Origin of the sequence: Hyphomicrobium sp. 802 (assembly GCF_000526135.1) — a bacterium.
Lineage (GTDB): Bacteria > Pseudomonadota > Alphaproteobacteria > Rhizobiales > Hyphomicrobiaceae > Hyphomicrobium_B.
On record NZ_JAFM01000001.1, the window covers coordinates 3,531,336 to 3,755,669 of the forward strand.

Annotated in this window: 230 protein-coding genes, 1 tRNA gene and 3 pseudogenes (2 of these 234 running past the window's edge); 82 read left to right on the plus strand and 152 right to left on the minus strand. The window is 57.3% G+C overall.

Annotated features, from left to right (window positions below):
- On the plus strand, window positions 1–560 hold the 3' portion of the coding sequence (locus HYP802_RS23020; RefSeq protein WP_013948797.1) for a hypothetical protein. The gene continues 109 nt to the left of window position 1, outside the view; only the last 560 of its 669 coding nucleotides appear in the window; its start codon lies off the left edge, out of view; it ends in the stop codon at window positions 558–560.
- Here HYP802_RS23020 and HYP802_RS0117925 read toward each other — a convergent pair.
- The 5 genes from HYP802_RS0117925 to HYP802_RS0117945 all read right to left on the minus strand — a co-directional run bounded on the left by HYP802_RS0117925 (window position 518) and on the right by HYP802_RS0117945 (window position 4,652).
- The gene (locus tag HYP802_RS0117925; protein WP_013948798.1) at window positions 518–1,111 is read right to left on the minus strand and encodes an NnrU family protein; all 594 of its coding nucleotides are present in this window, start codon (window positions 1,109–1,111) and stop codon (window positions 518–520) included. The genes HYP802_RS23020 and HYP802_RS0117925 overlap by 43 nt on opposite strands.
- 84 nt (window positions 1,112–1,195) lie before the next feature.
- Window positions 1,196–2,134: a 50S ribosomal protein L11 methyltransferase gene (locus tag HYP802_RS0117930; RefSeq protein ID WP_013948799.1), complete on the minus strand. Its 939-nt coding sequence runs from the start codon at window positions 2,132–2,134 to the stop codon at window positions 1,196–1,198.
- A gap of 2 nt (window positions 2,135–2,136) precedes the next feature.
- The gene (locus HYP802_RS0117935; RefSeq protein ID WP_013948800.1) at window positions 2,137–2,961 is read right to left on the minus strand and encodes an RNA methyltransferase; all 825 of its coding nucleotides are present in this window, start codon (window positions 2,959–2,961) and stop codon (window positions 2,137–2,139) included.
- Window positions 2,958–3,920 carry a class I SAM-dependent methyltransferase gene (locus HYP802_RS0117940; protein WP_013948801.1) on the minus strand — a complete coding sequence of 321 codons (963 nt, stop codon included), beginning with the start codon at window positions 3,918–3,920 and terminating at the stop codon, window positions 2,958–2,960. Before HYP802_RS0117940 ends, HYP802_RS0117935 begins: the two co-directional genes overlap by 4 nt.
- A 123-nt stretch (window positions 3,921–4,043) precedes the next feature.
- Window positions 4,044–4,652, minus strand: a complete 609-nt coding sequence (locus HYP802_RS0117945; protein WP_013948802.1) for an FMN-dependent NADH-azoreductase — start codon at window positions 4,650–4,652, stop codon at window positions 4,044–4,046.
- A gap of 131 nt (window positions 4,653–4,783) precedes the next feature.
- Between HYP802_RS0117945 and HYP802_RS0117950 the strand changes: the two genes are divergently transcribed.
- The gene (locus HYP802_RS0117950; RefSeq protein WP_013948803.1) at window positions 4,784–5,221 is read left to right on the plus strand and encodes a helix-turn-helix domain-containing protein; all 438 of its coding nucleotides are present in this window, start codon (window positions 4,784–4,786) and stop codon (window positions 5,219–5,221) included.
- A gap of 129 nt (window positions 5,222–5,350) precedes the next feature.
- Complete coding sequence (locus tag HYP802_RS22550) at window positions 5,351–5,704, plus strand: hypothetical protein (protein ID WP_013948805.1); 354 nt, start codon at window positions 5,351–5,353, stop codon at window positions 5,702–5,704.
- A gap of 22 nt (window positions 5,705–5,726) precedes the next feature.
- Here the strand turns inward: HYP802_RS22550 and prfB are convergent.
- The 3 genes from prfB to HYP802_RS0117970 all read right to left on the minus strand — a co-directional run bounded on the left by prfB (window position 5,727) and on the right by HYP802_RS0117970 (window position 10,871).
- A protein-coding gene (gene prfB, locus HYP802_RS0117960) for a peptide chain release factor 2 (RefSeq protein WP_155831269.1) occupies window positions 5,727–6,861 on the minus strand; the annotation gives its coding sequence in 2 pieces (ribosomal slippage) (window positions 5,727–6,791 and window positions 6,793–6,861; 1,134 coding nt in all).
- Window positions 6,862–6,990: 129 nt separating this feature from the next.
- Window positions 6,991–9,570 carry a penicillin-binding protein 1A gene (locus HYP802_RS0117965; RefSeq protein ID WP_013948807.1) on the minus strand — a complete coding sequence of 860 codons (2,580 nt, stop codon included), beginning with the start codon at window positions 9,568–9,570 and terminating at the stop codon, window positions 6,991–6,993.
- A gap of 155 nt (window positions 9,571–9,725) precedes the next feature.
- The gene (locus HYP802_RS0117970) at window positions 9,726–10,871 is read right to left on the minus strand and encodes an N-acetylmuramoyl-L-alanine amidase (RefSeq protein ID WP_245261510.1); all 1,146 of its coding nucleotides are present in this window, start codon (window positions 10,869–10,871) and stop codon (window positions 9,726–9,728) included.
- Between the two features lie 872 nt (window positions 10,872–11,743).
- Between HYP802_RS0117970 and HYP802_RS0117980 the strand changes: the two genes are divergently transcribed.
- The 7 genes from HYP802_RS0117980 to aat all read left to right on the plus strand — a co-directional run bounded on the left by HYP802_RS0117980 (window position 11,744) and on the right by aat (window position 20,663).
- Entirely contained in the window at window positions 11,744–14,839 is a 3,096-nt protein-coding gene (locus HYP802_RS0117980; RefSeq protein WP_024276277.1) for a ribonuclease E/G, read from the plus strand.
- 234 nt (window positions 14,840–15,073) lie between these two features.
- Window positions 15,074–16,483 carry a M48 family metalloprotease gene (locus HYP802_RS0117985; protein WP_013948810.1) on the plus strand — a complete coding sequence of 470 codons (1,410 nt, stop codon included), beginning with the start codon at window positions 15,074–15,076 and terminating at the stop codon, window positions 16,481–16,483.
- A gap of 37 nt (window positions 16,484–16,520) precedes the next feature.
- Window positions 16,521–17,378: a DsbA family protein gene (locus tag HYP802_RS0117990; protein WP_013948811.1), complete on the plus strand. Its 858-nt coding sequence runs from the start codon at window positions 16,521–16,523 to the stop codon at window positions 17,376–17,378.
- Window positions 17,379–17,541: 163 nt separating this feature from the next.
- Complete coding sequence (gene aroQ / locus HYP802_RS0117995) at window positions 17,542–17,997, plus strand: type II 3-dehydroquinate dehydratase (RefSeq protein WP_013948812.1); 456 nt, start codon at window positions 17,542–17,544, stop codon at window positions 17,995–17,997.
- 62 nt (window positions 17,998–18,059) lie between these two features.
- Window positions 18,060–18,548 carry an acetyl-CoA carboxylase biotin carboxyl carrier protein gene (gene accB, locus HYP802_RS0118000; RefSeq protein ID WP_013948813.1) on the plus strand — a complete coding sequence of 163 codons (489 nt, stop codon included), beginning with the start codon at window positions 18,060–18,062 and terminating at the stop codon, window positions 18,546–18,548.
- A 42-nt stretch (window positions 18,549–18,590) separates the two neighbouring features.
- Window positions 18,591–19,931 (plus strand): acetyl-CoA carboxylase biotin carboxylase subunit, encoded by a 1,341-nt coding sequence (gene accC, locus HYP802_RS0118005; RefSeq protein WP_013948814.1) that lies wholly within the window; start codon window positions 18,591–18,593, stop codon window positions 19,929–19,931.
- A gap of 60 nt (window positions 19,932–19,991) precedes the next feature.
- Window positions 19,992–20,663 (plus strand): leucyl/phenylalanyl-tRNA--protein transferase, encoded by a 672-nt coding sequence (gene aat, locus HYP802_RS0118010; RefSeq protein WP_024276278.1) that lies wholly within the window; start codon window positions 19,992–19,994, stop codon window positions 20,661–20,663.
- Window positions 20,664–20,687: 24 nt separating this feature from the next.
- Here the strand turns inward: aat and HYP802_RS0118015 are convergent, their stop codons facing one another.
- Together HYP802_RS0118015 and HYP802_RS0118020 are read right to left on the minus strand one after the other, a co-directional pair.
- Window positions 20,688–21,269: a 2'-5' RNA ligase family protein gene (locus HYP802_RS0118015; RefSeq protein WP_013948816.1), complete on the minus strand. Its 582-nt coding sequence runs from the start codon at window positions 21,267–21,269 to the stop codon at window positions 20,688–20,690.
- A gap of 6 nt (window positions 21,270–21,275) precedes the next feature.
- Window positions 21,276–22,586, minus strand: a complete 1,311-nt coding sequence (locus tag HYP802_RS0118020; RefSeq protein ID WP_013948817.1) for an MFS transporter — start codon at window positions 22,584–22,586, stop codon at window positions 21,276–21,278.
- Window positions 22,587–22,698: 112 nt separating this feature from the next.
- Here HYP802_RS0118020 and HYP802_RS0118025 point away from each other — a divergent pair, with 112 nt between their 5' ends.
- A complete protein-coding gene (locus HYP802_RS0118025) occupies window positions 22,699–23,520 on the plus strand; it encodes an alpha/beta hydrolase (protein ID WP_013948818.1) in 822 nt (273 codons plus the stop codon).
- A 3-nt stretch (window positions 23,521–23,523) separates the two neighbouring features.
- Here HYP802_RS0118025 and HYP802_RS0118030 read toward each other — a convergent pair whose 3' ends face one another.
- The 3 genes from HYP802_RS0118030 to HYP802_RS0118040 all read right to left on the minus strand — a co-directional run bounded on the left by HYP802_RS0118030 (window position 23,524) and on the right by HYP802_RS0118040 (window position 25,487).
- Window positions 23,524–24,099, minus strand: a complete 576-nt coding sequence (locus HYP802_RS0118030) for a hypothetical protein (RefSeq protein WP_013948819.1) — start codon at window positions 24,097–24,099, stop codon at window positions 23,524–23,526.
- Window positions 24,100–24,217: 118 nt separating this feature from the next.
- Window positions 24,218–24,802 (minus strand): TetR/AcrR family transcriptional regulator, encoded by a 585-nt coding sequence (locus HYP802_RS0118035; RefSeq protein ID WP_013948820.1) that lies wholly within the window; start codon window positions 24,800–24,802, stop codon window positions 24,218–24,220.
- A gap of 40 nt (window positions 24,803–24,842) precedes the next feature.
- Window positions 24,843–25,487: a TetR/AcrR family transcriptional regulator gene (locus HYP802_RS0118040; protein WP_013948821.1), complete on the minus strand. Its 645-nt coding sequence runs from the start codon at window positions 25,485–25,487 to the stop codon at window positions 24,843–24,845.
- Between the two features lie 49 nt (window positions 25,488–25,536).
- Here HYP802_RS0118040 and HYP802_RS0118045 point away from each other — a divergent pair, with 49 nt between their 5' ends.
- Window positions 25,537–26,382, plus strand: coding sequence for an oxidoreductase (locus HYP802_RS0118045; RefSeq protein ID WP_013948822.1), 846 nt, complete (start codon window positions 25,537–25,539; stop codon window positions 26,380–26,382).
- Between the two features lie 28 nt (window positions 26,383–26,410).
- Here the strand turns inward: HYP802_RS0118045 and guaA are convergent, their stop codons facing one another.
- Both guaA and HYP802_RS0118055 read right to left on the minus strand, forming a co-directional pair.
- Window positions 26,411–27,958 (minus strand): glutamine-hydrolyzing GMP synthase, encoded by a 1,548-nt coding sequence (gene guaA, locus HYP802_RS0118050; protein WP_013948823.1) that lies wholly within the window; start codon window positions 27,956–27,958, stop codon window positions 26,411–26,413.
- 127 nt (window positions 27,959–28,085) lie between these two features.
- The gene (locus HYP802_RS0118055) at window positions 28,086–28,535 is read right to left on the minus strand and encodes a TspO/MBR family protein (protein WP_013948825.1); all 450 of its coding nucleotides are present in this window, start codon (window positions 28,533–28,535) and stop codon (window positions 28,086–28,088) included.
- A gap of 112 nt (window positions 28,536–28,647) precedes the next feature.
- Here HYP802_RS0118055 and HYP802_RS0118060 point away from each other — a divergent pair, with 112 nt between their 5' ends.
- On the plus strand, window positions 28,648–29,046 hold the full coding sequence (locus tag HYP802_RS0118060; RefSeq protein WP_013948826.1) for an SET domain-containing protein: 399 nt from the start codon (window positions 28,648–28,650) through the stop codon (window positions 29,044–29,046).
- Window positions 29,047–29,059: 13 nt separating this feature from the next.
- Here the strand turns inward: HYP802_RS0118060 and HYP802_RS0118065 are convergent, their stop codons facing one another.
- The 6 genes from HYP802_RS0118065 to HYP802_RS0118090 form a co-directional block, all read right to left on the minus strand.
- Window positions 29,060–29,647, minus strand: a complete 588-nt coding sequence (locus HYP802_RS0118065; protein ID WP_013948827.1) for an SET domain-containing protein-lysine N-methyltransferase — start codon at window positions 29,645–29,647, stop codon at window positions 29,060–29,062.
- Window positions 29,648–29,939: 292 nt separating this feature from the next.
- Window positions 29,940–31,232 carry an RsmB/NOP family class I SAM-dependent RNA methyltransferase gene (locus HYP802_RS0118070; protein WP_024276280.1) on the minus strand — a complete coding sequence of 431 codons (1,293 nt, stop codon included), beginning with the start codon at window positions 31,230–31,232 and terminating at the stop codon, window positions 29,940–29,942.
- 13 nt (window positions 31,233–31,245) lie between these two features.
- Window positions 31,246–31,668 (minus strand): MAPEG family protein, encoded by a 423-nt coding sequence (locus HYP802_RS0118075; protein WP_013948829.1) that lies wholly within the window; start codon window positions 31,666–31,668, stop codon window positions 31,246–31,248.
- Between the two features lie 45 nt (window positions 31,669–31,713).
- Entirely contained in the window at window positions 31,714–33,228 is a 1,515-nt protein-coding gene (gene guaB, locus HYP802_RS0118080) for an IMP dehydrogenase (RefSeq protein WP_013948830.1), read from the minus strand.
- Between the two features lie 345 nt (window positions 33,229–33,573).
- Complete coding sequence (locus HYP802_RS0118085) at window positions 33,574–34,263, minus strand: RlmE family RNA methyltransferase (protein ID WP_155831363.1); 690 nt, start codon at window positions 34,261–34,263, stop codon at window positions 33,574–33,576.
- 71 nt (window positions 34,264–34,334) lie between these two features.
- Window positions 34,335–35,654, minus strand: a complete 1,320-nt coding sequence (locus HYP802_RS0118090; RefSeq protein ID WP_013948832.1) for a Ppx/GppA phosphatase family protein — start codon at window positions 35,652–35,654, stop codon at window positions 34,335–34,337.
- Between the two features lie 182 nt (window positions 35,655–35,836).
- Between HYP802_RS0118090 and HYP802_RS0118100 the strand changes: the two genes are divergently transcribed.
- The 7 genes from HYP802_RS0118100 (at window position 35,837) to HYP802_RS0118145 (ending at window position 40,513) form a co-directional block, all read left to right on the plus strand.
- Window positions 35,837–36,640: a M15 family metallopeptidase gene (locus tag HYP802_RS0118100; RefSeq protein WP_024276281.1), complete on the plus strand. Its 804-nt coding sequence runs from the start codon at window positions 35,837–35,839 to the stop codon at window positions 36,638–36,640.
- Window positions 36,641–36,829: 189 nt separating this feature from the next.
- A tRNA-Gln gene (locus HYP802_RS0118105) sits at window positions 36,830–36,903 on the plus strand.
- A gap of 386 nt (window positions 36,904–37,289) precedes the next feature.
- Window positions 37,290–38,195, plus strand: coding sequence for a PAS domain S-box protein (locus tag HYP802_RS23025; protein WP_155831270.1), 906 nt, complete (start codon window positions 37,290–37,292; stop codon window positions 38,193–38,195).
- On the plus strand, window positions 38,167–38,811 hold the full coding sequence (locus tag HYP802_RS0118120; RefSeq protein ID WP_013949124.1) for a sensor histidine kinase: 645 nt from the start codon (window positions 38,167–38,169) through the stop codon (window positions 38,809–38,811). Before HYP802_RS23025 ends, HYP802_RS0118120 begins: the two co-directional genes overlap by 29 nt.
- Window positions 38,812–38,881: 70 nt before the next feature.
- Complete coding sequence (locus HYP802_RS0118125; protein ID WP_013949125.1) at window positions 38,882–39,250, plus strand: response regulator; 369 nt, start codon at window positions 38,882–38,884, stop codon at window positions 39,248–39,250.
- Between the two features lie 449 nt (window positions 39,251–39,699).
- Window positions 39,700–40,074, plus strand: coding sequence for a PRC-barrel domain-containing protein (locus HYP802_RS0118140; RefSeq protein ID WP_013949126.1), 375 nt, complete (start codon window positions 39,700–39,702; stop codon window positions 40,072–40,074).
- 79 nt (window positions 40,075–40,153) lie between these two features.
- A complete protein-coding gene (locus HYP802_RS0118145) occupies window positions 40,154–40,513 on the plus strand; it encodes a PRC-barrel domain-containing protein (protein WP_013949127.1) in 360 nt (119 codons plus the stop codon).
- Between the two features lie 518 nt (window positions 40,514–41,031).
- On the opposite strand, the gene HYP802_RS0118155 is transcribed toward HYP802_RS0118145, so the two are convergent.
- From HYP802_RS0118155 to HYP802_RS0118175, 4 genes are all read right to left on the minus strand, one after another.
- On the minus strand, window positions 41,032–42,243 hold the full coding sequence (locus HYP802_RS0118155; protein ID WP_013949129.1) for a histidine kinase dimerization/phosphoacceptor domain -containing protein: 1,212 nt from the start codon (window positions 42,241–42,243) through the stop codon (window positions 41,032–41,034).
- A gap of 390 nt (window positions 42,244–42,633) precedes the next feature.
- Window positions 42,634–42,912, minus strand: coding sequence for a hypothetical protein (locus HYP802_RS0118165; RefSeq protein ID WP_013949131.1), 279 nt, complete (start codon window positions 42,910–42,912; stop codon window positions 42,634–42,636).
- Between the two features lie 190 nt (window positions 42,913–43,102).
- Window positions 43,103–44,683 (minus strand): DHA2 family efflux MFS transporter permease subunit, encoded by a 1,581-nt coding sequence (locus HYP802_RS0118170; protein WP_013949132.1) that lies wholly within the window; start codon window positions 44,681–44,683, stop codon window positions 43,103–43,105.
- Complete coding sequence (locus HYP802_RS0118175; protein WP_013949133.1) at window positions 44,680–45,786, minus strand: HlyD family secretion protein; 1,107 nt, start codon at window positions 45,784–45,786, stop codon at window positions 44,680–44,682. The genes HYP802_RS0118170 and HYP802_RS0118175 overlap by 4 nt, the downstream gene beginning before the upstream one ends.
- Window positions 45,787–46,005: 219 nt before the next feature.
- Between HYP802_RS0118175 and paoA the strand changes: the two genes are divergently transcribed.
- The 6 genes from paoA to dinB all read left to right on the plus strand — a co-directional run bounded on the left by paoA (window position 46,006) and on the right by dinB (window position 52,500).
- Complete coding sequence (gene paoA / locus HYP802_RS0118180; protein ID WP_013949134.1) at window positions 46,006–46,641, plus strand: aldehyde dehydrogenase iron-sulfur subunit PaoA; 636 nt, start codon at window positions 46,006–46,008, stop codon at window positions 46,639–46,641.
- A complete protein-coding gene (locus HYP802_RS0118185) occupies window positions 46,638–47,588 on the plus strand; it encodes a xanthine dehydrogenase family protein subunit M (RefSeq protein WP_013949135.1) in 951 nt (316 codons plus the stop codon). The genes paoA and HYP802_RS0118185 overlap by 4 nt, the downstream gene beginning before the upstream one ends.
- A gap of 4 nt (window positions 47,589–47,592) precedes the next feature.
- Window positions 47,593–49,803, plus strand: coding sequence for an aldehyde oxidoreductase molybdenum-binding subunit PaoC (gene paoC / locus HYP802_RS0118190; protein WP_013949136.1), 2,211 nt, complete (start codon window positions 47,593–47,595; stop codon window positions 49,801–49,803).
- A 116-nt stretch (window positions 49,804–49,919) separates the two neighbouring features.
- The gene (locus HYP802_RS0118195) at window positions 49,920–50,405 is read left to right on the plus strand and encodes a pyridoxamine 5'-phosphate oxidase family protein (protein WP_013949137.1); all 486 of its coding nucleotides are present in this window, start codon (window positions 49,920–49,922) and stop codon (window positions 50,403–50,405) included.
- 249 nt (window positions 50,406–50,654) lie between these two features.
- Window positions 50,655–51,365, plus strand: coding sequence for an SDR family NAD(P)-dependent oxidoreductase (locus HYP802_RS0118200; protein ID WP_013949139.1), 711 nt, complete (start codon window positions 50,655–50,657; stop codon window positions 51,363–51,365).
- Window positions 51,366–51,414: 49 nt separating this feature from the next.
- A complete protein-coding gene (gene dinB / locus HYP802_RS0118205) occupies window positions 51,415–52,500 on the plus strand; it encodes a DNA polymerase IV (RefSeq protein ID WP_013949140.1) in 1,086 nt (361 codons plus the stop codon).
- A gap of 335 nt (window positions 52,501–52,835) precedes the next feature.
- Here dinB and HYP802_RS0118210 read toward each other — a convergent pair whose 3' ends face one another.
- Genes HYP802_RS0118210 through HYP802_RS0118220 form a run of 3 tightly spaced genes read right to left on the minus strand, consistent with a single transcriptional unit; the run spans window position 52,836 to window position 55,630 of the window.
- Window positions 52,836–53,816 carry a PDR/VanB family oxidoreductase gene (locus HYP802_RS0118210; RefSeq protein WP_013949141.1) on the minus strand — a complete coding sequence of 327 codons (981 nt, stop codon included), beginning with the start codon at window positions 53,814–53,816 and terminating at the stop codon, window positions 52,836–52,838.
- Window positions 53,794–54,852 carry an aromatic ring-hydroxylating dioxygenase subunit alpha gene (locus tag HYP802_RS0118215; RefSeq protein ID WP_024276286.1) on the minus strand — a complete coding sequence of 353 codons (1,059 nt, stop codon included), beginning with the start codon at window positions 54,850–54,852 and terminating at the stop codon, window positions 53,794–53,796. The genes HYP802_RS0118210 and HYP802_RS0118215 overlap by 23 nt, the downstream gene beginning before the upstream one ends.
- A 22-nt stretch (window positions 54,853–54,874) precedes the next feature.
- Window positions 54,875–55,630, minus strand: a complete 756-nt coding sequence (locus HYP802_RS0118220; RefSeq protein WP_013949143.1) for a GntR family transcriptional regulator — start codon at window positions 55,628–55,630, stop codon at window positions 54,875–54,877.
- Between the two features lie 137 nt (window positions 55,631–55,767).
- Between HYP802_RS0118220 and HYP802_RS0118225 the strand changes: the two genes are divergently transcribed.
- The gene (locus HYP802_RS0118225) at window positions 55,768–56,451 is read left to right on the plus strand and encodes an isochorismatase family cysteine hydrolase (RefSeq protein WP_013949144.1); all 684 of its coding nucleotides are present in this window, start codon (window positions 55,768–55,770) and stop codon (window positions 56,449–56,451) included.
- A 57-nt stretch (window positions 56,452–56,508) separates the two neighbouring features.
- Here the strand turns inward: HYP802_RS0118225 and HYP802_RS0118230 are convergent, their stop codons facing one another.
- On the minus strand, window positions 56,509–57,984 hold the full coding sequence (locus HYP802_RS0118230) for an aldehyde dehydrogenase family protein (RefSeq protein ID WP_013949145.1): 1,476 nt from the start codon (window positions 57,982–57,984) through the stop codon (window positions 56,509–56,511).
- Window positions 57,985–58,352: 368 nt separating this feature from the next.
- On the opposite strand from HYP802_RS0118230, the gene HYP802_RS0118240 reads away from it, so the two are divergent.
- Window positions 58,353–59,549: a diaminopropionate ammonia-lyase gene (locus tag HYP802_RS0118240; protein ID WP_024276289.1), complete on the plus strand. Its 1,197-nt coding sequence runs from the start codon at window positions 58,353–58,355 to the stop codon at window positions 59,547–59,549.
- A 22-nt stretch (window positions 59,550–59,571) separates the two neighbouring features.
- Here the strand turns inward: HYP802_RS0118240 and HYP802_RS0118245 are convergent, their stop codons facing one another.
- The 18 genes and pseudogenes from HYP802_RS0118245 to HYP802_RS23880 all read right to left on the minus strand — a co-directional run bounded on the left by HYP802_RS0118245 (window position 59,572) and on the right by HYP802_RS23880 (window position 78,158).
- The gene (locus HYP802_RS0118245) at window positions 59,572–60,345 is read right to left on the minus strand and encodes a GntR family transcriptional regulator (protein ID WP_013949147.1); all 774 of its coding nucleotides are present in this window, start codon (window positions 60,343–60,345) and stop codon (window positions 59,572–59,574) included.
- 187 nt (window positions 60,346–60,532) lie between these two features.
- Complete coding sequence (locus tag HYP802_RS0118250) at window positions 60,533–61,810, minus strand: ArgE/DapE family deacylase (RefSeq protein WP_013949148.1); 1,278 nt, start codon at window positions 61,808–61,810, stop codon at window positions 60,533–60,535.
- Window positions 61,811–61,846: 36 nt separating this feature from the next.
- Window positions 61,847–62,803 carry a TIGR03619 family F420-dependent LLM class oxidoreductase gene (locus HYP802_RS0118255; RefSeq protein WP_013949149.1) on the minus strand — a complete coding sequence of 319 codons (957 nt, stop codon included), beginning with the start codon at window positions 62,801–62,803 and terminating at the stop codon, window positions 61,847–61,849.
- A gap of 22 nt (window positions 62,804–62,825) precedes the next feature.
- Window positions 62,826–63,596 (minus strand): 3-oxoadipate--succinyl-CoA transferase subunit B, encoded by a 771-nt coding sequence (locus HYP802_RS0118260; protein WP_013949150.1) that lies wholly within the window; start codon window positions 63,594–63,596, stop codon window positions 62,826–62,828.
- Window positions 63,589–64,473 (minus strand): CoA-transferase, encoded by an 885-nt coding sequence (locus HYP802_RS0118265; protein ID WP_081740994.1) that lies wholly within the window; start codon window positions 64,471–64,473, stop codon window positions 63,589–63,591. The genes HYP802_RS0118260 and HYP802_RS0118265 overlap by 8 nt, the downstream gene beginning before the upstream one ends.
- Before the next feature lie 287 nt (window positions 64,474–64,760).
- Entirely contained in the window at window positions 64,761–67,154 is a 2,394-nt protein-coding gene (gene cofH / locus HYP802_RS0118270; protein WP_024276290.1) for a 5-amino-6-(D-ribitylamino)uracil--L-tyrosine 4-hydroxyphenyl transferase CofH, read from the minus strand.
- Window positions 67,154–67,846 (minus strand): 2-phospho-L-lactate guanylyltransferase, encoded by a 693-nt coding sequence (cofC, locus tag HYP802_RS0118275; protein WP_013949153.1) that lies wholly within the window; start codon window positions 67,844–67,846, stop codon window positions 67,154–67,156. Before cofC ends, cofH begins: the two co-directional genes overlap by 1 nt.
- Window positions 67,843–68,823 (minus strand): 2-phospho-L-lactate transferase, encoded by a 981-nt coding sequence (gene cofD / locus HYP802_RS0118280; protein WP_013949154.1) that lies wholly within the window; start codon window positions 68,821–68,823, stop codon window positions 67,843–67,845. The genes cofC and cofD overlap by 4 nt, the downstream gene beginning before the upstream one ends.
- On the minus strand, window positions 68,820–69,590 hold the full coding sequence (gene cofE / locus HYP802_RS0118285; protein ID WP_013949155.1) for a coenzyme F420-0:L-glutamate ligase: 771 nt from the start codon (window positions 69,588–69,590) through the stop codon (window positions 68,820–68,822). Before cofE ends, cofD begins: the two co-directional genes overlap by 4 nt.
- A 5-nt stretch (window positions 69,591–69,595) precedes the next feature.
- On the minus strand, window positions 69,596–70,261 hold the full coding sequence (gene npdG, locus HYP802_RS0118290; protein WP_013949156.1) for an NADPH-dependent F420 reductase: 666 nt from the start codon (window positions 70,259–70,261) through the stop codon (window positions 69,596–69,598).
- Window positions 70,262–70,361: 100 nt separating this feature from the next.
- Window positions 70,362–71,933 carry a GMC family oxidoreductase N-terminal domain-containing protein gene (locus HYP802_RS0118295; protein ID WP_013949157.1) on the minus strand — a complete coding sequence of 524 codons (1,572 nt, stop codon included), beginning with the start codon at window positions 71,931–71,933 and terminating at the stop codon, window positions 70,362–70,364.
- Window positions 71,930–72,730, minus strand: coding sequence for an ABC transporter ATP-binding protein (locus HYP802_RS0118300; protein WP_013949158.1), 801 nt, complete (start codon window positions 72,728–72,730; stop codon window positions 71,930–71,932). The genes HYP802_RS0118295 and HYP802_RS0118300 overlap by 4 nt, the downstream gene beginning before the upstream one ends.
- A complete protein-coding gene (locus tag HYP802_RS0118305) occupies window positions 72,727–73,533 on the minus strand; it encodes an ABC transporter permease (RefSeq protein WP_050976889.1) in 807 nt (268 codons plus the stop codon). Before HYP802_RS0118305 ends, HYP802_RS0118300 begins: the two co-directional genes overlap by 4 nt.
- A gap of 47 nt (window positions 73,534–73,580) precedes the next feature.
- A complete protein-coding gene (locus HYP802_RS0118310) occupies window positions 73,581–74,570 on the minus strand; it encodes an ABC transporter substrate-binding protein (RefSeq protein ID WP_013949160.1) in 990 nt (329 codons plus the stop codon).
- Window positions 74,571–74,797: 227 nt separating this feature from the next.
- Window positions 74,798–76,291, minus strand: coding sequence for a hypothetical protein (locus HYP802_RS0118315; RefSeq protein WP_013949161.1), 1,494 nt, complete (start codon window positions 76,289–76,291; stop codon window positions 74,798–74,800).
- Window position 76,292: 1 nt separating this feature from the next.
- Entirely contained in the window at window positions 76,293–76,700 is a 408-nt protein-coding gene (locus tag HYP802_RS0118320; protein ID WP_013949162.1) for a DUF5681 domain-containing protein, read from the minus strand.
- Window positions 76,701–76,876: 176 nt separating this feature from the next.
- Window positions 76,877–77,602: pseudogene (locus tag HYP802_RS24040) on the minus strand (site-specific DNA-methyltransferase); the annotation flags it as partial.
- Complete coding sequence (locus HYP802_RS23880) at window positions 77,487–78,158, minus strand: ParB N-terminal domain-containing protein (RefSeq protein WP_013949164.1); 672 nt, start codon at window positions 78,156–78,158, stop codon at window positions 77,487–77,489. The pseudogene HYP802_RS24040 and the gene HYP802_RS23880, both read right to left, overlap by 116 nt.
- Before the next feature lie 696 nt (window positions 78,159–78,854).
- Between HYP802_RS23880 and HYP802_RS0118330 the strand changes: the two genes are divergently transcribed.
- Both HYP802_RS0118330 and HYP802_RS0118335 read left to right on the plus strand, forming a co-directional pair.
- Window positions 78,855–79,004, plus strand: coding sequence for a hypothetical protein (locus HYP802_RS0118330; protein ID WP_155831271.1), 150 nt, complete (start codon window positions 78,855–78,857; stop codon window positions 79,002–79,004).
- A 51-nt stretch (window positions 79,005–79,055) separates the two neighbouring features.
- Window positions 79,056–79,448 carry a DUF1622 domain-containing protein gene (locus HYP802_RS0118335; RefSeq protein WP_013949165.1) on the plus strand — a complete coding sequence of 131 codons (393 nt, stop codon included), beginning with the start codon at window positions 79,056–79,058 and terminating at the stop codon, window positions 79,446–79,448.
- A gap of 462 nt (window positions 79,449–79,910) precedes the next feature.
- Here the strand turns inward: HYP802_RS0118335 and HYP802_RS0118340 are convergent, their stop codons facing one another.
- The 9 genes from HYP802_RS0118340 to HYP802_RS0118380 form a co-directional block, all read right to left on the minus strand.
- Window positions 79,911–81,224, minus strand: coding sequence for a porin (locus tag HYP802_RS0118340; protein ID WP_013949167.1), 1,314 nt, complete (start codon window positions 81,222–81,224; stop codon window positions 79,911–79,913).
- A gap of 225 nt (window positions 81,225–81,449) precedes the next feature.
- Window positions 81,450–82,124: a TetR/AcrR family transcriptional regulator gene (locus HYP802_RS0118345; RefSeq protein WP_050976818.1), complete on the minus strand. Its 675-nt coding sequence runs from the start codon at window positions 82,122–82,124 to the stop codon at window positions 81,450–81,452.
- A 105-nt stretch (window positions 82,125–82,229) separates the two neighbouring features.
- Entirely contained in the window at window positions 82,230–82,619 is a 390-nt protein-coding gene (locus tag HYP802_RS22570; protein WP_244420909.1) for a (2Fe-2S) ferredoxin domain-containing protein, read from the minus strand.
- Window positions 82,620–82,630: 11 nt separating this feature from the next.
- Window positions 82,631–83,620 (minus strand): GTP-binding protein, encoded by a 990-nt coding sequence (locus HYP802_RS0118355; RefSeq protein ID WP_013949170.1) that lies wholly within the window; start codon window positions 83,618–83,620, stop codon window positions 82,631–82,633.
- Window positions 83,621–83,817: 197 nt separating this feature from the next.
- Complete coding sequence (locus HYP802_RS0118360) at window positions 83,818–85,491, minus strand: tubulin-like doman-containing protein (RefSeq protein WP_013949171.1); 1,674 nt, start codon at window positions 85,489–85,491, stop codon at window positions 83,818–83,820.
- 117 nt (window positions 85,492–85,608) lie between these two features.
- Complete coding sequence (locus tag HYP802_RS0118365) at window positions 85,609–86,025, minus strand: hypothetical protein (protein WP_244420910.1); 417 nt, start codon at window positions 86,023–86,025, stop codon at window positions 85,609–85,611.
- A gap of 45 nt (window positions 86,026–86,070) precedes the next feature.
- Window positions 86,071–87,540 carry a tubulin-like doman-containing protein gene (locus HYP802_RS0118370; RefSeq protein ID WP_013949173.1) on the minus strand — a complete coding sequence of 490 codons (1,470 nt, stop codon included), beginning with the start codon at window positions 87,538–87,540 and terminating at the stop codon, window positions 86,071–86,073.
- A 34-nt stretch (window positions 87,541–87,574) separates the two neighbouring features.
- Window positions 87,575–88,312: a CbtA family protein gene (locus tag HYP802_RS0118375; protein ID WP_013949174.1), complete on the minus strand. Its 738-nt coding sequence runs from the start codon at window positions 88,310–88,312 to the stop codon at window positions 87,575–87,577.
- A 21-nt stretch (window positions 88,313–88,333) separates the two neighbouring features.
- Entirely contained in the window at window positions 88,334–88,561 is a 228-nt protein-coding gene (locus HYP802_RS0118380) for a CbtB-domain containing protein (protein ID WP_013949175.1), read from the minus strand.
- A gap of 542 nt (window positions 88,562–89,103) precedes the next feature.
- On the opposite strand from HYP802_RS0118380, the gene HYP802_RS0118390 reads away from it, so the two are divergent.
- A complete protein-coding gene (locus tag HYP802_RS0118390) occupies window positions 89,104–90,141 on the plus strand; it encodes an aliphatic amidase (RefSeq protein ID WP_013949176.1) in 1,038 nt (345 codons plus the stop codon).
- Between the two features lie 67 nt (window positions 90,142–90,208).
- Here the strand turns inward: HYP802_RS0118390 and HYP802_RS0118395 are convergent, their stop codons facing one another.
- The 7 genes and pseudogenes from HYP802_RS0118395 to HYP802_RS22575 all read right to left on the minus strand — a co-directional run bounded on the left by HYP802_RS0118395 (window position 90,209) and on the right by HYP802_RS22575 (window position 98,342).
- Window positions 90,209–92,119, minus strand: coding sequence for a VWA domain-containing protein (locus HYP802_RS0118395; protein WP_244420911.1), 1,911 nt, complete (start codon window positions 92,117–92,119; stop codon window positions 90,209–90,211).
- Window positions 92,120–92,542: 423 nt separating this feature from the next.
- A complete protein-coding gene (locus HYP802_RS0118400; RefSeq protein WP_013949178.1) occupies window positions 92,543–93,343 on the minus strand; it encodes a CbbQ/NirQ/NorQ/GpvN family protein in 801 nt (266 codons plus the stop codon).
- Window positions 93,344–93,625: 282 nt separating this feature from the next.
- On the minus strand, window positions 93,626–94,204 hold the full coding sequence (locus HYP802_RS0118405) for an ANTAR domain-containing protein (RefSeq protein WP_245261511.1): 579 nt from the start codon (window positions 94,202–94,204) through the stop codon (window positions 93,626–93,628).
- Window positions 94,205–94,302: 98 nt separating this feature from the next.
- Window positions 94,303–95,469, minus strand: coding sequence for a transporter substrate-binding domain-containing protein (locus tag HYP802_RS0118410; protein WP_348623683.1), 1,167 nt, complete (start codon window positions 95,467–95,469; stop codon window positions 94,303–94,305).
- 312 nt (window positions 95,470–95,781) lie between these two features.
- Window positions 95,782–95,907: pseudogene (locus HYP802_RS24045) on the minus strand (short-chain dehydrogenase/reductase); the annotation flags it as partial.
- 587 nt (window positions 95,908–96,494) lie between these two features.
- Window positions 96,495–97,265 carry an intradiol ring-cleavage dioxygenase gene (locus HYP802_RS0118415; protein ID WP_013949183.1) on the minus strand — a complete coding sequence of 257 codons (771 nt, stop codon included), beginning with the start codon at window positions 97,263–97,265 and terminating at the stop codon, window positions 96,495–96,497.
- 438 nt (window positions 97,266–97,703) lie between these two features.
- Entirely contained in the window at window positions 97,704–98,342 is a 639-nt protein-coding gene (locus HYP802_RS22575; RefSeq protein ID WP_013947426.1) for a Spy/CpxP family protein refolding chaperone, read from the minus strand.
- A 208-nt stretch (window positions 98,343–98,550) separates the two neighbouring features.
- Here HYP802_RS22575 and HYP802_RS0118435 point away from each other — a divergent pair, with 208 nt between their 5' ends.
- Window positions 98,551–99,282 (plus strand): response regulator, encoded by a 732-nt coding sequence (locus HYP802_RS0118435; protein ID WP_013947425.1) that lies wholly within the window; start codon window positions 98,551–98,553, stop codon window positions 99,280–99,282.
- A 464-nt stretch (window positions 99,283–99,746) separates the two neighbouring features.
- Entirely contained in the window at window positions 99,747–100,712 is a 966-nt protein-coding gene (locus HYP802_RS23035; RefSeq protein ID WP_245261512.1) for an ATP-binding protein, read from the plus strand.
- A gap of 31 nt (window positions 100,713–100,743) precedes the next feature.
- On the opposite strand, the gene HYP802_RS0118445 is transcribed toward HYP802_RS23035, so the two are convergent.
- The 7 genes from HYP802_RS0118445 to HYP802_RS23040 form a co-directional block, all read right to left on the minus strand.
- Complete coding sequence (locus HYP802_RS0118445; protein WP_024276297.1) at window positions 100,744–102,285, minus strand: PepSY-associated TM helix domain-containing protein; 1,542 nt, start codon at window positions 102,283–102,285, stop codon at window positions 100,744–100,746.
- Window positions 102,285–102,845, minus strand: a complete 561-nt coding sequence (locus HYP802_RS0118450; RefSeq protein ID WP_024276298.1) for a hypothetical protein — start codon at window positions 102,843–102,845, stop codon at window positions 102,285–102,287. The genes HYP802_RS0118445 and HYP802_RS0118450 overlap by 1 nt, the downstream gene beginning before the upstream one ends.
- Window positions 102,846–102,947: 102 nt before the next feature.
- Window positions 102,948–105,230: a TonB-dependent siderophore receptor gene (locus tag HYP802_RS0118455; protein ID WP_024276299.1), complete on the minus strand. Its 2,283-nt coding sequence runs from the start codon at window positions 105,228–105,230 to the stop codon at window positions 102,948–102,950.
- Window positions 105,231–105,671: 441 nt separating this feature from the next.
- Window positions 105,672–106,196 carry a 2,4'-dihydroxyacetophenone dioxygenase family protein gene (locus HYP802_RS0118465; RefSeq protein ID WP_013949190.1) on the minus strand — a complete coding sequence of 175 codons (525 nt, stop codon included), beginning with the start codon at window positions 106,194–106,196 and terminating at the stop codon, window positions 105,672–105,674.
- A 16-nt stretch (window positions 106,197–106,212) separates the two neighbouring features.
- Window positions 106,213–106,728 carry a flavin reductase family protein gene (locus tag HYP802_RS0118470; RefSeq protein WP_013949191.1) on the minus strand — a complete coding sequence of 172 codons (516 nt, stop codon included), beginning with the start codon at window positions 106,726–106,728 and terminating at the stop codon, window positions 106,213–106,215.
- Window positions 106,725–108,128, minus strand: a complete 1,404-nt coding sequence (locus HYP802_RS0118475) for an acyl-CoA dehydrogenase family protein (RefSeq protein WP_155831272.1) — start codon at window positions 108,126–108,128, stop codon at window positions 106,725–106,727. Before HYP802_RS0118475 ends, HYP802_RS0118470 begins: the two co-directional genes overlap by 4 nt.
- Window positions 108,129–108,220: 92 nt before the next feature.
- A complete protein-coding gene (locus tag HYP802_RS23040; protein ID WP_155831273.1) occupies window positions 108,221–109,237 on the minus strand; it encodes an AraC family transcriptional regulator in 1,017 nt (338 codons plus the stop codon).
- Between HYP802_RS23040 and HYP802_RS0118485 the strand changes: the two genes are divergently transcribed.
- Window positions 109,227–109,838, plus strand: coding sequence for a cupin domain-containing protein (locus tag HYP802_RS0118485; RefSeq protein WP_013949194.1), 612 nt, complete (start codon window positions 109,227–109,229; stop codon window positions 109,836–109,838). The genes HYP802_RS23040 and HYP802_RS0118485 overlap by 11 nt on opposite strands.
- Window positions 109,839–109,878: 40 nt before the next feature.
- Here the strand turns inward: HYP802_RS0118485 and HYP802_RS0118490 are convergent, their stop codons facing one another.
- Window positions 109,879–110,490, minus strand: coding sequence for a helix-turn-helix domain-containing protein (locus HYP802_RS0118490; protein ID WP_013949195.1), 612 nt, complete (start codon window positions 110,488–110,490; stop codon window positions 109,879–109,881).
- A 200-nt stretch (window positions 110,491–110,690) separates the two neighbouring features.
- Here HYP802_RS0118490 and HYP802_RS0118495 point away from each other — a divergent pair, with 200 nt between their 5' ends.
- Together HYP802_RS0118495 and HYP802_RS0118500 are read left to right on the plus strand one after the other, a co-directional pair.
- Window positions 110,691–112,199, plus strand: coding sequence for an aldehyde dehydrogenase family protein (locus HYP802_RS0118495; RefSeq protein WP_013949196.1), 1,509 nt, complete (start codon window positions 110,691–110,693; stop codon window positions 112,197–112,199).
- Between the two features lie 131 nt (window positions 112,200–112,330).
- Window positions 112,331–112,894, plus strand: coding sequence for an NAD(P)H oxidoreductase (locus HYP802_RS0118500; RefSeq protein WP_024276302.1), 564 nt, complete (start codon window positions 112,331–112,333; stop codon window positions 112,892–112,894).
- 9 nt (window positions 112,895–112,903) lie between these two features.
- Here HYP802_RS0118500 and HYP802_RS0118505 read toward each other — a convergent pair whose 3' ends face one another.
- The 8 genes from HYP802_RS0118505 to HYP802_RS23045 all read right to left on the minus strand — a co-directional run bounded on the left by HYP802_RS0118505 (window position 112,904) and on the right by HYP802_RS23045 (window position 123,971).
- Window positions 112,904–115,354 (minus strand): FAD-dependent oxidoreductase, encoded by a 2,451-nt coding sequence (locus tag HYP802_RS0118505; protein ID WP_013949198.1) that lies wholly within the window; start codon window positions 115,352–115,354, stop codon window positions 112,904–112,906.
- Between the two features lie 122 nt (window positions 115,355–115,476).
- Window positions 115,477–116,280, minus strand: a complete 804-nt coding sequence (locus tag HYP802_RS0118510) for an ABC transporter permease (protein ID WP_013949199.1) — start codon at window positions 116,278–116,280, stop codon at window positions 115,477–115,479.
- Window positions 116,273–117,148 carry an ABC transporter permease gene (locus HYP802_RS0118515; RefSeq protein ID WP_157135467.1) on the minus strand — a complete coding sequence of 292 codons (876 nt, stop codon included), beginning with the start codon at window positions 117,146–117,148 and terminating at the stop codon, window positions 116,273–116,275. The genes HYP802_RS0118510 and HYP802_RS0118515 overlap by 8 nt, the downstream gene beginning before the upstream one ends.
- A gap of 14 nt (window positions 117,149–117,162) precedes the next feature.
- Window positions 117,163–118,170 carry an ABC transporter ATP-binding protein gene (locus HYP802_RS0118520; protein WP_013949201.1) on the minus strand — a complete coding sequence of 336 codons (1,008 nt, stop codon included), beginning with the start codon at window positions 118,168–118,170 and terminating at the stop codon, window positions 117,163–117,165.
- 7 nt (window positions 118,171–118,177) lie between these two features.
- Window positions 118,178–119,341, minus strand: coding sequence for an extracellular solute-binding protein (locus HYP802_RS0118525; protein WP_013949202.1), 1,164 nt, complete (start codon window positions 119,339–119,341; stop codon window positions 118,178–118,180).
- Between the two features lie 691 nt (window positions 119,342–120,032).
- Window positions 120,033–121,439, minus strand: coding sequence for a cytosine permease (locus HYP802_RS0118535; RefSeq protein WP_013949205.1), 1,407 nt, complete (start codon window positions 121,437–121,439; stop codon window positions 120,033–120,035).
- A 107-nt stretch (window positions 121,440–121,546) separates the two neighbouring features.
- Window positions 121,547–122,860: an MFS transporter gene (locus HYP802_RS0118540; protein ID WP_013949206.1), complete on the minus strand. Its 1,314-nt coding sequence runs from the start codon at window positions 122,858–122,860 to the stop codon at window positions 121,547–121,549.
- 100 nt (window positions 122,861–122,960) lie between these two features.
- The gene (locus tag HYP802_RS23045) at window positions 122,961–123,971 is read right to left on the minus strand and encodes an AsnC family transcriptional regulator (RefSeq protein ID WP_013949207.1); all 1,011 of its coding nucleotides are present in this window, start codon (window positions 123,969–123,971) and stop codon (window positions 122,961–122,963) included.
- Window positions 123,972–124,142: 171 nt separating this feature from the next.
- Between HYP802_RS23045 and HYP802_RS0118555 the strand changes: the two genes are divergently transcribed.
- From HYP802_RS0118555 to HYP802_RS0118625, 15 genes are all read left to right on the plus strand, one after another.
- Window positions 124,143–125,219: an LLM class flavin-dependent oxidoreductase gene (locus HYP802_RS0118555; RefSeq protein WP_024276304.1), complete on the plus strand. Its 1,077-nt coding sequence runs from the start codon at window positions 124,143–124,145 to the stop codon at window positions 125,217–125,219.
- The gene (locus HYP802_RS0118560; protein ID WP_024276305.1) at window positions 125,216–126,925 is read left to right on the plus strand and encodes an amidohydrolase; all 1,710 of its coding nucleotides are present in this window, start codon (window positions 125,216–125,218) and stop codon (window positions 126,923–126,925) included. Before HYP802_RS0118555 ends, HYP802_RS0118560 begins: the two co-directional genes overlap by 4 nt.
- A complete protein-coding gene (locus HYP802_RS0118565) occupies window positions 126,909–127,442 on the plus strand; it encodes a flavin reductase family protein (RefSeq protein ID WP_013949210.1) in 534 nt (177 codons plus the stop codon). The genes HYP802_RS0118560 and HYP802_RS0118565 overlap by 17 nt, the downstream gene beginning before the upstream one ends.
- On the plus strand, window positions 127,439–127,738 hold the full coding sequence (locus HYP802_RS0118570) for an EthD family reductase (protein WP_013949211.1): 300 nt from the start codon (window positions 127,439–127,441) through the stop codon (window positions 127,736–127,738). Before HYP802_RS0118565 ends, HYP802_RS0118570 begins: the two co-directional genes overlap by 4 nt.
- 278 nt (window positions 127,739–128,016) lie before the next feature.
- Window positions 128,017–129,525 carry an aldehyde dehydrogenase family protein gene (locus HYP802_RS0118575; protein WP_024276306.1) on the plus strand — a complete coding sequence of 503 codons (1,509 nt, stop codon included), beginning with the start codon at window positions 128,017–128,019 and terminating at the stop codon, window positions 129,523–129,525.
- A gap of 405 nt (window positions 129,526–129,930) precedes the next feature.
- Window positions 129,931–130,185: a hypothetical protein gene (locus HYP802_RS23715; RefSeq protein ID WP_013949215.1), complete on the plus strand. Its 255-nt coding sequence runs from the start codon at window positions 129,931–129,933 to the stop codon at window positions 130,183–130,185.
- Between the two features lie 238 nt (window positions 130,186–130,423).
- Window positions 130,424–132,292: a methanol/ethanol family PQQ-dependent dehydrogenase gene (locus tag HYP802_RS0118585; RefSeq protein WP_081740997.1), complete on the plus strand. Its 1,869-nt coding sequence runs from the start codon at window positions 130,424–130,426 to the stop codon at window positions 132,290–132,292.
- The gene (locus HYP802_RS0118590) at window positions 132,273–133,082 is read left to right on the plus strand and encodes a quinoprotein dehydrogenase-associated putative ABC transporter substrate-binding protein (RefSeq protein ID WP_024276309.1); all 810 of its coding nucleotides are present in this window, start codon (window positions 132,273–132,275) and stop codon (window positions 133,080–133,082) included. Before HYP802_RS0118585 ends, HYP802_RS0118590 begins: the two co-directional genes overlap by 20 nt.
- Before the next feature lie 8 nt (window positions 133,083–133,090).
- Window positions 133,091–133,582, plus strand: a complete 492-nt coding sequence (locus HYP802_RS0118595; protein ID WP_013949218.1) for a c-type cytochrome — start codon at window positions 133,091–133,093, stop codon at window positions 133,580–133,582.
- The gene (gene coxB / locus HYP802_RS0118600) at window positions 133,579–134,628 is read left to right on the plus strand and encodes a cytochrome c oxidase subunit II (protein ID WP_013949219.1); all 1,050 of its coding nucleotides are present in this window, start codon (window positions 133,579–133,581) and stop codon (window positions 134,626–134,628) included. The genes HYP802_RS0118595 and coxB overlap by 4 nt, the downstream gene beginning before the upstream one ends.
- Before the next feature lie 11 nt (window positions 134,629–134,639).
- Window positions 134,640–136,577 carry a cytochrome c oxidase subunit I gene (ctaD, locus tag HYP802_RS0118605; protein WP_013949220.1) on the plus strand — a complete coding sequence of 646 codons (1,938 nt, stop codon included), beginning with the start codon at window positions 134,640–134,642 and terminating at the stop codon, window positions 136,575–136,577.
- The gene (locus HYP802_RS0118610; protein WP_013949221.1) at window positions 136,570–137,169 is read left to right on the plus strand and encodes a cytochrome c oxidase subunit 3; all 600 of its coding nucleotides are present in this window, start codon (window positions 136,570–136,572) and stop codon (window positions 137,167–137,169) included. Before ctaD ends, HYP802_RS0118610 begins: the two co-directional genes overlap by 8 nt.
- 210 nt (window positions 137,170–137,379) lie before the next feature.
- Window positions 137,380–137,613: a hypothetical protein gene (locus HYP802_RS23720; protein WP_155831275.1), complete on the plus strand. Its 234-nt coding sequence runs from the start codon at window positions 137,380–137,382 to the stop codon at window positions 137,611–137,613.
- On the plus strand, window positions 137,607–138,866 hold the full coding sequence (locus tag HYP802_RS0118620) for a cytochrome c oxidase assembly protein (RefSeq protein WP_013949223.1): 1,260 nt from the start codon (window positions 137,607–137,609) through the stop codon (window positions 138,864–138,866). The genes HYP802_RS23720 and HYP802_RS0118620 overlap by 7 nt, the downstream gene beginning before the upstream one ends.
- A gap of 423 nt (window positions 138,867–139,289) precedes the next feature.
- The gene (locus HYP802_RS0118625; protein ID WP_024276312.1) at window positions 139,290–139,508 is read left to right on the plus strand and encodes a hypothetical protein; all 219 of its coding nucleotides are present in this window, start codon (window positions 139,290–139,292) and stop codon (window positions 139,506–139,508) included.
- A gap of 59 nt (window positions 139,509–139,567) precedes the next feature.
- On the opposite strand, the gene HYP802_RS0118630 is transcribed toward HYP802_RS0118625, so the two are convergent.
- From HYP802_RS0118630 to nifH (HYP802_RS0118705), 14 genes are all read right to left on the minus strand, one after another.
- Window positions 139,568–141,145 carry an arylsulfatase gene (locus tag HYP802_RS0118630; RefSeq protein ID WP_013949226.1) on the minus strand — a complete coding sequence of 526 codons (1,578 nt, stop codon included), beginning with the start codon at window positions 141,143–141,145 and terminating at the stop codon, window positions 139,568–139,570.
- Between the two features lie 110 nt (window positions 141,146–141,255).
- Complete coding sequence (locus HYP802_RS0118635) at window positions 141,256–141,729, minus strand: DUF202 domain-containing protein (protein ID WP_013949227.1); 474 nt, start codon at window positions 141,727–141,729, stop codon at window positions 141,256–141,258.
- A gap of 6 nt (window positions 141,730–141,735) precedes the next feature.
- On the minus strand, window positions 141,736–142,236 hold the full coding sequence (locus tag HYP802_RS24050; protein WP_013949228.1) for a hypothetical protein: 501 nt from the start codon (window positions 142,234–142,236) through the stop codon (window positions 141,736–141,738).
- A gap of 517 nt (window positions 142,237–142,753) precedes the next feature.
- Window positions 142,754–143,665, minus strand: a complete 912-nt coding sequence (locus HYP802_RS0118655; protein WP_013949230.1) for a folate-binding protein YgfZ — start codon at window positions 143,663–143,665, stop codon at window positions 142,754–142,756.
- A gap of 89 nt (window positions 143,666–143,754) precedes the next feature.
- Window positions 143,755–144,507, minus strand: a complete 753-nt coding sequence (locus HYP802_RS0118660) for a hypothetical protein (RefSeq protein WP_024276314.1) — start codon at window positions 144,505–144,507, stop codon at window positions 143,755–143,757.
- 98 nt (window positions 144,508–144,605) lie between these two features.
- Window positions 144,606–144,902, minus strand: a complete 297-nt coding sequence (locus HYP802_RS0118665; protein WP_013949232.1) for a ferredoxin family protein — start codon at window positions 144,900–144,902, stop codon at window positions 144,606–144,608.
- A gap of 57 nt (window positions 144,903–144,959) precedes the next feature.
- On the minus strand, window positions 144,960–146,267 hold the full coding sequence (locus HYP802_RS0118670; protein WP_013949233.1) for an FAD-dependent oxidoreductase: 1,308 nt from the start codon (window positions 146,265–146,267) through the stop codon (window positions 144,960–144,962).
- Window positions 146,268–146,279: 12 nt separating this feature from the next.
- The gene (locus HYP802_RS0118675; RefSeq protein ID WP_013949234.1) at window positions 146,280–147,383 is read right to left on the minus strand and encodes an electron transfer flavoprotein subunit alpha/FixB family protein; all 1,104 of its coding nucleotides are present in this window, start codon (window positions 147,381–147,383) and stop codon (window positions 146,280–146,282) included.
- Window positions 147,384–147,407: 24 nt separating this feature from the next.
- Complete coding sequence (locus HYP802_RS0118680) at window positions 147,408–148,253, minus strand: electron transfer flavoprotein subunit beta/FixA family protein (protein ID WP_013949235.1); 846 nt, start codon at window positions 148,251–148,253, stop codon at window positions 147,408–147,410.
- Between the two features lie 223 nt (window positions 148,254–148,476).
- Entirely contained in the window at window positions 148,477–148,800 is a 324-nt protein-coding gene (gene nifW, locus HYP802_RS0118685; protein ID WP_013949236.1) for a nitrogenase stabilizing/protective protein NifW, read from the minus strand.
- The gene (cysE, locus tag HYP802_RS0118690; protein ID WP_013949237.1) at window positions 148,801–149,598 is read right to left on the minus strand and encodes a serine O-acetyltransferase; all 798 of its coding nucleotides are present in this window, start codon (window positions 149,596–149,598) and stop codon (window positions 148,801–148,803) included.
- Window positions 149,595–150,803: a homocitrate synthase gene (gene nifV / locus HYP802_RS0118695; RefSeq protein WP_024276315.1), complete on the minus strand. Its 1,209-nt coding sequence runs from the start codon at window positions 150,801–150,803 to the stop codon at window positions 149,595–149,597. Before nifV ends, cysE begins: the two co-directional genes overlap by 4 nt.
- Window positions 150,804–150,872: 69 nt before the next feature.
- Window positions 150,873–151,403 (minus strand): Fur family transcriptional regulator Irr, encoded by a 531-nt coding sequence (irr, locus tag HYP802_RS22580; RefSeq protein ID WP_024276316.1) that lies wholly within the window; start codon window positions 151,401–151,403, stop codon window positions 150,873–150,875.
- Between the two features lie 57 nt (window positions 151,404–151,460).
- Complete coding sequence (gene nifH / locus HYP802_RS0118705) at window positions 151,461–152,345, minus strand: nitrogenase iron protein (RefSeq protein ID WP_013949240.1); 885 nt, start codon at window positions 152,343–152,345, stop codon at window positions 151,461–151,463.
- A 431-nt stretch (window positions 152,346–152,776) separates the two neighbouring features.
- Between nifH (HYP802_RS0118705) and HYP802_RS0118710 the strand changes: the two genes are divergently transcribed.
- The 4 genes from HYP802_RS0118710 (at window position 152,777) to HYP802_RS0118725 (ending at window position 156,086) form a co-directional block, all read left to right on the plus strand.
- Window positions 152,777–153,211: a response regulator gene (locus tag HYP802_RS0118710; protein ID WP_013949242.1), complete on the plus strand. Its 435-nt coding sequence runs from the start codon at window positions 152,777–152,779 to the stop codon at window positions 153,209–153,211.
- A 12-nt stretch (window positions 153,212–153,223) separates the two neighbouring features.
- Window positions 153,224–153,667, plus strand: a complete 444-nt coding sequence (locus tag HYP802_RS0118715) for an ArsC/Spx/MgsR family protein (protein ID WP_013949243.1) — start codon at window positions 153,224–153,226, stop codon at window positions 153,665–153,667.
- A complete protein-coding gene (locus HYP802_RS0118720) occupies window positions 153,664–155,304 on the plus strand; it encodes a SagB/ThcOx family dehydrogenase (RefSeq protein WP_013949244.1) in 1,641 nt (546 codons plus the stop codon). Before HYP802_RS0118715 ends, HYP802_RS0118720 begins: the two co-directional genes overlap by 4 nt.
- Window positions 155,305–155,375: 71 nt before the next feature.
- Window positions 155,376–156,086, plus strand: coding sequence for an ankyrin repeat domain-containing protein (locus HYP802_RS0118725; protein ID WP_245261514.1), 711 nt, complete (start codon window positions 155,376–155,378; stop codon window positions 156,084–156,086).
- A gap of 11 nt (window positions 156,087–156,097) precedes the next feature.
- On the opposite strand, the gene HYP802_RS0118730 is transcribed toward HYP802_RS0118725, so the two are convergent.
- Together HYP802_RS0118730 and HYP802_RS0118735 are read right to left on the minus strand one after the other, a co-directional pair.
- A complete protein-coding gene (locus HYP802_RS0118730; RefSeq protein ID WP_244420913.1) occupies window positions 156,098–156,448 on the minus strand; it encodes an SUF system Fe-S cluster assembly protein in 351 nt (116 codons plus the stop codon).
- Window positions 156,449–156,539: 91 nt separating this feature from the next.
- On the minus strand, window positions 156,540–157,019 hold the full coding sequence (locus HYP802_RS0118735) for a hypothetical protein (RefSeq protein ID WP_013949247.1): 480 nt from the start codon (window positions 157,017–157,019) through the stop codon (window positions 156,540–156,542).
- 282 nt (window positions 157,020–157,301) lie between these two features.
- Here HYP802_RS0118735 and HYP802_RS0118740 point away from each other — a divergent pair, with 282 nt between their 5' ends.
- From HYP802_RS0118740 to HYP802_RS0118770, 7 genes are all read left to right on the plus strand, one after another.
- The gene (locus tag HYP802_RS0118740; protein ID WP_024276317.1) at window positions 157,302–157,535 is read left to right on the plus strand and encodes a BolA family transcriptional regulator; all 234 of its coding nucleotides are present in this window, start codon (window positions 157,302–157,304) and stop codon (window positions 157,533–157,535) included.
- Window positions 157,536–157,587: 52 nt separating this feature from the next.
- Window positions 157,588–157,923 carry a Grx4 family monothiol glutaredoxin gene (grxD, locus tag HYP802_RS0118745; protein WP_013949249.1) on the plus strand — a complete coding sequence of 112 codons (336 nt, stop codon included), beginning with the start codon at window positions 157,588–157,590 and terminating at the stop codon, window positions 157,921–157,923.
- Entirely contained in the window at window positions 157,920–158,276 is a 357-nt protein-coding gene (locus HYP802_RS0118750) for a (2Fe-2S) ferredoxin domain-containing protein (RefSeq protein WP_024276318.1), read from the plus strand. The genes grxD and HYP802_RS0118750 overlap by 4 nt, the downstream gene beginning before the upstream one ends.
- An 84-nt stretch (window positions 158,277–158,360) precedes the next feature.
- Window positions 158,361–159,134, plus strand: coding sequence for a dienelactone hydrolase family protein (locus tag HYP802_RS0118755; RefSeq protein ID WP_013949251.1), 774 nt, complete (start codon window positions 158,361–158,363; stop codon window positions 159,132–159,134).
- Between the two features lie 56 nt (window positions 159,135–159,190).
- A complete protein-coding gene (locus HYP802_RS0118760; protein ID WP_013949252.1) occupies window positions 159,191–159,514 on the plus strand; it encodes a hypothetical protein in 324 nt (107 codons plus the stop codon).
- 163 nt (window positions 159,515–159,677) lie between these two features.
- Complete coding sequence (locus HYP802_RS0118765) at window positions 159,678–159,923, plus strand: hypothetical protein (protein ID WP_024276319.1); 246 nt, start codon at window positions 159,678–159,680, stop codon at window positions 159,921–159,923.
- Window positions 159,924–159,950: 27 nt separating this feature from the next.
- Complete coding sequence (locus HYP802_RS0118770) at window positions 159,951–160,193, plus strand: hypothetical protein (protein WP_024276320.1); 243 nt, start codon at window positions 159,951–159,953, stop codon at window positions 160,191–160,193.
- Between the two features lie 23 nt (window positions 160,194–160,216).
- On the opposite strand, the gene HYP802_RS0118775 is transcribed toward HYP802_RS0118770, so the two are convergent.
- From HYP802_RS0118775 to HYP802_RS0118870, 21 genes are all read right to left on the minus strand, one after another.
- Window positions 160,217–160,645, minus strand: a complete 429-nt coding sequence (locus HYP802_RS0118775; protein ID WP_024276321.1) for a group II truncated hemoglobin — start codon at window positions 160,643–160,645, stop codon at window positions 160,217–160,219.
- Between the two features lie 85 nt (window positions 160,646–160,730).
- Window positions 160,731–160,898, minus strand: coding sequence for a hypothetical protein (locus HYP802_RS23885; RefSeq protein ID WP_197022734.1), 168 nt, complete (start codon window positions 160,896–160,898; stop codon window positions 160,731–160,733).
- A 16-nt stretch (window positions 160,899–160,914) separates the two neighbouring features.
- Complete coding sequence (locus HYP802_RS0118785) at window positions 160,915–161,238, minus strand: DUF6156 family protein (RefSeq protein WP_029671105.1); 324 nt, start codon at window positions 161,236–161,238, stop codon at window positions 160,915–160,917.
- 26 nt (window positions 161,239–161,264) lie between these two features.
- Window positions 161,265–161,819, minus strand: a complete 555-nt coding sequence (locus tag HYP802_RS0118790) for a Rieske 2Fe-2S domain-containing protein (protein WP_348623704.1) — start codon at window positions 161,817–161,819, stop codon at window positions 161,265–161,267.
- 50 nt (window positions 161,820–161,869) lie between these two features.
- Complete coding sequence (locus HYP802_RS0118795; protein WP_024276323.1) at window positions 161,870–162,100, minus strand: hypothetical protein; 231 nt, start codon at window positions 162,098–162,100, stop codon at window positions 161,870–161,872.
- A gap of 19 nt (window positions 162,101–162,119) precedes the next feature.
- Window positions 162,120–162,428: a 2Fe-2S iron-sulfur cluster-binding protein gene (locus tag HYP802_RS0118800; protein WP_024276324.1), complete on the minus strand. Its 309-nt coding sequence runs from the start codon at window positions 162,426–162,428 to the stop codon at window positions 162,120–162,122.
- Between the two features lie 23 nt (window positions 162,429–162,451).
- Complete coding sequence (locus HYP802_RS0118805) at window positions 162,452–163,663, minus strand: DegT/DnrJ/EryC1/StrS family aminotransferase (RefSeq protein ID WP_013949261.1); 1,212 nt, start codon at window positions 163,661–163,663, stop codon at window positions 162,452–162,454.
- Window positions 163,660–163,929 carry a hypothetical protein gene (locus tag HYP802_RS0118810; protein ID WP_024276325.1) on the minus strand — a complete coding sequence of 90 codons (270 nt, stop codon included), beginning with the start codon at window positions 163,927–163,929 and terminating at the stop codon, window positions 163,660–163,662. Before HYP802_RS0118810 ends, HYP802_RS0118805 begins: the two co-directional genes overlap by 4 nt.
- A 48-nt stretch (window positions 163,930–163,977) precedes the next feature.
- Window positions 163,978–164,340, minus strand: coding sequence for a DUF3024 domain-containing protein (locus HYP802_RS0118815; RefSeq protein ID WP_013949263.1), 363 nt, complete (start codon window positions 164,338–164,340; stop codon window positions 163,978–163,980).
- Between the two features lie 15 nt (window positions 164,341–164,355).
- Window positions 164,356–164,595 carry a nitrogen fixation protein NifZ gene (locus tag HYP802_RS0118820; protein ID WP_013949264.1) on the minus strand — a complete coding sequence of 80 codons (240 nt, stop codon included), beginning with the start codon at window positions 164,593–164,595 and terminating at the stop codon, window positions 164,356–164,358.
- Window positions 164,592–164,927 carry a nitrogen fixation protein NifZ gene (locus HYP802_RS0118825; protein ID WP_024276326.1) on the minus strand — a complete coding sequence of 112 codons (336 nt, stop codon included), beginning with the start codon at window positions 164,925–164,927 and terminating at the stop codon, window positions 164,592–164,594. Before HYP802_RS0118825 ends, HYP802_RS0118820 begins: the two co-directional genes overlap by 4 nt.
- Window positions 164,924–165,700 (minus strand): 4Fe4S-binding leucine-rich repeat protein, encoded by a 777-nt coding sequence (locus tag HYP802_RS0118830; protein ID WP_024276327.1) that lies wholly within the window; start codon window positions 165,698–165,700, stop codon window positions 164,924–164,926. Before HYP802_RS0118830 ends, HYP802_RS0118825 begins: the two co-directional genes overlap by 4 nt.
- The gene (locus HYP802_RS0118835; RefSeq protein ID WP_024276328.1) at window positions 165,693–166,229 is read right to left on the minus strand and encodes a hypothetical protein; all 537 of its coding nucleotides are present in this window, start codon (window positions 166,227–166,229) and stop codon (window positions 165,693–165,695) included. Before HYP802_RS0118835 ends, HYP802_RS0118830 begins: the two co-directional genes overlap by 8 nt.
- A gap of 13 nt (window positions 166,230–166,242) precedes the next feature.
- Complete coding sequence (locus HYP802_RS0118840) at window positions 166,243–166,575, minus strand: iron-sulfur cluster assembly accessory protein (protein WP_013949268.1); 333 nt, start codon at window positions 166,573–166,575, stop codon at window positions 166,243–166,245.
- A gap of 16 nt (window positions 166,576–166,591) precedes the next feature.
- Complete coding sequence (locus HYP802_RS23345; protein ID WP_081740999.1) at window positions 166,592–166,816, minus strand: 4Fe-4S binding protein; 225 nt, start codon at window positions 166,814–166,816, stop codon at window positions 166,592–166,594.
- A 22-nt stretch (window positions 166,817–166,838) separates the two neighbouring features.
- Window positions 166,839–168,398, minus strand: coding sequence for a nitrogenase cofactor biosynthesis protein NifB (nifB, locus tag HYP802_RS0118845; protein ID WP_024276329.1), 1,560 nt, complete (start codon window positions 168,396–168,398; stop codon window positions 166,839–166,841).
- 373 nt (window positions 168,399–168,771) lie between these two features.
- Window positions 168,772–169,641, minus strand: coding sequence for an SIR2 family protein (locus HYP802_RS0118850; protein WP_024276330.1), 870 nt, complete (start codon window positions 169,639–169,641; stop codon window positions 168,772–168,774).
- Between the two features lie 5 nt (window positions 169,642–169,646).
- Window positions 169,647–169,862 (minus strand): putative nitrogen fixation protein NifT, encoded by a 216-nt coding sequence (gene nifT / locus HYP802_RS0118855; RefSeq protein ID WP_013949271.1) that lies wholly within the window; start codon window positions 169,860–169,862, stop codon window positions 169,647–169,649.
- Window positions 169,863–169,964: 102 nt separating this feature from the next.
- Entirely contained in the window at window positions 169,965–171,161 is a 1,197-nt protein-coding gene (gene nifS, locus HYP802_RS0118860) for a cysteine desulfurase NifS (protein WP_024276331.1), read from the minus strand.
- Between the two features lie 12 nt (window positions 171,162–171,173).
- Complete coding sequence (locus HYP802_RS0118865; RefSeq protein ID WP_013949273.1) at window positions 171,174–171,464, minus strand: NifU family protein; 291 nt, start codon at window positions 171,462–171,464, stop codon at window positions 171,174–171,176.
- Window positions 171,465–171,560: 96 nt separating this feature from the next.
- Window positions 171,561–171,881: an iron-sulfur cluster assembly accessory protein gene (locus HYP802_RS0118870; protein ID WP_013949274.1), complete on the minus strand. Its 321-nt coding sequence runs from the start codon at window positions 171,879–171,881 to the stop codon at window positions 171,561–171,563.
- Between the two features lie 343 nt (window positions 171,882–172,224).
- Between HYP802_RS0118870 and HYP802_RS0118875 the strand changes: the two genes are divergently transcribed.
- Window positions 172,225–172,836 carry a hypothetical protein gene (locus HYP802_RS0118875; protein WP_024276332.1) on the plus strand — a complete coding sequence of 204 codons (612 nt, stop codon included), beginning with the start codon at window positions 172,225–172,227 and terminating at the stop codon, window positions 172,834–172,836.
- A gap of 7 nt (window positions 172,837–172,843) precedes the next feature.
- Here the strand turns inward: HYP802_RS0118875 and HYP802_RS0118880 are convergent, their stop codons facing one another.
- The gene (locus HYP802_RS0118880; protein ID WP_013949276.1) at window positions 172,844–173,263 is read right to left on the minus strand and encodes a Rieske 2Fe-2S domain-containing protein; all 420 of its coding nucleotides are present in this window, start codon (window positions 173,261–173,263) and stop codon (window positions 172,844–172,846) included.
- Window positions 173,264–173,456: 193 nt separating this feature from the next.
- On the opposite strand from HYP802_RS0118880, the gene HYP802_RS0118885 reads away from it, so the two are divergent.
- The 4 genes from HYP802_RS0118885 (at window position 173,457) to HYP802_RS0118900 (ending at window position 175,454) form a co-directional block, all read left to right on the plus strand.
- Window positions 173,457–173,915 (plus strand): hypothetical protein, encoded by a 459-nt coding sequence (locus HYP802_RS0118885; RefSeq protein ID WP_013949277.1) that lies wholly within the window; start codon window positions 173,457–173,459, stop codon window positions 173,913–173,915.
- 82 nt (window positions 173,916–173,997) lie between these two features.
- A complete protein-coding gene (locus tag HYP802_RS0118890) occupies window positions 173,998–174,855 on the plus strand; it encodes a sulfurtransferase (protein WP_013949278.1) in 858 nt (285 codons plus the stop codon).
- Between the two features lie 21 nt (window positions 174,856–174,876).
- The gene (locus tag HYP802_RS0118895; protein ID WP_013949279.1) at window positions 174,877–175,137 is read left to right on the plus strand and encodes a hypothetical protein; all 261 of its coding nucleotides are present in this window, start codon (window positions 174,877–174,879) and stop codon (window positions 175,135–175,137) included.
- 2 nt (window positions 175,138–175,139) lie between these two features.
- Window positions 175,140–175,454 (plus strand): hypothetical protein, encoded by a 315-nt coding sequence (locus tag HYP802_RS0118900; protein WP_013949280.1) that lies wholly within the window; start codon window positions 175,140–175,142, stop codon window positions 175,452–175,454.
- A 23-nt stretch (window positions 175,455–175,477) separates the two neighbouring features.
- Here HYP802_RS0118900 and HYP802_RS0118905 read toward each other — a convergent pair whose 3' ends face one another.
- The 10 genes from HYP802_RS0118905 to nifH (HYP802_RS0118950) all read right to left on the minus strand — a co-directional run bounded on the left by HYP802_RS0118905 (window position 175,478) and on the right by nifH (HYP802_RS0118950) (window position 184,865).
- Window positions 175,478–176,095 (minus strand): nitrogen fixation protein NifQ, encoded by a 618-nt coding sequence (locus HYP802_RS0118905; protein ID WP_024276333.1) that lies wholly within the window; start codon window positions 176,093–176,095, stop codon window positions 175,478–175,480.
- A 13-nt stretch (window positions 176,096–176,108) separates the two neighbouring features.
- Window positions 176,109–176,408, minus strand: coding sequence for a ferredoxin III, nif-specific (gene fdxB / locus HYP802_RS23350; RefSeq protein ID WP_081741000.1), 300 nt, complete (start codon window positions 176,406–176,408; stop codon window positions 176,109–176,111).
- Window positions 176,409–176,428: 20 nt separating this feature from the next.
- The gene (locus tag HYP802_RS0118915) at window positions 176,429–176,629 is read right to left on the minus strand and encodes a CCE_0567 family metalloprotein (RefSeq protein WP_013949283.1); all 201 of its coding nucleotides are present in this window, start codon (window positions 176,627–176,629) and stop codon (window positions 176,429–176,431) included.
- An 8-nt stretch (window positions 176,630–176,637) separates the two neighbouring features.
- Window positions 176,638–177,108: a NifX-associated nitrogen fixation protein gene (locus HYP802_RS0118920; protein WP_024276335.1), complete on the minus strand. Its 471-nt coding sequence runs from the start codon at window positions 177,106–177,108 to the stop codon at window positions 176,638–176,640.
- A gap of 8 nt (window positions 177,109–177,116) precedes the next feature.
- Window positions 177,117–177,512 (minus strand): nitrogen fixation protein NifX, encoded by a 396-nt coding sequence (nifX, locus tag HYP802_RS0118925; RefSeq protein WP_013949285.1) that lies wholly within the window; start codon window positions 177,510–177,512, stop codon window positions 177,117–177,119.
- Window positions 177,513–177,530: 18 nt separating this feature from the next.
- Complete coding sequence (gene nifN / locus HYP802_RS0118930; RefSeq protein WP_013949286.1) at window positions 177,531–178,937, minus strand: nitrogenase iron-molybdenum cofactor biosynthesis protein NifN; 1,407 nt, start codon at window positions 178,935–178,937, stop codon at window positions 177,531–177,533.
- Between the two features lie 11 nt (window positions 178,938–178,948).
- On the minus strand, window positions 178,949–180,628 hold the full coding sequence (nifE, locus tag HYP802_RS0118935; protein WP_013949287.1) for a nitrogenase iron-molybdenum cofactor biosynthesis protein NifE: 1,680 nt from the start codon (window positions 180,626–180,628) through the stop codon (window positions 178,949–178,951).
- A gap of 124 nt (window positions 180,629–180,752) precedes the next feature.
- Window positions 180,753–182,312, minus strand: coding sequence for a nitrogenase molybdenum-iron protein subunit beta (gene nifK, locus HYP802_RS0118940; protein ID WP_013949288.1), 1,560 nt, complete (start codon window positions 182,310–182,312; stop codon window positions 180,753–180,755).
- 78 nt (window positions 182,313–182,390) lie between these two features.
- Window positions 182,391–183,893, minus strand: a complete 1,503-nt coding sequence (nifD, locus tag HYP802_RS0118945; protein ID WP_013949289.1) for a nitrogenase molybdenum-iron protein alpha chain — start codon at window positions 183,891–183,893, stop codon at window positions 182,391–182,393.
- Window positions 183,894–183,980: 87 nt separating this feature from the next.
- The gene (gene nifH / locus HYP802_RS0118950) at window positions 183,981–184,865 is read right to left on the minus strand and encodes a nitrogenase iron protein (RefSeq protein WP_013949240.1); all 885 of its coding nucleotides are present in this window, start codon (window positions 184,863–184,865) and stop codon (window positions 183,981–183,983) included.
- A gap of 409 nt (window positions 184,866–185,274) precedes the next feature.
- Here nifH (HYP802_RS0118950) and HYP802_RS0118955 point away from each other — a divergent pair, with 409 nt between their 5' ends.
- Entirely contained in the window at window positions 185,275–185,697 is a 423-nt protein-coding gene (locus tag HYP802_RS0118955; protein WP_013949291.1) for a SufE family protein, read from the plus strand.
- Window positions 185,698–185,706: 9 nt separating this feature from the next.
- On the opposite strand, the gene HYP802_RS0118960 is transcribed toward HYP802_RS0118955, so the two are convergent.
- The 6 genes from HYP802_RS0118960 to HYP802_RS0118985 form a co-directional block, all read right to left on the minus strand.
- Window positions 185,707–186,756, minus strand: a complete 1,050-nt coding sequence (locus tag HYP802_RS0118960) for a cysteine synthase A (protein ID WP_024276336.1) — start codon at window positions 186,754–186,756, stop codon at window positions 185,707–185,709.
- Between the two features lie 127 nt (window positions 186,757–186,883).
- A complete protein-coding gene (locus HYP802_RS0118965; RefSeq protein WP_013949293.1) occupies window positions 186,884–188,125 on the minus strand; it encodes a cysteine desulfurase in 1,242 nt (413 codons plus the stop codon).
- Between the two features lie 4 nt (window positions 188,126–188,129).
- Window positions 188,130–189,473 carry a Fe-S cluster assembly protein SufD gene (gene sufD, locus HYP802_RS0118970; protein ID WP_013949294.1) on the minus strand — a complete coding sequence of 448 codons (1,344 nt, stop codon included), beginning with the start codon at window positions 189,471–189,473 and terminating at the stop codon, window positions 188,130–188,132.
- Window positions 189,470–190,225 carry a Fe-S cluster assembly ATPase SufC gene (gene sufC / locus HYP802_RS0118975; RefSeq protein WP_013949295.1) on the minus strand — a complete coding sequence of 252 codons (756 nt, stop codon included), beginning with the start codon at window positions 190,223–190,225 and terminating at the stop codon, window positions 189,470–189,472. The genes sufD and sufC overlap by 4 nt, the downstream gene beginning before the upstream one ends.
- Before the next feature lie 40 nt (window positions 190,226–190,265).
- A complete protein-coding gene (sufB, locus tag HYP802_RS0118980) occupies window positions 190,266–191,801 on the minus strand; it encodes a Fe-S cluster assembly protein SufB (RefSeq protein WP_013949296.1) in 1,536 nt (511 codons plus the stop codon).
- Between the two features lie 68 nt (window positions 191,802–191,869).
- Window positions 191,870–192,076 (minus strand): 4Fe-4S binding protein, encoded by a 207-nt coding sequence (locus HYP802_RS0118985; RefSeq protein WP_024276338.1) that lies wholly within the window; start codon window positions 192,074–192,076, stop codon window positions 191,870–191,872.
- Between the two features lie 307 nt (window positions 192,077–192,383).
- On the opposite strand from HYP802_RS0118985, the gene HYP802_RS0118990 reads away from it, so the two are divergent.
- On the plus strand, window positions 192,384–192,590 hold the full coding sequence (locus HYP802_RS0118990) for a TOBE domain-containing protein (protein ID WP_024276339.1): 207 nt from the start codon (window positions 192,384–192,386) through the stop codon (window positions 192,588–192,590).
- Between the two features lie 4 nt (window positions 192,591–192,594).
- Here the strand turns inward: HYP802_RS0118990 and HYP802_RS0118995 are convergent, their stop codons facing one another.
- Entirely contained in the window at window positions 192,595–193,221 is a 627-nt protein-coding gene (locus tag HYP802_RS0118995; protein ID WP_013949298.1) for a DUF2478 domain-containing protein, read from the minus strand.
- Window positions 193,222–193,467: 246 nt separating this feature from the next.
- On the opposite strand from HYP802_RS0118995, the gene modD reads away from it, so the two are divergent.
- On the plus strand, window positions 193,468–194,343 hold the full coding sequence (modD, locus tag HYP802_RS0119000) for a ModD protein (protein WP_013949299.1): 876 nt from the start codon (window positions 193,468–193,470) through the stop codon (window positions 194,341–194,343).
- On the opposite strand, the gene nifA is transcribed toward modD, so the two are convergent.
- The 8 genes and pseudogenes from nifA to HYP802_RS0119045 all read right to left on the minus strand — a co-directional run bounded on the left by nifA (window position 194,330) and on the right by HYP802_RS0119045 (window position 202,329).
- A complete protein-coding gene (gene nifA, locus HYP802_RS0119005) occupies window positions 194,330–196,078 on the minus strand; it encodes a nif-specific transcriptional activator NifA (RefSeq protein WP_029671106.1) in 1,749 nt (582 codons plus the stop codon). The genes modD and nifA overlap by 14 nt on opposite strands.
- A 351-nt stretch (window positions 196,079–196,429) precedes the next feature.
- Window positions 196,430–196,660 carry a zinc ribbon domain-containing protein gene (locus HYP802_RS23355; protein WP_013949301.1) on the minus strand — a complete coding sequence of 77 codons (231 nt, stop codon included), beginning with the start codon at window positions 196,658–196,660 and terminating at the stop codon, window positions 196,430–196,432.
- Between the two features lie 67 nt (window positions 196,661–196,727).
- Entirely contained in the window at window positions 196,728–197,066 is a 339-nt protein-coding gene (locus tag HYP802_RS0119015) for a Rieske 2Fe-2S domain-containing protein (protein WP_013949302.1), read from the minus strand.
- Window positions 197,067–197,205: 139 nt separating this feature from the next.
- A complete protein-coding gene (locus tag HYP802_RS0119020) occupies window positions 197,206–197,844 on the minus strand; it encodes a glutathione S-transferase family protein (RefSeq protein ID WP_197022749.1) in 639 nt (212 codons plus the stop codon).
- A gap of 98 nt (window positions 197,845–197,942) precedes the next feature.
- A pseudogene (locus HYP802_RS22585) lies at window positions 197,943–198,400 on the minus strand (haloacid dehalogenase-like hydrolase); the annotation flags it as partial.
- A 227-nt stretch (window positions 198,401–198,627) separates the two neighbouring features.
- Complete coding sequence (locus tag HYP802_RS22590; RefSeq protein ID WP_244420914.1) at window positions 198,628–199,704, minus strand: DUF3300 domain-containing protein; 1,077 nt, start codon at window positions 199,702–199,704, stop codon at window positions 198,628–198,630.
- Between the two features lie 8 nt (window positions 199,705–199,712).
- Complete coding sequence (locus HYP802_RS0119035) at window positions 199,713–200,720, minus strand: formylglycine-generating enzyme family protein (RefSeq protein WP_013949307.1); 1,008 nt, start codon at window positions 200,718–200,720, stop codon at window positions 199,713–199,715.
- Window positions 200,721–201,234: 514 nt separating this feature from the next.
- A complete protein-coding gene (locus HYP802_RS0119045; protein WP_024276342.1) occupies window positions 201,235–202,329 on the minus strand; it encodes a transglutaminase domain-containing protein in 1,095 nt (364 codons plus the stop codon).
- A gap of 815 nt (window positions 202,330–203,144) precedes the next feature.
- On the opposite strand from HYP802_RS0119045, the gene HYP802_RS23730 reads away from it, so the two are divergent.
- Window positions 203,145–203,444 (plus strand): hypothetical protein, encoded by a 300-nt coding sequence (locus HYP802_RS23730; protein ID WP_013949311.1) that lies wholly within the window; start codon window positions 203,145–203,147, stop codon window positions 203,442–203,444.
- A gap of 68 nt (window positions 203,445–203,512) precedes the next feature.
- Here the strand turns inward: HYP802_RS23730 and HYP802_RS0119060 are convergent, their stop codons facing one another.
- Window positions 203,513–204,550 carry a zinc-dependent alcohol dehydrogenase family protein gene (locus HYP802_RS0119060; protein WP_024276343.1) on the minus strand — a complete coding sequence of 346 codons (1,038 nt, stop codon included), beginning with the start codon at window positions 204,548–204,550 and terminating at the stop codon, window positions 203,513–203,515.
- Window positions 204,551–204,742: 192 nt separating this feature from the next.
- On the minus strand, window positions 204,743–205,279 hold the full coding sequence (locus HYP802_RS0119065; protein ID WP_244420915.1) for a c-type cytochrome: 537 nt from the start codon (window positions 205,277–205,279) through the stop codon (window positions 204,743–204,745).
- A 747-nt stretch (window positions 205,280–206,026) separates the two neighbouring features.
- Between HYP802_RS0119065 and HYP802_RS24145 the strand changes: the two genes are divergently transcribed.
- Window positions 206,027–206,158, plus strand: coding sequence for a hypothetical protein (locus tag HYP802_RS24145; RefSeq protein ID WP_256380088.1), 132 nt, complete (start codon window positions 206,027–206,029; stop codon window positions 206,156–206,158).
- A gap of 533 nt (window positions 206,159–206,691) precedes the next feature.
- Window positions 206,692–206,979 (plus strand): hypothetical protein, encoded by a 288-nt coding sequence (locus HYP802_RS0119080; RefSeq protein ID WP_013949316.1) that lies wholly within the window; start codon window positions 206,692–206,694, stop codon window positions 206,977–206,979.
- Between the two features lie 20 nt (window positions 206,980–206,999).
- On the opposite strand, the gene HYP802_RS0119085 is transcribed toward HYP802_RS0119080, so the two are convergent.
- Window positions 207,000–207,452 carry a cupin domain-containing protein gene (locus HYP802_RS0119085; protein WP_013949317.1) on the minus strand — a complete coding sequence of 151 codons (453 nt, stop codon included), beginning with the start codon at window positions 207,450–207,452 and terminating at the stop codon, window positions 207,000–207,002.
- 170 nt (window positions 207,453–207,622) lie between these two features.
- Here HYP802_RS0119085 and HYP802_RS0119090 point away from each other — a divergent pair, with 170 nt between their 5' ends.
- Window positions 207,623–208,738, plus strand: coding sequence for an RNA methyltransferase (locus HYP802_RS0119090; RefSeq protein WP_013949318.1), 1,116 nt, complete (start codon window positions 207,623–207,625; stop codon window positions 208,736–208,738).
- A gap of 21 nt (window positions 208,739–208,759) precedes the next feature.
- On the opposite strand, the gene HYP802_RS23360 is transcribed toward HYP802_RS0119090, so the two are convergent.
- Both HYP802_RS23360 and HYP802_RS0119100 read right to left on the minus strand, forming a co-directional pair.
- On the minus strand, window positions 208,760–210,019 hold the full coding sequence (locus HYP802_RS23360; protein WP_013949319.1) for an ABC transporter ATP-binding protein: 1,260 nt from the start codon (window positions 210,017–210,019) through the stop codon (window positions 208,760–208,762).
- A gap of 22 nt (window positions 210,020–210,041) precedes the next feature.
- Window positions 210,042–210,866, minus strand: coding sequence for an ABC transporter permease (locus HYP802_RS0119100; protein ID WP_013949320.1), 825 nt, complete (start codon window positions 210,864–210,866; stop codon window positions 210,042–210,044).
- Between the two features lie 670 nt (window positions 210,867–211,536).
- Here HYP802_RS0119100 and HYP802_RS22600 point away from each other — a divergent pair.
- The gene (locus HYP802_RS22600) at window positions 211,537–212,703 is read left to right on the plus strand and encodes a hypothetical protein (protein WP_024276345.1); all 1,167 of its coding nucleotides are present in this window, start codon (window positions 211,537–211,539) and stop codon (window positions 212,701–212,703) included.
- A gap of 25 nt (window positions 212,704–212,728) precedes the next feature.
- On the opposite strand, the gene HYP802_RS0119110 is transcribed toward HYP802_RS22600, so the two are convergent.
- Both HYP802_RS0119110 and HYP802_RS0119115 read right to left on the minus strand, forming a co-directional pair.
- Window positions 212,729–213,043, minus strand: coding sequence for an EthD family reductase (locus HYP802_RS0119110; RefSeq protein ID WP_013949323.1), 315 nt, complete (start codon window positions 213,041–213,043; stop codon window positions 212,729–212,731).
- A 66-nt stretch (window positions 213,044–213,109) separates the two neighbouring features.
- Window positions 213,110–214,153 (minus strand): LLM class flavin-dependent oxidoreductase, encoded by a 1,044-nt coding sequence (locus tag HYP802_RS0119115; RefSeq protein WP_013949324.1) that lies wholly within the window; start codon window positions 214,151–214,153, stop codon window positions 213,110–213,112.
- Window positions 214,154–214,335: 182 nt separating this feature from the next.
- On the opposite strand from HYP802_RS0119115, the gene HYP802_RS0119120 reads away from it, so the two are divergent.
- Window positions 214,336–214,515, plus strand: a complete 180-nt coding sequence (locus HYP802_RS0119120) for a hypothetical protein (RefSeq protein ID WP_013949325.1) — start codon at window positions 214,336–214,338, stop codon at window positions 214,513–214,515.
- 45 nt (window positions 214,516–214,560) lie between these two features.
- On the plus strand, window positions 214,561–216,222 hold the full coding sequence (gene xrtE / locus HYP802_RS23050) for an exosortase E/protease, VPEID-CTERM system (RefSeq protein ID WP_157135468.1): 1,662 nt from the start codon (window positions 214,561–214,563) through the stop codon (window positions 216,220–216,222).
- 29 nt (window positions 216,223–216,251) lie between these two features.
- On the opposite strand, the gene HYP802_RS0119130 is transcribed toward xrtE, so the two are convergent.
- Window positions 216,252–216,923 (minus strand): TetR/AcrR family transcriptional regulator, encoded by a 672-nt coding sequence (locus HYP802_RS0119130; protein ID WP_013949327.1) that lies wholly within the window; start codon window positions 216,921–216,923, stop codon window positions 216,252–216,254.
- Between the two features lie 197 nt (window positions 216,924–217,120).
- On the opposite strand from HYP802_RS0119130, the gene HYP802_RS0119135 reads away from it, so the two are divergent.
- The 4 genes from HYP802_RS0119135 (at window position 217,121) to HYP802_RS0119150 (ending at window position 221,246) form a co-directional block, all read left to right on the plus strand.
- Window positions 217,121–219,148, plus strand: coding sequence for an FUSC family protein (locus HYP802_RS0119135; RefSeq protein WP_013949328.1), 2,028 nt, complete (start codon window positions 217,121–217,123; stop codon window positions 219,146–219,148).
- Entirely contained in the window at window positions 219,145–219,354 is a 210-nt protein-coding gene (locus HYP802_RS0119140; RefSeq protein ID WP_013949329.1) for a DUF1656 domain-containing protein, read from the plus strand. The genes HYP802_RS0119135 and HYP802_RS0119140 overlap by 4 nt, the downstream gene beginning before the upstream one ends.
- The gene (locus HYP802_RS0119145) at window positions 219,351–220,253 is read left to right on the plus strand and encodes an HlyD family secretion protein (RefSeq protein WP_013949330.1); all 903 of its coding nucleotides are present in this window, start codon (window positions 219,351–219,353) and stop codon (window positions 220,251–220,253) included. Before HYP802_RS0119140 ends, HYP802_RS0119145 begins: the two co-directional genes overlap by 4 nt.
- 102 nt (window positions 220,254–220,355) lie before the next feature.
- Complete coding sequence (locus HYP802_RS0119150; RefSeq protein ID WP_013949331.1) at window positions 220,356–221,246, plus strand: dienelactone hydrolase family protein; 891 nt, start codon at window positions 220,356–220,358, stop codon at window positions 221,244–221,246.
- A gap of 12 nt (window positions 221,247–221,258) precedes the next feature.
- Here HYP802_RS0119150 and HYP802_RS0119155 read toward each other — a convergent pair whose 3' ends face one another.
- Together HYP802_RS0119155 and HYP802_RS0119160 are read right to left on the minus strand one after the other, a co-directional pair.
- Window positions 221,259–221,567 carry a hypothetical protein gene (locus HYP802_RS0119155; RefSeq protein ID WP_024276346.1) on the minus strand — a complete coding sequence of 103 codons (309 nt, stop codon included), beginning with the start codon at window positions 221,565–221,567 and terminating at the stop codon, window positions 221,259–221,261.
- Window positions 221,568–221,781: 214 nt separating this feature from the next.
- Window positions 221,782–222,831 carry a hypothetical protein gene (locus HYP802_RS0119160; protein ID WP_013949334.1) on the minus strand — a complete coding sequence of 350 codons (1,050 nt, stop codon included), beginning with the start codon at window positions 222,829–222,831 and terminating at the stop codon, window positions 221,782–221,784.
- 265 nt (window positions 222,832–223,096) lie between these two features.
- On the opposite strand from HYP802_RS0119160, the gene cydD reads away from it, so the two are divergent.
- A protein-coding gene (cydD, locus tag HYP802_RS0119165) for a thiol reductant ABC exporter subunit CydD (RefSeq protein ID WP_024276347.1) crosses the window boundary here: on the plus strand, window positions 223,097–224,334 show its 5' portion. The gene runs 472 nt beyond the window's last position; the window shows 1,238 of its 1,710 coding nt (coding positions 1–1,238); the start codon lies at window positions 223,097–223,099; its stop codon lies beyond the right edge, outside the window.

Here is a 224,334-nt window from a genome sequence, read left to right on the forward strand (position 1 = left end):
TGGGTGCCGGACTTGCTGTCGTCGCGGCAAGTTTATGCGTTTCGGCCGGGCCGCGTCCGCTTTTCGCGTGGATGGTTTCCGCGATCGAGCGGCCATCGTTTCCTGGCTTCGTGCTGCTTGCCGTGCTCGCGATTTCGGCAGTGACCGGCAGGCGGGTTGCAACGTCAGCGGAATATCGCTTTGCGACACTGATGCTGGCGCTGGCAGGCATCGCGCTCTATCCCGGCGCAACGGGCTTTTTGAATGCGGACCCGTATGTCCTCGGCTACAGCGGCTATCTGTTGCCGACGGCGGTCGCGATTGTGATCGCGTATGCGCTATGGCGCGGATATTTCATCACCGCCTTGGCGCTGAACGTCGGAATTGCGGGGTTCCTGCTCGAGGCTGGCGCAAGCAGGAATCTCTGGGACTACATCGTCGATCCGGTCGCCTGGATCATCGGCTGCGGAACCTGGATTGCGCTTGTGGTCGGCTTTCTCGCCAAGCGCATTATACCAGCGAAAGTCTTTGCGCCGGTTCAGCCAAGCTCGGGCATCGGCGAGACGCCGATCAGCCATTGATGGCCGCCCAAGAGTAGCGCTGCATAAAGTCCGACACCGATGACGACGACGAGCACGTCGTTCAATGCGCTTGTGGGCTGTGCCGTACCGAGCGGGCCCGTCGCGCAGCGCTTCTTCACCGAGATCCGGTCGTAAACCGCGAACGCGAGAAACGATCCGAAGATCAGAAGCGCTGCGAGATCGCCGTTCGCCAAAAGATGCGCCAGCGCCCAGATCTTAATGGCGATCAGCATCGGGTGCCGCGTCATCGTGCGGATGCGTGAGGGAATGAGTGAGGCGACGAGCAGGATCATCGCGGGCAGCATCAATCCAACGGCGATGTGGCGCGTCCAAACCGGCGGATACCACAAGATCGGGTTCTTGCCGGGGTGAAGCTGCAGCTTGTGAAAGCCGAGGACGATGACGATCAGTCCGGCCAGCGACAGCAACGAGAACAGGATTTTGTAAGTCGTCTCGCCGAGGCGTTCCTTCAGTCCGTCGCGAAGTTCGGGTGATGTGGGCAGCAGATGAATGCCGAGAAATAAAATCAAACCAACGATCAGCACCATCATGGCATAGGCCCTCCCCTGGAAATTGCTCGCCCCGATAGCATCATAAATGGGCCGCGGCCAGCCGGGCTCAAGGCCTAGGGGCGGCTAGGGCAGATATCCCTTGTCGAGATCGTGCGCCTGGCGCGCCAGGACCTTGCCGCCAGCGTTCTTGTGAACGGCCGTCCACGCGAGATGCGTGCCCGCCTCCTCCGACGAGCTTGAGCGAAGATCGACAGAGATGAGATCGCTGGCGTCGGCGTCCATCGGCACAGAAAGAGGGAAATAGAGCTGCTCCCAATGCGTGCGCGGCGACAGCGGGCCGGTCGAAAAACCGATGCCCGGCACCAGCTCGACTTTCCACCACGTTGCGAAGCCATAGATTTTCGCCGGGCGCGGCAGCCGCCACTCGGCCTCGCCACGGCGCTTCGATTTCGTCTCCGTCGTTAGATCGACTTCGTCCCAGACCATGGCGCTGCGGCAGCCATCGAGGATTTCGGCGGGCTGCAAAGCGCGGACGTAAGCGTTGTTCAGCGACATCGTCTGCGCGACCGAGAGATCGAGCCCGTGGCCGACGCGGTCCCAGGCGCGCAGCTCGGTATCGATGCGTGGCGTAACAACAGGCGCCACATATTGAATGATGTGGTCGGGAATGACAGTGCCACCCGGTTTCAGAAAGCGCTGACGCGCGTCGGCCAGCGTCGCGATAATATTTTCTTCGAGCGCGTAGTTGCCGAGCGTTTCCGAGACGATGATATCAACTGCAAGCTTGTCCTGAAATTCCGTCGAGTGGCAAGGGATCAGATGATAGCGCTTCGCCTTGTTGGCTTTGAGTACGGCGGCGGCGACGCCCGCGACTTCAGCTGTTTCGAACAGAAACACTTCCTTGGCGCCGAGCTTGGATGCCATGAGCCCGAGCAGACCCGTTCCCGCGCCGATGTCCGCGACAACGGATTTGCCGGGAACGATGGCGGCCTTCAGCGCGGCAAAGAACGCTTCGTTGCGGACCTGATCGGCGATCAGTATGCGGTGATATTCGATGCGCATGATCAGAGCTTCAGACTAGGGCCGCGGACTTGATAGAGCATCAGGGCGGTCGCGATCGCGAGGTTGAGTGAGTCCAGCGCGCCCGCCATTGGAATTTTCACGAGCGTTGAGCAAACAGCGGCAGCGCCGCCCGAGAGGCCCGGCCCCTCGCTGCCCATGACGATCAGTTCGCGGCCATTATATTGCGTCTGACGGAAATCTTCGCGCGCATCGAGGTGCGTGCCGATGACCTCGCCGGGCCATGCCTTCGCGAGCGTGAAGAAGCTTTCGCGGTCGAGCTTCACAAGCGGCACGGCGAAGATCGAGCCCATCGTGGCGCGGATCGATTCCAGTGCATATGGATCGCAGGTCGTGCCGACGAGGATGATGCCGGACAGGCCGACAGCATCGGCGGTGCGAATGATCGTGCCGAGGTTGCCGGGATCGCGGATCTCTTCGAGCGCGAGCCACGTGTCGGTGCTTGTGAGCTTTGCGGGATCGGGGGGCGGCACGAAGCGTTGCTTGAAGACGCCAAGCAACGACTGCGGATTGTCTTTCGAGGCAAGTTTCGCGAGCACGGCCTCTGAGACTTCGAGAACTTCCGAGCCCGCTTCAAGCGCGTGCTTCACCAGCCCGCGCGCGACGCCGCCCGCTGCTGCGCCCGCTTGATAGACGAGCGTTTCGGGAGCGAAGCCATGATCGCGTGCGGTGACGAGCAGCGACGTGCCTTCGGCGACGAACAGGCCCGTTTCCTTGCGCACCTTGCGCATCTCCAGCGCACGGATCGCCTTGACCCGATCGTTCGTCAGACTGGTGATGATCTTTGGCGTATTGGCGTTTGGCTTCATGATGCCTGAACCCAGCGCACGAACAGCGATGTCGGCACGAGCGGTCCGGCGCGCGATTGAATGGCAAGCTCGCCGCTGTCGAATGTGCCGCCGCGCTTCGCCAGCGCTTCGCGCAGCAACTGGTCGAAGGCGAGCGATGAGGCGCGAATGGCGTAGATCGTCAGCACCATCGCGGCCTGTTCGGGCGCGAGCAGTTTCGAGAGATCGCCGAGCAGCGATGGCAGGTTTTGGAACAGGTCCCAGATTTCGCCTTCGGGGCCGCGCCCGAACTTCGGCGGATCGACGAGGATCATGTGATAGGTTTTACCGCGGCGAACGTCGCGGGCTACGAACTTCGCGGCGTCATCGAGCAGCCAGCGGATTTTCGCGGCGCCGAGCTTGGAGGCTTCCTGATTCTCCTTGCCCCACTGGATCGCCTTCTTGGAGGCATCGACATGGGTCACCTCAGCACCGGCTTTCGCGGCAAGCAACGACGCCGCGCCGGTATAGCCAAAGAGATTCAGGACGCGCGGGGTCTCGCCTTTCACTTTGGCGAGATGATCGAGCATCCATGTCCAGTGCGGTTCCTGCTCAGGGAAGAGGCCTAAGTGCCAGAGGCCCGCGAGTTTGCAGAGCATGGTGACGGGCTGGGAGCCCCCCGCCCCTAGCCCCTCCCCGCGAGCGGGAGGGGAACTCTTGTTGGTATCGCCGAGTGCAAGTTTGACCGGCCACGCATCGGGCACGGGCTTATCGATGCGCCATTTGCCTTTTTCGTCGTCTTCGCCGGATGCCGAAAAGACAGCGTTGGCTTTTGCCCATTCGGACTTCGCGAGCTTCGGCTGCCAAAGCGCCTGCGGCTCGGGGCGATCGACCACGACCTTACCGAAGCGCTCAAGCTTACGGCCCGCCCCGCAATCAAGCAGGGCGTAGTCTGAGAAGCCTTCGGATGTGACGAGGTGCAAATGATCGGGCGGTGGCATCGGCAGCGGACGGTTCGAACGGAAAGACGGGTCCGCGCTTTAACACGACTGTCGCTTATGTCGAGAAATCAAACGTCCGGCGGATATCGGCGGAGACTGTCGCAGCCTCCGCCAAGCGGGAATTCAGGCCGCCAGCCCAGCGATGGCGCTTTGCGCCTCGGCAATCGATTGCGCCCGCTGGTCGGGACCGAGATTCAGGCCCTCGGCGCGAACGAACGTCACGTCCGTGATGCCGAAAAAGCCGAAAATATTGCGCAGATAGGTTTCCTGATGGTCCAGGAAGGCGATCGGTGTCTGCGGGCCGTAAAATCCGCCGCGCGACGACGCGATGATGACTTTCTTGCCGCCTGCGAGGCCTTCAGGGCCTTTCTCGGTGTAGCGGAAGGTCTTGCCCGCGACGGCGAGACGGTCGATCCAGGCCTTGAGCTGGCTCGGAATAGCGAAGTTGTACATCGGAGCGCCGACAACCACGATATCGGCCGCCAGGAACTCATTGAGAGCGGCCTGCCCTGCCGCGACATCCTGACGAACATCAGCCGTTTCCGGGGCGGCGCCCTGCGCGGCTGCGAGATGCGCGCCGGACAAATGGCCGACCGGGGCGACTGCGAGGTCTCGGTAGACGACCTCGATGCCGGGGTGCAGGCGCTGCTCGGCAGCGACGATCTCAGCCGAAAGCTGGCGGCTGACTGAGCCCGGACCCAAAATGCTCGAGTCGACATGCAAAAGTTTCATAGGAGGATCTCCATCCATGACAGTTGGGCGGAGACTGGAGCGGGCCATTTGACAGCCGAGCCTCAGCCAGTCACATTTTGTGACCAGCGCTAAATTGTTCACTGGCAAAACCCCCGCAAGGAGGCACATTTTTGGAAGCCGGTATCAAACATGAAACCGAGCACTGCCGTGCGGTCTCCGACGTGCTGTCTCGGATCGGCGACAAGTGGACGGTCTACGTGGTCGGGCTGCTTTCGAATGGTCCTATGCGTTTCAATGAGATACGCCGGGCGGTGGGCAGCATCTCGCAACGGATGCTGACGCTGACGCTACGCGGTCTCGAGCGCGATGGCCTCGTCACGCGGACCGTCTATCCGACCATTCCGCCGCGGGTGGATTACGAGCTGACCGAGCTTGGCCAGACGCTAATCTGCATTCTGAAACCGCTCGGCGACTGGGCCGTCGAGAATCGGCGAACCGTTGAAACTGCCCGCGCGAAATTCGACGCGCAGGCGACGGGCGGTTCTCACGCGGCTGCGGCCAAGATCGGCTTGAAGCGACGGCTGCCAGCGATCTGGCGGAGCGCCTAGACGCCGCCCACCGCGCGGCATGGTTGCAACACTTTCGAGAAAAGTGTGTCGCCGCCTAGATCCGTCCGCAAATCAGCGTTAGCCGACAATAGGATGGTGCGCGTTGGCGGGACGTTACCGGAGGTCTTGATGCTATTTCATCGTTCCATTGCGGCGGCCGTCTTTGCTACGGCGCTCTTGGTGACGAGCGGCGCCAATGCCTTTGAAACGACGTCTATCGGCGGTGCTCCGGGATCAGGGACCGCCAATTACAAGGACCCGGACGAATTGGGCGCGGCACTGTCCCCATCGACGTCCTCATCGTCCTCACCCTTCAGCAATTTCAATTTTTCGGTTGGTCAGGCTCCGGATAATGCCGACGGCGCGCGAACGAATTGGCTGAACGGACCGGGATCGCCGAATTTCGGCTTCACCGGCTCGCAGAGCACCTCTGTCGAGCCCGCCTCGCCCTTCAACACGCCCATTCTACGCGATCGCAACTGAGCCGGATTTCCGGCTCATCCGGTTATTCCAGATCTTCGACTGTCACGGCTTCGCCGCCGCCTTTGATGCGCTGCGACAGCGCCGCCTCGATGAACTGGTCGATATCTCCGTCCAGGACTTCATCGGGATTGGTCGACTGAGCGCCAGTGCGCAGATCCTTCACAAGCTGATACGGCTGCAGCACGTAAGAGCGGATCTGGTGCCCCCAGCCGATGTCGGTCTTTGCCGCCTGCTCAGCGCTCGCCTTTTCCTCTCGGCGCTTCAATTCCATCTCGTACAGGCGCGCCTTAAGGCGCTTGAACGCGATGTCCTTGTTCTGGTGCTGCGACCGCTGCTCCTGAGCGAAGATCACGATGCCCGACGGTTTGTGCACGAGACGGACGGCCGATTCCGTCCGGTTGACGTGCTGACCGCCAGCGCCCGACGAGCGCGCGTAAGAAATGTCGACGTCGGCAGGATTGATATCGACGTCAATCGTATCGTCGATGACCGGATAAACGGTGACCGACGCGAAGCTCGTGTGGCGGCGGGCGTTCGAGTCGTATGGCGAGATGCGCACAAGACGATGCACGCCGGCTTCGGTCTTCAGCCAACCATAGGCGTTCTCGCCTTCGATCTCGTAGGTCGCCGACTTGATGCCGGCTTCTTCACCCGGGCTTTCGTCGATCAGCTTGACCTTGTAGCCGCGCCGCTCCGCCCAGCGCACGTACATGCGCGCAAGCATCGACGCCCAATCCTGGCTCTCGGTGCCGCCGGCGCCGGCGTGCACCTCGATGTAGGTGTTCATCGCGTCGGCTTCGCCCGACAGCATGGCGTCGATCGAGCGACGCTGCGCTTCGTGATCGATGCGTTCCAGCGCAGTCTCGCCTTCGCTGACGCTGGCCTCGTCGTTCTCGGCCTCGCCAAGCTCGATCAGCGTCAATGCATCTTCGTAGTCGCGCTGCAGACGTTTGAATTCGGAGACGGAGCGCTCAAGCGAGTTGCGCTGGCGCATGACTTTCTGCGCAGCCTTGGCATCGCTCCAGAGATTGGGGTCTTCGGCTTTCGCGTTCAGCGAGGCGAGACGGTCTTCGGCCGTCTCCCAGTCAAAGAGACCTCCTCAGGAGGGCGAACGCCTCCTCGATGCCGTCCGAAAGTTTTTGCGCTTCTGCGCGCATGGGAGCCTCCGACGCCGGCTCTCGCCGGCAAAGTGGATCAATCTCAGAAATCAGGTGCGGACGTATAGTGACGCGCGGTCGTCGTGTAAACGCGCGCGTTCGGCGGCGCGGCAATCGGCGCGCATTTGGTTACCACAATCCGTTCGGCGTGAGAGAGCCGCTGTCCGGCCGACTCATCGGCGGTGCGGGACGCGCCACACGTTCACTGACCGGCGGCGGTGACATCGACGAAGACGCGTCTGCCGTCATGCCGTTAACACCGATCATCGAGTAGGCGTCGTCGGGTTCTTCGTCGGGCTTAAACGCTTCCATGATCGTGTTCGGATCGTCAGCCGAGGCACGCAGCCCGGTCTTCAGATCGACGCGCACGAACTTGATGCCGGGCGGAACGCGGAACGGTGCGGGCGGCGTGTCACCCAGCGCATCCTTGACGAACTCACCGAAGATCGGCGCTGCAATCGCGCCACCGGTGTTGCCTTTTCCAAGCGGCTTGGGGATGTCGTAGCCGATGTAAACGCCGACGACCATCGTCGGCGTATAGCCCATGAACCAGACGTCCTTCTCTTCGTTCGTCGTGCCGGTCTTGCCGGCAATCGGACGATTGAGAGCGCTCAGTATCTTACCGGTACCGCGCTGCACGACGCCTTCCATAATGTGTGTCATTTGATAGGCCGTCAGCGGATCAATGACCTGGCGGCGGCTATCGACAAGCTGCGGCTCGGGTTGATTGGCCCAGCGGTCGGCCATGCAGCCCATGCACTGGCGTTCGTCATGACGCCAGATGGTATGACCATAGCGATCCTGGATGCGGTCGATCAGCGTGGCGGTGACTTCCTTGCCGCCGTTCGCCAGCATGCAATAGCCGGTTGCCATGCGCAGCAGCGTCGTTTCGCCAGCGCCAAGCGACATCGACAGAACCGGCAAGAGATCGTCGTAGATGCCGAAGCGCTTCGCATATTCGGTGATGATCGGCATGCCGAGATCCTGCGCGAGGCGCGCCGTCATCTGGTTGCGAGAATGCTCGATGCCGAAGCGCAGCGTTTCCGGCCCCGCGGTATCGTCGGTCTCATAGTTCTTCGGCTTCCAGACGTCCTGACCGGGGCCTTGGTCGATCTCGATCGGCGCGTCGAGGACGATCGACGTCGGCTTGTAGCCATTATCGATTGCGGATGCATAGACGAACGGCTTGAACGACGAGCCAGGCTGGCGCTTGGCCTGCGTGACGCGATCGAACTGGCTCAAATCGTAAGAGAAGCCGCCGGCGATCGCGAGCACGCGGCCGGTGTAGGGGTCCATGGCGACCAGACCGCCGCCAATCTGCGGAATCTGCATCAAAGACCACGCACCCTGAATGTTATTCGGGTCGTTCGGCGAGACGTAGACGACGTCGCCAGGGCTCAGAATGTCTGCCGTCGATTTGGGCGTGATGCGCTTGCCGTTGGCTTTCTTCGCGGCCCACTTCATGTCGTCGAGCGAGACTTCGACAGCTTCGCGATCCTTCGCGAGCGTGGAATCTTGTTGGCGATGCGGTTTGAAACCGACGATCGCTTTTTTCTTCTGCGTTTCAAGGACGACACCGAGACGCCAGGGGTCGATATCCCCAGGGCTCGAAATCTTGCCGAGCGCCACACCCCAGTCGCCCGAAATATCGATGTGCGAGACCGGCCCGCGCCACCCTTTGATGCGATCGAACTTCACGAGGCCATCGACGAGAGCTGTTCTCGCCAGCTTCTGCAGTTGCGGGTCGAGCGTCGTGCGCACCGACAGGCCGCCGCCGTAGAGCTTGTCCTCGCCGTATTTCGCAAGCAGCGTGCGGCGAACTTCTTCAGCGAAAAATTCGGCGCTCTCGATGCGAACGGTATTGGGGCGCAGATTGACGACGAGCGGCTTCTTCCTGGCCTCTTCGGCCTGCTCTTTCGTGATGTAACCGTTTTCGGCCATCTGACCGATGATCCAGTTCCGACGCTCGGTCGCTTTCGCCTTCTGGCGGAACGGATGATAGTTGTTCGGCCCCTTCGGAAGCGCGGCAAGATAAGCCGCCTCCTCGACGGTGAGGTCCTTCAGCTCCTTGTTGAAATAGGTCAGCGCGGCTGCGCCGACGCCGTAGGAGTTCATGCCGAGGAAAATTTCGTTGAGATAGAGTTCGAGAATGCGGTCCTTCGAGTAGGCGCCCTCGATGCGGATCGCCAGGATCGCTTCCTTGATCTTGCGCTCGATCGAGCGCTCGTTCGTCAGCAGGAAGTTCTTGGCGACCTGCTGGGTGATGGTCGAAGCACCTTGTGTACGCCGGTTCGAGCCGTGAATTTTTGACTCAGCGGCCGCAAAGACGGCGCGAAGGACACCCTGAATGTCGATACCGCCATGCTCGTAGAAGCGGCGGTCTTCCGCCGACAGAAAGGCGCCGATCACGAGTTTCGGAACGTTGTTGATCGGTACGAAGATTCGCCGCTCGCGCGCGAACTCGGAAATCAGCGAGCCGTCGTGCGCGTGGATGCGCGTCATGACGGGCGGCTCATATTTCGACAGGCTCTCGTAATCGGGAAGATCCCGCGAGGCCTGCCAGATCAAAAAGCCAGCACCTGCGGAACCGGCGATGAAAACCAGCACAAAGGTACCGAACGCAAACCCAAGAAAATTGAGCAGCAGGCTTCTGCGCCGCTTTTTCCTTCTCCTGGGCGCCGGTGGTGGCGGCAGCGTGGGCGCGCGCATCAAATTCGAGATTCCGTCAGTCTGTCGCTGGCTTAAATTTTTCCGAATGAGGCGGTTACGTCTATTGCCGCGCCGCAGCAATGGCAATCCCCTCAGAACATTCGCACATTAGCACTGAATGTGGCAGCACGTCGTCCGAGGATGGACGAGTATCCTCAGGGGCGTAAGGCCGTTCTTTTGTTGAAGTAAATTTGCACCGCACCGGTGATCGCGTCGGCGACTTTCGACTGCCATTCCGGTGTCAGCATCTGCTCCTCATCGCTGCGATTGCTGATATATCCCAATTCTACAAGCACGGACGGCGAATCCGTCTGCTTCAGCACCTTGAACGCCGCCGAGCGGCGGGGTACGCGCGACATCGTAATCTTTTTGCGCAGGTGTTTGGCCAGAAGCTGCGAGAAATCTGAGGAAAAGTTCGAGGTTTCACGTTTCATCAGGTCGATGAGGATACTTTTGACCTGATCGTCTTTGCCTTCGTCGAGATTTTCGATGCCGGCCAAAAGATCCGAGGCATTTTCCTTTTCAGCCGCAATCCGCGCCACTTTGTCGGACGCTTTGCTGGACAGCGTGTAGATGGTGGCGCCGCGAATGCTGCTGGCGGCCGTCTCGATGGAATCAGCGTGCAGCGAGATAAAGAGATCGGCTCCGACCGCGCGGGAAAATTTGAGGCGGTCGTCGAGAGAGATGAATACATCGTCGTGGCGGGTCATCTTGACGTCGTAGAGGCCAGTCTTCTCCAGTTCGTCCTTGAGTTGCATAGCAACAGCAAGAACAATCGTTTTCTCATTTACATTATTGGGGCCGATAGCGCCGGGGTCGATGCCACCGTGGCCCGGATCAATCACGATGACGGGCTTGGCGTTGGGCTGCTTCTTATCGGGTGGAGCCTCGAACGCGCTCTCGAAATTCGGCTCCTCAGACGCGGCGGCCATTCCCGCGCCGGTGCCGCCGCCAAACGATTTTGCGTCGGTCGGCATAAGGGCGATGGCGAGTTTTACGGCCGATGATCCCTTGATCCGCGTCATGTTGGCGGAATGGATGACGACGGGGCCTTTGGTATCGATCACGATGCGCGATTTATGCGACGCGAAAAGGCCATAGCGGAACGCCGAGATGAGGCCCGCCCCTTTCTGTCCTGCCGCAGGGTCCAGGCGAAAATTGACGTCGGGCAGATCTATGACGACACGGTAGGGGCTCGCGAGCGTAAAAGCCTGTGCGGTCACGCCTTCGCTCATCGTCAGTTCGAAAATCGTCGAGCGGCCGGTCACCGTCAGGTGGGTTTCGAGCGCATCGGCTGCCATAGCGGGCCGCCCAAGCAACAGGCATAGCACGGTTGCTACTGCTGCTAGAATGTTCACTAAAGGTTTCCCGGGCGGGCGCATTGCCGAATTTTCCCCCTTGCTCGCCTTGTGTGCCCGATCCCCATGCCCCGTTAAATCTTTGTTTTCATTCGTTATATAAAAGGACCATTATCGCCTCACGTTGTCGATCCCGCGCCAGTTTTATAGCACTTGCCAGCGAAGGATCGACCTCGTAAAGTTTGAAATGTATTCGGTGGCGCCCGAGACACACGCCTAAGTGGCGTAGGTTGAATAGGCGCCTGCAGAACCCAGTCGGCCTGCTGCGGGGCAAAGCTCTGCTTTCACAGGTAATTGGGCCAGCACGGATGGCACCTGCTTGAGGCAAGCGCACGGGGAGTATCAACGTCGCTCAGCAGGTTTCGGAGCTTTGACTTCCGAGCCCCCGGCGGCTCATTGTCGGAGTGAACTTACTTTGTGCCGGTCGCCCCGGTTTGTCAGTCGGGTAAAAGCGCGAATTGCTGGGCGGCCCAAAATTGATCGACCACGACGCCGCAGGGTGTCGGATTTTTCTCCCCAGCCTGAAGTCCCCCAATTCTGGACACGCAGCTGGGTCATAGACGACAGGCCATGACGACAGCTTGCATCATCCAAGACAGCGCCAACGGGATCTCGATCCACCCGGCGTTCGCATGCGTCCCTGCGCGCCACTCGCGCACATCGGGGAACGGGATGGTGCAGACAGCGGCTCGGCCGCCAGTTCCATCAGCACAATCAACCAAAAGAACGCGCCACAGCGCGATCCTCGCGATCCGTTCCGGCAATTCCGGTTCGAGATGCGAGCCGCCGCCCCGGCGCGCCAAGGAAAATAACCTATGTCCAATACGAAAATGCTCATCGATGCCACGCATCCCGAGGAGACTCGGGTCGTGGTCCAACGCAACGGCCGGGTAGAGGAATTCGATTTCGAAAGTGCCGCTCGGAAACTGCTGCGCGGCAATATCTATCTCGCCAAGGTGACGCGCGTAGAGCCGTCGCTACAAGCGGCTTTCGTCGATTACGGCGGCAACCGGCACGGTTTTCTCGCCTTCAACGAAATCCATCCTGACTACTATCAGATTCCGGTCGCCGACCGTCAGGCGCTTCTCGATGAAGAAGCCGCCGCTGAAGCCGAGCTCGAAGCCGCCGCCGACCGGCGCGCGGAGGCGCTCGCCCGCAGAAATTCGACACGCGGCGGTGGGTCGGCCGCCCCTCACGCTGAAGGGGAAGCGACGAACGACGATTTCGCGGATCAGTCCTCTGAGGATTCTGAGGACGGCGAATCCACGCACATCGTCGATGTCGAAGAAGACGATGAGCACATCGAAGAGATCGGTGGCGACGAAGACGAAGAGCCGATCAAAGTCTTGGCCGTCGCCGTTCCGATGCCGGACGATGACGTCATCTCCGAGCCGGTCCGGGCCGAAGCGGCAGACAACGGCGAGTCAAATACCGATCTCGCAGCAAGCGCGTCGTCGGACGAGCCTGCAGCGCAGGCCGATGCCGATCATGCGCGCGACGAGAGCGACGATCACGATCATCACCATGACGCCGAAGCCGGTTCGGACGTTCACGCTGACGACGATCATGGCTCCGAGCATGATGAGCACGAGCATGAACACCATGCCGAGCAGCCGCATGTCCATGACCATCACGACCATCATGGCGGCGAGATCGACGACTCGCAGGGCGCGGAGTTCCACGAGGAAGCGCCGCAACGTCCGCGTCGGCGTCCGCGCAGCTACAAGATCCAGGAAGTTATCAAGCGCCGCCAGATCATTCTGGTGCAGGTTGTTAAAGAGGAGCGCGGCAACAAGGGCGCAGCGCTGACGACGTATTTGTCGCTTGCCGGCCGCTACACTGTTTTGATGCCGAACACCGCCCGCGGCGGCGGCATCTCGCGCAAGATCACCAATCCGCAGGACCGCCGCCGTCTGAAGGCCATTGCCCAGGAACTCGAGGTTCCGGAGGGCATGGGCCTCATCATCCGCACGGCGGGTGCGGCGCGCACGAAGCAGGAAATCAAGCGCGACTTCGAATATCTGCTGCGCCTCTGGGAGAGCGTGCGCGATCTCACGCTGCAGTCGACGGCGCCGAGCCTCGTCTACGAAGAAGGCGACCTGATCAAGCGTTCCATCCGCGACCTCTATAACAAGGATGTCGAGGAAATCGTCGTTGCCGGCGATGCGGGGCACCAGGAAGCCGCCGACTTCATGAAGATGCTCATGCCGAGCCACGCCAAAAACGTCGTGGCTTATCGCGAGCCGACGCCGCTGTTCACGCGTTATGGCGTCGAACGGCAGCTCAACGCCATGTTCCAGCCGCAGGTGACGCTGCGCTCGGGCGGCTACATCGTCATCAACCAGACGGAAGCCCTCGTTGCGATCGACGTCAACTCGGGGAAATCGACGCGCGAATTCTCGATCGAAGAAACGGCGCTTGCGACTAACCTCGAGGCGGCCGACGAAATCGCGCGCCAGCTGAAGCTGCGCGACCTTGCCGGCCTCATCGTGATCGACTTCATCGACATGGAGGAGAAGCGCAACAATCGCGCCGTCGAGCGCCGCCTGAAGGATGCGCTTCGCTTCGACCGGGCGCGAATCCAGCTCGGCCGCATCTCGCATTTCGGTCTGATGGAAATGTCGCGCCAGCGTCTCAGAACGGGCGTGCTGGAAGGCTCGACGTCGCAGTGTCCGCACTGCCAGGGCACCGGCATCATCCGCTCGACGGAGAGCATCGCGCTCGCCGTATTGCGTGGCCTTGAAGATGCGATCACGGCGGGCGCTACAGGTCCGCTGACCGCGACGACGACGCCGCCGGTTGCACTCTACATTCTGAACAGCAAGCGCGCCTACGTCACCGACATGGAGCATCGCCACGGTTACTCGGTGACGGTGCTCGGTAGCGATCGCGTGCAGGGTGCGAACTTCACGATCGAGCGCGGCGGCCCTGCCGTTCCGGTGCGCCGTGTCGAACGTGCTGCCGTCAACATGGACTGGGGCTTCGACGGCGAGGAAGAAGCACCGACATTCGAAGGCGGCGAGATTGAAACCGTATCGCACGTCGATGACGGCGACGAAGATACCGTGGCCCGTGAGAATGGTCGTGGCGAGGGCGATGAGTCCGGCGGCCGTCGCGGGCGGCGCAGGCGGCGTCGCGGTCGCGGTGGACGCGAGCGTGGCGAAAGCCGCGAGCGTTTCAGTTCCGAACCGCGCGGCGAAGACGATCACGGATTTGCGGCAGGTCCGCAGCCGCACGGCGATGATGACGGCGAACAGGGACCGGTCGACGAGGATGACCTCGATGCCCAACCGGCATCCGAGGAAGCGGAACTCGGCGAGCACGGCGAAAACGGCGCCAACGGCGAAAAGCCCGCACGGCGGCGCCGGCGCGGACGTCGCGGTGGCCGTCGCGGTCGGGACCGCAATCGTGAAGGCGGCCCGATGCACGCCGATGATGCCAACGGCGTTGCCGAAGGCGAAGATCACGAACAACTCGACAGCGGGGACACCGACGGCGATACCGAGGCTGCCCAGCCGGAAACTTGGTCAAACGGTGGACACATCACCGAGGCGCTGTCGTCGGAAGACGTTGCGACGGCTGTCGAACAGCCGGAACTCAAGGTTCCGCGGCAACAACGGCTTTGGGACGTTCCCTCGAAGGCGCAAGACGCGGATGAAGTCGTGATGCTCGAAGGCACGGCATCCGAGGTTGCGACGGAAGAACCGCAGCAGGCTGTTGAGGTGCCCGCCGAAGTTCAGGACAGCGCACCTGCGCCGGCACCGCGTCGTCGGCACGAGATCGGCTCCAGCGAGCCGCGAATCGAGCGCGTTGTTGTCCGACCAGGCGATGAAGGCTCGGCTACCGATGCCGAAGCTCAGGCTGCCCCGCAGCGCAAGGGCTGGTGGCAGCGCAAGTTCGGCGGCGAATAAACAGACGAAGGGCCGAGGCATCGCTTGCTTCGGCCCATTCCCAAAATCAAAGCTGCTACTGGCCTATCTTGCTTCGGACGAGCGCCGTTAGCAGCGCTTACCGCCATGCTGACGCCCTAAACTCGTGAATGTTTATAAGCACCTCGTAGCAACGCATTTGACCCAAATAGGGTTGGCGCATACTTTGATTGTGCGTGGCGTCTCGAAACGCTTGTCGAGATCAGGGCACTGCGAATGCCGATATTTTGGAAGTCACTTCCGGCGCATTCCAACGCCCGAAGTTTGACGATTTGGATCGTTGCGCTCATCGCATCGCTGTTGACATTAGCCAACGGCACCCGAGCGCAGGGGCTGCCGCTGATCCGCGACGCCGAGATCGAAGCGCTGCTGCAGGATTATTCCAAACCGATTTTTGAAGCGGCGGGTTTCGGTGGCGGCCGCGTGACCGTCCGCATCATCAATAATGAAGCCTTCAACGCCTTCGTTCTCGACGGCGCGAACGTGTTCGTGAATACCGGCACACTGATGCAGGCGCAGACGCCGAATGAAGTGATCGGCGTCATCGCACATGAAAGCGGTCATATCGCGGGCGGCCACATGGCGGCGCTGCGCTCGCGCATCGCGAAGGATCAAACACGCGCTCTGTTGACGCAGGTTCTCGGCATCGGCGCCATGGTTGCGGGCGGCGTCACAGGCGGAGATGGCGGACGCGAGACGGCACAAGGCGGCGCTGCTCTTTTGCAGGGCGGCAGCAGCGTCATTCTCAAGGGGCTTCTGGCCGAGCGGCGATCGCAGGAATCGGCGGCTGATCAGGCGGGCATCAAGTATCTCACGGCCACGAAACAGTCGGGCAAAGGCATGCTCGACACGTTCGAGCGGTTCAAGGAACAGGAATATCTATCGGATCAGTTCCAGGACCCGTTCATTCGATCGCATCCTCTGTCGGCCGAACGCCTCGACCGGCTCAGCCGGCTCGCAACCACAAGTCCGTATTTCAACAAGAAAGACCCGCCGTCGCTGCAGCTTCGCCACGACCTGATGCGGGCGAAGCTTTCGGGCTATCTGGAATCGCCGGCGACTGTGTTCAATCGCTATCCTGACTCAAATAAGACGCTGCCGGCGCGCTACGCGCGGGCCATCGCGACATTCTTTCGCGGCGGCGGCGGTGCGCTGGAATCGGCGGTCCAGCAGACCGACAGCATGATCAAGGAAAACCCGAATTACCCGTACTTTTACGAACTTCGGGCCGACTTCCTGATGCGATCCGGCAAACTCGCGCCTGCGGTCCCGAGCTTGCGGCAAGCCCTGAAACTGGCGCCTAACAGTCCTTTAATCATGGTCGAACTGGCCACGGCGGTCCAAAGCCTCAAGGGCAGCGATGCGCAAAAAGAGGCTATCGATCTACTGCGGAAATCTCTTATCGAAGACCCGGAAAATGGCCATGCTTACAGGCTGCTCGCAAACATCTATTATAAGCAGGGCCGGGGTCCGGAAGCCGACGCCATGACGGCCCAGGCCTACTTCAACGAAGGGAACATAAAAGACGCACAGGTCTTCGCTAAACGAGCCCAACTGAAATTACGAGCGGGCTCGCCCGAGTGGTTGAAAAACGACGACATCATTAACTACAAGCCGCAAACCTGAGCAGCCGGCTGCTTTATCGAAAAATGAGATCAAATCCATGACCCAGAAGTCTCCTGACCGTAACAGAGCGCGCGCGGCTTCCGCCGGCAAAAAGCTCTCTGTCATCGCGCTCGGATTTGCGTGCCTGGCATTCGCGGCACTCGCAGCATCGAATTTCGGAAATAGTTCGGCGCACGCCGACACCATCGCGCCCACCGCGGGCGGCAAGGTCTTTACCGACGAGCAGAAAAAGGCGCTCGGCGACATCATCAGAGACTATCTGATCAAGAACCCCGAAGTCATGTTCGAGGTGCAGAACGCTCTGGATGAGAAGTCTCAGAAAGAGCAGGAAACCAAGCTCAAAGCCTTCATGGCGAAGAACGCCAAGCAGATCTATCGCGCCCCTGACAGCTCGGTTGCCGGCGATCCCAACGGCGACGTCACTGTCGTCGAGTTCTTCGATTACAACTGCGGTTACTGCAAACACGGCCTGCCGGAAGTGCAGAAGCTGATCCACGACGACAAAAAGGTTCGCTTCGTCTTCAAGGAGCTGCCGATCCTGTCGACGGGCTCAATCGAGGCCGCGAAGGTCGCGCTGGCCGCCAAACGCCAGGGCAAGTACTGGGAGTTCCATCAAGCGATGCTGGGCTCCAAGGGCGTTGCCAACGAAGCTTCCGCGTTGAAGATCGCGGAATCGCTCGGTCTCGACATGGATAAGGTCAAGGCCGACATGGCAGGCGACGACGTCAAGAACGAGTTGCAGAGCGATCTGCTGCTTGCCAAGCAGCTCGGCGTCAACGGCACCCCGCACTTCCTGGTCGGCGACAAGTCGGTGCCCGGTGCGCCGGATGACCTGCACGACCAGCTTGAGGCGCTCGTCAGCGGCTACCGCAAGACCGGCTGCAACATGTGCTGAGAGTGGCCGAAAATTCTCGTGCCATACCAGACATTTAACATCAAAGACACATTGCAGTGCGCGGCCATCGCCGCGCACTTTGCGCATTCGACGAAAGCTGATAGACCCTGGGCCTTCACAATCGGCGTCGGGCATCAGCTCGGTGCCTTAACGGCCTCCTGACATGACCTCCCTCGTTTACGTTCTTAACGGCCCCAATCTCAATATGCTCGGCGTCCGCGAGCCCGAAGTCTATGGCCGCGAGACGCTCGACGACCTGCGCGTGCGCACCGAAAAATCGGCAACGGCGAACGGGCTGGCCATCGACTTCCGGCAATCGAATATCGAGGGCGAAATCGTCAATTGGGTGCAGGAGGCGCGCGGAAAGGCCAAGGGCATCATCATCAATGCTGGTGGCTATACGCACACGTCGGTTGCCATTCTCGATGCGCTGCAGGCCGTCAGCCTGCCGGTCGTCGAGGTGCACCTTTCCAACATCTTCCGGCGCGACGAGTTTCGTCAGCATTCCTACATCTCGCTCGCAGCGACGGGGGTGATCTGCGGGCTCGGCGCCAAGGGCTATGAACTCGCGATCGAGGCAATGGCCGACATTCTGAACAAATCCACAGGCAAAGCGTGACGTTGCGGCCAGAGCTTAGGCTATAAGACGCACGCCAACTAAATATCGAGGACACGGGACTGATGAGCGCAAAAGACCAAGGGCCGAAAATGGGAAGCGCCGAAGGTCAGATGATCCGCGAGCTCGCCGAGCTTTTGAACGATACGGGTCTGACGGAAATCGAAATCGAGAAGAGCGGCCTCAAGATCCGCGTCGCCAAGAAAATCTCGATCACGGCCGCGGCGCCGCAGGCTTACATGTCTGCGCCGGTTGCAGCCGCAGCGTCGACGCCGAGCGAAGCGAAACCGGCGGCGGGTGCGGGTGATTTTTCGAAGCATCCGGGCGCGGTCAAATCGCCGATGGTCGGCACGGCCTATCGCTCGCCGGAGCCGGGTGCACCGGCATTCTGCGAAGTCGGGTCCAAGGTCAATCAGGGCGACACGCTGCTGATCATCGAGGCGATGAAGACTATGAACCAGATCCCCGCGCCGCGCGCCGGCACGATCAAAGCCATCCTCGTCGAGAACGCGCAACCGGTCGAGTATGGCGAGCCGCTGATCATCATAGAATAGAGCGCGCACCGCATACGGCGGTGAAAAGCGCCCGGAGTTCAAATGTTCGATAAAATCCTGATTGCCAACCGAGGAGAAATCGCGCTTCGCGTCCAGCGCGCTTGCCGCGAGCTTGGAATTGCAACGGTCGCCGTCCACTCGACGGCAGATGCCGACGCCATGCACGTCCGTCTGGCCGACGAGAGCGTGTGCATCGGTCCGCCGCCTGCGCGCGACAGCTATCTCAACATTCCGGCGCTGGTGACGGCGTGTGAAATCACCGGCGCGGACGCTGTGCATCCGGGCTATGGCTTTCTATCTGAGAATGCGCGCTTCGCGGAAATTCTCGAAGAGCACAAGATCACGTTCATCGGTCCGACGTCCGAACACATCCGAATCATGGGCGACAAGATCGAGGCGAAAGAGACCGCCAAGAAGCTCGGCATCCCGGTCGTTCCCGGCTCCGCGGGCGCCGTGACGAGCGAGACCGAGGCGATGAAGGTCGCGAAGGAGATGGGCTTTCCCGTGCTCATCAAGGCCGCTGCTGGCGGCGGTGGGCGGGGCATGAAGGTCGCGCTGACCGCGGCCGACCTCGGCGTCGCGCTTTCGACGGCGCGGTCCGAAGCGAAAGCGGCCTTCAACGACGATTCCGTCTACATCGAGAAATATCTGCAGAAGCCGCGCCACATCGAGATCCAGGTGTTCGGCGATGGCAAGGGCAATGCCGTGCATCTAGGCGAGCGCGATTGCTCGCTGCAGCGGCGGCATCAAAAGGTGTTCGAGGAGAGCCCCTCGCCTGCTCTCAATGCGGCTCAGCGCCAGAAGATCGGCTCGACCGTCGCGGATGCGATGCGCAAGCTGAAATATCGCGGCGCCGGCACAGTGGAGTTCCTGTTCGAGGACGGCGAATTCTACTTCATCGAGATGAACACCCGGTTGCAGGTCGAACACCCTGTAACGGAGATGGTCACCGGCACGGACCTCGTGCTGGAGCAAATCCGCGTCGCGGCCGGCCTGCCGTTAAGCTTCACGCAGGATGACATCGAGCTTCGCGGGCACGCCATCGAGTGCCGCATCAACGCTGAAAACCCCAAGGATTTTCGGCCTTCGCCGGGCCAGATCACCTATTGGCATCCGCCGGGCGGCCTCGGCGTGCGCGTCGACAGCGGCGTGTACCAGGGCTATCGCATCCCGCCCTACTACGACAGCCTCATCGGCAAGCTGATCGTGACGGGCAAGACGCGCAACGACGCGTTGATGCGTTTACGCCGCGCTCTGGCCGAGTTCGTGATCGATGGGATTGAAACGACGATCCCATTGTTCCAGGATCTGGTCAGAGAGCCGGATATCGTCGATGGGGCCTATGATATTCATTGGCTCGAAAAATATCTGGGGATGAAGTAAGGTTTGCCTCTGCGCGACATGTTCCGCGCGCGTCCGAGAGTTCGCTTGGCAAGTGGCAGCATGGCGTCGCGCGACGACCCGATGTTCGAGATAACGCCGCAGGTTCTCCTGAAGGCGTATAGCTGTGGCATTTTCCCGATGGCGGAAAGTGCCGACGATCCCGCGCTCTATTGGATCGAGCCGCAGCAGCGCGGTGTGCTGCCGCTCAACGGCCTGCATATCCCAAAGCGCCTCATGCGCACGGTCCGCACCACGCCATTCACCGTCAAGGTCGATAACGATTATGACGGTGTGATCGACGGCTGCGCCGCGCCGCGCGCCGGGCGGATGTCGACCTGGATCAACGGCCGAATCCGTTCGCTCTATCGCGAGCTGTTCGACCTTGGCGCCTGCCACACGGTCGAGGTCTGGAATGGCAACAAGATGGTCGGCGGCCTTTACGGCGTAGCGTTGAAAAGCGCGTTCTTCGGCGAAAGCATGTTTTCGACGGAGCGTGATGCCTCGAAGATCGCGCTGGTGCATCTCGCAGCGCGTCTCATCAAGGGTGGATTTACGCTGCTCGACACGCAATTCGTGACGGATCACCTCCGGCAGTTCGGCACGATCGAACTCGACCGGATGACGTTCCAGCGCGAGTTGGAGAAGGCGTTGGGCAAAGAGGCCAACTTCTTCTCGCTGCCGCGTGACGCCTCGGGGCCGGAGGTTGCTGCGATTTTCGCAGACGCTGGCTGATCTCTTTACTCGGCTTCGTCCATTTCACGGCTCCTGTAATAGCCAGCGCCCCAGATGGACGTGCGTGGTTTTGCCGAGGAGGCTGTGCACGAGAACGAGTTCTCGCACCGTCCAAGAAATGGGCTCGATGGGCGCCGCTGCGGCGCGCTTTTCATCGCGAAGCAACGTTATGTGGGGCGTGAAGCGGCCGCGCGTGGCGCCACCTAGCCCGACGCGCTCCATTGCTACGCCAAGCGGGCGACGCAACGCGTTCCAAGCGGCGATGTCTTGCTCGCACGTCAGCACAAAGGGAAAAGGCCCGATGCCGCCGCGAAAGCTTTCGCTGCCGGTCAACGTCACGTCGAAAGCTCGAATGGAGACTTGCGCTGCGGCGTCCAATGCGGCGCTGACGATGGGCGCGGGTAAGCTTGGCCAATCCCCCAAATGATAAAGTGTCACGTGCAGGTGATTTGGAAGCACCAGCGTGCCGTCGAAACCGTTCGCACGCTTGAGCCTCTCCGCGAGCGCATGGACGCGTTCAGCGGTCGCCTCATCAGGTAGGCAGGCGAAAAATATTCGGTCTTTTTGAGAGGCGGCGAATCTTCGGCGATGAGGTCTCGACGCCATGACGCTTTACGTCCCTTCAGGCGCTGAAATCTTTCTCAACGTCATGGTGCCATAGATCGCGGCGCAGGCAAATGCGATGACGCCGGCCAGCACGAATGCAGGGACGAACGACCCTGAGTGCTGAAGCAGGATGCCGCTCACGAGTGGCGCCAGCGATCCGCCGACGGAACCGCCGACGTTCTGGATCGCTTCGAGCGTCGCGACGGCGTTGACCGGAGCGATCACGGCGGCAAGTGCCCAACCGCAACTTGAAGCGACGTTGGCCGCAAAAAGTCCGAGCGACATGAGCGCGATCGCCGTCCACAAGTCGGCGACGTAGACCGCAGCGATCGTAGCAATTCCGGCCACGATCAATCCTGCGATGACGGGCAATCGGCAGGTTCCGGCAGCGTCGATGCCTCCCAGGCGGCCAAGCCGGTCAGAGATCACACCACCCGCGACGGCGCCGACAAAGCCTGCCGCGAGCGGGATCGCCGACCAGATCCCGGCGTTCGCGATCGACTGATGGCGCGCAATCTCTAGGTATCCCGGCAACCAGGTCGCGTAGAGCCACGAGATGTAAACGACGCCGAAGAAACCGAGGAACATGCCCCACGTCGTCGGAAAGCGCAGCAGCCAGAGAACCTGCGTCCAGCCGACGTGCGGGATCGCAGCGCCGTCATCGCGATGTATTTCCTCGATGTCGGCCGCGGGAATGCCAGCATCTTTAGGGGCGCGATAATAGATCGTCCACAATGCGGCGACGATGAAGCCTGCAAGGCCCGCGATAATGAACATCACGCGCCAGCCGTGCGCGAGCATCAGCATCGTCAGGATCGGCGGCGCCAAGGCCGGTGCCAGCGCGGATGATGAATTGAAGATCGCAATCGGGAGCGCACGGCGCTTCAGCGGAAACCAGTCGGCGCAGACCCGCGTGCCGCCGATGTACATCGGCGACTCGCCGAGGCCCAGCGCGACACGCGCGGTCAGAAACTGGTGCAACGAATGAACGAGGCCGCCGGCGATTTGCGCGAACGACCAAAGCACCATTCCAACGCCGAGGGCTTTACGAGGACCGAAGCGATCAACGAGCACGCCAGCGGGAATTTGCGCGAGGCCGTAGCTCCACGCGAAGGCCGACAGCAGCAAGCCCATTTCGCTGTAGGACAGTCCAAGCTCGGCGCGAATTTCCGGATTGCCGACAGCAACGGCAGCGCGGTCAAAATAATTGACGCAACCCGCCAGCACCAAGAGCGTAACGGCGAGCTTGCGCATGCGCCGTGTGCGATCCGACGCGTTGGCGGGCTCTGCGTCGGTCAGAATGTTCGGCGAACTCATCGGATATCAATCGGATCGGCGGCGTTTGCGTGTCGTCCAGTTCCTGTTCACGCTCAGAGTGGCATAGAGTTGGCGACAACGGCAATCACGCTGTTCCATTAGCTTTCCGACGATGACGATAAAGACATTCCTCCCGTCTTGGGGCTTGGCCGCAATCTGTGCGCTTGTTCTCTCAACGCTGGCTTTGGCGAACGCCGATAATAGCGGCGAACGTATCATCGATTTGAAGCTTAGTTCCGGTAAGCGTCAGCATACTCTTTACGTCGCGCCGCCCTCACCGCGCGCCACGATTGTCATGCTGCCGGGAGGCGCGGGGGATGTCGGATTAGCGCGCAACGGCGATATCCGTCATGGCCACAACTTCGTGGTTCGAACGCGCGATATGTGGTTGGCTAAAGGCTACGCCGTGTTGATACCCGACTGGATCAATCGTGAAAGTTTACGCGGTGCGCGAAGTTCTCCGGACTACGCGGCCGTCGTGGAAGACTTGATCCAATATGCCCGGACGCAAGTCGCGCTTCCGGTGTTTCTCCTCGGTACGAGCCAAGGGTCCATTGCGGCGGCCAACGGAGCAGCACACGCACCAGCCGGTACGATTGCAGGGGTTATTCTGACAGAGTCCGTTTCGGTGCGTGGCGGCAGCCATGAGACCGTATTCGATGCGGGCCTGACTGACGTTCGCGTGCCCGCACTCATCGTCGCTAACAAGGATGATCGCTGCGACGTGGCGCCTCCGAGCGACGCCACTAAGACCGCCGCAGCGATGATCCATTCTCCCGATGTCCGCGTCGTCGAAGTCAGCGGCGGCATCGATCGATCAAACCGCGCATGCGGCTCTCTTAGTCCGCATGGCTACTATGGCATCGAAGACAAAGTCATCGACATCGTCAGCTATTGGATCGACGCTCATATTGGCGACTCGCCGAAGCGATAGCCGTCATGCGGCCTTGTTGCGCCAGTCCCGAACGGCCAACCACCCTGCCGAAATCAGGAAGTAAACCGCACCCACGCCAGCGTAACCCGCAATGTCGCTGATCGAGTGCGGCGTGGCCATCGTCGAGCGCGAAATGAAGAGGCCTCCGGCCACTGCCGACTGAGCGCCGCTCAAAACCATCGCCCACTGTGCGCCGTAGGTCTTCCAGCGGCCAAGCGCCGTCCCGAGTTGAAGCAAGCCAGCAAGGATCGCCCAAACGCCGAAAGCGCCGAGCACCTCACTCATGCCAGATTGCAACGACACGACCACGGCCGCCGCCGTTGCGACGCTGACGAAAACGTTAATGGCCTGTGTGCGATTTTGCCCAAGGCCCCCGCTCCGCGCCGCGTCGACATAGTTCGCCAAAGCATCCCACGCCGGATAAATGATGAGCAAAGCGGCAGCGATCGCGCCTCCCTGCTGTCCGGCTGTCAGAGCCAACCCGACCCACAGCACCGAAAACGCACCTCGAATAAAATAGTATTGCTTGAGCCAACGCTCTTCGGTGACGGCGGAAATCTCCGCGTATTGAGTAGACATATTTGATGTCCTTTCTACTAGTTGGTAGGTTAAGCAAGCAAAATAACGGCGGTAAAAGAGTTCGACTATCTGCCTCGTGTGAATTCAGTGAGGCCCCCCTGATCCTTCGCAGGACGCCTCAGTGCCGAACGGAAACTCGGTCGAGAAGCGGGTTGGTGATCTGCCCGAAGACTTGGGGATCTCCATAGGCTCGCGCGGAAAGCATGGCTCCGTGAATGGTGGCTATGAAGACCTCAGCCTCTACGCGCGGAGAACTTGAGAGCCGAAGGCTGCCGAGCTGCATCCCACGCTCAAAGACGGATGTGAGCCACGTCGATAGCACGCGGAAATGCCCCCGCACTTCAAGTGCAATTTCTTCTGGAAGCACGGGAAGTTCGCCTGCGAGTAGAGCGCACACACAGAACGGGGCGCTGGCATCTGTGATGCATGCCTTCCAGTACCCAGTGTACGCCTGCAGCAATTCGACAGGATCCGAGACATTCCGTTCCAGTTCAGCAATTCCGACTTCGGCTTCCTGGCGATAACGGGACACGAGCGTACGGACGAGATCGACCTTGCTCGGAAAGTGATGGTGGATGCTTGGCTTGCGAATGCCAACAACGTCGGCGATATCAGCATAACTGAAGCCGTTATAGCCCCCTACGATAATGAGAGTGCGTGCGCAGGCCAGAATGTCATCAGCGGTGGTTGATACGTTGCTCATGGCTGTTGTCTACCTTCTAGTAGATCAGCATGTCAATTCTTTATTTTGCATGAGGGATCGCGGCTTGGATCAGCGCTGCACGCCGACGTGGATCGGCGTAGCCGAGCATGAGCGTCGCGGCCACCCGTTTCGCCGCGGGCGCGAGATCGGCGTCATTCAATTCGCCCGCAGTCCAAAAGGACAAAACTCCGCGAAATCCAAACGCGAGTTGCTTTGGCAAAATGTCGAGCGCTTCAGCGCGATGAGCCCCCGACAGGCCATCGCCACCATCAAGCGCCGTCGCCCATAGCTTCGCGGAGCGCTCCAAGACCGTTCCCGGCGTAGAACTGGAGGCGCCAAGCGACCCCATGACAGCCCGGTTAACAACCGGCTCCAGCACCATCACGGACGCTGCGGCGTCGGTGGTGAAGAACACGCGATCAATTGCGTCGCCTGCCGGACAGCCGCTGCTCAGCAGCGCTTCCATCGAGTCAATGCGTCGCCCCGAAAGCGCATGCATGATCGCAAGCTTGCTGCCGAATTGGTTGAACGGCGTGGCGAAGCTGACAGAAGCCCCAGCCGCGAGATCGCGCATTGAAAACTCGGCATTGCCCTGGCGCAGCAAGTGCTCGGCGGCATCGAGTATGCGCTGGCGAACCTGCTCGCCCCGCGGGCTGGCTAACTTTGGGCTCTTGCGAGATGTCATCGGCAAACTATATCATGATATAAATTGTTTGCTAGTGGGAGCTATTCGTATGTCAGCAACCGAACCTAAGACCTTCCTCATCACCGGCGTCAGCTCCGGTCTTGGCCGGGCCTTTGCGAAAGGCGCGATGGACGCCGGACATCGCGTGATCGGCACCGTGCGACGAACGGAAGACGCCGAGGCATTTGCTGCTCTTGCGCCGAACCTTGCGCTTCCCATCGTGCTCGATGTCACCGTGTACGATGCTGTGCCCGGCGCCGTGTCCGAGGCGGAGCGGCGTGCCGGTCCGATCGACGTGCTCGTGAACAACGCCGGCTACGGCCATGAGGGCGTGCTGGAGGAATCCTCCATCGCGGATCTGCAACGGCAGTTTGCCGCCAACGTGTTCGGTCCGGTGGCTATGATCAAAGCGGTCTTGCCCGGCATGAGAAAACGCCGGCGGGGTCACATCATCAACGTGACCTCGATGGGCGGCTTCATCACGATGCCGGGGATCAGCTTCTATTGCGGCAGCAAATTTGCGCTTGAAGGCATCTCGGAAGCGCTCGGCAAGGAAGTCGCGTCATTCGGCATCCGTGTGACGGCGCTTGCACCCGGACAATTTCGAACCGATTGGGCCGGCCGGTCGATGGACCGTACGCCACGAAGCATTGCCGACTACGACCGCGTCATGGATCCGATCCGCGCGGCACGGCAGGCGAAGAGTGGCAACCAGCCCGGCGATCCGGCAAAGGCCGCCCAAGCGTTGCTTGCCATCGTCAATACCGAAAACCCGCCAACGCGGCTATTTCTCGGCGACGATGCCCTGGGCCTGGTCGAACAGAAGCTTAAGGACATGCAGACCGAAATCAGTGGCTGGGACGCCCTCTCGCGCTCCACCAATTTCGCGGCATGAGCGGCAACCGGCAGCTATCGGCTGTCGGTCATTCCCACTCGATGGTGCCGGGCGGTTTCGACGTGACGTCGTAGACAACGCGGTTGACGCCGCGGACCTCGTTGATGATGCGGGTGGCGACGCGGCCCAAGAACGCCATGTCGAAGTGGAAGAAGTCGGCGGTCATGCCATCGACGGATGTGACGGCGCGCAGGCCGAGAACGTGATCGTAGGTGCGGCCGTCGCCCATGACGCCGACAGTTCGCACGGGAAGCAGGACGGCGAACGCCTGCCAGATCGCATCGTAAAGCCCGGCGCGGCGGATTTCGTCGAGATAAACAGCGTCGGCCTTACGCAGGATGTCGAGTTTTTCGCGCGTGATCTCGCCGGGAATGCGGATCGCAAGACCCGGCCCCGGAAATGGGTGCCGACCGACGAAGGTTTCCGGCAGGCCAAGTTCACGGCCCAGTGCCCTCACCTCGTCTTTGAACAGCTCGCGCAGCGGTTCGACGAGCTTCATGTTCATGCGCTCGGGCAAACCGCCGACGTTGTGATGCGACTTGATCGTGACTGACGGGCCGCCGGTGAACGACACGCTTTCGATCACATCTGGATAGAGCGTGCCCTGGGCCAGGAACTCCGCGCCGCCGATCTTCTTGGCTTCGGCCTCGAAAACGTCAATGAAGTGCTTGCCGATGGTCTTGCGCTTGGTCTCGGGGTCCGAGACACCTGCAAGTGCTGTCAGGAACTGCTCGGACGCGTCCACGTGCACGAGCGGAATGTTGTAGTGATCGCGGAAGAGGCCGACGACTTCGTCCGCCTCGCCGAGCCGCATCAGGCCGTGATCGACGAACACGCAGGTCAGCTGGTCACCAATCGCTTCATGGATCAGCACGGCGGCGACGGCGCTATCGACGCCACCCGAAAGCCCACAAATCACGCGGCTCTTGCCGACCTGTTTCTGGATCTTGGCGATCATCTCGCGGCGATAGGCCGACATCGTCCAATCAGACTTCAGACCTGCAATGTTGTGCACGAAATTGGCGATCAGCCTGGCGCCGTCGGGCGTGTGAACGACCTCAGGGTGAAACTGCACGGCATAAAAGCGGCGATTCTCGTCCGCGACCGCAGCGAATGGTGCGTTATCGCTGGTGCCGATGACTTCGAAACCTTCCGGCAGACTGGTGACGCGGTCGCCGTGGCTCATCCAGACCTGATAGCGCTCGCCCTTGGACCAGACGCCTTCGAATAACGGGCTGTGCGTCGCAATTGAGAGGAAGGCGCGGCCGAATTCGCGGTCGTGGCCGCTTTCAACCTTGCCGCCGAGTTGTTCGGCCATGGTCTGCTGGCCGTAGCAAATTCCGAGCACCGGCACGCCTGCTTCGAACACTGCCGACGGCGCCCGTGGCGAGTCTGCCTCAGTGACGGACGCCGGACCGCCCGACAAAATCACAGCCTTTGGTTTCAGCTTCTGGAACGCTTCGGCGGCGCTCTGGAACGGGTGAATTTCCGAGTAGACGCCCGCCTCCCGCACACGTCGTGCGATGAGCTGCGTCACCTGGCTGCCAAAGTCGATGATGAGGACGGAATCGGTCAAAGCGGGTGGGCCCTTTCTTCAGGGCCTTCCCCTACGCGAAGTTCGAGCACCTCGCAACGCCCGCCAATTTGAGCCGCCTGCGACAGCCCATCCCGCTCCTCCACCGCGCGGCAGAAAATGAAAAGTCCTAGTTCATTTGCCAGACGGCAAAATTCAGGGCACCAGCAAAGGTTACCCATGCCAGGTAGGGCAGAAAGAGATAGCTCGCACCGCGGCTGACGGGCCAAGCAGTAATGATAAAGACCACAATCGCGCCCCAGAGCGCGACGAGATCAGCAAGGGCAAGTGCGATATCGTGCCGCCCGAACATCAGGTATGACCAAAGAGCGTTAAGGACGAGACCGGCACCCCATGCCAGAAGCGCAGGCGTCCATCCGCCCGCCCGCCAAGCCAGCCAACCAGCGATCGCGATCAGGATGTAAAGAATTGTCCAAGCGACCGGAAAAACCCAGTTCGGCGGCGTCCAGGATGGCTTATTCAGCGCGGCGTACCACTCCCCCGGCATAAATGCCGACCCGGATGATGCCGCTGCTGCCACCAATGCAGCAAAAATGACGAGCGATCCCAGACTTCGCAATTTTCCAAGCTCCCAATTTTTTCAGAACCGAGTAGTGACGCACATGCCGGCCCACTCATATCGTTGAGCACGCCGATTGGTTTCGCCGCGATGATCGAAAGGATTGTATTTCATGCTCATGGTGAAGACCCGGCTCGGTCAGAGCGACATTGCGGGGATTGGGCTTTTCGCGGCGGAAGATATTCCTAAGGGCACCGTGACTTGGCGCTTCATGGCGCACTTCGACAGGCTGCTGACGGAAGACGAGATCGAAAGCCTGCCGGAGGTCGCACGCGCCAACCTTCTCGACCACGTCTATCTCCACGAGGCCAGCGGCATGTTTGTGCTTTGCGCCGACAACGCCCGCTTCATGAACCACGCCGACGAGCCGAACACCGAGGGCGTGCACGAGCCCGGCTCGATCGAGGGTTACGACATCGCCTCGCGGGATATCCGAGCCGGGGAAGAAATCACGTGCGACTACCGGACGTTCGACGCGCACGTCGACCGGAAGCTCGGCGGTCAGGAGTAGCGCACGCGACGCGCTACTCGCCCGGGATGATGATCGGCTCGGCCGCCGATTTGCGAGGCGATCGCCGCCGCCTCGCCGCCAGCGACGTGAGCGCCTGACCGGCCAGAATGCGGCGCTGGAGATACGGCGAAAAGTATCCTGCGTATCGCCGCCAGAGATCCGGGCGCATCCAGTCCTGTCCCGACACGTGGCCACGGCAGTGTGGCGAACCGCACGAGCACGCGAATTCGTCGTACGGCGAGCCGTCGCTCATGGCGTAGTCGTAGGTGATCTCTTCGCCGGGCGAGATATCGCGCATCGCCACGAGCGTGATCTGGCCTGAGAGGCCGGAGTTTGGATCGCAGCAATGGTTGACGTAATCCGGCGGCTCGCAGTCCGATAGCGAGACCAGATACTGGTTTTCCTCGACCTGAAGCGAATAGCGCTTCACAGTCTGAGGCATTTCGTTCAGTTCCTCGCCGGTTACGAGCGTTCCGCTCCAGACCACGATCAATTCGCCTTTGGCGATTGCGTGCCGGGCGACGACGGTATGGCCGCCGCGGTCGGGTGCGGGACGAACTTCGCATTTCGGGGAGAGGAAGGAGTGGGGCCTACCGCTCATTCATTGACCTCAATTGGCCTCACGAGCGTGGGCACGGCGTGAAATACGCATACAAAGCCGCGGTCCCTCGATTTGCCGCGAGCCAGCGGCAAACGCTTGATGAGATAGTTTGAAGGCTTGTGATGTCAACGGAGTTTCTTGGCGCCGTCACCAAGTAATCCGCTCACATTTTATGTCAGCGCGTAACGGGCGCGGGCAATCATTCCCGGCAGCAGTTTGCGTGCTGAGGAAATCTGTCCGCGCGCTTCAAGGCGACGAACCGCGGGCGCAAATCAATCCGCCGAAAGTTCGGTTATGCCTTTCGGCCTAGTGCCGCAATGAAGAACCCGTCGGTGCCATGCCGGTGGGGTGTCAACAGCAATGTGTCGGTGCGCGCGTCGGCCGACGGCGGAGGCTCGCTCGCTAACGCCGCCTTCCAGACTTCAGCCGTTGGGATGACGGAGAAGTCGGCGTTGCCTTCAAGAAACCACGCGATCTGCCCAGTGTTCTCTTCGGGAAGAATTGAGCACGTCACGTAGAGCAGTTGGCCGCCCGGCTTGACGAGGCTCGCGGCCCGCTTCAGCACGGACTGCTGCTCGGCCATCCGCGCCTTCAGCGCTTCAGGCTTCAGACGCCATTTGGCATCCGGTCGGCGGCGCCAGGTTCCGGTTCCTGTGCACGGCGCGTCCGCGAGGACAACGTCGAAGCGCGGGCCGAGGGCGTCGACCGCCACCTCGTCGCCCGCACGCAGCACCTGCACATTGCGGACGCCTGCCCGCTTGATGCGCTCGAAGATCGGCTTAAGCTGATTGCGGTCAGCATCGTAGGCATAGATCTGACCGGTGTTCTGCATCAGGGCCGCGAGCGCGAGTGTCTTGCCGCCCGCACCGGCACAGAGATCGAGCACCTGCTTGCGCGGTCCGGCGCCGGACAGCAGCGCGGCGATCTGCGAGCCTTCGTCCTGGATTTCGAACCAGCCCGCCTGAAAGGCAGCCTCAACCTGGAGGTTCGGGGTGCGCTGAGCACCGACGGGTGGGGGCACGCGAATGCCGATCGGCGACAGGCCGCATGGCTCGGCGCCGAAGCTTGCGAGCGCCTTCAGAACCTTCTCCGGCGTCGACTTCAGCGTGTTGACTCGAAGATCGGCCGGGGCACGGCGGGCCATGGCCTGTCCTTCGGCAACGGCGTCGGCACCGAACTGATCAGCGAACGACGACCAAAGCCATTCGGGAATGTCGGCCTGCGCGTGGGCCGGTGCGCCGTCGAGCGGGCGTGTCAGCCCGGCTTGCTCGGTCTCAGTTAGTGGTGGCGGCGAGTGATCGGAGCCGTCGCACGCGGCGATGACGGCTTCCGGCGTCAGGCCCAGCGCAGAAGAGGCGGCGCCGAGCGCGAGCGCGCGGGGCGTGTCCTCTCCGAAAGCCCAGGAGATCGACGCGCGGCGGCGCATGGCGTCATAGACGAGGCCGCCGATGGCGTTGCGGTCGCCGGACCCGGCAAAACGATGGGCCTTGCCCCAATCGGTCAAGGCAATGGCAACGGGCTGGTAGCGATTGATGATCGCTTCCAAGACCTCGATCGCCGCAGCGATCCGAGCACCGGCTTTCATTGGAAAAACATCTCTAGATGCCAATCAGAATTTTGATGGCGAAGACGAGCCACATGATGAAAAGGACGACGGCACCCAGCGAATAGACGCGCGTGCGCCACATGACATCGTTGCTCGTCGTGTGGATGTAGGCGTGGACGATGCGGGAGAGCACGAAGACCCAGGCCAGAACGAGTAGCAGCAGGTCGCCGACGCGCGTGATCAGAAGGAAGGCTATCAACGCGAAGAACAGCAGCGGCAGCTCGAACTGGTTGGAGAAGCTGTTTCCGAACTGCCGTGCGCGCGGGCCGTAGTTCCGGCTGTCGAGCGCGACGTCCTCCGGTTTCACTTCGCCGCGAGCGATGCTGCCGAGCCGCGCCCGCCCCATCAGACCCATCAGCACGAAGATCAGCAGCACCTCAACGAAGACCGGCAGCAAAAAGTCCGTGACTGTCATGATGTGGTCCCCGCAGGTTGGCGCAGCCGATCTCGTCTCAATAGACTACCTGCCAACGCCCGGATAGTTCGGGCTTTCGCGCGTAATCATGACGCCATGGGCGTGGCTTTCCTGGATGCCGGCGGGCGAAACGCGAACGAACTTGGCGCGCTTCTGCAGTTCCGGAATGGTCTTGGCTCCAAGATAGCCCATGCCCGCGCGCAAGCCGCCGACAAGCTGGTGTACGACGGCTTCCATCGGCCCCTTGTAGGGAACCTGGCCTTCGATGCCTTCCGGAACGAGCTTTAGCGTATCGCGGACCTCGGCCTGGAAGTAGCGATCGGCCGAGCCGCGAGCCATGGCGCCCACGGAGCCCATGCCCCGGTAGGACTTGTAGGTGCGCCCCTGATAGAGATAGGTCTCGCCCGGCGCTTCGTCCGTGCCCGCAAGCAGCGAGCCGATCATCACGCAGGAGGCGCCAGCGGCGACGGCCTTGGCAATGTCGCCGGAGAAGCGGATGCCGCCGTCGGCGATTACCGGCACGCCATAGCGGGCGGCTTCCTTGGCGCATTCCATCACGGCGGTGAGCTGAGGCACGCCAACACCCGCGACGATGCGCGTGGTGCAGATCGAGCCCGGACCGATGCCGACTTTCACAGCGTCGGCTCCGGCGTCGATCAGCGCCTTCGTCGCGTCGGCCGTGGCGACGTTGCCGGCGATCACCTGCACGCTGTTCGACTGCCGCTTGATGCGTGCGACGGCGTCGATGACCTTAATGGAATGGCCGTGCGCCGTGTCGACGACGATGACGTCACAACCGGCGGCGATAAGGCGTTCAGTGCGCTCGAAGCCATCTTCGCCGACGGTCGTCGCGGCGGCGACGCGAAGGCGTCCCTGGGCATCCTTCGAGGCATTCGGATGCTTGGCGGCCTTCTCGATGTCCTTGACGGTGATGAGGCCGATGCAGTTGCCCTGATCGTCAACAACGATCAGCTTTTCGATGCGGTTCTTGTGCAGAAGCTTTTTAGCGTCTTCCGGCGACACGTTGCGCTTCACGGTCACCAGATTGTCTTTCGTCATGAACTTCGAAACGGGCTGGTCGAGGTCGGTGGCGAAGCGGACGTCGCGGTTGGTCAGGATGCCGACGAGCTTGCCCTTGCCGGCGCTGCCGTCCGGCGCTTCGCGGCCGCTATCAACAACCGGCACCCCGGTCACGCCCTTCTCTGCCATCAGCGTCAGGGCGTCACGCAGAGATTTCTGCGGCGCGATCGTTACCGGATCGAGGACGATGCCGCTTTCATAGCGTTTGACCTGCGCGACGTGGCGGGCCTGCTCCTCGATGGTGAGGTTGCGATGGAGAACGCCGATGCCGCCTTCCTGGGCCATCGCGATAGCGAGGCGCGCTTCGGTCACCGTATCCATGGCGGACGACAGCAGCGGGATATTCAGCCGAATACTCTTGGTCAGCTGAGCCGAGACGTCCGTCTGTCCTGGCATGACGTCGGACGGACCCGGCACCAGTAAAACGTCGTCAAAGGTAAGCGCGATCGCCGAATCGAGCGCGGATAGGCTCGAAGTCATGCCGACTTCTCCAGATTTTGGGGGGCGACACGTTCAGGCCCCCTGGGGCGGAACACTGTCGCGGGGTCTATATCACCAAGATTTCCGACTTGGAAGCGTTCTTGGCCGCGTCAAATGGGGATGATGGTAACCAATTCAAGCGGCGTGCAAAAAGTGGCGCGAAAAGGCCTTTTTCGTCATACGCGTGTCGCGGAACAGGAGCAAAGAGGCGCCCACGGGGTTCAAAGCCCCCATAGGATTTGCTTCTGAGTTAGAGCCGTCGGCGGGTGCGTTCAGCGTTTCCCCAGCCCACGGCCGGCAGGGAAAGCAGATCGCGACAAGGCCTCGGCAAGAGCCGAAACAGCCTCAGTCGGCCGACCCCTCTCCCCGAAATCCCGTCGCCAGAACGTAAAGCTCTGAGCTTTCGGCGCGGCTGGCAGGTGGCTTCACGTGGCGCACGACCTTGAAATCGCGCTTCAGCATGTCGAGCAGGTCGCGCTCGGTGCCGCCCTGAAAGACCTTGCAAAGGAAAGCGCCGCCCGGCTCCAGCACGTCTGCGGCGAAGGCGGCGGCCGCCTCGGCGAGACCCATGATGCGCAAGTGATCGGTCTTGGCGTGACCGACTGTCGGTGCCGCCATATCGGAGAGCACGACATCGGCGTGGCCGTCCCGCAGGCGGGATTTCAAAAGCTCCTCGGCGCCCGGATCGGTGAAATCCATTTCAATTATATCGACACCAGGGATCGGCTCGAACGCCAGATAGTCGATGGCAACGACCTGACCTTTGCCGTCGGCCGCCTTCACCCGCTCCGCCGCTTCCTGCGACCAGCCGCCCGGCGCTGCGCCGAGGTCGATGATCCGCTGGCCGGGCTTCAGGAAATGATAGCGGGCGTCGATCTCGCGCAGCTTGAAGGCCGCGCGGGAGCGCAGACCCTCGCGCTTCGACGCTGCGACGTAGGGATCGTTCAGTTGCCGCTCAAGCCAGCGGGCAGACGAGACGGAGCGTTTACGCGCGGTCTTGACCGTCGTGCGAAGCTGCCGCTGGCCGCCGCTCAAGCTTGAATGGGCTCCGCCGACGCCGCCCTTCTTGCCGCCGGCACCGCCGTTATTACTTTTGCCGCTCACGACTACCGTGCACCCTTCCCGCGCTTGCCGCGCCCGCGACGGCGGCGGCTGGAGCGCCAGACGCCATCTTCCATCATCATTTGCATCAGGATGCCTTCACGCAGCCCGCGGTCGGCGACGCGCAGGCGATCGGCGGGCCAAAGCTGCATGATGGCATCGAGGATGGCGCAGCCCGCAAGGACGAGATCGGCGCGCTCGCGGCCGATACACGGCTGCAGCACGCGTTCGTCGTAGGAGCGCGCCAGAAGCTCGGACGTGACATTCTCGATGTCGTGCGTGCCGAGCCAAATACCATCAACACGCTTGCGATCGTAGCGGTCGAGGCCGAGCATGACACCGGCAATCGTCGTAACCGTGCCGGACGTGCCGAGGAAGTGCACGGGCTTGCCTGCGGTCCGCTCGCGGAAGTTATGTTTCGCCTCGAACGGCAGAAGCAGCTTCGTTACCGCCTCGGACATGGCCGCGAAGCTCTCCGCCGTCACGTCGCGACCGCCGAAGCGCTCTGCCAGCGTAACGACTCCGACGGGAAGCGATTCCCAGGCGACGATGGCGTCGTCGACATCGCCGCGGCCGTTCAGAGCATCCTGACGGGTTCCAAGCCGTGTCAGGTCGAGCCAGATGATCTCCGATGAGCCGCCGCCAATGTCGAAGACGAGCACGTAATCAGTGCTCGGATCGATGAGCGTGGCGCATCCGGCGACCGCCAGATGCGCTTCCATTTCCGGCGTCAGGATTTCGATATCGAGGTCGAAGCTGTCCTTTACCTTGGCGACGAAGTCAGGACCGTTGGCCGCGACGCGGCAGGCTTGGGTCGCCACGAGACGGGTGCGGGTCACATTGTGGCGATGCAGCTTGCCGGCGCAGACTTTCAACGCCTCCATCGTGCGATTCATCGCAAGCTCTGAAAGGTGGCCCGTGCGGCTGACGCCTTCGCCTAAACGAATGATGCGCGAGAATGCATCGACGACGCGAAAGCCGCGACGCGACGGCCGCGCCAGAAGCAGCCGGCAGTTGTTGGTGCCAAGGTCGAGCGCGCCGTAAATTTGTTCGCCGCCCGGCGGCTTGATCGCAAGCGACGACACCGGAATGGCGTACGGATCGCGCCGCTCGTCACGGCCGTCTGCCCGCGGCGAAGCCCGGTTCACGTACGGCTTTGAACCATTGTCGTTGCGCTTGTAGAGCTGCCGATCGCTGTCATCACGTTCGCTCTCGCTAGGTAGCGAAAGCGCGGAAAATCCAGTCGTATCTGGAATCTCGTCGTCGGATTTTTCCGGGAGCCCAGCTGCGTCGGACGCATCGGAGCCTGATTTCTCGGGCGTCAAATTTCTATCTCCAGGACCTGGTGCATCAGCAGCTTGCCGCCAAGCGCCGTGCTCATCAGGCCAATGATCTGGACCTCAGTTAGGGGGAAGTGTATCAGGTCGCGCACGCCCGTAAAGCTCTCGCGGGATGCTTAACGCCGCGCCACACATTCTCAGGCGTGCCTCGGGAATGGCGGCTTCCCATGCTGCAGCGAATTCGGTTGTTGTTCCGGGTGGTTGGACACGCTGCCTCGATCATCGCAATCTCACCCACTATTTGTGTTGCAGATGGCCTCAGCGATGAGGCTGTGGCCGGGCGACTTGCTGCGGCCTATCCCGACTCGGTGGCGGGCCTCGACGGCCGCAATCTGAAGTTCCGTGACGGAACGACATTGCCGCTCGGCAGCGACGAAGAAAAACCGTTCGAAACGTGGCTCGCGCATCCGAGCATCAAGGACATGTTCCGATATTCTTATCCGCAAGGCGCCGAGGCTCGTCCGCCAAAGTTCAATTTCGATCCGGGCCGCGCGCGCAACGCGGCATTCTTTACAAAGCTCTATGGCGACTGCCAGCAGCCGGGCTTCGCCGCGTCATTGACGACCGTCCGGTGGCTGCCGGGGAAAGCCAATCAGCGAATCACGGTGACGCGCAGGAATGGAGTCGCGGCGCATCTCCAGGCCGTCAGCGACGAACTCGATGCTCTGCCCGCGAGGTTCGACGCGTACCTCATTCCTGCCGCGGGAGGGTTCGTGTGCCGCACGATCGCGGGGACGGCGCAGCGCTCGGGGCACGGCTACGGCATTGCGATCGACGTTGCGACGACGCATTCGCATTACTGGCGATGGGCCAAGGGCGGCGCGAGCGAACGTCCACTCTATCGCAACGCAATCCCGCTCGAGATCGTGCGCATTTTCGAGAAGCACGGCTTTATCTGGGGCGGGCGCTGGTATCACTACGATACGATGCACTTCGAATACCGCCCGAAGCTTCTCGGACTGCGCCAATAGGCGCGAGCTGGCGCCGGACGACATCCAAATCGCACCCGGCGCGTGGTGACGGCACCATGCCGTAAGCTGATGTGCGCACGAGCCTTTTGGCGCAGGGGAGCGCTGAAGCGACGCCGGCCTTGCAGTCGCCCAGCGCTGCTGCTATGACGCGCCCTCTCGGCGGCCGACAGGCGCGCCTGATCCCGGCTTTGGGGGATCGTCTAATGGTAGGACTGCAGACTCTGACTCTGCCTGTCTAGGTTCGAATCCTAGTCCCCCAGCCAGCGACTAAGTTATTGATATAGCTGCATATTATGCAATTTCCGTAGGCGGAATTTCGTCGCCAAATCCGCGACTTGTCAACAGGCATTTGGGCTTTCGCGCAACTGGCCGCGTCTCTGGGAGACGTTTTCGGGCTGGAGGCCCTTTTTATCTCTGTCGGCATTTTTCGGCCGGTCAGAGTCGCATCTTTTTCTAGGCGTCCCCGGCATGGGACTGCGTCTCAAACCCGAGGACTGCGCGCTGGAGCTGCCAGTCATGTGGCAGGTCTTTGCAAAGAGAGAGAAGACACGCCGGAGTCAACTCGGGCGGATATCGTCCTGACATGAACGCGCGGACAATGTCTGGCGCGAGATACGTCAGACGCATGTGAGCCGACAGATAGTCTCGCTTGACGCCCAGCCGCTGCGCCATCGCGTCGATGGTTATGTCCCGCCCCGTCATCAGCGCCTCACGTGTTGCGTGCGCGTCGCGCATCAAAGCAGCCATCTGCCCATCCGGTGTCTCGGCGACCCCGCCGCCAACAACCAACCGGATCCCCTTTCCTGCACGGCGCAGCCTCGCACCTATCGTGAATTCTTCTCACGACGCCATCATTAGCAAAGGTCTTAATGGGATCATTCTCAGCTGGAACGGCGGCGCCGAACGGTTGTTCGGTTATCCTGCATCGGAAGCGATCGGAAAATTCATTGGCATCATCATCCCGCCTGATCGCCTTTCTGAAGAGCCGCAGATATTAGCTCGTATCAGGTCGGGGGAGCTCGTCGATCACTTCGATACCGTCCGGCGCCGTAAAGATGGCAGTATGGTGCAGATATCTCTGACCGTCTCACCGGTACGAGACGAAAACGATGCTATCATTGGCGCGTCCAAAATCGCTCGCGACATCAGCGAACGAAAAGCTATGGAAATCCGGCTTCGCGAGAGCGAGCTGCGCATTCGATCGTTGCTCGATGCGATCCCCGCGGCGCTTTTTACGACGGACGAACGGGGCAACATCTCCTATTTCAACCAGGGAGCTATGGACTACGCCTATGTGCCACCGAAAATTGGAGCAACTTGGCAAAACTACAAGCTTTACCGTCCAGATGGGTCGGCGATCTCGCTTGAGCATTCACCCACGGAACTGGCCCTCAAAGAGGGCAGATCAATACGCAACCAGGAAGTCCTGATCGAAAAGGCCGACGGGACGCGCGTCCCGATTATTCCCTATGCGACGCCGGTCATTGATGCAGAGGGCGAGGTTTTCGGCTCAATTAACATTGCTGGTGGATGTCAGCGAGCGCAAACAAGCTGAATCCCAACAGCTTATTTTGTTCAACGAATTAAATCACCGCGTCAAAAACAATATGCAGACGTTGCAAGCCCTCCTTCTGCTTTCGGCTAACAAAACCCCCAATCAGGAAGCCCAGGCCGTTCTTCGCGAAGCTTCGGCAAGAGTGGCCGCGATGGCCGCTGCTCAGAAGGTTCTTTATACGACCTCCGAAGTAATGAGCTTTAACGCAGCAGAGTTTTTAGCGTCGGTTGTCGCCGCGGCGCGAACATCTTTTGCAAGCGAAATAACCATCAATCAAGAGGCATCCGATATCTCGCTTTCGACCGACGTCGCAATGCCGCTTGCCCTAATTCTCAATGAACTTCTTACGAATGCTGCGAAATACGGAACCCGAGAAGGGCGACACACCACACTGTTTGCGCGGCTTGTCCGCGAGCACGATAATATTATATTGAGCGTGCAAGACGGAGGCCCCGGTTTTGACATCGAGAACATCGCCGCGTCTGGCTTACAGCTGGTCCAAGGTCTCGCGCGACAGATAAGAGGTCAGCTTGCAGTCAGCAAATCACCCACGCGATGCGCGGTTTTATTACCGAGCGATATCGAAAAGCACCCGCGTCGCGCCTCCTCTGCTTGAGGATTTCTTAGCGAGAGCTTTTTATCGCGCCTTCGCTGCGCCGGATGACGCCGGGGCGGCGCGCAGCAAGATGCGCATCCTGATTGTGGAAGACGAATATCTTCTGGCTTGGCAGCTTGAAAATGCACTGCGCAGCGCCGGCTATGGAATAGCCGGGCTTGCTGTCTCGGCAGAAGAGGCTGTTCGTTTGGCTGAATCGGAGCGCCCCACACTAATCATCATGGACGTTCGCCTGGTAGGCGAGCGTGCTGGTGTCGATGCCGCGATCGAGTTATACACGCGGTTCGGGACTCGTTCTATTTTCGCGTCCGCCAATGCAAGTGAGGCCCTAAGAGAACGCGCTCGGCCTGCCAATCCGCTGACGTGGATATCAAAACCTTATATGCCGCAAGATATCATGCGTGAGCTCGAAAAGCTCATTCCGGAATCCGACGCATAAGTTGGCGGCCGGACGGCCCTAAGGGCAACCGCCATCGGGGCGGTGGGTATCACGGCCAAAGTCCAGGCAGGATGAAAAAAGAAGTCTCCGACAAACAAGGGAAGCGCTGCAAAGAGAGCGATCATTGCTATGCTGAGACTGGCACCGATAGCGAGGGCAGCATCGCAACCGCCGCCGCATGTTGCGGCTTCGTCTAGCCAAGATCGGATCAGCGCCCGTCCTCGCTGACAGGACGACTATCGACAGGGCAGATGCCGTAGAGATGCACAAGTTCCGATGTCGGAGATTTCGAAGCGATCTGCATCTGATCTTCCCACTGCGGCCATCGGGAACTGTTAGGCATTCTGCAAATTAAAACGTTCTCGATCTGCGATCGCGGGAACGGAAGCTCGAACGGGAACAATCCGGCAGCGGAAATCTTTTGCAAGCACAAAGCAAGGAGATGCCCGATGAAAAAACTATCTCTCAACGTCCTCGCCGCCGCTGGCTTACTGATGGTCAGTGCGGCAACGCTCCCAGCATTCGCAGCCGACAACATGCAGACGGCCGATGAATTCCGTACCAGCAAGCTCGTTGGCGCGAAGGTCTACAACAATGCCAACGAGAACATCGGCAGCGTCGAAGACATTATTCTGAAACCTGACGGTACGATGGACGAAGTCGTGCTGAGCGTCGGGGGCTTTCTTGGTATCGGCGACAAATATGTGGGTGTGCCGTTCAGTTCGCTGAAGGTCGGCCGCGACGGAGACAGCATGAAGATCTCCACCGACGCAACGAAGGATTCGCTGAAAGCCTTGCCGGATTACAAGTTCTACAAATCGTGAACCTAAGGCCGCGCTAAAACCTGCAGCAACGTTGAAGAGCCGGGATCACTCCCGGCCTTCACCTTCAGGAAGGAGGGACATGGAAACGCCCGATGAAACGCTGACGTTAATTTCCGCCGGCAAGGTGCAGGGCACTCCCGTGCTCGACGCCGACGGGAGGACGATGGGCGAGATCTACGATGTGATGCTGGAGAAGCGTACCGGCAAAATCGCCTACGCGGTGATGTCCTTCGGTGGTGTGCTTGGTCTCGGAAAGAAATACCATCCCGTACCTTGGTTTGCATTGAAATACGTTCCTGACGCCGGCGGCTATGTTGTCGGTGTTCCGAGGGAGGGCTTGGAGAATGGACCCTCTTTCCTCGATGAAGCCGGACCTTGGGATAAGGAAACAACGGACAAAATCGAAGGCTATTATGGTGGTTGGCTCAAACCGGCGTGAGCGCCATGACCAAGGCTACTAAAGAGATTGAAGGGCCTACTGCAAGATGCTCGGAAGGCTATCTGGGCGAGCGGAATTAAGACGCAGGAAAGAATTGTTTGGGATTGACGTTGGAACGTGCCGGATCGTGGCTAGTTCTCCTTTCAAAGCGTGCATTGAAAGGTCGCAAAAGGTTCTCACAACATGGCCCAAGCCAGACCGTACACAAAGCTTTCGGACGTCTTCCCAAACAGGCATGCCCTCGAAGATTCGAGCACAACGCCCGACGGCGCGCTTGCATGCTTCGAACAAGCACTGACAGCCATCGACGCAATGAACAATGAGCAGCGCGAGGAGATTTTGAAGACCCTCACGGCTTGGCTCATGACTGACAAATTCGGCTCGCATGCCCGTGGCGCCGTCTATGGGCTTCAACGGTATGCGATTGCCGACTGCCTTTTTGACAATCCGACTTGGGAGCCACCTGCCGGCGGTCGATTTCTCGGGATATAGCGAGGGTTCTGAGACGTGCTGCGCCGCTAGGATTGAAAGTTTAACGGAAGCAATACAGTAATTTCTGTCCCTGGCGACAGTCGATTGATGGTCACTTGGGCTCCCAGCTGCTGCGCAAAAGCACTGATCATTCGCATCCCGAGGCTCTTGCCATTCTGGAACTCGAAGTCTGGTGGGAGCCCCGCTCCATCATCGCGCACGGCCAACACGACCTTCTCAGCGCCCGAGCGCGTCACCCGCACCCAAACTTTTCCGTTTGCTCTTTCTTCGTAAGCGTATTTGGCCGCGTTCGTGATGAGCTCTGTCACGATAAGCGCCGTCGATATCGCGCGATCGGTGGCGATAATAATGCCGCGTTCTGACTCAACTCGGACGTCGAGCTGTGACATGCCCGCATCGACATCCTTGCAAACTTGCTCGACATAGGCGCCGAGATCCAACGTCTCTATATCATCGGTCTGATAGAGCCGCTCATGGGCGCGGGCAACGGCGTTGACGCGCGCGCAGGCCTCGGCAAGGCGATCCGCAATCTTCGGATCGTCGTCTTCTCGCGCTTGCAGCCGAAGCATGCTGCTGACAAGTGCAAGGCTGTTTTTAACGCGATGATTGATCTCTTTGATCAGGACTTCCTGGCGATCAATTGCAGCCTTCAGAGATCGTTCGTAGCGTTCGCGCTCGATCGCCATGCCGAGGACGTTGGCAGCACCCTGAAGAAACGCGAGGTCGTGTTCGACAAAATCATCATCCGACCGGCTGTCGACCTCAAGAACGCCGAACGGTTTGCCATCGCCTTGCAAAATGACATTCATGGCACGCTTTACGCCGTGCGCCGCCAAAATTTCTGGGGTCCGAAAGCGTTCTTCGTTCTCTAGGTGATTTGAGATGACCGCCTTGCCTGTGCGTAATGCAAATCCGGCTGGCGATTCCGTGTCAGCGCCTACCGTCGCCACGCCAACGATGCCAGGCTCCCAACCTACTCCCGCGCGAATTAGGAAACGATTTTCTGAGGGGAGGTATTCCAACACTTTACAGAAGTCGGCGCGCAAGCCTTGCGCCGTCAGACGCGCTGCTTCCGTCAGTAGCTCGGCCAGAGATGCACCTTGCATGGCCGTTACGCCAAGTTCCGCAAGAAGTTCCTGCTGCCGAATGCGCTGCAGAAGCGCTCGCAAAGTAATATCGGGCGGCCGCTCCTCGGGGCGAGGTTCAACGACAGGCGGTGCCTCATCACTCTCCGACATCGTTAAACTCCAACTGTGAAGGTCCGCGTCAGTTGGAACTTAGCCTAGGATTACTTTTATCGATAGCGAGACATAACGACAGCCGAGTTGGGCCAAAAGACCGAATTTCCTCGGTCCGCCGCGCCTCCACGGGCTTAGTCTTCGATCCGGGGACCGTCTGTTCGCACCTGCCGATCCGCTAACGTCGACATCCAAATCGATGAGTTGGTCCCATCGCTTTTCGAATTCCACCCGACATAATTCCTTTAGCCGCAAAAGCATTTCGTTCGCCGGATCGCCTTTGAGCTCATCGGTGTACTTAGCAAACCAAGCTTTGGCGTTGTCGGCTTCCTCCAACAAGGTTTTGATTTGTGCGGCTCTATCCATGCTCTCGGTGGGCTTGTTCAGCGCTTAGACACGGCGCCAGAGGATAATCGTCAGCAGGGCGCCCGCGATGGCGCAGAGATACAGCAGCAGGCTCGGCAACAGTTCGAGAATGACACCGATATGAAAGCCCATGAACGACCCTGCGATGCCCACGAGCGCATAGGTGACGTCGCCAATTCCTCTCGCTTCTGCGACCCGGCGCCCGAGCCAACTCCGGCTCCCGCGATTCATGAAAATTCCGACGACGATACCGATGAGGACGAGTAAAATAAATGTCGTGATGGCCGTCGTAAGGATGGGCATGCGGGATCTCCAATGCTGGCGATCCCCAAACGCGCGAGCCGTAAAAAAGTTCAAGAGACAAGCTGCAACCTAGACTGAGTACGAGAGCGCAGACAGCGCCCTGCATACTGTTGTACACAACGGCGTCAGAAACGGCAAAATAGGGCAAAGTGTTTTTAGCATGGCGGCCCCCACGATAGCAGCGCAAAGACTAGTGTTGTGGGCCCTTTCCGAGAGGAATCGAGCGCAATAAAAAGGCAAATGGAAAGGCAATGACGCAAACCACGGCCATTACCCAGAATGTGTCGATATACGACAGTAACGTTGCTTGCTTCAGGATGACCTGGCCGACAAGAGCTTCAGCGCGGTGCATAGCATCCGTCGCCGAAGATCCGCTGCTTTGCAGGAATATTGTCGCTTGGCGTAGCGACTCCTGAAAATGGATGTTCGACGGAACAGCATTTTCGACAAGCCTGCTTTGGTGGAACTGCTCGCGTTGCTGCAACGACGTCTGCACCATGGCCAAGCCGATGCTACCACCCAGATTGCGTGCGATGTTGATCAGGCCAGCGGCTTGGCTGGTGTCGCCGCCTTTGAGGCCGGCATAAGAGGCCGTCGTAATTGGAATAAAGAGGAACGGTAGGCCGGCCGCCGTAAACATGCGGGTCCAGACCGCGTAGAAGAACGAAAGATCTGGGCTAAGGCCTGTCAGAGTCCACATCGAAAAACCAATGATGGCGAGCCCGAGCGCGATCAGATATTTCGGCTGCACTTTTCCTGTCAAATAGCCTGCAATGGGCATCATCATCATTGTAACGAAGCCGCCAGGAGATAAGGATAGGCCAGCTAACGTCGCATCATATCCGAATTCGTTTTGAACGAGTTGAGGCAGGAGCTGGATGGAGCTGAAAAGCACGCCTCCCGTCACGAGCATCATGATGAAGCACATTCCAAATTGGCGTGTGCCAAGCAAGCGCACCTTAACGAGTGGATATTTTCGGGACAGCTCCCACGGAACGAACACCGCGAATGCTGCTGCCGATAAGCATGCAAACGCGATGATAAATGTCGACTCGAACCAGTCGCTGCGTTGCCCTTCATCAAGAACGACCTCCAGCGCGCCGAGACACAGCGCTACCAGCAAAAAGCCCACTAAATCGAAATTCCAAAGGCTACGTTTGGGGTCGTTTTTCGTTTTCTCTTTTTTATCCGCATCGACAAAAGTGCCGACGAGGAACAGGGACAGAAGACCCATCGGGATATTGATAAAGAAGATCCAGTGCCACGTGGAATAATCCGTGATTGCTCCACCAATTGTCGGCCCTACCGTCGGTGCTACGACGACAGCGAGACCATAGACTGCAAATGCGCTGCCGCGCTTTTCCGCCGGGAACGCGTCCGCAAGAATTGACTGTTCGCTCGGCGCTAAGCCGCCACCACCGAGCCCCTGGAGAACGCGAAAGAAAATTAGAGATTGAAGACTCCAAGCTATGCCACAAAGAAAAGATGCGAACGTGAATAGCGCGACGCAGAACATGTAGAATTTCTTGCGCCCAACCATCGATGACAGCCAAGCACTTGCTGGCAGGATCACCGCGTTCGCGATCAGGTAACTCGTCAGCACCCAGGTCGCTTCGTCGTAAGAGGCACCCACGCTTCCGGCAATATGGCGCAACGCAACGTTTGCAATGCTGACATCTAAAACTTCCATGAACGTCGCGATCGACACAATGAATGCGATCAGCCATGGATTGATCTTTCGCGGCCCTCCAGCTTTGGCGTCGTTGCTCATCGGACCTTCACTTCGGGGACAACGGACATTCCAGGTCCAAGAGTCACGTCGGAGGGTGGGTTGTCGATTTCTATTTTCACGGGAACGCGTTGCACAACTTTAACGTAGTTGCCCGTCGCATTCTCCGCCGGAAGCAAACTGAATGCAGTGCCTGATCCTACTTGGATGCTATCGACGTGTCCTTTGAATTCGCGGTTCGGATAAGCGTCTATTTCGATAGAGACCGGTTGTCCTGGCCGCATATCCGTTATCTGTGTTTCCTTGAAATTCGCGGTTACCCAAATGTGCGACGGAACAAACATCATCAGGTTTTGTCCGACCTGGACGTACTGCCCCCTTGCGGCTGTCAGCTGGACGATCTTTCCGGACTGTGCAGAAGTCACATGTGTGTACGAGAGATTGAGTTCGGCGAGCGCTTCGTCGGCCTTGGCGGCTTCCACGTTAGCCTCAGCACTCACTTTCTGGGCGAGTAGCGCCGTCAACTGCTTCTTGGTGGCTTCGACGCTCGCCATGGCTCGCGCCGACGTTGCCTGTGCCTGTTGCAGTTGAGATCGGGTCTGCTGCGCTCGTTCGACTGTGCCAACCGCGGATTTGACGAGCGCCTGAGCGCGATCGTTTTCCTGCTTTGCGAAGACGAGCGCGGCATCTGCTTCCTTCTTCTGTTGTTCAGCGGCCGTGACTTGGGCTTTCTGCGCTTCGATTTGTGCGTCTTCGTTGCCGACGGTTGCCACGGCCTGCGAAACGCGCGCTTTGGCTTGAGCGAGCGATGCCTCATAATCGCGAGGATCGATTTGCACCAACAGATCGCCGGCGGACACACGTTGATTGTCGGTTACCTTTACGGCATCGATATAGCCGGCAACCTTCGAGCTTACGGCAAATTGCCGAGCGTCGATAAAGGCATCGTCCGTCCATTCGTAGTGGCGCGCGTTAAGCCACCAAACAAGAACGCCGACGGCAGCAGCAGCAAGTATTGCAATGATCGCTGCCGTAATCCAAGGGTGCGCAGGAATGAGTTCGCCGAAATGAACCGGCGCCTCGTCTTGTTCTTCGTGCTGTCTATCATCGGTCGCTGTGGGCTCTGTGGTTGAACGCTGGTCCATATGAGCGGTCTGGCGGCTTTGACTTCTGCTGAATACCATACGACGTTCAATACATTATGGTTCCTCCTGACATTGCATCCCGAGTCCTTGTTCTAGCCGCTGAGCTAAATCGCGCTGACATAGAAGAAACTTCGCCCCGTCATTGAACGAATCCCGTTTCCACCGAGTTACAGGCGAATACGGAGCCATGAGTGGGCCTGCCGGGAAAGGGTGAGATCCATGTCGAAGTCGACTGGTTTCGAAATGTCTCGTCGGCACGTGCTCGCAGGGAGCGCGGCGTCAGCTGCGGCAGTGAAGGTGGCAGGCGTCGCAACTCCGTCTGAAGCCAATGCGGAGCAAATTTTGAATATTTCGGTTCGATTTGCAGTCAATGGAAGGAAACAGGAACTTTCTATTGACCCGCGCACGACGCTCCTCGATGCGCTGCGCGAACACCTCTACCTGACAGGCACAAAGAAGGGCTGCGACCATGGCCAATGCGGTGCCTGCACCGTTCTGGTAGACGGCGTGCGAATAAATTCATGCCTCAGTCTCGCCGTCATGCACGATGGCGACGAGATAACGACAATCGAGGGCTTGGGAACGCCGGATAAGCTCCATCCGATGCAAGCTGCCTTCATCAAGCATGACGGATATCAGTGCGGCTATTGTACGCCTGGCCAAATATGCTCGGCAGTTGCGGTTTTAGACGAGATCAAGCGGGGCATTCCGAGCCACGCTCAAGAGAACCCGGCTGATCAGCCCCGCGCCACAAATATCGAAATGCGCGAGCGGATGAGCGGAAATATTTGCCGCTGCGGGGCCTATTCCAACATTGCAGAAGCTATGGCCGAGATCGCCGGAGTTAGCGAATGAAGGCTTTCTCATACGAACGCGCAAAAGATCCAGTGTCTGCGGCGCGAGCGGTCGCTGGCCGGACTGGCGCGAAGTTTATCGCTGGCGGCACGAACCTCCTTGACTTGATGAAGCTGGAAATTGAGGCACCAACCCACCTCGTAGATGTTCAAGATCTAGGCTTCGACAAGATCGAGACTACCGGCGACGGAGGACTGCGGATCGGTGCGCTCGTGACAAACACTGATCTTGCTGCGGATGCGCGCGTTAGACGGGACTATCAAGTTCTTACCCGCGCAATCGTAGCGGGCGCATCGGGGCAGCTTCGAAACAAAGCTTCGACCGCCGGTAATTTGCTCCAGCGTACGCGATGTCCATATTTCTATGATACGAATATGGCGTGCAACAAGCGCAGTCCCGGATCGGGCTGCGCCGCAATTGCCGGCTACTCTCGTCAACTCGGAATTATTGGAATAAGCGGATCATGCATAGCTACTTTTCCAGGTGATATGCCGGTTGCGATGCGGCTGCTCGACGCCGTCGTGGAAACCATAGACTCCCGCGGTCAGCAGCGTTCCATTCCAATCGCAGACTTTCATCGCTTGTGGGGGGATACTCCCCATGTTGAAACGACACTGCGCCCTGACGAGTTGATAATTGCCGTCACGCTGCCGGCGCCGCTTGGCGGCAAGCACTTCTATGAAAAAGTCCGCGACCGCGCTTCCTACGCCTTTGCACTCGTCTCGGTCGCAGCCGTCATTCAATCGGATGGGAGCGGCCGCGTCGCGTTCGGCGGCGTTGCGCCTAAGCCGTGGCGCGTCGAAGCGGCCGAGTCCCTTCTTCCACAAGGCGCAGAAGCCGTTACCTCGCGTGCATTTCAAGGTGCGACGCCAACGAAAGATAACTCATTCAAGCTGACGTTAGCGACGAGAGCGCTCGCATCCGTCATCGAGCAGTCGAAGGGCTAAACCAATGAAATTCGACACGCCCGCCGGCGCGAATCCGATCGATAAAATGCTGGTCGTAGGGCGCGCTCGCGAACGCATCGAAGGGCCGCTGAAGACAACCGGTAGTGCCCCGTACGCCTATGAGCACCATGAGCTTTCAGATCTGGCTTACGGCTTTATCCTTGGATCCGCGATCGCCAAGGGGCGTATTCACTCAATGGACCTCGCGCAGGCGAAGGCATCTCCTGGAGTGGTTGCTATCGTTACCGCGCAAGACGCGGGCAAGCTCGGAAAAGGAAAACGCAATACCGCGAAACTGCTTGGAGGGCCCGAGATCGATCACTACCATCAAGCGATTGCGATCGTGGTGGCTGAAACATTCGAACAGGCCAGAGCAGCTGCATCGCTTATTCGGGTCGATTACGATCGTTCCCCAGGCCAGTTCAATCTCGCCGATCGATGGAAGAGTGCGCCCTTCGCCGGCGATCCGAATAGCGGTTCGCCCGCGAGGGAAGAGCGCGTCGGTCATTTCGAGCAGGCATTTGCGGATGCACCCGTGAAGCTCGACGAGACTTATGTCACGCCAGATCAAAGCCACATGATGATGGAGCCCTTCGCATCCATTGCTGCGTGGAGCGGCGACGAACTTACAGTTTGGACATCTAATCAGATGATCGACTGGGGCCACACGGATCTCGCGACGACCCTCAATATACCAAAAAATAAGGTCCGTTTGATCTCGCCGTACGTCGGCGGGGGATTTGGCGGGAAATTGTTTCTCCGTTCAGACGCACTGACGGCTGCGCTTGGCGCTTTAGCTGCGAAGCGACCCGTCAAAGTGGCCATGCCGCGCCCGTTGATTCCGAATAATTCCACCCATCGACCAGCGACGATTCAGCGTATCCGCATCGGCGTCGATCACAGCGGCGCTATCTTGGCGATCGCGCATGAGAGCGGATCGGGCAATCAACCAGATGGGCATCCAGAGACGGCTGTCAACCAGACTAAACTTCTTTATGCCGGTGCAAACCGATTGACGTCGATGCGGCTTGCCGTGCTCGACCTGCCCGAGGGCAACGCGATGCGTGCGCCGGGCGAAGCTCCAGGTCTTATGGCCTTGGAAATCGCCATCGACGAAATGGCAGAAAAGCTTGGGATGGATCCCATAACTTTTCGAGAAAAGAATGATACCCAAGTCGATCCGGAAAAACCTGAGCGCCGATTTTCTGATCGGCAATTGGTACGATGTATGCGCGAAGGCGCCGATCGGTTTGGTTGGTCGAAGCGAAATTCTTCGCCCGCTCAGGTACGCGAAGGGAGATGGCTAATCGGGATCGGCATGGCCGCCGCATTTCGGAACCATCTAAATGTGCCTTCCGCAGCCCGCGTGCGGCTGAGTTCCGGCGGTGAGATCATTGTCGAAACCGATATGACTGATATCGGAACTGGCAGCTATACGATCATCGCGCAAACCGCCGCAGAGATGATGGGCGTCAACTTGGATGATGTTGTCGTGAAGCTTGGCGACTCGGCTTTTCCAGTCTCAGCTGGATCGGGCGGCCAGTTCGGCGCGGCTAACGCCACATCCGGCGTGTACGCCGCATGCATCCAGTTAAGAGAAGCCATCGCGCAGCGTCTGGGCTTCAACTCGGCCGACGCCGAATTCGCGAACGGGAGCGTGAGAAGCGGCAATCGCTCATCAAGCCTCAAGGATGCCGCAGCGTCGGGAGAACTCGTCGGGGAGGACAAAATCGAATTCGGTGATCTGGCAAAAACTTATCAGTTGTCCACGTTCGGCGCGCACTTCGTCGAGGTTGGAGTCGATGCTTTTACCGGTGTCGTGCGCGTTCGCCGTATGCTCGCGGTCTGCTCTTCGGGCCGTATTTTAAATCCTAAGTCAGCGCGTAGCCAAGTCATCGGCGCGATGACCATGGGCGTCGGCGGCGCGTTGATGGAAGAACTCGCAATCGACAAGAGGTATGGCTTCTTCGTCAATCACGACCTCGCCAGCTATGAAGTGCCTGTTCATTTGGACATACCTCACCAGGACGTCGTGTTTCTCGATGAGATCGATGACAAGGCCAATCCAATGAAGGCCAAGGGCATCGGCGAACTCGGCCTTTGTGGCGTCGGCGCCGCGGTCGCCAATGCCGTCTACAATGCCACTGGTGTGCGCGTTCGAGATTATCCGATCACTCTTGAAAAGCATTTGGAATGGTTGCCAGCGGTGACGTAGTTCGGCGAGTTATGGCCGATCTATGTGCGAGCTATCCCTTCAGACCGACTTTGCGTTTGGAACTGCACAGCATGGGGATGTGTTGCCATTGGGAAAGTTCTGTTCCGGAACACCTCATGACTGACACAAAAGAACACCTTCACGACCTGCTCAAGGATTTCAGCGGCGCGATGCTGACGACACGGACGGCCCAAGGCGGACTGCACGCGAGGCCGATGACGATCGCCAAGCTTGCAGACAATGAAGAACTCTATTGTGCCACCGGCTTGTCTTCCCCGAAGATAGCCGAGATTTCTAATGATCCCCACGTGAGCGTGACATTCCAAGTCACCAGCGAGTATGCCGCTCTTTACGGAGTAGCGCGTGTGGTACGCGACCGGGAAACTATCGAAAAGTTATGGTCGGAAACATGGCGCATCTGGTTTGCTGGTGGGAAGGACGATGCAGACCTATGCCTTCTAGCCATCTCTCCGAAAAGTGGGGAATATTGGGACAATAGTGGCTCCCGCTGCGTCAAATATCTTTTCAGCGGCAAGAAAGCGGTCTTGCAGAAAAGCACACCGGAAACAGACGACACTCAGCACGCCAAAGTGTCACTTTGATTGGCACGGTCCCCAAGTAAATGGAGCATCCACTGCGCCCGGCGAACAACCTAAGACCGTGCGCAACAGCCGCCCCCAATCCTGGAATGGCCGAGAGATCTTATAGATCGCTGGCGCCCGCGGCTCCGATGATAAGTCCCTGTGCTGTCCATCTGACCACGACATAAGAGTGGCGAATGGACTGTTCGCGCAAAAACTCGTCGCCGAGTGCGCAGATTTTTCGTCCAGGCGAGCCCGGAAGGTTTGGCTATGAGAGTGGATGGTAAGGTCATTGTTATTTCAGGCGCCGCCAGCGGAATTGGCAAGGCATTATGCCATCTGCTCGCTGAGCGCGGGGCAAGTCTGGGACTTCTGGACTACGACAGTCCTGCGCTCCAACTTCTCACCGACGATCTGCGACGCAACGGCGTCCGCTGTTGCTCCAAGGCCGTGGATGTGCGGGAGCGCTCTAAGGTAGCGGAGGCGATCCAAACGATCAGCGACCAACTCGGCCTCATCGATATTCACATATCGTCAACTGGAATTTGTCGCGCATCGACCGTCGATAATTTCCTGGGTCAGGAGTTTGAAAAAGTCGTTCTGACCAATCTCATGGGTACAGTCTCGCTTATCGAAGCCACTATCCCTTCCATGCTGGCACGTGGACGAGGACACATCATCGGCATTTCAAGCCTAGCCGGAATTCGCGGCATTCCATACGAGGCGGGATACGCGGCGAGCAAAGCAGCGGTAGCCGCTTACTCGGCAAACCGGCTATCGGGCGGCAAGCTGTGCTGCAATTGCAAAGGTCGCCATTTGGAACATTTCGGCCATGTGCAGCGCACTACCCCTCACTCGTCCTCGACAGCTTTTTCTGCGAAGCCTTCCTTAGATGTGCGGCTATCGGTACCGTGGCTTAGAATGAACATCGTACTGCTTGGATTCCGGTTCGTAGTGACTCTGCCCACCGAGAACCAGTAGTGGATAGCGCGGTTTCTCAGTCCGAGCGTGGATGTGTTAGGTGCTCGATATGGGCGACACAGTTATCCGCAAGATTATCCATGTCGACATGGACGCGTTCTACGCCTCAGTCGAGCAACGAGATAATCCTGATCTGCGCGGCAAGCCCGTTGCAGTCGGCCATGGTGCTAAACGCGGCGTCGTCGCAGCCGCGAGCTATGAAGCTCGGGCGTTCGGCGTGCGCTCGGCGATGGCTTCAACGACGGCGCTGCGGCAATGCCCAGATCTCATCTTTGTACCGCCACGCTTTGAGGTCTATCGCGCCATCTCGCGCCAGATCCGAGAAATCTTCGCCGAGTATACGCCGCTCTTTGAACCGCTCTCTCTCGACGAGGCCTATCTCGACGTGACGGAAAACCTGCGTGGCCTGCCCACGGCAGCCGATACTGCCACCGAAATTCGCTCTCGGATCTTCTCCGAGACCGGCCTCACGGCTTCAGCGGGCGTTTCCTACAACAAGTTTTTGGCCAAGCTCGCCTCCGATATGCACAAGCCCAACGGCCAGTTTGTCATTCCCCCCCAGCGCGGAGCAGAATTCATTGAAGCCTTAGCCGTCAAGAAATTTCACGGCGTAGGGCCTGTGACAGCCGAGAAGCTCAACACGCTCGGGATTTACACCGGTGCCGATCTTCGCGCGCAGTCCCTCGAATTCCTCCAGCAGCATTTCGGTAAATCCGGCGGGTGGTATTATGCAATTGCGCGCGGCGAGGATGATCGACCCGTCGAGCCGAACCGGCCGAGAAAATCGTCGGGCTCCGAGACGACGTTTCCCGAGGACCGCTTTCTTCCAGCCGAAATCGAAGAGGGCGTCCTTGAGATGGCCGATGATGTCTGGGTCTGGTGCGAGAAGAACCGGAGCTTCGGTGCGACAGTCACGGTAAAAATCAAATATACAGATTTCCAGATTATCACCCGGAGCCGCACAGTAACGGCGCCCATCGCGACACACGATCGCCTTCGCGATATTAGTCTGTCACTTGTGCGATCCGTTTATCCCGTCTCAAAGGGCATTCGGTTAGTCGGCGTCGCTGTCTCGAAATTTGTATCCGATGCGGACGGACAGCTCGATCTCGCCTTAGATGCAAAGCCCGATTAGGGTGGTTTTCGCTTGATTGGGGCACGCGACGCTTGACTTTGCTTGATGTAGACTCCTTCGGAAGTCGAACTGGTTCATTATCCGGACCGAGAGATACCCAAGCTTCTATCCTGGCTCGACGAGCAGAAGGCAAATGTGGACGCGGCATAATCATGGGACATCAAGTACTCCGAACAAAAACGTAAGTTCGGGTTCGCAACGACTCATCCCACCATTTTTTTGACATCAAGCGTACGAGCCGCCTCCTGGAGGCGCAGCACGATAAGCCACCGCCCCCATTGGGATGTATGTCGGCTATAATCGTGAGCACGCTGGCGAACGACCTCGCGTGGCCTCTAAATATCCAACACAAGCCGACCGTCGAAACACCGCGAACAGCATATCATCATGGTCTGCCGGCGATTACTTTCGTCTGCGCTACGCACGCGATCGCAGTGAGAGGGCGAGCCGGAGATGACTTTTGTTTCGCACGCTCCGCATATGCCTTCCTCGCATGAGTAAGGAACATCGACGCCTAAAGCCAGGAGCACCTCCAGGATCGTCTGTTCCGGCGCGATAGGGACATCGATGCCTTTACGCGCAAGATGGACAGTGAAGGCACCGGCCGCGTCGCCGCTGGGTTTGATCGCCTCGCCGCCAAAACGCTCGATGTGCAGCCGAGCGGGATCTGCAACGCCTTGCGCAGATGCGTCGAGCATGCGTGTTGGACCACAGCAGTAGATCTCAGTCTGCGGACCGGCCGACTTTATGATCTCGGCGACCGAAGGGCGGCTCGGCTCTGCGCTGTGGATTGTTGCCGTGTTAGCGTGATGTTTTAGCTCGTCACGAAACAGCGCATGCGCCTCGGACCGGCACCAATAGTGTAATCGAACGGGACGACCGAGTTGCAGCAGGCGAACGAACATCGAGTAAATCGGCGTAATGCCGATCCCGCCTGCCAGGAGCAACGTCTCGGATGCGTTCTCGTCGAGTTCGAAATTGTTGCGCGGCGGGCTTATGGAGATTTCAGATCCGACGCGCGCCGTATCATGAAGAAAGACCGAGCCACCACGCCCCGAAGGCTCGCGCTTCACCGCGATCACGACGCTCTTTGACGAAGACAGCGGCGTGATCAGAGAGTATTGGCGCAGCCGTTTTTCGGGCAGGTGAACGTCGATGTGTGCGCCTGCATCACCGAGCGGTAACGGACCGTTCAGCGACGCAAACTCGAAAAGACGCACGTCATCTGTCGCATACGTGACGCTCTGTAGGCGCGTCGGAATCGTCATGGAGTTCGACACGGCAGCTGACGACTCAGAGACTTCCGAAAGTGCCATACGTGACGCCCATGTTCTTCAACCAGCTCCGGTACTTCTGGCCCATCAGATCGCTGCGATGATGCAGCTCGTAACGGAGATCGACGGGAATGCGCTCCGGACGCTGCGTATCGACGATGTCGCCGTCCTGCTGGTAAACGAGATCCTGACGGCGGCGGACTTCCTCGTCCGTCGGCGCTGGCGTGAAATTCATAGCGCAGCAGATGCGCACGATGCTGTGGGTTTCATCGACAGGCTGAGCCGTGAGAAAAGTGCAGAAACGATCGTTGTCATTGCCGAGATGCGCACGCGCAGGGTCGGAAATGACGACGCGTTTCTTGAAATAGGCAACGAGCGGGCGAAGACACTTGTAAGCGTAGTACGCGGTCACCGGAATGTTACGGGGATCGCCGTAGGGCTGCGTCACGCGGACCTCTGTCGAAGCAAGACCGTTCTCGTCTTCGGTTACGTCATATCCTGCAATCGGATCGGGCTCGTCGATGATGCCGTTGACGCCCGCGTGCACGAACGGGAAATGCGTTGCGTCGATGAAGTTTTCGACGGCGCGATATGCCGAACGGAACGGATAAGGTCCGCAGTTGACCTTCTTGTAGCTCGGATCGTCCCACTCCGGAAACGCCGGAATGTCGTTCGCTGGCGTACCGATGCAAGCCCAGACGAAGCCGTACTTATCCTGCGCGTGATGGGCAATCGCCTTGGCCTTCTTCATCGGCTGGTCTTGCGGCGCAGCCGGCATGAATACGCACTTCGCGGTGCCATCATAATTCCAGCCATGATACGGGCAGACGACCTTGTCGTCCTTGATGAAGCCCTTCGAGAGGCGAGCCCCACGATGCAGGCAGAGGTCCTCCCAGACGTGGATCTGATCGTTCTTATCGCGCCATATCACCAGATCGCGCCCCATCAGCGTCGTCGGAACGAGCTTGTTCTGCGGCACTTCTTCGGTGAAGGCGACGACGTGCCAATCGTTGATCAGAACTTTGTCTTCCGCGCCGGCGTCGAATCCAGACGCTGATTGTGGGGGAACGTAATTCATGGCGAACTCCTGGTTTTCGTCATTATTTCGATCTTGCAGCCGCGCCGACAGGCGCCGTCGTGCCCGTAGCAATGGCCATATGATGGAGCGTCAATTTGCGGATCTCGATCCGGGACGTCTCGATGTGATGGCGGATCAAACGCTCGGATAAAGCGGCGTCGCGTGCTTCGACGGCTGCTAAGATCTGGCTGTGCTCATCGTAAGCGACGGCGATCCGTTCAGGGCTGACGAAATCCAGGCGGCGAATGATACGGATGCGGTCCGTCAGTTCGTCGAACGCGCGCGCCATCGCCTGATTGCCGGATAGCCTGATAAGCGTCCGGTGAAACTCTTCATCCTTCGGACCGACGATTGCTCCGTCAAGCTCGCGGGCTTCTTTCGGAACACACCAAAAGGCACGCAACTCGGACAGGTCTGGCGCGACGTCCCGTGCGCAGATCCTGCGAAGCGCCAAAGCTTCGATCTCGACGCGAAAATCATAAAGGTCTTCGTAGAAGCTCAGATCGAGCGGGCGAACCTGCCAAGCGGAATGACCGCCAACATTTTGCAGGTAGCCCTCGTGAGCGAGCACATGCAGCGCAAGTCGCAACGGCGTGCGCGAGACTTGTAACGCCACAGCCAGTTCCTGCTCCGAGTAGCGCTGCCCCGGCGGCATCCGAAAATCGAAAATGCTCTGCTTCAGACGCGCGTAGACCTCCTGCGACAGCGAGCTTTTTTCACCGCTAGAACGGACCGCGCCGTTGATCGGAGTCACCGATGCAATGTCTTCAAAAGACATGGAAATTTTGCCTTTTTCCTTTTAGGATCCCAAATAAAATACATATTAGAACTCGATTTTGAATTTGAAGTATTCTAGAGTCAAGCTGTTTGAAAGCAGGGAACGCGATTGCCGCTCCTAGACCGCAAGAGAAAGTGATGCCGATGGCGGTAGAAGCCGTGCCCTACACGTGGCCGCACGACCAAAAACTCGATCCACACCGATGCGCGCTGTTGATCATCGATATGCAGAAAGATTTCTGTTCCGAAGGTGGCTACGTGCATCGTATGGGCTATGGCATCGATGCAGCGCGCGGAACCATTCCCGCCATTCGGACGGCCCGCGATGCCATTCGCGCCGCTGGCGGCCTCGTCGTCTACACGCGTGAAGGGCATCGGGCAGACGGCAGCGATCTGTCACCGCTCAAGCTTTGGCGCTCGGAGAATGGCGGCGGCAAGATCGGCTCGAAGGGCCCGCTCGGCGGTTTGCTGATCCGCGGCGAGGAAGGCTGGGACATTATCGAAGAGCTGCGCCCTGCCGAGGGCGAGCCGGTTGTCGATAAACCGGGCTATAGCGCCTTTTACAATACGGATCTGGCCCAGATTCTAGCGGCGCGCGGGATCACGCATTTGATTTTGACGGGCGTGACGACAGACGTATGTGTGCACTCGACGCTTCGCGAGGCTGTCGATCGCGGCTACGAGTGCCTGACGCTTTCTGATTGCTGCGCGGCGACCGAGACAGCCAACCATGACGCCGCGTTGCGCACGATCACGACGGAAGGCGGAATTTTTGGTGCGGTTTCGACTTCGAAGGATCTACAGCGCGCGCTGTGCGGTTGAAGCATCCAATTGAGAGTTCGCAGGGACGAGCAGAAGCTCACCCCTGCAGTTTCATTGTCAGAATGGGAACTGACGCTGTCCCATCTGCAGCGTAATCCACTTCACTTCAGTCATTTCTTCCATGGAATAGCGACCGCCCTCACGGCCGAAACCGCTGTTCTTGACACCGCCGAACGGAACGTGTGGCTCGTCAGTGATCGTCGTGTCATTGACATGCACCATTCCGGACTCAAGACGCATGGAAAGATCTAGCGCCTTCTGCAAATCGTTGGTGATGACGGCGGCGGAAAGGCCGTAAGCCGTATCGTTGGCGACGCGCAGCGCCTCTTCCGAATCCCCAACCGAGATAAGCGAGACGACCGGGCCGAAGCTTTCCTCATGATAGATGCGCATCTCGGGCGTCACGCCGGCGAGCACCGTCGGCTGATAGAACGCGCCTTCGTGGGTGCCGCCAGTTAGTAAGCGCGCGCCTTTATCGACGGCGTCTTTGATGTGGCCATCGATGAACTCACACTGCGAGCGCCGGATCAGCGGACCGACAACAGTTTCGGGATCGCGCGGATCGCCGACTTTGATCTTCGCCGTCTTGGCGAGGAAGCGCTTTGAGAATTCCTCGTACAGCGGCGCCTCGACGATGACCTTCGAGTTGGCCATGCAGACTTGGCCCTGATGTAGAAAAATACCGAATGCAGCCGCATCGACAGCGTAATCGAGATCGGCATCCTTCAGAACAATGAGCGGGCTTTTTCCACCCATTTCAAGCGTGAAACGCTTCAGATTGCGCGCAGCTTCGACCGCCAGATAGCGACCCGTTCGCGTCGAGCCCGTGAACGTAATCATGCGGACGCGCGCATCTGCCAGAAGTGTTGCGCCGATTTCCTTGGGAGCACCCGGAATGACGTTGAGCACACCTTTCGGCAAACCCGCCTCCTGAAACACGTCGGCGATGATAGCGCCAGAGATCGGCGTTTCCTCGGATGGCTTTAGAACGAACGTGTTTCCGGCCGAAAGCGCGAAAGCGATCTTCTTCATTGAAAGCAGAAACGGCGAATTGAAGGGGGCGATACCGGCGATGACTCCCAGCGGCCGCCTGACCGACATCGAAATCTGACCCGGCATCGTCATCGGCATCGTCTCACCGAAGAGATGGCGAACATCGCCAGCCGTGCTGCGCATCAGATCGATAACGTAATCAATTTCCCAGAGCGCCTTGCTGAAGGCCGAGCCGCATTCCTCGATCAGAAGATCGCGGATCTCTTCCTTGCGCCGCGCCACGACCTCTCCAACGCGCAAAAGAAGCGTCTCGCGCTCGGCCGCAAGGCTTTCACCCCACGTCGCGTTGGCGCGATAAGCGGCTGCAATCGCATTCTCAACTTCCTCTCCACCCGCCTGCTGAGTGCGTGCGAAAACTTCTCCGGTTGCCGGATTGAGATCGTCGGCGATTTCGTTGCGCTTTGAGGTTACCCACTCGCCGTCGATGAAAAGCTTGTAGGTTTTCAATCCGTCGATCGTTTCGGTAGCGTTGGGGTTCATATCAACCTTCGTGGCGTTGTTTGCGGATATCCGGTCGTCGCGCGCACCTCGTGTGCGAGCACCAGATGCGGGCTGAGTGTGGCGTTTCGCACGGCATGTCAGACGCAATGAGCGTTTTTTCGTATTCGCGAAGGAATTTCCGAAACCAGAGCCGCACCGACGAGAGGCCAAAGCGACGCAACGAACGCGCATGGCCGTTTATCGTCGCGACGTTCCTGTTCATGCGGCTCAATGCCCATTGTTATACTAACATTAGTATAATAGGATGTACTCAATCGAGGCGAAGTTCAAGCGCGCTAATTGCTCAATTAATTGGCTCATCGCTCACTCTCGCATCGTACCTTCGAACCCACAGCCGAAGTCTCAGCATGCTCATCCTCAACGCGCATCCAGATCACAACGCTCCTCTCGACTCGACCGACGCCGCCGTGCTCAGCGCCGAAGCGACGGCGGAAGTCGAACGCTTCCTCACGTACCGCAGAAATCACGAGCCGACGCACTTACGGCGGCTGCCGGGTCTGGCGCGCGAACTCGGCGTCGCTTCGATAGAGATCAAAGACGAGAGCACACGTCTTGGACTCGGCAGCTTCAAAGCGCTCGGTGGTTCTTACGCGGTTATTCGTCTGGTTCTTGAAGAAGCAAGTCGACAGCTGGGCAAGCCCGTCGACATTCGCGATCTGCACTCGCCCGAAGTCCGTCATATCGCCGAACGGATGACCGTCGGCTGTGCGACTGACGGCAATCACGGCCGTTCGGTCGCCGCAGGCGCCGAACTCGTCGGCGCCAAAGCTGCGATCTTCGTCCACTCCGGCGTCAGTGACGAGCGCGTCGAGGCCATCGCGAAGTTCGGCGCCACGATGATCCGCGTCAACGGCAGTTACGATGACTCCGTCGCGGAAGCCGAGCGCGTTTGCGACGAGCGTGGATGGATCGTCGTCTCCGACACCTCGTGGCCCGGCTACGAGCGTATTCCGAGTCTCGTTATGCAAGGCTATACGGCGATGCTCGGAGAAGCCGTCCGAGACATGCCGCGGCCGCCGACCCACGTGTTTGTGCAGGCTGGCGTCGGCGGCTTGGCTGCAGGCGTTGCCGGATATTTCGCGGGAGTTTATGGCCCTCAACGCCCAAAATTTATCGTTGTCGAGCCAGAGTTGGCTGCCTGCGTTTTTGAAAGCGCGAAGGCCGGGCATACCGTCAAAGTCGCTCAAGGAGAAGCGACGATCATGGCCATGCTCGAATGCTACGAGCCGTCGTTGGTGGGGTGGCGCATCCTCAGCCGCTGCGCGGATGCTTTCATGACGCTTCGCGAAGAAGACGCTATAGATGCGATGCGACGCCTCGCATCGCCGGTCAACAATGACCCGGCGATTGTCTCGGGCGAAAGCGGATGTGCCGGGCTTGCCGGGTTAATCGCGGCCCTAGCCGATCCGAATGCGAAAAGGGCCATTGGGCTCGACGAAAATTCGCGCGTCTTCGTGATCAATACCGAAGGCGCTACCGATCAAGCGCGCTATGAAGCGATTGTCGGCCGCAAGCCGAGCGAGGTCTTGAGCGTGCCGGCCTGACGTCGGCACGGCATGACACGACTCACCTGCGTTTTGCGGATGCACGGCCTCTTGCTCCACCTTTTCCGAGAAGGTCGGAACGGACCGCAAAGCAATCTTTGATATAGTGGATGTTGGCGCTGTAGATCGCGATGTCGCGGTCGTCGACAAGAACGAGGTGGCAGTCAGCCACCGGTTCGCCAAGGCCGATTTTCAAGAGGTCCGCGGTTTCCGGATCTGCGACGCCGATCGTCAATGTCTGATAAGCATGTGCTATGACGACATCGCCCATTTCGACAATGACCGGCAGCGCCGCTCCACGCAGGAAACGCTTGCTGTCGCGCGCAAAAATCTTCTGATCGAGGTGAAGATTGACGACGGAAAATGGTGCGCCGTCGTTGTATTGGACGCTTCGCAGAAACGCATAAGAGTCGGCGAGATGCCCTTCGCCTGAACCGAGGTTCGGCTTTCCGGCGTTCTCTTGGACGCTTACGCTTTTGACGACATTCTGCTTGAGCGATTCGAGAACAGAATCGAAATCGGTTGCAAGATTGAACCAGCGATTATTCTTCGGCTTTCCGGAAACGAATGTGCCGCGGCCCTGCTGGGAATCGAGCAGGCCCTCATCGCGCAGAATCTCAACGGCTTGGCGGATCGTAACGCGGGCGACAAGAAATTCTTTCTCAAGCTCTTCGAGCGTTGAGATCTTCTCGCCTTCCTTCCAGTGCCCGGTTTCAATGCGTTGGCGCATTACCGAGGCGACCTGGAGATAAAGCGGGACCCGGCTGCGATCGTAAATCAGGGAAAGTTTGTTCATGAGCTCGATTTATGGATGACCGTCAAAGTGCTCTGACGAGAGGTATCCCGCAAATACAGAAAAGGATACCCCCAACTTCGTCATTTACTCCGTCAATTCGAGCTCAATGGGCCTTTCCTGATCGGCAATCGGTAGCGTGGCATCGCAGAGGTGCCGATTGTTTGGGCAGTCGGCACCCCTAATGAGTTCACTGGGCCGTTTCGCTGTTGCACCAATCGTAAATGCTCAGCGCCATGACCTTAATCGACGTGATGTAGTCGTCGATCGAAACGTACTCGTCATTAGCATGCATGATGGCTGTTGAGCCCGGACCAAAAATGACGGTCGGAGTATTGCCATAGCTGTTGAGAAAGCGCGTGTCGGCAGCACCTTGTCGGCCGCTGATGACCGGCTCGTTGCCGGTGATTTCAGTGTAGGCGCGCGACACCGTTTCGACGATCGGATGGTTGCGCGGAATTTCCGATGCCTCGGCATCGTAGCCGACGAACCGCACGACCGGTGGATGATCTTTCATCCATGGATCTTGCGCGGCCGCCTCAGCGACGGCGTCAACCAAGCTCTGCTTGACGCCCTCATGATCTTCGCTTGGCACCGTTCCGATACTACCTTTCAGCAAGCAACTCGCGGGAAAGGCACTCGGATAGTTGCCGGCTTGGAAGCTACCGACGATGCAGGGCAGCGAGTCGATTGCGCTTGGATAGAGCGGATGCGTCACTGTCGCGATGCGCTTGGCTTCCAGATCGGCGACGGCCTTAGTGATCTTGTTACCAAGCTCGATGCCGCTGATGCCCTTGTAACGTTGCTGGATACCTGCAGGCTTGCCTTGGATCTCGATCTCGAACCAGATGCGCCCGATGCATGCTGGCTGGACAGCAAGGTCGCTAGTCTCGCCGGAAATGCCTGCGTCCGCCGTATAGCCGCGAATGACCGTATCGAGGGTGCCGTGACCGCTGACCTCTTCGTCAATGACGACGTTGATCATAACGTCGCCCTTGGGCGTCAGGCCGAGTTCCTTCAGGTATTGCACAGCCAGGATATGGCTCGCGACGCCGCTCTTCATATCGCATGAGCCACGGCCGTAGATGCGGCCATCCTTGATACTCGCAGACCAAGGATTGTCGCTCCAGCCTTCACCATTGCCAACCGGAATAACGTCCGTATGGCCGTTGAGAAGCAGCGAACGACCGCCACCCGTGCCTTTGAGCGTTGCCACGATATTCGGACGACCTTCATAGCCGCGATCGACCGGACGATAGCCAGGATGCTTCTTCAGCTCTTCCCAGTTGGTCTCCCACATGTCGACGTCGAGGCCTACGGTCTTCATGTATTCCGAAACGAACTTCTGAATGGCGGCTTCGTCGCCGGTGACGCTCGGGATAGTCACCATATCCCTTAGAAAGCCGACAGCATGATCTTTGCTGGTATCGATCTTATCGAGAATCTTCTTACGGTTCGGATCAGTCATTCCAATGTCTCCGGGACGTCGTCATTTTCAAGAAAATCAAAGAGCCTTGAGGCGCGGGATGATTTCACGCGCGATGATCTCGACTTGCTCCGGTTGATACTTGTAAGGAACGAAGATGATCTTCTGCACGCCGACGGCTATGTGCTCGCGCAATTGCTCGACGCACTCATCAACTGTCCCCATAATTGCGCTGTCGCGCGAGCAATCGCTGTGGGCTGGGAAATCCCATTCCTTGTTGAGCCAATCCATCATCTCGTCTTGGATGGCGGCCTTCGACGGTCCAATCATGATCGGAAGCTGAGAGGCGTTGAGAAGCGTGTCGGGATCTTTTCCCGCATCCTTGGCGAAGCTGCGAATCTTGTCCCAGGACCTCTTGAAATCTGCCGGACGGTAGAAATACGTTAGCCAGCCATCACCAGCGGTCGCAGCGCGTTGTAGAACCTTATCAACATAACCACCGACCAGGAGCGGCATACGCGGCTTTTGCACGGGCTTTGGATACATCACGGCTGACGACATGTTGTGATGCATGTACTGACCGGTCACTTTGTCTTCGGTCCACAACCGGTTCAGGATTTCGAGATTTTCGTCCATGATCTTGCCGCGCTTTTCGAACGGCACACCAACGGCATCGAACTCGCGCTTGTACCAGCCGGACGCCATGCCCATGATCAGGCGACCGTCCGACAACTGATCCATGCTCGCGAGCTGCTTCGCGAGCACAACAGGGTTGCGCAGCGGCAGAACGAGAATGCCCGTGCCCATCTTGATGCGCGTGGTGCGTGCTGCAATTCCGGTCAGGACGGTGAGAGAATCGATAATAGGAAAATTCGGATCGACACCGAGCAGCATATGATCCCACACCCAAACGGAATCGTATCCCAACTCTTCGGCACGAACGCCATAATCGACGAGCTGCCGCGCATTCGGCATTTCGGGATAGGCCGTAAAATTCCGTGCCGCGACGCCGAACGTTTTGGAAAGCATTGTCATCTTAGTCCTCAGTGAATTTTTCTTAGGCGGTAAAAAGACGTTCGGGATCGAGCATCCTGAGCGTTTCAAGCTCTCGACTGGTCGGCGGCTCGGTTACCAAGACGTTGCTATCGAAAGTCAGATCGAATCCGGTGTTGTCTTGCACCTCTTCGGACGTCACGCCGGGATTGAGTGCAAGCACCTTGATGCGCCGCGTCTCGTCATCAAATCCGAATACAGCCAGCTCGGTGATGACACGAAACATGCCGCCGGCTGGAAGGCCGAGCTCGGCTCGCGTGTTGTGCCCGCGGATGAATCCCGGACTCGTGATGAAATCGACATACTCCACGAAGCGACGCTTCTCGTGCTTCATCGCCACGATCATATTCGTGAGGCTCGAAATATCGTTGCCGCCACCCGTTCCCGGCAGACGCGTCTTCGGCGCGGCTGGATCGCCGATATAGGATGAATTGAGATTGCCGAATTGATCGATCTGCGCGCCGCCCATGAACCCGATATCGACGTATCCGCGCTGAAGAAGCAAAAGCACGTCGGCGCTGCCGAGCACCATGTTCGCCCGCTTCGTACAGCGCTGATCGTTGGTCGATGGCGGCAGCTTGCCTGGCTCGACAAATGCACCAACCACCCCGCCTTCAAACAGAATGGTCAAACCCGGGCAACCGGTGCGCTGCGCAAGCGTTGCGGCGAGAAGCGGGATGCCGATGCCCGCGAAGACGACTTGCCCATCTTTGAGCTGGCGAGCGCTGAGGACCGTCAGGATCTCGGCTGCGCTGTAGCTGTTGCGCTCAGTCATTGTACATGCTCCGGCCTTTCCTCGTTGCTTCGAGGAGTTCCTCCATCCCGATTAGCGAAAGGAAAGCGGCCCAGTTCTTCGGTTCGTAGACATAGCGTTCAAGATATTTCAGCACACCTCCAACAGGATCCGCGTTGGCCTGCGCCACATAAGATTCCATGTGCTGCATCATCGGCTCATAAAGGCCGTAGCATTCATGCGGCGCCGAGCCGTAAGGAACCTCGACGACGGCATCGACGCAGAAGAACGGTATCTTCGTGTGATCGGGCGCACGCCGGATTTGATCGTTCGAGACGATGCGTTCCGTCGTCAGGATTACGCAATTGGCGGCCATTGCGAGGTCGATGTCCATGAATTGAAGGCCATCAATCTGCGCGTTGCCATAGGCGTCACAGCGCTGGACGTGGATCAATGCGACATCAGGATTGAGCGCCGGCACCAAAAGCAACTTCTCACCCGTGAAGGGACAATCCGTTTCACGCACTTCCGGACGCTGGGCCATGACGTCGGAGCCGAGCATCGAGCGGATCGGCAGAAAAGGTACGCCCATGCCGCCGGCGCGAAAGCGCATACCGATCGCCATATGGCTCCATTCTTGATAGCGCTTGTCGCCCTTCTCGACGTGGTGGCGCATTACCTTCGACAATCCCCAAAGGATGCCTTGCGCGAACCAGCTCGTGACAATCTCGTCAGCGACGCCGGATCCGAAAAGAAGATCACCATCCGTCGAAACGATGCAGCGCGAGCACGACAGGGCTTTGCGGCGCTGGCGGATCAATTCCCAGATCATCGCCATCGGAGTTCGCGACATCGTCGATCCGCCGATTCCAACCGACGCGCCATCAGGGATAAGAGCGGCGGCCTCTGCGAGAGACATCACCTTTTCTCGAAGACTTCGATCACGCACGGCGAGGTTTTCCCTCAGGGTCGCGTAAGGCTGCACTGTGGGCGTCGACACCCATTCCTCCTTGGCCGGCGCAGGCCGGCATCATTCAGCAGCTTCCGACGTTCGGAATTGGCCGCTCAAACTCGTTTCGAGCGAAGCGCTCTCGAATTTCGAATGTGAGATAATCATACCAACAATAGGATGACTAGTTCATATTATGGTCTTTCTGCGCGCTTTTTAGTCGAAGGTCAGATCATCGATTTTTGGGGCGGTGAGTGTTAGAGCGAGAGCTGCTGCTCTTCTGCGTTTACGCCACGGATCTCGCGTGTCGCGGTGGACGCCATTTCGTAGAGCGTGGTGCGTCGCCGCGGCTGTCGGCCAGACGTGCGAATGATCTCTTCCATTCGTTCCGGCGTCATTTCCTGGCCGTGACTTGCGCCCGCCGAACGCGAGATACTCTCATCCATCAGCGTGCCACCGAGATCGTTCACACCTGCGTCAAGGCATAGGCGAACACCGTCGGCGCCTAGCTTTACCCAGGACGCTTGAATGTTCGTGATGTGCGGATGCAGCACAAGTCGCGATACTGCATGCATCAGTATCGCTTCACGGAACGTCGGTCCTGGCCGTGCGCGACCTTTGAGATACATCGGCGCTTCCATATGCACGAACGGTAGCGGAACGAACTCCGTGAACCCGCCGGTCTCGATTTGCAGATTGCGAATGCGCAGCAGGTGTCGCGCCCAATGTTCATAGCGGTCGATGTGACCGAACATGATCGTTGCCGTCGACTTGAAGCCGGACAGGTGGGCCGTCCTCATAACGTCGAGCCATTCGGCGGTGTCGAGCTTATCGGGGCATAGCTGCTGGCGAACTTCGTCGTCCAGGATTTCAGCTGCCGTTCCGGGCAGCGTTCCGAGGCCGGCCGCCTTGAGTTGCCCAAGAAACGAACGAACGGTGATACCGAGCGTCTTCGCGCCCTGTGCCACTTCAAGTGGCGAAAACGCGTGGAGATGCATCTGTGGCACACGCGTTTTTACGGCGTTGCAGATATCGAGATACCGTTGGCCTGTGTAGGACGGATGAATGCCGCCCTGCATACAGACTTCTGTCGCGCCGCGGTCCCAAGCCTCAAAGGCGCGATGTGCGATTTCATCAAGGCCGAGGTCGTACGGCTTGCCGCGCAAATTTTCGCTCAGTTTGCCTTTCGAGAACGCGCAGAACTGGCATTTGAAATAGCAGATGTTGGTGTAGTTGATGTTCCGCGTAATGACGTAGCTTACGACGTCGCCGTTTGTGCGCCGTCGCAGTTCATCGGCAGCGCGGCAAACCGCAGAAAAGTCGTCGCTCTGAGCGCGAAATAGCGAGACGATATCATCTTCGCCAAGGCATCTGCCGTCCGATACCTTGTCGAGAACTGCACGAATCCGGTCGGACGCTTGATGCGATTTTCTCGCACGCACGAGCTTGACGTCGTGCGCAGGTGGCTCTTCCAGTCGGCCGACGCACCAAGTATCTGTTCGCGGCCATCCGTCCGCGTCAGTCATGACGAATAACGGCTTTAACACGGTTCTGTCGACCCACTTCGACGGCTGCCGTGCGAACGCGGGATAAATTGCGACACGTTCGCGGAGCGCTTTTCCAACGGCGCTTGTTTCTTGTTCGAGAACCCTCACATGCGGCCAAGGCGCTTCCGGATTGACGAAGTCCGGCGTTACCGGCGATACGCCACCCCAATCATTGATGCCAGCCGAGACGAGTGCCGGTAGATCCCCGGCGCTCAGGTTCGGCGGCGCTTGGATATTCATTTCTGGCTCGAAGAGTAGCCGCGCGATTGCAATCGTCCAGAGATGATCATCGAGCGTCGGCGCTGCGACGTCAGCCATGCGTGTGCCGGGCTTGGGTCTAAAATTCTGGACGATGATTTCTTGTATATGCCCATACTGGTCGTTGAGGTCGCGCAGCGCAACGAGCGCATCGATACGCTCCTCACGTGTCTCGCCGATGCCGATCAGAATGCCGGACGTGAAGGCAATGCCATGGACGCCAGCGCGCCGGATCGTGTCGAGACGCGCGGCTGGCGCCTTATCGGGCGAGCCGTAATGTACTTGGCCTTTTTCGCACAGGCGCTCGGACGCGCTCTCAAGCATGATGCCTTGCGAAGCTGCAACGCTGCGAAGCGAGAGCAGATCATCGTCGGACATGAGACCGGGATTGATGTGAGGGAGTAACCCGGTTTCCTTAAGGACGACGGAGGCCATCTCAGCGACGTATGAGAGCGTCGTATCGTGGCCGAGCGCGCGCAGCTCGTCGCGCGCGAATTCGTAGCGCAGCTCCGGCTTATCTCCGAGTGTAAAAAGCGCTTCCTTGCATCCAGCCTTCTTACCGCTCATCGCAATGGACAGGACTTCATCGCGCGTCAGATAAGCACGCTCTCCCTTGCGCGGGGGATGGGCAAAAGTACAGTAGTGACAGACATCGCGACACAGCTGCGTCAGCGGAATGAAGACTTTGCGGGAATATGAAACCACGTCTCCGTGTGCTGCGTCCCTGCGCCGAGCGGCGGCGTCGAGAAGCGGCGCGATATCGTCGAGGTCGACGAGCGCCATCGCCTCGTCGCGACTGAGGCGCGAACCAGATTTACGCGAGAGAATATCGGAAACGCCTGTCATCAAATTACGAGCTCAAACTGCCGTTTCGGCGCGAAATGCCGAAAGCTCGCCAGGCATGCGAGCGTTCGCAGGCCACAACGAAGCGATGCACCCATGACGAGATCCGAGGGAACATCAACATCGTGCCCGGCGCCCCGCAGTGGCAGGACCAGCGGCTCTAGACCGGCACTGCGGGCTAATGAAAGATGTCGGGCAAAGCTATCGGTTCCGAACGCCGGATCCATGACGTTCCATGGCGATAAGCCTAAAATATTAGTGCCCGCATCCCGCACCGCTTCGGTAATGACGACCGCATGCGTCTTCAACGCGGACACGGCTTCCGAAAGCTCCGCTGCCGTAACGAATGGAAGATCGGCCGGCACCGCCATGATTGCGGGATTATTTCGAAATTTTCCGACCGTTCGAATACCCTGAGAGATCGCGGCATTGAGCCCCGCCTCCGTTGGCTCCGCAACAACTCTCGCGCCGAAGTCCGCAGCGAGCGCATGGGCGTCGAGATCCGACGTCACGACCAGGGTACCCGCTAATCCGCGCGTGCAAGCCAACTGTTCGAGAACGTCTGCGGCCATGGCTTTAGCGAGCGTTGCGCGCTCGTGCGGATTGAGCACATCGCTCAGACGACTTTTCGCGCCCGCGAACCGTCTGATAGGGACAATGGCCCAAATATTGTTCTGTAGCATGTTCTGAATCATCGCGAGACTCTAGCTTGACGGAGTTCGTTGGCGAAGGCGAGAGAGGCATGCGCCAAACGCTCCTTGTCGGCGGCGCTTGTCATCATCGTGCGCGTAGCCATGGTTGCGAGTTCGATCGAGCTGGCATCGATCGCATCGACTTCGTCGATGATGAGACCATCGATAATGCCGCGATAGTGTTCTGCGATGGCCTTCGAATTCGTCGGCATGTGGAGCTGTGCCATGATTTTCGCAGTCGGCCCTTTGACGGCAGCGCCACCGATGATCGGAGAAACGGCAATGACCGGCGCGTCGACACGATCTAGAAGATCGAGAGCGCCTGGCGTCGCAAGAATAGGATCGATGCTAAGAAACGGGTTAGATGGGCAGATTATGACGGCGCGCAGCATCGGCGATTGCAACGCCTTTTGAACAGCATCACTTACGTGGGCCGATTCTGCGCCCTCGAAGCGAATGGCGCTGACTTTCGGCTCGCATCGATGTTTGACGAAATAATCTTGAAAGGGCAGGTCACCGTCTGGCGTTTCGACGATCGTCCGTACCGGTTGATCCGACATCGGCAGAATCGTCGCTGTGATCCCGAGCTGCTGCGCGATAGCGCTCGTAAAAGACGTAAGCGTCTCTCCCGCCCGCAGGCGTTGAGTTCTCAGCACATGCAGCGCCAGATCTTTATCGCCAAGCTGAAACCATGCTTCGCCTCCGAGTTCTGCGAGTGAGGCCATGAAATTCCAGCTTTCATCGGCGCGCCCCCAGCCACGTTCTTGATCGGAAAGTCCGGATAGCGTGTAGAGCACGGTATCGATATCAGGAGAGACCATCAAACCATGATGTTCGAAATCGTCACCCGTGTTGACAATCAGCTTGAGACTTTTCCCGAGAACGCGTTGCAATCCGAGCGCAAGCTTCGCGCCACCGACACCACCGCAGAGCGCCACGACGCTGCCGACCTCATTTGATTGCGGCATGGGCGTGCTCATCGAAAGAGATCCCTCTCCTTGTCGCGAACGAGCACCGACGCCGAGCGCTCAGGTGCGCTCGCTTGAAAGCCGCGAACAATCACGGCAGGCAACCCCGCCCCCGCCTGCCCCATCAAAAGCGAAGCTGCCGACGCAAGTTCGTCGGCAATGGCAACTTCCGTCACCCGCAACTCGCGACCAAAGAGATCAGAGCTGCCAACAAGATCGACCAGTGATGGAACTCCTGCGCTGCCGATGGCTATCCCCACGACGCCATTGCGCCACGGCCGACCGAAACTGTCGTTAATGATGACGCCGATCGCCACGTCGAAATCCGCATCGAGTGCCGCTTTGATGGATGCTGCGCTGCCGTCGGGATCGCAAGGCAGGAGAAGCAATCGGCCTGCTCCCTCGCCATGGGAGATGTTCGACTCGTCGATGCCGGCATTGGCCATCACGAAACCGAGCTTGTGGGCGGCAATAATGAGGTGGGGCCCGACTTTGACGATATCGTCGGATTCACTGAGAATTGTTTCGACGTGCCGAGGATCTTTGCCACTTCGTTGCGCCAGAGCTTTGGCTTCTTCCGACGGCACGACGGCTTCGAGATCGACATAGCGGCCTTCGGCCTTCGATACGATCTTTTGCGCGACAACCAGAATATCGCTGTCTTGCAGACCGACACCGTTATCTCGAACCGCCGCCGCGAGGATCGCAGCCAGATCGTCGCCTGGCTCGATCAACGGAACTCCTCGCAAAGCAAACAATGTGACGGGCGCGGTTTGCATCGTGTCTATACCGCCTCGTTGGCTTCCAGCCCGGTAATACCAATGCCGGCGCTCGGAACCTTATATTGCCGGTTGATCCAGATAAGGACGGACGTCATTGCCTCAGCGGCGGCGGAATTCGCCAACGCGCCGCCGGCAACGCCACGACGCGCCACCACACCAGCCAGTTCAACGACCGTGCTGCGTGCGTTCTTATCATCGCTGAAGACAAGCACATCGCAATCAGCGCGACCGCCAGAGTGAAGCTTCTTGGCGCCCACATTATGAAATGCCGAAACGACCCTCACTCCGTCACCGAAAAGCCGTTGCGATATCTGCGCGGCCGAGCCGTCTACCGGGAGCTGTACGGTCGACACTTTTGGCGGCACGAGCGGCACAGTGGCATCAATGACGATCTTGCCCTGCGCCGCATCCTTGATCTCGGCAATAGTCGAAGCATGATTGCTGAACGGAATCGTTAGCACGATGATTGTCGCTGTGGCTGCGGCCTCTCCATTCGACAACCCAGTAACGCCATGACCAATCTCGGCAGCAGAGGCTTCTGCCTTGTCTTTTGAGCGCGAACCGACAATCACTTTGTAACCGGCGGCGGCCCAGACCTTAGCCAAGCCCGATCCCAGATCGCCTGTGCCCCCTATGATTCCTATGGTTGGCTTCATCGTATTTGCCATGCTCCCGGTTCTTAGTCTCGTGGGTGCCAAGGCCAGCGAGCGCCAGAAGCAAAACATACTATTTATAGAATAACAATATGTTTTACCGTAAACCAAGGTATTAGCCGCTCGAATGGCTAGCGAGAAGCAGGTCGGCAGCTCGATGACCGATCATCACGCAGGGCGCCATCGTGTTGCCTGTCGTGACCGCGGGCATGACAGAACCATCAGCCACGCGCAGACCATCGACACCATAAACCTGCAGCGCCCCGTTCACGACCGCCATCGGATCGCGTCCCATCTTTGCGGTGCACGTCTCATGAAAATACGTGCCGGCAGCGTTACGCAGGAAGTTCTCGAGCTGGGCGCCCTTGAGGGGGCCGGGCATGATCTCCCGCTCAGTGAACGCCTTAAGCTCCGCCGAATTGCCGATTTCGCGGCAGATCTCGACGGCGCGAACGAGGGCCTTCATATCTGCCGGATCGCTGAGCAGATTGGCATGGATGCGAAGTGGATCGGACGCACGCGGCCCTGTCAGCTCGATGTAGCCGCGGCTTTGTGGGCGCACGAGCCCTGGTGCCAGCGTAAACGCCTGCGAGGGATCGACCGGCACGTTGTATTGGTCGCGCGTGATTTCGGATCCGAAGCCGCACTCTTCGAGAATGGGCTGAAGGTCCGGCGTCTTGAGCGAGGGATCACTTTTGCAAAAAAATGTGAATTCTGCCGAGTTGTTGCGCGGTGGCTCAGGTTTTGAATACGCCCAAACACAGCCTGCAACGAGGATATGATCCTGCAGATTGCGGCCGACGCCCGGCAGATGCTGCTTCAACGGGATACCATGCCGCGCAAGCTCAGCCTCGTCGCCTATGCCTGAAAGCATCAGAACCTTCGGCGTGTTGATTGCTCCGAGCGACAAGATGATTTCGCACGTTGCGTGGGCGATCAGCTGCTTGCCATGACAGGTGAACGCAACGCCAGTCGCGCGCCGGCCGGTGAAAAGCACACGCTCGACTTCAGCGCCGAGAATGACAGTGAGGTTCGGCTGGTGCATACGGGGCCGGAGATAGGCGCTCGCCGTCGAGATTCGAATGCCGTCTTTCACCGTGATATTGGCGATACCGCAGCCGCCGTCGCTTTCCATCGTCTCCGCGTTGAGATCGTCGGTGCGCGGAATGCCTAAGGCGTGGGCAGCATCGACCAGCGCGGGCGCAACAGGAATCGGATCGTCAGGAAGCGTAATGTAAACTGGACCGCCCTTGCCGCGCATTCCCGAGCCGTTTGGGCCGTGCCAGTCCTCGATCTCTTTGTAAGCCTTGGTGACCGAATTATAGCTCCAGCCGTCGTCACCCGTTTCTTCCGCCCATTGATCGAAATCGTTCTTGTGGCCGCGCGCCCAGACCAATCCATTGATGCTCGATCCGCCGCCCAAAACTTTGCCCATCGGCAACGGTGCCCGTCTACCGTTGAGGCCAGGATGCGGTTCGGACTTAAAGCTCCAATCACGTTCGCCGCCGATGTTGCGCATCCAGATTTTAGCATCGTCGATTTCCGGAATGCGTTCGTCTCCACCCGCCTCCAACAGCAAAACGCGAATTTCTGGACGTTCTGCCAAACGCGCCGCAACGACCGCGCCGGATGCGCCACCGCCGCAGACGATGAAGTCATATTCGCCCGCGAGGATAGTTGAACTCATAGTGTAGTACTTTCCATATCTGCAATTTGGATCGACTCTTCGCGGATGCTCTGCAGCACCGTCCAATGAGCATGCCGAAATGCGTCGGTTGCCATCACTGCCGGTACACGCGGACGCGGCAAGTCTATCAGCACGGTAAGTTTGATCTTGCCGGGCTGATTGCTCATGACCAGAACGCGATCGGCGAGAAATACGGCTTCGTCTACGTCGTGCGTGACGAACAGAACCGTCAGCTTGTGCTTTTCCCAGATGCCGGTCAGCAATTCCTGCATGTGATGGCGCGTGAGCGCATCGAGTGCGCCAAAAGGCTCGTCCATCAAGAGGATCTTCGGCCGGTATGACAGCGCACGCGCGATCGCAACGCGCTGTTTCATGCCACCTGACAGTTGGTTCGGGTAACGGTCCTTGAATTTCTCTAGCCGCACGAGCTTAATGTGTTCGAGCGCGACATCTCTCGCGTCTTTCCGGTTCATGCCCGCGGCCTGCAGGGCGAACTCAACGTTCTGTTGAGCCGTCAACCAAGGCATGAGCGTATAGCCCTGAAAGACAACGCCGCGGTCACGGCCGGGCCCGTCGATCGGCACATTATCGACGAGAATGACACCCTCTTCGCAGGTCTGCAGGCCAGCGATGATAGACAGCAACGTGCTCTTGCCACATCCCGACGCTCCAACGAGAGCGACGAATTCGTTCTCGACGAGCGAAATCGTGACGTTGTCGACAGCTTTCGTACGCGCTGCACCAGTGCCGAAATACTTTGAGACGGCATCGACTTTCAATTTAGGATAGCGCGTCATCGGCCGGCCTCTAGATACTTGAACATGCGGCGTCCGATGAATTTCATCACTTGATCGGAAACTAAGCCAAGGACGCCGAGCACGACAACGTAGCCAATGATCGTGTCGGTCTGGAAATAGCGCTGCGCTACCGTAATGCGATAGCCCAGACCTGATGTTGCAGCGACGAGTTCCGCTAGGACGAGCCAGGACCAAGCCCAACCGAGACAGATACGCATCCCATCCCAAATACCGGGCGCGGCAGATGGCAACACAATCCTGAAGAGAATATTGCGCTCCGGCATTTGCAGCGTACGGCCGACATCGACGAAATCACGCGGCACACGTTTAACGCTGTCCTGCACCATCAAGATCTGTTGGAAGAACGTGCCGATCCAGATTATCAGCCACTTCTGAAATTCGCCCGTCCCGAACCATAAGATCGTCAAGGGCACGAATGCGACCACCGGCATGTAGCGTATGAAATCTATGACGGGTTCGAAGAAAGCGTCCAAAACGCGGTAGGAGCCGATCAGGATGCCACCTGGGATAGCCAGCGCACATGACAGCGCGAAGGCAATCGCTATTCTGGCGAGACTCGTCACAAGATCGTTCGCCAAGTCACCGCTTTGAGCCAGAGAGATGAGGCGATGGAGAACTTTTGGCGGGGACGGCAGAAACAGCGAGCGCACGAGGCCCGCTTCCGTTACGGCCCACCACACACCGAGAATGAGGAGAAATGCCAGGCAAGCTATCGCCACAAAGCGTTGCGGCTCTATTGTAGCGGTGAGATTGAGCAGCCGCCGAGACGGCCGTCGCTGCATCGGGAATGCAGCGACGGAATCTGTGGCGACACTTCGGTCGAGAGCGTTCATTTGCCTGCTGCTTCAACAAAGCTGCTGTCGATGAATCCGGCCGGAACGTCGTCCGACTGCAAGATCTTCGCGGCCTTGGCAGCCTTGGCGACATCCTTGATCGTCTTGCTCTCGAAATCCGTGCCAAGATGCTGGGCATTCTCCGCAACGGAATAGAACTGCACGCCGTCGAATGCGGTCGCGAGTTCTTCCGGTGTGCTGCCCACTGCCTTCGCGATGATGGCGCGGCCTTCTTTTTCATTTGCCCGGTAAAAGGCGAGCGCCTCGTCCCAAGATTTAATCAGCGCGAGAATTTGACCCGGCTTTTTCTTGATCATGTCCTCGTGAACCGTCAGCACATCGCTGATGAGGCCAGGGTCTTCGCCCGCGGAGTAGACGATTTTCGCGGCCTTGTCCTGACCGAGCGCGACCGTGAGATATGGTTCATACGTTACGGAGATCGGCACCTGGCCCGCAATCAGCGCTGATCCAGCCTGCGCCGCTGGCATCGGCACGCGCTGGATATCGTTGATCGACATGCCATTCTGCGCAAGGGCGTAGTTGATCAGGACATCGCTGGTGGAACCCTCTTCGAATGCCACCTGTTTGCCTTTGAAATCTTTGACGCTATCGACGCCCTTCGCCATGATCGCGTCGGCCTTGAGACTGAAGTCCAAGAGCAAGACGATCTTGAGAGGCGTGCCCGCCTGGGCAACAACAAGAGCACTGTGCGTCGGCACGCTCTCGACGTCGAGCTGACCACCCGCCATCGCGGCGTCGATATCTTTCTGCTCCGAGAAGTTCACGATCTGAACGTCGTCGAGGCCGTTCTTCTTGAAGATGCCCTTTGCAGCAGCGATGTGCCAAGGACCATAGCCAAGCCACGGCTGCACGCCGATTTTGACAGTGCCCGGCTCGGGCTTGATCGGAATCGTATCCGCTGCCTGTGCAGCACCAAAAGAGACGGTGAGCAAGCCCACTGCCAGAGAGACAACCCGTTGAAGCATTCCCACTCCTCTCGCTTTGCTAGCCTTAAATCGTGCTGATCATACTACAAATAGAACAATAGAATGATAGCAAGATATGTGCCAGCGCATGACGATGCGTTTTGGCTTGGTTTCTGGGAGTAACTAGATGAAGGAGATCGGTGCTACGCTTACTCAGTCGGCATTGTGCCCGAAATGTAACCCCTTCGGATGCTGTCTAGCCGAGAATTGCTGCATGGAGGTCACCATCACGTCAGACCATTCCGTAGAAGTCGCCGAGCTTCTCTGATTGCATTTTCAAAGTTTGCAACGACCTGAGTCATACTATCGACCTGGTCGTCATCGGAAATATTTGGAAACGCGCTCACCTCGTAGAGAAACTTTTCTAGAAATGATGCCGACATCGGTATCAGTACTTCGCCGGCATCAATTCTGAGGATCGCTCGTCCGAAACGTTCTATCTTGGTGTCGGATGGTCGACATTTTGGTGCTGCTCCCGGCATGATCGGGGAGGACGTTGCCGTGGACGACGATATGTTGCGATAGCCGGTCCGCCTCAGATGCTGCGCTACGCCTAGACCAACGCCCCGCTCGTCGACAACCACTAGAGCTGGCCGGTCCCGCTCGATCTCAGCCTTGATCGTTGCAAGTACCTCCGGCAGTTCAAGCTTCACCGAGATAACTTGTGTCAAATGAAGCGCGTCTCTGTTGTCTGTATTGGCGGCCAGCCCCCACTTCGTACAGACGCTCGCATTTCCGCTTACGGTCGCGCCGACATCCCAGGAATGAATGCTCAGTTCGAACTTCGGCGGCTTCGATAAATCGAACCGCTGGAAACGTTCGACCGAGAGCATGCCAGATCCGCCAACCGTCGGTCGCTGCTGATACTGACCGTCCCAGACGTGACGCGGAAGACTGGCTTTGAGCTTCGCCGCGTCCTCTGCTGTCATGCGCGCCGGATTGAGCACATCGTCGGGCCGGCGGTGCATCGTCAGCTTGCCGTGACACTCGTACTTCTCTTCTTTTTCAGCAATCATCGGCAGCTTCAGAACGAAATCGGCATTCGGTTCGAGCGTTGCCGAAAGGTCGTCCGGAGCCAGCCGGTGCATGACAAGAATAAGTGCACCCTTTGACTGATCGTTGAAACGCGTCGAAACCGAGTTCGACATCCAATCGCGAACGCGAGCTTTAACGTGCTCCGAACCGGCGTCATCGGCCTGTATCGGATCGTCGACGATGATGAGGTCGGCACCGAAGCCCGTGATGTCGCTTCCGACCGCTGTCGCATAGCGGCCACCTTTTTGGGTCGTACGAATGTGATCTTCGGATTTTTTGTCGAGAACCGTTTCAGGAAAAATCTGTCCGTAGATTGGCGACAGCATCAGTGTACGGGTCATCACCGAAAGATCGTGTGCAAGATCGTCGCCATACGAGATCGCGATGAACTTGGATGCCGGGTTGCGTCCTAGGCGCCACGCGACGTAGAAGACGGACACCATCATCGACTTCATGTGTCGTGGTGGTAGGTTGATGTTGACGCGTCGATACTTTCCCTCTTCCACCTGCATCAACAGATCGGCCAAGACTTGTAGATAGTCTGCATAGACAAGGTCGCTGCCCGGGTGCAGAACTCTGAACGTCAGCTCCACGAAACACATGAAGTCGGCGCGTGCCATTGCGATCAAAGCATCGAACGGCTCGATGTCGTCGCCTGTCTGCTTCGGAACAGCTAACGCGCTCATCTTATTTGCTTCCGCCTGTCGAATTCAGGTGATCAAACCGTTTCAGCATACGCTTGATGGTATCGTCGCTCGGCAACGCGAAGGGCTCTCCGGAACCTGCATTCGCCGCCGCCTCCGGTTCGGCAGCCAGCTGGAAAATCACGCGGGCCGCTGCAAGATCGCCCTCGAGTGCTTTGCTAAAGACACGTCGCGCAAGCGCCTCCAACTTAGAAACGGTGACGATGTTCTCACCTTGCTTTATCTTGATGTGCTTGGTGGCCTCTTTTGCCATGATCTCCTGGAGGGTCGGCGCGCCCTTCGGTCGACCCTTCGGGTTGCCTGATTGACCAGGCTTAAACTGATGCTGTTTCGGAGGACGACCGTAACCAACAGCATCCTTCGATGACACCTTGATTGGCTTCTCAGACATTGGTGCTCTCCCTCGTGCGGGGACGCTGTACTGCGCCGTCGCGCGGCCGCAGCATGCGTCTCGCCAGTTTCTTCAAGGATCGCCTCGTATCCCGTCATCTGCTGCCATCTGTGGATCGCGACATCACAGTACCGGCCGTCGATCTCGATTGCGCGGCAGATGCGACCGGTCGCCTCTGCCGCAAGCAGCATCGAGCCCGATCCGAGGAAGCAGTCGAGGACGACGTCGCCGCGGTCCGTGATATCGAGAAGGGCGTCCTCGAGCATCGCACGCGGCTTAACGGTCGGATGTACAGCCAGGCCTTCGCGCGCATCCGAGCCCACGCTGGATGCACCCGGATACGTCCAGACATTGCTGCGATAGCGTCCCCAGCGCCCGAGCTCGACGTTATTTTTGTGCGATGCGCTACCCTTCTTGAAGACCGGAAGCATCTCGTGCGCCGATCGCCAGAGGCTGCCTTGCCCGGCGTTAGATTTTGACCAGACGATGATGTTCAAGAGACCCAAATCGAGCTCGCGCCCGGCGGAGAGGATGAGTTCGACGCTGCGCCAATCGATGAACGTCGCGAGAAGGCCCCCGTCGACAAGGACCGATGATGCGAGTTGCATCCAATCCCTGTTGAAGACATCGAACTCTTCACGGCTCAGTTCACCGTGCGCGACCTGAAACTCTCGATGATGTGCCTGGCCCGTACAGTGGCCTTGGATCGGAACGTTGAACGGGACGTCGGTCAAGGCGAGCTGGGCACCCTCGTCAGCTCCTATGAGCCGCTGATAGGCTTCGCGGTCACGTGCGTCGCCTTGAATCAGTCGATGGTCTCCCAATACCCAGATATCTCCCGGTCGAGAAACGCTCGACTGGGGGAAGCGGCGGGAGGACCTCGTCTTCGGGACTGTCGCCATCCTTTTCGAGCAGAAGGGTATCAACCTCAGCAAGCTCGAAGCCGGTTGCGAGGATGTCTTCATCAAGTTCTATCAGCTCCTCGAACTCAACCTTGAGAGCCTCGATATCCCAGTCACCCGTTTCGGCAAGCCGATTGAGAGCGATCGAGAGCGCACGGCGCTCGCTGTCGTTAAGATGTTCAATCCGGATGACCGGTACGGTTTCGAGGTCGAGGCTGCGGGCTGCCTCCCAGACGACGTGCCCGTGCACGATGCGACCGTCACTATCGATCAAGATCGGAACACAGATCCCGAACCGCTTCAGGCTCAGTTGGACCTTGGCAGATTGTGGGGCAGCCGATCGGCGTACTCGTCGGTCCGCTGAGTGCAGGGCGCCGGTAGGTAAATATTCGACATCCAGGTTCGGTACGAGATCGTTGCGCTGACGAGCGGCCGAACCTTCGCAGGAGGCCAGTGTCTTTTGCGACTGCCGCCGGTTCCGCGACTTCTCCTGTAGAGCTGATTTGAGACCGGCCGCGGGCCGAACCGGGGTCTTGGTTGATCGAGCATTTGCCATCGACTTCGCACTCCAGGCTGTGAACAGATACGTTCACCACTAGAATGGAAGTCGCCAATCGAGGGCCCGACATCACGCAGCGCTCATCAGGTCCGAGCTTGGCTCGAGGACCTGGTTGAAGCGCAGCCGACGTACTGCCCATCCTTGGCTTGACTGGCTCGCTTGGACAACCGCCACCTCAAGGGTGAAGCGTCCAAGACGCAAAGTCGGGCAAGTGAAGTCGCCGTTCAAGAGCAAAAAATGGGGGTGGTTCGTTTGCGACCCACCCACTTTTTGAGGCACGTCGATCGATACAATCAAACATCCCGGTGCCTAAGAACTAGCTTCTCGGAGGCTATTGTCCGCCCGCTTCTCAAAATCCCTGAAATTCCCTGTTCGGTCGCTTAGGGATTTCGCTATTTGTGCAGCGGAAAAAGCGCGGGAAAACAAGCGAGCTGTGGGGACACGAGGCATCTACGCGGCGCAAATTTCGCGACTTCCCTGTTAAATTCACTGTTTGCAGGGATTTCCCTTCAGAGACTGGTTCGCGGCAGACTGCCAGCACAGCCAGCGACTAAGTCATTGAAATCGCTGTATATTTTATGATTTCCCTAGACGGGATTTCGTCGCAAAATCCGCGCATGTCGCAGCTTGTGGACGGCTTCGCCGGAGAAGCCAAAGTGTCTGGAAGCATGCAATGTGATTGAGGAGGAGCAAATGCACTTCTCGCCGGACGGACGATTTCTCTACATCAACGGTATAGCCTTTGCGCTTTCGCATCACCTCGTGCTGTCAGTGATATTTCGCGTAACTCGGGCTTACCGGAAACTTGCGGTTTGGGGCGGCAACATCGCCAAGCGGCACTAGCTTTGAGCAACGAGGAAGCATTTTCCTGCTCGCAAATACTAGGAGTGTGTCGTGGAGGCCTGGTTTATTGAAGCCGGAAAAACAGCGGTTCTGCTCATCGATGCGGTAGCGCTACTGATCATCGTCCTCGGAACGATTGAGGCGTTCGTGAACGGTAGTGTTGTGTTGTTGGGATCCCGGACGGGACACGAACGTCGCGATGTGTGGTTGCGCTATGCGCGATGGCTCGTTGCCGGACTCACGTTTCAGCTAGCCGCCGACATAATCGAAACATCCATCACAACGGATTGGCAAGCCGTGGCTCGTCTGGCCGCTGTTGCGCTCATTCGTACGATGTTGAACTTCTTTCTCGAACGAGATCTCGAAGAGGTGAGGGATCGCCAGCGAAGGGATACCGACACAAAAGAAAATGGAGAGAAGATGGTACGCACAAGGACATTTTAGTCCATGTCTGCTTATGGGACGGCAGCAGATGCTATTGCGACAGCATTTGCATTTAGCGGCCGTCGCGCACCATGTCTGCACGGCAGGCATCGCACTAGCGATAGGTTGGCTCAAACTCACCACTTATCGATCACCTCGAACTACTCCCCGCTCTCAGCCCGTACTGTGCTGGCATTAATCCGACATGCCGCTGGAACGCAGCTTCGGATTGGGCCTCCCTATCGTCCCCATCGCCGCGACCGAGTTGGACGTCGCGCGCGAGGCGTTCGCAGCCGGCGTCATGCGCACAATAAAGAGGGAAGCCGGTGCCGGAGGCAAAACGGCTTCCCTAAGAGGTCCCGCCAGACGAGATAAGCGGGACCATTCTGCTCTATTTGTCGGTCAAAGCGATCGCAGGGCTTACGCTCTAATTTTCTTCAAACGAAATAGAAGAATGTCGCGACGAGACGATCTCTCCGCCGCTCAGAAGTTTATCAGTGCGCCCATTCCGACATAATCGAAGTCATCGTAGGCAACGCCGACTTTGTTGTTATCGTCGTAGTTCAAGTGACGATACTTTACCCAAATTGACATTGCGGCCGCATCGATTTCCTGGACCGCGCCAAGGCCCCACAACTGAGTTGCGTCTTCGGTCGCATCAAAGCCGTTGCCAATCTGAGCTGATTGCGAGAACTCGTCGGTGCCGTGGGCGTGCAAATATTCGCCGTAAAGGACGGTGTGGCCAAGGGGAAGCCAGCGTTGACGGATACCGCCCTTCAAATAGTAGGTTTCTGACTGTCCCATGTTGTCGGCGTCGTAGCCGTCATGTCCATATGCGCCGTAAGCGAACAAACCCGTTGGAATATGTTCGACGTACGCGCCGGCCTGAAAATATTGCTGAGTTGCACTGACGCCGAGATTCAGATTTTCGTCGGTGCTCTCGAAATAGGCCGCGACCGCCGCCACCTTGAAGTCTTTCCATTGGCCGACATACCTAGTCGCTATTGACCAGATGTCATCCTCGCCCCACGCGGCAGAGACCGAAAACCCCCCGAAGTCCGGAGAATCATATCGGACAGTGTTTCGCGGAAATCCGTCGCAATCCCCCAAGGCACCGCCAGCACTTTGACAGTATCGGCCTCCCCAGACCAGGGCAGAGGACGATGCATCAGGCACAAAGCCACCAGAGCCGACAAACGAGCGATTTTTTGCGCGAATGCCGAAGCTGTTGAAATCAAATGCGATCCAGTTAGCCGGGACTAGCGAACCCGAGCCATCTACTAGAACCGCAGCGTGGTTGGCCGGATCCGATTGTTTGCCGACCGAAACCTTACCGAGCTGATCGCTTTTGACAAACCAAAACGATTGCAAGGTTGAAACGCCGTTGGCTGTGCCAGTTAAGGCGTTGGGACCATCGGCACGATCCTGGTTGGTCGTAAGGCTGTCGGAGCTGATTGCTTCGAGGTGAAGGACATAGCCCGCCGTCAAACCAGGAAGGATCGTTGCCTGGCCGCTAAACTTCACGTGACTGCCAATCGATGACCCAAGGTCGTGGACATAGACATTCGATTCGGCTCCGTCGTCCCACCACATGACCTGCTGCCCGACCCACCCAGACACCGTCAGCGATACTTTGCGATTTCCCTTTCGTGCGGTTGTTGCTTCCAACTCTGCAATGCGCTCCTCAAGGTCCGCACAGCAATTACCTCCGAGATCGGCCGCGTGAGCCGAACTGTCAAAAATCTGAAGTCCGGCGAAGCTCAGCACACAGCACGCCGCTATTTTCAGTCGATCCATTTCCGTTCTCCAACGAGTGCGATCGCGATGTGAAGAACGCCCCATGGAAACAGAACGTTCTGTACGCTACAGAACGGTATGTTTCTTCTTTTGGGAAATGATTCTCAACGGCAAAGCCCAATTTTGAGCGCGCCTTTAAGTGCGCGTATCTTCTGCGCGACACATTCCAATATTTGAATATTTTTTGGGCATGCCTGGAGGGCAATTAGGCGAGCAATACCATTGCTAGCTTCGCTCTCTCTGTTTGGCACTTTCGCGCCGTACAGGTGCCTTTGCCAAATCTCGGATTTCGGAAGATTTAAGAATAATCTCCAACGTTCGCTGAGCGACCTGCGCCGGCTGATCGTCACGAGCGATCAGGGCCATAGAGATTGCGCCGTCCATCAACAGCATCGTTTGACGGCTCAGCGACTCAGGTGCCGCGTAATCTGTTTGTCTGAAGAGATTACGCAGCCATGATTCAATTTTTGCTTTATGATGTTGTGCGAGCACACGCAGACGGCCGTCAAACTTATCGTTTTCGCCGACAGCATTGACGAACGGACAGCCGTAAAACTTTTCATCCGAAAACCAAATCGCCAGAGTCGGAAATATACGATCAACGCATTCTCTTGCCGTCCCTCCGCGACCTTCAACGCTATCAAAGAACCATTTGCGCCACCGCTCGCCGTCAATCTCAAGAACCGTCTCGACCAGTTTTTCTTTGGATCCGAACGCTTTATAGAGCGTCGTTTTGGCGGTTCCAGCCTTTTCTACAATTGCATCAACGCCAATAGCATTGATGCCATAACGCCCGAATAATTCGCTCGCGGCCGAGATCAACCGATCACGCGGCGTCATAGGGGCGTCGGCGCCTAACGTGGCGACCTTGCTATCCGGTAGTTGATCTTTGGGCTTCATGGCCGTGGACACTACCACGTGAGATCACCACACGAATAGTGTCACATTTTTTTGGACGAGCTTCGAGGCGCGTTTGCTCAACGGGCGAATATTGCCGGCCCGACTTCAGCCATGCAATGTGGTGGGATCGATAGAAAGCGCAAGACGCTCCACCTTACGTCCAGCGACAATGTGCGAGCGCAGAATTTCTTCCACATCCTCTTGCGTCTCGAATCGATACCAAACGCCTTCAGGATAGATGACCAGCACCGGTCCATGTTCGCAAACGTTCATGCAGCCCGCGTGGTTGATGCGAATGCGCCTAACGCCCGTGGCCATACCAAGCCGACACATATAATCGCAAAGCTGACGACTGCCTTTACCGCCACAGGAGCCGCGCCGGTGCGTCGGTGGACGCTCATTCACGCAACAGAATACGTGAATGCGATAAACCGGTTCGCTATCGTTCGCCGCGGAAGATTGAGCTGTTGCCGATTTACCGCCGTTGCCGCTCACAACTTCCATCCTTATCCGGCGACGCAGCGCGCAAAACCTGCCGCGAACTCGGCGCGGTTGAGATTTTTCCCGATGACGACGAACTGCGACATCCGCGACTCATCATCGAGCCATAACCGGTCTGGACGCATCGTTGTGAGCATTCGGACGCTCTGGAATACAATCCGCTCTCGAAAACCACGCGCATTGAAAATACCTTTGGTGCGGTAGAGATCCTCCCCACGGGTTTGCGCCATATCGTTCAGCCAAAGCGAGAATTTATTGAGATCGATCGGGCGGCTCTCCTGCAAAATAAATGAGCCTACGGATGCATCGTGCTCATGCTCGTGATCATCGAGAAATTGCGGATCTACGTCGAGCTTCTGCACCAAGTCGAACGCGCCAACCCCGATCACCTGATCGATGTCGATCTCTGAGTTCGTCGTATAATGGATTTTTGCGAGCGGGTTTAGAGCTCGAACCCGCGCTTCCACGGCCTTCAATTGCTCCGGTGAAACCAAATCGACTTTATTGACCAGAACAATATCGCTAAATGCAACCTGCTCGATGGCCTCGTTGCTTTGCTGCAGATTTATTTCGATATTGACTGCGTCGACTACCGTCACGAAGGCGTCAAGACGGATGCTTCGTTTCACTTCGTCGGCGACAAAAAAGGTCGATGCCACCGGTGCCGGATCTGCTAGGCCCGTTGTCTCGATCAAAATTCCCTGAAGTTCAGCGCGTTGCCGGAGGCGCTGCAGGGTATCAATGAGATCTCCGCGCACAGTGCAACAGAGGCAGCCGTTATTGAATTCCACGAGCTCTGCCTGTTCATCTTGAACGACGAGCTGACCATCGATGCTGATCTCGCCAAATTCATTGACGATGACGGCGATGGTCTTGCCGTGCTCCTTATGCAGGATATTGTTGATCAGCGTCGTCTTGCCGGAGCCGAGAAAGCCGGTGATCACCGTGGCAGGAATGCGATCGCTCGCTTTTGAAAGCGATGAGTCGATGGACATGCAATCACCTCTCTAAAGTCGTGCAAGATATGTCGAGAGCCGCGACCATTACTGCCAGCCTGTAACATCAGCAAACGCGCCCCGCGTAGGATACTTGATCCCCGCGGTACGCGCTCACGCAATCGCCCATGGCCCTCGCATCGACGAACTGCGCCGGGTGAGGGCAATTGGAAGACTTGTCCTCACCCGGTTTCACCTTAAGCCTCGGCGGGCGCGCCGAGTTGCTTGGCTGGAGTTCCATCCGACGCGAGCCGCTTTACCGGAGCACCGCCCGGCGTCGGCACGACCGTCCGAGTCATTGCCGCGATACCCTGCTCGAGGATCACCTTGCGGTTGGGCGGCGGCAGCTTATCGCCGCGAAGTTCGTCGTAGGGTACGACGACCCAACATGCGCAGCCCCAGATGCATTCTCCGGCCATGCCTTCAAAACGGATCGCAGGCTCGGAGAGCATGGGACCGATGTCGATCAGCCAAGCGTGCTCATTGAGCTTTTCCTCCCACGTCAAACCCTCGTAGGTCTTCTGGCTTGCCCAGAAGGCATCCAAATCAGTCTTCGCCACACCAGCAAGAATAATGTCGGCGTATGCTGTCAGCGCATCGAAGAATTCGTTGGTCGAAATCTGCATCGACGATTCTGAATCGAGCAAATATTCGTCAGCGATGAGCTTCTTGAAGTCCGTTTCCATCTTCGCGATCGGCATATTGCGAGAGCCATAGATCAGCACCTCCGCATAATCCGTACGGAACTCATCCTTCAAGCCGTCATACTTGGGAACGAAGTCAGTCCACTGTTCGACGACTCCTTCCCACTTCGATGGCGCTTCGCCAGGCAAAACCTGCACGCCAGGATGCGTGAGCTTGGCAACGTCGAACATGGTCCAGCTGCGTGCTTTGGCACTGACGGTTTCGTGAGGTGCACCGGTAAGGCCGGCCGGCCGCATGGCGCGGAAGAGGTTGCGGCCGTTGTCGGAAACGACAAACCGCATAAACGAATCCGCGACAAAGCGGTTCGTGACCATCTCCTTAAAGCCCTGCCGGATTGCAGCTTCACCCGTCGTCGTATACGCCGTCAGCCGTTGCCAGCTCTGCTCGGGATTGACGATGAAGAAGCCGCCGGTGAATGGATTGCGATAGAGGTCGCCCCAGACCGCGATCACACCGTTGTTTTTGTCCTCATCGAGCATGCAATCAATCTCGTTGAGAGTGGTGTAGAGCTGAGGAGCGTTATAATAGATTTCGGGATCGCCCGAATGCGGGAGCTGCCCGACGCCGATTACCGGAATGCGACGGCCGAGTTTCACATTCGACAGATGCCGCGCGAGATCGACAACCATGCCGCTGCCGGTTCCTCCCGCCAGACTGAAGCAGAGCGTAATCATCGACGGCAAGCCTGACTTGTCGACTTGATCTGCGAATTTGCGAAGTGCTTTCTCAAGCGGCCGCTCGTCTGCGTAGTAGGCGTTCGCATAGATGCCTTTGGCCACGGCGCGCGGGAAGTGGCCGCCGGCTTTCGGCATTTCGTATGTCTTCGGCACATAAGACTCGAAGTTCGGATTCCAATAATACCGAGGATATTCGAGTTTTAAGAATTCGCGGGTGCGATTCATGCCCTCGAAGAATTCGTCTTTGGATGGCACAGGCAGCGGCACGGCCTGAAACAGGAAGCGATCCGTTGGAATACCGCGAGATTCAAGACGCTTCACGAATGCCTTGGCATAGTCCTCGGCGATACCCATGTCCTGCTCGCCGATATCGACGACCAGCGCCGAAAAAGTGGCGCGTGGATCGGTCAGCTGGTCTTCGATTTCGCCAGTGCGCAACAGCGCCTCGACGTAGGCGGCACCCGTACGGCCGATACCGACGACGTGCATACAATGGGGCGCCTGTGTCCCCGTTGAGCTATGATAAAGTGATGCAGACAAAGCTACCTCCATGCGGTCTATTGATGTTCCACGTGCTCGATAGTGTTCCGGCCTTCGACGATCGTCTCAGCATCGGATCGTAAAAGTCTCCGTTGCATCCAAGAAACCAAGGTCTCTCAAAATGTGTGCAGTCGATGTTGCGCGATTGCGCGTGACGTAGAGCATGTAGTCCTCTACGAAGAGGCCGGGATCGCGCGATATCGTGCCGTCTTCGATCAAGGCGACGCCCTTTTCGAGATCGGCGCGGGCGAGTTCGGCAGTCCAGATTGGCGTCCAAATATGAATCGCCTGATCCGTGACTTTCGATATCGTGACGAACTTGTCGCCTACGATGGTTGGAACTTTCGCTCCGGCACCGTACTTCTTTTTGACTTCATCCCAGTTGAGCGGCATGTGTTTCAACCTCGTTTGAGCAGGCCGATCCGGTGCAAGCAGCCTGAGCCGTCCAGATATTTTCTTCACGACTTCCCAACTGAGCGACATCCAAGCAGACCTTGTGCAAGCAATGAGCTGGCGTATGCGACCGTGCTATTCTGAAATCAGGGCGCTCATGGGAACTGCGATCCAGCTACCGCCTTCGCCGAGACTCGCACCTGCCATACCTTCGATGCGGTTAGACGGCTCACTGAGCAGAATGCCCTGATCGAGAAGCAGCGAGTGATCGAGAATTTTCTCATCACGATCTTCCTGGCTATAGGCATCAAGCGTCGTTCGGAACAGCGACAGGTCAGTCTTCTGAATGGAAGGAAGAACGAACTGAGCCGACGTCAACCGACCGTGGCCGGTCACTTGTGGAGGCACGTCTGGTGAGAAGGCGGCTTCTATCCCGGCTACTGCTGTAGCCACGCTATTTTGCTGCTCCGAAGGCACGCGCACTTCGATAAACTCCGGCTTGTAGGTATCGCGAATGCCGAGAGATGAGCGCAACCCGCTTCCGATCGGAGCCGCGGCTCCTTCCAGATCGCTGAATCCGAACATGTGAATCCACTTCGCGCCCCACGGCGTCCGCGCGGCTGAATGCTGCGTCGAAGGCGCAGCCACCCAGTTCAGCATCCGGAGCGTTTCCAGGAGATTGGCGCCGCCGCGCTCGGTCAACAGAGAGGTAACCTCCGCATCGACCCTACGATGGGTTTCCGCGAGATCATGCGTCGCGTTCCAGACGTGCTGTTGCGGCACGAGCAAGAGACCGGCGGTAAAAGGATTGCGGAACAGTTCGCCGCAAGACGCGACAAGCGCTTTATTTTTTGTTTCGTCGCCGAGACAGTCGAATTCGTTGAGCGCTGCAAACAGGCCACCGCCGCGATGCTGCGAAAGATCTCCATCACAGGGAAGGATGCCGAGGCCAACAACAAGCGCCTGCCGGCCAAGCACGACGTTTGTCAGGTGACGAGCGATATCGACTACGATGCCGCTGCCTGTCCCACCACCCATTCCGAATGCGATACAGACAATCGACTGAGCGGACTCGTTGTTCACATGCTCTCCGAAACGGCGGATAGCTGCTGCGAGTGGGCGTTCGCCATCATAATACGCGCGACCATAGAGTGCTTTGGCGTAGGAGCGCCGAAAATTACCTTCAGCGGTCTGCACATCGCCGCTTTCAGGCAGCCATCCCTTGCCGTCAAACGTCCACGGATACATCGGATATTCGAGCTTCAGCAGTTTCTCGTAATCCTGGAACGTATTGCTGAGTTCTTCGGCGCTGATCGGATCGAGAGAGATGATGTCGACGTCGGCCCGCCCTTCGGGCAGAGCAGCAGTAGCCGTGCGGACATCTTCAAGATCTTCATTTCCGATATCGACAACGAGCGCGGTCATTGGGCTATCGGAAGGCTGTAGAGAACGAAGGACATCCGCGACGATCTCCGCGCCGGCTTTACCTATGCCGATGATATGGACGTTGAACGGCACGACCGCTTCGCCACCAACTCGATGCACACCGCGACGCAGCGCTTCGAGTTTTCGCTTCTTCAGCCGCTCTTCAAGTGTCAATTCCATAGATCACCCCTAAAACTCGATGCATTAAGCGTCGTTAAGCGCGGCCAAGTTCTTTTCCGGTCGATGTGCCATGTCCTCTTGCTCGTTCAAGAGACGCGCCGAAGACAAGCGCGATCGTGCCCCATAAAATGACCTGAATGCCGAGAGAAGAGACGCGAAATTTCCAAAGTAGGTCGGCGGGAAAACCTTCAGGGACTTCGTTGATCGACGGCAGCATGAAGCCTGCGAGCGACGCGAGCACGATATAGACGCTGCCTCCGATCAACACCGCGTTCCAGGTACCGAAACTTGGAACGAATTGCCGGGCTGCGCTTATCGCGATCGCTAAAGCCGCGAGCGAGAACACAATCATTCCGAAATAGAGTTGTGTTCGCGCTCCTATGGTTTCAGGCGAACCAACCGCTGGCGGATTCGCCGGATATTTGAGATCAGGCACGAGGTAGACAGCTACAAATCCAAGAGCAGCCATGATGATGGCTGTCGTTCGCGGCGAGCGAGTAATGATCCGCCCCTGAAAGAATGCGAACGCAAGGGCAAAAAGCCCTCCCATCGCTGTGCCCACGACGGTAACGCCGGTCAGCAGACCGACTCCGGCCTGTATTGACCGGCTGACAAGCTCCGGCTCCTCGGCTTCGCCTCTGGCTTTCGCCATTTGCTCTTCAAAACCGATAGCATGATCGACCTGTGGCTCGCCGAAAACCTCGGCGAAACCAAAAGCGAGGAACCCGGCAAGAAGACCTGCGAGCATGCCGCGTAGAAGCAAAGATCCCATATCCGACAATCTCCGCTGAGGTCAGTGACAAGGGAAACCGAGAAGATGGCGGCCGTCATGCACGAACTCATGAACGTACATGCTGTTGAAGATTGCAGTCGCGCCCTCTTCGACGCCGATGAAGTACATGGCGAGAACGAACAACAATCCTGCAAATACGGCCCAGGGAAGGACTTGCCGCAGCGGAATGGGAGCATTGCCGGAGAGCAGTTCGGAAGTCTGGTTCGATTGCAGGCTCGCAGTGGACATCAGTTTTTCTCCAGATTTTTGGCCAGAAAACAAAAACGCCCCACGCAAGTCCCCCCGAAGGGTGAATGCAGTGAGGCGCCGGTGCCAGCTATGTAATGAAGCTTTATCGCTCGGAGGAAATAACAACACAGGCGTCTTTGGCCTGTCAAGCGATTTTGGAAAGTCAATTCGACGTCGGTTGCAAAAAAGCGAATGGCACGCAGCTACTGCTGCATTCGTCAGCATTCTGCGCAAATCTGATGCGTGTCTCGAATGCTTGAACAGATGCGGGAAAGATGATTACCTTCATCATATGGGCGTTCGGACATTATCGTCAGCAACGCCTAATCCGGGCTACCAGAACTGCTGGTCCGTTCAAGCTGAGTGATCCGTACGCTCTCGAAAAAGAGCGGTGCGCACTGACTTTTGCTTGATACGGCAATCCCTGAATCATCATCTCAAAAATCACCTGATCGATGTGATGGGAGCCGTCGCTGTCGGGATTCGTCCCGTTGGTTGGCTCGTTTGCTGAGCGACGCTCAGCGCATCAAAAGGATAAAGCGATGTTGCACGGTGACATTTCCAGCAGCAAGGACACGGTCGGCGTCGCCGTCGTGAATTACAAGATGCCTCGCCTCCACACCAAAGCCGAGGTGTTGGCGAACGCTCGAAAAATTGCCGATATGGTTGTCGGCATGAAAACGGGACTTCCGGGCATGGATCTCGTCATTTTTCCGGAATATTCGACACACGGAATTATGTACGATCCGAAGGAGATGTACGAAACTGCAGCTACCGTGCCCGGAGAAGAAACAGAAATCTTCGCAGAAGCTTGCCGCAAGGCAAAGGTCTGGGGCGTCTTCTCTCTGACAGGTGAACAGCACGAAGAGCATCCGAAGAAAGCGCCGTACAACACTCTGATCCTGATGAACGACAAAGGCGAGATCGTTCAGAAATATCGCAAGATCATGCCGTGGGTTCCGATCGAAGGCTGGTATCCGGGAAATTGCACGTACGTTTCTGACGGGCCGAAGGGCATGAAAGTCAGCCTCATTATTTGCGACGACGGCAATTATCCTGAGATCTGGCGCGACTGCGCAATGAAAGGCGCCGAGCTTATCGTACGTTGCCAAGGCTACATGTACCCCGCCAAAGACCAGCAAGTTTTGATGGCGAAAGCGATGGCGTGGGCAAATAACTGCTACGTTGCCGTCGCCAATGCTGCCGGATTTGACGGCGTCTATTCTTACTTCGGTCATTCCGCCATTGTCGGTTTCGATGGGCGGACGCTCGGAGAATGCGGAGAGGAAGAATACGGCATCCAATATGCGCAGCTCTCCAAGTCGCTCATTCGCGACGCGCGACGCAATACGCAGTCCGAGAACCACCTCTTCAAACTCGTCCACCGAGGCTATACCGGCGTTCTGAAATCGGGAGACGGGGAGCACGGCGTCGCCGCTTGTCCCTACGACTTCTACAAGAAATGGGTAGAAGACCCCGAAGGGACTCGCGAAATGGTCGAGGCCTTCACCCGGCCGACGATCGGCACAGATGAGTGCCCGATCGATGGCCTTCCAAACAAAGAAGTCGTTCATCGCTGACCGACTGCCGATCAGCATCGGGCCTTGCGACCAAATCAGGCCCGATGCTGCTAATCGATTTCCGCCATCAACGCCGAGACAAACGAAAATACAGTTCTGACAGCCTCATTGGCAGATCTTCGACGCCAAGCACGGGCATCGTATTCCCTCGGCCGAAAATATTTGGCGCTGATCCCGATGGCGAACCGACAATAACGCCGAAGCTGTCTATCCCCCGGCCCCTTAGTCCAACGACCGCGCGACGCGCATCTTCCACTAAGTCGAGAGGATCATGCGTATCCACGTCGGACGGCTCACCGTCCGTAAGAACGATAATCAATTTACGATAGCTCGAAACACCATCAAGAACCGCGCCTGAATGGCGCAATGCCGTTCCGAGCCGAGTGGAAAGTCCGGATTTCAAACCGGCGAGCCGCGAGACCACTTGCCTGTCGTAGGGCTGGGCGAATGCTTTGATCTGAGTAAAGCGCACGTCGTCGTGACCGTTGGACGCAAATGCAAGAAGTGCGAAAGGATCTCCAAGCGCGGCCAGAGCCTCCGCAAGCGCCGCAACAGCAACCCGTTCCGTATCGAGAATACTACGGCCGGTGGTCGTTACCTGCGCTCGCGTGGATTCGGAAATATCAATCAACAGCGCGATCGCAACGCTACGTGCTGCGACATGAGATTTGCGAAAGATGCGTCCATCCGGGAGTTCGCCCCCGCGCAGTGCGATGCCCGCGTCAATAACGGCATCGAGATCGAGGTCGGGCCCCTCGACTTGCCGCGTAAGCCGCACGGAGCGACCGACACTTGCGCGCTGCATCAGTTGACGGATGCGTAGCCGGACCGGCGTGGCCGCATCCAGCGCCTCCTCGACGAGGCGCGGATCGCCTGTTGCTGCTGGGATTTCACGCACTGTCGACCAATCGCGACGTTCAAGTCCGGAGGCGCGATCCCATTCAGGGTAGCGCGCAATGATCATTCCTGGCTGGTCCGGAGACGTAGGCCGCGCGCGTCCTGCCGACTGGCGTTCGGCCTGCGAGCGATCGTCAAGTGGCGCATCGACGTCTTCCGTGCGTTCCATTCTTGCGGCTTCGACCAACATCTCGTGCGACTCGGCTGCAATGCCGCTGTCATCGTCGAAATCCCACAATCCAAGACCATCGTCCCGGTAGGGCGGTTCGACAACAAAAGATTTCGCGTTGAACTGGAGACGCATTTGGCCCAGATCGTTACCGAGAAGGCCACCGATATCTCGGCTAATCGATGGATCGTCGAGGCGCGCCCAAGCGGCTTCGAACAAACGCCGACCTTTCGTAACGACACCATGATCGTCCTTGTAGGAAGGATCGAACAACGCGCGCGCAAGCCTCGTCATAATCGCTTCGGCCGTATTTAGATCGCTGGCTTGCGCTATATGATAAGGTGACCAAAGTGTCCTCAGGCCCGGAAGACGCTGCATCGCCAGCGTCTCGATACGTGCGTCCTCTATGAGATTGACAAGAGCAATCTGCAATGGCTTGAGCGATCCAATCCGAAATGGCAAACCGCCGAACACGAGATGGGCGCTCGCATGTGCTGCGCACGCGCGGAACAAATGGCGTGCTTCTTCATCGTCTATGCCTTGAAAATGTTCCGGCAATCGGATCACTGGGCCAGCGATATTGGCGCGCCTTGGTTGCGGACGATTTTCAGAACCAACAAGAGCTCGCAGGTTCGGGGGACGCCCCCAAAGCGCCGTGAGAAAAAGCGTCAACGTTCGGTCGAGTTCATCGAAATGCGGACCGCCTTGTTCTTTCCGCACAAGCCTTCGCGCAATGTCGTCTTCAAGCGCGAAAAAAACGCGACGGCGTTCGCGATCCTCTGCAGCGGATCGCTTGAGACCGACGGATATGAAATGCTCGAATACGTTGATGTCACGAGCCTCAAGTGCATCAGACGTCCGCAACGCCAGAGATTCGACGCACTCCGGCGCTGCGCTCGCGAGTTCTCTCATGGCTTGCCACCATCGGAGAAATGCACGGGCATCCTCCAGTCGAAGGTCTGCTACCCTGCTCGCCAGAAGCGTTGCGGCGGCGGCGCGTGAACCTGCATTGCGACAGATATCTGCAGTGATTACCGCGACATTCGTGCCGAACTCCAATCCGCGCCTTTGATACTGCTCCCGGCTCACATGCCAATACGCGGTTAGACATCCTGGCCCGACATTGACATCAGCAAGGATCAGGACCGCTTTCGCCCATGCTTCGAGTTCATCCTGGCCACAACGGAGGCTCAGGAAATCCCAAACATCACCGAAGGCACCACTCAAATCGCTCCGCCGACGCATTAGAAGTTGAAGTCGGGCAGACGCGCGTCCCTGAGACGGAGCGGTAACCGACTCCCCGGGGTGGGCTGATGTCATCATCCCGGAGCCTACCTACATCAGGCAGGCGGCGATGGCGTCGCTGAGCGCCGAACGCACGTCACGATCGTCGGAAATCGGTAGTACTATGCTCGCATGCACCGCTGTTGCGATAGGAACTCCGGTTTTGATCAAGTGACCAGCGTGGATCAGCATTCGCGTCGAAGCACCTTCGTCGAGTCCTTGGCCTCGCAAGTTGCGCGACCGTTCCGCGATTGTCACTAACTGCGCGGCTATGTCCTTCGTCGTTCCTGCTTCGCGCATGACGATCGAGGTCTCGACTGCCGGCGATGGATAATCGAAATCAATTGCGATGAACCGTTGCTTTGTCGATTCTTTTAAATCCTTGATCGCGCTTTGGTAGCCTGGGTTGTACGAGACGACGAGTTGAAAGTCGCGGTGCGCCGGCACCATCTCATTGCGCTTCTCCAGAAACATCACGCGCCGCGCATCGGTTAGTGGATGAATAACGACCGTAGTGTCCTGTCTGGCTTCCACGATTTCATCAATGTAGCAGATAGCTCCATTACGGACAGCGAGCGTCAGGGGGCCATCATGCCAAACGGTGCCTTCTGGCGTGAGAAGAAATCGCCCAGCAAGGTCAGCAGCAGTCATGTCTTCATGTGCTGCGACGGTGACGAGCGGACGGTCAAGCCTCCACGCCATATGCTCAACGAAACGGGTCTTGCCGCAGCCCGTCGGACCTTTGAGCATAACCGGAAGGCGACTGGCGTACGCCGCTTGGAACACCGCGATCTCGTCTCCGATGCTCTGATAATAAGGCTCATCCCCTATGCGATAGACTTGCAGATCCATCGAACAACTCCGTTGAGATCGTTCAGATTCGCAGGTGCGCAAAAGCGCTAGCCCCGCGCTCTCACGCAGGGCAAGGAAACCCTGGAATTTGGTGTATCGAGGCCGACGATGCTGTCGGATGAATTAGATGTCGCCGACGGTGTTGTCGGTCGAAAGTCTGTGCTTCAAAAAGCTAGAGCACTTAAACATAAAGTACGACCGCCAGACAAGCAGCTAGCGGCCCCTTCACCCCCATTTCCCAGTAGCCCTTAGATGATTGTAAATGCTCCAGCCAAACGTTCCTTAGCGCGGCAACCCACCCAAAAGGCCATACGATGACACAATCGCTTCGGCGATATTGCTTACCGGAACCCGTCGGGCCATCGCCTGCGAGCGGATATATTGGTACGCCTCTTCGCTGCTCACCGACCGCATATTCATGACAATCGTCTTGGCCCGCTCGATCGCACGCATCGCCCGCAAGTTCTCCTCGAGCTTGGCAGCTTTGCTGCGAAGACGGCGCTCATAGCGGAACTGGCTCAATCCCATTATCACGCTAGCTTTGACCGCATTTGCTGTAAAAGGTCGAGCTAAGACGGCATCCGGCGTCACGGCTTCCAGCATCGCCGATGAGAACGGCTCGGTCTGAGGCAACATAATTACCAGCGCGGCCGTTGCTTCCCCGATCGACCATGGCAACCGGCGTTCCAGGTTCGGCGAATAATCACAGAATATGATTTCGGCGTCAGTCGGGAGCGTGCCGGCGTGTCTGTTGACCAGTCGCACATCCATCCTGAGCTTTTTGAGTTCGCGCATTAGAAGATCGAGTTGATCTTCCACTTCGGTCTCGACGATTACGCGCAATTCGTGAAGTTTGCGCAACGTCCCAAATGCCTGGACGTCTGTATCGCCAGGACCATCGCACGTCTCTATGTCTTTCATAGTCATTTCCGAATTGGCCTGAGATGTGGTCACTTAGCTTAATCGATAGGACCGTGGAGGAAGAACGGATCGGCCATCACCATGCTCGGCGTTTCTACCAAGACGTCGAAACTGCCGTTTCGATTGGCCCGCCCTATCCGGCTCTGCAGATCAGCATGCCCAGTCTCATTGATACTCACACAGCCCTGCGGGGATTCGAAGGACGATCCTAAAACGTAAGGCCGCAAGATATCTGTATCGAGCGTGTCCGCCTTCTCCAGCGCCTGGGCGAAAAGATAGATTTGAAAATATGCGGTTTCCGCACATACGTTTGGCGTCGTATGGTCACCAAACCGCTTTTTGAATCTTGCAATGAAGGCATTATTTGCGTCGCTTTGAATGCTTTCGAAATAGCAAGCCGCCGTAATGTGCGCTTCGCCCACGTCGCAGCCCATCGCGTGGATTTCCGCTTCCGTCGTCGTCAGGCTGGCGATTGGCACGCATTTGGGATCAAGACCAGCTTCGGCATAAGCTTGATAAAGATGGCTCGTGCCTTGTCCGACGACAGTCGAAAAGACGACATCTGCGCCCGACTCTTTAACGGCCTGCGCAATCGGCTTGAAAGCAGCACGGGGCGAATGAATGTCGACATACTGCTCTGCGGCTACGATACCTCCTTGCGACAGAAGGCACTCCCGCAGGAAGCGATTGGTCTGGCGCGGATAGACGTAGTCAGATCCAATGAGAAAAAAGCGCGGGCCATAGGTCCGGAGCATATATGAGCACAACTTGACGATCGTCTGATTTGGCGCTGCACCTGTATAAATGACGTTAGGCGATGCTTCGAAGCCTTCGTATGGGGTGGGATACCAAAGCAGACCGTTAAAACGCTCTACCACCGGCATGATCGCTTTCCGGCTCGCCGAGGTATAGCAACCGAAGATCGACGTCACGCCGTCCTTGATCATCAGTTTCTTAGCAACATCGACATAAGAACTTGCCGAAGAGCCCGGTTCATAAATAACGGGAACGATTTCCCGCCCGTTGACACCTCCGCCGGCGTTGATCTCATCGATCGCGAGCAATGTTCCACACAGCTGGGTCCGTTCGACCTCCGAAGTCCAGTTCGTCTGAGAGAACAGGATGCCGATGCGCCAAGGTTCGTTTTTTGAGCGTTGGTTACGCGGCATGAGGTAAAGCCTCCGTTCGCACCTACCAAGAACCATTGGGACTTAAAACGAATACTACAGCGGAATAGAATGGTAATCAGGTGCCCAGATGAAGTTCTTATCGACATTATCGTGAACTGACTTCAGTGCATTTTTTGCGCCACATCTCGCAGGTGCTGAAGGAGGACTTTTGACCCCCCTGCTCCAGCAATCTGCTTTTCTGCGCATCAAGACGCTCGATAAATGTGCAACTCCTCTACGCTGCGCTATCGAATAGTTCCCTAGCTTGGCGAGCGTGGCCCGCTTTTCGAGCGACGATGCTTTATAGTCCTTAATCTCGATATCGCCAAAGCGAACGGAACCGGCATCGAGAAAGTCCGCGCGGAATCGGCCGTGACAGACGCACGTCATCTTAATGCCAAAAGGCTCCATTTCCTTGGCAAGACTCTCCGATCAGCCCGAGACCGCATGTTTGGTTGAGAAATAAAATCCGGGATCGTCACATGATCCCAAGCTCTCGCGGACGCCGCCCCTCCGCCGAGCGTACGCTTGTATGATGCCTCATCAAGACCGTCGCCACAGAGCAGCCGATGGCGGACGAGACGGAACAGGTCGCTCCTCTTAGGATCTCCGTGGCGGACTAAGCCAATTCGCCCTAAAACGCGGGCCTGCCGCTTGCCCCGCTCCTGTCGGGGTAGTGGGGGACAGAAGCGAACGGCAGACCCGCGTAGAAGTTCATGCCGGAAAGACGACCGAGGAACCGGCATGTATGCGTCTACACTGGCGTTTGTAGCTTATTGATACCGAGGAAGGATGAACTTCGCGCGTCGAAGTGTAACTAAGTGTGTCGCAGCGGGGTTTAGGCAAGTATTACCGCCGAGCAGCGAGGCACTGACTTTGGAGTTGGGACTGCGAGGCATCGATGGCCGTCTCAAGTTTTCAAGTTCGGGGAAGAACGCCAGCATGGCAAAAATATCTGCGCCCCAACCCAAGTAACGAGCGCGAGTGTTTCGGACACGTTCGGAACTAGCGCCTAAGGCGCCGTAAGGGTGCGCCAAGGATTTGCGCAGAGAGATGTCGGTTTACAGCCCGATGAGTTGGCGCAAATAAGGTCCCCACCCCATCGAACGCTTCGCTGCGGATCCGGTTCGGTCGACCGAGATAACCAGTGATGCCGTCAACGTGTCCGGCGTTTCGTCGATGGTGAAGACGATGCCGCCTCCTTCGCGCTTGCCTTCCTTGAAAATGAAGTCCGAGTTATTGTCAGTGTCGGGATTGGGCCGTTGCTTATACGGCACCTGTTCGCGATAAATTCGCTTACTCAAATCGTCAGGAAAGTAGATTTGTCCGGTGACAAGCGTGAGTTCGTCGAGGAAAACTTTTACGTGGATATGCGGCGTCCTCCCGGGGTACCAGCCTGGATAGATGGTGCGAAACAGGACTCTTCCGCCCCCATCTGTCATTTGGGTGCCGCGCAGATAAATCTCGTCCGTCGTAGATATCCGGCGATCATCGCCCTGATGCGCATAGCCCGAATAGACGCCGCGCGCATCAGCATGCCAGACATCGACACGAGCGCCGGTCATTGGTTTGCATGTCGTCGCATCGATCACAGTGAGCAGCATGATCGTGCTTAGCCCCGGCCGTCCTTCGCGAATATCGGAGCGAATTAGTTTTCGATCGAAGTAGTACGGTCCTTCGATCGCTTGGGGGAAAAGCGTGCACTCTCCCGGCTGGCCAACGGGTGAATTATCAGTGGCATATGCTTCAGTTGGCGTTTCAACGAGTTTGACGGCCGCAGTGCCGAGCAGCAATCCACGTACTGCCTGCCGTCGGGAAAACATGTGTTTCATGTCACGTTCCAAAAATCTTCGCCGACAGCAACTGATCTATGGCCTAAACTGAAGATCAAGCTGATAAAACCTCAATTCCAGCCCCAAGAATGCGCGAGCCTTCTTAAGCGCAACGACAAATAGACCTGCCATCTCGGGTACAGCGCCGACATCTCCAAAAACTCCTCTTCCCTCAATGCACCGTCGCGTATGAGGCTTAGAGCCAATTGCTCGGATGCCGTCCGGGGTTGAACGTTCAGCAAAAGCTGCCGATTCATATTTTTTGGTTCCATATTCATTTTGCTAAATGACATCAGACGGGTGCACTCGTCGCTGCGATAACAAAGAACAGAAACATCAGTGTGAGCAGCAATCCGATTTCGTAAAAGCGTGTCATCGCCGTCTCCTCAAATGTGCTGGACGCGAAGAGATAGGAAGCTCCGCGCCCAGCATCTCCGCTCACAACGGGTCGGGATGCAGACCGTCAGGTCCGTTCCCGCCACCCAAACCCGGAGGCGGAACGAGATTGAAAGGCGGCGGCGGCATCGGTCCGTCGTGCGGCGGAGGCATGATGCGCTGTTCTATTGCACTAACTTTGGTCAACTGTTCGGGCGTGAGTTTTGCCCGAAGAGCTTCGATAGCTTTCTTGAGGGCTTCTGCATCGTGACCGCGCGCGACCGCGTCATCTGCCATTTTCTCAGCGAACGCGAAGGGCTTTTGTTGATCACCCGCCGCCGGTTCCGGCTCTTTCTTACCGGGACGAGGCGGCTTGGCGACATTCAGCAACGCGTCTGTAAAGTCGCGCCAAGCATCAAGTTGTTCGACACGAATGCCGATCTCGGTCTCAGCTTCGGACAGAAGCGAAGCCAAGGGACGAGGACCATGCGGCGGCGGGGGCGGCGGCATGGACGCGAACATTCCGCAACCCGGGAATTTGTCGCCCATTCCATGGATACCGGGCCCCATCGCCATTTGCTGCTGCGGCGGCATTTTGCTGGTTGGCTCTGCGGCCGCACTCGAATAGATGGCGGCGCCACAGACGAGTGACATTGCGGCGGCAGCCGTCACTACGATGACGGATCGTTTATTCCTGGACACGACAACCTCCTCAGCTTCACGGCGGATCACCAAAAAGCTTTCAAAGCTCTCGCGATCACCGGTTGCGCCGTATCTAACAGAGCGAAGGGAGGTTTGGATTTCGGGGACACTTCGAACTGTAACGGTCCGTTACAGAAATGAGATTGTTGTGTGGCTGACCAAGCAATAAAGAAGATAGAATGCCAGTTAGAACCCCAAAGGCGATAAGTTGTTTGCATCTCCCCATATCCTGCTAGTCGACGACGATAAACAGATACGCACCGGCCTAGCTCGCTTTCTCGTCTCGAACGGCATTCGCGTCACAGAAGCCGGAAACGATATTGCGATGTGGAAGTCGCTTGAGGTGGGGAAATTCGATCTTATCGTTCTCGATATCATGATGCCGGGCGAGGACGGCTTGTCTCTTTGCCGACGACTAAGAGCGACCCGGCCGATTCCGATCGTATTGCTGACTGCGATGTCGAGCGAGACGGATCGCATTATTGGTCTGGAAATCGGTGCTGACGACTACGTAACAAAGCCATTCAGTCCGCGCGAACTTCTTGCGCGTATCCGTGCGGTTCTTCGCAGAACGCAGAACGCTCTTTCGAAAGAAGAGCCGGTTACGCAGAGCATCTACGTGTTCGACGGTTGGCATCTCGATACGGTGAGAAGGGTTCTGAGAAATCCGGATAATGTCCTCGTCGATCTTACAGCGGGAGAATTCGATTTGCTGCTCGCATTTGTTGAAAGGCCCCAGCAAGTCCTGACCAGAAACCAACTTCTCGACCTGACGCGCGGACGTTCCAGCACGCCCTTTGATCGCACAGTCGACGTCCAGCTCAGCAGACTGCGGCGCAAGATCGAATCCAATCCCGCGCAACCGACGCTCATCAAGACCGTTCGCAGCGGCGGTTATATTTTCACCGCCCCGATCGACAGCGAAGCGACGCGCGATTGAAAGCAACCCCCATGCGAAAATTTCGGGTCGGCCTCAGCACGCGCATTGCACTCACGATGCTTACTGCACTGCTTCTTTTGCAGGGGCTCAATGCGGCGACATTCTTCTTTTTGCCGCCCCCCACACAAACGATCTACAGCGCGCGCTGGCTGATTTCTGAAACGAGCGAAGCAACGAAGAAAATCTTCGACGTCGAGACGACGCGTCGCAAAGATGTCGCCAAAACGCTCAGCGACGAGCTGCATCTTTTCATTTCGTGGGACGAGATACGTATGGAGCCACCAAGCCCAGAGCGCGTTGCGTCCGGGTTCTTTATGCGGCTGGAGCGTTCGCTTCGTGAAAGCCTGGGCGGGAGCATCAGGAGCGTCTCGGTGGAACCGCGCGGGGGTCCGCCTTTCCCGCGAGGCGGCGAGAACACACAGTTTGTGCCCGCAGGATTTGAGCAACATTTGCCGACAGGTGCATTGGCGACCAATGAGCCCGATATTCCCATTATCGGCGGCTTCAGCATTTTGGTCCAAGGACCTGATGGAAGCTGGCTACACATTGAGCCGCGCCGCCCACCACGATTAGGTCCGCTTTTTAGTCCCCCGATGATCACTGCCGCCGGCGCGATCCTTCTAATCTCCTTTCTATCCATATGGACGGCCAAGCGCACGCTGTCTCCGATCGATGACCTTGTTGGTGCGGCGCAACGCCTTGGGATCGATCGCAACGCCACCCCGGTCGATACGAGGAAGCTGGGAGACTTTGCGGTTGTCGGCCGCGCACTGAATGAGATGCAAAACCGCATCAAGAATTTCGTCGATGAGCGGACGCACATGCTCGCCGCCATATCGCACGATCTTCGAACGTCCCTGACCCGACTCCGGTTGACGATGGAGGAACTAGATGAAAGCGCGAGCAAGAACGCGCTCGTCCACAATGTCGAGGAGATGGAGCAGATGCTTTCGGCGACGCTCGCTTTCGCAAGCGACGACTTGAAACGCGAAAAGGCCGAGCGTGTGGATCTCGGTGCATTACTTATCACGATTTGTGATAGTTTTTCGGATGCAGGCGCATGCGTCGACTACCAAGGTCCGGATCATCTGCTTACTGTCTGCCAGCCCATCGCAACCAAACGAGCGTTCATGAATATTGTCGACAACGCGGTGAAATACGGGATGTCCGCACGCGTCGGGCTTCAGCTAAATGGCGAGCATGTCGTTGTCACTGTAAAGGATCACGGTCCCGGCATTCCGGACGAGTTGATTGAGACGGCCTTTCAGCCATTTCACCGGCTTGAACAATCTCGCAACAGGGAAACGGGCGGCGTAGGACTTGGATTGGCCATTGCCAGAGATATCGTTTCTGCCCAGGGCGGCACGATCACACTCAGTTCACCTCATGACGGTGGTTTGCTGGCGACAGTGCGGCTGCCACGCAGCTAACGCTCCGATCATTATCTCTGCTTACTGACCATCATGGGATCGCGGCAGAGATATTCGACGTTCTCACCGTGTACGAAGTCCGAACGGCTAGAATTAGAATAACTGCCGCCATGATCAGCAATCCGGCATCGATCCACGATGACGCTGGATCGGTCGCCAATCCGCGCCACTTCCAGAAGTGAAGCGTGGCGACACACGCCAAGGCAACACCAGTCAGCGCTTGCAGTATTTTCGTAACGAGCGCTGCGTTCCAAAGCACGAATGAGACTGAAAGACTCGCGATGGTCGCCGTTAGATAAACAGCAATGAGCCCATCCTGCACATAGAGCGCCGCAACCGCTACAATTGCGAGTGCCAGCGGCTGTCCCCACACCAGACCTGACCAGACCCTTTCCCATCGCTCAGCCGGCCGCCCTTTGTCTCGCCGGCGAGCCAGCCAGATCGCAACTCCACTCTGCGTGACGATCGTGAGCGCCAGACCTAGAATAGCGTAGAGAATTTTTGCGGTTAGGCCACCAAACCAGCCGAAGTGAAGCGGCTGCAGCACTCCGAGTATCTGCTGCCCGATCCCGCCCTCTTCAAGACCACCATCACCGATGCGTTTGCCAGTGCTATCAAAGTAATAGGTATTTGCAAATGCAAGATGTCCCGGTGTCCGCATCCGCAAGTGCACCATTTGGCCGCTCGTCGCAATCTGCTGAAATTGAACAGATACGAGCTCTGCGTCGGGTTTCTCGCGCCGCACGTCGGCGATCATAGAGGCGATGTCCGGCATCGCAGCGGGCTTGCCCGTCGCCACTGCTCTTGGACCGAGAATGGTCGCCAACGCTTTGTCGGAATCGCCCTCATACGCCGCCAAAGCCAGTACTCCGACGATTAACGTCGAAAGACCAAGAAGCGCCCCACTCAGCGAAACAATAAAATGAAACGGCAGCCCCCAGACACCCAACCGATTATGAAGGTCGGCTTCCTGCAATCGCTTCGAACCGCCCCAGCGCAACGCGAAAGCATCTTTGAAGATTCGCGGGTGTGCGAGCAGTCCCGATATGAGAGAGGACAGCAGCGTGACCCCGGTTAAACCTACAATGAAGAACCCCCAAGTCCGTGGCAGATGAAGCCGCGTATGCAGTTCGCCGAGAAAATCGGCGAATGGAGCAACCGTGCGCACGACCAATCGGCCATCCGCGTCCGCCACCCATTCTCCGTCTTTCCCTGTAGCCACATTGAAATAGTTGACGGTGAATCGGGGATTGATCGCGCTTGGAAATGTCAGAACGACATTTTGGCTTGCGTCATCGATTAGGGCTTGCCCGTGTGCTGCCCAAGTCGCCTCCGTTACAGCCTTAGCGCTGAGCGGACCGCTGACCCGCGGCGCATTCGGCTGTTCCCAGCGGTGAAACTCCAGCAAAAAAACGCTAAGTGTGCCTGTCAGACACACGACGTATATCAAAGCGGCAAACGCGAGCCCCAGTGCCGAGTGTCCGGCGAGCACGGCTTGCACGAACTTCGGCGGCAGCAGCGGACGTTTCCGGCTTCTCGCGATGTCTTGTACAATCGGCTTTAGGCTCGTCATCACATCAAAACTTTTGGCAAAAAGGCGATGCCGTAACTCACGGCCGACACGCCAAGCAGAATGATCGTCGCCCGCGCGAGCTTCGCATCCGCGAGCGTCCACGCCATGCCGCCGCCCCACAGCACGGGCACCAGCACGCCGCCTATAACAATGCGATCATGAACCCCGAGCGGCATGGCGACGGCGAATGCGACCCCGACGCCGATTGCAGCGACACCGGCGAGCACAATAGCCAACAGACTTTTGGCAACCGCGCGTCGCCAGTTGGTGCGCCGAGCTTCCGGCTCAAGCGCGAGAGACGCCATCACCGGAGATCGTCTGCCCCGCACTTCGACCGTCATCGCGACGGCGGCGTAGGCCATGATAGCAAGCGCCAGCAGACCGTAGGTTAGCGCGACCTCGCCGCTCATTTGGCGCATCAGGACGGCGAAGCTTGCGACAAGAGACAGCCAGCCGCCGACCACCCATGGCACATGCGGCCTGCGATCGCTGAGCCAACTGGCACGCAGTAAGATGAGACCGGCCCCCATAAAAATGAGCGCCGGCAGCACTGTCAGCATGAAGGACGGCGAAGGAATTGCGGGCCTCTTCGAAGTTAGAACTTATACGAACATCCAGCTGTGAGCGTCCGCGCTTGGACTACAATCGCGCAGCCTTAACGATCAGAAGTTGACCGTGCTCGACACCAGATAGGTGCGCGGCGCACCGACTGTTATGATGCCGTCACCGCTATATGATGATGCGTAATAGTTCGTATCTAGAATGTTCTCGACGTTAAAACGAACTGTCATCGGCTTGCCGTTCCAGGGATTATCGAAGGTATAGCGGGCGCCAACGTCGTAGCGTGTCCAATCGGGAATGGAGTAATGATTTGCTGCGTCGATATAGACGCCGCTCGTATAGATCGTCCGGCCGTTCAGGGTCAGGCCTCGGATCGGCGTATCCCATTCGGCGCCCATGTTGACGCTGGTATCGGGCACACCTTGCGCTTTGTGCCCGTCATTGGTGCCGTTAGCTGTTTTTTCCAAGCGCCCATCGATCAAAGCAACGCCGCCCAACAGGCGCAGCGTTGGCGTAAGCTCACCAAACACATTGAATTCGAGGCCGCGATTGCGCTGCTCGCCGTCATAACCAAGGACGTTGTTGATTGCGAGCAGCGAAGGCTCTGCGATGTCGAAAGCAGCGAACGTCGTGCTGATGGCCCCGAAATCGACCTTAATTCCCACTTCTTTCTGAGTGGTTTGCGACGGCGGCAGCACGTCGCCGGCATTCGAATAGGTCGGACCAACTGTCGTTCCCATCTGCAGGCCTTCGATATAGTTCGCGTAAAGCGAAACGTTCCGAAGCGGCTTTACCACCACGGCATACGCAGGGCTCCAGACCGACGCGTCCGTCGACGAGGTGTCCGTGCTTGTTGCAGTAGTACGAGTGTTGTCGGCTCCTGCATCCTGATGACGGACGCCGATCGTGAATTGGACGCGATTGTCCAGGATCGACATCGTATCCGACACGCCCTCGCTCGACAGGTCGGTTTCCGCCAACGTCGCGATCTGCGGGCCGAAGGACGTAGGCTTCGGGATGGGAACCGGATCGTAGATGTTCGAGCAGATACTGTACCCTTGGAACGCTACGTTGTAGGGCGGCGGCAGGCAAGACGCCGCGTTACCGTTGTGCCAGCGACCGACGTTGTCGCGTACAGTCTTGGAATAATCGACATTGAACAGGTGATTGATCGGACCGGTATCAAAGTCGGCACGGATCCCCGTGTTACCCGCCCAGTTTTGCGTCAGAGAGCCACCTTTGAGCGGGAAGGTTACAAAGTCTCCGTTAGCGTTGAGCAGGCCAGGCGAAGCGAAGAGATAGTCGAGATTGTTGTCACTCCAGCCGTAGGCGCCGTAGGCAGTCACGTGATCGGTAAGTTTGTACTCGCCGCGTACCATCGCGAACGTCGAGCTTGTATTCCAATACTCCCAAGGCATGCCGCCGTAGTTAGATGAGGCATCTGGCGCTGGCGGAACTTTTCCGTTCATAAGCGGCAGGAAGGGGGGAACGGGCCTAACCAAAGTAGGAAGTGATGAAGGAACCACGGTGATGAACCGTTGGACGCCTGTCAAATCATTCGCCTGATAACCGACGTCTGCAGAGAGGCGCAGCCGCTCGCCGCGATAATCGAGATTGAGAACGGCATCGCCCAACTCGTTGTGCTGATCGTCGATCGCGGTGTCGCCGGAGCCGTAGCTCCCATTGAACCGCACACCGAATTCTTTGCTCAGGCCGTAGCGTCGGGCGTAGTCGAGTTCAGTACCGACCAGCCCCTGAGATTGATAGGTCGTCGTGACCTGCGTGATCGGATCGTCAGGCGCCTGCTTCGTCACAAGATTGATGCTGCCGCCCACTGCGCCGCCCGGAGGCATGCCGTTCAAGAGCGCGCTCGGTCCTTTCAAAACTTCGATACGGTCGACGTAATTGGGTTGCGTGGTATAGGTGGGCGCGATGCCATAAAGCCCGTTCAATCCCATTTCGCCGGTATCGTAATAGAAGCCGCGAATGTAGAACGTATCCTGGCCATAACCCGCACTCGCGCTTTGGTTTGCGCGTACCGACGGATCATTCAACAAGACGTCCGCAACCGAGCGGGCCTGCTGGTCCTGAATCGTCTTCGCCGTAAAGCTTGTCTGATTGAAAGGCGTATCCATCACGCTTCGGTTGCCGAGCATTCCGAGCTGGCCGCCTGTCGCAACCTGACCACCTGCGTAGGCGACCGGCGGCGTCAGCGTGGACATTGGATTGGTCGCCGGCATCGCCGCGGCAGCAGCCGAGTCAGTCTGCACGGAACTGGCACTTTGCGGCAGAGAATTTGGCTTTTTCGACGCGACGGTTTTTTTCTTGGAAGGCGCCTTCTTCGTCGAAGTTACCTTGGCAGCTTCGACAGTGATCTGCGGCATCGGAATTGGATCAGCGGCAGGCGCTTGCGTGAAATCTTGCGGCGGTTCTTGAGCTGAAGCTTGAGACAGTGTGAGGACAGAACATACGAATCCGCACGCGCAAACGGCACGCCAAGCACTGTACACCTGAAACTCCTATTCCAATTCCACCCGTGACCGGAGCGGCTCGTGTCATTGCAAGGGGACGCCGATGGTCTCGCCTCCATTTGTATACTTTTATTGTAATGTTTCAATCTGATCGCTTGGCGACGTGCAAGACGCTCAGATCGTGGGTTCAATCGGCAACATTGCGACCTTTCGCCATCTTCGGAAAGTTGGCCCACCTGGAGCTTTGCGAAGGCCCGATCGATCTCGATGTCGCAATATGCCTTGCGCTTGGATTCATTCGTCGTTGGCCTGTACCCGGCGTTTACCGCTGAGCTGGTAGGCCAGCTTTTGACGTCAGCGGATGAACTGATTGACGAAATCTGCTCCGAGGCCGACCGCTTCGTAGTGCGCCCTGCACGCTTCGATCAGCTGGAAATTGTCCTCGACGAGAGTCACCTTGTCATTCTCGTCGATGTAGAGCGTCGGCCCCAGTATAAAGAAGACCGTTTGCATTTCCTCGCCGCTATCGCACGTGAGCGTGTGCGTCTCGCCTGGTGGTTCGAGAACATAAGAGCCTTCCGTGGCGCGCCACGTATGTTCCAGGTAGCGCCAACTTCCTTTGAGAACAAAGCCATGCACTGGCGATGGATGGCGATGACGAGAGAGCACGCCTCCCTTCTTCACGCGCAAAACTTCGCCGTGTGCGCCGGCGCTCATGTCGAAGAAGAGCGGACGAAACCAGACGTTGGGTTCGAGAAGCACCCAGATTCGCTCGTCCTGAGGGGGCGGCACCACAAGTTCAGGGATCATTCCTAGATGACCCAGCGCTGGCGGGTCGAACGTCACGTATTCCGTTTTTACCGGCGTAATGATTGTCATCGGTAACCTCCTCGGATTAGCGTTCGTTGAGAGGGATGATCGGATGGAACTCACCGCGGAAGTAGACGAGTGGATTGCCTCCCGGTGCACGCTTCAGCGCGACAACCTCTCCGATAACGATTTCATGGTCGCCTCCATCGTACGTTGCCCAGAGGCGACATTCGAAATTCGCGATCGCATCGGGGAGCACCGGGCACCCCAAGCCACCGCTGTGCCATTCGATACCGTGGAAACGATCGGCAACAGGCGCTGCGAACCGTTTGGCCAATTCCGCATGCTCATCTCGAAGAACGTTCACACAGAAAGTGCCGCTGCTTTTCACGAGATCGATGCTGGCGGCGCCCCTTCGGACGCTATAGAGAACCAATGGCGGCGCCAGACTCACGGATTGGAACGAAGATGCCGTCAATCCGAAGCGGATGCCATCATCGGTGAGGCCGGTGATGATTGTGATACCGGTCGGAAAGCATCCCAGAGCTTGCCGGAAATCAACCGAGTCTTCCGGGCTCGTCCAGTCACTCACGACCATCATTCGGCTGCGGTCCTCGTCTTGAGTTCAGAGGTCAGCTTTTGAATGATGCGATGCTTGCCCGCGTCGTCGAGTTTTTCCAGCTCATTCATCAACACCGGTTCGTCGACTTTCCTATTCCACCAATCGATCGAACCGGCTCCAAAAAGTCCCCATTTCCCGATGATCTGCGCCGTGACTTCATTCGAAGGTCCCATGATCCAACCGGCTTTTGAATCTCGAAGTAAGCGTTCCAATTCGAGATCGCGCATATAGCCGCGCCCGCCGCAGGCTTGCAGCATCTTGTCGGAGACTTCGAAAGAGAAACGCGTCGCCAGAAACTTGGCCTGGAAACACCAGAGCGAGAATTTCGCGCGCGGCATAGCCTTGGGATCTTTGTAGTAGATGTCCCAACGTCCGCCGTCTGTCGCGTCATCCAGCGCTTTGGCGAGGGAATAGGCATAGAGGCGCGATGCCTGACCGTCCATGATCGCCCGCCCGAACGTATCCTGGATTGTCGGATAGTCGGCGACACGGCGGCCGAACTGCGCATGCGCCTTCCGTGTCACGTGTTTCTTGGCAACATCGATGCACGCAAGGCCAACGCCATTGTAGGCACCGGCGTATATCAGCATCGCTAACGGATCGATGGCTTCATCGTTCGACATGGCGCCGTCTCCCGGCCAGCCAACGATGCGCTCTCTCGGAATAATGGTGTCGATCTCGACGGGGCCGGACTGATTGCCGTGCATGCCCAAAGCGTCCCACTTGCCGGGCGATCCCATCACTTCGTCTTTGTAAAAGAGAAAGACGGAAAGATTGCCGTAGTTTCCGTCGAAATCGGGGCTCGTTGTTTGGGAGATGTACCAATCGGCGTAACCCGATGACGTCGTCCAAGCGGCCTTCTTGTGGACATGCCAGCCGCCTTCGACACGCTCCGCGCCCGACATCTTCGGATACCAGAAATGACCGCCAGTCTCAGGATCGGTATAGGAAGCCGTGCCAACGAGACACTCGCTGTCGATCCGCGATAGCAGCTTTTCGATTTCGGGATTGCCTTTGGCGCGGTAGACCAAGCCCGCAACCGCCACCATGTGCATCATGTAAATAAGCGCTGTCGATGGACAGCCGTAGCGTGCAATCGTCTCTGCAATCATCATGACGCCGACGTGGTTTTCTCCTCGCCCTCCGAATTCCTTCGGAGCGATCGCAGCTAAGAGGCGAAGTTTGGCGAGAGCTTCGAGATTGGCGCGTGGGTAGACATTCGTTTTGTCGGATTCGATTGCGTTCGGCCGCAGAACGTCGTGACAAACCTCAATCAATTCACGGCGGAGTTCTTTCTGCTCGGCAGTCAGCAGCCAATCCGGATCGAATTCCGCGTCCAGGCCGTAATAAGGGGCATCGCCCCACGTCGTCGTCATCATGCATCTCCCGGAAGAGCCAAGAGCTCGTTCTTCGCGGAAGATGATGCGGACGATCGCGCCGGCGGTCTCTCGGAAAATTGCTCAATTTCTAGTCAGCACAGCGCCTTACGGCGCCAATCTCGCGGACACATTCCAACTTGATCAAGGAAGACTTGGCCGAAGTGACTCTGACTGTCAAAGCCCACGCACGCAGCGACCTCGATAATTGTCATGTCACGCACCAGCAGCAGTTCCTTGGCGCGCTCAATGCGCAGGCCCACAAGCCAGCGATGCGGTGGCTTTCCGACGGCGGCTTTGAACGCCCTCACAAAATGAAATCGGCTCAGGCCGGCGGCGCTCGCGAGATCATCAAGCGAGATATCGTCTGCAAGGCGATCATGAACGAGCGAGAGGACACGGCGCAACTGCTTGGCAGTCAGCGCTCCGGCTCTATTTGTTGCTCCTTCAAAATTTCTTTGGCAATGGCGCAGCAGAATACGTCGCGCCAAAAGCTCCGCGGCCATATCGAAGAATATCGTCGAAATACTGCCGAAACGCGTCATTTCATCGGCAAGAGACAAGATGGTATGGCGTAGGTATACGTCATTGAATGCCATCCGATTCAGGATTTCTACGCGCCTTCTTCCAATGTCAGCAGCGACACCGTCGAGAAAATCCGCCCGCAGGAAAACATGGGCTTCTTCCGTCGGTTGATCCCAGCGCCAAATATTGCTTCGTCCCGCGGCCAAGATCATCGATTGGCCGGGCAGTACGCGCGCCTCGACTTTTTCGCCGCCAAGGCGAGCCTCAATGCGCAAGGGCCCCGATAACGTCACCGAGATATAGTGAAATGGCAGCTCTGGTGCTTCGACCTCTTCGGCTAAACCATCGAAATGAAAATGACCGACGGCAAGGACGGACGATGCCGCAAAACTTCGCTGGCGCGCGGGGCGCCCGCCCAGCTTGCCGATCCAAGCTTTCGCCGATGAAATATCGGACCGCTCATCACAGAGGAGATTTTTATCGGTCATTGCTTTCATCATATCGAAATTATGCCTTGCAAATTTCGATAGACAAGATGAAAATTTATGCACGAACAAGGAATGGCGGAATAAAGCAGTGAAACTCAACGACGGCTCGGCTGCTGCTTCGGACAGCCAAGATGAGGACCTGACGCCAACGCAGGTGGGCGCCGAGATTCGCGATCTTCGGAAGGCCAAGCGCCTGACGATCAAAGAACTCTCTCTGGCCGCATCGGTATCAGTCGGACACTTGAGCGAAATCGAGCGCGGCATCGCATCACCCAGCATCAAGACGCTCAAAGACATTGCGAAGGCACTTAGCGTCACGATCGGCTGGTTTCTTCATAATGCCGAGGGCTGCGATCCGGCCGAGCGGGAGCACATCGTCCGAGCGGATAATCGCCGTATCTTGCGTTTTGCCTCCGGCGTCACAGACGAATTGCTATCTCCGAACTTGCGCGGACAGCTCGAACTGGTGATGTCGCGCTTCCCCCCGGGCACCGCCGAAGCTGAGCCAGCTTACTCCCATCAAGGCGAAGAAGCGGGGCTCGTCCTTTCGGGCTCGTTCGAACTGTGGATCGGAGAACAACACTTCACGTTACAGGCAGGAGACAGCTTCAGCTTTCCGTCGACGACGCCACATCGCTATAGCAATCCCGGAGACGTCGAAGCCGTCGTTATTTGGGCGATCACACCACCCACGTACTGAGAGCAGGCCGAGCGGCGCGCAACTTAAATAAGAGCCGCCGTCAAATAATCGGAGGCGTGCAGGCGCAGGCAATGACGGCGACCGTTTTTCCGACATTGCGAAGGCGGTAAGGCACCCTGCCGAAAAGCTGGTAGCCGCCGCCTTTCGTCAGACGCCGCACCTCGCCGCCAGCTTCGACTTCGATCGAACCTTCAATGACGATAACTGCGGTTTCGCCCTCAAAGACAATCGGATCGTCACCTGTACCCGCGCCGGGCTTATAGCGCTCAATGAACATTTGAAGCTTCTTTTCACGGCGCTCACCCGCAAGCACACGGAGATCTGCTGCACCTCTCGAAACAACGGCCAGGTCCCCCTCGTCGTAGAAAAGTGCGTTTTTCTGCGAGACGGGTAAGGCGAAGAAATCGGCCAGCGAGATCGGGATCGACGTGAGCAAGCGATGAAGAGATGCGAGCGATGGAGCATGCGTCTCCTGCTCGATCATAGATACTGTAGCGTTCGTCACGCCGGCGCGCTTGGCAAGCTCTCGCTGGGAAAGGCCTGCGGCCTCCCGCACAGCCTTAAGCCTCGAACCGACCGCAAGCTCGCTTGCCTCTTCGCGGGAGCGTGTCTTCGTCTTGTCTTCACGTTTTGACGTTTTCGCTTGAGCCATCGTCATTCACTTCTGCGGCGCGCTTCTGATGCATCGCTTGCTTTGCCGAAGCAGCAAGACATCGTTCGTGATCACGTTTCAATCGGGCGGTCAACGGCTCGGCTAAGATAGAACAGAGCCGCTTGCCTGTTCAAATTTTTATGTCATTATGTTCGATAGTTTTAACGACCGTCGCTTTCAGCGTGAGAAGGAGGAGCGGCATGGCGGCTCAAAACGACTTTGCGTATTTGTCGAACAAGATCTACGTGGGCGGCGAATTTGTCGTCAGTCGGGCGACCGAGCATTTCAATGTTATCGATCCGGCGACCGAAGAAATTCTCGGATCGATTGCTGATTGCCCCGATGACGAAATCGACGAGGCTCTCGACATCGCAACTGCCGCCCGCAAAGTCTGGACGGCGATAGACGCCAGAAGCCGCGCCGTCATTTTGCATGAGATTGCTGCACTCCTTCGCAAAGACAAGCGCCCCTATGCCGAGTGCTTGACGCGCGAAGAAGGCAAGCCGTTCAAGGAATCGGCGGATGAGGTCTCCTGGTGTGCAACCGCGATTGATTACTATGCTGAGCTCGCTCGTCACGAGACCGGACGTCTTGCCGGCGCAACGGTTCCAGGACAATTCCATTTCAGCGTGAAAGAACCCCTCGGGACGATCGTCATCGTGCTGCCCTTCAATTATCCCCTCGTCCTTCTGTGCTGGGAGGCCGCTGCGGCTCTCGCCGCAGGGAATGCGGTCGTCATCAAGCCTCATGAGCAGACAAGCCTGACGACGCTCAAATTCATGGAAGTATTTACGGGACTTCCGCCAGGTCTGATCCAGGTGATCACGGGCGGAGCGCGCGTCGGTCAAAAACTCGTCGGCAGTTCGAAGACACATGGCGTGGCCTATACCGGCTCAGTCGCCGTCGGCCAAGCCGTAGCGCGGACGTGCGCGGAAAGTTTCAAGCCGTGTTTGGTTGAAGCTTCCGGCAATGATCCGTTCATCGTGATGCCATCTGCGCCGCTCGATATGGCAGTCCGGGGGGCCGCATTTGCTGCCTATCTCAACTGCGGACAAGTCTGCACATCGGCTGAGCGCTTTTACGTTCACGAGTCAATCCACGATGCATTCGTCGACGGACTTGTTGCCGAGGCCCGCAAGCTTCGCATCGGCAATGGGCTGGGCGCCGTCGATCTCGGCCCGCTTGCGACGAGCAAGCAACGCGATCGATATGAAGGCTTGATCACACGCGCCCGGCAGCAAGGGGCCAAAGTCGCGACAGGCGGTGGCCGGCCGGCTGAACTCAACCGTGGCTGGTTCGTCGAACCGACAGTGCTCACCGATGTCACGCCCGATATGGAAATTCTCAACGAAGAACCATTCGGACCGGTAGCACCGATCTGCAAGGTGAAGAACTTCGATGAAGCCATCATGCTTGCCAATCGCTCTCGGTTTGGCCTCGGCTCCAACCTCTATTCCCTCGACATGGATGAAGCCTTCCGCGCCGTCCGGGAAATAGAATCGGGAATTCTTTGGGTGAATGCACCCCTACTCGATAATGACGCGCTGCCCTTCGGCGGCCGTAAGCTCTCCGGAAGCGGGCGGCAACTCGGCCCGGAAGGTTTGGCGCAATTTCAGAACACCAAGTTCGTGATGATCGACCCCAAGGCCTCCAACCAAGATTTCTGGTGGTTCCCCTATTCGAAAGCCGAGAGTTTCACTCCGGCTTGATTGCCGAGCGGCCAATCGAACTTCCCGACAGATATGCCGCGGCGCAAGCTGCGGCATATGCTTGTTATAAATGGTGGGAATTTAAGTCGTGCTCGACGCTGCACCGACCTCCCCTTTCGAAAGCTGTATCAATGAAAATTTTGCTCGTCATCGCTCATCCGCGTACCGACTCTCTTACCCATGCCGTCGCCATGACCTTCTCCGAAGCAGCAACGAGCAACGGCCACGAGATTGAAATTGCCGATCTCGGTGCGGAAGGTTTTGATCCGGTGCTACACGAAGCGGACGAACCCGACTGGTCCAATCCCGACAAGAGCTATTCACCTGAGGTCCAGAGCGAAATGGCACGCATCGAGCGCAACGATGCGACGGTGATGGTGTTTCCCGTCTGGTGGTGGTCGATGCCGGCGCTTCTCAAGGGGTGGATAGACCGCGTCTGGAACAATGGATGGGCTTATGGCGATAAGACCTATCCTCACAAACGCGCTTGGATGCTCGCCATCGCCGGCAGCGGCGCCGATACTTATGCAAAGCGCGGCTACGACCAGGCCATGCACACACAGCTCGACGTCGGCATTCTCAATTACTGCGGAGTTGCAGAGGCGCGCCTTGAAGTATTGTTTGGAGCGATCGAAGGCGCGCCGGGCCCCGCTGATATCCTGGCGAAGGCTCGGGAACTCGGCGGCGAATTCTAACGACAGCTGTTAGATTTTAATGCGCTCACCTTTGGGATCGTACCAGGGCGCAAACTGAGCGCGCGCCGGATAGCGCTCCCATGCGACCTCGATTTCGAACGGTTCAGCCGAAAGCCAATCCTGCGTTACCCCGTCTTCGCACCGCACATAGCCCATGCCGAGCGAAGCACCGATGCAGTGTCCATATCCGCCGGACGTAATGGATCCAACGATCTTACCGCCGCGCAAGATCGGCTCCTCATGATACAGCATCGGAGCGTCCTTGCCTTCGAGTTGGATCTGAACGAGCTTTTTCTTTAGCGGCCCTTTCTCACGTTGCTTCAAAAGCGCGTCACGGCCAATGAAACCGCGCGGCTTGTCCCATGCCACCGCGAAACCGATTCCCGCTTCCAGCGGCGTATCGTCTTCGCCGATATCGTGACCCCAGTGCCGGTATCCCTTCTCCATGCGCAGAGAATTCATCGCGAAATAGCCAGCGTGCTTTAGGGCGAACGCCTCACCGGCCTCGACAAGAACATCAAAAATGTGCTGCGCGAACTCGGCCTGCATCACGATCTCGAATCCGAGCTCTCCGACGAAGGTCACGCGGTTCACGCGCGCCTTTGCGTATCCGATCTCGATTTCCCGGCTGGCGCCGAACGGAAACGCGGCATTGGAGAGATCTTCATTCGTGATCGTACTCAGCAGAGCGCGCGACTTCGGCCCCATCAGAGCCAGCATCGGCAGTCCGGAAGACATATCGCGCGCGAAGACATGGGCATCTTTCGGCAAATGCCGCGTCAGCCATGCAAAATCCCGAACTTGCGAGGCAGCAATCGTGATGACAAGGAAGGACGTCTCCGACAGGCGCGTGACGGTCACGTCGGCTTCGATGCCTCCATGATCGTTGAGCCATTGCGTGTAAACAAGCTTTCCGATGGGAACGTCGACATCGTTAGCGCAGATTCGATTGAGCGCGGCACAAGCGTCACGCCCGTCCACGGCAAACTTCACGAAGCAACTATGATCAAACAGCGTGACGGCCTGGCGCGTGTGCCGACATTCGGCGGCGGCGAGATCAAACCAGTTCTGCCGCCCATAGCTGTAGACGATTTCGGGTCTGCTCCCCGGCGCACCAAAGAACCCCGGCCGCTCATAGCCGACGGCTTCGGTCATGAACGCGCCTTGCGCAATAAGGCGATCATGAAATGGACTGCGTCGAACGTTGCGCGCTGTCTCGAACTGGCGATAGGGCCAGTGCATATCGAAAAGCAAGCCGAGCGTTTCGGTGGTACGATCGTAAAGATACTTCTTATTCGACTGAAACGGATGCATGCGCCGAACATCGACATCCGTCAGCTCGACCGGCGGCCGGCCATTCTTTATCCATTGCGACAAAGCTTTGCCGACGCCGCCAGAAGACAAGATGCCGACGGAGTTGAACCCGCAAGCGCAAAACAGATTTTCGATTTCCGGTGTTTCGCCAAGCAAATAACGATCGTCTGGTGTGAAACTCTCCGGACCGCAGAAAAAGAGCTGAATGCCTGCATTCGCCAACATCGGCACGCGATTCATGGCCATCTGCAGAATTGGCTCGAAATGCTCGAAGTCTTCCGGCAGAGAATCGAAACAAAACTCCGGCGAGATTCCGTTATGCCCCCAGGGCTTCGCCTGCTTCTCGAAACACCCGAGCAACAGCTTTCCGGCATCTTCCTTATAGTAGGCTTCTTCATCGGTGACGAACAGGACGGGAAGACCGAGCGGCAACCCTTCGAGCTGCTGAGTAACAATGTAGAAATGCTCGGCGGCATGCAGCGGCAGCGAAACACCGCTTAGGGCTGCAAAATCCCGCGACCACATTCCCCCAGAAATAACGACCTTATCAGCTCGGACTTCGCCGCGATCAGTTATTGCGCCGACCGCGCGGCCGTTTTCAACGATAATGCGCTCAACACGGATGTTTTCTAGAATGGTGACTCCGGCATTGCGCGCGCCCTTTGCCATTGCCATCGTCACATCGACAGGATTGACCTGCCCGTCCTTCGGCATCCAGAGGCCGCCGACCAGACCGTCGATGTTCAAAGGCGACCAACGCTCTTTGATCTCTTCCGGTCGCAGAACTTCGACGGGCAAACCGAAGTTACGTGCCATTGAGGCGCCACGTTTCAACTCTTCGAAGCGCCCATCGGCTTTTGCGACGCGAAGTGCACCGTTTTGCTTAAAGCCGGTCGCTTGTCCCGTCTCGGCTTCGAGATTGGTGAAAAGCTCGCCGGTATACTTCGCGAGTTCGGTCATGTTCCGCGTCGCGCGCAATTGCGTCACGAGACCGGCCGCATGCCAAGTGGTGCCGCAGGTCAACTGTTTTCGCTCGCATAGCATCACGTCCGAAATGCCGATCTTGGCGAGATGATAGGCAATCGAAACGCCCGCTACGCCACCGCCAACGATCAAAACTTCCACACGATTCCGGAACGACGTCATTTGATCCGTCCTGCTACGATCAATTCCCAAGAAAGGGACAATCTACGTAGAAGTCGAAATTTTCAATTCATTTTTTCACATATGTGATTTTAATAATTGCATTGCATCAAAATATCGAAATTCTACTTCCGTCGCGCCATTGCATACCACACGTACGCAATGCCGATGGTGGTGAAGACGGAGGCGGCAAGAACGAAGGAGGCGACAGCTATTTGCGGAGAAGCGCTCGACCTGAGAGACAGCCACAACATGACAGGCAACGTCTGAGTTTCACGCGTCGTCAGGAACAGCGCCATGATGAATTCGTTGAGCGAGGTGATGAACGAGAAGAGCGCTGCCGAAACAATTCCGGTTATCGCCACCGGTACGATGACGTTAAAAAAAGCCCTGAGCGGCGGCGCTCCGAGATCTCCCGCAGCTTCGACGAGACTCTTATCGAGCGTCTCGAACGTCGGCACGAGAACCGTGATTGCGAGCGGAAGAGCCCAAAGCGTGTGGGCGCAGGCCACGAGAATTTTCGAGCCGAAAAGCTCGGAGCCAAAGACGGTGATCGAACCAAGCCCCATCGCTACCGCGATGCCGAGTACGAGACCCGGCACAAACAGCGGAATGATCATCAAGGTCTGCAGCAATGGCCGGTTGCGATGGCTATGAGCCAGGGCGTAAGCGGTCGGCAGCGCCAGAACAAGCGCCATGACCGTCGTCATGGCCGCAATCTCAAGGGAGTTCCACGCCGCATTGATCCACTGAGAATCATTGAAGAACTCTCCGAACCAACGCAGCGAGAACCCCCGGATAGGAAAGCGGATGACGTTGTCGTTGCTGAACGCCATCACCGCCGTTACGCAGATCGGAATGAGAACGTAAAGCGCAAAGAACGAGGCGAAGATGCGATGGAGATAGCGGTAGGCACGCTCCTCAAACATAACGGCGGCCTTTCCTATGGCGCAGCCACTGCGTCAGCAATGCCGCCATGGCGATAATCAAAATCAAGACGACCGAAAGTGCCGCCGCCATCGGCCAATTGCGCCGCGTCAGCATCTGGAGCTGAATTTCATAAGGTACGGTCCAAAGCGAATCTGGTCCGAGCGCATTGGTCGTTGCGTAAATGCCCATCGTGAAAACGAAAGCCTGCGTAAACGCCGCCGCGATACCGCCCTTCGCCAGAGGGAGCAGAACAGTAAAGAAAGTCCGCATCGGCGAGGCGCCAAGATCCGCGCTTGCGGTCAGCAGGTTACGATCAATACCGTTTAGCACGCTCAGGATCGAGAAGAAGCAATACGACACTGAGATGTAGGAAAGTCCGACGACGGCCGCGATCTCGGTTCCGAGCAGATTGACCTTCTGGTCGCTGAGACCAGTCGAAACAAGAAAATATGAAAAGAGACCGTTGAACGGAAAGAACATGCGCCAGCCGATAATGACGGAAACTTCCGATATCAGCATCGGTGCGAGCGCGATCGCGAGAAAGATTGTGCGCGCTCCGCCGTCCCGGAGCCAGACGAACTGCGCAAAGAAAAATGCCGCAACGACCGTGATGACTGCGGTTACAAGCGAGATGTAGAGCGTCTTGCCAATTTCCGTGAGATACAGAGGATTGGTCAGCACTTCGATGTAGTTATTGAGCGTCCACGCTTCGACATAGACATTGGCGCCTGTATGGTCGTTAAAGCTCATACGCAAGAGGTAGAGCAGTGGCCAGCCGAAAATGACGATGAGAAACAAAAGCGCCGGAACCAATAGCCAGGGGATACCTGCGCTTGCTGCGAAAATGCCCGGTCGGCGACCGATCACGTCGAAGCTCGCCATTATGATAACGGGAAAAAAGTTGCGTCGGCGCTTCTCCAGCCAATCTTGATCATGTGATCAGGACCGACCTCAGGCACCTTGGCGCTATCGAAGAAAAGCGCGCCGTGTTCGGTTTCAGCATGGATGCGATAGCTGCCGCCGAGATATTCGATTGACGTGACGCGCCCTATCAGAACGTTCTCTGCACCGGCACCGTTCACGAGCTTGAGGTTTGTCGGACGGATGAAGAGACGCTTGTTGGCCGTGCCGTCATCAAGACCGCCGATCACGGCAGCCGGCAGCGCCAGCGAGCACGATTCTCCGACAAACGTGTAGACGAACTCGCTGGTCGGTTGCTCGAAGATTTCGATCGGCGTGCCGATCTGTTCGATTCGTCCCTTATTCATGACCGCGATGCGGTCGGACAGCGCCATCGCCTCGCTCTGGTCATGCGTCACGAACACGGCCGTGAAGCCAAGCTCTTCGTGTAGGCGGTGGATCTCGGAACGAAGCTCAAGCTTGAGCTTCAGATCGAGGGCGCTCATCGGCTCGTCGAACAGCAGAATGCTCGGCTCGACGACCATGGCACGTGCGAGAGCCACGCGTTGGCGCTGCCCTCCCGACATTTCAGCCGGATAGCGGCCACCGAAGGCCGCCATCCGCACAACATCGAGAATGCGTGTCACCCGCGGCGCGATATCGCCAGACGGCACGCCGCGCATTTTCAAGCCGTAGGCGACGTTCTCCGCAACGGTCAGATGCGGAAACAATGCCCCCGATTGAAATACTGTTGCCGTGTCGCGCTTGTAGCTCGGCAGGCGATCGACCCTGCGGCCCATCAGTTCGATGACGCCGCTGTCAGGACGGTCCATCCCGCCGATAAGACGGAGCGTCGTCGTCTTTCCGCAACCGCTCGGACCGAGCAGCGTGAGAAATTCACCCTGCTCGACCACGAGATTGATCTCGTCAACGGCGGCGTGACCACCGTAACGTTTGACAACACGTTCCAGCCGAAGTGCACAAACCATTCTCGCGTTAGCCCTTCGACGTCTTCAGCACCGCTTTCTGGAAGCGCTCTCCCATCGCGTCAAAGTTCGGTAGGAGCCGCTGCAGCCCATCCATCGTCATCAGACGCACGTTCTTCACCAGATCGTCGTTCGTTTTCGGATAATTGTGCCAGAAGGCAGGAACAGTCACGTCCTTTCGGGACATCACCGACATCTGAACGTTAATGAACCGATCTTGCGTTTCTTTCTCCAGGATATAGCCCAGGAACATGTCGGCGAGCGCATCGTGCTGGGTGCCCTTTACTTTAATGTACCAATCGCCGTAAGCGACCGTTCCATCGGCCGGAATACCGGTCAGGTAACTCGGGCCGCCGTTTTTCATCAAGCCGAGAGCATCTGACGAATAAATTTGCGCGAATGACGCCTGCTCTTGCAGCATGAGGAACGACAGCTCTGCTCCGTCCTTATAATATTTTGCCGGACGGAGACGCTCGAGAGCCTCGAAGATGGGATCGGAGGCCATGCCCGGCTTCCAATCGTAGAAGGCGTTGAAGTCTTTCTTTGCGCCCCAAATGGCCGAGATCGCGATGAGCCACCAGTATGCGCCGGCATCGAGCGCCAGCTTACCCTCGAGATCCTTATCCCACATCGTCGTCCAGCTCAGAGGCTTCTTGGCTGTAAGATCCGTATTTAGCATTGGCAGCGAGAAGCCGAGCCCGAGCGGGACGCCGTAATCGCGCGCGGATTCGGGGCGTGCGGTCAAAAAGAACGGTTGAACGTCGGCGAGCTGCGGAAATTTCGAACGATCGGATTTGGCGTAAAGGCCTTCGGCGAGCGCACCGAGCGTCGTGTATTCTTCCGATACGGTTATATCGAACGGCGGCTTCCCTGGTGGCGCTGCCTTCATCTGGGCGACCATCTGGTCCCAGCCGCCGACGAGCGAAACCTTGGTGCCGTATTTTTCGTTGAACGGATCGGAGATCGCTGATTTGAAGGAATCGAGATAACCACCGGACCAGGCGCACACTGTCATCTCTTCGCCCTTAAAGGCGTCTTTTGCGTCCGCCGCGTGTGCTTTGCCGATGATCGCTGGCAGTGGCAGCATTGCCGCGCTTAAACCTGCCGCACCCGCTCCTAAAATCTGACGACGCGAGACCTGCGCTGCTTTCGACTTGTCTTCCCCGTTACTCATTTCAGAACTCCCAATTCTTTGGTGATGCTGATGCGAAGAAAGAGTGCGGGCGAAAAGCCGCCCTTCATCCGGCCTAGGCCGGTCATTGCATGTCGGCAGTGAAAGCCGCGAAGCACCGGTCCGTTACTCACGAAACGTATCCGCTGGGCCACGACGCCAAATGGCGGAACCGGGATCTGTAAGGCGGAGAACCAAAGGTGAAATCCTGCATGCCTTGAGCATGCGCGCCAACCGAAGTGCGATCATCGGCCGGCGCCGAGGAAACGTCAGATCTTACCCGAGTACGACCTAAGAGCATCGCATCCCTTCATTAGTTGGGCGCCCAACGGTGAATGCCTAAACTGAAGGCATTTTGCGCATGGCGCAAGCATGCGAAAACCGTAAAGCGTATAACTCATGACATCAACGACCGTATTTCGTAGATTGATATAAGTCAATGACCTGCTTTCGCTAAATTGCATATTTATTTTGCCGTCCTCAAATTGAGGCGCGGCAGTAAATTGCGACGTTCGAAGTCAGGAAATACTTTAGCGTTGAAGCGGATATCGTCTCTCGCGATATTGCGCATTCTCCGTCGCGACGATGCGCAACCAGCATCGGGACAGTCCAAATTTTTAACGACATCAGGCACCGCGGCCGGGTCGCGCATTAGCGCCAGCTGAAGACGGACTAAAATGACCGCACACTGTTTTTATTGCGGCGTGCGGTCGTAATCACCCTTGCCGCGTGGCATCACAAAAAATCGCGAGATGGCAACATAAATAAAGCTCGCGATGACGGCCGCGGGAATTGAAGCCGTCGTATATTCATACGGCCATCGGCTCTCATAGGAGACAGGATTTAAAAGATAAACGTACGTGAGAAAACCAGCGGCCATGGCGAGCAACGCCGCCGGATTGAACCCACCCCAAAACTGGTACGGGCTGCCCGGCCCCTCCTCATAGATCCCGCGGATGTTGAGCTTGTTCCGACGGAGTACGAACGTGTCAGCAATCTGAATGGCGCAGAGAGGAGCAAAGAAAACGCCGATAAAGGCCAGGAATGTACCAAAATTCGAAAAGAATTCTTCCGGGATGACAATGCCTACAGCGGCGACCGGAACGATCGACAGAAGAATGAGCGTACGCCACGACGCATCACCGAGCGCCGGAACACGACGCAAACCGATGGCTGTCGAATAGACACCCGCGAGCGAAGGTCCGAGATTGGCTGCCATAACAAAAAGCAACGCGATAATCCCGTAAAGCGGTCCGCCGAGCGAGACCAGCCAAGCTGTCGGATCGGGGACCTTGAGAACGAGCATTGCTGCGAGCCCGACGATGCTTAGCAGAGGCAAGGACAGCCCCATGGCAAGCATAGATGGCAGAACCGAACTTGAAGGCGACGGCGCTTCGCGAACGATCGTACCGAAATATGCCCAGAAGCCGAGCAGCGATACGATGCTTATTTCGACGCCGGTCACGTAATTCCACGCTAGACTGGGCGACGCCATTGATGGCTTCGCAACCGCAAGCGCATCCGCTTGTCCGGAAAGCAACTGGTAGAGCATCCAGACGCCGATGCCGACCACGACGATAAACAGAAGGTTCGATGCCGCTTCGAGGCCCTTGAGACCATTGAGAAGCACAAGATAGACGACTGCGCACGTCACTGCCGAGACCATCCGGACGATCGCGAGCGCATGATCCGGCCCTGCCAACCCGAGCGTAATCAAGACCTGCGCGACGGCCTTGCCAAAAAAAACCAGAAGAAGGGCATTCCAGCCGATAATCGACGCATACTGCAGAAAAACGGTAATGAGCCAGCCGCGATTACCAAACTGGGGCTTAGACGCGGCAATGGAATCGATGCCGTACTTCGTCGACGTTGGGACCACGGCCAGCGTCAAGATTAGCATTCCGATCATCGCCCCCGCGATCAGGGCCGACACACCCATTTTGAAGTCGAGATAGAAAGCGACGTACTGTCCGATGAGATAGGACCAATTTCCGCAAGCCGTTACGAGAAGAACAACGGTGAGCTGCCGACTGGTCCAGGTTTTATCGCGCGCCGTGAGCGGCCAACCGGATTCCGCTACGCTGTCATCGTTCGCGGCCATTTCACCCCCAACAAATCATCGATCCAATGATCCAGATTGACCAGAAATCAAAGCAAGTAGACTCAAGCGGCCGCCACAAAAAAAGGGATTTATGCCTCTGAGATCTTTCATCGTGCTTCCGAGGAGAAGTGCCGTTGATCAGTTTCGCGCCTTTTCTCACTTCCGAAATCCATCGCGAGAATGAGGATGCCACCTGCAAACATAAAGAACGAGAGGAGGGCAACGGCGGTCTGCGATGACGCACCATTCGCTTTCGCGAAACCGATCAAGTAGGGCCCGAAGAATCCGCTCGAATTCGCAACGGCGTTGATCAAGGCTATTCCGGCAGCAGCCGCTGGTCCCGCCAACAATGCTGCAGGGACCGTCCAAAACACCGGAAAAATCGCAAGGGTGCAAGCCGAAGCAACCGTCAATAGAACGAGCACCACGATCGGCGCCGTGACGAACGCCGATAGCGCAAATGCGACGCTGGCAACGAAGCAAGGGACGGCGATGTGCCAGATTCGTTCTCCCGTCCGATCTGAATGACGCCCCCAGACGACCATGAAGATCGCGGAAATCGCATAAGGCACCGCCACCACGAATCCGGTTTCAGTATTGCTGAGCGACATGCTTTTGACGATTTGCGGCATCCAGAAACCGAGACCGTAAAGTCCTATCCCGGCGCCGAAGCAGGAAATTGCAAGAACGATAACGCGCTTGTCCGTCAGCGCATCGCGGATGGAATGACTGTGGCTAGGCACGTTCTCTTGTCGATCGCTGGCCAATTGCGCGAGAAGATCATCGCGCTCCGCCGGCGTAAGCCACTTTGCGTCCGCTGGCGTCTCCGGCAGGCGCAGCAGGCACACAACTCCAAGGGCGATGGCCGGGAACGCCTCCAAGATGAACTGCCACTGCCATCCGCGCAGCCCTAAGACGCCGTTCCATGCATCGAGAATCCATCCCGAGATCGGCGCGCCGATGATCGTTGAAATCGGAATTGCCATCATAAACACTGAAACGATCCGCGCACGCTCAGCGGACGGCACCCAGTTGGTCAGATAATATATGACTCCGGGAAAGAAGCCTGCCTCTGCCGAACCCAACAGGAAACGCAGCACTGCAAGCTCTGTTGAGTTGCTGACAAAAGCGGTTCCAGCCGACAGAATTCCCCATGTGATCATGATGCGCGACAGCCAAAGCCGGGCGCCGACCCGCGTCAGCACGATGTTGCTTGGCACTTCGAACAAGAAATAGCCAAGAAAAAAGACGCCTGAGACAAACCCGAAGGCTTCAGGTCCGATCGAGAGATCGGCATTCATCTGCAGCGCTGCAAAGCTGACATTTACGCGATCGAGATAGGCTGCGAAATATCCGGCAATTAAGAGCGGCAGGATTCGATACTGGACTTTGGAAAGAGCGCACGAGAGAGCGTCAGACATGAGAGATGAGATCTGGCCGAGAATGAGGGACGATGGCTGCAAAGGCTATTGCGCCGATTTCCGGCGTGACTGATTGGCGAATATTATGAATCCATTTACCTCACACTTTCTCCGCTCTGCTGCTGGTAGCTTCGTCTCGCATAGGCGTGAGCCGCTTGTAGTAGAGATCGCTGTAAATCGAGATTTCGAGGCGTGCGATGCCAGGCAGGGATCTGACATTTTTTTCTATAACGTCGAGAAGTTCGCGATCCGTTTGACAGATGAACTCGGTCAAGATGTCGAAACGCCCAGCGCAAATGACGATATACGTCGTGTTTGCAAGACGGGCTAAAGCGTCGGCGATGTCCATCACGCGATGTCCTGACGCGACGTTAATCGCTACCCAAGCCATCGAACGAAACTCGAGGCTCATCGGATTAATGAGCGCAATCACGCTAACGGTTCCCGTGTCCGTCAGATGCTTGAAACGTAACCGTACTTGGCCCTCGGAAATATCGAGTTCGTCGGCGACTTGCAAAAACGGCTTGCGCCCGTCTTCGCTCAACGAACGAATAATCCGTACATCGATCTCATCGATCTCGCGCGGGCGAACTCCGGTCTCGCTTTCAGCCTTGTTTTTGGCCGCTGCGAAATGCGCCAACTGGTAATGAAAGCTTAGATAGGGCATCGCCTCGATCGACTGGATCCCGTCGATCTTGCCAACCTCATTTTCGATCGTCGACTGTAGTGCCGCCCGATCCTTGCAGAGTACTTCCGCAAACAACGAATAGCGCGACGTGGAGACAACGACGTAGTCGATGCTCGGGATCTTTTGCAATTCCTGCGCGATCTTAGTCGCGGGCCGGTCCGGCCGTGTCGTGAGCCCCAACAAGGCCGAGGCGCCGTAGCCAAGCACCGAGGGATCGGTCACCGCCGTTATCTGCATGACGCGTTGTTCGATGAGATCGAGAACCCGGCTGCGAGCCGTTTTTTCGGTGACCCCAATTTCCCGCGCGATGTGAGAAAACGGCATCCGCCCATCGGCCTGCAACAACGACACGATCCGCCGATCGATATCGTCAAGTGACGCGACGAGTCGGAGATAGTCCGACGTCGTCATGTTGCGCTTCATTTATCCCTCCGGTGCACGCCCCCACGCCGCACGTTGCCCCCAGCCAAAACCCATACCGGTAATAGATCAAGCGAATAATGTGTGATTCATGCGCTTGACTCGGATAGATCTACGAATTACAGTTTATAAATATCTGTTTTCCACGAATTACGGTTATATGGTGGGCTCTCCGTGAAAGTAGGCATTCTCCAAGAAGGCGAAGTCATGCCGGGCGTTAGCTACGCCCAGCGCTACCAAGAAATGATCGCAGAAGTCGCGCTCGCCGATAAATTCGGTTTTTCGACATGGGGTACGTCGGAGCAGCACTTCAGTCCCCCACGGTTTACGGTGTCCGCGCCTGAGGTGCTTTATGCAGCGATCTCTCAGCACACGAAGCGCATCAAGTTTCGCGTCATGTGTTCGGTGCTGCTGAAGTGGAACCATCCCATTCTCGTTGCTGAGCGCCTCGCAACTCTGCACAATATTTCCAATGGCCGCGCAGAAATTGGCACGGCGCGCTCCAACAACCTCACCACCTTGGACGCATTCGGCGTGACACCGACAGAAACGGCCGAGCAATGGGCCGACTCGATGGAGGTGTTGGCCAAAATTTTTGAAAGCGACAAGCTGGAACACGACGGGCCCGTATGGAAAATTCCGGAACGTACGATCGTTCCGTCGTTCGACAAGGCAACGCATCCGCCGGTCTCGGTCGCAGCATCGAGCATTAAGACCCACGCGTCGGCGGGTGAATCCCAAATCGGCGTGATGTGCTTCGAGAATTACTTCGGCTTCGATTATCTGCAGGAGTGTATCGATGCCTATCGCAAGGCTTATGCCACCGGTAAGCCGCAGATGCCCAAGTCCAATGACTACATGGGCCTCTACGTCGCCACCGCCTTTTGCGCCCCGACGCGCGAAGAAGCCGCGCGTGTGGCACGCGACGTCGCGCTCGGGTATTTCCGGTTCATTCTGGACCTCTACGTTCCGCTCTCGAAAAAGGGTTCCTACGAATATCTCGACCGCATCCGGCTCCTGGAAGCCAACGAGGGCAATCTCGACTTCCTGATGACCGAGACGCCGTCGGTTCTAATCGGCTCGCCGGCTGACTTTATCGAGCGGCTTCTGAAGCTCGAAGCCATGGGCGTCGATGAGGTTCTGCTCCGGATCGATGGCGTCCCGCACGAAGAAATCATGAAATCCATCGAGCTGATCGGCCGCGAAGTCATTCCCGTCGTCGATCGCGATTACAAGGTTGCCGCCGAATGACGGATAGCATCGCTGAGCGCGCCAATCTCGTCATTGTCAGTCGTCGTATTATCACGATGGAGCACGACACCGATCCGGAGATCGTCGCCATCGCAATTCGCGGCAAGCGCATTCTTCGTCTCTTGAGGAGAGACGAGATTGCGTCGGTTGTCGATGAGAACACGCGGATTGTGGACGTCGGCGAGCGGCCGGTGATGCCAGGTTTTGTCGACCCGCATGCCCATATCGAGGTCGCGTGCCGGTCTTCTTTTGGGGTCGTCGACTGCCGCGCGCCGGGATGCAAGAACGTCGAAGACGTCATCGCGGCTCTGTCCGAGAAAGCGGCAACGACTCCGGCAGGGGAATGGGTGGTTGGCCAGGCCAACCTTTTCTTCGACCGAAAGCTCGCTGAGAAGCGCTTTCCCACCCGGCAGGAGCTTGATCGCGTAAGTACGGCTCACCCTGTTGCCGTGCGTGCGGGCGGACATCTGACTATTCTTAATTCGAAGGCACTTGCGGTCTGCCTTATCGATCGCAACTACACGCCACCGCCATACTCGATTACAGGTCTGCCGAGCGTCGAGCGCGACGCGTCCGGCGAGCCGACCGGCATCGTCAAGGAAATGGATAATCTCCTTCCCTTTTCGGCGATGAACCGCGACGAGCTGGCCGCCGCTCTGATCACGGGAATTCCGACGCTCTTCACCCAATATGGCGTCACCACAATCGGCGAAATCTCCGAGACCGTCGACGGTCTCCAAATCATGAACGATATGGCGGCGAGCGATGAATTGCCGATCTCGGTGCGTCCGTATATTTGGGCGCCGGGAACGCTTTCGCTTGAGGCGGCGTGCAACTGGAAGAAAAGCATCTCCGTCACGGCACCTGACGACCTCTTCCGCATCCAAGGTGTGAAGCTTTTCGCAGACGGCGGGTTCTCGGCAAAAAGTGCGGCCGTAAAGCAGCCATATCTGACGTGTGCGTGCAAAGGCGGACACACATTCCGCGGCGACGTCGCCCTTGAAAAAGACTTCACCCGACGCGCCATCGAACTGACGCAAAATGCTGGACTTCAGCTTGCGGTTCACGCCAACGGTGATCGCGCCCAGGAGTGGGTCTGCGATACGCTTCTCGAATTGGGCGGTGCCCCGACCGGCCGCATCCGCACGCGCATCGAGCACGCGGGTAATCTGATGCCATCAGAAACGACCGCGGACAAATGGGCAGCTGCCGGCATCACTCCCGTCCCGCAGCCTGTATTCCTTTATACCTTCGGAGAGTACTTTGCTGACTATCTCGGCGACTACGGCAAGCTCGGTCGCTTCTCGTTTGCAACTCTGATTAAGCAGGGTTGGCGCCTCTCTGGCAGCTCAGACGTTTGGGTCGGCTCAGAAAGCGACGCGACCAATCCTTTCTTCGGCGTCTGGTGCTGTCTCAAACGTCAAGCTTATTCCGGCGCCATTCTTGATGGTGACGAAGCCATCTCACTCGACCACGCGCTTCGTTTCCATACGGTCGACGCTGCTTCTGTGCTTGGCGAAGACGATGTTCGCGGCAGCTTGGCTCCCGGGAAATTTGCCGATGTCATCGTTCTGGACCGCGATCCCCATGCCATCGCCGTCGACGATCTATTGAAGATCAAAGTCGATCGCGTCTTCAAGAACGGCAAAGAAGTCTGGACACGAAACAAAGAGCAGGAGCGGGACGCACATGGCGCAGCCCCTTAAAATTCTGTCAGAGTCGTTCAGTCCACCCGTCGACGCGCGCGAATACCGCTCGGCGATGGCTGACATGCCTGGCGCCGTGACCATCGTGACGTCGTGGGCACACGACGGAATGCCGTCTGGTGCGACTCTTTCGGCAGTCCTGTCGCTCTCACTCGAACCCCCGTTGATGCTGGCATGTTTTGATCACGCGTCGAACACGCTGGGCGCCATTCAGGCGCAAGGTAAATTTCTCGTCCATGTTCTCGCGCATGGTCAACAGGACCTGGCGCTGCAGTTTTCGGGAAAATCGAACGAGAAATTCAAGGATGTCGGCTGGGAGGTCGGTGCGCTCGGACTGCCTCAGATCGAAGGCTGTGTCATCGTCGTAGCCTGCGAGGTTCACGACATCATCGAGGCCGGCGACCATAAGATCGTCATCGGACACGTCAAAGAAATCGAGCGCGAGAGCGCTCTGAACCCCATCGTCTACGCGCGCCGGAAAATGCTGCCGTTCGATCACGGAGAAGCGCAGCCATGATCCGGCTCACAATCGTCTACGGGTTGCCTAACGACGGCGCGGCGTTCGACGCGCACTATCAGAACATTCACTGCAAGCTCGTCGACAAAATGCCTCGCGTCCAGAGCTTCTGCTACAGCCGCGGTCCGGTCATCAGCAGCGACGCTTCTAAACCCGCGTATCTGATCGCTTTCTTGGATTACGAGAGCAACTCCGATCTGGAAGCCTCTATGAATTCCGACGAAGGCAAAGCTGCTGTCGCGGATGTCGCTAATTTTGCAGATGGCGGAGTGACGATCTTCACCACCGAAATCTAGCTCTGTCGTGCATAAGTACACACCAGAGAAAGGGACAGCCGCCATGCAGCAATTCGATCCCGAACTCGAAAGACGCATTCGCGCACTCGAGTCCACTTCTAACGACGTGAGCTTCACGCCTCTGGATTGGTTCCTTCTTGTTGCTCTCGGAATCGTATTTCCCGCCGGATTCCTCCTCTGGGGATGGCCGTGGTGAAAGTGGGTCCAATTGAGCTTTCCACGCACTGAAAAGCAGTTTCCGTTTTCAAAAACGCAAGCCAATCGAGGTGAAATCGCCTATGTTCGTTCCGCAAATCGATGAGTGGCAACCCGCATCCAAGCAAACTACCGACTTTCTCTCCGGGCAGCATAAGCTGGTGATCGGCGGCACCGAGCAGGCAAGTGCGTCGGGACAGACGATCGAAACGTTCGATCCCGCCCTTGGCAAAGTTCTTGCCGCCGTTCCGCATGCCGGACAGTCCGACGTCGATGCAGCCGTTGCCGCCGCGCAATCGGCCCTCGCCGTTTGGCAAAAAATCGCGCCGAGCGAACGCGCGCGCCTCATGATGCGCTTCGCCGATTTGATCGAACGCGACGCACCGTGGATCGCAGAGGTCGAGAGCCTCGATTCTGGAAAACCCAAAGCTCATATCGCTGCCGTCGATATTCCCCTCGGCCTCGGGGCAATCCGCTACAATGCCGGATGGTGCACGAAGATTGCGGGTGAGACGATCCCAGTGACATCGCCCGACATGCTCGTCTACACGAAACGCGAACCGATCGGCGTTGTCGCCGCCATCGTGCCGTGGAATTTTCCGCTTTGCCAAGCCTGCTTCAAGATTGCACCCGCACTCGCAGCAGGCTGCACCGTGATCCTGAAACCCGCAGAGCAGACCCCGCTGTCCGCCCTCATCCTCGGCAAGCTCGCGCTCGAAGCCGGCATTCCTCCCGGTGTTTTGAACGTGCTGACCGGAGAGGGAGCAACCACCGGCCAAGCCCTCGTCGTACACCCCGGAGTTGCAAAGATCTCCTTCACCGGCTCGGAGGAAGTCGGCAAGCACATTGCCCGCACTGCTGCGAACACGCTGAAGCACGTTTCACTGGAACTCGGCGGCAAGAACCCAAACATCATCTTCTCGGATTGCGACGACGTCGATGCCGCTGCAGCAACAGCAGCCGGTGCAATTTTCTTCTACACGGGCCAAGTTTGCTCTGCCGGTTCACGTCTGATGGTCGATGCAAAGGTCTTCGACCGCGTCGTCGACCGTGTGGTCTCGGAAGCCCAACAGCTTAAGATGGGCCATGGACTTAAAGCCGAAACCACACTTGGCCCGTTGATTTCTGAGGACCAACTGAAGCGTGTCGACGGCTTTGTCGAAGAGTCGCGCGGCAGTGGCATTGAGATTGTTTCGGGCGGCAAACGCGCAGTCGGCGATCTCGCCTCGGGATCGTTCTACGAACCAACCGTACTGACCGGAGCCGAAGATACCGACCGCGTCGTCAAGGATGAGATCTTCGGCCCGGTTCTCACCGTGCAACGGTTCGAAACCATTGACGATCTGATGCCACGTGCGAATGCGACCAACTTCGGTCTCGCCGCCGGCATCTGGACGCGGGACATCGCAAAGGCTCATGCGGCCGCTGCCGCGATGCAGGCGGGCACCGTTTGGATCAATACCTATAATCAGTTCGACGCTGCCGTCGGTTGGGGTGGATTCAAACAGTCAGGCTACGGCAAGGACAACGGTCGCGAGGGATTGGATAAATATCTCCAGACCAAAACCGTGTGGGTCAATCACGCGCGATAATATTCGCTACAAGCGTATGATCACCCCCGGGATTTAGCCAATCGACAGAGTTCGGCGCCGAACATTCCAATTGCGGTGTCGGCACCGTTCCTCGCGAGAATGTCTTCGATTTATTACCGATGGCTGCCGCAATGAATGGCAACCCAACGCCGAGAGAACAAGCCACGCAGGCAGAATCAGAATGCAAGGCGAGATAACGCTCTCCAACCCAGCGAGTGCAACGCTAGCGTAGATATGAATATTGCCGATCATGCTATTCGGACCGCTGTAAGCTGTCAGCGAAGGTGCCGGTTTGAGAGACCAGGCTATTTTACGGCCGCCGAGAAAAAGGCACCCATTACAAACGCGCGAGATTTCGGAACTCAGGAGCAGGCGATCCGTTCCCACGATAAGGAGGACGGATCCATGTCCACGCTCAGCAATCTCATGTTTGTCGCCGCTGTTATTGGCGGTCCGATCGTTCTAGCGTTGCTTTACCTCTACGGCATGAAAACAACGCGCGAAAAGGATAGGATACCCCATTCTCGTGACATTACCGACCGCGCTACGAAAGAGCTTTACAAGGAAAGCGAGGCCGAGCGCGAGCATCAGGAAAAGGCAGCGGCTCGCTCGGATAAAATCGTCGATGTAATCGAACGAAAAACTGGAACGACGGGCTAAATAGCCTTCGAACACCAGGGCACCATATTCGTGTCTCTCCCCGAGGGAGACGGTTGTCGGTGCCCACCGTATTATCCGTGTTGCGAAAAGAGAGCACAAAAAGATCGACAAATATCGGAACCATGACCAGCTGATACGGTTCTAGCGAGCAACGACTACTAGCCAAGTTTAGAGGTCGCCTTTCCGAGCGGCCAACGATTTCGCTAAGCGCACATAGAACTCGCATCAGGGACCGTCGATGAAAAAGCTCGGGTCGCCTCTCTCTTTTTTTGTAGCTCTATCGTTGCCGGCATTGATCCCCCAGGCATCTCTCTCCCAGACATCCTCGCCTCAAATCAAGACCGCGGTGGTCGATACGGCGGCAAATGCGGGGGCCGATGCGTCAAAACCGCAGGGACCCGCCTTCGCGACGCCTGGAGGTAACGAGTGGCCTATGCCCGGCGCAAACACGGCACTCACGCGGTACAGCTCGCTTTCGGACATCAATGCGCAAAACGTCAGCAAGCTGACGAGTGTCCTCACCTTTTCGATGGGCGTTGATCGCGGACAGGAAGCGGCGCCACTCGTCATAGGCGATACGCTCTATGTCGTCTCGCCGTATCCGAATATCCTGTACGCGCTCGACCTTTCGAAACCTGGTGCGCCTTTGAAGTGGAGTTACAAACCCCACCCTCTGGCCGCGTCGCAAGGCGTGGCATGTTGCGATGTGGTCAATCGCGGTCCCGCCTATGCGAACGGCCGCGTCTTTTTCAACACGTTGGACGGCAATACGATCGCCGTCGACGCGACAAGCGGAAAAGAAATTTGGCGAACGCAGCTCGGCGATATCACGCACGGCGAAACGATCACCATGGCGCCGCTTGTCGCCAAGGACAAAGTTCTCGTCGGCGATTCCGGCGGCGAAATGGGCGTGCGCGGCTGGATTGCGGCACTCGACCAGGCGACCGGTAAGATCGACTGGAAAGCCTACAGCACCGGCCCCGATTCCGAGGTGCTGATCGGTTCGGATTTCAAGCCATTCTACCCGCAATACAAAGGCAAAGACCTGGGTGTATCGACGTGGCCTGCCGATATGTGGAGACATGGCGGCGGCACTGTATGGGGCTGGGTTGCGTATGATCCCGATCTCAATCTCGTCTACTACGGCACGTCGAATCCGGGTCCATGGAATTCGTCGATGCGGCCTGGCGACAATATGTGGACGGCAGGTATTTTCGCTCGTGATCTCAATACCGGGCAGGCGCGATGGTTCTATCAAACAAGCCCGCACGATATGTCGGATTACGATGGTGTGAACGAGACGATCCTCATCGATGCCAACTGGAACGGAAAACCAAGAAAGCTCCTCGTTCATCCCGATCGCAATGGCTACGTTTACGTTCTCGCTCGCGATACAGGCGAAGTCTTATCGGCAAAACCCTTCGCTCCCATTACGAGCAGTACCGGCGTCGACCTCAAGACCGGGCGTATTCAATATAACCCGGCCAAACAGCCGAAGGTCGATCAAGTCGTCAAGGACATCTGTCCCGCTCCACCAGGGGGCAAGGATTGGCAGCCATCCTCGTTCTCGAATTCAACGGGCTTGCTCTACATTCCGCACAATAATCTATGCATGGATATCAAGGAGGGCGAAGTCGGCTACATCGCGGGCACGCCCTATGTGGGCGCCGACGTCAAGATGAAGGCAGGCCCGGGCGACGGCCACCGCGGTGAGTTCGACGCTTGGGATATCAAGACCGGGACGAAGGTGTGGAGCATCAACGAGAAGTTCCCTGTCTGGAGCGGCGCTCTCTCAACGGCTGGCGATGTCGTTTTTTACGGAACAATGGATGGCTGGTTCAAGGCGGTGGACGCTAAAACCGGCAAGCTCCTTTGGCAGCACAAAACCTCGTCAGGAATTATCGGCCAGCCGACAACATGGCGCGGCCCCGACGGTAAACAGTATGTGTCGGTTCTATCGGGGGTCGGCGGATGGGCAGGCGCCATCGTTGCCGGCGGGCTTGACAAGCGTGACGGAACAGCCGCGCTCGGCTTCGTCAATGCGATGAAGGATCTTCCAGAGGCCACGACAAAAGGAGGAACGCTCAATGTATTCGCGCTTCCTTAGTCTCGCATGCGGCGCCATTACGACCGTCTTCCTGGCGTCTTCTCCGGCAATCTCACGCGAACTCAAGGTCTGCGCCGATCCGAACAATATGCCTTATTCCAACGCCAAAGGCGAAGGTTTCGAAAACCGTATCGCTGAATTGGTCGCCACCGATATGGGCGCTACGGCGAAGTTCATTTGGAAGCCAGAATGGCGCGGCTTTGTCCGTAAAGGGCTGAAAGCCGGGCTTTGCGACGTCGTTCCCGGCGTACCGACGAACTTTGAGCGCGTGCGAGCGACAAAACCTTATTATACGGCGAGCTATGCCTTCGTTCAGCGGCAAGGCGCAAGCCCCATAACATCCTTCGACGATGAGCGACTTAAGACGTCGCGCATCGGTGTCCAGCTCGTCGGCAATGACGGCGCAAATACGCCGCCGATGGATGAGCTTGCGCGACGTGGTCTCAATCAGCATGTCCAGGGTTTCATGGTCTATGGCGATTGGTCGAAGCCAAATCCGCTGGCGCCGATCGTCGACGCAGTCTCGAACGGCGATATCGATATCGCGCTCGTGTGGGGACCTATCGCCGACTATTACGCCGCACGCGAGATACCTCCATTGCGCGTAACGCCCGTTACGACGGGGCGCTTGATGTCATTCTCGATCGCCATGGGCGTTCGCAAGCAAGACAAAGAACTTGCGAATGAGATCAACCGGATTATCGACCGGAGACGCGACGACATCAGAAAAATTCTTGCTGACTACAACATCACGCCTTCCATGGACCAGAAATCCGCAACCGCGGAGTAAGAACAGTGATGCGTATATTCTCCATTCTGGCGTGCGCCGCATTGGCGATGTCGCTGTCGGCATGCAAATCGCAAGAAAGCAAAGGCGACCAAGCGACTGAGCGAAGCTCTACTCAATCGAACGAAGAGCCACGCGTCGCCCTGGTGCCGCTAACGCCTGGAGCAGGCAAGCCCGTCGTCGATCACAGCGCCGAAGGCCGCCGCATCGAAAACGATCCCGAGCAAATCGCTGCAGGGAAGCAACTCTTCACGGCCATGAACTGCGTCGGGTGCCATTTCCATGGCGGCGGCGGCATGGGGCCGCCTCTGATGGACAACGTCTGGATCTATGGCGATTCCATCGAAAACATTGCCGCCACCATCCGGGAAGGCCGCCCGAATGGCATGCCGTCGTTCCGCGGGTTCCTGCCAGACGAACAGATTTGGCAGCTCGCTGCTTATGTCCGCTCGCTTTCACATCCCCCGCACAATCAGACAGCCGCCCAAGAAGAAAAGAAATGAGAAGCGCGCAGCACGATCTAGTGAAAGTGACGGCGAACGCCGCTCCGGCGTTCGCATTGTGCGCCTTGTTTCCTGCCCGGGCGTTCGCGACCGCTGCCCCTCTCAATTTTCTGCAGTCCTCCGGTCCCAAGGCCGACAGCATCCTTGCGCTTACCTGGGGCCTACTGGCGATTTCGATCATCGTTGTGATTTTGATGACTGGGCTGGTCTTATGGGCCGTATTCCGGTCGCGCTCCCCGTCTGATCTGGACAACGGCATACAGCCTGACGGCCATCGACCAAACAGTTTCAGCATTTTTGGATGGGGCCTCGGCATCACGACGCTTGTTCTTGTTGGCTGCGTCGTCTGGACAATGGTAACGCTTGCGGCCATTGGCGAACCGCCGCAAAAGCCTGCGTTGACGATCGCGATCACGGGACATCAGTGGTGGTGGGGTATTCGCTATTTGAGCGACGAACCATCTCAAGTTTTCACCACCGCCAATGAATTTCACATCCCGGCGGGCGTTCCGATAAAAGTGACACTGCGATCTGCGGACGTCATCCACTCATTTTGGGTGCCCGCGCTGTCAGGTAAGACGGATGTCATCCCAGGGCAGATCAATACGACCTGGATCGAAGCGAAAAAGCCGGGCACCTATCTTGGGCAATGCGCAGAATACTGCGGCGCTCAGCACGCACATATGGCAATCCGCGTCGTCGCGGAATCCGCGGACAAATTTGCGGCATGGCGAAACGATCAATTGAAATCCGCAGCGCCGCCCGCGACGGACGACGGGAAAGCTGGACTGGTCGTGTTCGAGCGGCGCTGTGCGGGCTGCCACACCGTTCGCGGGACGGAAGCCGGCGGTATCTATGGGCCAGATCTGTCGCACCTTATGACTCGTGCGACGCTCGCGGATGGAACGATCCCTAACGCCGGCGGCTATCTCGCAGGATGGATCGCCGACCCACAGCACATCAAACCGGCAAGCCGCATGCCGCGGGTCTCTCTATCGGGAGACGAGCTTCAGGCCGTCACGAACTACCTTAGAACGTTGCACTAGGAGGGACACGCATGGCAGACACGACCGCGATCCCGACCGTCGATGCGACGCCTGCACTTGCTGAAAAGCTCGAACGCATTTGGGAGTCGCGCCCGGGATTCCTCGGATGGCTCTCGACCGTCGATCATAAGTCGATCGGCATTCGCTATATCGTTACGGCTTTCGCATTTTTAATAATCGGCGGCATCGAAGCGCTGATTATGCGTCTCCAGCTCGCGGGTCCCAATGAGCATCTGCTGACGCCCGAACAGTATAATCAGCTTTTCACGATGCATGGCGTGTCGATGATCTTTTGGTACGCCTCGCCAATTCTCTCCGGGTTCAGCAACTACCTGTGGCCGTTGCTGCTTGGATCGCGCGACATGGCATTCCCGCGGCTCAACGCCCTTTCCTATTGGATTTATCTATTCTCCGGAATTTTCCTCTATGCCAGTTTCGTCGGCGGCGTTGCCCCGGACGCCGGTTGGTTCGACTACGTGCCGTATGCGTCAAAGGACTTCAATCCCGGCATCAACATCGACATTTACGCGATGGCGCTGATCTTTCTAGGGATCTCGACGACGGTGGGCGCGATCAATTTCGTCGTGACGCTTCTGCGCACGCGCGCTCCTGGGATGTCGATCAATCGCTTGCCCATCATGGTGTGGGGAACGCTGACAGCATCGGCAGGAAATATCCTGGCAGTTCCCGCTGTCAGTCTGGCGTTCTTTCTTCTCTGGCTCGACCGGCGATTTGGAACGCATTTCTATGACGTCCCAGCCGGGGGCCAACCGCTCCTATGGCAGCACCTCTTTTGGATGTTTGGGCATCCCTGGGTCTATGCCATCGTGCTTCCAGCCATGGGCATTGTGTCCGATGCGCTTCCTGTTTTCTGCAGGCGTCCCCTCGTCGGCTACACCTTCGTTGCGCTGGCTACTGTCCTGACGATGGTTCTCGGCTTCGGCGTCTGGGTCCATCACATGTTTGCGACAGGTCTGCCGAACATCGGCATGTCATTCTTCAGTGCAGCTTCGTTCGTCATCGTTATTCCGAGCGCGACTGCCGTGTTCGCCTGGATCGCCACCATCGCGACCGGGCGTCCACAAATGACGACCGCGTTTTTGTTCTTCTCTAGCTTCATTACTCTTTTCGTTATCGGCGGCGTATCGGGCTTCATGACCGCAGCCGTGCCGGTCGATTGGCAGCTGACCGACACCTATTTTGTCGTCGCCCACATTCATTACGTGCTGATCGGTATCAACGTTTTTCCGGTTATCGGAGGGCTCTATTACTGGTTTCCGAAAATGACGGGGCGCATGTTGAGCGAGCGTCTGGGCAAATGGAATTTCTGGCTCACTTTCATCGGTTTCAACATTGCGTTCCTGCCGATGCATCTGACCGGACTTCTTGGAATGCCGCGCCGCATCTACACTTATGGACCCGACTTCGGCTGGACGACGCTGAATATGATCACGACGGTCGGCGCCTTTATTCTCGCTTTCGGAATACTGCTTTTTCTCATCAACATCGCCATCAGTCTGCGTTCGGGCGCCCTCGCAGGACCAAATCCGTGGAACGCTCCGACGCTCGAATGGGCGACGTCCTCACCACCACCAGCTTACAACTTCGCAGTCATTCCAATCGTCGCAAGTCGCCATCCTTTATGGGAGGACAGCCTCCAGGAAACCGATGAGCGCTCTTCGATCAATAGCGGCTTGGCGCTCGACCATGGCCGCGAGACGATCGCCACAACCCCAATCGACGCAGAGCCTGATGCTATCCTCAAAATGCCGGACGACAGCTATGCGCCGTTATTCTTGGCGTTGGGTCTCAGCGCGCTTTTCGTCTCGATGCTCGCGCAGTCGCTCGCCGGCGGCATTTTTTCCATCGTCGTCATTCTTCTCTCGATACTGCTGTGGCTTTGGCCCACGCACGTGACGTTCCGGCCCGTTGAGGTGTCGCATGGCTAATCTTGTCATTTCTCGGCCGGATGTACATCTTCCCGCTGCCGGACTTCATCGGTCATCGGGCTGGTGGGGAATGCTGTTCGTCATTGCGACGGAAGCCGCGGTCTTCGCCTATCTGCTCTTCAGTTATTATTACATGGCCATAGAAATACATTCGACGTGGCCCACACATCCGCCTTCATTGAAGTTGGCATTGCCGAACACGATCATTCTTCTCGCCAGCAGCGTAGCGATTTGGTGGGGCGAGCGTCAGTTCAAACAAGGGTGCCGCGCAGAGGCGTTCCTCGGCATGTCGCTCGCGGCATTGCTAGGTCTCATGTTCTTGGGCATTCAACTTTTGGAATGGCACAATAAGAGCTTCACAGTCTCGTCCGACCCGTACGGATCGCTTTATTTCACGATCACAGGATTTCATATGGCCCACGTCGTTGCCGGCTTGCTGATGATCGTCGCGTTGATTTCCTGGATGGCCGCAGGGCTCCTTTCGGATCGCCGGCGCATCGCGCTCTCAATCGGCGCGCTCTATTGGCATTTCGTCGATGCCGTCTGGCTGACAGTATTCTTCACTTTCTACATCACCTCTTACTTGAGCTAAGCGATGCATCAAGGCGCAACCATATCGGGCTCAGCCCATCCAGCCCCTCACCGAGAGAAGGCCCCGCTGTCGGCGTTGGCATTCGGGCTTCTTTCCGCACCAATTGCGTGGGTTCTGCATCTGCTCATCAACTATTCGATCGCAGGCCAACGTTGCATCGGCGCCGTAGCTCGGGAAGACATTTTACGTGGTCCGCCGGGAGCTCTGGCCATGATTCTTCTCGTGGACATCGCCTCGCTCGCGTTGGCGGTGTCGGCAGGATACGTCGCTTTTGTTCTTTGGAAGAAAACGAAAGACGAAAAAGTGGGTGAGGCGCGCGCACTCGTCCATGCCGGAGAAGGTCGAACGCGCTTCATGGCCATGTGCGGAGTTCTGACAAGCACGCTTTTCGGGTTTGCAATCGCAGTCGATGCCCTTGGATCTATCGTGGGGCCGCCATGCTGAAAAAACTTTGCCCTTTTATACCGTTTCTGACGACCTTCTGCGCAACGGCAGCGAGCGCACACGCCATATCCAATGACACTCAGTCGTCTGAGACGATCAGATACCTCGAAACAATCGTTATTATAGTCACCATCGTAGCATATGCAGCGGGCGTCATTCGCATACGGCGAGAAGTTGGTGCGCGCCGCGTCGTAACCGCGTCGCAAACTATCGCATTTGCAATCGCGATGGCCCTGTTCGTCGTCGTCCTATCCCCACAAGTCGACGAAATCACCGACGCGCTTTTCTCGGCGCACATGGGTCAGCATTTGATCCTGATGCTGGTCGTACCCCCCTTGCTCGTCTGGAGCCGGCCTATCCTCGTAATGATCTGGGGGTTGCCGCGCAGCTTCCGCAAGCGGGTTGCCACTTCCATTACTGTCCATTGGTTGCGATCAGCTATCTGGCATCTGATGCACCCTTTGTCGGTGGCAGCGCTTTTCCTCGGAACTTTTTCATTCTGGCATCTGCCTCGCCCCTACGCCTGGAGCCTTCAGAATGAATGGGTGCACACGTTCGAGCATTTGAGTTTCGTCGTCACCTCATTCATGTTCTGGACGCTTGTGATCGAACCATCGGGTCGGCGTCGCATGGAATTTATTCCAAGCATGCTGTTCGTTGCGGCCATCGCGGTTCTCAGTGGTCTCCCCGGCGCTCTGATGATCCTGTCACCGGTTGTCCTGTTCAAGGCTCACGGGATGGCGCCTTACGCATGGGGAATGACGCCGCTTGAAGATCAGCAAATCGCGGGTTTGATTATGTGGATCCCTGCTGGAATTTTTTTTCTAGCTCCGATTGCTTGGTTGTTCGTCAAATCGCTACAGAATGCTGAACGTCGCGGAACGGTAACGCACCTAGCGAGAGCCGGAATGCTGGCGCTTTTGTTGCCAGCTGTCTTGTCGGGATATTCCGTTGTCAAGGCCGAGCCTGCTGCCGGTGCACCCGCAAATGCCAAAGCGCTCATAGAACACTATGGATGCGGATCGTGTCACACGATTCCGGGCATCGATAACGCCGACGGACGCGTTGGCCCACCGCTCGCGGGAATTGGCAATCGCGTTTTCATTGCGGGGCGATTGCAGAACAACATCGGAAACATGACCAAATGGATCGCCAGCCCGCAATCCGTCGACCCTGGGAACGCCATGCCGGATATGGGCTTGAAGGCCAAAGATGCGGCAGCGATAGCCTCGTATCTCGAGACGCTGCATTAACAGCGTGAGACGATGGCTTCAGTGCGGTTCCCACGTATCCGAGGTCGCCGCAAGGCTTTGCGCTTCAAGCTCGGGCGGGTAGGCACAGGGTAAGCTGAGCATCTCGTTGTCGACGTGTTTCCTTGACCGGCTTATAGAGATCGACGACGACTCAGCCCTCAGTCTCTGCAACGCCCGTCCTGCCCGGCAGATGGCGGTCAGGACCAAACGATGCGAAAGCGGAAAACCAATGCCGTTGACGTAAAAGTATTTGCCGTCAGGCGAAAAACGCATCACGACCTCCCAAAAGGATAAGCGCGGCTTTTTTCATCTCTTCACAGATTTGACGACTTTGCCCACAAGCTGCGACCAAATTCGACTTTGATACGCTCCCATGTCGTGCCACCCTTAATACCGACTGGGGATTTTCCGGGGGAAGGTCTCATGCCACTCGATGGAATGCGTGACGAGGATGAACCGCGCGGACCGCGCTGCGCGAGTTGCCACGAGCCTTTGGTCGATGGACAACGCGTCCGTCATATCCATTTCAGCAACGATCCGCACGGCTTTCGCGGCTTGACCGGCAAATATCACGAAGCCTGCAGCAGGCCCTTCGTATCGCTTGCCCATGTCATCAATCTCACTCACACGCGCGGCTTCTAAGCGATTGATCCGGGATGGGAGGGCAGCGAGATCCTCGCCGCCCTGTCATGCATAGCGCGTCAGTCGCCGGCCACCGCAGTTGCCTTCATTTTTTCGATCGCATCATCGATCGTAAAGCTGTTGGGCTTCTGTATCGGCGGGAAGTCCTTGAACGTCTCAGCGAATTTTGAGGCGACCATATTGATCGCGAACACAATATAGTCGCGACGAATGAACCACTCATAGTACGTGTTCGACGTTGTATCTGCGAATTCGTAGGGATCAGTGCGTAGATTAAAGAGTTTTGGCACGCGCAATCGCGTAAATGGCTCCGCCCAGACCTGAAGCGTCCCCTTGCAGCGCTGTTCCATGAAGACACATTTCCAATTGTCGTAGCGCAACGCGAGAATGTCGCCATCGTCGCTGATGTAGACGAACAGCTTGCGTGGACTCTCTTTTTGTTCGCCGGTCAAAAACGGAAGCAGATTGAAGCCATCGATGTGGTTCTTGTACGTCCTTCCGCAAGCCTGATAACCCTTTTTCAGCTTGTCCATGACGTCGGGATCGCCCGCCATTGCGAGAAACGTCGGAAACCAGTCGTGAAGCTGAACTATCTCCGTGGAGACTTGTCCCGGCTTTATCTTTGCCGGCCACCGCACCAATTGGGGAATTCGGAAAGCACCTTCCCAGTTCGTATTTTTCTCGGAACGGAATGGCGTCATGCCGCCATCCGGCCAGGAATTGCGATGAGGACCATTGTCGGTTGAGTATTGGACGAACGTGTTCTCCGCGATGCCGAGTTCATCGAGAAAATCCAGCATCTGGCCAATGTTCTTATCGTGATCAATCATCGTGTCGTGGTATGGCGACTGCCAACGACCGGCTTGACCGAGGCTCTCTTTTTTGGGGTGCGTATAAAGGTGCATGTGGGTGGTGTTGAGCCACACGAACCACGGCTTCCCCGCGTCTTCGGCGCGCTTAATGAAATCCTTCGCCGCGGCTACGAACTCGTCATCACAGGTCTCCATGCGCTTACGGTTCAATGGGCCTGTGTCTTCGATTTTTTGCTTTCCGACCTTCCCCCAGCGCGGCTCTTCGGTTGGATCGTCTTTATCGGTCGCCCAAGAATGGATGACGCCGCGAGGTCCAAAATTCTTGCGATAATTTGGGAAGTCCTTTTCGGGAAAATAGTCATACATCTCCGGCTCTTCTTCGGCGTTTAAATGGTAGAGATTGCCGAAGAACTCGTCGAAGCCGTGATTGGTCGGCAGCATGTGATTAAGATCGCCGAGGTGGTTTTTGCCGAATTGACCGGTGGCATAGCCTTGATTTTTCAATGCACCCGCAATCGTTACGATCTTCTCATTCATGCCGATCGGCGCCCCAGGCATGCCGACTTTCGATAACCCGGTGCGAAGCACGCTTTGGCCGGTGATGAAAGAAGAGCGCCCCGCGGTGCACGATTGTTCGCCGTAAGCGTCGATAAACATCATGCCTTCTTTGGCGATACGGTCTATGTTGGGCGTCTGATAGCCCATCAATCCATGCGAATAACAACTTAAATTCGAGATGCCGATGTCGTCACCCCAGATGACGAGGATATTGGGCTTGTCCGATTTACGGGGTGCGCCGCTGCCGCCTTTCGCTTCCTTGGCCATGTTAGGCTCCTTTTGGTTTCAGCTATTCCCTCCATGGTATTTCCCCAATAAACTCGTTTCGCCCGTACTGATCGCGTCCTACGTATCCATCTTGCCTCCTGTCGTTGGCGCTAGCCAAACGGTCCGATCTGGAAAAGCATGCTGACGATCGCAAAGATACCGATCAGCAAGAGGACGATCGCGGTGATAAGTGTGAAGGATGGAGGAAAGCGGCTCTCGCCGTGAACCAGTCCGGCCTGGCGCATCATCTCGCGCTCTTGGCGCAAGCCCAACATGAATTGCACGTGATAGACGATGCCCACGACCAACATGATGATGCCGAGCAGAACGAGCGCCACACCAAAATTTCTGGATGCTCCGGCATGCGTGATGACATCCTGATCTCGCAGCTTCTGAAACACCTGAAAAATAGTGAATCCAAAGCTGATGAGTGATAGCGAGGTGCGGATGACAGACATCAACGTCCGATCGGCGCTCATACGCGTGCGTTGAAACGACATACCGGTACGACGTAGTGAAAGCTCGACCGAAATATCGTCCGAAGCAGAAGCACTTGTGATGCCGGATTTTGGATCGCGTGTCATAGCCGCTCATACCTCTCGGGACTTCTGAGCGCACCATCGCCGCGCAATGCGGGCCACAGGCCCTCGGATCAGCAGGTACGGGACAAAGGCCAAAACAACGGCAATGATAACGGCCTCAGCAGGATAGAAAGTTCCCAATACCTTGAACTGATAGATTGCATCCATGACGAGCCCCAAAAGAACGATACGTGCTGTAGAAATGATGCCTTCGCGTAGCCGCCCCGGACGTTTTTGAGCATTCGTGAGTACCGTCCAGAAATAAGGGGACCGGCCGAGACGCGCGTCATTGATGCCATCGTGCAGGGCAGCCATCATCGCCATCGTTGGCTGCAAAATAAATCGGAATGACATTGGTCCGCTGGGACGCCCCGTAAAGTCTTGCCATTGTCTTTTAAAAACCTCGCCCGACACGCCGTACCAAAACAAACCGAGCAGGATGAGTGCCGCCGACGCCAGCACCACGGCTTGCGCCAGGACACTTGAGCCAGATGAGGTTTGGCTGGTCATCTATGGCGCTCCCTGACGAGATGCGTTGAGATATTTGCTTGAAGTGGATTCTTGAATTGCTTCCAGGCGACTTCGCGAACGGGCGATACTCATCGCCCCATCCTCCGGCAGCACTAAAATTTCAGCGGAACGCTGCGCAGAGAAAATTGGCTCCTGCGCTGAAAAAATCGAGATCGCCTGCCAGGTTCTGAGCAGCGAGCAGCTTTCGATCGTGCAAACAAATACATACGCATAGCCGGCATCCGGGAACGCGTAGTGACACCCGTCTACGGCCGAGACTGTCTTGCGAGATCAATCCGTAGTCAACGTAATTTGTTATTGCGGTGCGAGCGTGCCATGCCCCAACAGCCGAGAACGCGATTTAATAAAATTTATCGCACCAGCGTCGATCAGCATCTCATTCAATAGAACCATCGTTATCCCCTTTGCGAGCATCGCATACTGGAACTCGCGCTTTATTTCGGCGTCGTGTGGGCAACAAAAACTCAAAAAAATTGCCGACGTTATCGGCATGGGATCAGCGCGGAATCCAGCTCGGCCAATTGATATTAAGTGGCACCTCCCCAGCGCGGATCGCATCCATCTGAGCATCTGCTAGGCGATCGAGCCGGAGCAACGCGAGGCCTCTCAGGCCTGAGACTGCAATCAGCTGTCCAAGCTCGGCTCCATTGGCCGTGACCGACGTCCCGACAGCCGGAAGGGATGTTGAAGCCACGCTGACAACTGGCAATACGCGCTTGCGCAATTTGTCTTTGAGCTTCATGCGCGCAGTCAACTCTTGGCCGACATAACAGCCTTTCTTGAAATCGACACCGTGAAGCAGCTCGAAATTGGCTTCGAGCGGGTAGCAAATCTCTCCTTCAATGTCAGCGGTGTCGGCAACGCCGAGTGCCAGTCTGTGCGCATTATATTCTTCGACGGTTGCGCTAGTGACGCCGCGGCGGGCAAGCTCGATATCGACTGTCAAATCGACGGGGAACAGCAGGCGTGCGCCTAAAGCCGGGAGGCGAGGATCTATGAATGCGTGGTGTGTCCAAGGAAGCGAATTTTTCTCTGTCAACATCGTGCGCGGGTCAAGCCCCAACCTCGCGGCGACGTCCGATCCCCACACAGCGGCTACAGCAAGCGGCGTTTCTGTTTCGCCGAACGTGACCTCCGCGCGTAACTTAAACTTGACGAGGCGCTCAATGAATTTTTCGACATGCGAACTGGCGATATCAACGAGTAGCTTCTCGCCATCCGGCATAATGAAAAGATCGCAAATGAGCTTGCCTTGGCCTGTCAGCAGGCCGGTGTAAAGGGCGGTTCCCGGAGCAACGCGGCGCATGTCATTGGTCACGAGCCCCTGGAGAAATTTGGTCCGATCCGCGCCGCCGATTTCGAGGACGCTACGATCGTGTAAAATTGCAGCCTTTGCGATGTCGCTCATGTTGTTTCCGGCCGGTGGAGCGGCTTAGTAGACGCTATAAAACACGTCGTTTGCGCCTGGGTGAGATATCGTCCCCACATCGCAATCATTTAGGACCGGCGCGCTAAAGACCGCAGAAGCCCCTGGTATTCGTCATTCAGTTCCATATCGACTGCGGGCGCGAGCTTGAGCAGGGTATTTGCAACAAAAGCCTGGTCGTTACGGGGATCTTCCAAGACCTCGCGCAAAACGGGAAGGTTGTCTTCGATGTGCTGGAGAAAAGCCACGCCCTTCTCTAGGGTTTCCGTCCAGCGCGCACGACTCCATAGCGCCAAGGGGTACATGATCTCGTGAAGGAAATTAGATCGTCGCGCCTTCTTGAAGAAGCGCAACTCAGCGTTCCAGTTTTCCTTGGCGCGAAGCGGCGGTGGCGGAATATCGCCAGAAAGCATCTTCTTTCCAGCTTGGCCGACGAAATCATCTAGCGTCACCGGAGCGTCTATCTGAGCGCGGAAGTGCCATAAGCCCATAGAACCTGGGAATTCTTTCCCCATGCCTTCGATCAACGCAGATTCCACCTTGTCGACTGCTGCTTTGTCGCCTTTCATCGAAGCCGTCATGCAGAAGGCGAACACAGCGTCGTTGCCGATCTCGTGGACGCCCCCTTTTCTTAACTGCTCGATCGAGAGCGCCGGCGTTACGCCATCAACAGGAAGCTGAGCTTCGCCGAGACGCTGCGCCGAGACAAAGGCCGTAATTTCGAGCCAACCCATCAGATTTTCGATGAAGGCGTCCGGATCGGCGTGCACAATTGCAAGATTGAGCGGCCCTTTGCGTTTTTTGAGTTCCACCATATCCGTCATGACGTGGCCCATCGTATCCGTTTTCGATTGTCGCCTTTAGAGCAGCCTCCGGCAGCTGACTATTCTCGCGAATATGCAGCGGCTCGCAACGCTTGCATTCAACCGAACTTAAACAGAATCCCGTAGCCACCTCGCGGATAGCTCCATTCAATATCGCCGGAAGGCTCTGCGATAACGCGGCATGTGCCGCATTCCACGCAGCCGTCCACTGTGACTTCAACCTGTCCCTTGTCATTGAGTTCATAGCAACGAGCCGGACATGCAGTCAGCAACGCGAGCAACGGCGGGGTCGGTGCGGAGTGCTCGCGAACTTTGATATGAGCGCGTCCGGCATCGACGAGATACCGGTTCTGATAAAGCTTGTCTTCGATACGTACGGAGAGTTCAGTCGCCATTTCGATCTCCGATCTGAGCAAAAGGTTAATCTATAAATTCCGGTATGGAGCCGATCGCTATCTCCACGCCCGCGCGAATTGGAAGGCATCCCAGAGGAGACCGGTCCATGAGCGAGCCGCTACGAACGATTTCAGGGTCAGCTTTTCTTTCTCGCGCTTGGGTACACCATCGACGCGAATAAAGTTCTGCATCGCCTTCGAAACGAGCTGCGGATAGGTGAGGAAAAAGTTTTGCGACTGCGTGTGGAGTAGCGCTGGCATATCGCGGTATTTTTTGAGGTCCTTGATGATGAAAGACTTGTCGATCATCGACTTGTAGAGGGATAGGTTTTCGGCCGTCATCGGCTCCCGGCGCGCCTTCAGTTGCGCAATGGTTTCACCGGCGAGACGCCCCGACGTCATGGCGAGGTTGGAACCCTCGCGATGGATCGCGTTGTTGAGCTGCGCTGCGTCCCCAACGACGAGCCAGCCGTCGCCGTAGAGCTGCGGGATCGCCTTGTAGCCACCTTCGGGAATGAGATGGGCGGAGTATTCCTTGACTTCGGATCCCTCAATAAAAGGCGCGACCGATGGATGACGCTTGAACCTATCGAGCAAGCCGTAAGGCGTTTCGCCCCTCGTCTGGAAATCGGACACGAGACAGCCGATGCCAAGCGAGATGCACTCTTTATTGGCATAGATGAAGCCCATGCCGGTCATACCGCGCGAGATCGTTCCGGCGGCTTCGATGACAGTGCCTTCATCGCCCTTTAGATTGAATCGCGCTTCGATCGTTTCGCGCGGAAGAAAGTGCATTTCCTTGACTGCCAGCGCGACGTTGGTCGCTTTCGGCGTTTCGCGCAGACCGGCGCGCGTTCCGACCAGACCGTTGACTCCTTCAGCGAGGACAACGATGTCGGCCATGACTTGGCCACCGGCTCGATCGGTGCGCACGCCGATGACCTTGCCATCGACGTTTCGGATCAGCTCCGTCACCGTGGTTTCGCAGATGACGATGGCACCGGCTTCCTGCACCTTTTTCGAAAACCACTTATCGAACGGCGCGCGGATGATCGTATAACGGTTGGGCTTCTGCTCATTGAAATCATCGGACTTGTAGTGCAAGCCGACATGCGAGCGATCGTCCATCATCCAGAAACGCTGCTCGACGAGATGACGCTCCAGCGGCGCGTCTTCGCGAAAGTTCGGGATGAGCTTTTCGAGCATGTCCGAATACAGAATTGCACCCTGGACGTTTTTCGATCCTGGATATTCTCCGCGCTCAATCTGCAGGACCTTCAATCCACGCTCTGCCATGGTGAGAGCGGCGGCATTTCCGGCCATTCCGGCGCCCACAACGATTGCATCGAATCTCTCTTCGACCATCACGATTCTCCTTTAGCTCGCGATGCGGTCGCGCGAATGCGGCGACAAGCGTTGGCGGAAGGCTTCCGTCAATTTAGGCAGAAGTCTGATAGCGTCGGTTACAATTCCGACGTGTGCGAAGTCGAAGATTGGCGCGTTCTTATCGGTGTTGATCGCAACGATAAGATCTGCTCCCTCGACACCCACTCTGTGCTGGATTGCACCCGAGATGCCCGCAGCGATGTATAGTCTCGGACGGATCGTCTTTCCTGTTTGACCGATCTGGCGATCGGAGCTGACCCAGCCTTTTTGCACCAACGGGCGCGAGCAGCCGTATTCGGCACCGAGCACCGAAGAAAGCTGACGGACGAGTTGAAAGTTCTCCGCCGATCCCAAGCCTAGACCGCCCGCAACAACGACGTCCGCATAAGCAAGTGCGGAGCGCGAAGCCTCTCGATCCGGAAAAAAGGAGAGAACCTTCGTCACGATATCCTCTTCGACCATTCCGAGAGGATGTTCGATAATACGCTTCGGCGGCTGCTCGTGGCGTTCAGGCATCGCCATCACGCGCGGGCGAATGGTTGCCATCTGGGGGCGATAGTTCAGCGTGTAGATCGTGCACAAAAGCGAACCGCCAAACGTCGGGCGCGTTGCTGCGAGCGAACCATCGACGTCGACGTCGAGATCCGTGCAATCGGCAGTCAAGCCGGTAAGTAAGGTGGTTGCGACCGCCCCAGCAAGATCGCGTCCGAGGGTCGTCGCACCGAGCAATAGGATTTCCGGTTTGTAGGTGTTGACGAGATCCGTCAGTGCTTTGGTGTAAGGCTCGTTGCGATAGTCGGTAAGGAGTTCATCGGCGATGACGTAAGCAAGATCGGCGCCATAGCAAAACGCTTCCGCAGCCGCTTGTTGTGTCGCGGCTCCCGGAGGCCCGAGAACTACCGCAGCCAGTTCAACCTTCAGTTTGTCGGCAAGCTTCCGGCCAGCCCCCAACAGTTCCCACGAAACAGGATGAACCTGTCCCCGTTCCTGCTCCACGAAGACCCAGACGTGCTTATACCCCTTAAAATGCTCAGGCAGCTCTTTCTTGGTCGAAGCTCGTCCAGCAGCCGCTGGCGCTTTGGCAGGTTCGCTCATATCCGTCCTTTCACTTCGATACCGTCAGAACCCGCGCGCGATCGATACGAGCTTCGCTTCTAGGTTTGGCTGATGTCTGAAGATCTCATTGATGAGCGCGTCCGCTGGCGATTCATCGGCTGGCTCAACAAACACCGCTTTGGTGGCGCGCGGAGATGGAGCAAAAACCTTCTTGACGATCGTTGGCGAGCCCTTGAGGCCGCATTTCGAGAGATCTTCAACACCCGCGTCGTGGGCGCTCCACTTGATTATCTCAGCGCGTGCAGCCCGCAGGGCATCGGCCATTGAGCCGCGGCGGATTTCGTTTGTCGCCTCCAGCATCGTGATGAGACACGGCAGCTTGGTGCGGAGACTCTGGACGCCGCCCTCCGATCTACGCTCGACGTCGACCGTGCCGGCGACCTTATCAACGGGCCCAATTCGCGAAACATAAGTGAGCTGGCGTAGGCCGAGGCGCTTGGCGATCCCCGGTCCTACCTGGGCGGTATCACCATCAATCGTTTGCTTGCCGGTGAAGACGACATCCGGCGCTCCGAAGTCCGTTCCGATCTTGCGGATTGCCGTCGCCAAAGCGTAGGTCGTTGCCAACGTATCGGACCCGGCAAAAAACCTATCGGTCAACAGCACCGCTCGATCGGCGCCATATGTCAGCGCTTTGCGCAAGCTATCTTCAGCCGACTGAGGTCCCATCGTCAGAACCGAGACTTCGCCGCCGACGTCATCTCGCAGGCGCAACGCCGCCTCCAGTGCGAACAGATCGTAGGGGTTGATGATGGTCGGAACCCCTTGCCGCATGATCGTGTTCGTTACCGGATGCACTCGGATCTGCGCGGAGTCCGGGACCTGCTTTATGCAAACGACGATGTGCACGCACTGTCTCCAAAATCTGTCTTGCTCTCAGACCCACAAAGAGCAAGTGTCGTACCAACACCGAAGATCAAACGATAATCCTTGAATTCCAAATGCTTGCGAGATCATCGACACGTGTCCCGACATAGACACTCGACACTTGTCGGGAACGCTACAGGACGGCGCCCAACACTCTTGCTCGCAAGTTGATGCTTCTCTGATCGACTGCGAGCCCATCTAGAAGTCATTTCACTTTGGTCAGCTGGACGAGATTGACGGTTTTGGGCTGTTCTGGCGCGACGGCATCCTTCAGCACTTTGAAGACGCGTTCATTGAGCGGGGACGATACGATAAAGTCGGCATACGCCTGCTGAAGGACGGCCTTACAGCGCACGGCTATCGTGTCCTCTGGCAGCCCCTTGAAATTCTCGCCCGCGAGATACTGCCCCATGCGCTTGAGAATGTGCAAACGAGCAACGCTGAGCACTTTTGGATCGTAATAGACGTCCAGCAATTTGAAAAAGTCCTCCGCCGAGGACGCCTTGTTCAAGCGATCAAGAATATTCATTCATATCTCCCACATTGGCACCGCCCCGGGCGTTCCAGTCGCGTCGATCTTTTCGTGTGGCGTAAGGCGCAAAGGCTCTTCGCGTAAACGCTTCTGAATGTGGGACAGGCGTGCTTCCAAAAACTCGATCCGATCCAAAACGATGGCGATTGCCTCGCCGACCGGATCGGGCATTTGATGATGGTCGAGATTGATGCGTCCGATCATTTTTCGCCGTTCACCGCCTCGGTAAACGATCTTTGCTGGTATTCCGACGACGGTTACGCCGGGCGGAGTCGTATCGATCACGACGGAATTTGCGCCGACACGCGCGCCGCGGCCAATTGTTATCGGGCCGAGGATTTTTGCGCCTGCCCCGACGACGACGCCGTCCTCAAGCGTCGGGTGGCGTTTGCCGGCGGACCAGGATGTGCCGCCGAGCGTGACGCCATGGTAGAGTGTCACATCATCGCCGACTTCGGCGGTCTCTCCAATCACGACGCCCGCGCCATGATCGATAAAAAATCGACGCCCGAGCGTTGCTCCCGGATGAATATCGATATTCGTCAGAAAACGCGCAAACCATGACAATAGGCGCGCAGGAAACCGCCAGCCGGATCGCCATAATCGAGATGCAAGGCGATGCCATAAGATTGCGTGGACGCCGGGGTAGGTCAAAAGCGTTTCGAGTTCGCCGCGAGCGGCAGGATCTCGCGAACAGACGCAACCGATATCTTCCCTGATCAACTGCAGGAGAGAGAGTGCATCGCTCCGTTGCTCTACCGTGCTGGTGGGAGATTTTGTACAATCAGCCGTCATGGCGAGGTGACGTGCCTCTCTGTATTCGCATCGCTTACTTCGCGCCAGATAGCCGTAAGCTTTTCCAGGGTGACTGCCCCCTTCGTCGCGATGGCGTGCGCACGAACGCGCGCCAGAATCGTCGTGAGCTCGGCCGTGCTTGCACAGAGATCCAGTTTGGCGAGCGACGCCTTTATCGATGCGATCCCGGAGTGCTTTCCGATGACGAAATCATGGTCGCGCCCCAACACCACCGGATCGAGTGCTTGATACGTGTGGCGATCCTTCAAAAGCCCGTCGACGTGAATTCCTGATTCATGTGTGAATACGTGCCCACCAACAATTGCCTTATTCAGAGGGACCGGCCGCTTGGCGGCTTCGGAGACAACATTCGCTACGCGAACGAGTTCCGATGGAATTATTCCTGTTTCACGTCCAGATATCTGCACCAGCGCCATCGCCACTTCTTCAAGAGGCGCATTCCCGGCACGCTCGCCAAGTCCAATCACGGTTACGGACGCATGGCTTGCGCCGGCCTGAATCGCTGCAAGCGTGTTGGCGGTTGCAAGCCCAAGGTCGTCGTGCGCATGGATCTCCAGTTCCAGATCCGTCGCTTCGCGCAAAATCGCGACAAGATTGAAAGTGGTAAATGGGTCCAGCACGCTGAGCGTGTCGGCGAGGCGAAATCGTCTCGCTCCTGCCTCCTTCGCGACGGCAACGACCTCCATAAGGAAATCGACACTGGCCCGCGAGGAATCCTCCCCGCCGACAGAGACGTCCAGCCCCTTCATTCGTGCGTAATTGACAACGGACGTTATTCTATCAAGGACCTCCGCCCGGCCGCCACGCAGCTTGGCTGCGATCTGGACGTCGGAGACCGGCACTGAGAGGTTGATCATTCCGACGCCGCTGGCAACAGCAGCGTCGACGTCATCCAAGCGCATCCGACACCAAGCTATAGCTTTCAACGGAAGGTCCGCGGCGACGATGGCGCGAATGGCAGCGATCTCGTGGACCCCAATGGCCGGCGTGCCAACTTCGATTTCCGGTACGCCAGCACGGGCGAGCGCACGGGCGATCGCCAGCTTCTCGTCGATCCAAAACGCGACGCCAGGAGCTTGCTCTCCGTCGCGCAGCGTTGTGTCATTGAGGATGACACGCGGGAATGCCGTGCTCAGCAGCGACTGAGCCTTTCCCAATCCGTCATTGTTCGATCTTCTCGCCATTCCATCAATTTCGCGCTCGTGGCGCGCCTTTCCCGATCGTCGAGGCTCTCTACACTTGGCATGTTCGGCCTACTTCCGACGCAGTCTCACGACGACATCGACACGTTCGATCTCGAATCCGTCCGGCGGTTGCGGAATCCTGTCGAGCAGATCATCGACTGCGGGAATGTCGAGCAGAGCGTTTTCGCTCTGTATGAAAAAGTGGTGATGGTCGCTCGGATTGGTGTCGAAGAACGATTTGGAGCCGTCGACGCCTATCTGGCGGAGCAATCCCGCTTCGGTGAACTGGTTGAGGGTATTGTAGACAGTGGCAAGTGAGATTGGGATCTTGGCCGCCACGACCTCTTCGTAAAGCGCCTCCGCGGTGATGTGCCGGTCTCCCTTCGAAAATAAGATCCAGCCCAGCACCATTCGAGGGCGCGTAGGTCTTAGTCCCGTTCTCTGCAGGACCGCCTTGTATCTTTTCCAAGGGTGGTCATCGACCCTGGCAGGCGTTTTCGAGTCCAGCACCGGGGCCTCGATCGAAAGTTCTCTGGTAAACATTGGGGGCAGCACCTCATCGACGAGACCTACAAAGAGACGGCGATATGCGCCCCTCATGGCTTGAGAGACCGGCCCCTCATGCGGGGTTTGAGGAGCCGGTCCCTTGCGGGCTGATTAGGCCGTCGCCAGCTCGGCCGCGCTCTTGCCGATCTGGCTCTCGTCAACCTGTTTCATGATGCCGTGCTCCATCAGCATGTCCTCGAGCTCGTCCATCGTGATCGGCGTCGGAATGATCCCCTTGCCCCCGTTCGCGTGGATCTTCTCTGCCAGGCTGCGGTAATGGTTCGCCTGCACTGAATCCGGCGCGTATTCCAGAACCGTCATCCGACGAAGCTCGGCATGCTGCACGATGTTGTCCCGCGGAACGAAGTAGATCAGCTGCGTTCCGAGCTTCTTCGCAAGAGCTTCCGCAAGCTCAAGCTCCTTGTCCGTCTGACGCTCGTTGCATACCAAACCGCCAAGACGAACACCGCCTGAGTTCGCGTACTTCAGAATGCCCTTCGAGATGTTGTTCGCCGCATACATCGCCATCATCTCTCCAGACATGACGATGTAGATCTCCTGAGCTTTGTTCTCACGGATCGGCATCGCAAACCCGCCGCAGACAACGTCGCCAAGAACGTCGTAGGACACGTAATCGATGTCCTCGTAGGCGCCATTCTCTTCCAGGAAGTTGATCGACGTTATGACGCCGCGGCCCGCACAACCAACACCCGGTTCTGGGCCACCCGATTCAACGCAGCGGATGTCCTTGTAGCCGACCTTCATCACGTCTTCGATCTCGAGGTCTTCCACAGAACCCGCATTCGCCGCCAGGCTCAGGATCGTGTCCTGAGCCTTGGCATGCAGGATCAGACGCGTCGAATCCGCTTTCGGATCGCAGCCAACGATCAGGATCCGATGACCCATCTCCGCCAATGCCGCCAGTGTGTTCTGTGACGTCGTCGACTTGCCGATGCCGCCTTTGCCGTAAAACGCGATTTGTCGTAGTGCCGACATGTTGTCTCTCCTTTGAACCGAGTGCCTCTGCGCCACGCCTTCCGCGATCACGCAGTCATGTCCTCTCATACGGGCTCACGGGTGGCGGGAAGGAGCACAGTGCTCGCTCGTCGCGTCGGCCTGCACTCAGCCCTTACTCGCTGATTTTGAGAGAGAGAGCAAGCAGCGTGCCACTCGTCGAGATTTTCATAAGAACCTGTGTTTACTCAGGATTCTCGGAGCCGTGGGCAAACGCAACGTTGATCTGGGTTGCTGCGGATTTGTAGGAAACAAGACAAAAAATTCGGTGGGAGAATCCAACTCTGTCGGGGACCACGGGATTCTCTGCGCCCGCCAAGACTTGCCGCGAATGGAATGAAAATTGCTCATCGCAGTTGCGGGCGGCGTTTATCGCCGCTTGATCGGGTACATCCTGCGCTGCGAGGAACGAAATGCAAATCGGCGTTGAAACGTCAAAGGCCGTGGACCAGCGGCGTGTGTTCGTCATTGATGATGATGAAATCACGCGCGCTGCATTGCAGTTCATGCTGCACGATGAAATCGAAACTCATGAACTCTCAAACCTTGAGGAAGCTTACGATAAGGGCGTCGACTGGCTGAAGCCCCACGTCGTGCTTCTGGGTGTTTCGTTCCTGAGCGAGAGGGGCGTCGGACTTGTCCAAGAGATAATGACAAAGTTTCCGGACGTCCGGGTCCTCATCGTCTGCGAGAAAAAAGACGAAGCGATGGCGATTGAAGGAATGAAGGCCGGAGCACACGGCACACTCGTCAAGCCGCTGACGCTCGAGTCGGTTCGCAAGAAGGTCGATACGGTCCTCGGCCGAGGGGGCGGCGCGCCGATCATTCAGCTCGGAATGCTCAAGTAAGGCGCGCGGACTGTGACGACGGTCATCTTTTATCAAAAGCCCGGTTGCGGAACGAACGCCCGCCAGAAGCGCATGCTCGAAGCCGCGGGGCATGAGGTCGTCGCTAAGGATCTGCTTTCGGAACCCTGGACCACAGAGCGGCTGCGCAGCTTTTTTGGCGATATGCCGGTCACGTCTTGGTTCAATCCCGCGGCGCCGCGCATAAAGTCGGGAGAGATCAAGCCTCAGTCCTTCAATGATGAAGCAGCGCTGATATTGATGCTCGCAGATCCGCTTCTTATTCGGCGGCCGCTGATAGAGGCAGATGGCCAGAAGTGCGCCGGCTTCGACAGAGAGCCCGTCGTATCGCTGCTGGGTAACCACCTGACCGGAGAAGACGTCCAGAGCTGTTCGCGCCATGATCAGGCGACGCAGTGCCCCGACCCACGCACGCCCCAAGACGGTCAGCCGTCATGACAGAAGCTGCCACACGTGCACTGAGCCGCTCAGAGACCGCTGTGGCTTATCACGCACGCACAAAGCACAGCCTTAGACGATATGCTTCCGGTCCGGAGACGCTGGACTGGGATGCGCAGCCCAATCCGTTTCGCGAATTCGAAGGATGTGACCGCGTTGCGCTGGAGCTCATGTCCCAACAACCGAATACCACCTATCGGCAGCTTTATGATCCCACGAGTACGGCCGTTACGCCGCTGACGATTGAATCGGTGGCCTCCCTGCTCGAGCTTTCCATGGCGCTCTCGGCCTGGAAGGAACAGGGGCCAGATCGCTGGGCACTGCGCTGCAATCCATCTAGCGGAAATTTGCACCCGACCGAAGCCTACGTACTTTCACGCGACGTTCCGGGTCTTGATGACGGGCTTTATCATTACGTCTGTCGCGACCATATGCTTGAACGGCGATGCCGCTATGAAAAGACGACGGCGGGAGAAGCTCGTCTTTGGATCGGGTTTTCATCGATCCATTGGCGAGAAGCATGGAAGTATGGCGAGCGTGCATTCCGCTACTGCCAGCTCGATATCGGACACGCGCTTGGGGCGCTTCGCTACGCAGCCGCCGCTCTCGGATGGACGGCGAAACTCGTTGATCTCGGCTCAGATGAACTTGCTAAATTGATGGGCCTTGATCGCAGGAACGACTTCCGCGGCGCCGAATCTGAAGAAGCCGATCTTGTGCTCGCTATAGAACCGCATCGCGGGTCTGGATCGGATGCAGTCCATCAAGCGGTCACAGTGGAATCACCGGCGGCTCAATGGATGGGCCGTGCCAACGTCCTCGATCTCCATCCTCTCTACCGCTGGCCCATCATCGATGACGTGAGTGTTGCCACGCGCGGGCGTGGCGCCGATGAGTCATTATTGGAGACAAAAGCTTACCCTCCAATTGGGGACGCACCAGACGTTCAAGCGGCGACTATTATTCTCAATCGCCGCAGCGCGCAGCGTTTCGACCCAAAATTCAAGATGAGCGCCGGCACCTTCTACCAAATCTTGGATTCGCTACTTTTTCGACCGTCCATGCCCTGGGATGTTTGGGACTTCCTACCGCGCGTCCATCCAATCTTTTTCGTTCACCGCGTCGAAGGTATTGAACCGGGCGTTTACGCTTTACCGCGTCGCGAAGCTGCCATGCCCCTACTGCGGCAGCAGCTTCATTCCGATTTCCGCTGGGACCGGCCTTCCCGTTGTCCCGCTCACCTCCCCTTCTTTCGACTTGCAGCCGCCGACTGCCGGGCCATCGCAAAAACGGTAAGTTGCTATCAAGCGATCGCAAGCGACAGTTGTTTCTCCCTCAGCATGCTCTGCGAGTTTCACTCGATCGTTGAGCTGAACGCGTGGCGCTATCGTCAACTCCACTGGGAAGCCGGCCTGCTTGGACATATTCTTTATCTTGAGGCGGAGGCTCTTGGTATCCGTGGAACTGGGATCGGCTGCTTCTTCGATGATGCCTTGCATGAATTGCTCGGATTGAAGACTGACCAATTCCAGGCTCTCTACCACTTCACGGTCGGACGCCCCATCGCGGACACGCGCATCCTGACTCTACCTCCTTACCCAGCGCGGAAGACAGATAAAGTCGAGCATACAGCATGAAAAATCGTACCCCCTTTCTTTGCATCGATGTGCGAAAAGCGGAGGCCTTGCTCCGCCGTAACGACGTTGTTGTGCTCGACGTGCGCGACATTGAAACCTTCAGGAAAGGTCATATTCAAGGCGCGCAGCACGTTTCAATGAGAAATATATCGAGCGTGATCAATGGAAGCGAAAAAAAAGCACCGGTCGTAATCTACTGCTATCGTGGCTTTGCAAGCCGGGAATACGCTCAGATGTTTTCCGATTTCGGGTTTTTGGAGGTCTACAGTCTCGATGGTGGCTACGAAGCTTGGCGCAACAGCCGCGATACGACGAGCGGCAGGGAAGACAAGTCTCTACAATGGTGGCTCGCGGAGCACGGGTTCCCCGTCGATGACGTCAACAGTATCATTGCCAACAACACAACTCCACTTATGAAAGCCAGTCATCTCGGCGACAGCGAGATCGTTCGCAATCTCATCGCGGCCGGTGCGCGAATAGACGCACAAAATACCGATGGCAATACTGCGCTGTGGCTTGCATGCGTCGGCGGCCACTTGAATATCATTGACATGCTTGCTGACGCCGGCGTTGACATCAATAATCGGAACGACAATGGCGCTACCGCACTGATGTATGCGTCTTCGGCGAGCAAGGCCGACGTTGTTGCGCGATTGCTGGAAAAAGGCGCCGATATCACTGCGGAAACACTGGACGGCTTTACCGCAATTGATATGGCTGCAACAATCGAGTGCCTCGAGCTGCTCCGGAATGCAAGAAAGACACTGGCCGTCCGGGCCTAAGCCAACCAGGTCTACATGAAGCCGAGTTCGAGCTTTGCTTCGTCCGACATTTTTGACTGCTCCCACGGCGGATCGAACACGAGATTGACTTTTACGTTCTGAATTCCTTCGATCTCATTCACGGCATTCCGCACCCAATTCAGCATCTCGCCGGCGACAGGGCATGCGGGCGCAGTAAGGGTCATGTCGATCTCGACAGATCCACTCTCTGTCATCTCGATGCGGTAAATCAGTCCGAGATCATAGACGTTCACCGGAATTTCTGGATCGAAAACGGTGCGTAAAGCTGCAACTATGGTCTCTGTTCCTGGCTGGCGAGCCGAATCCATTATTTGCGCATCGTTGGCGGTCGGTGTGCTCATGGACATAGGCCCCTCGTCGTTGCAATCGTGATGCGGTCGCCATGCCGCTCTGATTGGGATCCTGCAAACGCAATGCCACGCTTCTAGTGGCTTAGTCCAAGGCTTCCGCCAGCGCGGAAATTACCGGCCACCCTACCACTCCAGTGGGATCCATTTCACGCAATTTTGCGAGCATTCTCTTGGCTTCATCGCGATTGTTCTGCTTGAGATTGATGAAAGCGAGAGCCTTGAGTGTGTAGAGAGCAAAGCGCGCGGCGCCCTCAGCCACGTCGCTTTCCGGCCGCCATTGGAGCCAATCATAACTCCATCCTGCTTGACTTGCAGCTTTCTCGAGGCCTTGCTCCGCCGCGACTTGGGCCTCTTCGAGATTTCCCCGATAGGTGTGGATTTTGTAGAGGCAAAAATAGATCGGAAGCACATCCGGAGCGGCTGCGAGCGCTTTGCGAAAAAGTGTATCTGCTCGGGCATAATCCTGCCGATAGGCCGCCACGCCCTGCTGAAGAAGCGCATTGATTGCTGCTGGCAAATCTCCAAAATTTATTGCTTCCGGCTCTACGAGTAGATCGGTCATGTGGACCTCTGCAACGGCGCGCCAAATGCGCAGGACTTCCTATTCCAAGCCGCAAGCAAGAGGCGGGCCGCAGCGACGCACGGTAAAGCCGAAGAAGATCCTGCAGCGCTCGTTTCTTCCGGAACAGAACCTGGCGTCGCGATGTCAGAAACCCGACATCGGACCGAGGCATCGTTCCTCCAATTGAGGGAGGATTCTTTGCGTTATCTCACGCCAGCCCGCCCGTTCGAAGCTTGGCTTCTACTTTGCATAGAAGCGACTATGGAACTTGGAGCGACCCTAATGGCAATGGATGGACGCGAGATCGAGAAGCTCATCAAGCAGGCGTTTCCCGACGCGCATGTTGTCGTCATCGATATGGCAGGAGATGGCGATCATTTTGCTGCTCGCGTTACATCTAGCGCCTTCAAAGGCAAGAACCGGATCCAACAGCACCAGATGGTCTACAGCGCGTTGAAAGGACAAATGGGTGGCGTTTTGCATGCCCTTGCTCTCGAAACATTGATCCCAGAGTGACCTGTCAGAACGGCGCATTTTGCAAACCGCATCCCGTGTGTGGAGAAAGCTTATGATGGATTTAACGACCGGACGCATCAAAGACCTCATCTCGGCAAGTGACGTCGTTCTCTTCATGAAGGGCGTGCCGACGGCTCCCCAATGCGGATTTTCCGCAGCTGTCGTGCAGATCCTATCAAAGCTCGATGTTCCGTTTGCCAGTATCGATGTCCTGTCCGACCCGGAAATCCGCGAAGGTATCAAGGTCTTTTCCAATTGGCCGACCATTCCTCAACTCTACGTCAAGGGTGAATTCGTAGGCGGCTGCGATATCGTGCGCGAGATGTTCCAAGCAGGCGAACTTTCGGCGCTTCTCACCGAGAACGGCATCCTGGCGACCGCGATATGACGACGACCCTTGACGACGACATGGTGGACGTTCCGCAAGTCTACAAACATCATATCTTCGCGTGCTTTACGCAGCGTCCACCTAATCATCCGCGAGGAAGTTGCGGAGCCGTCGGCGCTCAGCCGCTCTGGGATTACCTTAGCAAAGCGCTCGAAGCCGAGCATCTTAGCGACGTCGGCTTTACCGCCGCTGGCTGCCTGGGATTTTGCCGGACTGGCCCACTCATGGTCGTCTATCCGGAAGGCATCTGGTACCGGCCGAGCACGGCCGAGGATATCGACGAAATCGTTCAATCGCATTTCAAGCAAGGTAAGCGGGTGGACCGTCTCGTAATGGTGCTGAGCAAGAATTAGCCCCTAGGAGATTTTCTTGCATTTACTCTGCGTCCTCTATTTTTCCGGCTAACAAACTCACGCTGGATAGAAGGTGAAGGTCTCATGATCGAGCTGACTGCAAGCGACGGACACAAATTTCTCGCATACCGCGCCAATCCGAGCGAGACACCAAAAGGTGCCGTCGTAATCATCCAGGACCTTTTCGGCGTCAATCCGTGTATTCGCAAGACCGCGGATCGCTTCGCCGCGAACGGATACGTCGCCATTGCTCCCTCCCTGTTTGACAGGGTAAGGCCCGACGTCGCGTTAGGATATGACGATGCAGCATACGCCGAAGGAATGTCTCTCGCCGAGCAAGTCGGAAAAGGCGACGCCATATCCGACATTCAAGCTACCGTTGATGCCGTTAAAGATGCCAGCAAGGTCGCGATCGTCGGTTTCGGTTGGGGCGGCTACTTGGCTTATGTCTCCGGGAACCGAGTGAACGGGCTTGCTTGTTCCATCGGCTATTACAGTGATGCTGTCGTGAAGGAGCTTAGCGCCAAGCGGAAAATTCCGACGCTCCTTCATTTTGCTGAAAGGGATTCGCGCTCTTCTCCCGACGAGGTCACGCTGTTTCGGGCTAGTCGTCCGGACGTCAGCGTATTCACGTATCCGGCGGGGCACGGTTTCGACTGTGATGAGCAAATAGCTTACAGCAAGGGAGCGGCCCAGACAGCGCAGGAACGCACATCGTTCTGGGTGTCGCAATATGTAGAAGGGCAGCCGCCAGTTACTCTCAAAAACGCCGGTGCATATGCCCAAGCGAAATCGGACAAGAAGAAGCAAAAGAAGAAAAAGGATGACGGGGACGACCTTGGTCCGCCCATGGATTGAGTCCGCGCCGTATCGTTGAGCTCGTGCTGGCCTCTCTTCAACGAAAATTATAGATCATGAAAGTGATTAGACACGATTTCGGCAAAGAGAAGCGTCTGATTACGCGGCGCTTTCGGCGCCTACTGCAGCTTGATGCCTTACACGAGGCCAATATCCGTGCAAATCCGCTTCCCTATCTCGAGCGTGCGAGCGAACGAATATACCAGCTGGAGAAGGTGCTATTCGAGGCTATCGAAGCGGCAAAACCCGCTCTTGGCGACACGGTTCCTACCGAGCGGATTGAAGTCGGCAATGGCGAATATCAGCGCCTTTTGTCCTGCTTTTCGATCGTCGAAAGAGGATTTCGCGAACTCGTGGCGAGTGACGACGAGTCGTCCTAGATGAGATTGCCTTTGCTCCAAATCGTTTGCCCGAAAAGCACCTCGTGCACATGGCGAATTGTCGAACACCCGCCAAGTCAAATCATTCGACTATGAAAATTCGCGTAGGCAAGAACTTTGCTTGCCGTATGCCAGATCTTGCGCCAGACCGAGAGGACTTCAGATGGCGATCGCCGAGGGATTTTTTGTTGATTGGGATGGCAATACGCGCAGCACATTAGAACCGGGCGGCGGTTACCTATGTGAAATCGATCCCGTAGCGCGCTACGTGGCGATCACGACAAAGACCGGCGCCGTGGTGCACGAAGGAACCTTCTACAAAAGTCTGGCCGACATCGAGAAAGCAGGGGTCCATGCGCCGCTCGTACCGGCTTCACATCCGTGGGGGGAACACAACGACAGGTTCTAAGACAACATATGTTGAGGAGATACGGTCATGCTTCCTACAACAATTCTCGTCAACGAAATCCCGCGTTGCGTCGTTCGTCCGACAGACATGAAAGCCCTCAATCGCTTCATCAGGAACGGCAAAACCTATCTTCTCGCTGATGAACCCGAGGGCAAGATCACGCATCGCCATGCCGATGATTTGGAATTGGCGAAATGGAAAAGCGCTTTTGCGCTTCATAAAGCTTGGGGCGGCGACGACGAAGCCTTTTTCGGAGTTCCATTGGGTTAGAGGTGTTCCGCACATCGTTCTAACTAAGGCCGAGCGGCGCGAGCGTCGTGCGGGTTTCCAGCTTGGTTGCGCATCCAGTCTGCGAGTTTGGCAATTGTCGCAAACAACTCTTCCTTTGCTTTGACATCCGCGATCTCATCGTCGAGCGCACCTCGCATGCAAAGAAGCCAAGCATCGCGTTCTGCAGGCCCGATCGAAAATCCAAAATGCCGTTGGCGCAATCGTGGGTGGCCCTTTTCAACCGAATAGAGCTTCGGACCACCAGTCCATTCGGACAAATACCGCTTTAGGTCCTTAGCGATGGGTCCGAGATCCGAGTCATGCATATCGCGAACTGTTCTGGCCTCCGGCAACGTATCCATTCTCGCGTAAAAGTTCTCCACCAAACGATCTATGACATCTGCGCCGCCGATGCGCTCGAACATCGATAGTTCGGTATTGGGCTCCGTCATTGAGGTTCTCCGATCGTCTCTCGTGCGAATTGGCGTTGCTCTCGCGCCTCCGACGCCACAAGGCGTTTATCGGCGGGGAGGACTACTATTCATCGTTGCTCGGTTGCAAGATGACCTCGGCGGGTGCGCCAAGCCCCTGGCTGTCGATGAACTCGAGCGCGCCGATACTGGACAGTCCCACGCCGTTCTCGATCAGAACAACTGCATCCTTCGGCATGGTGGAGAGCATTTCGATCAGTTGGCCTATGTTCATGGCTAATGTCTCGCTTCTATGCGCTTGGGATTTGGGCGCCAACTTCGTCGAAATACAAAGTCATAGGCTCTTCATCGAGCATGACGATCTCAGCGACCTTCAGTGCGCCGTTGCCATGGAAGTCATAGCGATGACTAAGTTTGACTTCGCCGTACACCATTTTATCAAACCCCTTTAACCTCCCCGCTTCGTCAAAGTAGGCCTCGATGTAGGTATTGCGATTTGAGAGCGCTTCCTCCGCGACAGGGTTGATGAGCTGAAACGGAAGTTTCACGCCGCTGTAGGACACAAAATACCGGCAGTCTTGCTGCGCAGCCCCCACCACGTTTTCCCTTTCCATCCTGCTTGACGTGACTTTCGGTTAGGTCAGTTGGGATGAATCATGATTTCCATCGTATCGTCGAGATCGGCAAAAGGATCACCAGGCTCGTCATCTTCCAATGCGATATCGCAAACACAGACATCGCCATCTAATACGGCGAGCTTGACCGGCTCCAAAGCTTTGTCTTTGCATGGCCCATCGACGCACAGACCAGTCTCGATGTCGAAGAGCGCGCCGTGGCGGCCGCATTTCAGGAACGCCCCATCCGGACTGAAAAACTCGCCGGCCCCGATGTTCAACCAGACGCCAGCGTGAGGACAGGCATTCACGTAGCCGACAAAGTCGCTATTGCCCATTCGGACAACGACAATTCGAAACGGCCTACTTTCTCCGTCCTCGATGCGCAGCAAACTAAACCCTTTGGCGCCCCCAATTTCGAGGCTGTCGACCGCGCAAATGATGAAGACTTCGTTTGTTTCCGCTGACATCTCGTCCTCACGGGGCAAGCAATGCATCTTGCCCGGCTGGCCTCGCCCCGCCACGAAGGCGGAAGCACTGGCGCTCTTCATACAGCATGAAGCCCTATCAAAGGGCTTCATGCTCCGATTGCGCTGAATGATCGTTCACGCCGTCTCCGCCCACGGAGATCTCATTCAGCGGCACTCGGCATGCTCTCTGCCTTCAATGCGTCGACGCGTTCTCTGGTCAAGCGAAACACGCCTCGACCGCCTGCCAGGGCCTGGTAGGAACCACCAGCGCGGTCACTTAGAAAATTGAACCAATCCTGCGCCGGCAATGCCGGCGGCCTCTCGCTGATTTCGACGACGGTGCCGTTCGGAGCGAACCTCGTATGAATCAGCACTGGGTTATTCTGCTCCATTTCTCGTCTCCATAGAATTTCATAGACCTGATCCGAAGCCCAAAAGTTCAACTTTGATGTTCTCGGTTCCAAGCACCTTGGCCTGGCAAGCAAGACGAGACTTGGAACCGACGCCGACGATGGAGTCGAGCTTCTCGTTTTCCTCGCGCGCAATCTTCGAAAGTCCCTTGCGTCCCTCCTGGACGAAGACATGGCAACCGCCCCGACAACCTTGTTCCTCGCAATTGTGCGGAAAATCGATTCCCGAAGAGAGAATTGCGGCGAGCAAAGTCGTTCCGTCCGCCACTTCGATGGATTTGTCTGCCGGCATTATGGTCAGCGTTGCCATTGATAACTCCTCGCTTTTTCTTGCTATAGATAGATCGCAGCTCCTGCGCCGACGTTGATCGAAGCGTCCTTCATCGTCGAAACGATAAAGCCGATCTGGTCGTCGGTCAGATGCGTGTGAAACGGCAGCGCGACGGCGCGATCAGCCACCTTCTCCGCCACCAAGTAATCGCCGCGGCGATAGCCAAGATCGAAATAATGCCTTTGAAGATGCAGCGGATTGCAGTACGCGGCTGCTTCTACCTGCTCAACACGCAAATCTTCGACAATGGCGTCTCGGCTGGAGCGGGTGAATCGTGTTCCAAGATGCACCAGATAGAGGAACCAGTTCACTTCGGTTACATCCGGCCCGACGTAGGGATCTTTGATGCCCTCAAACGACTGGACGTGCCTGTAGTAGAGGTGCTCCGTCAGCCGGCGTCGCTCAAGAATTTCGTCTAGCCGCTTTAGCTGTGCGAGACCGAGTGTCGCGGTAATGTTGCTCATTCCGGCTTGATAAGCAGGCGTCCCACTGACGACGACGGACGATCGCTCTTCCAAGCGGTGGGACCGATGCCGCCGAATTGTCACCGCGAGATCAACGTCATCGGTAACAACCATGCCGCCCTCTCCGCAGACCAAAGGCGAGGGTTGCGAGAAATCGAACACGGACGCGTCACCGAATGTCCCAACCAGCGCACCCTGATATTTTGAGCCGATCGCTTCGGTGGAGTCTTCGATTAGGATGAGACCGTGCCTTTTGGCGACGTCACGCAAATCGGCCCAGGCCGCCGGGTGCCCGTTGTTGTTGGAGGCCACGATGGCTCGCGTCTTTTCGGTTATGCGGGCTTCGACCTTTGCCGAGACCAGCGTTCCCGCCCAATAATCGATATCGGCAAAAACCGGTCGCGCTCCGGCGATGCTGATGGCGTGCTGAGTCTCGCGGAACGAATAAGGCGACGCGATGACTTCCGCGCCTGCACCTACCTCGTAAGCGGCAAGGGTGAATAGAAGTCCAAGCGTTCCGCTAGGGACAGCGATGGCATACTTGCGGCCAACATATCCCGCGAATGCGGCTTCAAATGCTTCGACCGCCCGACCGCTAGACAGCCTCGGAGACGTCATGACCGCGTTAACGGCCTCAAGTTCCGCAATGGTGACATCGGGATCCGATAACGGAATGAAGGATTCGTCTCCTCCCTCAATGAGGGTATCATCACCTTTCACGACGCCATCCAGCGTTGCCGGCTCGATCATGCGTGTGTGCTCCGTTTCGCGAGAATAATGCCCGTTGCCTGTGCCAGATCGGACGTGATCCGCACGCAGTGATCGGCCGCATCCAAAAGATGAATGTCAAACTGGCTGTATGTGCGAAACGGTGTTTCGATTACGTCCGAAGCGTCACATCGTGTCCATGAGAGGTGTGGCAAGCGCTTGCGAAGGTCGCCAAAAACCTGGACATCGCCCGGTTGCGCCGAGAGAACTTCATCGATCGCCGTCAGGTCGTCAGAGCCGATGGGCATTCGCAATCCTCTTCTCTTTGCGCTGTTTTTGTCGTGCGTGCATCGACGTCATTGCCAGAATTTTCGCTCGGCATCGGCGTTCAACTGGTCCAAAAGATCAGTCAGGCGTGCATAGGCGCTGTGAAATTCCCAGACCGCGTTTTCGTGGTCCTTTCGGAAAAGCTGCCAGCTCCCGCGATCGGCCTCATAGATCAGCAACGCGACATCGATGACGCGGCCATCAGGATCGATGTTCCTTGAGCAGCATGGGCTCGCTATGCGATAGCCGCCCGACACCGCGGACACGCTCGGCGAGACGTAGCGATAACGCCTGCGCGATTGGAGCGCGCGCTCAATCCGTCGGAGATCGAGATCGTTAGGATGGGCAGCCAAGCCCACCACCACCGAGTGCGTTAATGTCGCCAAGTTCATGACAGACTCGCCTTTCTAAACCGGGACGATCTCTTCCTCAAAGCAGCCCACAACGAGCCGTTCGCCGAACTCGACCAAATAGACCGGAATGTTCGCCTCGGTGTGTGTGCCGACCTGGACGATTTCTCCAGTGTCACCGACATTCACCAGTCGGCCTTGGTCGGGGGCGTCCGGAAACGAGCCGTCGTTATCAAGGTCTATGGTCGCCTTGACGCGCTGTCCCCATTGGTATTTCGGCAGCCGCGGTTCGATCATGGAAATTTTCTTCCAGCCGAAATTGCCTCCGGCAGAGGCAAATCCTCATCACCGTCGTGCGGGATGACGGGTTCCAGCTCCTTGCGCTTCATACCCACGCGATTACCGCTTTCGGTGAACTCGACGCCGTAAATATAAAATTGCTGAAGAAACGTTCCGATGCTGACGACGTATCCGACTTCGCCTTTCTTGGCCAAGATCTCACCGATCTCCTTGCCAGCGTAAGTTCCGTCATTACGGATCACGCGCTTCGCCTTCACCTTCTCTCCGAAGTTGAAAAATGGTGGCTCGGAAATCTCCACCACATCGCTATCGCGGACAATATTGCTCATGTCGAAATAGCCATCAGTCTGTCACGAAGCGCCATCGATTGGCGCGAGCGCGCCATCTCACGCACGAGCGCGTCGCCGTCGTTCGCCAGTTCGGCGATTTGCGTATCCGGTACGCGGCTCGCCACTTCGTAGCGTACGCGCCAATCTGGGTCGTTCCGAAGCCAGAAGAGGAGATCAGATGACAGACGCTGAGCAACCTCGAGTCGCACTGCCGAATCCGCGTCTTCCACCATCCGGAACAACCAATCGGTAGGAATTCTCCGAGCAACGACGCGACGAACTTCCGGTTCTTCATCGTCCATAAGCCGCGCGAGCAATGCCGGCGCAATACGCCGGGCAACGACCAGGCGGACGTAATAATCGGTGTCCGATAACATCGGCGTTAGCTCGGCGCCGTCGAGAAGCGAGGCGATACGAATTCGCACTTCCCGATGGGGATCAGTCCGCAAACGCAAGATGAGACGCTTCGGCAATCGGCGCGCCGCATTCCAGCGCACGGTCTCCTCCTGGTCATCAAGAAGCGGCGGCAAGAGAAACACATCGGCGTGCTTGGCCGCAATTGCTCGCACCTCAAAATGTGCATGGGCGACGTAGGCGTTCGCGAGGTCCGGATTCCAATTGAAGAAGCGATCGATCCGCCGGGCGTAGCGATCGTTGACGCAAGCGTGCTTCAGCCGGCACCTACCGGCAGCGTTCAGCGCACCATGACCGCACGACGCGCAACTCACCTCATTCCCCAGCCAGTCTCGGGCTTCGTCGATGTCATCAGTCATCGTCATGTCCCATCCGATCGAGAACACCGAGAAGGACCTTTGCGCCGATCTTGTCTGTGGAATCGAGTTCGATAAGTTTGAGGACGGCAGCTCGACCTTCCTCTAGGTTGCCGAGCCGCATTTGGAGATAGGCGTATCCCTTCAGTGTAAAGAGGAAAAAGCGAGGAAGTATCTCCTCGTAATCGCCGAATGGCGCATCTGCTGCAGCGACTTCACGCCAATCCGGCACGAGATTGTTTTCGCGTGATGCCTTCTCAAGACACAGTTTTGCAATGCCGAGTGCCTCCGACAGCCGACCCTTGTAGAAGTAGAAACGATAGAGCCCGATCAGCACCGCTGCGTGCCCGGGTGCGAGCGCCTCCGCCTGACGGAGGTGGCGCTCCGCGACGTCATCTAAATGATAGGAGAGCGCAGCCTGCCACAAATGATCCTCCGCGTCGTCCGGAAGACCGCCTCCTAACAGAGCATTTGAAAGGAGAGCATCTTCGAAGACGGAATGCGGCGCCGCTTGCCCAACCGAGCCCACCATCACTTTCGTTTCCTCATTGCACGGCTTCAGCAGGCTGCCCCGAGCCGCAGCATGCGGTCGCTTTGGGATCATGAAAGACGAAACCCGTCTGGGCAGCACTGTCGCTAAAGTCGATGGTCACGCCTTCAAGAAGAATGCGGCTCTCCGCGGGCAAAAAGAATTTGAGGCCGTCCTGCTCCAGGACCGCGTCTCCCGGCTCTGGAGCGTTCTTCACGCTGATGTCCGCAGACAATCCTGAGCAACCTCCCGGACTGACGGCAAGCCGGAAACCACTTCCCGGTCCGCCATCCGCACGCAACATGAGATGAATAAATTTCTGCGCTGCAGGCGTGAGTATGAGATTCATCGTGGTCTCCTTTCGCTCACGCCGGCGGCTGGTAGCGAGGGTATGAGGTGTCGATAACGCACGTGTCATCGACTGGGCAGACCGCAGCGCACTGGGGCGAGTCGAAATGCCCGATGCATTCCGTGCATTTCTTTGGATCGATCACGAACGTGCCATTCTTCTCCGTAATCGCCACGTTCGGGCATTCGGGTTCGCACGCGGAGCAACTCGTGCATTGAGAGGCTATGATCTTCAGTGTCATTGATGTCTCCTAATCATCGATCTCAAGCGGCGGCGGTCAGTGCGCCTTGCCGAATTTCGGCGTCACCACGCTGAACGTGCTCTGTCTCGCCGCTCTTCACCTTTGATAGGTAGTCCTTGAACCAAGTGATCGCGGATTTTTCGATAAACTCGTGCGCGTATTGATCGACGGGATCGATACCCGCCTTCTGGAGGTCGCTCTTTGGGCAACCTCCGATCTTTGCGACAAACACTGCGTGGCAGTCGTTGATCGCACGAATGATCGTCTCGAGGCTGTCCTCCTCGCCGTAACCGCCCTGGCAATAGAGGTCGACGCGGCGATGACCGACGAACTTTGCGCCAGACGTCGAGAGTTCATAAACTTGGAACTCCTTGGCGTGACCGAAATGCTCGTTGATAAGCCCCGAACCCTTTGTCGCCACAGCGACGAGAAGCTTGATGTCACTCACTTCACCTGCCATCGAGGCAAGCTCCTCTTGCTTCGCGGCGACCTTGGCGACGCGCTCCTCTTCAACCTTGGCTTGGTATGCCTTGCGTGAATCCAGGTCGTAATCGACTTCCATCTCCATGATCTTGTCGGTCGTGAATTCTGCAGAGCGATCTTCGCCGAGAAGGCCAACGGCGTCGGCGCGGCACTGACGGCAGTGGCGCATCATGTTCATCTCGCCTTCACAAGAATCCTGGAGCGCTTTGAGCTCTTGCGCGGTGGGACCGCGTTGCCCAGTCAGGCCGAACACCGTGCCATGCTCGGGAGAAGAGATCAGCGGCATAATATTGTGCAGGAATGCGCCGCGAGACTTCACGGCCTTGTTCACATCGACCAGATGCTGATCGTTGATGCCTGGGATCATCACAGAATTGACCTTGCAGAGGATGCCTCGCTCAGTGAGCATCTCAAGGCCCTGCAATTGCCGATCTGTCAGAAGCTTCGCGGCCTCGACGCCCGTATAACGCTTATGTTTCCAAAATACCCATGGGTAAATCTTGGCGCCGATTTCGGGGTCGACCATATTGATTGTTATCGTCACGTGGTCGACATTGAAGCCCGCGATCGTATCAACATGGTCTGGCAGTGCGAGGCCGTTCGTCGATAGGCACAGCTTGATATCGGGAGCGGTCTTGGAGATCAGCTCAAACGTCTTGAACGTCTTCTCCGGATTTGCCAAAGGATCGCCCGGGCCGGCGATGCCCAACACCGTCATCTGCGGAATAGTCGAGGCCACCGCCAGAACTTTCTTCGCCGCCTGCTCGGGTGTCAATTTCTCGCTGACGACGCCCGGACGAGATTCGTTCGCGCAGTCGTATTTGCGATTGCAGTAGTTGCATTGGATGTTGCACGCCGGCGCGACCGCGACATGCATACGCGCGTAGTGATGATGAGCTTCCTCGCTATAGCAGGGATGGTTCTTGACCTTCTCCCAAATCTCCGTCGGTAGATCGCCCTGGCCCGCTTGCGATCCGCAACTGGCCTTGCCGCTTCCGCCGTGCGTTCCGCAGCCCTTGTGGTCCGCGATCTGCTGCATCACCGCTTCCAGCTTCGCTTCGGATCCACTCGCTTCCTGGTGCGCCGATACGTCCTGCATCTCAAATCCTCGCTGACAGTCGTGCAGTGTGCTGCACGTGGGTGCTATCGTCGTTTGGCGTTGCGCCGCCGATGCGTGCAACACCTCCTGATGATGGCGATACGCAACTCGCGTGCCAGTGATTAGATTTTGAATAACTCTCCGAAAGGTCTGCATTTTTCCGACTAAATGCGCTGTGGTGATGCTGACATGCGAACGATGCGCACCCTTGAGCTGTTGGAAAAACGACAGCGGCAACGTTGTTGTTGGTGCGATTTCCGACGCATAAGATTGGACGATGGGTTGCGCGTGCGATGCGCCCCATCGTCGGCGAGCGCAGCGTCAGCGCATTTAACTTGTTCGCGGTCTCGAACATATTCGATGAGCGAAATTTTCAAGCCGCTTTCAGGATAATCTCTGCGGCCTTCGGGAGCGGAATGACGATCGGCGTCAGGCCGTGCGTCATGAAGAACCGCATCTCATTCTTAGTCAGGCCGTCGGGATCGACCAGGACGTAATGCTCGCCGGCGGAACGCTTCGTCACCTGGCGCGCATAGGTTCGAAGAAGCTGATCGTGAAATCGGCAACCGATAAAAAGGAAACGCCGATCGGTACGACGATCCTTCACCGCATCGGGAATTGGCGTCTGAATGTCGATTTCCGTCAGCACCTCGACGTAATCTGCATCCGAAATCAGATAGTTTTTTGCTGGGGCGATCGAGCCATGCGGCTTGTAGAGCAGCGTCGTACAAGCTTCGATGGCCGTACGGTCGGCTTCGTTTCCGGCTGCATCATAAAAGCGATACCAACGGTCTTCGCCGATGCCAGCACGCGTGATGCCTTGAATCTCACTCCAGTCATTTCTTTCACTCAGCGCTGCGCGCATCGTCCCGTCGTACCAGACGTCGACGATCATAGGCAGCGGCAAAGATGCCAGATAGCGATGCAGCGGCGTCGGCTCTATCGCTGGCGTGAATGCTTCAGTCATCAACGCCGAGACGGTTGAGCGATGCTTCATGCTCTCGATGTGTTGAGCAGATGCCCACGCATTTCCTTTTGCCCGCCGCGGCAGCGCAACTTTTGCGCCGAAGTAAGCAGCAAGGGCTTCCGGCGTCATCGGGACGCTTGGCTTTGAAAGCTCCGTCAATCCCGGTCCGAGATACGGAATAATCGTTCCCGTTTTCAATTCACTCGCGATCTTGGCGAGCAGCGCCTCTGCATCGTCCAACTTCAAAATATCTGTGCAGGGAACGGGCGCATTCATGGCCATCAGTCCTCTTCACCGCGTTTACGCGCATTGATCGTAATTGGAAGGGGCGTATCGGCAGCCAATTCAGGCAAATCGAGAACCCAACCATTTGCGATACGAATCCAGCCACCCCAAAGTGTCTCGTGCTGCGACTCGACAATTGGCTCCTCGAGATCCTTCTTCGGAACGTAAATGGACAAACCTGTCTCCGGAGAGCGACGGATCATCACTTTCATCAATTCAACTCCTTTGTTCGCAGCCGATCAGACCGACGGACATGCTCTCAGAGATTGACCGGGTCGATACCGGTCGCACTGCGCACGAAACAAAATGTCACTTCACATATAACTCTGCGCGTTAGAGCCTACCGGCCTCCCGGGTACCGACGGCAACATCGCTCTTAGCTTTGCGATAATGCCCGGCAAAACTTCCAAGACTCGATCGACATCGGCATCCGTGTTGTCTCTCGACAGCGAGAGGCGGATAGCCCCATGGAGCGCCGTGACCGGAACACTCATTGCCCGTAATACATGAGAAGGCTCTGTCGAACCGGAGGTACACGCTGAGCCCGAGGAAGCTGCGATCCCCGCTCGACTCATATGCGTAAGGATGGCCTCACCATCGAGCCCGTCGAATGCAATATTCGATGTATTAGGCAGCCTGTTGCGCTTGTCGCCGTTGACGAAGCACGGGCCACCCACTCGCAAAATCCCATCCTCGAGGCGATCACGCAACGCGCGCACCCGCGTCGTTTCTTCATCGAAGCGAGACATTGCTAGTTCGGCGGCTTTTCCCAGTCCGATGATCGAGGGAACATTCTCAGTACCGCCGCGCCGTCCGCGCTCTTGATGCCCCCCTCTAATTTGAGACGCAAACTTTACACCTTTGCGGACGTACAGCGCACCAATGCCTTTCGGACCATGCAGCTTGTGGCCTGATAGAGAGAGCATGTCGATCTCAGAAGATTTCAGATCAATCAGCATCTTTCCGACAGCTTGCACGGCATCCGTATGGAATAGTGCGCCGACGCTGTGCGCCATCTTCGCCAAGCGATCGACAGGGAAGATCGTTCCGGTTTCGTTGTTCGCCCACATGACCGATGCGATTGCTGTCCGCGGCCCGAGCGCACGCGCAAAGGCTTCCTCATCGAGCCGTCCTTGGCGATCGACGCTGATGATATGCACTTTGGCGCGCCCGATCCTTTCAAGATGGGTAACGAGCGTGAGGATCGCTGAATGCTCGACGTTCGTCGTTACAATCTCATCACGTCCCGCTTGAGTTTCTAGCGCCGAGAGAATTGCTGCATTGTCAGATTCAGTTCCGCCTGATGTAAAAATAATCTCATGAGGCAAGACCGCGCCAATCAGAGCCCGCAGATTATTGCGTGCGTCTTTCATAGCCTCGCCAAGCCCCGAACCGAATAGGTGCTCCGAGGAGGCATTCCCGAACTGCTCTGTAAAATAGGGCAGCATGGCTGCTACGACCGCGGGATCTGTGCGTGTCGTCGCGTTATTATCGAGATAGACGGGACGCACGGATGACCTCATTCAGTGCTGCGCTTTTATCCCACCTATGATCGGGATAAGCCGCACAAATTCGCCCAACCTCTCGACTAGGCGGGCCTGGATGCCTTCGAGCGTGGAACTACTGAGTTTGCAAAACACGCAGGCGCCGCTCAGCTTGACCATCACTTTGTTGCCGCTGACTTCGACGAGCTGGCAGTCCCCGCCATCGCGCTGCAAGTTTCCGCGGATCTCTTCGATCACGGCTCTTATGATCTGCGTGCGCTCATCCTCAGAAGTCGTCTCCTGGGTAGAATGTGCGGTTTCGGTAAGCATGATTTCGTCTTTTCTCCCTGATTACGATCTGGGCTGAAAACTCAAGCTCTGCATGTGACGAGGCCTGCGCGGAGCGCATTCGTCGTAAAAACGGCGCTATCCGAACGACTTCCCGCAGGAGCAGCTCGAATTCGCGTTTGGATTTTCGAAGGTAAAGCCCGAGCCTTCGAGAGCCACCACGAAGTCGATGGTGGTACCGGCCAGAAGTTCGTGGCTCTTGTTATCGACGAAGACCTTTACGCCATCGCGTTCGATTACGGTGTCATCTGGGCCTGCCTCATTGACGAGGCCCATCATGTACTTGTATCCCGCACAGCCGCCGGCCTCGACCATGATGCGAAGTCCGCCGACCGGTTGGGGTGCGCCCGAGATGGCGTTGCGAACTGCATTCAACGCACTGTTGGTCAGATTTATCATTGCTCACCCTTCAATGCCCGAAGACGTTTCAATGGCTAGGAGCAAGAGCTGTGCCATGCCTCAATACGCTGATTTGGCGGCGCTTTTCACAACGTCATAGCTGTTGTGTTTGCTACTATGTTTGGTTTCCGACATTGCACGACGGAGCGTAGGCGAAGTCGAGTAGACCTCTCAGGTCTGCGACCCGTCAGACGCGTCGCAACGGTGCGGTTCGATAACACCAAATCTTTCAAGCACGCGGCCGAGGGGATCGCAGCCTGGCGTAATTCGGCAAGCAACTTGCATGTGTAACTTGCAGGAAGTGGATCGCGCGCCGATCCATGCGACAGCCGAGGGATTGCCTGTGACGACTATCGAGAAAACCGCAACGACGATTGAGAAGACCGCACTTGCCCGACTAGATCACGAGGGACGCCTGCTCAATGCGGTGCTCAAAGCGCCAACGACAAAACCAGGCCGTTTTGGTTTTCGCGGTGACATAGCGTTGAAGTTTCAAACGCAGGTCGCCGATGAAAAGCGCCCGCCGGACTTTTGCATCGAACAAGTGCTCACAATCGTCGAAGAGGGGGAGCCAACGATCCCTGTCCTTGCGGGCTATCTGCACAGCTTCGCGTATCTCGGCGTAGTAACAGATACGATCGGAGATCTACTGCGGCCGACGGGCAAGTATCTCCTATTCTGCAATAACATTGATCTTCTAGCCAAATATTGCGTGGACATCAGCGGTCTCACATTCATTATCCTGCCTTGCGATGAATCGACGGTGTGGAAAGAGACGCTGGATCTGATGAGCATCGACAAGAATGATATCAAGAAGCTCGATACGGCCGGCAAACTTGACTACGTTCTCGACGCTCTCGCAAAGTTCGAAGCCTCGTATGAACCCATCACTTTCGAACAGGGTCTCGCGCTAATGCAGCCGGTCAAGAACAGAAACGAGAACCGTCCGGTCTAGGCCAGCATCAAATCGTGGGCTCTTCGGCTGTTGAGGTTTCACTTTCTTCGTCATCTTCAGCAAGCCGGACGCCCGTAACGCAAATATCATTGTCGATGATTGCGAGCGCGACAGGCTGCAAGCTGCGTCCTTTGCAGGGTCCCTCGACGCAAACGCCGGTTCCGAGTTCAAAAAGGCCGCCGTGCTTGCCGCACATCAGTCTGATGCCGTTTGAATCGAGGAACTGGTTGCGCTCCCAGTCCAGATTCACACCATCGTGAGGACACCGGTTGACGTAGCCAAAGACCTGCCGTCCCCAACGCACGATAACGATCGGCCAAGGCCGTTCGAGACCGTTGTCATCGATCAGCAAGAGTTGAAAGCCACGCGCCCTCTGGCTTGGGATGTCGCTCATGCTGCAAATGGCGTAGGCGGTACTCGCGTCCATGCTTTCCTCTTTCTTCAAGACCAGCTCGAACAAGCTGATGTCACGACGTCAGCTTTCGGCAGCCTTTATCGCCGTTGAGCTGTAAGCGACCCTGCAAGATTCGCGCAAATCCACGCCTTGCTGTTTTATTCCACCTGGATGGCACAGAATTTGATTGTTCTTCCGTTATCAAACCGAATGCGCGGAGAACGGAATGAATATCGCACCCGAATTTGCTCAGTGTTCCCTGGACGACCTGAAAACGCTGCTCGATGGTGGCACTCTGACGGTCTATTCCGTTGCTCGCCCTCACAGTGCCGACAAACCTGTCGATCGCAGTGGCGTACTCGCGACATTCACGTTTGCGGCGTCCGCCTTCGGTCCAGCCGCCGATGGACTGGAAACGCCAAATTTCACGGCTAATCCCGTCAACGCGGTCAGCGTCGGCACACCTGGATTTGCACGCGCGCGCAAGGCCGACGGCACGGTGATCGCCGACTTTTCTGCCGGTCCGGGAGAGCGAGAAATCAAATTCAAGGAAGTTTCGTGTTCGAACGGAGCGCCGGTGGTCCTCACCAAGTTCACGTTCATGCCGGAAGGTGCATGGCCGGAGCGACCGGATTACTACGACACCAAGCCGCGCTCTGGCTTTCCCATGCCACAAAATCCGTGACGACTTCCACGCAGTGGAATTGAAATATCATGTGTCCTGTTGAAGACAGTTGTCGATTTTCCGACATGTGGGGAAATTTTGTATGACGGCTCCAGATCAAGACTCGTTGGTCAGCAGCGAATGGCTTGCTGAGCATCTTACGGATCCGAGTGTTCGTATCCTTGATTGCACCTGGCACCATGTCAGCACAAATCTCGATGGACGCACGCAGTACCGCGGGCGCCATCTTCCCGGGTCGGTTCACTTCGACATTGACCATGTCGCTGACAAATCCAATCCGCTTCCTCATATGCTACCGACGGCGGCCGACTTCTCAAAAAAAGTCGGCTTGCTTGGTGTGGGAACCGGTGACCAGATCATTGTTTATGACCGCTTGAATGGCGGTTCTGCAGCAGCGCGGGTCTGGTGGATGTTCCGGGTCTTCGGCTACCATAAAGTTGCACTACTCGACGGCGGTTTTGGCAAATGGGTCAAAGAAAAGCTTCCGACCGAGATGTCGCCAGTGCGGCCAGAGCCAAAATCATTCTCGGCGGAGTTCTCTCCCGCGCTCGTGCGCACACTCGACGACATGAAGACGAACCTCAGTTCAGGACGTGATCAAGTCATCGATACGCGCGGCGCAGGCACTTTTGCCGGTACGCACGAAGATGTGTTCCCGTTCAAGAAACTTGGCCACATTCCCAATGCCGCCAATATCCCTTGGACTGATTTCATCGGCCGGGATTCGGGGACATTCATCGCACCAGATGCCATATCCGAGCGCATTCAAGCAGCCGGCATCAATCTTGCCTCGCCGATCGTGACGACGTGCGCATCGGGCATCACATCTTGCGTCGTCGCGCTGGCGCTGCATTTGGCCGGCCATAAGACAGCGGCTGTCTACGACGGGTCTTGGGCAGAGTGGGGACTTGCCGAAGATACGCCTGCAGTGGCGGCGTAGCCTATGCCGCGAGGCTTTTCGATGAGCGGGAAGACACCCTTTAAGATGATCGAGGAAGGTCCGGAATACGAATTGTTCGCTTCCGAGGATGAAGCCGCGTTCGTCCTTCGCTTCAAACCTGATCGGATGAACGCACATTTGATTGATGATGACGCCTTGCGATTCTACGCTGATTATAAAGCGCTAAAACTACAATTTCCCGCCTGGACGGCTGACCAAACACTTGCACAGCTCTGGGATCAAGGCGGTTACAGCTGGCTTGCAGCGCAGGAGAAGTGCTGACCATGTCGACCCTCGTCAAAACCACGCAGGACGGACGAAAGCTTGAGGTCGTCGGCCTCGCCATTTGTCTCGATGGAGTTCTTGAGGCCTTCGAGCTGATCGAAGTCAAGCTTCATCCTAACAGGCGCGCTATTCGCGAGGTCATGCCGGAAGCGACGCATATGGCCGGACGCGTGGCACTTACGCGTGAAGAAGCGGAGATCGTCGACAAGGCCTTCAAGAAAGCCGAAGCCGAAATTCTTGCGAATCCGACCGCCATCAACGAACGCTTCCGCATTGCGGCGATGTGGAAAGCCCGGGAACAAGGTATTGAATGACCGCGCTTTAAATTTCGCGGCGATCAGGCAGCGGTTGCCGGCGCATTTCTCGCCCAGGCGAGCCTCGATTCTCCGTCTTCAGCTCCAAAGCAAATCTTGAAGTCATCGCACTCCGAACAAACCGGAGCGGTGCAAAGCACGAATCCCTCCGATCCGCAGACCAAGCGATAGAGGAATTTCTTCCACTTCATATCCTGCCGGTTTCTATCAGCGAGCCGTGAGAAGTGTCTTTTCATCAGTGTCGAAAGCTCACCTCGATTTCGCAGACCCAAATCCTGCCAGAGGTGATGAGGCCATTTGCAACGCCGGGCGATCATGGCAACGAGCGAGCGCTCCAAAGGACCGGCGCCACTGGCAAACATGGTGAGAATATCGCGAATAGATTGCTCTTCATCATCAACGACCACCTCGGCATCACCCGCCTCGATGTCCAGCGCCGCGTGAATGTCTGGAAACATATCGATGGCAAGGTTCGAGAAGGACGATTTATCGAGCCCTGTCCCTTCTAAAATCGTGCCATTGCCAATCCTTGCATCGGCCAAAGCGAGGGCAAGGATCGCCGACACAACATGAATATCGAACGCATCGTAGGACGCTGCCGCAGCGTTAATGAGCCATCGATAGGCATCTTCCGGCTTCATCGCTGTGCTACCCTCACGCTGCCTCTGCTTTCTCCGCCGCATGCGTCTGGCAGTTGGTCGGACAAACGCGCGCGCAAGCCCCGCAGCCAATACACGCCCCCTCATCATTCATGACCATAATCTTCTTTTCGACCTCGTCATCATCATCATCATCGAGAGCGACGAACTCTCCATCCTCGTTGAGGCCTTTGAGCGTCATCACATCCCGGCCGCAAACCTTGAAGCAGCGGCCGCAGCCAATGCATTTCTTTTCGTCAATCGCGACAAGGTAGTCAGGCTGCCAAAGACGACCGTCGCGCGTTTGGTTGGACATGGTTCGTTGGCTTTCCGGGTTTAAGCCTTCTCTAGAGACTGTAAATTCGCTCGCTTCTTTTCGAGCTCTCCGAACAGGTCATAGGCTTTTTGGGCGACCGTCATGATCGATTGCCAGTTGATCGGCAATTCTTCCGACAGGTCATGGAGATTCATTTTTGCGTCCATCGCTCGGGCGGACAGCTTCTTGATCTCGGTTTTGAGAGCATCTACGTCACTCATGGGCCACCTTAGTATTTTGCCACTTCAGGAAACTTTTCGATCATCTCAACGCCGGCCTTGACGTATTTCGTGCCTTCGTCGGCAAGTTTTCCGAGATTGTCGAAGCCGAACCGATGGACGTCGCGCAGCTGCTTGTTGACGACAATCAACCGACCGCCAATCAGCACCATACGGCCAAAGCCCTCGTGGCTCATCTTCAGCATCGGCGAAATCATGACGCCCGTCGCGCGCTCGATCGAAAGCGCAACGGCATTAAAGAAGAGTTCCACACGCCAAATTGTATCGGGATCTGGATCGCCAATAATCGGAAGGGCGCGCCGCTTTTCCTTGTCGATGATATATGGCTCGAGAAGTTCGAGATCGCTCTTTCCCTCCCAAACGCCATGGGTATCCTGAGCCCGCCATATCTTGATGAGCTCTTTAACATACGGCGCATCAATGCCGGCGGGTACTTCGATCACAGCAGCGGCTTCAGCCATCGTTATCCTCATTCCTCGAAATCAAGCGTTCGTTCCTTGCCTTTCGACAAAGCTTTGCGCAGCCATGGCGGCGGCGTACCTTTCAGCACGTCTTCCAGCTTCCCGAGGAGGTCGGAAATCTCTTCGGGCTGATTGACTTTCATCGGGTGGATATTGTTCGCAACAACGCGTGCAGCGCCCGATCCGCCGATAGCCGCCACATACAGAATCGCACAGTCCTTGATGGCTTCGATTTTTGGAGCAAGCTTGTCCTCGTTGCCGTCTTCCTTCAGATCGCCGTCGAATTGAATGGCTTCGACGAACGTGTGGCCCTCCGGGCTGATCTCATAGATCGCGATGTTTTTGGCCCATCCGAAGTGTGCATCGACTCTCTTGAGATCCTGGGTTGCAAAGGCGACTTTCATGTCATTTCCCTATCGTGCCTATATTAGTGGGATATCGTTTGACTGCCCTTTCAGGCTGTCGAAGCCGTCGCGCCAAGTTTCAGGATTCGGTTGCCGGTTTTTCTCATGGTCTTCGATGAGGAGGTTGGCGATGTCGAAAACCAGATCCCGGCTGCCGCGATAGCCTATGCTCAACTGATGACCCGGACCAAGCCGGTCGAAGATCGGAAAGCCGCATCGATAGAACGGGATATTCAAGCGCTCCGCCATCTGACGGCCATGCGCGTGCGTAATCAGTAGATCGCAATCACGCTCTTTGGCGAAGGTTTCGAGATCTTCGAGATCACCAATTAGTACGTCCTCGACGGGAAGACGCTCAAGCACCGGCGACTGGGTTGTCGTCACTGCTGCGATGATATGGGTGCCGACGCCGTGCAGGAAGGTCCCTATATCGTACAGCAGGTCCGGTTCGGCACCGATCGCAAGCTTACGACCTCCGAGCCAAAAATGCGCATCAAGCATTGCATCAGCCAGTTGCCCACGCTGCCGCCGATATTTCGTCGGCACTGGCCGACCGGTGATTTCACTCAAGAACATCATCAGCTCGTCGTTGGGCTCAAGACCACACAACCGCTCGAACACGCGAGACGGCGCGCCAGTTTTCTCCTCCATCGCCTCAGCGGCGCGTCGCATCTGCGCACCGATGGCGATCGTTGCACCTGCTTGACCCATGGCCGCAATTTCATCGACGCCTATGCCGCCGATCGTGGTGGGGCTGAAATCCTCAGGGATATGGCCGTCGAGTGATGTACCGATATCGGGCAGGAACGCTGGCTTCAGGCCGAAATCTTCAAGGATCGTCCGCAGCTCTTCAATATCACCGGGCGTCAGATGACAACCTGGCAGCACATTGATTCGCGATGGATCGCGTGGTGCGGTGTTCGCTGGCTTATCGATCAAAACCTCGACCAGCTTCGCGACGGTCTTCTCCCATCCGTCCTGGAAGGCATCCTTGAAATCCGGCGTCGAGACATAGACGAGCGGATATTTCTCAAGCTGCGGATACTTTTCGCGAACTAGCTTGATATAGCCGTCGACATCATCACCCTTGGTCTCGGTAACGCCCGTCGAGACGATACCAATGATTTCCGGCTTCTGCCGGTTGAAAATGTTGATGATCGCCTGCTCGACGTTTTCATAACCGCCGAGCACGGTTGCGACTTCGCTCATCGCCGTCGTCTGCATCGGCACATTCTCTTTGAAGTGCCGGACGAACAGAGTGAGTCCGAATGAGGTGCATCCTTGGGAACCATGCAGCAGCGGCATCGCCTTTCGCAGGCCCAAGAAAGCGTATGCGCCGCCGATCGGCTGGCTCATCTTGAGCGGATTGACCGCACAAGCTTTTTTGGAGACGGTGACCTTGGCGGATGGGGCTGGTTCTGCCATCGGAAGCAATCTCACTCAGCAGCAATCATGCGCACCGCCTCAGGTGCCACTTGCATCGAAGCGAAGATTTCTTCGATACGCATCGAGCATGAGCCGCAGCCGCCAGCGGCGTTGGTATATTTGCGGACGCCATCGACCGTTGTGAGATTGTGTGCCTTGATGGCATCTTCGATCGAACCAAGGTCGACTGATTTGCAATTGCAGATCTTTTTTGAGCGGCGCTGCGCTTCGGCCGCTACCGGATCAGCAGCGAGCGCTGCGGCTTCTGCATCGAGTTCGGCGATCGCCTTCGCCTGCCAGGTTTTGCTTGCATCATCCCACGGCGCGGGCTTCTTGAGCTGTGCCCAGAGTGGGTTGTACAGCGCCTTGTCGATCTCCTGCACCAGTTTGACCATGCCGACATAGCCCATGTAGGCGTGGTTGCGTTCTTGATTGATGTCGAGCCATGGTACGCCAGCCTTCAGCGCAACGAATTGCGACTTACCGCCGGACAACATGATGTCGGCCTTGGCGTCCTTCAGCATCTTGTACATGTCGCGCGGCGCCATGTCTTCGATCAGGTGCGCATCCTGCCCCATTAGCTCCTTGATGCGCTCCTTATCCTCTTTCGTCGATTTCTTCACGCTGGTGCCGACCATCTCCATGCCCGCTTCTTGGAGTGCAGCGACCACCGACCATGATTTCACACCACCGGTAATCAATAGCGCCTTCTTGCCGGCAAGCTGCTTCCTGTAAGGTGCGATGGCGGCCCAGGCGCGTGCTTCCTCGCGGGCAATGACCGCTTCTGTGCGGTCCATCAACTCTGCAGGGGCGCCCTTCTCAATAAGAAGTCGCGCGAGTTCGCGCAGGGAGTCGGAGGAATCCTCGATGCCGTAGAAGGAGCCTTCGAAAAACGGAATGTCGTATTTTTCTTCCATCTTCCGCGCGATGTTGATCATCGCCTTGGAACAAACCATCATCGCCGCCTTGGCGCGGTGAGACGAAGCAATGTCCTTGTAGCGGCCGTCGCCTGCGATGCAGGCAAGAATACGGATTCCAAGCTCGTCCAGCAGCGGCTTCACCTGCCACAACTCGCCCGACAGGTTATATTCGCCGATGATGTTGATGTCATAGGGCGTGGTGTATTCTGGTTCCTCGGTACCGATCACGTGCTCTAGGATCGCTTCGCCAGCGAGCTTGTTGCCGAGGTTCTTCGGTCCAACAAATCCCGGCGAGTTGATCGGAATAACCGGCTTTCCGAACTTCTCTTGCGCCGCCTTGCATACGGCATTGATATCATCACCAATCATCGCCGGTACGCAGGTCTGATAGACAAACACTGCCGGCGGATCGTACTTCTCAATGATTTCCTTGATCGACTTGTAAAGTCGCTTCTCACCGCCGAACACGATGTCCGTTTCATTGATATCGGTCGTAAAGCCTGTGCGCCAGATATTGGAGCCTGACGATTTGGCGGGGCGATTATCCCAAGAGTTGCCCTCGCAGGCGATTGGGCCGTGCACGAGATGTGCGACGTCGGTTATAGGTTGGAGTGCAATTTTTGCGCCGTCAAAGGCGCAACCACCCGCTGCACCGCCGGGTTGAAGCTGCTTGGTGCAACCTTTCTTTCTTTCGGCTTCCGACTTATTGGCATTCTTCGCGCACCCGGGTTCGTTGAAGACTTGCTGAATCGTAGCCGAAAGCGAACTCATCCGTGTCTCCTATTCAAATCGCATTTTGCAAGCTTCAATGACGGACCAACGCGGCAACTGCATCACCGCAAATATCCGGGATTAAAAGTCCTGGCATTCGCGGTGACGCAAGGGAGGCAGCGCCCTAACGGATAATGTCGAAGCTGTAGTCGGTCTTCGCGGGTACGTTCGTGTTCTTGTCGATCTCGTCAAAGATCTTGTCGAGAAGCGTGATCAGAACGTTCATGCCACCCTGATAGCCCCACACCGGACGACGATGGTGGTGATGACGATCAAATACGGGGAAGCCTATGCGCACCAGCGGAGTTCCCGTGTCGCGTTCGAGATATTTGCCGTAGGTGTTGCCAATCAGGAAATCAACCGGCTCAGTGAACAGGAGCGACCGCATGTGCCAGAGATCGCGGCCCGGATACACATGGCAATTCTTTCCGAACGGCGAGCTGTCGAAGAGCGTCTGCATCTTCTCTGCCCATGCCTTGTTGCCGTTGGTCGCGAGCACGTGGGTCGGCTCGGCGCCGAGTTCCAAAAGGAATGCAGCAAGACCGTAACACAGGTCCGGATCGCCGTAGATCGCGTACTTCTTCCCGTGGATATGCGCGCTCGAATCCGCCATCGCGTCGACGAGACGGCCACGTTCGCGGGCGAGTTCTTCAGGGATCTCCCTGCCCGTAATGCGCGAAACCTCCATCAGGAATTTGTCGGTCGCACTGACGCCAACTGGGTGGTTGAGGGCAACCACTTCTTGTCCATGTCCCGCGATGAACGGTAGCGTCTTCTCAGTGCTGTACTCCTGCATTGAGATCGTCGCCTTCGCATGAATGGCGTTGGCCGTTTCCTCGAGCGTAGTGCCGCCGTCGTACATACGGAACTCGCCGTCAGTTGGCGTATCGAACACATCGCTGTTGTCGGCGAGAATAGTGTACTCGACGCCTATCATATCGAAGATGCGCTTGATCTCTCGGAGGTTTCCGACGGTATATCCGTCGAATCCGCCGATGAAGTTGATCTTGCCATTTGGCTGACGCTCAAGCTTCGGGACGGTGCCGGCCTTACCGTCCCAAAAATATTCGATGACGCCTTTCAGCGCGTTGTCGTAACCGGTGACATGGCTGCCGACGAATGCTGGAGTATGGGCGAACGGAACGTCATACTCCTGCGGCACCGACCCCTTCTCTCTCGCCGTCTTGATGAAGGCGTTCAGGTCGTCACCAATCACTTCGGCCATGCAGGTCGTAGAAACGGCGATCATCTTCGGCTTGTACATATTGTACGTGTTGGCCAAGCCGTCGATCATATTGTTCAGGCCACCGAACACCGCCGCATCCTCTGTCATCGAGGAGGACACACAGGAACTCGGTTCCTTGAAGTGGCGGGACAAGTGGCTGCGATAATATGCGACGCAACCCTGCGATCCATGAACGAAAGGAATAGTCTTTTCGAAGCCGACCGCTACAAATACCGCTCCGAGCGGCTGACACGCCTTGGCCGGATTGACCGTCAGTGCTTCACGGGCGAAGTTTTTCTCCCGGTATTCCGGCGTCTTTGCCCATTCGCGAACCCGCTCGACATCGGCCGGATCGCGGGGGTTCTCGAACATCTTCTTCTTATTCGCCAGCATCTGCTGGTATTCGGGACCGCGAAAGAGCTCGAAGTGATCGAGCACGTGTTCGGCGTTCTGGGTCATAATGCGAGGCCTTCTCCAAAAAAACTTGTTGAACCTGAACCCTGGCCCTTCACCTCAAAGGGCCAGGGTCGTTGAGTGTTACTCGGCAGCAATCAGCAGAGGCTTCTCAGGGGTCTTCCAGGGCGCCTTTGCGATCTTCCAGACCGGCGAGTTGATGGCCATATCCATGTCGCGCGCGAATATCGCGAAGCCGTCGTAGCCATGGTAGGGGCCGGAGTAATCCCAGGAGTGCATCTGCCGGAACGGCACACCCATCTTCTGGAAGACGTACTTTTCCTTGATCCCTGAGCCGACGAGATCGGGCTGGATCTTTTCGACGAACTTCTCGAACTCGTAGCCGGTGACGTCGTCGTAGATCAGCGTTCCGTCCTTCACGTAGTGTTGTGCGGTGCGCTGATAATCGTCATTGTGGCCAAACTCGTACCCCGTACCGACGACTTCCATGCCGAGATCTTCGTAAGCACCGATCACGTGACGCGGACGCAGACCACCGACGAACAGCATGACCGTCTTGCCTTCAAGACGCGGGCGGTACTTAGCAATTACCGCGTCCATCAGCGGTTGATACTTAGCGATGACGCGCTCGGCCCCCTCCTTGATCTTGTCGTCGAAGAAGCTCGCGATCTTGCGAAGCGACTCTGCGATCTTGCTCGGCCCGAAGAAGTTATATTCACACCAAGGAATACCGTACTTCTCTTCCATGTGGCGCGAGATGTAGTTCATCGAACGGTAGCAGTGGAGGACGTTAAGCTTCGCTTTCGGCGTTGCTTCAAGTTCTGCTAGGCTGCCGTCGCCCGACCACTGCGCGATCACCCGGAGGCCCATCTCTTCGAGCAGAATGCGGGACGACCATGCATCGCCGCCGATGTTGTAATCTCCGATGATCGCCACATCATATGGCGTCGACTCAAACTTCGGCGGGGCATCCGGTGAAAGCTTGTCGAAGACCCAATCTCGGATGGAGTCGTTGGCAATGTGGTGTCCGAGCGACTGAGAGACGCCACGAAAGCCTTCGCAACGAACGGGGACGATTGTCTTGCCGTCGTACTCCTTCGACTTGACTTTCGAGACTGCCTCGATGTCGTCGCCAATCAGACCGATCGGGCATTCCGATTGGACAGTGATGCCGTTGTTGAGCGGGAACAGCTCTTGGATTTCATCCATGATCTTGGCGAGCTTCTTGTCGCCGCCAAACACGATGTCCTTTTCCTGGAAGTCCGACGTGAACTGCATAGTCACGAAGGTGTCGATACCCGTTGTGCCGATATAGTAGTTCCGGCGTGCGGCCCAAGAATACTGACCACATCCCACTGGGCCGTGGCTGATGTGGATCATGTCCTTGATCGGTCCCCAGACGACACCTTTCGAACCGGCATATGCGCAGCCGCGGATCGTCATGACGCCCGGGATCGACTTGAGGTTCGATTTAACACCGCAATCGGACTTGCCTGCCTCATGCACGTTCAAGTGCTTGGCGCGCCGCTTTGCAGTCTTTTCCGGATAGACCGAAAGTACTTCACTGATCAGTTCTTTATTGCGAGCCTTGATTTCCTCAACGCTCTCTGGCTTCGCCAAGCTCATCGTCTCACCTTTCCCATCGGATTTTGATTGCGCGTTGGAGACCGGCCCCTCATGCGGGGTGTGAGGAGCCGGTCCCTTGCGGGCTGATTAGGCCGTCGCCAGCTCGGCCGCGCTCTTGCCGATCTGGCTCTCGTCAACCTGTTTCATGATGCCGTGCTCCATCAGCATGTCCTCGAGCTCGTCCATCGTGATCGGCGTCGGAATGATCCCCTTGCCCCCGTTCGCGTGGATCTTCTCTGCCAGGCTGCGGTAATGGTTCGCCTGCACTGAATCCGGCGCGTATTCCAGAACCGTCATCCGACGAAGCTCGGCATGCTGCACGATGTTGTCCCGCGGAACGAAGTAGATCAGCTGCGTTCCGAGCTTCTTCGCAAGAGCTTCCGCAAGCTCAAGCTCCTTGTCCGTCTGACGCTCGTTGCATACCAAACCGCCAAGACGAACACCGCCTGAGTTCGCGTACTTCAGAATGCCCTTCGAGATGTTGTTCGCCGCATACATCGCCATCATCTCTCCAGACATGACGATGTAGATCTCCTGAGCTTTGTTCTCACGGATCGGCATCGCAAACCCGCCGCAGACAACGTCGCCAAGAACGTCGTAGGACACGTAATCGATGTCCTCGTAGGCGCCATTCTCTTCCAGGAAGTTGATCGACGTTATGACGCCGCGGCCCGCACAACCAACACCCGGTTCTGGGCCACCCGATTCAACGCAGCGGATGTCCTTGTAGCCGACCTTCATCACGTCTTCGATCTCGAGGTCTTCCACAGAACCCGCATTCGCCGCCAGGCTCAGGATCGTGTCCTGAGCCTTGGCATGCAGGATCAGACGCGTCGAATCCGCTTTCGGATCGCAGCCAACGATCAGGATCCGATGACCCATCTCCGCCAATGCCGCCAGTGTGTTCTGTGACGTCGTCGACTTGCCGATGCCGCCTTTGCCGTAAAACGCGATTTGTCGTAGTGCCGACATGTTGTCTCTCCTTTGAACCGAGTGCCTCTGCGCCACGCCTTCCGCGATCACGCAGTCATGTCCTCTCATACGGGCTCACGGGTGGCGGGAAGGAGCACAGTGCTCGCTCGTCGCGTCGGCCTGCACTCAGCCCTTACTCGCTTGTTGCAAGGAGAGATTTGCAACGACTATGCCAGTGCTATTGAAATCTGAAATTCAGCGTAATTTCATAAGGATAGAGCAATCGCATGCAATGTCGGCAGCATGTTGTAAACCCGACATCGGAAGCATCTGCTGTTTGAAACAAAACTAGTTCGACAATGCTTGTCAGACGCGTATGTCGGAATGCACTGCGGACGATCGTTGCGGCGGTACGATGCTTGCTTAGAGAAGCTCAGTCGGTTTGGTGATGATGCTTTGGTGAACCTGCATGACGATTGACGCAATCCGGTCCGATCTGGCGCTGCTCGATGACTGGGAAGACAGATACCGATATCTCATTGAGCTTGGCCGCACGTTGCCAAGCTTTCCGGAAGATCAGAGGACAGAGGACAACAAGGTGCAAGGCTGTGCGAGTCAGGTCTGGCTTGTGACCAACTTACGCCGCGATACTTCAGGTGAGCCCTCCGTTCTCGAACTCCAGGGCGACAGCGACGCCCATATTGTCAAAGGGCTTGTCGCTGTTGTTTTCGCGATATTCGAAGGCAAGACTCCAAGCGACATCATACGGATTGATGCCAAATCGGCTTTCGCCGAGCTTGGTCTCCAGCAACATCTGACGCCGCAACGTTCGAACGGCTTCCATTCGATGGTCGAACGTATTTTGCGAGATGCCCGAGCGTCTGCGGGCTGATCGACAGCGCTATGCCAGCGGCAGGCTCAGGGTAGATCGGTGCTCGAGCCAGTGCGGCACGGACAGCCCCTTTGCACGAAGAAACTCAGGATTGAACAGTTTTGATTGATAGCGCATGCCGGTGTCTGCAAGAACGGTGACGATCGTGTGTCCGGGACCAAGTTCGCGGGCAAGCCGGATTGCACCCGCCACGTTGATGCCAGATGAACCTCCTAGGCATAGCCCTTCATGTTCCAGCAAATCGAAGATGATCGGCACCGCCTCCCCGTCGGGAATTTGAAAAGCGAGATCGATTGGAGCGCCTTCGAGATTTTTTGTGATGCGCCCCTGGCCGATGCCTTCGGTGATGGACGACCCTTCAGATTTCAGATCACCGTGAGTGTAATAATTGTATAGCGCTGCGCCCATCGGATCGGCGAGGCCGATCTTGATTGCCGGATTGCATTCTTTCAACGCAATGCCAATGCCGGCGAGGGTTCCCCCCGTGCCGACTGCACAGACGAATCCGTCGACCTTGCCATTCGTCTGCTCCCAAATCTCAGGTCCCGTGGTGCGAATATGACCCTCGCGGTTCGCCACGTTGTCGAACTGGTTTGCCCAGACGGCGCCATTCGACTCGGTGGCGGCGAGTTGCTCCGCGAGCCGACCTGACAGCTTCACATAGTTGTTCGGATTGGAGTATGGAACTGCTGGAACTTCGATAAGCTCCGCGCCGCATAGTCGGAGCGTGTCTTTCTTTTCCTGGCTCTGCGTTTCCGGAATGACAATGACTGAGCGGAAACCCATCGCGTTGCCAACGAGCGTCAGTCCGATCCCGGTGTTGCCGGCCGTCCCTTCGACGATACAGCCGCCCGGCCGAAGAGCACCTTTCTTCACCGCATCCTCGATGATGAATAGGGCGGCACGGTCCTTGACCGACTGACCGGGATTCATGAACTCGGCCTTGCCGAGAATCGTGCACTGCGTCTCTTCCGACGCCTTCCTTAACTTGATGAGCGGCGTGTTCCCAATCGCAGCGAGAACACTATCGCAAACAGCCGTCGGACGTGGAATGGTCATCGCAGGTACGCGCCTGCGGTAGGAGAAGTCATGCATCGATCAGCCTGTCCAGGCTTGGCGGCACGGCTAAACAACCCTCGATACATAAGTCCATTGTTACTAAATTGACGCCCGCTGGGGCTATCGCTCATGCGAACAGTTCTCCGGCTTTTCGCAACGCGTGTACAAGACTATCAACTTCCTCACGCGTATTATAAAGCGCAAAGGATGCTCGGCAAGTTGCTGTAACTCCTAAATGCTCGAGCAACGGCATGGCGCAATGGGTCCCGGCGCGAACTGCGATGCCCGACTGATCGATGACCGTTGCATAATCCTGGGCATGCGCGTTTTTGGGTTCGAAGGAAATAATCGCGCCTTTTTCCCGGGCGGTACCGATTATGCGTAGCGAATTGATTTCGCTCAAACGTTCCTGACCGTAGGCTAAGAGTTCCATCTCGTGCTTTCGGATGCGCCCCTTGCCTATCGAATTGATGTACTCGACAGCCTCGCCGAGACCGATCGCCTCCACGATCGGCGGTGTTCCCGCTTCAAATTTGTGCGGTGGCTCACCGTAGGTAATGCGGTCGCGAAAGACTTCGCGGATCATCTCGCCACCGCCATTGAACGGCTTCATCGCAGCGAGATGCTCATACTTGCCGTATAAGGCACCGATCCCCGTCGGGCCATAGAGCTTATGGCCGGTTATAACGTAGAAGTCGCAATCAATATCGCGGACATCGACGTCAAGATGCACCGCACCCTGTGAGCCGTCGATCAGCACGGGAATGCCGCGCGCATGCGCTATGCCGACGACTTCTTTTACCGGGACAATGCTACCAAGCACGTTCGACATCTGCGTGATCGCAACCATCTTGGTGCGATCAGTCAGCAACTTCTCGAACTCGTCGATCAGGAAATCTCCGGCATCGTTGACGGGCGCCCACTTGATGACTGCGCCATATTGCTCGCGCAGAAAATGCCACGGAACGATATTGGCGTGGTGCTCCAGGATTGAGAGGATAATTTCGTCGCCGGGCTTTATTCTTCCGCGTCCAAACGTTGCGGCAACGAGGTTGATCGCTTCCGTGGCGTTGCGCGTAAAAATGATCTCTTCATTCCGTGAGGCATTGAGGAACCTCGCGACCTTTTCACGCGCGCCTTCATAAGCTTCGGTCGCCGCATTGGAGAGCGTGTGCAAACCTCGGTGCACGTTGGCATAACCGGAAGTGTAGACTTGCTGCATCCGATCGAGAACGGCTTTGGGTTTCTGTGCCGATGCCGCATTATCAAGATAGACGAGCGGCTTGCCGTGCACCTGCATCGAGAGAATCGGAAAATCCTCGCGCACATGCGCGATATCGTAGCTGCCGTTGCTCACCGCCGGATGCATAATGTCAGCCTCTGCCTTGCAGCCAATCGGCGGTCATTTGTGTCAGCGCCGCCTTGAGCGACTCCGCTTCGACCACATCCAGTGCCTCGCCAACGAATGACTGAATGAGCAACGCTTCTGCTTCCTTCGCCGGAATGCCGCGCGCCATGAGATAAAATTTGAGTTCATCGTCCAGCGCACCGGCCGTTGCGCCGTGACCGCATTGCACGTCATCGGCGAAAATTTCGAGCTCGGGCTTGCTGTCGGCCTCCGCGGTTTCAGACAGCAACAATGCGCGGGTCACCATGCGCGCATCTGTCTTTTGTGCATCTGGACGCACGATAATCTTGCCCTGGAAGATCGTTCGACTGTCATCTTCCAAAACAGACTTGAACATTTCACGGCTTTGACAGTTCGCGACGGCGTGATCGAGAACAAGTGTTGTGTCTGCGTGTTGCGAGCCTTTCAGCAGACTTGCACCGCGAAGATCAATTGAGGCCTCCGACCCAGTGCAACGGACAAAAAGCTGATTACGGACGACTGCACCGCCGATGGTCAGACAAAAATCGCGGTATGTTGCGGCCTTCCCGACAGCGACCGTCAGTGTATCGACATGCAGAGACCGCGCTCCATCAGATATGATCTTTACATGATCGAGGCACGCGCCCGCACCGATGGAGATATCAAGGGCATTGTTGCACTGATAGTCGACTCCATCGGGCCCTTCGTGACTTTCGATTAGGGTGATGCGGGCGCCATCTCCAACCTTCAGAAGTGACCGTGTCACGGTCGCGCTGGCTTCTTCGCTTCCATAGAAAAATACCAGATGAAGCGGGCGCGCGATCACCGCGCCTGGCGCGACGTCGATCACCGCGCCGTCCTGCATGAAAGCGGTATTGAGTGAGAATACAGCATCTCCAGAAGCAGGGCTGGCACCCTCGATGGACGCAACAACGCTTGGATTGCCATTGGACAACGCTTCAGCGAGCGAGGAAATTTTTAGACCTGGCTCGATGGCTTCGACGTCGGACAGCTCCGCTGCAAATGCGCCGTTAACGAACACGAGACGGCGAGACCCTACGGAGGCAAGCGCTTTGCAGGCGTCGGCGGCACGCCTCCTGATGTCCGTATTGGGGGCTTGGGCCAATCCTTTAGCCTCACGCATGACTGCGCGAAGGTCGGTATATTTCCAAGATTCTATATGCCGATGCGGCAGACCCTTCGCTTCGAAATTGCGAAACGCTTGCTCACGACAGGCGGAAATTTCAGGCCCTCCCGCAAGAGACGACTGCGTGGCTACAAAAAGCTTGGCCAGCGTCTGCTCGGCCGCCGTCTTCATTGGGCGAACTTCGGCATTCATAACGCTCATGCCGCTTCCTCCTTGTAGCCGGCATAACCGTTCGCCTCGAGTTCAAGCGCGAGTTCCTTCCCAGCTGTCCGCACAATGCGGCCCTTGGAGAAGACGTGGACAACATCCGGTACGATGTAATCGAGCAGTCTCTGATAATGGGTGATAACTATCATCCCTCTATCTTTCGACCGAAGTCGATTAACACCATCAGCCACAACTTTCAGCGCATCGATATCAAGGCCGGAGTCGGTTTCGTCGAGCACGCAAAGACGCGGCTCAAGCAACGTCATTTGCAGCGTTTCGTTGCGCTTCTTCTCGCCGCCAGAGAACCCGACATTGACTGGGCGCTTCAACATCTCGCTGTCGATGCCGAGCTGGCCCGCAACATCGCGGACGCGCTTTAAGACTTCCGGCGACGACAATTCCTTTTCGCCGCGTTGCTTGCGCTGTGCATTCATCGCTGCGCGTAGAAATGTCATCGTCGTGACGCCGGGAATTTCGAGCGGATACTGGAATGCGAGAAATAGTCCTTTTGCTGCTCGCTCGTCCGGCTCCAACCCGAGCAGTTCCTCACCATCGAGCAGAACTTGGCCGCCTGTGACGTTGTAATCAGGCTTGCCGGCAAGCACGTACGAGAGCGTCGATTTTCCCGACCCATTGGGTCCCATGATGGCGTGCACCTCACCGGGATTGACCATCAAGTCAACACCGTTAAGGATTTTCTTGGCGCCGATCTCGGCGTGGAGATTTTTAATTTCCAGAAGCGGCATCGCAGAGACCTTCCCCTATTTATTGACGACGTTGGGTCACTTACCCGACGCTGCCTTCCAGACTGATCGAGATGAGTTTTTGTGCCTCGACGGCGAACTCCATGGGGAGTTGCTGCAGCACGTCCCGCACGAATCCGTTGACAACGAGTGCCACAGCGTCTTCTGCGGAAAGACCGCGTTGGCGGCAATAAAAGAGCATTTCGTCCGAGATCTTCGACGTCGTTGCCTCGTGCTCGAAAACTGCCGAAGAATTCTTTGCCTCGATATAGGGGACCGTATGCGCGCCGCACGTGTCTCCGACGAGCAGAGAATCGCAGTTCGTAAAGTTACGCGCGCCTTTTGCCTTCTGATGCGCGGTAACAAGGCCGCGATACGTATTATTCGAGCGCCCTGCGGAGATCCCCTTCGAAATAATCCGGCTCGACGTGTTGCGGCCGAGGTGAATCATTTTCGTGCCGCTGTCGACCTGCTGACGTCCGTTGGAAATCGCGATCGAATAAAATTCCCCACGCGAGTTATCACCGCGCAAAATGCAACTTGGATACTTCCAGGTTATGGCGGAACCGGTCTCAACCTGCGTCCAAGAAATTTTTGAATTGGCGCCCCGGCAGTCGCCACGCTTCGTAACAAAATTGTATATGCCGCCCTTGCCTTCGGCGTCACCCGGATACCAGTTCTGCACCGTCGAGTATTTTATCTCGGCGTCTTCGAGCGCCACCAACTCCACAACTGCCGCATGCAGTTGGTTTTCGTCGCGCTGAGGCGCCGTGCAGCCTTCAAGGTAGCTCACGTAAGCGCCTTTATCGGCGATAATCAACGTGCGCTCGAATTGTCCCGTGTTCTTCTCATTGATCCGGAAATAGGTGGACAGCTCCATCGGACAGCGCACGCCCTCGGGCACATAGACGAACGAGCCATCGGAGAAAACCGCGGAATTGAGCGTCGCGAAGAAGTTATCCGTCGTCGGCACTACGGAGCCAAGGTACTTCCGAACCAGTTCCGGATGCTCTCGCAAGGCCTCCGATATCGGCATAAAGATTACGCCGGCTTTCTTCAGCTCTTCCTTGAAGGTTGTGGCGACCGATACGGAATCAAACACCGCATCAACCGCCACTCGCGTTGGCGGCGCCGCGTTCCCTTCGCCGTCATCCGTCAGGGCGGTTTCCACGCCCGCCGTCTCTGGCGCGCGTGTCACACCAGCCAGCATTTCCTGCTCGCGGAGCGGAATACCGAGCTTTTCGTAAGTTCTAAGAATTTCAGGATCGACCTCGTCGAGCGATTTCGGCGCCTTAAACTTTTTTGGTGCGGCGTAATAATAGAGATCCTGGTAATCGATCGGCGGGTACTCAACGCGTGCCCAGCTCGGCTCACGCATATTCAACCAGCGGCGATAGGCATCAAGCCGCCATTCGAGCATCCATGCCGGTTCAGCCTTTTTCGCAGAGATGAAGCGAATGACGTCTTCAGAGAGCCCCTTCGGCGCCTTCTCGGATTCGATGAGGGTCTCGAATCCGTACTTGTACTGCTCGACATCAATGCGACGGACTTGGTCTATCGTCTCTTGGATCGCTGCCATTCGTTTCTCCGCTTGCCCGGACCTCGCTTTGCAATCCGAGCGCCCTGTAGAAATTAGATCTCGTCGTCTCAGGCGGCGGCCGGTGCCGGCACGCATGTGTTATCGACGGGACAGACAGCGGCGCACTGCGGCGTGTCGAATTGGCCTTCACATTCTGTGCATTTCTTCGGATTGATGACGTACATATCGCGCTTGAGGCTGATCGCGGCGTTCGGGCACTCGAACTCGCATGCTCCGCAGACTGTGCATTGCGAAGCGATGATCTGATAAGCCATGGGTCTCACTCCTCTGGCATGACGATGCACGCCGGCCCTCACTTGAATTTCCTAGTGTTTCCCTTTCAAGCCGCATGCCAGACGTTAAGTATTTGAATTCATATAAATAAAAGGAACGGCACGGATCGCATTCGCTGTCGCTCTCATGACAACCTGTCGGATGTCCGACACCGCACAGTTCTTCGCTTGTAAGTTTGGCTCGCCGACGCAATGATGTTTTTATGCGGCGATCTGATGCGTCGCCGGGAATCGCAACTGTGTGCGACAGAAGCTTTCGCCGTCCCAGAACTCCTTTTTGGAATGTCCAATGAAATTAAGCGCGCGCAACATGCTACCAGGACGAGTTGTGTCCGTGACGAGAGGCGCCACTACCGCTCATGTCAAAATCGAACTGATGCCAGGACTTATGATAACGTCGTCGATCACCAATGAGGCCGTCGACGATCTTGGCCTCAAAGTTGGCGACACGGTATCCGCCGTTATAAAGGCGACCGACGTTATCGTCGGCAAATGATGCTCTAATGAAGCGATCGTAGATTGTGCGCTTTAACAAGCATGTTTGATTGGCTGAACCGCTGATCGAGTTGGCGCAATGCGCGTGCACGGCCTTCGCGGCCTGACAGTTCGCGCCACCAATCGTCGACAACGTGACGTTCGCACGCGAGTGTCGTGCCGTAACCGCCGGTGAACTCAACCCAGGCGTCGTAGCACTTGTCGGGCACGGCTGTCAGGATAGGAAGCCCAGCAACAACAGCGTCGGCGATCTCGGCGCGCAGGCCTTCTCCTGCCGCCTCCCGTTTGGAAAACTTATTTACGACGACGAGCGCCACGTCCTCGGCGATCGCCCTGCTGACTGCCACCGCCGCTTCCGCAAGGCCGGCGGAATCGAGTCTGCATGATTGTGCGCCACTACCGAGAGCCTGGCAGATCGGGATTGCGCGACCCGTCATCAGGTCGATCATCTGCATGAGATTTTGAGGGCCACAAGGACCTTTAAAATTATGCTGAACGACACCACCAATCCGGTGCCCTTCGCGAATCTGATCGGCGGCAAAAGCCGCAAGCAATTTATCGACGTCGTCCCGGCCTGAGCGATAAACGATCGCCGCCAACTTCAGGAAATGATCGTGGTAGATCGTGCTCATCGTGCACATGCTCCGTCGCAAATGCCGCCAATACGTTCGGGCAGAGAGGCCTTGGTGCATGCAAACTTGTGCGGCCGCTCTCGACACCCGAATGTTCTATGCTTCGAAGCATGCAAATTGCATGCAAGATAATTTCTTGCGCGGCAACAGGGTTTCAAACCGCCGTTCTTGTCGCAAACACGACGAAAATGTATTCAACCCGACTTAAGGCATTTCCTCTGGGAATGTCCCTTCTTGGAGACTTGGATGTCTTCCACCGCATTACCTCATGAACTCGAAAGCCTCCTCGCAGACGATGTTCCGTTTGGCGATTTGACCACCGAAGCGCTAGGCATCGGCGAAAAGGAAGGGGAGATGTTTTTTGCCGCGCGAGGACGCATGGTTCTTGCGGAGGTCGAAAGCGCGGCAGCGCTACTGGAGTTCGCAGGCTGTTGTGTCTCACGCACAACGAGATCCGGCACTCTCCTTGAGCCAGGCTCGCCGATCTTAAGCGCGCGAGGAACTGCGAGTGCCCTGCACCGCGGATGGAAAGTTGCGCAAACGCTTATTGAAGTTTGGTCTGGTGTCGCAACCGAGGCACGAGCGATCGTCGATGCCGCGACGGCCGTTTCACCGCGCATCGTCGTTGCTTGTACCCGAAAGAATATGCCGAGAACGAAGTCGTTTGCGGTTCGATCCGTCCGCGCCGGCGGTGCCGTCATTCATCGTCTCGGTCTTTCGGAAACGGTGCTCGTTTTCCCCGAGCATAGGATCTTTCTCGAAGGCGAACCGCTTGCCGAAACCGTTCGCCGACTACGGCGCGCAGCTCCCGAAAAGCGATTGGTTATAGAGGCTAAATCCGTCGATGAGGCGAAAGCCTATGCGGAGGCTGGCTTCGATGTCATCCAGACGGAAAAGTTCAGCACAGATCAATTGTCGGAACTCGTAGCGCAACTCGTCCCGATGAAGTCGCGTCCGGTCATTGCGGCGGCTGGTGGCATCACGGCGAATAACGCAGCGGCCTATGCGCAGACGGGTGCAGACGTCCTTGTTACGTCCTCACCATATCTTGCATCACCGCGTGACGTTGCGGTTCGTTTCGCGCTCGCGACCGCCTCTATCAAACACACTAAAAATGCCTGATCTCGATGCCGTGCTTCTTGAGCGCGTACCCGATCTGGCGAGGCGTCAAACCCAGGATTCGAGCCGCTTTCGCCTGTACCCAGCCGGCTTTCTCCATCGCCTCAATTAGTCTCTCGCGCTCCGGGCCGCGCCCTCCGGGGAAATCTGCCGAGAGATCGTTGGGGTCTTCGCTCAACGGATCGCAAACGGTTTCCTTGGGAACCGGATCCGCGGGCGAAACCTTCGTCACTTCGCCACGGACCGGTAGAATTGGCAGCATATATCGCATTTGCGGGTGACGTTGCGATGATGCTGCGTCACGGCCCTTCCATAGCGATGCGGACAGACACTGATCGTGACGGCAGGCGAAATCTTCACTGATGATCGCGCTTCCCGCCGCCAACGTCGCGGTACGGCAAATGCAATTTTCCAGCTCGCGCACGTTGCCGGGAAAATAGCATGCTGTCAGAACGTCGATGGCGCTCGGGGAGAGCGATAGAGTCCGTCCGTTTTCCTTATTGAAACGCGAGAGGAACGTATCCGCCAAGAGCGGGATGTCACCCTTGCGTTCGCGCAGCGACGGCAAAATAAGCGGAACAACACTGATCCGATAATAGAGGTCAGCGCGGAACGTCCCTCTGGTGACGGCTTCCTCGAGGTCGTTGTTCGTCGCGGCGACGATGCGCACGTCCACTTTCTGCGTCTTCGTTCCGCCGACCCGATCGAATTCGCCTTCCTGCAACACGCGCAGGAGCTTCGCCTGGAAGGACGGCGATATTTCTCCGATCTCATCGAGGAAAATCGTCCCGCCATTTGCGAGTTCAAAACGGCCCTTTCGAGAATTGACGGCGCCTGTAAAGGCTCCCTTCTCATGCCCGAAAAGTTCGGATTCAAGCACGGTTTCGGGCAACGCAGCGCAGTTTACCTTTATGAAGGGGCCGCTGGAACGGCGAGAAAGCTCGTGTATTGCGCGAGCGAATAACTCCTTGCCGGTGCCGGACTCGCCACGCAAAAGAACGGTTGCGTTGGATTTCGCGACAATTTCAATTTTTCCAAGAAGTGCCCGGATTGGTGGACTTTCACCGATAATTCCGGAGACGCGCGGCCGTAGCTTGTTTGGCTTCACGCTCGTGAGTTCTTTTTCCAGCCTTCGGCTTTCGTCCATCAACCGCTCGCGGTCGCGCCCGATCACCCTATGCAGATGGATCGTCTGACCTATGAGGTTCGCGATCATGGCGAGAAAGCGAACATCATTATCGGCGCGGAATACAGCGTTTTCGGACCACGGACGATCAATGGAGAGTGTGCCGACGACCCTATCTTCGATCTTTATCGGAACTCCAATGAACGAAACGGAATCGGATTTGGTAGTTGTCTGTCCGTCTTGGATCCGGTCCGGATGTCGGAAAAGCGGATGGACGCCTGTATTCTGAATGACCAACGGCATCGCGGTTGCGACGATCTGATCGAGCGCTCTTCGTGGAAGTTGAACGAGCCCATCGGCCGCCGCTCCTTCCACCCAACTCGTTCCAACGACGATATCAGGAACATCCTCGTCGTCGAGCAAAACAACGGTCCCGTGCTGCATGTCCAAAAAAGACGACAGGACGTTGAGGACGCTCGATAATGTTATTTCAAGACGCGCCGGCCGAGCGAGTATCTTCGAGACCTCGTATATGCCGATTAGAGCAATCTCGCTTAGCTGCTTGGGCCCTGGCATCTGTGGCTGATCAGCAATGTGATCGGTTTGCTTCATAGGCACCATCTCGCCGTCTCTCACGGTGACGGTCAGAAAAAAACGCTCCGCCTTCTATTGCATCGCGAAATGCTAACCTCAAAAAACGCTGTTGTCGCGCACAAGTTTCAGACAGCGACATTGCGCTCTTTAAGGCAAAGTGCCTTTTCTCGTTGCATTTTCTTGGCTCGTTTTCCGTATCGGGCGTCAAGCCATCGCACTGCGACACCCATTCGTCACACACTGTGGTTCAATTGCATTTTGAGATTTCAGCTTCTGTCACGCAGTTCGATTAAACACTTCTGCACTATGCGATCACTGCGGCTGCGCACTCTTTGATAGCCTTTGGCTCGACTGAAAGAGTGCGCCACATCAGCGTCCTCGCCGTTCGGCGCGGCTGTAATTACTGAGATGGCCTTCTCGCGCCGCCGCCGAACGCATCTTCTTCGCATATCCGCGGCTCTTGCCTTGTGGCGCGACGAGAGTCACCAAGCGATCCAATTTTTCGCTGCCGCACGATGGGCAAACCGGGACGTCACTCGAAAAAACCAGCAGCTCGAATTCCCTCGCACAGTCCGTACAGTGATAACTGTAGATCGGCATTCATCGTCTCCGCGTCATTCATTTATCGATGATCTCGGCGATCCATCAGTCTGCTCCGTAGCGAAGACTACGCCGGTGTGCGCTCCGGCTTGAGCAATCCGACATCGACCTTGATTTCATCACCCTCTATACGGAGCGGATAGGGATGGAGTTCGTTGCGAACGATATGCGTCACGCACTTGCCGTTGGTCGCATCGAAGCCCCACTGATGGTGTGAGCAGACGACCTTTCGGCCATCGAAGGTGGCATCCGTCAGCGGCATGTCTGCGTGTGGGCAACGCCCACGGTACGCCTTGAGTTCGCCGCCCACCGGCCAAACCAGGAGCACACTCTTCTTGCCGACCAGAAAGATGCTCATGCTTCCTTCGCTCATAGCACTCGTCGTGCAGACAGAGGCGAATGCCATTGCGGTTTCCTTCAACGAAAAGATGTTGGCCACGGCCCGGAACCACGACACGCAATTTTTGGACCAGCGAAAATGGCTGCAGCCGAAGGCATAACGGCAGGGCAATTGTCGCAAATGCGACGTCAGGCAGGCCGCAGTGTCAGGATCGATACCCTTCTTCGGCGAGGACCTGGCGAACGACCGGACGGCTGCGGACGCGCTGATAGTGTGCAAAGACGCGTGGGGGCAGGGTTATCCCGATCCTGTCAGCCCAGAACTCATTATAAAATAGGGCTGCATCCGCGATCGAGAAGTCCTGCCCTAGGACGTATCCGTCGGCCGGCATGCGCTTCTCGAGAATACCGAATGACTGAGCGACAACCTCCCGCCCGTGCGCAACAACATCGTCCTCCAGTCGCCGAGCGTCCGGCGTCACGCCAACCGGGAGGTAGCGATCAGATGTGAAAATGCGCGTGAAGCCTTCGCCGTGCAGCTGAATTAAAGCAAAATCTACGAGTTCGATGGCGCGTGCCGCCAGGACGGAATCGGCGGGAATCAACTTGCCATGCGGATAGGCCTTGGCGAGCCAGATTGCGATAGATTTGAAGTCGGTCAGCGCCCGCCCATCATCGAGAACGAGTGTTGGGATCGTGCCCCTAGGATTGATCTTCAGATACTCCGGCCGCAGGTGTTCACCCGCGGGTAGATTGACGATCCACGCCTCGAACGGCAATTCCAACGTCTCAAGAAGGATGTGAATGCCCGTCGAACAGGACCCGGGCGTCATGTAAAATTTCAAAGCCATGACCGTAGCCATGCAAGAATAATGACAGCGTAGAGGCGGAACATGAGCTCAAATTGGCGCGTGGGGTCCTGTGAGAATCCAGTTTGCATGGTTCATGGCTTAACCTCCTTGGGATAGAACGTCTTCCAGTCATGCCTCATGTCGACAACCGTCCAACCTTTGGCGATCGCTTCATCAAGCGCTTTGTCGAGCTTGCCGACACGAGATGAGCGATCGTAACCCATTCGCGTTCGGCATCGGTGTGATGCACGAGCAGGCAAAGCCGCGTGGCCGGCGCATCGCACGTCCATTCGAGCATTTGAAGGTCGCCGTCGGATTTGCCGAACGCGGCGACCGGCCGCCGGCCAATGTGGCGCTCGATGCCGACCGGCTTTCCGTCTTTATCCTCGTTGAGGATGAGAGTCGGCAGCTTCACGATCACCGGCTTGCCGTCGTGCATTTCAAACTTCAGCCCACCGGAGCTGCCGATGACTTGCTCCGGTGGAATGCCGTAGACGCGCTCCGTCCAGGGCCGCATGAACTCGATACCGCCGCCGGAGACGATGAAGGTCCAACGAAGTCGATGATCTGCCGCTTGGCTTGGCTTTCCTCCCAGGAGGGCAATGGATCGGATTGCGCACTGGCTGCGGTCGAGACAACGAGCATGCATGCCAGGAAACCCAGCAGCCAGCCGAGGCGTGTGCGTGCCACCGCAACCATCATGTGAGGCTCTAGGGGTTACTGAACTCCTTGCAGTCTCTCATCGATCATTTTGTTCAATCCGCCTCGAAATCAGAACTATCTGCGCCTTCTGATACCGCCGCGCCTGCCGCCGCCACGATGGGCGTGGAACGCAGGGCGCTTCGCATGAGGACGGGCACGCATGTTTCGCGGCCTATTCGGCTTTACGAATCTCCTGCCACCTGTTGAGCGCCGAACATGTGCCGCCTTGTTTTGGCCGCCTCTTGCCTTGTTGAAATTGCGACCGTTATGGCGCAATTGCGCACCGTGATTGACCTTATTGTCGAGCGCTCTGTGGTCGGTATTTTCGAGACGTCTCTCGACGTTCGCACGGTTGAAATTTTTATTGCGCACGACATGGCCACGATGACGCGCGTCGTGCTTCCAGACATTGTTCTTGATGCGGCGGCGGTTGTTGTCGATACGATTCCAGCGGTTCACGTTGACGTCGATACGACGGTGACGCCAATCCCAATGGTTCCAGCCCCAGATGCCGCCGGCGATGGCGACACCGGCCGCCCCCCAAAAATATCCGTCCACGAACGTCGCGCCCGGATACCCCCAATAATACGGCGGATAATCGGGATACCACCACGGCCCGTAGACCACCGACGGTTCATAAACTGGCACGTAAACCGTATCGGGCTCGGCAGGCTGGATGACGTAGGATCCGTCGTCCTGCGTGACGGTCTGCTGGGAGTTGCTTCTGAGATGGCCGCTTGAATCGGCTTTCTGACGCAGGAACTGCACCTCATTCATGACAGCGTCTTGCTGAGCAAGAAATGCGTCGCCGAGGTTCTGCGTCCAGTCGAGTTGATTGCTCATCATGTTCAAGACGTCCGGGAACTGGACGAGCGCCTTGATGCTTGGGTCCCAACTTTTGCTTTTCAAAGCATCGACAAGCGCATCACCCTGCAATTTGGCGTTGGCAGGATCGCTGCGCCATCGCGCCGCTTCCACGACATCCAGCGGATAGGTCGCGGCCATTAAAACGTTGGATAGCAGATCATCCGGATAAAGCGCGATCGGCGCCAGCATCTGGTCGAGTTGCTGCTTGGAAAACTTCGGCTCATCGGCGTAAGAGGCAGCCGGCAAAAGAACAGACAGCATTAGGAAGGCAACACAAGTCTTCAAGAGTATTCTCATTTTTCCTCGCAACGCTCATTCTCGTTAGGACGTGTTCGAACGACACATCGGAATCCGACATGACTGGTTGACGTGTCGATAGGTTCGGCATGGCGCGCCGCAGGGCGATAGCGGCGGCAATAGTTTGGTGCGCACAAGTGCGACCCGCCCTTCAACACCTTGCGAGGAATACGGATGTTTGGCTGGCACGGGTCGAAACTTTGCTCTCTCGCTGCTCCGCGCGGATTAACCGGAACGCAGCAGGCTTTTGGGGCGTCGGGTGCATGCTTCGTCGAGTACCAATCAGATGTCCATTCCCAGACGTTCCCGATCATATCGTACAGGCCGAAGCCGTTTGCGGCAAAGGCTCTGACCGGCGAGGTCCGCTCGTAACCGTCTTCCTTCAGATTTTCGAGCGGGAAAGTACCTTGCCAGGTATTGGCCATGTGCCGGCCCTGAGGCGTGAATTCGTCCCCCCAGGCAAATTCCGCATCTTCGAGACCGCCGCGTGCTGCATATTCCCACTCAGCTTCGGTCGGGAGTTCTTTGCCGGCCCACATCGCGTAGGCTTCGGCATCAGCATACGCGATATGGACGACCGGATGCTCATCGAGCCCTTTCGTCCACGAACCTCTTCCATACGGATGACGCCAATTCGCGCCGAAGCGAAAATCCCACCACTGGCTCCAATCTCTCAAGTCGACCGCATGCCTGGGCGGCGTAAATACGAGAGAACCGGCTTTCAACATGTGAGGAAGCGCGCCAGGATAATCTTCGGCCTTGGGAGGAATCTCGGCAAACGTCGTGTAGCGAGTTTCCGAGACGAATTTCCTGAATTGAGCGTTCGTCACAGGCGTCTCGTCGATCCAGAAGCCATCGACAGTTACGCGATGGCTCGGGGCTTCTTCGGAATAATGCCTATCCGACCCCATTCGGAACGTCCCGCTGGGTACGAAGACCATACCCGGTCGTTCCGTCGGGACTTCACCCTGAGGTCTCGAGCCGATGTCCGGATAAACGCTCATCGTCTCCCCGTGCGACGGAGAATTCCTGCCAACAAAACTGGAGGCGTATGATAGCTATCGCGCGCGGGAACGAAAATGCGTTCGAACAAAGTTAGCCAAAAATTGCTTAAGCATAACCAGCCGCTCGCTGATGCGTAGTGACCGCCTACTCAGCGCGGACTGTCTAGTGGCTTTTGCCGATAGTCAAACGAATACGTCGCTGCGCTGCGTTAGGACAGAATGAAAATCACCGTTGCGTACTGATTAAAATCCGATTTCGAATGATAAGACGTTGGTCATTAGATAGTCGGGATCAATAGACGCTCCTCTTCTATTGTCGCCCATGATGCCTTTGGCAACAGCGAGCTGCGGCGGCTGCACGGGCTTGGTTGTCTCGCGGCACATGTTGGAGTTCCGGGAAAGTTGTCGGCGCTGCATTTGCAAAAAACTGATGGATAAAATCGGCCGATGCCCATCCGCTCCATCACAAGACGATGAAGCGGACAAGACCATCGGACGATCGACGATTTTTGCGTTAAACGGCGAGTTCGCGCGCCGTAATCACATATTTGAACGTGTCAGCGTTCAGGCAATCGAGCCGCTCGCCTGCGACTTCGGCCTCCGGATACATCAGAAAGCCGACCTTGGGTCCGGTTGAACCCGGCAGCGCCAAATCATGGGCTGTGTTATACGCGAGCCAGTTCCCTTCCCACGCGCCGAACAGCGTCTTGCGCGCTTCGGCGACCTTTTCGTCCGTCAGCGGTAGATTTCCCGGTGGCTCCTCGAGCATGACTTTGCGCACGTCAGCGGGATCCATGGGGACCCAGCCAAATTCCGCAAGAAAGACCTCGGCGCGACAGTGCTGAGCCTTGGTAACGATATCGTTCTTGGCGCCGAGGCTTTTGTAGCCGAACGCCGAAGGTGCCACGCGCAGCCCATAAAGATCACGGGCTGGCAGCCCCGCAGCGCGGGCGAGGCCGACAAACAGCGCATTAATATCTGCGCACTTACCACCAAAATTTCCGGATTTGAGAATGTTGGCGATATCGCCGATACCGCATCCGCGGGTTTTGGCGTCACGGTAACAGTTTTCGACGACCCATTGATAGATTGCGTGCGCCTTATCCGTATCGCTTTTGGCGCCAGCCACGATCTTATCGGACGTCTCCTTCACGATGCCGTCCGTCGGGATGAGATCCGTGGGCATCAAATAAAGATGACGCTCAGTGTCCGATAGCGTTTGCGTTCCGAGTGGCCTGGAGAGATCGACGGCGCGGTTCTGAGTTGCAACCTTGCTGCTCACCTCGATGGAGGGGGCCTTCTCGCCCTCATTCCACACGACGTGCAGGAACTCAGCACCGTATCTCGGATCTTTTACGATTTCGGCGCTTTTGGCGTTCGTACGCCAGCTACTGCCCTCAGGTTTGATCCAGGACGGCTCGGAGAATGTCGGAAGCGGAATCCACGCCTGCGTTACGCCAAAGGCATTCTCAATCGCCAACCGTGTCGATAATTCGAATTTGCGCCATTGTCCGGTTTGCGGTGCGAACTCGGCTCGCGCGGGCCAACTCGGCAGCGCTGCGATGGCTGAGACTGCAGCGCCGGCTTTCAGAATGTCGCGTCGAGACAGATCCATTGGTTGAACTCCTTTGTGCATCCGGCACTTTGTAAAGCGGTGTCAATGTTCAGCATGTTGTCGCCATCGCTGGCTTGGCAGCGCAATCTGCTGCGAACAGGCGATCCGATCCCCGTTCAGCGGCGACAAAAGCAGTGAAGGATATGGTCAAGACGCTCGGTCCCGCCCTCAGCGAGGGAAGGACAAGGCACCTACAAATTTTGCCCCGAAACTCGGGAGCGAGGATGCGTCTCATCTGGACGGCAACATACGCTCAGGCGCGCGTCATAATCAATTGCAACCGTCCTCTATCGGCTTGCCACATGCACGGCGCCTACCGCCATCAGCAGACCGATCCTGCGCGCCCTCGTGCATTCTAATAACAAAGCGCGGCCGACCCGAGCCATCAGTGGGCACGGCCGAAACCCCGCATTTCGCAATCGCACGGCAAACTCCATCCTGCCGCCGGATGTGACCAGAGGTCTCCGGGTCATAGCCAGATCATCGAGGGCCGCGTTCATGGAATGGCACACGGCATCAACATTCCCAACGCACAGCCCGGCTCGCAGGGACTGGCGACGGTCAATTCAATCTTCACATGGGTGCGACTGGCGCAAAGAGTTCCGGTGTGCATCGAAATTGATAAGCTTCCGGACGGCGTAATCCGCGCCGCTTCCATACTCGCCGGGCGCATCATCACAAATTCGCGAGTCATTCCCTCCCGCGGTAAACTTTGACCACGACTGCGGGAACATACGGCACGCGAGAGTCTTCCTCGATAGCAGGCGAAAGCCCGCCAAACAAAACAATAGCCTCGAGGAGAAACGAATATGAACTTGAAAGTCTCAGCAGTGTTGGCCGGTGCGATTGCGTTTGCTGCGGTGGCAGGACCGGCAATCGCCGACCAGCAGTCGAGCAAAATGAAATCCGACCTAAACATGAACACTGGCGCATCGAGTGGTGCATCGACAGGCGAGCAAGGAAAAACCTCTGACCGCACGCCTGGAGACGCGTCACCGGATCGCTTGCCCGGATCTACGAGAGCCGGTGCTCCAGGAGCGGGAGGTGCGCAGACACCGGAAGGTACTTCGGACCGCACTCCGAATAATAACGAGAACAACGGCAAATAATAAAAATGGAAAGGGCGCTTAAGGCGCCCTTTTTAATCCTTGGTGGCTTCTACTGTTTTCAGATGCCGTTAGGCGGCGATGATGACCTTCAAGGCACCCGTTTGCGCAGCATGGCCAAACGTGTCGTAAGCGTCCAGAATCTGACCGAGCTTGAAACGATGTGTGATGAGTTTGGTCGGATCTATTTTTTTTGCTTCCACCGTTTTGAGAAGCATCGGCGTCGTTACGGTGTCGACGAGACGCGTGGTGATGCTGATGTTCTGGCTCCAAAGGCGTTCGAGGTGAAGGTCCACCTTGGTTCCGTGAACGCCGACGTTTGCAATCGTCCCGCCCGGCGCGATGATATCCTCACAGGTCGCGAAAGACGCTGGAATGCCGACAGCCTCAATTGCCGTATCGACACCGCGTCCTCCGGTGAACTTCATGACGGCTTCCGTCGCACTGCTTCCCGTAGCGGCGACCGTTTTGGTTGCGCCGAAACGCTTGGCCACTTCCAGCCGCTTGCTATCGGGGTCAATCATGATGATCTCGGCTGGTGCATAGAATTGCGCGGTCAATAGCGCTGCCATTCCGATCGGACCCGAGCCGACAATCGCAACCGTGCTTCCCGGCGCGACCTTGCCATTGAGAACGCCGCATTCAAACCCGGTCGGAAGAATGTCGCTGAGCATCACCAATGCTTCTTCGTCGACGCCTTCGGGGAGCAGATAAAGGCTGGTGTCGGCATGCGGAATGCGTACGTACTCGGCCTGCGTACCATCGATAGAGTTGCCGAGAATCCAGCCGCCCGTCGTGCAATGCGAATACATTCCCTTGCGGCAATATTCGCAGCGGCCACATGCTGAGACGCACGAAATCAGCACGCGATCTCCCGGTTTGAAGGACGTGACGCCGGCGCCGACTTTCTCGATGACGCCCGTGCCTTCATGTCCGAGAATTCGTCCGGGCGTGCAAGTCGGGACATCGCCTTTCAGGATGTGCAGATCCGTGCCGCAAATCGTAGTTTTCGAGATCTTAACGACCGCGTCGGTTGCGGCTTGTACTTCGGGAATAGGACGATCTTCGACGGCCTTCAGGCCCGGGCCTTTGTAAACAAGAGCTTTCATCTGTGTACCCACTCGGCTTTCCATCAATGATGGCGCGCAAGGTACGATCATCACTGGACTGGCCCTTGACCTACGTCACATAGCAACATCTCGAAAACGGCCGCCAAAAAACAATCGGGCCCGCCGTGCGGCGAGCCCAATGTGGATCTCTCTTTAAGCGCCGAGGCACTTAAGTCTTATATCGGCGAAGTGTTATTTCTGTCCGACTGTCGCGGGTTCGGTCAAACCAGCGAGGTAGGCCGCTACGGGTTTCAGCTGATCTTCGCTCAGCGATCTCATCAGCGCTTCCATCGGTGCGAAGTTTGCACGATCGCCGGTATGGAAGTCCGTCATCGTCTTCAGCAGGTACTCGTCCTGCTGACCGGCAAGTCTCGGTCGCACATAGTCACCCTGGAAGTGCTCCTGATGGCAGCCCTTGCAGTTCAACTGGACGATGGTGTCGATCGCCTGGTCTTTAATGTTGCCGGAAGCAGCCGGCTGACCGAGGTTCGGCCATTTCTTTTCCGAGAAATAGGTGGCGAGAGCTTCCATGTCGGACTTCGTCAGAGAGTCAACGATTGCCGACATCGTGTCGTTCTTGCGGTGGCCGTCCTTGAAGTCCGAAAGCTGCTTCAAGATGTATTCGCGGCGTTGGCCCCAGATGTTCGGTATCGTCTTGTCCATCGGAACGCCGGCTTCGCCGTGGCAGCCTGAACAGACCGCTGCGGCATCCTCTACCGAATCAGCCAAGGCCGCGCGCGGTCCCCAGACGAACGGGAGCGCCAACATCGACGACACCAGGGCAAACTTAAACAGACGTGAGCGTGTTGAACGATTGCGATATGTAGCAAGCACTTCGGGTGTTTCCTGACCACGGTTAGATGGGTTCATGTCTCTTGTGTGACCGCTCATATCGCTCGGTCATCCTCTTTTTGCCAACTTCGGGTGAACCCTTATAAAGTGACTTTATCACGTTGTCGCGCCATGTTGAAATTTGACGAGGCTTCCGCGCAACAGTGATTATGCACCGTCATTTCTGTGCATCACCCACCCAAAACGCGCGGTGCTTTCTCCCGCGGCAAAAGCTGGCATTCGCCCATAGGTTGTAGGTGGTCGTGTATTTTCGCCAACTGTTCAGATGTAGCTGCCGATCTTCGGCCTCACGCGATCGGTGATCACTACCGATGCGCAGGCGAATCGCTATGGCGGTATTTCTGCCGAACCGCCTTTACCGCATGCGCGCCGTCCGGATGGAGCGAGCCAACAGCAAAGTCCGGGACCGCAAGCCCGCGCTTTCGAATGTCGGCCTTCGAGGAGCTTTAAATTTTTGCCGGGTTTGCGGAGCGCATCGCGCCATCAGCACGGGTCGGCGCTGACGCGGTCGGTTTGTCGCGGGTAACGTTTCGCAGCGCCGTTGCGAATTGAATTTCGGAAACACCGAGAGCGCTACTCTCACGATCCGAAAATCTTCTTAGCACCCCCACTGGAGACATCATCATGAAGACCATCGCACTCGCAATCGTCATTGCAGTTTCGGCAATCAGCACAGCAGCGGTTGCTTCGCCCGTTGATAACAGCTCTCTCTCAGTCCACGGCGCTTTCGGCGGCAATTCGTATGGTGGCAACTAACGCCATCAGCCTTCTCATTGCCTATGACTTTGGGAAGCCCGATACCGGCAGGTGCGTCACACGCCCTGCCGGTATTTTTATGATCATTGAAAGTTGTCGCCGCCGCTGAAATTCTCATGCCGGCTCCGCTATCCCGCTGGTCGTAGCCGCGACGGCCGCAGCGAACGCCGCACCAGAAGCGAGGAGAAATGCTGTGGCTGCGGACCCGACAACCACGTCGACAAAAGACGATAAGAACTGACCGAGAAATATAGCGACCGAAAGATAAGCGAGGTTTTGTCCGCGCTGCGCCTAAGAGCTGTGTTCAACGGTCATGTGATTGACGAGTGGAACTGTCAGACCGAAGCCGATACCAAGCAACGTTCCTGCGATAGCGGTGAAGAGCGTCGCGTCCATCGTAGCCAAATCGATAAAGCTTATCCGCAAAGCCTCTCGCGCGATTTCCAATCCGTTTGCCGCTTCCCAACAAAAACGTTGTCTTGAACGGGTGTATAAGCGACCAGCCAACCTCCCTCGCTCGCATGGAGTTTTCGATGACTATCGATTTATGGATCGGCGCCGGGGTTCTACTTGCGACGGCCGCGACCGACGCCGCCTACGTCATGTTCACGTCGTCCGTGGTCGCGCGTCGGCCGCTTTCCGCGGCCAACTGGAGCGGCATCTGGTATATGCTGTCGTCGTTCGCGGTCATCAGCTATACGAACAATTGGGTGTATGTCGCGTTCGCCGTCGTCGGGTCGTGGATCGGCGCGTATGTTACGCTCAAATACTTTCACAAAGAACCGAGCCACCCACCGGCGCCGTTACGGCCCGAAGCTTAGCCGCCCATCGGCTTACCGGTTCACTCGGCCGCTGGCGATGTCTCCATGAGGCGGGCGATCGCCGCGTCGGCATACGTTTCAAGCTCCGGCAGAAGCACAACGCTTTCCTGCTCATTCGGGTCGGTGCGAGCGATGACAGCCGATATGGGCTTGTTGCTCAGATTGATCGGAAGATGGGGAACACCCGCAGGGATGTAGAACAAGTCACCGGCTTTCGTAACGGCATGATACTGAAGCTTATCGCCGTAGAGGGCGATGGCTTCACCCTCCAGAACGTAGATCGCCGTCTCATGATTGGCATGCATGTGTGCCTTGGCCCGGCCGCCTGGCGGAATGGTCAGCAAGTGCATGCAAATGCTTTTCGAGCCTACCGTCTCAGCGGCGATGCCGCAGAAGTAGGTTAGACCCTGCTTGCCGTCATAGGTATCGTCGGGGCGCACAAGGTGGCAAATCTGTTCCGAAACGTCGCTCATCCCAATCATCTCCTTGTCGAGATAGGCCCGCCGGCTAATGCTGAATTTATGGGGTCTCAGCGATTTTGCCAGTCCCCCTCCGGCGTTGTTTCCCGCAATGATCGTACTAAAACTTTCCGAGGTCTCAAAAATATGTCGATACGCTCACAGCTTCCGGATAATGAGACCGCATGACGGCGTTTGACAGCGATTTCGAAATTTTCCTTGTCGTCCCCCCTGGGCTTGAGGCCGCACTGCGCGACGAAGCGCGGGCGAACGGTTTCAAGAAGGCCGCAATCACGTCAGGCGGCGTGACCTTGCGGGGCGGTTGGCCGGACGTCTGGCGCGCCAATCTCGAACTCCGAGGCGCAACGCGCATTATCGCACGCATCGCGACGTTCAGGGCTTCGCATCTCTCTGAGCTTGATAAACGTGCGCGTAAGGTGGCGTGGGGCAGCGTCTTACGCCGGGACCGGCCTTTCCGTGTCGAAGCCTCATGCAAAAGTTCGAAGATCTACCACTCGGGCGCTGCCGAACAGCGCATCGAACGCGCAATCCGTGAGGAACTCGGCGCGCCATTTGATCCCGATGCTGCCGTTTGCATCAGAGCGCGGATCGAAAACGATTTCTGCACCATCGGTGTCGACACCTCAGGCGATCTTCTGCACAAGCGTGGACATAAGCAGGCCGTCAACAAGGCGCCGATGCGCGAGACGCTCGCGGCGCTGTTCTTGCGACTCTGCGGGTTTGATGGAGGTGAGCCCGTTGTCGATCCAATGTGCGGATCGGGCACGTTCGTCATCGAAGCAGCGGAAATCGCGGCGGCCCTAATGCCCGGACGCACACGTCATTTTGCCTTCGAAGAGCTGGTAAACTTCGACGCCGCAACGTGGCAGAAACTGCGCGACGCGCGAAAGCCAAAAGTGCCGACGGTGAAATTTTACGGTAGCGATCGCGATGCCGGGGCGATCAACATGAGCCGCGCCAACGCCCAGCGTGCGGGCGTTTCAGAGTTCACAGAATTTCGTCAGCAGGCGATTAGCGATCTCGCAGCGCCAGTCGGCCTACCCGGTCTCGTTATCGTCAATCCGCCGTACGGGGACCGCATCGGCAATAAGAAACAGTTGCACGCCTTGTATCGCTCACTGGGAGAGACATTGAAGGCGCGCTTTAACGGCTGGCGCGTGGGCGTCATTACGAACGAAGCGGCGCTCGCGACATCGACCGGTCTGCCATTTTCGAAACCGATTGGGCCAATCTCGCATGGCGGCCTGCGCGTTTCGCTGTACCTGACCGCCCCACTCTGACACACGGACGCAGGAGATAGATTAAGCCGCCGATGCGTCTTCAACCTGATAGGACTGCCACGTCGCGGGCCATTCGACGTGGCCCACGGCTGAAGCCGACGGACGCAGAACATCGGCTGTTTCGTCGCCAAGCTGAATGCTCAGAACATCCTGCTTGGCGTCGAGTTCTTCATGCCAATCTGCTAGCGACGCCGACAGATGGTACGTGCCGGACCGGAGCGGCAATGCCCGCGCGTGGCATCGGAGCGTGCCCGAAGTCATTCCCTTTGTGACTTCGTTGGACGCGTGGAAGCGATTGTCCGAGCCCCAAAGCGGCTCGCCCGTGTCGGCGCGAAGCATGACGCCACCGACCGGCTTCGAGATCGGTCGCGGCGAAATGAAGCTGATGTCGACAATCAATTCGCCGCCAACGAGCGCCTCTCGGTTCACGATGATCGAAGTAATCGAGGGATGCGAGAGGTTTGCGGTGAAAGAAATCGAGTTAGCCAAGCTGCTGGCGTTGATGTAACGCCGAGCGACGACTTCTACTGATGCATCGGTTGTGATCTTGCCGCCTTCCAGCAGCAGGCCGCGATTGCACAATGCCCTGACCGCTAAGAGATTGTGACTGACAAAGAGAACGGTGCGGCCTTGTCCAGCTACGTGCTTCATCTTACCGAGGCACTTCTGCTGAAATTCGGCATCGCCGACGGCGAGAACTTCGTCGACCACCAAAATTTCCGGCTCCAGGTGCGCCGCGACTGCGAATGCGAGACGAACGTACATACCGCTGGAGTAGCGCTTTACCGGTGTGTCGAGAAACTTCTCAACTTCCGAGAAGGCGACGATTTCATCAAACTTTCGGCGAATTTCGGCGTGTTTCATGCCAAGGATGGCGCCATTCAGATAGATATTTTCTCGCCCCGTCAGCTCAAGATGAAAGCCCGTTCCCACCTCAAGGAGGCTTGCGACGCGGCCTCGGATCTCAACTCTTCCTGCACTCGGCTCGGTGATCCGCGACAGGATTTTCAGCAGTGTCGATTTCCCCGCGCCGTTGCGCCCGACGATACCGACGACGTCGCCACGTTTCAGTTCGAAAGAGACGTCTTTCAGCGCCCAGAAATCCTCGACCTGATCACCGGCAACGAGCTGCCGCCCTCGCGCGACATCCATTCCTGTCCGCGCCCAATGCTTCAAGGCCTTTACGGCGACATCGCGCAGGGCCGTGTAGCGCTCCGGTCGGTGATGGCCGATCAGATATTTTTTTGAGAGGCCTTCGGCACGGATGACAACATCACTCATCTCGGAAGCTCTTCCTGCGATCTTAGACGAGGTCAGCGAATGAGCGTTCGGTCCGGCGGAAGTATCTGATGCCGATCCAAAGCATGAGCACGGTAACACCGAGACTTACCGACAGGTCTGGGAGGTAAAGTCTGCTGGCATCGCCCAGAAGGCACCATCGGAAGCCGTCAATCACTCCAACCACAGGATTGAGACTGTACCAAACGCGAATATTCTCGGGCACCACCTCACTCGAGAAGCCGACCGGCGATACATAGAGTCCGAATTGAATGACGAACGGAATGATGTATCGCATATCTCGGTATTTGACGTTGAGCGCCGTAATCAGGAGCGCCGGTCCGAGGCTCGCGGCAACTGCAAAAAGCATGAAGAACGGTAGGAATATAATGTGCCAATTCGGCAGATAGCCGTACCAAGCCATCAACAAGAACAGGATTGTCAAGTTAGCGAGAAAATCGACGATTGCCACGACTCCGGCGGAAGCCGGAACGATCATCCGCGGGAAATAGACTTTGCTGATAACGTGCGCACTTGTGATCAAGCTGTTCGATGCTTCGCTCAGCACGCTCGAAAACAAGAACCAGGGCAGCATTCCGGCGAATACGAGGATCGGATAGGGAACGCCTCCGTCGCTCGGCAGCTTTGCCAGCTTTCCAAACACAACGGTGAAAACGATCATCGTCGAAAGTGGACGAATGATCGCCCAAGCAATACCGATGACGGTTTGCTTGTATCTGACCGCGATATCGCGCCACGCCAGAATGGCGAACAGCTCGCGATAATGCCAAAGGTCGGACCAATAGTTGCGTTCAGCGCGCCCCGCTTCGAGGACGAGCAAACGCGGCATTCGATCGGCTGGCGAAATCGGGTGTCTCTTCGATGTTTGTGTGAGGGAGAAACGCACGCATAAAATCGCGTCCAGCGGGTAAGCTGGCACGGCTTCGAAATGTGAAGGGGAAAATCTACCGAACTGCGGGTGAATCGCTTCACCTGACAGAGAAAACTGGCATCGGCCGTTTCAATCGCTGGAACGCAAACCGCGCCTGCAAATGCACTTGTGCAGAGCGTCGCGCCCAGCGTCAACGATTTTTTTAACCAATTTACCAGTTATCGCTGCGCATATGCTGCGCCGCTATCGCTATACGTCGAGATCGCATTTGGTGAGCATTGCTACCCGACCGCATTTACCAAGTCGATGCATCGAGCCTCGCAAAACAAATACATGCAATACATACTATCTGTGTACGTTTTTCTATTTCCCTGTTCGGCCCCGAGGGATCTTTCTCTTGTTTGGGGTCTAAAAAAATACCCGACCAAAGATTGAGACACGCAGGATATTCAGCGCTTCAAATCAGTGGGCGATCTTTGTCGGACGTTTAGAAACGATCCATCAACTTTGTTCGATATTTCGTCTGCGCAAGAGAATTCGTCTGTCTAAGGCTGAAGAGAGAGCCTCGAATTTTCTCCTAATTTGTTCACGAATTGAGCATTTATATCAAACTGGGGACGCCTCGATCGTGGTTGGCGAAACGCATATTCACGATATTGCGATTGCGGCGCGACGATTGCGTAAGACGCGTTTGTTGCGGCATCAGAATGAGCGTGCGACTGAGGTGCACACGAACGATCTGCCGGTCTTTCTCGTCAATCCAACGCGCTTTCCAGAGCTTACGGAAGAGCCTGAACCTGAGCGTGATTTCCGCGCCAAGCTTGCGCTGCTTTATGCACAATCGGCTGCAGCGCTGGCGCCGTATGCCAACGCAATCAAAGCTCACCTCGCCGGCCTTCGCACACATCTTTATGATCTTCCCGCTTTTTGGCGGCGCGACAGCGTCAAAGAACAAATTACAAAGCTCGCGGTCGCCGCATTCCTCGTCTCGCTCGCTCTTCTTTCGACGCTCGACCGTCCGCAACAGCCAATAAAGAACGCCAGAGCTGTCGCACTGGAGCCGCCACCACCGGCATTCGACCTCGATCAAAGACTCGCCTTTGCGCAGAACCTTCGCGATCGGCTGCTCTCGAATGCCATCGCTCTCAGCATGCAGACGGCGACGCCGGCTCCTTTGCCGACACTCGCGCCTTTACCGATCGATCGCGACGCGGGCCAAATTTCAACCGAGGCCGAGCAATCTGAAACGCCAACTGTTGGCGGCGAGCAAGAGACGACCAGGATGGCGGTTCCACAAATCGCCGCCGATGACGACGCGAAGTGGCGTTTCCCATTCGATAGCCAGCCCTATGTCGCTGGCGGCCTGCCTCGATCGCCAGACGGCTCGTTTCGTGCCGAGCTCGCGATGTCGGATGTCATGACTGACAGAAGCAATCGGGCAAGCGTCGCTGAGAACGAGAATGAGGACGCGTCAGCCGCAGCGGTCCCAAAAGTAAAACAGAACAAGCCCACAAAGCGGAAGAAAGCCGTCGCGCAGAAACGGCGATCACCCCAGGACAATCAGATGACGGCGGCGGCGGCACCACAACCGACCGGCGTTCCTGGGGAACCCAATCTGCCGCCGCCGCCTATCTTGTTTTTTCTTGGAGCGCCGCCGCCGCAGTCTGCACAGCCGGTACAGACACCGCCGTCAGCTGCGCCAGCGGCGACCAAGGCGCCGCCGCCAGCCCCGCCACCGGCAAACAAGCCGTGGGTTCCGAATTCGCTTTCGGACGTCTTCAAGGACGCTTACTGACGAAAGCCCGCGCCGCTGGCGCTATTTACCCAACCTCGACTTCGCTGATCTGCAGAACCGGCGAGAGATCGGTGTAGTTAGGAATATCCGCCAGGATTTCTCGCGCATGCGGCCCGAAGCCTGACTGAAACGCCTCTACCGAGTCACAGAAAATGTGGCACATACCGATGTAGGTGGGCGGCGTACCGGGAGCTGCACCAGCAATCCCTCGATCAACCGTATAGTATTTGCAGGTATCGCCCATCTTTGCTTTGACCATGGGCATGTGCTTGTCGCGATAATAGTCGTGGTCAAACCGGGCATTGGGCGTGTTCGGATACATGACGCTGACTTTGATCAAAGGGCGTTCCTTTCATTTTTTCACTGTCTTCAACGAACGCGGGCACACCATCGCGACCACGCTTAATCACATTTGCTTCGCGAGTAAGGTACGAACCGCCGGCGCAACTTTAGTCCCGAGAAGCTCGATCGATTTCCTCATCGCAACGTATTCTGCTGACGCAGAGCTCATTTGAAATGTGAAACGATCGACACCACCGAGGGCCTCGCTCGCCTCCACGATTTTCTTTGCGACAGTGGCGGGGTCACCAATCAGGAAAGCGCCGCCCGGTCCACACATCGCCTCGAACTGCGCGCGCGAAACCGGCGACCAGCCCCTCTCTCGTCCGATGTCCGTGAACATCCGCGCCCAGCCAGGAAAGAAGGTGTCTTTCGCTTGGTCCACAGTATCCGCAACGAAGCCCATCGCATGGACGCCGACACGCAGACGTTCTTGTGGATGGCCGGCGCGCGCATAGGCTTGGCGGTAAAGATCGATGAGCGGGCGAAATCTACGAAACTCGCCACCAATGATAGCGACCATTAACGGCAGACCGAGTTCACCGGCGCGGGTGAACGATCTCGGCGTACCGCCAACGCCGATCCACACGGGCAGCACATCTTGATAGGGGCGTGGATAGATGCCTTGGCCGGAAAGCGCCGGGCGAAACTTTCCCGACCAATTTACATTTGTGCTCTCCCGTATCTTCAGGAGCAGCTCAATCTTCTCAGCAAAAAGAGCGTCATAATCTTCAAAGCGCATCCCAAAGAGCGGATAGGCTTCGCCGAAGGACCCGCGCCCGACGACGAGTTCGGCGCGTCCCTTCGATATCAGGTCGAGCGTGGCGAATTCCTGAAACACGCGAACGGGGTCGGCGGCGCTCAACACTGTTACGGCGCTGGTCAGTCGTATCGATTTGGTACGAGATGCGGCGGCCGCAAGGATGATCCCGGGAGCCGAATCGAGAAATTCGGGACGGTGGTGCTCACCAATGCCGAAGACATCGAGGCCTGCGCGATCCGCGACTCCAATTTCTTCCAGTAAATTCGCCAATCGGTCGGCCGGAGACAAAGTCTCGGCGGTCCCCGCCTCTGGCATGATTGCTGCAAAACTGTCTACGCCAATTTCCATTCAGGCCCTTTCGGATCGAGTTCTTGTGCAATGCAGCGGCGGATTTCAACAAGCGAAGGCGACGTCCAGCCTCCCATCATGGGACAATTTCGCTGCGCCATTAACCACCTGTTTACGTTGTTCTTGATGGAGCACGGCACCCGTTTTAGTCGCTTCAACATGTGTTTGCGTAGGAGACGTCCATGCAATTTGTGGTCGATTGTTTCATCGTCATTTGGCACTGCGTCGGCGGTGGCGGTGCAGGCGATCCAGGAGGTCCGCACCCGGCTCCGGAAATCAATGCCGCCAGCAGCGTCGCAGCGATCGCGCTTCTCCTTAGCGTCGGCGCCATTGTCTATCGCCGCATGCAGCAAACACAGTAGCGATAATCTGGCAGCCTCTGCCATCGCATGGCAGGCATGCTTCGCATGTTGAAAGCTGCCTCTCATCCCGCTTGGCCCTCGGCTCGGATTGTGTCGACGACGGCGCTTGTCATCGTCGAAATGCTGACGATCCGGCTCTTTACGCCTCTTCCTGATGTCTGGGGCATCTGGCCAGTTATCGGCGTTGTCCAAGCTGTTCCGAAAATACTTCTGCTAGTGGCCGCAATTTTTGTGGTTGTCGGCTGGTCCAAGCGCAGCGCGATCCTCGCAGCCTTCAATCAAGATGCAGACCCTGTGCAGATATCAGCGACAGCTGCAATCAGCGCGGCTGCGATGTTGGCCGCTTTTCTCGCGCGCGGACTCCTTGCCCAGGCTCCGCCAGGCGCTGATACCTTTCTTACTTATCTCTATTCGGCGTTATTCCTGGCGGCGATAACGTCGCTCGTCCTCGTCGCTGCGCCGCCAGGCTTTTGGCGAGAGATCGTAACGTTTTGCAAACCGGAACTGATGCTGGCGCTCGGACTGGGTGTCTTGGGATATGTCACTGGCGCAACCCTCGATAGAGAGCGCGGCAGTTTATTATCGGAAGACAGTTGGGCTGAGCTTTCTGACGCCACCCTTCAGTTATCGTACTGGATCCTCAAGCACTTCGATCACAGTGCATTCATGGACCCGGCTACGCGCATTCTCGGCGCCGGTGATTTCAGCGTCAGGATCTTTGCGGCATGCTCCGGCTACGAAGGCATGATGCTGATCGCGGTGTTCGTCGTAGGATATATTCTGATCTTCCGTCGCTCGCTGAAATTTCCCAACGTCCTTATGCTGTTCCCGTTGGCGATGGGCGCAATCTGGCTCCTCAACAGCCTGCGGATTGCGCTGCTGGTCTTCATTGGAGCGAACATTTCGCCGGATATCGCGCTCGGAGGATTTCACTCTCAGTTCGGCTGGATCAGCTTCTTACTCATCGCAATCACAATCATGACGGTTGCGCAGAAGCTCGCTTTCTTCGGCAAGAGATCGCCGATCATGGCAGCGGCGATGTCAGATGCAGCCAGCGCGGCGCGCGCTCGACAAGCCGCCGATTCCAATCCAGCGCTCATCTTTCTTGCACCGTTTATCGCGCTGATGGCCGGTCAAATCGTGACGCGCATTGCGGCGCCTCACGACTATCTGCTTTATCCTATTAAAGTCGTTGCGGTGTTTGCGGCGCTGTATGCCTTCCGGAACATCTATAAGCAGCTGCTGGGCACTCCGGATGCTGTCTCGGCTTTGATTGGCGGGATTGCGGGTTTGCTGTGGATCGCGACTGACCCAGGCGCCGGCAGCCACACGCCGCTGGAGCAGTCGCTTTCGGAATTCTCGCCGATCCTGGTCGCTCTCTGGCTCGCGTTCAGAGGCATCGGCACCATCATCATGGTTCCGATTGCGGAAGAGCTGGCGTTTCGCGGATATCTCTACCGCGTCTTACAGGCGGCAAAATTCGAGACAGTCGATTTTAGGGCATTCGGACTCGTTGCTCTCGTCGTCTCTTCGAGCTTGTTCGGTCTGATGCACGACCGGTGGCTTGCGGCAGCATTAGCCGGTGCGCTTTACGCGCTGCTGATGATCCGCCGAGGCCGGATCGGCGACGCGATCACGGCACACATGACGACCAATGCCGTCATTTTCGCGTGGGCGGTCGTCGCCGGACAGTGGTCGCTTCTTTAAACACAACTTTGCAAAGCGGCCCGCATTCCTCAGGCCGCCTCTTTCGCGAAGATCATGTCGAGCTGCGTCTCGAACAATTCACCGATATTGACCGGATGCGCCCGATCGAGAAACTTGTTGATGACGATACCGGCCCAGACCGGCGCCAACAGCAAGTACGGATTTTTGACCAGACGATCATCCTTGAGTTCGCCTGACTTCCGCGCGGCGACGGCCAAACGTTTCACCTTCAAAAGAAGAGGCTCGATAACGTCGCGACGGTAGATCTCCGCGATGGCCGGAAAACGCGCACCTTCCGTGATGACGACCCGAGCGATGTCCGCGCGGCTCTTCTTCTCGATCTGGTGGATCGATACGACGAGAGTTCGGCGGAGAAAATCTTCCACACTCTCGTTAGGCGCGCGCTTGGCATCGTCCGTGTCGATGTGAGCGTTGACAATTTCTTGCTGAACAACCGCCGAGAACAACGCTTCCTTCGCGATGAAATAGCGGTAAATCAGGCCCTTCGCGACGCCTGCGCGCTTTGCCACGGTCTCGATGGTGGTGTTTGCAAACCCCTTTTCCAGAAACTCCGCCAACGCCGCATCGACGATGGACTGACGCGTCATGGCGGTCTTTTCCGGGCTGGCGCCGCGGCGTCGAATGACAGGCGGGTCGTTCCGGACAAGATTGGTGACGGCGGATTGTGTACTTTTTTGCATGTCGCCTCACTTCGTGAATCAGCTTATGCGGCCACGCACTCGATTTTGGATGGGTACCTATGCGCCCCACGCATTATCAGCGTTGAGCGTTTGTCTTGACAAAAGTGACCGCAAAGTCATTTATACCTACTCGAGGGCAATGTTCAAGATCGAAATTCGTCAACGCTCGTTTTAGTTGCTCTCAAACAGGATGTGCGATGGCCTTCCCGGCTCTACAGCAGTGGGTTTTTTCGTTTAAGACGACGATTGCCGCCTTACTGGCGCTGCTGATCGCACTGTGGCTTCCGCTGCCTAATCCGTACTGGTCGATCGCAACGGTTTACATCGCATCAAACCCGCTATCGGGCGCGACGAGATCTAAAGCTATCTTTCGCGTCATCGGTACGTTGCTTGGTGCATCAGCCGCTATCGCGATGGTGCCCAATCTCGTCAACACCCCGATCCTGCTGATCATCGCTCTGGGTCTTTGGTCCGCAGGCTGTCTTTATATCGCCATGCTCGACCGCACGCCGCGAAGCTACATCTTCATGCTTGCGGGCTACACTGCAGCGCTGATCGGCTTTCCGACGGTGGATGTGCCGGGCACGATTTTCGACGTGGCACTCGCGCGGACCGAAGAGATCATCGTCGGCATTCTATGTGCTGCCGTCGTCTCAAGCATCATCTTGCCGCGCCCTGTTGCGCCGGTGATCGCACAGCGACTCAAAGCCTGGCTTGCCAACGCGGACGTGAGCGCCCGCGATGCGCTGCAGCTGCGGACCGGAGCCGAGCCCGACCGGCATCGGCTGAAGCTTGCAGGCGATACAGGCGAAATCGAAAATCTCAGCACGCACCTCATTTATGATGCGGGTGGCCACCCGGAGTTCCTGCGACTCATTCGTGATGTCCGGCCGCGCATGCTGATGCTCATTCCCATTCTGTCCTCGATCGCGGACCGACTTCATGAGCTTTCCCTGCTAGGTGGCCCATCGCGCGCGGCACAGCAGCTCGTCGATCGGATGGATAAATGGCTTGCGGCCGGCGGAACCGATGCCGAAGAGCTCGATCGCCTGAGAAGCGATATCGAGGCCTGCGTCGATTCAACCCGCGCTCATCGCAGCTGGCACGACCTGGTGGAGCTCAGCCTTCTTATCCGGTTGGGCGACCTTGCCGCGATCCGATCGGACTGCCTCGACATTCTAAAGAGCGTTGAGCAGGCGTCCAATCATATATCGAGACCGTACACCTATCCTATCGCCGAGCGGGCTGCCCTGGTCCATCATTACGATCACGGCCTTGCGATGTTGTCAGCGGTCGTCAGCTTCGCGACGATTTCCGTCTGCTGCACGTTTTGGATTCTGCTGTCCTGGCCGGAGGGCGGCTATGCAGTGTTAATGGCTGCCGTGGCGGGCAATCTGTTCTCGGCGCAAGATAATCCGGTGCCGTCTATCGTCATGTTCGCGAAGTGCTCTGTCGTTTCTATCGGAATTGCGGCGCTATACGTCTTCGGCATTCTTCCTCACGTTCACAACTTTGAAACGCTCGCGCTTGTGCTGGCTCCGGCTCTCGTCTTTTTCGGGTTATGCATTTCGAAACCCGAAACGTTATTCATGGGGCTCGCTTTGGCAATCTGCGTGGCTGCGATGATGGGCCTGCAGGTGACTTTTGCGGTCGACACGTCGACGTTCTGGAACAGCAGCATCGCTACGTCTGTTGGCGTCATCCTTGCCGCGACGACGGCTTCGATGCTGCGTACACTTGGCGCCGAATGGAGTATTCGGAGACTCGCGGTCGCCAACAAGGAGACGCTGGCGGAGATCGCAGATGCTCAAACCGCACGCGACGAGGCGCGGCTGACCGGCGTCATGCTCGACCGTCTTGTACTTCTCGCACCGCGAGCGAAAGCAGCGGGACACCGGATTCCTGGCGCGATCGGAGAGTTGCGGGAAGGTTTCAACATCCTTGATCTCCGGCGATCGCGTATCGGGCTTACGCCTTACTCGCGGCGGCGCATCGATGCAGTGCTTCTCATGCTGAAGCGCTATTATCAGAATAAGTCCACGGTGCCGGCGCCGGACTTGCTTCTTGCCGCGGTCAATCGCGCGCTGGCGGTCGTTCGAAACGAGCATGGTGCGTCTGCGCGCTCGGCGTTGCTTGGCCTCGTCGGCCTACGGCGCAGCCTTTTCCCGGACCGCTCGCCTCCTCATTTGCCGCACGCTCCGGTCTTGCTTGAGGCCGCGCAATGAACGAGGAAATCAGTCTGTTTGGCATCTTCGTGCCGTCCGTTCTCGCGTGCTCCGTCATCTCATATGTCGTGATGGTGGCGGTCTCGCGCGTCCTCCGCGCCGTCGGCGCATATCAGTACATCTGGCATAGGTCGCTCTTCAATCTTTCAATGTTTGTTTGCATTCTTTGCGCGACTGTCCTCTTCCTCTTTCAGGCTCAGTCATGAACGCACGCCTAAAACCCTTCATACGCTACGGCACGACACTTGCGCTCGTCGGGGCTGCCGTATTCGCCGGCTGGCTGCTTTGGGTTCATTATGAACTCGAACCCTGGACACGCGATGGCCGCGTTCGGGCCGACGTCGTCGAGATTGCACCGGACGTTTCCGGGCTCGTGACCAAAGTGATGGTTCGCGACAACCAGATCGTCCACAAGGGAGACGTTCTGTTTCAGATTGACCGTGACCGTTATATTCTTGCGCTGAGGCAGGCTGAAGCCGATGTCGAGGGCCGCAAGGCGGCACTTGAAGCCGCGCAAAAGGATCTGGTGCGCTATAAAAATCTGACGAATCTTTCTGTCTCGGATCAGAAGGTCGAACAGGTGATCGCTACGCAGGCGCAGGCTGAAGCGGATTTACATAAAGCCGAAGCGGATCGCGACCTCGCGAAGCTCAACCTGGAGCGTTCGGAAGTCCGCGCGTCTGTCAACGGCCCGATCACGAACTTCGACCTGCAGCCCGGCAACTATGTCACCGCGGGCAAGGGCGTGGCGGCCCTGATCGACAACGATTCCCTGCGCGTCGAAGGCTACTTCGAAGAGACCAAGTTGCCGCTCATCCAAGTCGGCGACAAAGCCGTCGTACACCTGATGGGTGAGGACAGACCGATCCTGGGCCATGTCCAGAGCATTGCCGGAGGCATCGAGGATCGCGACCGTAGTGCCGGCTCGAACTTGCTGGCCGACGTCAACCCGACATTCAGCTGGGTTCGTTTGGCGCAGCGTATTCCCGTGCGCATTGCACTCGACCACGTGCCAGAGGGCGTCCGTCTGGTCGCCGGACGGACGTCGACGGTCGTGATCACGCCAGAAGACGGCAAGCATCCCCGCGACACGGCACAGAAATAAGCCGATAGCCGTGGCGGTGGACGTCGTTTCCCCTTCATCGAGAGCGATATATCATCACGACACCGAGCCATCGGGCCGTCGCATCTCGATAGGGAGGCCATCATGCGCGCCAGCGATCATCTTGCATCCGACCTAATTGGGCTCATCCGGCGCGCGAAGCTCTCCCGCCGCCGCTTCATGACAACGTCGGCCGCCGCTGCCGCCGGTTACACACTCGCAGCCGGCCCGGTCAGCGCTGCCGCGATTGTCACTGACACCGAAGGCCTCGACGCCGGAGCCGCAACGATCGAAACAGCGGACGGCGCGATGCCCGCATATTTCGCCAAACCAGCTGGCGTTGCCAATCCATCCGTGATTCTGGTCGCGATGGAAGTCTTCGGTCTGCACGAATACATCAAGGATGTCGTCCGTCGGTTGGCGAAGCTCGGCGCCTTCGCGGTCGCTCCCGACTATTATTTCCGGTTGGGGGATCTCGCGAAAATCAGCGACATCCAGGCTCTGATCCCGCTCGTCAATTCAAAGCCTGACGGGCAGCTCATTTCCGATCTCGACGCGACGGTCCGCTGGGCGAAGAGCCAGGGCGGCGATACTTCGCGCCTCGGCATCGTCGGCTTCTGCCGTGGCGGACGAACGGTCTGGGTCTATTGCGCGACGAACCCGAACGTTAAAGCCGGGGTTGCTTTCTATGGCTCACTTGTCGATCCTGCCGCGCAAAAAGCGATTTGGCCGAAAAGTCCAATCGAACTTGCGTCGGAAATGAAAGCCCCTGTCCTCGGGCTTTACGGCGGCGCCGACCAGGGTATTTCGCCTGAGCAAGTCGAAACCATGAAGGCCGCGCTTTCTGCCGCCGCAAAAACAGCTGAGTTCAAGATCTATCCCGGCGCGCCACATGGCTTTCATGCCGATTACCGCCCGAGCTATTCACCCGATGCCGCCAAGGATGCATGGAAACAGATGACGTCCTGGTTCAAGCGTTGGGCTGTTCTGGACTGACGCCATCGCAGTTCAACGCGATGCTTCCGTCTCGCATACTTTGAGCTGCTCGCGCGCTTGGTCGATGCCGGTAAGATCTGCTGAGTACTCGCTACCGTCTATGCCGATCGACAGCGGCTGTGCTGGAAGCCTGTTAATGGTATTCCACGTCTGCTCGCTCTCGTCTTCCGTCGTTGCGAAAGCGGGACCCGCAGGCGTAACGAATAAATCTCCAAATGTCGTACCCTGATCGGAGAACGTCATCTTGCCCGCACGGCTCGGCGGCTGCTTTTCATCGACCAATGTGATGAGCGTCACGGGACCGCTTTTGACAATCGACAAACCAAAGGGTCGGCCTCCTTGAAGGCTTTTCCGGTCGCGCACACGCGAGCCCCATCGGTGTGTTGCCGCAGCTCTGTCAACCATCCTGCATCTGTCCGCCAGGATTTGATCACTTGACTGGTGTCCGCCAGAGCGATCTGCGGAACAATCGTCCAAGCCGAACAAATCAAAGCGTAGCTGAAACGATGCATCACACCCGTCTATGGTTCCGCGCCTACCGAATTGCCTGAGTTCCAGTGCTACGCCGGCGAAATCCAACATAGCCGCCGTCAGCGTCGTAGAGAAAATCGAAGCCGTTTAAGAAATGGAAACTCGTGTTCAGAAACGTGCGATCCGGCGACAATCTCAGGTGAACTTTTTCGGGAGTAAGCGGATGACCATCATCAATCTTGAAACTGTAAAGCGGTAGAGAGGATTGTCCGCGCGAAACCGCGACGGCAACCTGATCGCCGGGCTGAAGCTTTGCTTGGGACGACTGCCACGGTGGCAACGTCATAAATGCCGAACCAACCCCGCTATCCACTAAAAGGGTTCCGCAAGCCGGCGGCGTCTTCCCATTAATCGAGATGCAAGCCGGTATCGGCGACCAATCGGTATCTTCTTTGTTGCGGTCGAGCTTTACATACTCGAAATGGCCGCTTGTATTGACGGCCGACAAACCAACGTAGACGCCCCTGGCCGTCAAAACATACCCATGCCGCTGCCTGGAATTGTTCGAGACGACATGCAGAAACGGGTTCTTGTCTGGCGTACTTTGACTTTGCCTGTCTCCCTCGCGCGCAAAGCCAATACCGATCATTGCAATTCGGCTGACATCTTCGTTTGGATCGCAATCTCTTGCCCGCGGCAAGCAATCAACGCGCTCAACGGCAAGCACCGGCATCGCTTCCACTTGAATGGCGCTATCGCCGCTCCCCACGATCGTAAATGCGGTGCGAACCCAATGGCCTCGCATGACGCGGCCCGAGCTGGTGTAGGTCAATTGGCCTTCTGAAATTCTCGGTAGCTGATCGATGTTTGGTATCGAAGTCGCGCCAACGACCACACCTGTAGATCCGGTGTCCAACGTGGCTCTATGGAAGCGCTCTCCAAACGAAATACCTAGTGACGGCGAACGGCGGAGTTCTCCATCGTTTGCGTCCAAAAAGGGGAAAAATGCGGCTTGCGCATAAGCGCCAAAATTCGGTTCCTGGGCTGATGCCGCCGATATCATCGAGAGTATCACGGGTGCAATTGCAAAGTTGCGCACGCTCGTTAGACGCATTTTTAAATCGTTCTTCTTTTCCGACTAGTCTCTTGCGACGCTAGCAAACTGTTTGAACTGGTGCGTCAATCAGCGATGTAAATTTTAGCTCAATTGCGATCGTGCGGCGAGGACCGCTTTCATTGGCGGCTCCAGTAGAGATATTCTCGTCGATAAAGGTTTTTTTGAACGTAAAATCTGGTAGCCAAGTTTTGATATTAGTCAATTATCGTCGCCTGATTGCACCCTATTGATCGGGATACTTTTCCGGGGAAAGACCAAAGGAATGGCGTCAGAAGCCGCCGTCGCTGGAGAAAACGCGCATCAATCGGCGCAGCCGGCACGCTTAAAGACGACCGTCCATGGAAAAAGTGCGGCGCTGCAGATTGCGGCCTCGCTGCTGTGGGTACCTCAGGCCGCCCTTATTGCCGTGACCATCGGCGACGTGGCGAACGGAGATGCATCAACCGGCAGTGCGTGGGCAGCTTTCGGAGTGCTCGCGATAGGAGTTCTAAGAGCCGTACTCGATAGCCTTGGAAGCCGCATGGCCTTTCGTGCGGGGCGCAGCGTAGCGAGCCGACTGAGGCAACAAGCCGTCGCTGCGCTCGCCGAACGCTCACCACTTGATATCGAACGTCCTGAAGCTGGCAAAGCCGCGAGCGTTATTGCCGAGCAAGCCGAGATGATCGTGCCTTACGTTGCGCGCTTCGAGGTTGCCAAGCTGCGCGCCGTGGTCGTGCCCATCGTGCTTTTTGCTGTCGTCTTGTGGCTGTCGTGGGCGGCTGCCATCGTACTGCTGTTCGCGGCGCCACTCATTCCGGTTTTCATGGCATTGATCGGCTGGCGCGCGCAGGAAGCGAGCGAAGCGCAACTCGCGAAGACAGGCGACATGAATGCCTTCCTTCTCGGCAGGTTGCGTGGCATCACTACGATCCGTTCGCTCGGAGCAGTCGACGCGACGGCGAAACGGCTTCGCGCCAATGCCGAAGACTTGCGCACGCGGACGATGACCGTGCTGCGCATCGCCTTTCTGTCTTCAGCCGTGCTTGAACTGTTTGCGGCGCTCGGCGTGGCGATGGTTGCCGTTTACATCGGCTTCTATCTTCTCGGGCAGCTGAACTTCGGCACATGGGGTGTGCATCTCGGCTTGAGCGGAGGCTTGTTCATTCTGCTTCTGGCGCCGGCCTTCTTCGAGCCGCTTCGCGAGCTGTCCGCCGTCTGGCACGATCGCGCTGCAGGGCGCGCCGCGATCGACGAACTTAACCGACTGTCGACATCCGGGCGTACGATCCCTGGTTCAATCACCCATTCGAAAGCCGCGGTGGCAGATCTGACCAGCGCTCCCGCCATTAGGATCGATAAACTGTCATTTCGGTACGGCGACAGCGACGGATTGGTCTTCGATCGCTTCGAATTGTCCATCGCACCAGGGGAACATGTGGCGCTGCTCGGTCCGAGCGGCACCGGAAAGTCGACACTCCTCGCGCTGATAGCCGGCCTCGCGCGTCCGGCAGCAGGAACAAT

What these genes read in the sequence shown, in the direction of transcription:
- HYP802_RS0117925 (WP_013948798.1), bottom strand. Translation starts at nt 1,111, where the DNA reads ATGATGGTGCTGATCGTTGGTTTGATTTTATTTCTCGGCATTCATCTG.
- HYP802_RS0117930 (WP_013948799.1), bottom strand. Translation starts at nt 2,134, where the DNA reads ATGCGCATCGAATATCACCGCATACTGATCGCCGATCAGGTCCGCAAC.
- HYP802_RS0117935 (WP_013948800.1), bottom strand. Translation starts at nt 2,961, where the DNA reads ATGAAGCCAAACGCCAATACGCCAAAGATCATCACCAGTCTGACGAAC.
- HYP802_RS0117940 (WP_013948801.1), bottom strand. Translation starts at nt 3,920, where the DNA reads ATGCCACCGCCCGATCATTTGCACCTCGTCACATCCGAAGGCTTCTCA.
- HYP802_RS0117945 (WP_013948802.1), bottom strand. Translation starts at nt 4,652, where the DNA reads ATGAAACTTTTGCATGTCGACTCGAGCATTTTGGGTCCGGGCTCAGTC.
- HYP802_RS22550 (WP_013948805.1), top strand. Translation starts at nt 5,351, where the DNA reads ATGCTATTTCATCGTTCCATTGCGGCGGCCGTCTTTGCTACGGCGCTC.
- HYP802_RS0117965 (WP_013948807.1), bottom strand. Translation starts at nt 9,570, where the DNA reads ATGCGCGCGCCCACGCTGCCGCCACCACCGGCGCCCAGGAGAAGGAAA.
- HYP802_RS0117970 (WP_245261510.1), bottom strand. Translation starts at nt 10,871, where the DNA reads ATGGCAGCCGATGCGCTCGAAACCCACCTGACGGTGACCGGCCGCTCG.
- HYP802_RS0117980 (WP_024276277.1), top strand. Translation starts at nt 11,744, where the DNA reads ATGTCCAATACGAAAATGCTCATCGATGCCACGCATCCCGAGGAGACT.
- HYP802_RS0117985 (WP_013948810.1), top strand. Translation starts at nt 15,074, where the DNA reads ATGCCGATATTTTGGAAGTCACTTCCGGCGCATTCCAACGCCCGAAGT.
- HYP802_RS0117990 (WP_013948811.1), top strand. Translation starts at nt 16,521, where the DNA reads ATGACCCAGAAGTCTCCTGACCGTAACAGAGCGCGCGCGGCTTCCGCC.
- aroQ (WP_013948812.1), top strand. Translation starts at nt 17,542, where the DNA reads ATGACCTCCCTCGTTTACGTTCTTAACGGCCCCAATCTCAATATGCTC.
- accB (WP_013948813.1), top strand. Translation starts at nt 18,060, where the DNA reads ATGAGCGCAAAAGACCAAGGGCCGAAAATGGGAAGCGCCGAAGGTCAG.
- accC (WP_013948814.1), top strand. Translation starts at nt 18,591, where the DNA reads ATGTTCGATAAAATCCTGATTGCCAACCGAGGAGAAATCGCGCTTCGC.
- aat (WP_024276278.1), top strand. Translation starts at nt 19,992, where the DNA reads ATGGCGTCGCGCGACGACCCGATGTTCGAGATAACGCCGCAGGTTCTC.
- HYP802_RS0118015 (WP_013948816.1), bottom strand. Translation starts at nt 21,269, where the DNA reads ATGGCGTCGAGACCTCATCGCCGAAGATTCGCCGCCTCTCAAAAAGAC.
- HYP802_RS0118020 (WP_013948817.1), bottom strand. Translation starts at nt 22,586, where the DNA reads ATGAGTTCGCCGAACATTCTGACCGACGCAGAGCCCGCCAACGCGTCG.
- HYP802_RS0118025 (WP_013948818.1), top strand. Translation starts at nt 22,699, where the DNA reads ATGACGATAAAGACATTCCTCCCGTCTTGGGGCTTGGCCGCAATCTGT.
- HYP802_RS0118030 (WP_013948819.1), bottom strand. Translation starts at nt 24,099, where the DNA reads ATGTCTACTCAATACGCGGAGATTTCCGCCGTCACCGAAGAGCGTTGG.
- HYP802_RS0118035 (WP_013948820.1), bottom strand. Translation starts at nt 24,802, where the DNA reads ATGAGCAACGTATCAACCACCGCTGATGACATTCTGGCCTGCGCACGC.
- HYP802_RS0118040 (WP_013948821.1), bottom strand. Translation starts at nt 25,487, where the DNA reads ATGACATCTCGCAAGAGCCCAAAGTTAGCCAGCCCGCGGGGCGAGCAG.
- HYP802_RS0118045 (WP_013948822.1), top strand. Translation starts at nt 25,537, where the DNA reads ATGTCAGCAACCGAACCTAAGACCTTCCTCATCACCGGCGTCAGCTCC.
- HYP802_RS0118060 (WP_013948826.1), top strand. Translation starts at nt 28,648, where the DNA reads ATGCTCATGGTGAAGACCCGGCTCGGTCAGAGCGACATTGCGGGGATT.
- HYP802_RS0118065 (WP_013948827.1), bottom strand. Translation starts at nt 29,647, where the DNA reads ATGAGCGGTAGGCCCCACTCCTTCCTCTCCCCGAAATGCGAAGTTCGT.
- HYP802_RS0118070 (WP_024276280.1), bottom strand. Translation starts at nt 31,232, where the DNA reads ATGAAAGCCGGTGCTCGGATCGCTGCGGCGATCGAGGTCTTGGAAGCG.
- HYP802_RS0118075 (WP_013948829.1), bottom strand. Translation starts at nt 31,668, where the DNA reads ATGACAGTCACGGACTTTTTGCTGCCGGTCTTCGTTGAGGTGCTGCTG.
- guaB (WP_013948830.1), bottom strand. Translation starts at nt 33,228, where the DNA reads ATGACTTCGAGCCTATCCGCGCTCGATTCGGCGATCGCGCTTACCTTT.
- HYP802_RS0118100 (WP_024276281.1), top strand. Translation starts at nt 35,837, where the DNA reads ATGCTGCAGCGAATTCGGTTGTTGTTCCGGGTGGTTGGACACGCTGCC.
- HYP802_RS0118125 (WP_013949125.1), top strand. Translation starts at nt 38,882, where the DNA reads ATGCGCATCCTGATTGTGGAAGACGAATATCTTCTGGCTTGGCAGCTT.
- HYP802_RS0118140 (WP_013949126.1), top strand. Translation starts at nt 39,700, where the DNA reads ATGAAAAAACTATCTCTCAACGTCCTCGCCGCCGCTGGCTTACTGATG.
- HYP802_RS0118145 (WP_013949127.1), top strand. Translation starts at nt 40,154, where the DNA reads ATGGAAACGCCCGATGAAACGCTGACGTTAATTTCCGCCGGCAAGGTG.
- HYP802_RS0118155 (WP_013949129.1), bottom strand. Translation starts at nt 42,243, where the DNA reads ATGTCGGAGAGTGATGAGGCACCGCCTGTCGTTGAACCTCGCCCCGAG.
- HYP802_RS0118165 (WP_013949131.1), bottom strand. Translation starts at nt 42,912, where the DNA reads ATGCCCATCCTTACGACGGCCATCACGACATTTATTTTACTCGTCCTC.
- HYP802_RS0118170 (WP_013949132.1), bottom strand. Translation starts at nt 44,683, where the DNA reads ATGAGCAACGACGCCAAAGCTGGAGGGCCGCGAAAGATCAATCCATGG.
- HYP802_RS0118175 (WP_013949133.1), bottom strand. Translation starts at nt 45,786, where the DNA reads ATGGACCAGCGTTCAACCACAGAGCCCACAGCGACCGATGATAGACAG.
- paoA (WP_013949134.1), top strand. Translation starts at nt 46,006, where the DNA reads ATGTCGAAGTCGACTGGTTTCGAAATGTCTCGTCGGCACGTGCTCGCA.
- HYP802_RS0118185 (WP_013949135.1), top strand. Translation starts at nt 46,638, where the DNA reads ATGAAGGCTTTCTCATACGAACGCGCAAAAGATCCAGTGTCTGCGGCG.
- paoC (WP_013949136.1), top strand. Translation starts at nt 47,593, where the DNA reads ATGAAATTCGACACGCCCGCCGGCGCGAATCCGATCGATAAAATGCTG.
- HYP802_RS0118195 (WP_013949137.1), top strand. Translation starts at nt 49,920, where the DNA reads ATGACTGACACAAAAGAACACCTTCACGACCTGCTCAAGGATTTCAGC.
- HYP802_RS0118200 (WP_013949139.1), top strand. Translation starts at nt 50,655, where the DNA reads ATGAGAGTGGATGGTAAGGTCATTGTTATTTCAGGCGCCGCCAGCGGA.
- dinB (WP_013949140.1), top strand. Translation starts at nt 51,415, where the DNA reads ATGGGCGACACAGTTATCCGCAAGATTATCCATGTCGACATGGACGCG.
- HYP802_RS0118210 (WP_013949141.1), bottom strand. Translation starts at nt 53,816, where the DNA reads ATGGCACTTTCGGAAGTCTCTGAGTCGTCAGCTGCCGTGTCGAACTCC.
- HYP802_RS0118215 (WP_024276286.1), bottom strand. Translation starts at nt 54,852, where the DNA reads ATGAATTACGTTCCCCCACAATCAGCGTCTGGATTCGACGCCGGCGCG.
- HYP802_RS0118220 (WP_013949143.1), bottom strand. Translation starts at nt 55,630, where the DNA reads ATGTCTTTTGAAGACATTGCATCGGTGACTCCGATCAACGGCGCGGTC.
- HYP802_RS0118225 (WP_013949144.1), top strand. Translation starts at nt 55,768, where the DNA reads ATGCCGATGGCGGTAGAAGCCGTGCCCTACACGTGGCCGCACGACCAA.
- HYP802_RS0118230 (WP_013949145.1), bottom strand. Translation starts at nt 57,984, where the DNA reads ATGAACCCCAACGCTACCGAAACGATCGACGGATTGAAAACCTACAAG.
- HYP802_RS0118240 (WP_024276289.1), top strand. Translation starts at nt 58,353, where the DNA reads ATGCTCATCCTCAACGCGCATCCAGATCACAACGCTCCTCTCGACTCG.
- HYP802_RS0118245 (WP_013949147.1), bottom strand. Translation starts at nt 60,345, where the DNA reads ATGAACAAACTTTCCCTGATTTACGATCGCAGCCGGGTCCCGCTTTAT.
- HYP802_RS0118250 (WP_013949148.1), bottom strand. Translation starts at nt 61,810, where the DNA reads ATGACTGATCCGAACCGTAAGAAGATTCTCGATAAGATCGATACCAGC.
- HYP802_RS0118255 (WP_013949149.1), bottom strand. Translation starts at nt 62,803, where the DNA reads ATGACAATGCTTTCCAAAACGTTCGGCGTCGCGGCACGGAATTTTACG.
- HYP802_RS0118260 (WP_013949150.1), bottom strand. Translation starts at nt 63,596, where the DNA reads ATGACTGAGCGCAACAGCTACAGCGCAGCCGAGATCCTGACGGTCCTC.
- HYP802_RS0118265 (WP_081740994.1), bottom strand. Translation starts at nt 64,473, where the DNA reads ATGTCTCTCGCAGAGGCCGCCGCTCTTATCCCTGATGGCGCGTCGGTT.
- cofH (WP_024276290.1), bottom strand. Translation starts at nt 67,154, where the DNA reads ATGACAGGCGTTTCCGATATTCTCTCGCGTAAATCTGGTTCGCGCCTC.
- cofC (WP_013949153.1), bottom strand. Translation starts at nt 67,846, where the DNA reads ATGATTCAGAACATGCTACAGAACAATATTTGGGCCATTGTCCCTATC.
- cofD (WP_013949154.1), bottom strand. Translation starts at nt 68,823, where the DNA reads ATGAGCACGCCCATGCCGCAATCAAATGAGGTCGGCAGCGTCGTGGCG.
- cofE (WP_013949155.1), bottom strand. Translation starts at nt 69,590, where the DNA reads ATGCAAACCGCGCCCGTCACATTGTTTGCTTTGCGAGGAGTTCCGTTG.
- npdG (WP_013949156.1), bottom strand. Translation starts at nt 70,261, where the DNA reads ATGGCAAATACGATGAAGCCAACCATAGGAATCATAGGGGGCACAGGC.
- HYP802_RS0118295 (WP_013949157.1), bottom strand. Translation starts at nt 71,933, where the DNA reads ATGAGTTCAACTATCCTCGCGGGCGAATATGACTTCATCGTCTGCGGC.
- HYP802_RS0118300 (WP_013949158.1), bottom strand. Translation starts at nt 72,730, where the DNA reads ATGACGCGCTATCCTAAATTGAAAGTCGATGCCGTCTCAAAGTATTTC.
- HYP802_RS0118305 (WP_050976889.1), bottom strand. Translation starts at nt 73,533, where the DNA reads ATGCAGCGACGGCCGTCTCGGCGGCTGCTCAATCTCACCGCTACAATA.
- HYP802_RS0118310 (WP_013949160.1), bottom strand. Translation starts at nt 74,570, where the DNA reads ATGCTTCAACGGGTTGTCTCTCTGGCAGTGGGCTTGCTCACCGTCTCT.
- HYP802_RS0118315 (WP_013949161.1), bottom strand. Translation starts at nt 76,291, where the DNA reads ATGAGCGCGTTAGCTGTTCCGAAGCAGACAGGCGACGACATCGAGCCG.
- HYP802_RS0118320 (WP_013949162.1), bottom strand. Translation starts at nt 76,700, where the DNA reads ATGTCTGAGAAGCCAATCAAGGTGTCATCGAAGGATGCTGTTGGTTAC.
- HYP802_RS23880 (WP_013949164.1), bottom strand. Translation starts at nt 78,158, where the DNA reads ATGGCAAATGCTCGATCAACCAAGACCCCGGTTCGGCCCGCGGCCGGT.
- HYP802_RS0118330 (WP_155831271.1), top strand. Translation starts at nt 78,855, where the DNA reads ATGCACTTCTCGCCGGACGGACGATTTCTCTACATCAACGGTATAGCC.
- HYP802_RS0118340 (WP_013949167.1), bottom strand. Translation starts at nt 81,224, where the DNA reads ATGGATCGACTGAAAATAGCGGCGTGCTGTGTGCTGAGCTTCGCCGGA.
- HYP802_RS0118345 (WP_050976818.1), bottom strand. Translation starts at nt 82,124, where the DNA reads ATGAAGCCCAAAGATCAACTACCGGATAGCAAGGTCGCCACGTTAGGC.
- HYP802_RS0118355 (WP_013949170.1), bottom strand. Translation starts at nt 83,620, where the DNA reads ATGTCCATCGACTCATCGCTTTCAAAAGCGAGCGATCGCATTCCTGCC.
- HYP802_RS0118360 (WP_013949171.1), bottom strand. Translation starts at nt 85,491, where the DNA reads ATGCACGTCGTCGGTATCGGCCGTACGGGTGCCGCCTACGTCGAGGCG.
- HYP802_RS0118365 (WP_244420910.1), bottom strand. Translation starts at nt 86,025, where the DNA reads ATGTCGCTCAGTTGGGAAGTCGTGAAGAAAATATCTGGACGGCTCAGG.
- HYP802_RS0118370 (WP_013949173.1), bottom strand. Translation starts at nt 87,540, where the DNA reads ATGGAATTGACACTTGAAGAGCGGCTGAAGAAGCGAAAACTCGAAGCG.
- HYP802_RS0118375 (WP_013949174.1), bottom strand. Translation starts at nt 88,312, where the DNA reads ATGGGATCTTTGCTTCTACGCGGCATGCTCGCAGGTCTTCTTGCCGGG.
- HYP802_RS0118380 (WP_013949175.1), bottom strand. Translation starts at nt 88,561, where the DNA reads ATGTCCACTGCGAGCCTGCAATCGAACCAGACTTCCGAACTGCTCTCC.
- HYP802_RS0118390 (WP_013949176.1), top strand. Translation starts at nt 89,104, where the DNA reads ATGTTGCACGGTGACATTTCCAGCAGCAAGGACACGGTCGGCGTCGCC.
- HYP802_RS0118395 (WP_244420911.1), bottom strand. Translation starts at nt 92,119, where the DNA reads ATGAGAGAACTCGCGAGCGCAGCGCCGGAGTGCGTCGAATCTCTGGCG.
- HYP802_RS0118400 (WP_013949178.1), bottom strand. Translation starts at nt 93,343, where the DNA reads ATGGATCTGCAAGTCTATCGCATAGGGGATGAGCCTTATTATCAGAGC.
- HYP802_RS0118410 (WP_348623683.1), bottom strand. Translation starts at nt 95,469, where the DNA reads ATGGTTCTTGGTAGGTGCGAACGGAGGCTTTACCTCATGCCGCGTAAC.
- HYP802_RS0118415 (WP_013949183.1), bottom strand. Translation starts at nt 97,265, where the DNA reads ATGAAACACATGTTTTCCCGACGGCAGGCAGTACGTGGATTGCTGCTC.
- HYP802_RS0118445 (WP_024276297.1), bottom strand. Translation starts at nt 102,285, where the DNA reads ATGACGAGCCTAAAGCCGATTGTACAAGACATCGCGAGAAGCCGGAAA.
- HYP802_RS0118450 (WP_024276298.1), bottom strand. Translation starts at nt 102,845, where the DNA reads ATGCTGACAGTGCTGCCGGCGCTCATTTTTATGGGGGCCGGTCTCATC.
- HYP802_RS0118455 (WP_024276299.1), bottom strand. Translation starts at nt 105,230, where the DNA reads ATGCCGCAGATCACTGTCGAAGCTGCCAAGGTAACTTCGACGAAGAAG.
- HYP802_RS0118465 (WP_013949190.1), bottom strand. Translation starts at nt 106,196, where the DNA reads ATGACAATCATTACGCCGGTAAAAACGGAATACGTGACGTTCGACCCG.
- HYP802_RS0118470 (WP_013949191.1), bottom strand. Translation starts at nt 106,728, where the DNA reads ATGATGGTCGTGAGTGACTGGACGAGCCCGGAAGACTCGGTTGATTTC.
- HYP802_RS0118475 (WP_155831272.1), bottom strand. Translation starts at nt 108,128, where the DNA reads ATGATGACGACGACGTGGGGCGATGCCCCTTATTACGGCCTGGACGCG.
- HYP802_RS0118490 (WP_013949195.1), bottom strand. Translation starts at nt 110,490, where the DNA reads ATGGCTCAAGCGAAAACGTCAAAACGTGAAGACAAGACGAAGACACGC.
- HYP802_RS0118495 (WP_013949196.1), top strand. Translation starts at nt 110,691, where the DNA reads ATGGCGGCTCAAAACGACTTTGCGTATTTGTCGAACAAGATCTACGTG.
- HYP802_RS0118500 (WP_024276302.1), top strand. Translation starts at nt 112,331, where the DNA reads ATGAAAATTTTGCTCGTCATCGCTCATCCGCGTACCGACTCTCTTACC.
- HYP802_RS0118505 (WP_013949198.1), bottom strand. Translation starts at nt 115,354, where the DNA reads ATGACGTCGTTCCGGAATCGTGTGGAAGTTTTGATCGTTGGCGGTGGC.
- HYP802_RS0118510 (WP_013949199.1), bottom strand. Translation starts at nt 116,280, where the DNA reads ATGTTTGAGGAGCGTGCCTACCGCTATCTCCATCGCATCTTCGCCTCG.
- HYP802_RS0118520 (WP_013949201.1), bottom strand. Translation starts at nt 118,170, where the DNA reads ATGGTTTGTGCACTTCGGCTGGAACGTGTTGTCAAACGTTACGGTGGT.
- HYP802_RS0118525 (WP_013949202.1), bottom strand. Translation starts at nt 119,341, where the DNA reads ATGAGTAACGGGGAAGACAAGTCGAAAGCAGCGCAGGTCTCGCGTCGT.
- HYP802_RS0118535 (WP_013949205.1), bottom strand. Translation starts at nt 121,439, where the DNA reads ATGGCCGCGAACGATGACAGCGTAGCGGAATCCGGTTGGCCGCTCACG.
- HYP802_RS0118540 (WP_013949206.1), bottom strand. Translation starts at nt 122,860, where the DNA reads ATGTCTGACGCTCTCTCGTGCGCTCTTTCCAAAGTCCAGTATCGAATC.
- HYP802_RS23045 (WP_013949207.1), bottom strand. Translation starts at nt 123,971, where the DNA reads ATGAAGCGCAACATGACGACGTCGGACTATCTCCGACTCGTCGCGTCA.
- HYP802_RS0118560 (WP_024276305.1), top strand. Translation starts at nt 125,216, where the DNA reads ATGACGGATAGCATCGCTGAGCGCGCCAATCTCGTCATTGTCAGTCGT.
- HYP802_RS0118565 (WP_013949210.1), top strand. Translation starts at nt 126,909, where the DNA reads ATGGCGCAGCCCCTTAAAATTCTGTCAGAGTCGTTCAGTCCACCCGTC.
- HYP802_RS0118570 (WP_013949211.1), top strand. Translation starts at nt 127,439, where the DNA reads ATGATCCGGCTCACAATCGTCTACGGGTTGCCTAACGACGGCGCGGCG.
- HYP802_RS0118575 (WP_024276306.1), top strand. Translation starts at nt 128,017, where the DNA reads ATGTTCGTTCCGCAAATCGATGAGTGGCAACCCGCATCCAAGCAAACT.
- HYP802_RS23715 (WP_013949215.1), top strand. Translation starts at nt 129,931, where the DNA reads ATGTCCACGCTCAGCAATCTCATGTTTGTCGCCGCTGTTATTGGCGGT.
- HYP802_RS0118585 (WP_081740997.1), top strand. Translation starts at nt 130,424, where the DNA reads ATGAAAAAGCTCGGGTCGCCTCTCTCTTTTTTTGTAGCTCTATCGTTG.
- HYP802_RS0118590 (WP_024276309.1), top strand. Translation starts at nt 132,273, where the DNA reads ATGTATTCGCGCTTCCTTAGTCTCGCATGCGGCGCCATTACGACCGTC.
- HYP802_RS0118595 (WP_013949218.1), top strand. Translation starts at nt 133,091, where the DNA reads ATGCGTATATTCTCCATTCTGGCGTGCGCCGCATTGGCGATGTCGCTG.
- coxB (WP_013949219.1), top strand. Translation starts at nt 133,579, where the DNA reads ATGAGAAGCGCGCAGCACGATCTAGTGAAAGTGACGGCGAACGCCGCT.
- ctaD (WP_013949220.1), top strand. Translation starts at nt 134,640, where the DNA reads ATGGCAGACACGACCGCGATCCCGACCGTCGATGCGACGCCTGCACTT.
- HYP802_RS0118610 (WP_013949221.1), top strand. Translation starts at nt 136,570, where the DNA reads ATGGCTAATCTTGTCATTTCTCGGCCGGATGTACATCTTCCCGCTGCC.
- HYP802_RS23720 (WP_155831275.1), top strand. Translation starts at nt 137,380, where the DNA reads ATGATTCTTCTCGTGGACATCGCCTCGCTCGCGTTGGCGGTGTCGGCA.
- HYP802_RS0118620 (WP_013949223.1), top strand. Translation starts at nt 137,607, where the DNA reads ATGCTGAAAAAACTTTGCCCTTTTATACCGTTTCTGACGACCTTCTGC.
- HYP802_RS0118625 (WP_024276312.1), top strand. Translation starts at nt 139,290, where the DNA reads ATGCCACTCGATGGAATGCGTGACGAGGATGAACCGCGCGGACCGCGC.
- HYP802_RS0118630 (WP_013949226.1), bottom strand. Translation starts at nt 141,145, where the DNA reads ATGGCCAAGGAAGCGAAAGGCGGCAGCGGCGCACCCCGTAAATCGGAC.
- HYP802_RS0118635 (WP_013949227.1), bottom strand. Translation starts at nt 141,729, where the DNA reads ATGACACGCGATCCAAAATCCGGCATCACAAGTGCTTCTGCTTCGGAC.
- HYP802_RS24050 (WP_013949228.1), bottom strand. Translation starts at nt 142,236, where the DNA reads ATGACCAGCCAAACCTCATCTGGCTCAAGTGTCCTGGCGCAAGCCGTG.
- HYP802_RS0118655 (WP_013949230.1), bottom strand. Translation starts at nt 143,665, where the DNA reads ATGAGCGACATCGCAAAGGCTGCAATTTTACACGATCGTAGCGTCCTC.
- HYP802_RS0118660 (WP_024276314.1), bottom strand. Translation starts at nt 144,507, where the DNA reads ATGACGGATATGGTGGAACTCAAAAAACGCAAAGGGCCGCTCAATCTT.
- HYP802_RS0118665 (WP_013949232.1), bottom strand. Translation starts at nt 144,902, where the DNA reads ATGGCGACTGAACTCTCCGTACGTATCGAAGACAAGCTTTATCAGAAC.
- HYP802_RS0118670 (WP_013949233.1), bottom strand. Translation starts at nt 146,267, where the DNA reads ATGGTCGAAGAGAGATTCGATGCAATCGTTGTGGGCGCCGGAATGGCC.
- HYP802_RS0118675 (WP_013949234.1), bottom strand. Translation starts at nt 147,383, where the DNA reads ATGAGCGAACCTGCCAAAGCGCCAGCGGCTGCTGGACGAGCTTCGACC.
- nifW (WP_013949236.1), bottom strand. Translation starts at nt 148,800, where the DNA reads ATGAATATTCTTGATCGCTTGAACAAGGCGTCCTCGGCGGAGGACTTT.
- cysE (WP_013949237.1), bottom strand. Translation starts at nt 149,598, where the DNA reads ATGACGGCTGATTGTACAAAATCTCCCACCAGCACGGTAGAGCAACGG.
- nifV (WP_024276315.1), bottom strand. Translation starts at nt 150,803, where the DNA reads ATGGCGAGAAGATCGAACAATGACGGATTGGGAAAGGCTCAGTCGCTG.
- irr (WP_024276316.1), bottom strand. Translation starts at nt 151,403, where the DNA reads ATGAGGGGCGCATATCGCCGTCTCTTTGTAGGTCTCGTCGATGAGGTG.
- nifH (WP_013949240.1), bottom strand. Translation starts at nt 152,345, where the DNA reads ATGTCGGCACTACGACAAATCGCGTTTTACGGCAAAGGCGGCATCGGC.
- HYP802_RS0118710 (WP_013949242.1), top strand. Translation starts at nt 152,777, where the DNA reads ATGCAAATCGGCGTTGAAACGTCAAAGGCCGTGGACCAGCGGCGTGTG.
- HYP802_RS0118720 (WP_013949244.1), top strand. Translation starts at nt 153,664, where the DNA reads ATGACAGAAGCTGCCACACGTGCACTGAGCCGCTCAGAGACCGCTGTG.
- HYP802_RS0118730 (WP_244420913.1), bottom strand. Translation starts at nt 156,448, where the DNA reads ATGAGCACACCGACCGCCAACGATGCGCAAATAATGGATTCGGCTCGC.
- HYP802_RS0118735 (WP_013949247.1), bottom strand. Translation starts at nt 157,019, where the DNA reads ATGACCGATCTACTCGTAGAGCCGGAAGCAATAAATTTTGGAGATTTG.
- HYP802_RS0118740 (WP_024276317.1), top strand. Translation starts at nt 157,302, where the DNA reads ATGGCAATGGATGGACGCGAGATCGAGAAGCTCATCAAGCAGGCGTTT.
- grxD (WP_013949249.1), top strand. Translation starts at nt 157,588, where the DNA reads ATGATGGATTTAACGACCGGACGCATCAAAGACCTCATCTCGGCAAGT.
- HYP802_RS0118750 (WP_024276318.1), top strand. Translation starts at nt 157,920, where the DNA reads ATGACGACGACCCTTGACGACGACATGGTGGACGTTCCGCAAGTCTAC.
- HYP802_RS0118755 (WP_013949251.1), top strand. Translation starts at nt 158,361, where the DNA reads ATGATCGAGCTGACTGCAAGCGACGGACACAAATTTCTCGCATACCGC.
- HYP802_RS0118760 (WP_013949252.1), top strand. Translation starts at nt 159,191, where the DNA reads ATGAAAGTGATTAGACACGATTTCGGCAAAGAGAAGCGTCTGATTACG.
- HYP802_RS0118765 (WP_024276319.1), top strand. Translation starts at nt 159,678, where the DNA reads ATGGCGATCGCCGAGGGATTTTTTGTTGATTGGGATGGCAATACGCGC.
- HYP802_RS0118770 (WP_024276320.1), top strand. Translation starts at nt 159,951, where the DNA reads ATGCTTCCTACAACAATTCTCGTCAACGAAATCCCGCGTTGCGTCGTT.
- HYP802_RS0118775 (WP_024276321.1), bottom strand. Translation starts at nt 160,645, where the DNA reads ATGACGGAGCCCAATACCGAACTATCGATGTTCGAGCGCATCGGCGGC.
- HYP802_RS23885 (WP_197022734.1), bottom strand. Translation starts at nt 160,898, where the DNA reads ATGAACATAGGCCAACTGATCGAAATGCTCTCCACCATGCCGAAGGAT.
- HYP802_RS0118785 (WP_029671105.1), bottom strand. Translation starts at nt 161,238, where the DNA reads ATGGAAAGGGAAAACGTGGTGGGGGCTGCGCAGCAAGACTGCCGGTAT.
- HYP802_RS0118790 (WP_348623704.1), bottom strand. Translation starts at nt 161,819, where the DNA reads ATGAAGCCCTTTGATAGGGCTTCATGCTGTATGAAGAGCGCCAGTGCT.
- HYP802_RS0118795 (WP_024276323.1), bottom strand. Translation starts at nt 162,100, where the DNA reads ATGGAGCAGAATAACCCAGTGCTGATTCATACGAGGTTCGCTCCGAAC.
- HYP802_RS0118800 (WP_024276324.1), bottom strand. Translation starts at nt 162,428, where the DNA reads ATGGCAACGCTGACCATAATGCCGGCAGACAAATCCATCGAAGTGGCG.
- HYP802_RS0118805 (WP_013949261.1), bottom strand. Translation starts at nt 163,663, where the DNA reads ATGATCGAGCCGGCAACGCTGGATGGCGTCGTGAAAGGTGATGATACC.
- HYP802_RS0118810 (WP_024276325.1), bottom strand. Translation starts at nt 163,929, where the DNA reads ATGCCCATCGGCTCTGACGACCTGACGGCGATCGATGAAGTTCTCTCG.
- HYP802_RS0118815 (WP_013949263.1), bottom strand. Translation starts at nt 164,340, where the DNA reads ATGAACTTGGCGACATTAACGCACTCGGTGGTGGTGGGCTTGGCTGCC.
- HYP802_RS0118820 (WP_013949264.1), bottom strand. Translation starts at nt 164,595, where the DNA reads ATGATCGAACCGCGGCTGCCGAAATACCAATGGGGACAGCGCGTCAAG.
- HYP802_RS0118825 (WP_024276326.1), bottom strand. Translation starts at nt 164,927, where the DNA reads ATGAGCAATATTGTCCGCGATAGCGATGTGGTGGAGATTTCCGAGCCA.
- HYP802_RS0118830 (WP_024276327.1), bottom strand. Translation starts at nt 165,700, where the DNA reads ATGACTGATGACATCGACGAAGCCCGAGACTGGCTGGGGAATGAGGTG.
- HYP802_RS0118835 (WP_024276328.1), bottom strand. Translation starts at nt 166,229, where the DNA reads ATGGTGGGCTCGGTTGGGCAAGCGGCGCCGCATTCCGTCTTCGAAGAT.
- HYP802_RS0118840 (WP_013949268.1), bottom strand. Translation starts at nt 166,575, where the DNA reads ATGAATCTCATACTCACGCCTGCAGCGCAGAAATTTATTCATCTCATG.
- HYP802_RS23345 (WP_081740999.1), bottom strand. Translation starts at nt 166,816, where the DNA reads ATGACACTGAAGATCATAGCCTCTCAATGCACGAGTTGCTCCGCGTGC.
- nifB (WP_024276329.1), bottom strand. Translation starts at nt 168,398, where the DNA reads ATGCAGGACGTATCGGCGCACCAGGAAGCGAGTGGATCCGAAGCGAAG.
- HYP802_RS0118850 (WP_024276330.1), bottom strand. Translation starts at nt 169,641, where the DNA reads ATGAATGCGCCCGTTCCCTGCACAGATATTTTGAAGTTGGACGATGCA.
- nifT (WP_013949271.1), bottom strand. Translation starts at nt 169,862, where the DNA reads ATGAAAGTGATGATCCGTCGCTCTCCGGAGACAGGTTTGTCCATTTAC.
- HYP802_RS0118865 (WP_013949273.1), bottom strand. Translation starts at nt 171,464, where the DNA reads ATGCTTACCGAAACCGCACATTCTACCCAGGAGACGACTTCTGAGGAT.
- HYP802_RS0118870 (WP_013949274.1), bottom strand. Translation starts at nt 171,881, where the DNA reads ATGATAAATCTGACCAACAGTGCGTTGAATGCAGTTCGCAACGCCATC.
- HYP802_RS0118880 (WP_013949276.1), bottom strand. Translation starts at nt 173,263, where the DNA reads ATGGACGCGAGTACCGCCTACGCCATTTGCAGCATGAGCGACATCCCA.
- HYP802_RS0118885 (WP_013949277.1), top strand. Translation starts at nt 173,457, where the DNA reads ATGAATATCGCACCCGAATTTGCTCAGTGTTCCCTGGACGACCTGAAA.
- HYP802_RS0118890 (WP_013949278.1), top strand. Translation starts at nt 173,998, where the DNA reads ATGACGGCTCCAGATCAAGACTCGTTGGTCAGCAGCGAATGGCTTGCT.
- HYP802_RS0118895 (WP_013949279.1), top strand. Translation starts at nt 174,877, where the DNA reads ATGAGCGGGAAGACACCCTTTAAGATGATCGAGGAAGGTCCGGAATAC.
- HYP802_RS0118900 (WP_013949280.1), top strand. Translation starts at nt 175,140, where the DNA reads ATGTCGACCCTCGTCAAAACCACGCAGGACGGACGAAAGCTTGAGGTC.
- HYP802_RS0118905 (WP_024276333.1), bottom strand. Translation starts at nt 176,095, where the DNA reads ATGAAGCCGGAAGATGCCTATCGATGGCTCATTAACGCTGCGGCAGCG.
- fdxB (WP_081741000.1), bottom strand. Translation starts at nt 176,408, where the DNA reads ATGTCCAACCAAACGCGCGACGGTCGTCTTTGGCAGCCTGACTACCTT.
- HYP802_RS0118915 (WP_013949283.1), bottom strand. Translation starts at nt 176,629, where the DNA reads ATGAGTGACGTAGATGCTCTCAAAACCGAGATCAAGAAGCTGTCCGCC.
- HYP802_RS0118920 (WP_024276335.1), bottom strand. Translation starts at nt 177,108, where the DNA reads ATGGCTGAAGCCGCTGCTGTGATCGAAGTACCCGCCGGCATTGATGCG.
- nifX (WP_013949285.1), bottom strand. Translation starts at nt 177,512, where the DNA reads ATGAAAGTCGCCTTTGCAACCCAGGATCTCAAGAGAGTCGATGCACAC.
- nifN (WP_013949286.1), bottom strand. Translation starts at nt 178,937, where the DNA reads ATGGCAGAACCAGCCCCATCCGCCAAGGTCACCGTCTCCAAAAAAGCT.
- nifE (WP_013949287.1), bottom strand. Translation starts at nt 180,628, where the DNA reads ATGAGTTCGCTTTCGGCTACGATTCAGCAAGTCTTCAACGAACCCGGG.
- nifK (WP_013949288.1), bottom strand. Translation starts at nt 182,312, where the DNA reads ATGACCCAGAACGCCGAACACGTGCTCGATCACTTCGAGCTCTTTCGC.
- nifD (WP_013949289.1), bottom strand. Translation starts at nt 183,893, where the DNA reads ATGAGCTTGGCGAAGCCAGAGAGCGTTGAGGAAATCAAGGCTCGCAAT.
- nifH (WP_013949240.1), bottom strand. Translation starts at nt 184,865, where the DNA reads ATGTCGGCACTACGACAAATCGCGTTTTACGGCAAAGGCGGCATCGGC.
- HYP802_RS0118955 (WP_013949291.1), top strand. Translation starts at nt 185,275, where the DNA reads ATGACGATTGACGCAATCCGGTCCGATCTGGCGCTGCTCGATGACTGG.
- HYP802_RS0118960 (WP_024276336.1), bottom strand. Translation starts at nt 186,756, where the DNA reads ATGACCATTCCACGTCCGACGGCTGTTTGCGATAGTGTTCTCGCTGCG.
- HYP802_RS0118965 (WP_013949293.1), bottom strand. Translation starts at nt 188,125, where the DNA reads ATGCATCCGGCGGTGAGCAACGGCAGCTACGATATCGCGCATGTGCGC.
- sufD (WP_013949294.1), bottom strand. Translation starts at nt 189,473, where the DNA reads ATGAGCGTTATGAATGCCGAAGTTCGCCCAATGAAGACGGCGGCCGAG.
- sufC (WP_013949295.1), bottom strand. Translation starts at nt 190,225, where the DNA reads ATGCCGCTTCTGGAAATTAAAAATCTCCACGCCGAGATCGGCGCCAAG.
- sufB (WP_013949296.1), bottom strand. Translation starts at nt 191,801, where the DNA reads ATGGCAGCGATCCAAGAGACGATAGACCAAGTCCGTCGCATTGATGTC.
- HYP802_RS0118985 (WP_024276338.1), bottom strand. Translation starts at nt 192,076, where the DNA reads ATGGCTTATCAGATCATCGCTTCGCAATGCACAGTCTGCGGAGCATGC.
- HYP802_RS0118990 (WP_024276339.1), top strand. Translation starts at nt 192,384, where the DNA reads ATGAAATTAAGCGCGCGCAACATGCTACCAGGACGAGTTGTGTCCGTG.
- HYP802_RS0118995 (WP_013949298.1), bottom strand. Translation starts at nt 193,221, where the DNA reads ATGAGCACGATCTACCACGATCATTTCCTGAAGTTGGCGGCGATCGTT.
- modD (WP_013949299.1), top strand. Translation starts at nt 193,468, where the DNA reads ATGTCTTCCACCGCATTACCTCATGAACTCGAAAGCCTCCTCGCAGAC.
- nifA (WP_029671106.1), bottom strand. Translation starts at nt 196,078, where the DNA reads ATGAAGCAAACCGATCACATTGCTGATCAGCCACAGATGCCAGGGCCC.
- HYP802_RS23355 (WP_013949301.1), bottom strand. Translation starts at nt 196,660, where the DNA reads ATGCCGATCTACAGTTATCACTGTACGGACTGTGCGAGGGAATTCGAG.
- HYP802_RS0119015 (WP_013949302.1), bottom strand. Translation starts at nt 197,066, where the DNA reads ATGGCATTCGCCTCTGTCTGCACGACGAGTGCTATGAGCGAAGGAAGC.
- HYP802_RS0119035 (WP_013949307.1), bottom strand. Translation starts at nt 200,720, where the DNA reads ATGAGCGTTTATCCGGACATCGGCTCGAGACCTCAGGGTGAAGTCCCG.
- HYP802_RS23730 (WP_013949311.1), top strand. Translation starts at nt 203,145, where the DNA reads ATGAACTTGAAAGTCTCAGCAGTGTTGGCCGGTGCGATTGCGTTTGCT.
- HYP802_RS0119060 (WP_024276343.1), bottom strand. Translation starts at nt 204,550, where the DNA reads ATGAAAGCTCTTGTTTACAAAGGCCCGGGCCTGAAGGCCGTCGAAGAT.
- HYP802_RS24145 (WP_256380088.1), top strand. Translation starts at nt 206,027, where the DNA reads ATGAAGACCATCGCACTCGCAATCGTCATTGCAGTTTCGGCAATCAGC.
- HYP802_RS0119080 (WP_013949316.1), top strand. Translation starts at nt 206,692, where the DNA reads ATGACTATCGATTTATGGATCGGCGCCGGGGTTCTACTTGCGACGGCC.
- HYP802_RS0119085 (WP_013949317.1), bottom strand. Translation starts at nt 207,452, where the DNA reads ATGAGCGACGTTTCGGAACAGATTTGCCACCTTGTGCGCCCCGACGAT.
- HYP802_RS0119090 (WP_013949318.1), top strand. Translation starts at nt 207,623, where the DNA reads ATGACGGCGTTTGACAGCGATTTCGAAATTTTCCTTGTCGTCCCCCCT.
- HYP802_RS23360 (WP_013949319.1), bottom strand. Translation starts at nt 210,019, where the DNA reads ATGAGTGATGTTGTCATCCGTGCCGAAGGCCTCTCAAAAAAATATCTG.
- HYP802_RS0119100 (WP_013949320.1), bottom strand. Translation starts at nt 210,866, where the DNA reads ATGCCGCGTTTGCTCGTCCTCGAAGCGGGGCGCGCTGAACGCAACTAT.
- HYP802_RS0119115 (WP_013949324.1), bottom strand. Translation starts at nt 214,153, where the DNA reads ATGGAAATTGGCGTAGACAGTTTTGCAGCAATCATGCCAGAGGCGGGG.
- HYP802_RS0119120 (WP_013949325.1), top strand. Translation starts at nt 214,336, where the DNA reads ATGCAATTTGTGGTCGATTGTTTCATCGTCATTTGGCACTGCGTCGGC.
- xrtE (WP_157135468.1), top strand. Translation starts at nt 214,561, where the DNA reads ATGTTGAAAGCTGCCTCTCATCCCGCTTGGCCCTCGGCTCGGATTGTG.
- HYP802_RS0119130 (WP_013949327.1), bottom strand. Translation starts at nt 216,923, where the DNA reads ATGCAAAAAAGTACACAATCCGCCGTCACCAATCTTGTCCGGAACGAC.
- HYP802_RS0119135 (WP_013949328.1), top strand. Translation starts at nt 217,121, where the DNA reads ATGGCCTTCCCGGCTCTACAGCAGTGGGTTTTTTCGTTTAAGACGACG.
- HYP802_RS0119140 (WP_013949329.1), top strand. Translation starts at nt 219,145, where the DNA reads ATGAACGAGGAAATCAGTCTGTTTGGCATCTTCGTGCCGTCCGTTCTC.
- HYP802_RS0119145 (WP_013949330.1), top strand. Translation starts at nt 219,351, where the DNA reads ATGAACGCACGCCTAAAACCCTTCATACGCTACGGCACGACACTTGCG.
- HYP802_RS0119150 (WP_013949331.1), top strand. Translation starts at nt 220,356, where the DNA reads ATGCGCGCCAGCGATCATCTTGCATCCGACCTAATTGGGCTCATCCGG.
- HYP802_RS0119160 (WP_013949334.1), bottom strand. Translation starts at nt 222,831, where the DNA reads ATGCGTCTAACGAGCGTGCGCAACTTTGCAATTGCACCCGTGATACTC.